This window comes from Flavobacterium sp. K5-23, from assembly GCF_023278045.1.
Taxonomy (GTDB): Bacteria; Bacteroidota; Bacteroidia; order Flavobacteriales; family Flavobacteriaceae; genus Flavobacterium.
Genome location: NZ_CP056783.1, coordinates 2204899 through 2435584 on the forward strand (window position 1 = coordinate 2204899; position 230686 = coordinate 2435584).

Annotated in this window: 193 protein-coding genes and 3 tRNA genes (2 of these 196 running past the window's edge); 58 read left to right on the top strand and 138 right to left on the bottom strand. The window is 32.8% G+C overall.

Annotated elements, in window-relative coordinates; all coding sequences use genetic code 11:
• A protein-coding gene (locus FLAK523_RS09640) for a patatin-like phospholipase family protein (RefSeq protein ID WP_248902905.1) crosses the window boundary here: on the bottom strand, positions 1-552 show its 5' portion. 363 nt of this gene lie to the left of the window's left edge; only the first 552 of its 915 coding nucleotides appear in the window; its start codon is at positions 550-552; its stop codon lies beyond the left edge, outside the window.
• Between the two features lie 127 nt (positions 553-679).
• Between FLAK523_RS09640 and FLAK523_RS09645 the strand changes: the two genes are divergently transcribed.
• Together FLAK523_RS09645 and FLAK523_RS09650 are read left to right on the top strand one after the other, a co-directional pair.
• Positions 680-1075 carry a transposase gene (locus FLAK523_RS09645; protein WP_248902299.1) on the top strand — a complete coding sequence of 132 codons (396 nt, stop codon included), beginning with the start codon at positions 680-682 and terminating at the stop codon, positions 1073-1075.
• 38 nt (positions 1076-1113) lie between these two features.
• Positions 1114-1938, top strand: a complete 825-nt coding sequence (locus tag FLAK523_RS09650; protein ID WP_248908062.1) for an IS3 family transposase — start codon at positions 1114-1116, stop codon at positions 1936-1938.
• 458 nt (positions 1939-2396) lie between these two features.
• Here the strand turns inward: FLAK523_RS09650 and FLAK523_RS09655 are convergent, their stop codons facing one another.
• Positions 2397-4127: a M14 family metallopeptidase gene (locus FLAK523_RS09655; RefSeq protein ID WP_248902906.1), complete on the bottom strand. Its 1731-nt coding sequence runs from the start codon at positions 4125-4127 to the stop codon at positions 2397-2399.
• Between the two features lie 148 nt (positions 4128-4275).
• Between FLAK523_RS09655 and FLAK523_RS09660 the strand changes: the two genes are divergently transcribed.
• Positions 4276-5622 carry a DEAD/DEAH box helicase gene (locus FLAK523_RS09660; RefSeq protein WP_248902907.1) on the top strand — a complete coding sequence of 449 codons (1347 nt, stop codon included), beginning with the start codon at positions 4276-4278 and terminating at the stop codon, positions 5620-5622.
• 237 nt (positions 5623-5859) lie between these two features.
• Here the strand turns inward: FLAK523_RS09660 and FLAK523_RS09665 are convergent, their stop codons facing one another.
• The 3 genes from FLAK523_RS09665 to FLAK523_RS09675 all read right to left on the bottom strand — a co-directional run bounded on the left by FLAK523_RS09665 (position 5860) and on the right by FLAK523_RS09675 (position 8051).
• A complete protein-coding gene (locus tag FLAK523_RS09665) occupies positions 5860-6438 on the bottom strand; it encodes an alkylphosphonate utilization protein (protein ID WP_248902908.1) in 579 nt (192 codons plus the stop codon).
• A 105-nt stretch (positions 6439-6543) separates the two neighbouring features.
• Entirely contained in the window at positions 6544-7002 is a 459-nt protein-coding gene (coaD, locus tag FLAK523_RS09670) for a pantetheine-phosphate adenylyltransferase (RefSeq protein ID WP_248902909.1), read from the bottom strand.
• 80 nt (positions 7003-7082) lie between these two features.
• Positions 7083-8051 (bottom strand): D-alanine--D-alanine ligase, encoded by a 969-nt coding sequence (locus FLAK523_RS09675; RefSeq protein WP_248902910.1) that lies wholly within the window; start codon positions 8049-8051, stop codon positions 7083-7085.
• Positions 8052-8301: 250 nt separating this feature from the next.
• Between FLAK523_RS09675 and FLAK523_RS09680 the strand changes: the two genes are divergently transcribed.
• Both FLAK523_RS09680 and FLAK523_RS09685 read left to right on the top strand, forming a co-directional pair.
• Positions 8302-8919, top strand: a complete 618-nt coding sequence (locus tag FLAK523_RS09680; RefSeq protein WP_248902911.1) for a PASTA domain-containing protein — start codon at positions 8302-8304, stop codon at positions 8917-8919.
• Complete coding sequence (locus FLAK523_RS09685) at positions 8909-9955, top strand: RluA family pseudouridine synthase (protein WP_248902912.1); 1047 nt, start codon at positions 8909-8911, stop codon at positions 9953-9955. The genes FLAK523_RS09680 and FLAK523_RS09685 overlap by 11 nt, the downstream gene beginning before the upstream one ends.
• Positions 9956-10023: 68 nt before the next feature.
• Here FLAK523_RS09685 and FLAK523_RS09690 read toward each other — a convergent pair whose 3' ends face one another.
• The 3 genes from FLAK523_RS09690 to FLAK523_RS09700 form a co-directional block, all read right to left on the bottom strand.
• Positions 10024-11535, bottom strand: coding sequence for a class A beta-lactamase-related serine hydrolase (locus FLAK523_RS09690; RefSeq protein WP_248902913.1), 1512 nt, complete (start codon positions 11533-11535; stop codon positions 10024-10026).
• A gap of 88 nt (positions 11536-11623) precedes the next feature.
• A complete protein-coding gene (locus FLAK523_RS09695; RefSeq protein WP_248902914.1) occupies positions 11624-12430 on the bottom strand; it encodes an AraC family transcriptional regulator in 807 nt (268 codons plus the stop codon).
• 160 nt (positions 12431-12590) lie between these two features.
• Complete coding sequence (locus tag FLAK523_RS09700) at positions 12591-13058, bottom strand: carboxymuconolactone decarboxylase family protein (RefSeq protein WP_248902915.1); 468 nt, start codon at positions 13056-13058, stop codon at positions 12591-12593.
• A 470-nt stretch (positions 13059-13528) separates the two neighbouring features.
• Here FLAK523_RS09700 and FLAK523_RS09705 point away from each other — a divergent pair, with 470 nt between their 5' ends.
• Positions 13529-13909, top strand: coding sequence for a hypothetical protein (locus FLAK523_RS09705; RefSeq protein WP_248902916.1), 381 nt, complete (start codon positions 13529-13531; stop codon positions 13907-13909).
• Positions 13910-14031: 122 nt separating this feature from the next.
• On the opposite strand, the gene FLAK523_RS09710 is transcribed toward FLAK523_RS09705, so the two are convergent.
• Positions 14032-14646 carry an alpha-ketoglutarate-dependent dioxygenase AlkB gene (locus FLAK523_RS09710; RefSeq protein ID WP_248902917.1) on the bottom strand — a complete coding sequence of 205 codons (615 nt, stop codon included), beginning with the start codon at positions 14644-14646 and terminating at the stop codon, positions 14032-14034.
• 87 nt (positions 14647-14733) lie between these two features.
• Positions 14734-15528 carry a transglutaminase-like domain-containing protein gene (locus FLAK523_RS09715; protein ID WP_248902918.1) on the bottom strand — a complete coding sequence of 265 codons (795 nt, stop codon included), beginning with the start codon at positions 15526-15528 and terminating at the stop codon, positions 14734-14736.
• Positions 15529-15919: 391 nt separating this feature from the next.
• Here FLAK523_RS09715 and FLAK523_RS09720 point away from each other — a divergent pair, with 391 nt between their 5' ends.
• Positions 15920-18394 (top strand): zinc-dependent metalloprotease, encoded by a 2475-nt coding sequence (locus FLAK523_RS09720; protein WP_248902919.1) that lies wholly within the window; start codon positions 15920-15922, stop codon positions 18392-18394.
• A 413-nt stretch (positions 18395-18807) separates the two neighbouring features.
• Here the strand turns inward: FLAK523_RS09720 and FLAK523_RS09725 are convergent, their stop codons facing one another.
• Entirely contained in the window at positions 18808-19569 is a 762-nt protein-coding gene (locus FLAK523_RS09725; RefSeq protein ID WP_248902920.1) for a DUF4382 domain-containing protein, read from the bottom strand.
• Between the two features lie 571 nt (positions 19570-20140).
• On the opposite strand from FLAK523_RS09725, the gene FLAK523_RS09730 reads away from it, so the two are divergent.
• Together FLAK523_RS09730 and FLAK523_RS09735 are read left to right on the top strand one after the other, a co-directional pair.
• Positions 20141-20632, top strand: coding sequence for a DUF4920 domain-containing protein (locus FLAK523_RS09730; protein ID WP_248902922.1), 492 nt, complete (start codon positions 20141-20143; stop codon positions 20630-20632).
• On the top strand, positions 20633-21076 hold the full coding sequence (locus tag FLAK523_RS09735; protein ID WP_248902923.1) for a hypothetical protein: 444 nt from the start codon (positions 20633-20635) through the stop codon (positions 21074-21076).
• A gap of 228 nt (positions 21077-21304) precedes the next feature.
• On the opposite strand, the gene FLAK523_RS09740 is transcribed toward FLAK523_RS09735, so the two are convergent.
• Both FLAK523_RS09740 and FLAK523_RS09745 read right to left on the bottom strand, forming a co-directional pair.
• Positions 21305-21712: a hypothetical protein gene (locus FLAK523_RS09740; RefSeq protein ID WP_248902924.1), complete on the bottom strand. Its 408-nt coding sequence runs from the start codon at positions 21710-21712 to the stop codon at positions 21305-21307.
• A 188-nt stretch (positions 21713-21900) separates the two neighbouring features.
• On the bottom strand, positions 21901-22329 hold the full coding sequence (locus FLAK523_RS09745) for a hypothetical protein (RefSeq protein ID WP_248902925.1): 429 nt from the start codon (positions 22327-22329) through the stop codon (positions 21901-21903).
• Positions 22330-23018: 689 nt separating this feature from the next.
• Between FLAK523_RS09745 and FLAK523_RS09750 the strand changes: the two genes are divergently transcribed.
• The gene (locus FLAK523_RS09750) at positions 23019-24101 is read left to right on the top strand and encodes an ice-binding family protein (protein WP_248902926.1); all 1083 of its coding nucleotides are present in this window, start codon (positions 23019-23021) and stop codon (positions 24099-24101) included.
• A gap of 389 nt (positions 24102-24490) precedes the next feature.
• Here FLAK523_RS09750 and FLAK523_RS09755 read toward each other — a convergent pair whose 3' ends face one another.
• The 6 genes from FLAK523_RS09755 to FLAK523_RS09780 form a co-directional block, all read right to left on the bottom strand.
• Positions 24491-25255 carry an RDD family protein gene (locus FLAK523_RS09755; protein ID WP_248902927.1) on the bottom strand — a complete coding sequence of 255 codons (765 nt, stop codon included), beginning with the start codon at positions 25253-25255 and terminating at the stop codon, positions 24491-24493.
• Between the two features lie 338 nt (positions 25256-25593).
• Positions 25594-26361: a DUF3667 domain-containing protein gene (locus tag FLAK523_RS09760; protein WP_248902929.1), complete on the bottom strand. Its 768-nt coding sequence runs from the start codon at positions 26359-26361 to the stop codon at positions 25594-25596.
• Positions 26362-26646: 285 nt separating this feature from the next.
• The gene (locus tag FLAK523_RS09765; RefSeq protein WP_248902931.1) at positions 26647-27636 is read right to left on the bottom strand and encodes a virulence RhuM family protein; all 990 of its coding nucleotides are present in this window, start codon (positions 27634-27636) and stop codon (positions 26647-26649) included.
• Between the two features lie 97 nt (positions 27637-27733).
• Positions 27734-31387 (bottom strand): phosphoribosylformylglycinamidine synthase, encoded by a 3654-nt coding sequence (purL, locus tag FLAK523_RS09770; RefSeq protein ID WP_248902933.1) that lies wholly within the window; start codon positions 31385-31387, stop codon positions 27734-27736.
• Positions 31388-31500: 113 nt separating this feature from the next.
• Positions 31501-34053 carry an endonuclease gene (locus FLAK523_RS09775; RefSeq protein WP_248902935.1) on the bottom strand — a complete coding sequence of 851 codons (2553 nt, stop codon included), beginning with the start codon at positions 34051-34053 and terminating at the stop codon, positions 31501-31503.
• Between the two features lie 161 nt (positions 34054-34214).
• The gene (locus FLAK523_RS09780) at positions 34215-35729 is read right to left on the bottom strand and encodes a hypothetical protein (protein WP_248902937.1); all 1515 of its coding nucleotides are present in this window, start codon (positions 35727-35729) and stop codon (positions 34215-34217) included.
• Positions 35730-35870: 141 nt separating this feature from the next.
• Here FLAK523_RS09780 and FLAK523_RS09785 point away from each other — a divergent pair, with 141 nt between their 5' ends.
• The 4 genes from FLAK523_RS09785 (at position 35871) to FLAK523_RS09800 (ending at position 38348) form a co-directional block, all read left to right on the top strand.
• Entirely contained in the window at positions 35871-36299 is a 429-nt protein-coding gene (locus FLAK523_RS09785; protein WP_248902938.1) for a PaaI family thioesterase, read from the top strand.
• A 48-nt stretch (positions 36300-36347) separates the two neighbouring features.
• Entirely contained in the window at positions 36348-37427 is a 1080-nt protein-coding gene (locus FLAK523_RS09790) for an isochorismate synthase (RefSeq protein WP_248902940.1), read from the top strand.
• 55 nt (positions 37428-37482) lie between these two features.
• Entirely contained in the window at positions 37483-38199 is a 717-nt protein-coding gene (gene bshB1, locus FLAK523_RS09795; RefSeq protein WP_248902943.1) for a bacillithiol biosynthesis deacetylase BshB1, read from the top strand.
• A 73-nt stretch (positions 38200-38272) separates the two neighbouring features.
• Positions 38273-38348: transfer RNA gene (locus FLAK523_RS09800), tRNA-His, on the top strand.
• Positions 38349-38714: 366 nt separating this feature from the next.
• On the opposite strand, the gene FLAK523_RS09805 is transcribed toward FLAK523_RS09800, so the two are convergent.
• The 4 genes from FLAK523_RS09805 to FLAK523_RS09820 form a co-directional block, all read right to left on the bottom strand.
• A complete protein-coding gene (locus FLAK523_RS09805) occupies positions 38715-39749 on the bottom strand; it encodes a M28 family metallopeptidase (RefSeq protein WP_248902945.1) in 1035 nt (344 codons plus the stop codon).
• Between the two features lie 7 nt (positions 39750-39756).
• Positions 39757-40812, bottom strand: coding sequence for a DUF3667 domain-containing protein (locus FLAK523_RS09810; protein ID WP_248902947.1), 1056 nt, complete (start codon positions 40810-40812; stop codon positions 39757-39759).
• Between the two features lie 33 nt (positions 40813-40845).
• Positions 40846-41619, bottom strand: a complete 774-nt coding sequence (locus FLAK523_RS09815; protein ID WP_248902949.1) for a dienelactone hydrolase family protein — start codon at positions 41617-41619, stop codon at positions 40846-40848.
• A 134-nt stretch (positions 41620-41753) separates the two neighbouring features.
• Entirely contained in the window at positions 41754-42206 is a 453-nt protein-coding gene (locus FLAK523_RS09820; protein ID WP_248902951.1) for an Lrp/AsnC family transcriptional regulator, read from the bottom strand.
• 220 nt (positions 42207-42426) lie between these two features.
• Here FLAK523_RS09820 and rocD point away from each other — a divergent pair, with 220 nt between their 5' ends.
• Together rocD and FLAK523_RS09830 are read left to right on the top strand one after the other, a co-directional pair.
• Complete coding sequence (rocD, locus tag FLAK523_RS09825) at positions 42427-43680, top strand: ornithine--oxo-acid transaminase (RefSeq protein WP_248902952.1); 1254 nt, start codon at positions 42427-42429, stop codon at positions 43678-43680.
• A gap of 3 nt (positions 43681-43683) precedes the next feature.
• Positions 43684-44646, top strand: a complete 963-nt coding sequence (locus FLAK523_RS09830; protein WP_248902954.1) for an arginase — start codon at positions 43684-43686, stop codon at positions 44644-44646.
• A 145-nt stretch (positions 44647-44791) separates the two neighbouring features.
• Here the strand turns inward: FLAK523_RS09830 and arsB are convergent, their stop codons facing one another.
• The 5 genes from arsB to FLAK523_RS09855 all read right to left on the bottom strand — a co-directional run bounded on the left by arsB (position 44792) and on the right by FLAK523_RS09855 (position 47775).
• Entirely contained in the window at positions 44792-45856 is a 1065-nt protein-coding gene (gene arsB, locus FLAK523_RS09835; RefSeq protein WP_248902956.1) for an ACR3 family arsenite efflux transporter, read from the bottom strand.
• A gap of 2 nt (positions 45857-45858) precedes the next feature.
• The gene (locus tag FLAK523_RS09840; RefSeq protein ID WP_248902958.1) at positions 45859-46491 is read right to left on the bottom strand and encodes a low molecular weight phosphatase family protein; all 633 of its coding nucleotides are present in this window, start codon (positions 46489-46491) and stop codon (positions 45859-45861) included.
• A gap of 20 nt (positions 46492-46511) precedes the next feature.
• Entirely contained in the window at positions 46512-46982 is a 471-nt protein-coding gene (locus FLAK523_RS09845) for a DUF6428 family protein (protein ID WP_248902960.1), read from the bottom strand.
• A 27-nt stretch (positions 46983-47009) separates the two neighbouring features.
• Positions 47010-47342, bottom strand: coding sequence for a helix-turn-helix transcriptional regulator (locus FLAK523_RS09850; protein WP_248902962.1), 333 nt, complete (start codon positions 47340-47342; stop codon positions 47010-47012).
• A gap of 187 nt (positions 47343-47529) precedes the next feature.
• The gene (locus tag FLAK523_RS09855; protein WP_248902964.1) at positions 47530-47775 is read right to left on the bottom strand and encodes a heavy-metal-associated domain-containing protein; all 246 of its coding nucleotides are present in this window, start codon (positions 47773-47775) and stop codon (positions 47530-47532) included.
• A 277-nt stretch (positions 47776-48052) separates the two neighbouring features.
• Here FLAK523_RS09855 and FLAK523_RS09860 point away from each other — a divergent pair, with 277 nt between their 5' ends.
• Entirely contained in the window at positions 48053-48370 is a 318-nt protein-coding gene (locus tag FLAK523_RS09860; protein WP_248902966.1) for a hypothetical protein, read from the top strand.
• A gap of 150 nt (positions 48371-48520) precedes the next feature.
• On the opposite strand, the gene FLAK523_RS09865 is transcribed toward FLAK523_RS09860, so the two are convergent.
• From FLAK523_RS09865 to FLAK523_RS10050, 38 genes are all read right to left on the bottom strand, one after another.
• Positions 48521-48988 carry a hypothetical protein gene (locus FLAK523_RS09865; protein WP_248902968.1) on the bottom strand — a complete coding sequence of 156 codons (468 nt, stop codon included), beginning with the start codon at positions 48986-48988 and terminating at the stop codon, positions 48521-48523.
• A 91-nt stretch (positions 48989-49079) separates the two neighbouring features.
• A complete protein-coding gene (locus FLAK523_RS09870; protein WP_248902970.1) occupies positions 49080-49397 on the bottom strand; it encodes a hypothetical protein in 318 nt (105 codons plus the stop codon).
• A 203-nt stretch (positions 49398-49600) separates the two neighbouring features.
• Positions 49601-51625: an OmpA family protein gene (locus tag FLAK523_RS09875; protein ID WP_248902971.1), complete on the bottom strand. Its 2025-nt coding sequence runs from the start codon at positions 51623-51625 to the stop codon at positions 49601-49603.
• Between the two features lie 11 nt (positions 51626-51636).
• On the bottom strand, positions 51637-53325 hold the full coding sequence (locus FLAK523_RS09880; RefSeq protein WP_248902973.1) for an Ig-like domain-containing protein: 1689 nt from the start codon (positions 53323-53325) through the stop codon (positions 51637-51639).
• A gap of 352 nt (positions 53326-53677) precedes the next feature.
• Complete coding sequence (locus FLAK523_RS09885; protein WP_248902975.1) at positions 53678-53923, bottom strand: YtxH domain-containing protein; 246 nt, start codon at positions 53921-53923, stop codon at positions 53678-53680.
• Positions 53924-53941: 18 nt separating this feature from the next.
• A complete protein-coding gene (locus FLAK523_RS09890) occupies positions 53942-54094 on the bottom strand; it encodes a lmo0937 family membrane protein (RefSeq protein ID WP_248902977.1) in 153 nt (50 codons plus the stop codon).
• A 123-nt stretch (positions 54095-54217) separates the two neighbouring features.
• A complete protein-coding gene (locus FLAK523_RS09895) occupies positions 54218-54661 on the bottom strand; it encodes a peptidase M23 (RefSeq protein ID WP_248902979.1) in 444 nt (147 codons plus the stop codon).
• 59 nt (positions 54662-54720) lie between these two features.
• A complete protein-coding gene (locus FLAK523_RS09900) occupies positions 54721-54906 on the bottom strand; it encodes a general stress protein CsbD (RefSeq protein WP_248902982.1) in 186 nt (61 codons plus the stop codon).
• Positions 54907-55144: 238 nt separating this feature from the next.
• Complete coding sequence (locus FLAK523_RS09905; RefSeq protein WP_248902983.1) at positions 55145-55366, bottom strand: hypothetical protein; 222 nt, start codon at positions 55364-55366, stop codon at positions 55145-55147.
• Between the two features lie 26 nt (positions 55367-55392).
• Positions 55393-55773, bottom strand: coding sequence for a hypothetical protein (locus tag FLAK523_RS09910; RefSeq protein WP_248902985.1), 381 nt, complete (start codon positions 55771-55773; stop codon positions 55393-55395).
• Positions 55774-55988: 215 nt separating this feature from the next.
• Positions 55989-57632, bottom strand: coding sequence for a murein L,D-transpeptidase (locus tag FLAK523_RS09915; protein ID WP_248902987.1), 1644 nt, complete (start codon positions 57630-57632; stop codon positions 55989-55991).
• A gap of 175 nt (positions 57633-57807) precedes the next feature.
• Entirely contained in the window at positions 57808-58002 is a 195-nt protein-coding gene (locus FLAK523_RS09920) for a hypothetical protein (RefSeq protein ID WP_248902989.1), read from the bottom strand.
• Between the two features lie 209 nt (positions 58003-58211).
• Complete coding sequence (locus tag FLAK523_RS09925; RefSeq protein WP_248902991.1) at positions 58212-59045, bottom strand: ice-binding protein; 834 nt, start codon at positions 59043-59045, stop codon at positions 58212-58214.
• Positions 59046-59257: 212 nt separating this feature from the next.
• Positions 59258-59692: a response regulator gene (locus FLAK523_RS09930; RefSeq protein ID WP_248902992.1), complete on the bottom strand. Its 435-nt coding sequence runs from the start codon at positions 59690-59692 to the stop codon at positions 59258-59260.
• A gap of 2 nt (positions 59693-59694) precedes the next feature.
• Positions 59695-63063, bottom strand: a complete 3369-nt coding sequence (locus FLAK523_RS09935) for a PAS domain S-box protein (RefSeq protein WP_248902994.1) — start codon at positions 63061-63063, stop codon at positions 59695-59697.
• Entirely contained in the window at positions 63060-63635 is a 576-nt protein-coding gene (locus FLAK523_RS09940) for an AraC family transcriptional regulator (protein ID WP_248908084.1), read from the bottom strand. The genes FLAK523_RS09935 and FLAK523_RS09940 overlap by 4 nt, the downstream gene beginning before the upstream one ends.
• Positions 63636-64218: 583 nt before the next feature.
• A tRNA-Ser gene (locus tag FLAK523_RS09945) sits at positions 64219-64303 on the bottom strand.
• A gap of 235 nt (positions 64304-64538) precedes the next feature.
• The gene (locus FLAK523_RS09950; protein WP_248902996.1) at positions 64539-65126 is read right to left on the bottom strand and encodes a DUF6642 family protein; all 588 of its coding nucleotides are present in this window, start codon (positions 65124-65126) and stop codon (positions 64539-64541) included.
• A 115-nt stretch (positions 65127-65241) separates the two neighbouring features.
• Positions 65242-65520 (bottom strand): Fic family protein, encoded by a 279-nt coding sequence (locus tag FLAK523_RS09955; protein ID WP_248902998.1) that lies wholly within the window; start codon positions 65518-65520, stop codon positions 65242-65244.
• A 74-nt stretch (positions 65521-65594) separates the two neighbouring features.
• Positions 65595-68411, bottom strand: a complete 2817-nt coding sequence (locus FLAK523_RS09960) for a response regulator (protein WP_248903000.1) — start codon at positions 68409-68411, stop codon at positions 65595-65597.
• Positions 68412-68855 carry a response regulator gene (locus FLAK523_RS09965; RefSeq protein ID WP_248903001.1) on the bottom strand — a complete coding sequence of 148 codons (444 nt, stop codon included), beginning with the start codon at positions 68853-68855 and terminating at the stop codon, positions 68412-68414.
• Positions 68856-68866: 11 nt separating this feature from the next.
• Complete coding sequence (locus FLAK523_RS09970; protein WP_248903003.1) at positions 68867-71740, bottom strand: transporter substrate-binding domain-containing protein; 2874 nt, start codon at positions 71738-71740, stop codon at positions 68867-68869.
• Positions 71741-71756: 16 nt separating this feature from the next.
• Complete coding sequence (locus tag FLAK523_RS09975) at positions 71757-72230, bottom strand: PAS domain-containing protein (protein WP_248903005.1); 474 nt, start codon at positions 72228-72230, stop codon at positions 71757-71759.
• A gap of 81 nt (positions 72231-72311) precedes the next feature.
• The gene (locus FLAK523_RS09980) at positions 72312-73613 is read right to left on the bottom strand and encodes a transporter substrate-binding domain-containing protein (protein WP_248903007.1); all 1302 of its coding nucleotides are present in this window, start codon (positions 73611-73613) and stop codon (positions 72312-72314) included.
• Between the two features lie 412 nt (positions 73614-74025).
• Positions 74026-74110, bottom strand: a tRNA-Ser gene (locus FLAK523_RS09985).
• Positions 74111-74276: 166 nt separating this feature from the next.
• Positions 74277-75410 carry a 3,4-dihydroxy-2-butanone-4-phosphate synthase gene (ribB, locus tag FLAK523_RS09990; protein ID WP_248903009.1) on the bottom strand — a complete coding sequence of 378 codons (1134 nt, stop codon included), beginning with the start codon at positions 75408-75410 and terminating at the stop codon, positions 74277-74279.
• A 9-nt stretch (positions 75411-75419) separates the two neighbouring features.
• Positions 75420-76883, bottom strand: coding sequence for an LptF/LptG family permease (locus tag FLAK523_RS09995; protein WP_248903011.1), 1464 nt, complete (start codon positions 76881-76883; stop codon positions 75420-75422).
• Positions 76884-76890: 7 nt separating this feature from the next.
• The gene (locus tag FLAK523_RS10000) at positions 76891-77535 is read right to left on the bottom strand and encodes an outer membrane lipoprotein carrier protein LolA (RefSeq protein WP_248903013.1); all 645 of its coding nucleotides are present in this window, start codon (positions 77533-77535) and stop codon (positions 76891-76893) included.
• 54 nt (positions 77536-77589) lie between these two features.
• Positions 77590-80031: a DNA translocase FtsK gene (locus tag FLAK523_RS10005; protein ID WP_248903015.1), complete on the bottom strand. Its 2442-nt coding sequence runs from the start codon at positions 80029-80031 to the stop codon at positions 77590-77592.
• A 20-nt stretch (positions 80032-80051) separates the two neighbouring features.
• Positions 80052-80426 carry a diacylglycerol kinase family protein gene (locus FLAK523_RS10010; RefSeq protein ID WP_248903017.1) on the bottom strand — a complete coding sequence of 125 codons (375 nt, stop codon included), beginning with the start codon at positions 80424-80426 and terminating at the stop codon, positions 80052-80054.
• A gap of 10 nt (positions 80427-80436) precedes the next feature.
• Entirely contained in the window at positions 80437-80934 is a 498-nt protein-coding gene (gene tpx, locus FLAK523_RS10015) for a thiol peroxidase (RefSeq protein ID WP_248903019.1), read from the bottom strand.
• Positions 80935-81124: 190 nt separating this feature from the next.
• Positions 81125-81382: a hypothetical protein gene (locus FLAK523_RS10020; protein ID WP_248903021.1), complete on the bottom strand. Its 258-nt coding sequence runs from the start codon at positions 81380-81382 to the stop codon at positions 81125-81127.
• A 134-nt stretch (positions 81383-81516) separates the two neighbouring features.
• Positions 81517-81825: a co-chaperone YbbN gene (locus FLAK523_RS10025; RefSeq protein ID WP_248903023.1), complete on the bottom strand. Its 309-nt coding sequence runs from the start codon at positions 81823-81825 to the stop codon at positions 81517-81519.
• Between the two features lie 179 nt (positions 81826-82004).
• Complete coding sequence (locus FLAK523_RS10030) at positions 82005-82643, bottom strand: peroxiredoxin (protein WP_248903026.1); 639 nt, start codon at positions 82641-82643, stop codon at positions 82005-82007.
• A gap of 181 nt (positions 82644-82824) precedes the next feature.
• The gene (gene nhaC, locus FLAK523_RS10035) at positions 82825-84285 is read right to left on the bottom strand and encodes a Na+/H+ antiporter NhaC (RefSeq protein WP_248903027.1); all 1461 of its coding nucleotides are present in this window, start codon (positions 84283-84285) and stop codon (positions 82825-82827) included.
• A gap of 205 nt (positions 84286-84490) precedes the next feature.
• On the bottom strand, positions 84491-86089 hold the full coding sequence (locus FLAK523_RS10040; RefSeq protein ID WP_248903029.1) for a glycoside hydrolase family 3 protein: 1599 nt from the start codon (positions 86087-86089) through the stop codon (positions 84491-84493).
• A gap of 174 nt (positions 86090-86263) precedes the next feature.
• Positions 86264-87538 (bottom strand): MFS transporter, encoded by a 1275-nt coding sequence (locus tag FLAK523_RS10045; RefSeq protein WP_248903031.1) that lies wholly within the window; start codon positions 87536-87538, stop codon positions 86264-86266.
• Positions 87522-89099 (bottom strand): glycoside hydrolase family 10 protein, encoded by a 1578-nt coding sequence (locus FLAK523_RS10050; protein WP_248903033.1) that lies wholly within the window; start codon positions 89097-89099, stop codon positions 87522-87524. The genes FLAK523_RS10045 and FLAK523_RS10050 overlap by 17 nt, the downstream gene beginning before the upstream one ends.
• Before the next feature lie 257 nt (positions 89100-89356).
• On the opposite strand from FLAK523_RS10050, the gene FLAK523_RS10055 reads away from it, so the two are divergent.
• The 11 genes from FLAK523_RS10055 (at position 89357) to FLAK523_RS10105 (ending at position 102790) form a co-directional block, all read left to right on the top strand.
• Positions 89357-92272 carry an FAD-binding and (Fe-S)-binding domain-containing protein gene (locus tag FLAK523_RS10055; RefSeq protein ID WP_248903035.1) on the top strand — a complete coding sequence of 972 codons (2916 nt, stop codon included), beginning with the start codon at positions 89357-89359 and terminating at the stop codon, positions 92270-92272.
• Between the two features lie 302 nt (positions 92273-92574).
• A complete protein-coding gene (locus tag FLAK523_RS10060) occupies positions 92575-94500 on the top strand; it encodes an amino acid permease (protein WP_248903036.1) in 1926 nt (641 codons plus the stop codon).
• 299 nt (positions 94501-94799) lie between these two features.
• Positions 94800-95297: a hypothetical protein gene (locus FLAK523_RS10065; RefSeq protein ID WP_248903038.1), complete on the top strand. Its 498-nt coding sequence runs from the start codon at positions 94800-94802 to the stop codon at positions 95295-95297.
• Positions 95298-95523: 226 nt separating this feature from the next.
• The gene (locus FLAK523_RS10070; protein WP_248903040.1) at positions 95524-96225 is read left to right on the top strand and encodes an SIMPL domain-containing protein; all 702 of its coding nucleotides are present in this window, start codon (positions 95524-95526) and stop codon (positions 96223-96225) included.
• A gap of 170 nt (positions 96226-96395) precedes the next feature.
• The gene (locus FLAK523_RS10075) at positions 96396-96890 is read left to right on the top strand and encodes a hypothetical protein (protein ID WP_248903041.1); all 495 of its coding nucleotides are present in this window, start codon (positions 96396-96398) and stop codon (positions 96888-96890) included.
• A 291-nt stretch (positions 96891-97181) separates the two neighbouring features.
• On the top strand, positions 97182-97574 hold the full coding sequence (locus FLAK523_RS10080) for an ACT domain-containing protein (RefSeq protein WP_248903043.1): 393 nt from the start codon (positions 97182-97184) through the stop codon (positions 97572-97574).
• Between the two features lie 72 nt (positions 97575-97646).
• On the top strand, positions 97647-98174 hold the full coding sequence (locus tag FLAK523_RS10085) for a PaaI family thioesterase (RefSeq protein ID WP_248903045.1): 528 nt from the start codon (positions 97647-97649) through the stop codon (positions 98172-98174).
• 420 nt (positions 98175-98594) lie between these two features.
• Positions 98595-99914 carry a B12-binding domain-containing protein gene (locus FLAK523_RS10090; protein WP_248903047.1) on the top strand — a complete coding sequence of 440 codons (1320 nt, stop codon included), beginning with the start codon at positions 98595-98597 and terminating at the stop codon, positions 99912-99914.
• Positions 99914-101548, top strand: coding sequence for a hybrid sensor histidine kinase/response regulator (locus FLAK523_RS10095; protein WP_248903049.1), 1635 nt, complete (start codon positions 99914-99916; stop codon positions 101546-101548). Before FLAK523_RS10090 ends, FLAK523_RS10095 begins: the two co-directional genes overlap by 1 nt.
• Positions 101541-102236 carry a hypothetical protein gene (locus FLAK523_RS10100; RefSeq protein WP_248903051.1) on the top strand — a complete coding sequence of 232 codons (696 nt, stop codon included), beginning with the start codon at positions 101541-101543 and terminating at the stop codon, positions 102234-102236. The genes FLAK523_RS10095 and FLAK523_RS10100 overlap by 8 nt, the downstream gene beginning before the upstream one ends.
• A gap of 2 nt (positions 102237-102238) precedes the next feature.
• Positions 102239-102790 carry a biliverdin-producing heme oxygenase gene (locus FLAK523_RS10105; protein WP_248903054.1) on the top strand — a complete coding sequence of 184 codons (552 nt, stop codon included), beginning with the start codon at positions 102239-102241 and terminating at the stop codon, positions 102788-102790.
• Positions 102791-102888: 98 nt separating this feature from the next.
• On the opposite strand, the gene FLAK523_RS10110 is transcribed toward FLAK523_RS10105, so the two are convergent.
• Positions 102889-104088 (bottom strand): aminotransferase class I/II-fold pyridoxal phosphate-dependent enzyme, encoded by a 1200-nt coding sequence (locus FLAK523_RS10110; protein WP_248903056.1) that lies wholly within the window; start codon positions 104086-104088, stop codon positions 102889-102891.
• A 255-nt stretch (positions 104089-104343) separates the two neighbouring features.
• Between FLAK523_RS10110 and FLAK523_RS10115 the strand changes: the two genes are divergently transcribed.
• On the top strand, positions 104344-104802 hold the full coding sequence (locus tag FLAK523_RS10115) for an Lrp/AsnC family transcriptional regulator (protein ID WP_248903057.1): 459 nt from the start codon (positions 104344-104346) through the stop codon (positions 104800-104802).
• Positions 104803-104950: 148 nt separating this feature from the next.
• Positions 104951-106354: a dihydrolipoyl dehydrogenase gene (lpdA, locus tag FLAK523_RS10120; protein WP_248903059.1), complete on the top strand. Its 1404-nt coding sequence runs from the start codon at positions 104951-104953 to the stop codon at positions 106352-106354.
• Between the two features lie 74 nt (positions 106355-106428).
• On the opposite strand, the gene FLAK523_RS10125 is transcribed toward lpdA, so the two are convergent.
• Positions 106429-106806 (bottom strand): DoxX family membrane protein, encoded by a 378-nt coding sequence (locus tag FLAK523_RS10125; protein ID WP_248903060.1) that lies wholly within the window; start codon positions 106804-106806, stop codon positions 106429-106431.
• A 460-nt stretch (positions 106807-107266) separates the two neighbouring features.
• Between FLAK523_RS10125 and FLAK523_RS10130 the strand changes: the two genes are divergently transcribed.
• Genes FLAK523_RS10130 through FLAK523_RS10140 form a run of 3 tightly spaced genes read left to right on the top strand, consistent with a single transcriptional unit; the run spans position 107267 to position 111974 of the window.
• Positions 107267-108553, top strand: a complete 1287-nt coding sequence (locus FLAK523_RS10130; protein ID WP_248903062.1) for an anthranilate synthase component I family protein — start codon at positions 107267-107269, stop codon at positions 108551-108553.
• Positions 108554-108600: 47 nt separating this feature from the next.
• Complete coding sequence (tilS, locus tag FLAK523_RS10135; protein WP_248903064.1) at positions 108601-109923, top strand: tRNA lysidine(34) synthetase TilS; 1323 nt, start codon at positions 108601-108603, stop codon at positions 109921-109923.
• Positions 109923-111974, top strand: coding sequence for a cytochrome c biogenesis protein CcdA (locus FLAK523_RS10140; protein ID WP_248903066.1), 2052 nt, complete (start codon positions 109923-109925; stop codon positions 111972-111974). The genes tilS and FLAK523_RS10140 overlap by 1 nt, the downstream gene beginning before the upstream one ends.
• A 308-nt stretch (positions 111975-112282) precedes the next feature.
• Here FLAK523_RS10140 and FLAK523_RS10145 read toward each other — a convergent pair whose 3' ends face one another.
• From FLAK523_RS10145 to FLAK523_RS10185, 9 genes are all read right to left on the bottom strand, one after another.
• Positions 112283-113596, bottom strand: coding sequence for an ammonium transporter (locus FLAK523_RS10145; protein ID WP_248903068.1), 1314 nt, complete (start codon positions 113594-113596; stop codon positions 112283-112285).
• A gap of 232 nt (positions 113597-113828) precedes the next feature.
• Positions 113829-114206: a PH domain-containing protein gene (locus FLAK523_RS10150; RefSeq protein ID WP_248903070.1), complete on the bottom strand. Its 378-nt coding sequence runs from the start codon at positions 114204-114206 to the stop codon at positions 113829-113831.
• Between the two features lie 8 nt (positions 114207-114214).
• Positions 114215-115519: an amidohydrolase family protein gene (locus FLAK523_RS10155; protein ID WP_248903072.1), complete on the bottom strand. Its 1305-nt coding sequence runs from the start codon at positions 115517-115519 to the stop codon at positions 114215-114217.
• Between the two features lie 43 nt (positions 115520-115562).
• Complete coding sequence (locus FLAK523_RS10160; RefSeq protein ID WP_248903075.1) at positions 115563-118562, bottom strand: amidohydrolase family protein; 3000 nt, start codon at positions 118560-118562, stop codon at positions 115563-115565.
• Between the two features lie 177 nt (positions 118563-118739).
• A complete protein-coding gene (locus FLAK523_RS10165) occupies positions 118740-119813 on the bottom strand; it encodes an alanine racemase (RefSeq protein WP_248903077.1) in 1074 nt (357 codons plus the stop codon).
• Positions 119813-120964 carry an alanine racemase gene (alr, locus tag FLAK523_RS10170; RefSeq protein ID WP_248903079.1) on the bottom strand — a complete coding sequence of 384 codons (1152 nt, stop codon included), beginning with the start codon at positions 120962-120964 and terminating at the stop codon, positions 119813-119815. Before alr ends, FLAK523_RS10165 begins: the two co-directional genes overlap by 1 nt.
• Positions 120954-122108 carry an amidohydrolase gene (locus FLAK523_RS10175; RefSeq protein ID WP_248903081.1) on the bottom strand — a complete coding sequence of 385 codons (1155 nt, stop codon included), beginning with the start codon at positions 122106-122108 and terminating at the stop codon, positions 120954-120956. Before FLAK523_RS10175 ends, alr begins: the two co-directional genes overlap by 11 nt.
• A 6-nt stretch (positions 122109-122114) precedes the next feature.
• Positions 122115-122549: a GNAT family N-acetyltransferase gene (locus FLAK523_RS10180; protein ID WP_248903083.1), complete on the bottom strand. Its 435-nt coding sequence runs from the start codon at positions 122547-122549 to the stop codon at positions 122115-122117.
• Positions 122530-124002 carry a sodium:solute symporter gene (locus FLAK523_RS10185; protein WP_248903085.1) on the bottom strand — a complete coding sequence of 491 codons (1473 nt, stop codon included), beginning with the start codon at positions 124000-124002 and terminating at the stop codon, positions 122530-122532. Before FLAK523_RS10185 ends, FLAK523_RS10180 begins: the two co-directional genes overlap by 20 nt.
• Positions 124003-124441: 439 nt before the next feature.
• Between FLAK523_RS10185 and FLAK523_RS10190 the strand changes: the two genes are divergently transcribed.
• Positions 124442-125977: a YifB family Mg chelatase-like AAA ATPase gene (locus FLAK523_RS10190; protein WP_248903087.1), complete on the top strand. Its 1536-nt coding sequence runs from the start codon at positions 124442-124444 to the stop codon at positions 125975-125977.
• Between the two features lie 334 nt (positions 125978-126311).
• Here the strand turns inward: FLAK523_RS10190 and FLAK523_RS10195 are convergent, their stop codons facing one another.
• The 4 genes from FLAK523_RS10195 to FLAK523_RS10210 all read right to left on the bottom strand — a co-directional run bounded on the left by FLAK523_RS10195 (position 126312) and on the right by FLAK523_RS10210 (position 129559).
• On the bottom strand, positions 126312-126830 hold the full coding sequence (locus FLAK523_RS10195) for a RidA family protein (protein ID WP_248903089.1): 519 nt from the start codon (positions 126828-126830) through the stop codon (positions 126312-126314).
• 71 nt (positions 126831-126901) lie between these two features.
• The gene (locus FLAK523_RS10200; RefSeq protein ID WP_248903091.1) at positions 126902-128104 is read right to left on the bottom strand and encodes a M23 family metallopeptidase; all 1203 of its coding nucleotides are present in this window, start codon (positions 128102-128104) and stop codon (positions 126902-126904) included.
• Positions 128105-128222: 118 nt separating this feature from the next.
• Complete coding sequence (locus tag FLAK523_RS10205; RefSeq protein WP_248903092.1) at positions 128223-128393, bottom strand: hypothetical protein; 171 nt, start codon at positions 128391-128393, stop codon at positions 128223-128225.
• Between the two features lie 452 nt (positions 128394-128845).
• Entirely contained in the window at positions 128846-129559 is a 714-nt protein-coding gene (locus FLAK523_RS10210) for a hypothetical protein (RefSeq protein ID WP_248903094.1), read from the bottom strand.
• A gap of 284 nt (positions 129560-129843) precedes the next feature.
• Here FLAK523_RS10210 and FLAK523_RS10215 point away from each other — a divergent pair, with 284 nt between their 5' ends.
• Positions 129844-130542 carry a pseudouridine synthase gene (locus FLAK523_RS10215; RefSeq protein ID WP_248903115.1) on the top strand — a complete coding sequence of 233 codons (699 nt, stop codon included), beginning with the start codon at positions 129844-129846 and terminating at the stop codon, positions 130540-130542.
• 270 nt (positions 130543-130812) lie between these two features.
• Here FLAK523_RS10215 and FLAK523_RS10220 read toward each other — a convergent pair whose 3' ends face one another.
• From FLAK523_RS10220 to FLAK523_RS10240, 5 genes are all read right to left on the bottom strand, one after another.
• A complete protein-coding gene (locus FLAK523_RS10220) occupies positions 130813-131295 on the bottom strand; it encodes an ASCH domain-containing protein (RefSeq protein WP_248903118.1) in 483 nt (160 codons plus the stop codon).
• 233 nt (positions 131296-131528) lie between these two features.
• The gene (locus FLAK523_RS10225; protein WP_248903120.1) at positions 131529-132068 is read right to left on the bottom strand and encodes a dihydrofolate reductase family protein; all 540 of its coding nucleotides are present in this window, start codon (positions 132066-132068) and stop codon (positions 131529-131531) included.
• Positions 132061-132972 (bottom strand): hypothetical protein, encoded by a 912-nt coding sequence (locus tag FLAK523_RS10230; protein ID WP_248903122.1) that lies wholly within the window; start codon positions 132970-132972, stop codon positions 132061-132063. Before FLAK523_RS10230 ends, FLAK523_RS10225 begins: the two co-directional genes overlap by 8 nt.
• Positions 132973-133058: 86 nt before the next feature.
• Complete coding sequence (locus FLAK523_RS10235; RefSeq protein ID WP_248903124.1) at positions 133059-133598, bottom strand: helix-turn-helix domain-containing protein; 540 nt, start codon at positions 133596-133598, stop codon at positions 133059-133061.
• Positions 133599-133876: 278 nt separating this feature from the next.
• Positions 133877-134683, bottom strand: coding sequence for a hypothetical protein (locus tag FLAK523_RS10240; RefSeq protein WP_248903126.1), 807 nt, complete (start codon positions 134681-134683; stop codon positions 133877-133879).
• Positions 134684-135407: 724 nt separating this feature from the next.
• Here FLAK523_RS10240 and ltrA point away from each other — a divergent pair.
• Positions 135408-136703 carry a group II intron reverse transcriptase/maturase gene (gene ltrA / locus FLAK523_RS10245; protein ID WP_248902809.1) on the top strand — a complete coding sequence of 432 codons (1296 nt, stop codon included), beginning with the start codon at positions 135408-135410 and terminating at the stop codon, positions 136701-136703.
• Positions 136704-136782: 79 nt separating this feature from the next.
• Here ltrA and FLAK523_RS10250 read toward each other — a convergent pair whose 3' ends face one another.
• The 26 genes from FLAK523_RS10250 to FLAK523_RS10375 all read right to left on the bottom strand — a co-directional run bounded on the left by FLAK523_RS10250 (position 136783) and on the right by FLAK523_RS10375 (position 171544).
• Positions 136783-137403: a hypothetical protein gene (locus FLAK523_RS10250; RefSeq protein WP_248903128.1), complete on the bottom strand. Its 621-nt coding sequence runs from the start codon at positions 137401-137403 to the stop codon at positions 136783-136785.
• 345 nt (positions 137404-137748) lie between these two features.
• Complete coding sequence (locus FLAK523_RS10255) at positions 137749-139038, bottom strand: DEAD/DEAH box helicase (RefSeq protein WP_248903130.1); 1290 nt, start codon at positions 139036-139038, stop codon at positions 137749-137751.
• A 236-nt stretch (positions 139039-139274) separates the two neighbouring features.
• Entirely contained in the window at positions 139275-140135 is an 861-nt protein-coding gene (locus FLAK523_RS10260) for a neutral zinc metallopeptidase (protein WP_248903132.1), read from the bottom strand.
• Positions 140136-140215: 80 nt separating this feature from the next.
• Entirely contained in the window at positions 140216-143608 is a 3393-nt protein-coding gene (locus FLAK523_RS10265; RefSeq protein ID WP_248903134.1) for a PAS domain S-box protein, read from the bottom strand.
• 798 nt (positions 143609-144406) lie between these two features.
• On the bottom strand, positions 144407-145177 hold the full coding sequence (locus FLAK523_RS10270) for a hypothetical protein (RefSeq protein WP_248903136.1): 771 nt from the start codon (positions 145175-145177) through the stop codon (positions 144407-144409).
• A gap of 35 nt (positions 145178-145212) precedes the next feature.
• Entirely contained in the window at positions 145213-145950 is a 738-nt protein-coding gene (locus FLAK523_RS10275) for a nitroreductase family protein (protein ID WP_248903138.1), read from the bottom strand.
• Positions 145941-147269 (bottom strand): aldehyde dehydrogenase, encoded by a 1329-nt coding sequence (locus tag FLAK523_RS10280; RefSeq protein WP_248903140.1) that lies wholly within the window; start codon positions 147267-147269, stop codon positions 145941-145943. Before FLAK523_RS10280 ends, FLAK523_RS10275 begins: the two co-directional genes overlap by 10 nt.
• 36 nt (positions 147270-147305) lie before the next feature.
• A complete protein-coding gene (locus FLAK523_RS10285; RefSeq protein ID WP_248903142.1) occupies positions 147306-148670 on the bottom strand; it encodes a DUF5723 family protein in 1365 nt (454 codons plus the stop codon).
• A 56-nt stretch (positions 148671-148726) separates the two neighbouring features.
• Positions 148727-149416, bottom strand: a complete 690-nt coding sequence (locus FLAK523_RS10290) for an RluA family pseudouridine synthase (RefSeq protein ID WP_248903144.1) — start codon at positions 149414-149416, stop codon at positions 148727-148729.
• 70 nt (positions 149417-149486) lie between these two features.
• Positions 149487-149837: a four helix bundle protein gene (locus FLAK523_RS10295; RefSeq protein ID WP_248903146.1), complete on the bottom strand. Its 351-nt coding sequence runs from the start codon at positions 149835-149837 to the stop codon at positions 149487-149489.
• Between the two features lie 67 nt (positions 149838-149904).
• On the bottom strand, positions 149905-150723 hold the full coding sequence (panB, locus tag FLAK523_RS10300) for a 3-methyl-2-oxobutanoate hydroxymethyltransferase (protein WP_248903148.1): 819 nt from the start codon (positions 150721-150723) through the stop codon (positions 149905-149907).
• A gap of 94 nt (positions 150724-150817) precedes the next feature.
• The gene (locus tag FLAK523_RS10305; RefSeq protein ID WP_248903150.1) at positions 150818-152245 is read right to left on the bottom strand and encodes an L-serine ammonia-lyase; all 1428 of its coding nucleotides are present in this window, start codon (positions 152243-152245) and stop codon (positions 150818-150820) included.
• A 173-nt stretch (positions 152246-152418) separates the two neighbouring features.
• The gene (locus FLAK523_RS10310) at positions 152419-154734 is read right to left on the bottom strand and encodes a BamA/TamA family outer membrane protein (protein WP_248903153.1); all 2316 of its coding nucleotides are present in this window, start codon (positions 154732-154734) and stop codon (positions 152419-152421) included.
• Positions 154734-159701 (bottom strand): translocation/assembly module TamB, encoded by a 4968-nt coding sequence (locus FLAK523_RS10315; protein ID WP_248903162.1) that lies wholly within the window; start codon positions 159699-159701, stop codon positions 154734-154736. Before FLAK523_RS10315 ends, FLAK523_RS10310 begins: the two co-directional genes overlap by 1 nt.
• 167 nt (positions 159702-159868) lie before the next feature.
• Entirely contained in the window at positions 159869-161551 is a 1683-nt protein-coding gene (locus FLAK523_RS10320; RefSeq protein WP_248903164.1) for a Na/Pi cotransporter family protein, read from the bottom strand.
• 161 nt (positions 161552-161712) lie between these two features.
• Positions 161713-162087 carry a group 1 truncated hemoglobin gene (locus tag FLAK523_RS10325; protein ID WP_248903166.1) on the bottom strand — a complete coding sequence of 125 codons (375 nt, stop codon included), beginning with the start codon at positions 162085-162087 and terminating at the stop codon, positions 161713-161715.
• A gap of 170 nt (positions 162088-162257) precedes the next feature.
• Entirely contained in the window at positions 162258-164369 is a 2112-nt protein-coding gene (locus FLAK523_RS10330; RefSeq protein ID WP_248903167.1) for a thioredoxin domain-containing protein, read from the bottom strand.
• Positions 164370-164397: 28 nt separating this feature from the next.
• Positions 164398-164697 carry an HPF/RaiA family ribosome-associated protein gene (locus FLAK523_RS10335; RefSeq protein ID WP_248903169.1) on the bottom strand — a complete coding sequence of 100 codons (300 nt, stop codon included), beginning with the start codon at positions 164695-164697 and terminating at the stop codon, positions 164398-164400.
• A 218-nt stretch (positions 164698-164915) separates the two neighbouring features.
• Positions 164916-165971: a DUF2652 domain-containing protein gene (locus FLAK523_RS10340; protein ID WP_248903171.1), complete on the bottom strand. Its 1056-nt coding sequence runs from the start codon at positions 165969-165971 to the stop codon at positions 164916-164918.
• A 205-nt stretch (positions 165972-166176) separates the two neighbouring features.
• Positions 166177-167178, bottom strand: a complete 1002-nt coding sequence (locus FLAK523_RS10345) for a PliI family lysozyme inhibitor of I-type lysozyme (RefSeq protein ID WP_248903173.1) — start codon at positions 167176-167178, stop codon at positions 166177-166179.
• Between the two features lie 114 nt (positions 167179-167292).
• The gene (locus FLAK523_RS10350) at positions 167293-167910 is read right to left on the bottom strand and encodes a hypothetical protein (RefSeq protein WP_248903175.1); all 618 of its coding nucleotides are present in this window, start codon (positions 167908-167910) and stop codon (positions 167293-167295) included.
• Positions 167911-168173: 263 nt separating this feature from the next.
• Positions 168174-168587, bottom strand: a complete 414-nt coding sequence (locus FLAK523_RS10355; RefSeq protein ID WP_248903176.1) for a PH domain-containing protein — start codon at positions 168585-168587, stop codon at positions 168174-168176.
• A gap of 54 nt (positions 168588-168641) precedes the next feature.
• The gene (locus FLAK523_RS10360) at positions 168642-169244 is read right to left on the bottom strand and encodes a GNAT family N-acetyltransferase (RefSeq protein ID WP_248903178.1); all 603 of its coding nucleotides are present in this window, start codon (positions 169242-169244) and stop codon (positions 168642-168644) included.
• Between the two features lie 82 nt (positions 169245-169326).
• Positions 169327-169878 (bottom strand): MepB family protein, encoded by a 552-nt coding sequence (locus FLAK523_RS10365; RefSeq protein WP_248903180.1) that lies wholly within the window; start codon positions 169876-169878, stop codon positions 169327-169329.
• A gap of 25 nt (positions 169879-169903) precedes the next feature.
• Entirely contained in the window at positions 169904-170341 is a 438-nt protein-coding gene (locus FLAK523_RS10370; protein ID WP_248903183.1) for a thioesterase family protein, read from the bottom strand.
• 117 nt (positions 170342-170458) lie between these two features.
• Positions 170459-171544 carry a DUF3667 domain-containing protein gene (locus tag FLAK523_RS10375; protein WP_248903185.1) on the bottom strand — a complete coding sequence of 362 codons (1086 nt, stop codon included), beginning with the start codon at positions 171542-171544 and terminating at the stop codon, positions 170459-170461.
• 675 nt (positions 171545-172219) lie between these two features.
• Between FLAK523_RS10375 and FLAK523_RS10380 the strand changes: the two genes are divergently transcribed.
• On the top strand, positions 172220-174838 hold the full coding sequence (locus FLAK523_RS10380) for a TonB-dependent receptor (protein WP_248903187.1): 2619 nt from the start codon (positions 172220-172222) through the stop codon (positions 174836-174838).
• Positions 174839-174999: 161 nt separating this feature from the next.
• Here the strand turns inward: FLAK523_RS10380 and FLAK523_RS10385 are convergent, their stop codons facing one another.
• The 6 genes from FLAK523_RS10385 to FLAK523_RS10410 form a co-directional block, all read right to left on the bottom strand.
• Positions 175000-175389 carry a DUF1398 domain-containing protein gene (locus FLAK523_RS10385; protein WP_248903190.1) on the bottom strand — a complete coding sequence of 130 codons (390 nt, stop codon included), beginning with the start codon at positions 175387-175389 and terminating at the stop codon, positions 175000-175002.
• Positions 175390-175502: 113 nt separating this feature from the next.
• Positions 175503-177014: an amidohydrolase family protein gene (locus FLAK523_RS10390; RefSeq protein ID WP_248903199.1), complete on the bottom strand. Its 1512-nt coding sequence runs from the start codon at positions 177012-177014 to the stop codon at positions 175503-175505.
• A 104-nt stretch (positions 177015-177118) separates the two neighbouring features.
• Positions 177119-177859, bottom strand: coding sequence for a LytTR family DNA-binding domain-containing protein (locus tag FLAK523_RS10395; protein ID WP_248903200.1), 741 nt, complete (start codon positions 177857-177859; stop codon positions 177119-177121).
• Positions 177860-177945: 86 nt separating this feature from the next.
• Positions 177946-178635 (bottom strand): DUF2461 domain-containing protein, encoded by a 690-nt coding sequence (locus tag FLAK523_RS10400; RefSeq protein ID WP_248903202.1) that lies wholly within the window; start codon positions 178633-178635, stop codon positions 177946-177948.
• A gap of 138 nt (positions 178636-178773) precedes the next feature.
• Positions 178774-179382: a hypothetical protein gene (locus FLAK523_RS10405; RefSeq protein ID WP_248903204.1), complete on the bottom strand. Its 609-nt coding sequence runs from the start codon at positions 179380-179382 to the stop codon at positions 178774-178776.
• Between the two features lie 144 nt (positions 179383-179526).
• Positions 179527-180459, bottom strand: a complete 933-nt coding sequence (locus FLAK523_RS10410; protein ID WP_248903206.1) for a hypothetical protein — start codon at positions 180457-180459, stop codon at positions 179527-179529.
• 305 nt (positions 180460-180764) lie between these two features.
• On the opposite strand from FLAK523_RS10410, the gene FLAK523_RS10415 reads away from it, so the two are divergent.
• From FLAK523_RS10415 to dnaK, 3 genes are all read left to right on the top strand, one after another.
• Complete coding sequence (locus FLAK523_RS10415) at positions 180765-181232, top strand: plasmid maintenance system antidote protein (protein WP_248903208.1); 468 nt, start codon at positions 180765-180767, stop codon at positions 181230-181232.
• A gap of 3 nt (positions 181233-181235) precedes the next feature.
• On the top strand, positions 181236-181874 hold the full coding sequence (locus FLAK523_RS10420; protein ID WP_248903210.1) for a nucleotidyl transferase AbiEii/AbiGii toxin family protein: 639 nt from the start codon (positions 181236-181238) through the stop codon (positions 181872-181874).
• A 299-nt stretch (positions 181875-182173) separates the two neighbouring features.
• Positions 182174-184054, top strand: a complete 1881-nt coding sequence (dnaK, locus tag FLAK523_RS10425) for a molecular chaperone DnaK (protein WP_248903219.1) — start codon at positions 182174-182176, stop codon at positions 184052-184054.
• A 336-nt stretch (positions 184055-184390) separates the two neighbouring features.
• On the opposite strand, the gene FLAK523_RS10430 is transcribed toward dnaK, so the two are convergent.
• Positions 184391-186949: a zinc-dependent metalloprotease gene (locus FLAK523_RS10430; RefSeq protein ID WP_248903221.1), complete on the bottom strand. Its 2559-nt coding sequence runs from the start codon at positions 186947-186949 to the stop codon at positions 184391-184393.
• Between the two features lie 289 nt (positions 186950-187238).
• Here FLAK523_RS10430 and corA point away from each other — a divergent pair, with 289 nt between their 5' ends.
• From corA to FLAK523_RS10455, 5 genes are all read left to right on the top strand, one after another.
• The gene (gene corA, locus FLAK523_RS10435; RefSeq protein WP_248903223.1) at positions 187239-188309 is read left to right on the top strand and encodes a magnesium/cobalt transporter CorA; all 1071 of its coding nucleotides are present in this window, start codon (positions 187239-187241) and stop codon (positions 188307-188309) included.
• Positions 188310-188413: 104 nt separating this feature from the next.
• Positions 188414-190507 (top strand): phosphate acetyltransferase, encoded by a 2094-nt coding sequence (pta, locus tag FLAK523_RS10440; protein WP_248903225.1) that lies wholly within the window; start codon positions 188414-188416, stop codon positions 190505-190507.
• A 189-nt stretch (positions 190508-190696) separates the two neighbouring features.
• Complete coding sequence (locus tag FLAK523_RS10445) at positions 190697-191881, top strand: acetate/propionate family kinase (protein ID WP_248903227.1); 1185 nt, start codon at positions 190697-190699, stop codon at positions 191879-191881.
• A gap of 196 nt (positions 191882-192077) precedes the next feature.
• Positions 192078-194177, top strand: coding sequence for a glycoside hydrolase family 97 protein (locus FLAK523_RS10450; RefSeq protein WP_248903229.1), 2100 nt, complete (start codon positions 192078-192080; stop codon positions 194175-194177).
• 88 nt (positions 194178-194265) lie between these two features.
• Entirely contained in the window at positions 194266-195645 is a 1380-nt protein-coding gene (locus tag FLAK523_RS10455; RefSeq protein WP_248903231.1) for a M28 family peptidase, read from the top strand.
• 91 nt (positions 195646-195736) lie between these two features.
• Here FLAK523_RS10455 and FLAK523_RS10460 read toward each other — a convergent pair whose 3' ends face one another.
• The 5 genes from FLAK523_RS10460 to FLAK523_RS10480 form a co-directional block, all read right to left on the bottom strand.
• Complete coding sequence (locus FLAK523_RS10460) at positions 195737-196819, bottom strand: AI-2E family transporter (RefSeq protein ID WP_248903233.1); 1083 nt, start codon at positions 196817-196819, stop codon at positions 195737-195739.
• A 70-nt stretch (positions 196820-196889) separates the two neighbouring features.
• Positions 196890-197990 carry a PAS domain-containing sensor histidine kinase gene (locus FLAK523_RS10465; protein ID WP_248903235.1) on the bottom strand — a complete coding sequence of 367 codons (1101 nt, stop codon included), beginning with the start codon at positions 197988-197990 and terminating at the stop codon, positions 196890-196892.
• A 223-nt stretch (positions 197991-198213) separates the two neighbouring features.
• Positions 198214-199059 (bottom strand): hypothetical protein, encoded by an 846-nt coding sequence (locus FLAK523_RS10470; protein WP_248903237.1) that lies wholly within the window; start codon positions 199057-199059, stop codon positions 198214-198216.
• A gap of 9 nt (positions 199060-199068) precedes the next feature.
• The gene (gene kdsA, locus FLAK523_RS10475; protein WP_248903239.1) at positions 199069-199887 is read right to left on the bottom strand and encodes a 3-deoxy-8-phosphooctulonate synthase; all 819 of its coding nucleotides are present in this window, start codon (positions 199885-199887) and stop codon (positions 199069-199071) included.
• Between the two features lie 160 nt (positions 199888-200047).
• Complete coding sequence (locus FLAK523_RS10480) at positions 200048-200500, bottom strand: 2-dehydro-3-deoxyphosphooctonate aldolase (protein ID WP_248903241.1); 453 nt, start codon at positions 200498-200500, stop codon at positions 200048-200050.
• Positions 200501-200666: 166 nt separating this feature from the next.
• On the opposite strand from FLAK523_RS10480, the gene FLAK523_RS10485 reads away from it, so the two are divergent.
• From FLAK523_RS10485 to FLAK523_RS10515, 7 genes are all read left to right on the top strand, one after another.
• Positions 200667-201224 (top strand): YeeE/YedE family protein, encoded by a 558-nt coding sequence (locus FLAK523_RS10485; protein WP_248903243.1) that lies wholly within the window; start codon positions 200667-200669, stop codon positions 201222-201224.
• A 3-nt stretch (positions 201225-201227) separates the two neighbouring features.
• Positions 201228-201641: a DUF6691 family protein gene (locus FLAK523_RS10490; protein WP_248903245.1), complete on the top strand. Its 414-nt coding sequence runs from the start codon at positions 201228-201230 to the stop codon at positions 201639-201641.
• A 182-nt stretch (positions 201642-201823) separates the two neighbouring features.
• On the top strand, positions 201824-203137 hold the full coding sequence (locus FLAK523_RS10495; protein ID WP_248903247.1) for a TolC family protein: 1314 nt from the start codon (positions 201824-201826) through the stop codon (positions 203135-203137).
• Positions 203138-203208: 71 nt separating this feature from the next.
• A complete protein-coding gene (locus tag FLAK523_RS10500) occupies positions 203209-204288 on the top strand; it encodes an efflux RND transporter periplasmic adaptor subunit (RefSeq protein WP_248903249.1) in 1080 nt (359 codons plus the stop codon).
• Positions 204289-204476: 188 nt separating this feature from the next.
• A complete protein-coding gene (locus FLAK523_RS10505) occupies positions 204477-207719 on the top strand; it encodes an efflux RND transporter permease subunit (protein ID WP_248903251.1) in 3243 nt (1080 codons plus the stop codon).
• An 11-nt stretch (positions 207720-207730) separates the two neighbouring features.
• Positions 207731-208036: a hypothetical protein gene (locus FLAK523_RS10510; protein WP_248903253.1), complete on the top strand. Its 306-nt coding sequence runs from the start codon at positions 207731-207733 to the stop codon at positions 208034-208036.
• A 49-nt stretch (positions 208037-208085) separates the two neighbouring features.
• Positions 208086-208271, top strand: a complete 186-nt coding sequence (locus tag FLAK523_RS10515; RefSeq protein ID WP_248903254.1) for a DUF2892 domain-containing protein — start codon at positions 208086-208088, stop codon at positions 208269-208271.
• Between the two features lie 100 nt (positions 208272-208371).
• On the opposite strand, the gene FLAK523_RS10520 is transcribed toward FLAK523_RS10515, so the two are convergent.
• The 9 genes from FLAK523_RS10520 to FLAK523_RS10560 all read right to left on the bottom strand — a co-directional run bounded on the left by FLAK523_RS10520 (position 208372) and on the right by FLAK523_RS10560 (position 215679).
• A complete protein-coding gene (locus FLAK523_RS10520) occupies positions 208372-209043 on the bottom strand; it encodes a lysoplasmalogenase (protein ID WP_248903256.1) in 672 nt (223 codons plus the stop codon).
• A 66-nt stretch (positions 209044-209109) separates the two neighbouring features.
• Complete coding sequence (locus tag FLAK523_RS10525) at positions 209110-210375, bottom strand: sterol desaturase family protein (protein ID WP_248903258.1); 1266 nt, start codon at positions 210373-210375, stop codon at positions 209110-209112.
• 167 nt (positions 210376-210542) lie between these two features.
• On the bottom strand, positions 210543-210818 hold the full coding sequence (locus FLAK523_RS10530; protein WP_248903260.1) for an ATP-dependent Clp protease adaptor ClpS: 276 nt from the start codon (positions 210816-210818) through the stop codon (positions 210543-210545).
• A 41-nt stretch (positions 210819-210859) separates the two neighbouring features.
• On the bottom strand, positions 210860-211474 hold the full coding sequence (locus FLAK523_RS10535) for a class I SAM-dependent methyltransferase (RefSeq protein WP_248903262.1): 615 nt from the start codon (positions 211472-211474) through the stop codon (positions 210860-210862).
• A gap of 14 nt (positions 211475-211488) precedes the next feature.
• On the bottom strand, positions 211489-212322 hold the full coding sequence (gene prmA, locus FLAK523_RS10540) for a 50S ribosomal protein L11 methyltransferase (protein ID WP_248903264.1): 834 nt from the start codon (positions 212320-212322) through the stop codon (positions 211489-211491).
• A 109-nt stretch (positions 212323-212431) separates the two neighbouring features.
• On the bottom strand, positions 212432-213184 hold the full coding sequence (gene tpiA / locus FLAK523_RS10545; protein WP_248903271.1) for a triose-phosphate isomerase: 753 nt from the start codon (positions 213182-213184) through the stop codon (positions 212432-212434).
• A gap of 55 nt (positions 213185-213239) precedes the next feature.
• Complete coding sequence (locus FLAK523_RS10550) at positions 213240-213734, bottom strand: TlpA disulfide reductase family protein (RefSeq protein ID WP_248903273.1); 495 nt, start codon at positions 213732-213734, stop codon at positions 213240-213242.
• Between the two features lie 283 nt (positions 213735-214017).
• On the bottom strand, positions 214018-215118 hold the full coding sequence (locus FLAK523_RS10555) for a BT_3928 family protein (RefSeq protein ID WP_248903275.1): 1101 nt from the start codon (positions 215116-215118) through the stop codon (positions 214018-214020).
• A gap of 9 nt (positions 215119-215127) precedes the next feature.
• Positions 215128-215679 (bottom strand): DUF1599 domain-containing protein, encoded by a 552-nt coding sequence (locus tag FLAK523_RS10560; RefSeq protein ID WP_248903277.1) that lies wholly within the window; start codon positions 215677-215679, stop codon positions 215128-215130.
• Positions 215680-215810: 131 nt separating this feature from the next.
• Between FLAK523_RS10560 and folP the strand changes: the two genes are divergently transcribed.
• Both folP and FLAK523_RS10570 read left to right on the top strand, forming a co-directional pair.
• Positions 215811-216635, top strand: a complete 825-nt coding sequence (folP, locus tag FLAK523_RS10565; RefSeq protein ID WP_248903279.1) for a dihydropteroate synthase — start codon at positions 215811-215813, stop codon at positions 216633-216635.
• A 2-nt stretch (positions 216636-216637) separates the two neighbouring features.
• Positions 216638-217258 (top strand): hypothetical protein, encoded by a 621-nt coding sequence (locus tag FLAK523_RS10570; RefSeq protein WP_248903280.1) that lies wholly within the window; start codon positions 216638-216640, stop codon positions 217256-217258.
• A 78-nt stretch (positions 217259-217336) separates the two neighbouring features.
• Here FLAK523_RS10570 and rlmH read toward each other — a convergent pair whose 3' ends face one another.
• The 5 genes from rlmH to FLAK523_RS10595 form a co-directional block, all read right to left on the bottom strand.
• Complete coding sequence (gene rlmH / locus FLAK523_RS10575; protein WP_248903282.1) at positions 217337-217810, bottom strand: 23S rRNA (pseudouridine(1915)-N(3))-methyltransferase RlmH; 474 nt, start codon at positions 217808-217810, stop codon at positions 217337-217339.
• 6 nt (positions 217811-217816) lie between these two features.
• Positions 217817-219235 carry an adenosine deaminase gene (locus tag FLAK523_RS10580; protein ID WP_248903283.1) on the bottom strand — a complete coding sequence of 473 codons (1419 nt, stop codon included), beginning with the start codon at positions 219233-219235 and terminating at the stop codon, positions 217817-217819.
• 280 nt (positions 219236-219515) lie between these two features.
• The gene (locus FLAK523_RS10585) at positions 219516-220478 is read right to left on the bottom strand and encodes a hypothetical protein (RefSeq protein WP_248903285.1); all 963 of its coding nucleotides are present in this window, start codon (positions 220476-220478) and stop codon (positions 219516-219518) included.
• Positions 220479-220480: 2 nt separating this feature from the next.
• Entirely contained in the window at positions 220481-221923 is a 1443-nt protein-coding gene (locus FLAK523_RS10590) for an MBOAT family protein (RefSeq protein ID WP_248903288.1), read from the bottom strand.
• A 282-nt stretch (positions 221924-222205) separates the two neighbouring features.
• Entirely contained in the window at positions 222206-225349 is a 3144-nt protein-coding gene (locus FLAK523_RS10595) for a glycosyl hydrolase (protein ID WP_248903290.1), read from the bottom strand.
• A gap of 441 nt (positions 225350-225790) precedes the next feature.
• Here FLAK523_RS10595 and nadC point away from each other — a divergent pair, with 441 nt between their 5' ends.
• The 4 genes from nadC to priA all read left to right on the top strand — a co-directional run.
• Positions 225791-226648 (top strand): carboxylating nicotinate-nucleotide diphosphorylase, encoded by an 858-nt coding sequence (gene nadC / locus FLAK523_RS10600; RefSeq protein WP_248908085.1) that lies wholly within the window; start codon positions 225791-225793, stop codon positions 226646-226648.
• 126 nt (positions 226649-226774) lie between these two features.
• Positions 226775-227704, top strand: coding sequence for a YihY/virulence factor BrkB family protein (locus FLAK523_RS10605; RefSeq protein WP_248903292.1), 930 nt, complete (start codon positions 226775-226777; stop codon positions 227702-227704).
• 133 nt (positions 227705-227837) lie between these two features.
• On the top strand, positions 227838-228269 hold the full coding sequence (locus FLAK523_RS10610; RefSeq protein ID WP_248903293.1) for a DUF2147 domain-containing protein: 432 nt from the start codon (positions 227838-227840) through the stop codon (positions 228267-228269).
• 132 nt (positions 228270-228401) lie between these two features.
• On the top strand, positions 228402-230686 hold the 5' portion of the coding sequence (gene priA / locus FLAK523_RS10615) for a primosomal protein N' (protein WP_248903295.1). 166 nt of this gene lie beyond the right edge of the window; the window shows 2285 of its 2451 coding nt (coding positions 1-2285); its start codon is at positions 228402-228404; its stop codon lies off the right edge, out of view.

The window sequence follows — 230686 nt, forward strand, 5'->3', positions numbered from 1 at the left end:
ACCACCATCAGCATACTGGAAATTATTTTTTTTGAGTATACTCATAAACGGGGTGAAATTGCAGGAAGCCCAAGCCCAATCACAAAAATCATCATAACTGCATTCATTTGACTTGAAATATTCTACGGTATCCATTGTAAGATTTGAAACTGCCAAAATTACTTTTTTGTTTCTTTTTTTTAGGGTCTGAAACTCCTTTGGAGTAACGCTTTCTTTAATTAGTTTTCTAAGATTGTCGCTTTCCCCAAAAGTGGCACAACCTTTTATAAATGTTATCACTGAGTTAAAGTGATTGATTTTTGTTTCAAAACCCTTTTTGGTTTTCTTTATTTTAAATGGATTAATACTGAAAATGTCATTTTGGGTAACTGAAGTATAGATTTTCTTGATTTTATTAATCTTTCCTAAAGCCAGGTGCGGCAGTAATAAACCTCCCGTAGAACAACCCACAAATAATTCATAGTCATTACAGCAATCTTTTATAAGGTATTCAGCAACACCGCCAGCAAAGGCTCCTTTACTACCACCTGCTGAAATAACTAATGCTTTCATATTTACGGAATTTAAGTTAGTATAAAGTTAACTGATTAGATTTTAATGAATTGATAGTTAGCGGGTTATTTTATTTTTAACCCAATTGTACTTCCCTGATATAGGTTGACCACAAAAGTCAAGTTATATGAATGCAAATTTAAAAGAAATTAGGAAACTCCGAGTTTATTCGGAAGAGTTTAAAAAAGGAATCGTAAGTTTTTACGAAAGCGGGAAGTATAGTGTTCTGCAATTAGAACGACTTTACGGAGTAAATAACGTTACAATCTACAATTGGATTTATAAATTTTCTACTTTTAATGAAAAAGGAATTAGAGTTGTAGAAATGAAAGATAGTAACATTGATAAGCTAAAACAGTTAGAACTCAAGATAAAAGAACTTGAACAAGCGGTTGGTCAGAAGCAAATAAAAATTGATTATCTCGAAAAGATGATTGATATAGCTAAAGATGAATTTAATATCGACATAAAAAAAAACTCCAACACCCCACAATCAGCTGGTTCGTTGAGAACCAGAAAGTAATAAGTTTTTCTTTAAATCAGCTTTACGAAACACTTGAAATAAGCAAGCAAGCAGTTAATCAGTATTCAAAAAGACAGGTTGCTTTTGAAAGAAAGATAGAATGTCTGATTTTAGAAGCAGAGGAACTAAGGAAAGAACACCCTGGTTGTGGGGTTGAGAAAATGTATTATGCTTTGCGTCCTAATTTCATAGGAAGAGATAGATTTATCGATACGTTTATGGATTTAGGGTTCAGGATAAAAAGGCATAAAAATTACAGGAGAACAACGTTTTCTGTGAAAGTTTATTTTCCGAATCTAATAAAGTCAATGTCTGTATATGCTCCGTCGACGATTTGGCAATCGGATATAACTTATATTTATGTTGGAGAAAGATTTTATTACGCAGTGTTTATAATAGATGTTTATACAAAGAAAATCGTTGGACATCAACTATCTAATCATATGAGAGCTACTGCTAATTTAAGCGCAATGCAAATGGCATTAGAAAACAATCAAGCTCCAATGATACACCACTCTGATAGAGGTAGTCAGTATATTTACAATGAATATATAGCTCTTCTCAAAGTGAGTGGATGCGAAATCAGCATGGCATTGTCAGGACAAGACAATGCTTATGCAGAAAGGATTAACAGAACAATAAAAGAAGAGTATATAGACCATTGGAAACCTAAAACATTTGAACAATTAAAAAAGGATGTAGATAGAGCAGTTGAACATTATAATAATAAGAGACCTCATAACAACATAGGGAAATTAAGCCCTGTTGATTTTGAAAATAATTGGTTCAATAATCCTCTTTTTTCTAAGCCTATTATTACTATTTTTGACAATGATAAATTAATAGAAATCGGTCAACTTTAATTAGGGACGTGCAATCAGGGAATTAAAGGTTCAAATATACCGTTAGGGGTTAAATATCGGTAGAAAACTCAGGGTATTAAAGGTTTTAGTATACCGTTAGGGGTTAAATATCGGTAGAAAACTCAGGGTATTAAAGGTTTTAGTATACCGTTAGGTATTAAATATCGGTAGAAAACTCAGGGAATTAAAGGTTCTAGTATACCGTTAGGTATTAAACATCGGTAGAAAACATTTAATTCGAACGAATTTAGCGTGCCGTAGGTACGCCACATCATCGTTTTGTATATTCCCTACGGCACGCTAATATCTACAACCCTTATTACTATTATTAGTAAATCATAATGTTTGTGAAACCAATTTATTGGTCTATCCCCTTCTTTTTTTTCTATATTTCTATGTGGTTAAATTTTATTTTTATTCATTCAAGATTTTTAATTAAGCACAACTTATTCGATAATTTAGTTTGTCAATCTGTAAATAGGATATTGCAAATGTGCCTTTTCGTAATAAACCGAATTTTTATAAATCCAATCCAATTGTTTTTCTGGACTTTTTTCAAAAGCGGAATCACTTGTTTTCTTTTGTTCTAATGCTGCTTTTAGCTTTGGTTCGTCTTTTAATAATTGAGCTGCAGTGTCTTCAAAGACATAATCCGAGTAACCTTCTTTTTGCTGTAGCATAGTATCGAAAAAATTCCAATTGAAAAAAGAGTCCATTCCTTCCGGTTCAAGAGTTTCCAATAGGTATTTAACCCCTTTTTGTTGTGTTGAAACAATATAATCTCCTTTGGCGAAAGCCTTATTTTCCTTTTTTGAAATTATTTTAGTGTTTCGATGGATGTAATGGCCTTCATAAGCGGATTCAGCTGTTTTATAATCCGTTATTCTGTAACTTTCGACTTCGATTATAGTATCGTTTTTTAGTTGCCTGTAAGCGATGTTATTGCTTTTTAGCAAATCCATCACATTCCAAAAAGCTTTTGGGATAATATAAGCTTCTGGGATGATTACTTCCTTTACTGATTTGTATTCTTTTAAATAAGGAATGTCTTTTTTGAAAGGTTTTTTTCGGTCATAATACAAACGATTTCCTGTGGTAGCATCACTTTTTTTATGTCCTGCTTCAAATCCAAGAAATGAAAACGGTGTAACCTTTGTAGTGTCAATTTCCCATTTCAGGGTATATGATTTTTTAGGTTTATAAAGTGATTCGTTTTCTAATCGCATCGCTTTTATCTTTTTATAATTGGAATCCGTAATTGTAATTGTAGCCATCGTATAGTCATAAGTAGCTTTCACACGATCAGCATATTTTTTAAGCATGTGCGTTTCAACAACAAAACCTATGGTATTGAATAGGGAAGTGTAACCTGTTGAATACCTCGGACTGTCAAAAAACTGTGCAAATCCACTGTCAGGAGTTTCACTAAAAGCATTTACATAAGGGGTGGTTTCTATTTTTTTCTTTTGTAAATTACTAACAATCGCTGGCATTATTTCAGTATTCATATAATCACCTAAAATCGTTCCCAGTTTGTTATGTTGTGTCATTATATAAGTCAATTTGTACTGATAATCAGAACCATTGCTGACGTGATTATCAATAAAAACATCAGGATTGAGTTTATGGAAAATTGCTGCAAAGCTTTTCATGTTTCGGGTGTCTGATTTTATGAAATCCCGATTCAAATCATAATTTCTTCCGTTACCTCGAAAGCCATATACTTCTGGTCCGTCCTGATTTGCTCTTGAATTTGAATTTCGGTTTAAAGCCCCACCAATATTATAAACGGGTATGGTGACGATTACCGTGTTTTTTGGGATTTGAATCTTCCCTAAAGCTAAATCTCGAAACAATTGCATCGTGGCATCAATACCATCGGGTTCTCCTGCATGAATACCGTTATTTATTAAAAGTACCGCCTTGTTCTTCTGGATTTCATCAAAATTAAAATCCTTTTCGGGGTTGAAAACTACTATGTGTAATGGTTCTCCACTATCTGTCAATCCCATTTCCTGAATTTTTATCGTTGGGAAATCCTGGGCTAAAAGGGTGTAGTACGCTATAGTTTCGGTATAATTAGCCGATTGGTTTCCATTTCCTTTTTCGAAATAAGTGGTGTATTTTGTGTCTTTTTGAGCGAAAATTGTCAAGGTGAAAAATAGAAAAACAACAGCGAAGAATCTCATATTCAGTTTTTTTTGGTGTAAACCAAAAGTACTGTTTTTTTAACATTATTATAAAATGGAATTTTTATGAACGTATTTATAAAAATGGAAATTTCGACAGAATTCTAAAAACTGAAAACAGAACACTTTTTTTAAGTACTTTTGCAAAATGAATAAGAAACACCATTCCAACAATATACTTTTAAATTTAGGCATCGAAAGTCTAAACGAAATGCAGGAAGTAGCACAAGATGCTATTTTAAATGATAATAATGTATTACTGCTTTCTCCGACAGGTTCGGGGAAAACATTGGCTTTTTTATTGCCAATATTAGAAATGTTACAACCCGAAATTCTATCGGTTCAATGTTTAATTCTAGTTCCGTCAAGAGAATTAGGGTTGCAAATTGAGCAAGTATGGAAAAAAATGGGTACTGATTATAAAGTAAATGTTTGTTACGGAGGTCACTCGATTGACACTGAAATAAAAAATTTAAGCAATCCTCCAGCCGTTTTAATAGGAACGCCAGGAAGAATCGCGGATCATATTGACAGAGGAACTTTCCGTGTTGATAAAATCCAGACTTTAATCCTTGATGAATTTGACAAATCATTGCAATTGGGTTTCCATGAGCAAATGTCATTTATCATTGGAAAACTAACCAAACTAAACAAACGTGTTTTGGTTTCGGCAACTTCAGATATCGAAATTCCAAGATATACTAGAGTTGTTAATCCTACTATTCTGGACTTTATTCCGGAACACGAGGAAGAAACAAATCTTTCTATGAAAATGGTTGTTTCTAAAGAGAAGGACAAAATAGGAAGTTTGTTTAACTTGATATGTTCTTTAAAATCAGAGTCGGCTATTGTTTTTTGTAATCACCGTGATGCGGCTGAACGTATTAGCGATACCCTAAACGAAAAAGGAATTTATTCTACGTATTACCATGGTGGTATGGATCAGGATGAAAGAGAACGCGCATTAATTCAATTCCGTAACGGAAGTGTGAGTTATTTAATCACAACTGATTTAGCTGCTCGTGGACTTGATATTCCTGAGATGAATCACGTTATTCATTACCATTTGCCGTCTAAAGAAGATGAGTTTACTCATAGAAACGGACGTACAGCACGTATGACTGCTTCAGGAACTGCTTATGTAATTGCACATGAATCAGAAAAAAAAGCGGATTACATCAATTACGGAATGGACGTTTTTACTGTTGAAAATGCAACTACATTACCAAAACCACCACAATTCCAAACAATTTACATCAGTGGTGGAAAGAAAAATAAATTGAATAAAATTGATATCGTAGGTTTCTTTTCTCAAAAAGGAAAACTGGAAAAAGGCGATTTAGGATTAATCGAAGTGAAAGATTTTATCTCTTTTGCAGCAGTGAAATTCAATAAAGTGAAAGACTTATTGCACAACATCAAAGATGAAAAGATGAAGGGTAAAAAGTTCAAAATCGAGGTTGCCAGAAAAGTGATTAAGAAAGAAGAGGAATAGAGAACAGTGAATCGTGAGAAGTGATCAGTTAAAAAAGTGGTCAGTGTTCAGTAATCAGTGATCAGTTTGAAGAGGTGTTCATAGGTTCATTTATATAAATAAAAAAAACGTTAACAGTAAATATTTTTACCGTTAACGTTTTTTTTTAATTTAAAGGTGTTGTTTATAGTAAAAATATTAATCTTGATATTTGTATCCGATTCACTTCTCACTTCTCACGATTCACTAAAAAACAAACTACAGTTTCTTCACGTAATGTGTTATGATTACAATAGTTTGTCCATCAACTTTTCCTTCTATATATTCGGCGTTTTCATGGTCTAGTCTGATGTTACGAACAGATGTTCCTTGTTTAGCCACCATACTAGATCCTTTTACTTTCAAATCTTTTATTAGTACAACTGAATCTCCTACTTCTAGAATTACTCCGTTTACGTCTCTGTGGATAACTTTATTCTCATCTTCTTCTCCTTCTCCAGTTGCTTGTGCCCATGCTAAAGTGTCTTCGTCAAAATACATTTGATCGATTAATTCTTGTGGCCAACCTGCAGAACGCAAACGACTCAACATTCTCCAAGACACTACTTGTACTGCTGTATGCTCGCTCCACATACTGTCGTTAAGACATCTCCAATGGTTTAGATCTTCGTGACCCGGGTTTTCAATTTGGTCGATACAGGTACTGCAAGCCATAATCGCTTCGTCAATTCCACCTTTTTTAGTTGGTAGCACTTCATATACTTTTAGGTTTTCAGTAGCTGCACATAGTTCACATTTTGAACCACTTCGTTTGTTTAATTCTCTATCTATACTCATTTTATTGGCTTTTATATTGATTTGGCGAAAATACGGCTATTATGTACTTTCTACAAGTTATTTTGATTGGTATTCAGTGATCAGTGATCAGTGTTCAGTAATCGACTACTTTTTTACACGAACTGCTTTTGGAACTAGCATTTGATATTCTCCGCCATTACGAATAACGTCCCTTACAATACTTGAACTGATATATGAGGTGCTAGCTGCAGTTAACAGGAAGACCGTTTCTATTTTAGATAAATGTCGGTTAGTGTGGGCGATTGCTTTTTCGAATTCAAAATCGGCAGGATTACGCAAACCACGAAGAATAAAATCGGCTTTTATTTTATGGCATAAATCAATGGTTAAACCTTCGTAAGTGATTACAGTTACCTTAGGTTCGTTCTTGAAAGTTTCCTCGATAAATCGTTTTCTTTCCTCTAATGGAAACATGTATTTTTTTTCGGCATTGACACCTATGGCAATAACAACTTCATCAAATAGAGAAATACCTCTTTTAATAATGTCTTCATGACCTAATGTAATAGGATCAAAGGAACCTGGAAATATGGCTTTTTTCATTTTTTAAAAGTTTCAAGTTTTAGGTTTCAAGTTAAAACTTGAAAATCACAATGTTTTTATATTTAATTACTAGGTAATTTTTATAAAGATAACTCTATAGCATTAGTAAACAAATCTTCCAATGAAATTCCGGCAGCGGCAGCTTGTTGCGGAATCAAACTTTCGGTTGTGAGTCCCGGAATGGTATTCATTTCCAGCATAAATGGTTCGTCGTTGACTAATATAAATTCAGAACGTGAGAAACCTTTCATTCTCAGAATTTCATAAGCACGCTTTGCTATCGCACTTACTTTTAGAGTCATTTCGTCAGAGATTCGGGCAGGTGTTATTTCCTGTGATTTACCAAGGTATTTAGCCTCGTAGTCAAAGAAATCATTTTCAGAAACGATCTCAGTAATAGGTAAAACGGTTACTTTGCCTTTATAATTGATGACACCTACAGATACCTCAGTTCCGTCTAGAAAACTTTCAATGATGATTTCGTTATCTTCTTTATAAGCCACTTCGATTGCAATAGGCAATTCGGCTGCAGTTTTTACTTTTGATATTCCGAAACTGGAACCCGCTTTATTTGGCTTTACAAAACAAGGTAATCCAACTTTATTAATGATCTCCTCAGCATTAATAACATCTCCTTTGTTTAGATAATAGGAAGTAGCACTTTTTATTCCGTATGGTTTTAAAACGGATAACAAATCTCTTTTATTGAAAGTTAGTGCAGCTTGATAATAATCGCAAGAAGTTTGAGGGATTTCCAATAATTCAAAATAGGCTTGCATCAATCCGTCTTCGCCCGGAGTACCGTGTATGGCATTGAAAATACAATCAAATTTGATTTTATTTCCGTTTATCGTTGTTGAAAAATCATTTTTATCAATTGGGAATTCAGCTTCTGATTCGTCTACATATACCCATTTTTCTTTGAAAACATGAATGCGAAAAGCGTTATATTTAGTTTTGTCAAGATTTTGATACACGACGTTTCCGCTCATAAGTGAGATTTTATATTCGCTGGAATAGCCGCCCATGATAATGGCAATGTTCTTCATTTTAATTTGTTTAAAGTTTCAGGTTTAAAGTTTTAATTTTAAACACAGATTGTTTTTTTGATTCCGATTGATTTTTAGCCCCGATAGCAGCGGCATCCTTTTTATAAAGCTTCATGCCTTTTGCTGGCTGGAAGCTTTATAAAAAGATATAGCGTATAGCGGGAAATTGCTTCTAAAAACCTTAAAACAAAATTATCATTTTTTATTGAAACGAAATAGCTTTATCTTTGCGACAAATAAAAATAATTTTATGAGTTTACGTAAGTATCTTAGTAGCCGAGTATTTCTTGGGCAAATGTTTTTAGCACTTTTAATGGTTGCCATTATTGGGTATTTTTTTATGCATTGGTTGACATTTACAACTGATCATGGGAATGAAATTACGGTGCCTAATTTGAGTAAACTAACAGAGGATCAGGTAGAAGAGAAGTTAGACGAGTTAGATTTAGACTATGTCCTATTAGACAGTGTTGACTATAGAGGAGATTATCCTAAATACAGTGTTGTACTGCAAGATCCTTTACCGGGTGCGAAAGTTAAGGTAGGGAGAAAGGTGTATATCAAGATAAACAGCTCCGGATTTTCATCAGTGAAAGTTCCAGATTTAATTGAAAAATCATACCGTGAGGCGGTTCCAACATTAAAAGCACTTGGTCTTGAAGAAGGATCGATTACTTATATTCCGAATTTAGGGAAAGATGTTGTACTGGAAATGAGATACAAAGGAAGAAATATTAAAGCAGGGGATAGGGTGTTGAAATCATCTAAGATAGATTTAGTCCTAGGCGATGGAAAAGCAAGTTATGAAGAGGGTATTATCAATGATAACCTAGAAACACCAATAGAAGAATTACCAAATGAACAATAATAACGATACGTTAGAATTAGAAGACGAATTATACGAGCATTTTAAATTTGAAGTTCCAAAAGGACAAACCTCTTTGAGAATTGATAAGTATTTAATGGGGCTAATTCAAAATGCAACTCGAAATAAAATACAAATTGCCGCTACTGAAGGGAATATATTTGTAAACGACGCTACAGTAAAATCAAACTACAAGGTTAAAGCTTTTGATGTAGTGCGTGTGATGTTGACGCATCCTCCATATGAAAATCATATAGTACCTGAGAATATTCCGTTAAACATTGTCTATGAAGACGATGCTTTATTGTTAATCAATAAAGTGCCAGGAATGGTTGTTCATCCAGGACACGGTAATTATACAGGAACTCTTGTACATGCATTAGCTTATCATTTTGATAATTTGCCAATGAATAGTAGTGAACGTCCAGGTTTAGTTCACCGTATTGACAAAGACACTTCAGGTTTATTAGTTGTTGCCAAAACAGAGGCAGCGATGACTCACCTAGCAAAACAATTTGAAGCTAAATCATCAGAGAGAGAATATGTTGCTCTTGTATGGGGTAATGTAGAAAATGAAAAAGGGACAATCGAAGGAAACTTAGCGCGTCACCTAAAAGATCGCATGCAAATGGCGGTTTTTGCTGATCCTGAAATTGGGAAACCAGCTGTTACCCACTATAAAGTATTAGAGCGTTTTGGTTATGTAACTTTGATTTCGTGCCAACTGGAAACAGGAAGAACACACCAGATTAGAGCGCATTTAAAACACATAGGACATCCTTTGTTTAATGACGAACGTTATGGTGGTCATTTAATTTTAAAAGGAACTACGTTTACTAAATACAAACAATTTATAGACAACTGTTTTAAAATATTACCAAGACAGGCTTTGCACGCTAAGACTTTAGGCTTTGTGCATCCTACAACTGGTGAGTTGAAACGTTTTGATACAGAACTCCCACAAGATTTTCATGATTGTATTGAGAAATGGAGAAATTATTCGAAATCTCATAATACTGACGAAGAAGTAGAGAAGTAAAATATTGAAAGCCCCGTTTGGGGCTTTTTTTTATGGTTTTAAAGATGATTGTTTGTAGAACAAGATTCTTATTTGGTTTCGATTTCAATGATTTTTTTTCCGAAATCACCTAAATAGTGAGTCAATATTTTTTCATATACTTTATACCCATCATCTACATTAGTAAAAATCAGTAACCCTTTTTTTGTTTTTGGAAAGATAAAAACAATGGTTTGGACTCCTTTGTCTGCACCACCGTGAGACAAAGCATAATCTCCATTATCAAAATCATAAATTTCAAAACCAAGCCCAAAATGTTTTCCGTTTTTTGTAGCTACTTGATTCGTGATCATATCATCAAATACTTTTTTTGACAAGCCTTCTTTGTTCATTATACTTACTAAAAAAGTTCCATAGTCTTCTATAGTTGTAAGTAAATCATCGGCTGCATTGGCTTTTTTATTTTTTACGGTTTCGTATGCTTCTCCTTTGGGATTATATCCAAGAGCTACTCTTTTTTCATCTGTTTTTTTGTCCCAAAAGAATTGGGTATCGGTCATTTGTAAAGGTTCAAATATAAGTTCCTTTGCTAATTGGTCCAGCGTTTTACGAAATTTACGTTCTAATGCTTCTCTTAAATATTCAAAACCTTCACCTGAATAATGGTATTTCGTTCCAGGTTCAAATTCAAAATGCAGTTTTCCATCGGCATTATTTCCACGCCAATTAGTAAAACCAGTCTGATGGCTTAAAATGTGTCTTGTGGTCAGTTTTTTAAGGTAAGGATCATTAGCAAGATCTGGATCAATCCAATATTTGTAAACGGGTTCATCCAAGTTCCATTTTCCTAAGCTGACTAATTTTAACGTTACAATTGCAGTAATGGGTTTTGTCAAGGAAGCAACATTAAATAAGGTATTATAAGGGGCACTTATCCCTTTTTTTAGCTCTCCATAAACTTTAACTTGTTGCAGTTTACCATCGTTAATAACTCCAATTCCTAATGCAGGCACTTTATTTTCGGCTAGCCATTTTTCAATTTCGGTGTCATTATCAAAAAGAGTAGGCAGGTTTGCTAAGGTCCTTGTAGTTTGATGGTCATAACTTAAAGATTTTGTGAGTTTCCAATTCCCGTTTTCCAATAGCCAAACATGAGTAAATCTAGCTGTGCTTCCAAACACTTCTTTTCTACCTCCTATTGTTTCATAAAAACTATGAATTCCGTATTGTACTGCGCCATATAAAACTTTCTCTTTGTAAAGAGGATAAACTTCAGTTGATTGGGGTAATAATTCTCTTCTGGATTGAAAAGTGGTAGGTGATATGCATAAGCCGCTCCTTAGTTTGGTTATAAATTCTTTTTTGCTCGAAGTCCCGTCTTTATCATGGAAAAATTCAAATTTATCACTTAATAAATTTTCAAATTGACTTACGTCACAGGTGTTGAAACCCACATTAAAAAGCAAACTATCCTTTGCTATAATCGTTTTGTATAATTGGGATTCTTTTTGAATCTGGGAATATCCCATTTGTAAAGAGAAAAAAAGGATTCCAACAAAGAGTGTTTTTATGGAATGGATTGGGTGGTGTTTAAAATTCATTTTTTGATTGATTGATTGATTGATTGAAATTATTTTATTGGGCAATATTAAGAGTATTAGTAATTACTAAATTGTAAAAAAGCGAAAATCACCGTTTCTCTGAAAGAATAAATGAATTTGGATCGAATTTTTTTGGACTCATCTTGATCATCTCTTGAAATGTTTTATTAAAATGTGATTGGTCAAAGTAGTCATTATCAAGTGCTATAGCAGTTAAGTTATTCTTTTCATTTCCTGTTTCAACCATAGTGTCAATGGTTTTTCGGAGTTTGAGGATTTTAATATAATTCTTGATGGTTAGTCCTGTTGCTTTTTTGAACTTTATTTGTAATGTTCTTTGAGAAGTTTTTAAAAAAGAGGTAATTTCAGAAACACTTATGTCTTCAGGATGTTGTTTTATACAATCACACAGCTGCTCTACTAGAGTTTTTGAGGGTTGTATTTTGTTTAAATCCCCAAAGTTTTCATTGATAAATAGTAGTACTGACTCCGTATTGGTAAATAAATTAGGATCTATTTCTCCTTTAAAAGGCAAGTCATTTTGATTCATTTCAACAATAGTATCTATAAAATCACTTAAATCATAGTTGGGAAACATTGATACAGTCCAAGCGTGTAGCTGCACTATAATGACTTTAGTGTTAGGCATAATGTCTACTGAAACCTTGCTTGTCATTTGGGAACAGAAATAAATCCCCGTATCCATCACGTACTGTTTTTTTTTAGTATGTACTTCTATGCCATTACCGCTTACTATGGCCAAATTGAAACAACCATTAGGTAAAATCAATTTGTTCTCAATTGGGTTTTGATTAGTACTATTGTCCAAAGCCCAAATCTTATTGACAAACCGTTCGCATTCCTTATTTACATAGTATTCTGAATAAAAGCTCATTAGTTTTAAAATTATGAGTGATATCGGCTTGGTTTTAATCAAGATATTTAGCCAAGTTAGGATTATTTTTCAGATAAGGGCAAAAAACAACCTCGAAAGCAATTGTATCCGAGGTTGTTTTTTAATGCGTGGTTTTAGATGGTAATGATTATCAAATTTCTCATTTTTTAGCTTTTTCGGACATGTATTTCATCATCCCGTCAAATTCAGTTTTAAACGCCTCTAAATCTGTTTCATTTCCTTGTAATATCATACTCCATTGTCTTGTTGCCGCACCGTGAGCAATTGCCTCCTGAATTTCTTCTTGGCTTGCACCAAAGGCTTTAGCTGATTCAGTATGGAAATAGATACAATAAGAACATGGGATTTGGGCAGCTACAGCAAGTTGTATCAACTCCCGATATTTTGGCGGGATCTTACTTGTAGGACCGTTCAGTTGCTTAAAGTTCTCCCAGGCACCTGCAAGTGCATGTTTAGGGTATACCTTAAATAAAGATGGGAATGTTCCAAATTGTTCTTGAATCTCCGTTTTCGCTTTTTCATACGCTTTGTTATCCTGGGCGAATAATGTCGAAGATATCAGAAAAGCGGTAATTAATAAACATACTTTTTTAATGATTGTTTTCATAGTAATAAATATTAGATTTTAAAAAATACACAGAATTTCACTTAACTTTTCAATTGGTTAAGTCGTGTTCTAGACGGGCTTGTTTGCTAGCACTAAGTTAAGGTATTATTTTTTTTAAATATCTGTATATAAATATGTTATGATTTTTTTATGGGAAACTTATTATCATAATACATCTTAATTAGAAAATCACTTATTCTATTGGTTTTTTCTTGAGTTTTGTAATATATAAGGGTGTATTTCATTTTTTTTGTTTTTACAAAAAAAAGTTTAATTTTCAATAGCGAATTCTTATAATTGTTATTTTTTTTGGACGGGATTTCTGAATTTATTGTATTTTTTTTCTTAAATAAATTTTAATTATTTTGTGATATAATGAAGATTATAGGTTTTTTTTTCCTTTCAACGATTATAATTTTTTTGGAAGAATTTTATCTTTATTATTGTGGGAGTTATTAAAATATATAAGGATGAAAGATATCTTTGATGCAGTATATAGAAAAAATTACCTTGATGGTTGTTCAAGTGGTTTGAATCCGTTTACACAACTACTCGATAACAATCCAACTGATGAAGCCTATAAGTCTGGATTTGTTTATGGAAGGTCAAAATATGAAAATATGAATGGAGCGATACAATTAGGAATACCTGAACGTATTGTTACTGATGATGTCTTAGAAGAATTTCTTATCGCAGGTATGTTTGGAATTGATATCGATGCTGATGGATATACCCCTTATCAGTTTAACATTATTGAAGAATGGTATAAAAACGGTATAGAATATTATGATCCAAATGAAAGCATGTACCTCTCGGCTATATTTCAAAGTAATGGAATAGTAGCAGTCTAAAGATTGTTTTTTTAGTATTTTTCACACGATCTATTTCGTACTTATTTTTTTATGGAATTATTTTAAATATAATACCCAACACCCAACACCCAACACCCAACACCCAAGTATACAAGTTGTACTTATTCTCTTGAAACAATAGTCCTGAAGGTTAGGTTTACTCGCGGTCTTGTAATTAATTTAGTAGGAGGTAAGCGATGTAACCAATGTGTTTGTGTTTCGTCCTTCATAACCAGTAAACTTCCGTTTTGTAATATTCTGCTAACTATTTCTTTTGTCTCTTTGTGTTTGAATGCAAATTTTCGTTCGGCACCAAAACTTACCGAAGCAATTGCTCCATTTTTTTTAAGATCTTTTTCTCCATCACTATGCCAGGCCATACCTTCACTACCGTTATGGTACAAATTTAACAAACAAGAATTATAGGTTTCTCCCGTGTTCTCTTCCACTAAAGTTTTTAGTTCAAGCAACTCTTTAGTCCATGCTAAGGCTTGCTTAGTAGTGTTAGAGTAGGTGTAATTATAGGATGAGTCACCATACCAAGCTACTTTTCGTTTGGTTTTAATAAGTTTACCAAAAATATTCGCCTCATCATTTTTCCAAGCAATATTTTCTAATAAAGTAGCCAAATAATTGTTGGCTTCATCGTTAGACAGTAGAGTTCCATAATAATTTACGGTACCGTCTTTGGGTAATAAGTTTATGTTTTTGTCTAGTTCTGTGCTGAATAAATCCATTTTGGCTTTGTTGTTTTCATACAATTGCAGCAAGGTCGGAAATAGTTTTTAAATGATTATATTCTGCTATAAAAAAGTATGACGAGTTTAACTATAATAGGATGGAAACTCAAAAGAATAACTGTTTCCTCGTAGGAAAACTAGCCCGTGGACAACTGACTCCGGAAAAAAAGCCAGTTTGGTTAAATAATAATCATAAGTTTTATTGCAATAATTAGTAATTACAAAAAGTGATGAAAAGGAGGTTAGATATAAATCGGTTATTCTGTTATTATCAATTGCAATCTTTTTATTAAAACTTTTGAAGTTTATTTTTATGTTTTTCTTTTTTAAATATAATAACTCTATTGCTGATAATGGGACCTTAGGGTTGCTTTGATAAAAATATATGGATTTAGAGACATCTATTAATATCCATTTTCGCAATTCTTTAGAATAAAATTCATTAAAGGAGTGTCCCCCTGCAATAGACGGTAGAGGAGAATCAATTTTTATTCCCCATTCTTTCACTTTTAAATCATTAATGACACAAAAATTATTAAAGACTTGAGCAAAGTCACTGCATACCCCGCCTTCACCTTGTGTCATTTTTCTTAATGCATATTCTGATGATTTTCCTATTCCGGGTCCTCCCTTGATATTATTTCTAAGCCAAACTGCTATTTTCTTGGCCTTTTTTAAATCACTAAACTCAATGTCTATTTTCTTGAAAATGATATTGTTGAATTTGTGAAATAAAACAGGGATATCTGTTTTTGGATTATTATCATTGTAACAAAAACATTCGATACGATTTAAAGATGTCCTTTTAGAGACTAATCTATATCGTATTTTGAACAAGAATGGATGCCGTCTTAAATACCAACTTAGAGCTCTTTTCATAAACAATATTTTAGGAGGTTCTTAAACTAAATATAATTTATTCAATTCAATATTGATTGTTATTACTGTCGTATGGTCTTATAAAAGCGTTGTAATGTAGTGGTTGTAAGAAAAATAAACTTTCAGGTATTGTGCATTGATGAAAAAAATATTTAATAAGGAATGATTTATTTATTAGATATAATATTAATGCATTGTTCTATTTTTTTTGCCAAAGTCTTTCATCTAAATAAACTCAACTACACTTTCAATGTTGTCATTTTTAGTTATCTAGAATTAAATATAGCTATCGATGTTTATTTGTTAATAATAAGTTAAACCAATGCTTATTTGTCAATTTGAATGCGTTAAAGGATATTTTTGAATCAAATAACTATTAAAGAACCTATAAGTGAATAAGATTCTCATTATTACCACAGTCGTTGCATTAATGCTTTTACCCACAACGCATTATGGGCAGTCAAATCATAAAAAAAAGAAGAAAGTTACGGCAACAGTACCTCCTCCAGCTGAAAAAAAGCCCGAGCCTACTATTAAAGAGTACAGTAAGGTAATTACCAAAGATGCTATTTCAGACACTGGATTGTTTACAGTACATAAAGTAGATAAGAAATACTTTTTTGAAATCCCTAATTTGTTATTAGACAAAGACATGCTTTTGGTTAGCAGGTTTTCTAAACTGCCTTCTAATCTAGGTGGAGGATATGTTAACGCAGGTTCTGAAACTAATGAGCAGCTTATAGTTTGGCAACGTTTTCAGGATAAAATATTAATAAAGTTAAAGTCATATAACGCTGTTGCAAATGATAGCCTACCTATTAGTATTTCAGTAAAATCTAATAATTATGAGCCTACTTTATACGCATTTGATATTGTGGCGTTTAGTAAAGACACTGCTAATACCGTAATTGACGTGACTAAATTTTATAGTACGGATGTAAAATCTATCAGTGGATTGTCCTCAGCTATGAGAGAAACATATAAGGTGAAAGGGCTGGATGAATCGCGTAGCTTTATCAATGCAATGCGTAGTTTTCCAATGAATATTGAAGTCGTTCAAGATTTTACGTATAACGCTTCAAAACCGCCTGTATTAGAAGATACTGAAACAATTAGTATCCAAATGAATCAATCTATGATATTGCTTCCTGAGAAGTTAATGCAACCTAGATTAGCTGATCCAAGAATAGGATGGTTTTCTATGAGTCAATTTGATTATGGTAGTGATGAATTAAAATCAGATTATAAAACCTATATCCGCCGTTGGAGATTAGAGCCAAAAGACCCTGAAGCTTATGCTCGTGGTGAATTGGTCGAACCTATTAAACCTATTGTTTATTATTTAGATCCCGCCACTCCTGAAAAGTTGCGTAAATACATCAAGTTAGGAATTGAAGAGTGGAAAAAACCTTTTGAAACGGCTGGTTTTAAAAATGCCATCATCGCAAAAGATGCACCTACAAAAGAAGAAGATCCTGACTTTAGTCCAGAAGACATTCGCTATTCGGTGATTCGTTATGTGGCGAGTACAACCCGTAATGCAACTGGACCCAGTGTTTCTGATCCTAGAACTGGAGAGATAATCGAAAGTGACGTGATATGGTACCACAATCATTTGCGTTCTTATAGAAACAGGTATTTGTTAGAAACAGGAGCCGCAAATCCTTCTGCACGAACGTTAAACACGAGTGAAGAGGAAATGGGAGATATGATGCGAATGGTTATTGCACATGAAGTAGGTCACGCTCTTGGTTTTCCACATAATATGGGAGCCAGTTGTGCTTATGAAATTGAAAGTTATAGAGACGGTGCGTTTACACAAAAAAACGGAATTGCAGCCAGTATAATGGATTATGCCCGTTTTAATTACATAGCGCAACCCGAAGACAAGAATATTCGTTTCATACGCCAAATGGGGCCTTACGATCATTATGCAGTAAACTGGGGTTATCGAGTGATTCCAAAGTCAATTTCTCCAGAATCTGAGAAGTCAGTTTTAGACAAATGGATTTTAGAGAAAGCAGGGAATCCTATTTATAAATATGGAAAACAGAGCAGTAGTTTTGATCCCACTTCACAAACCGAAGATATAGGGAATAATTCTATGAAAGCCAGTTCTTACGGTCTTAAAAATTTACAATATGTTGCCGCTCATTTATCAGAGTGGACTAGTGATGTAACCAACAATTACGATGATTTAGATGAGTTGTATAAGGAAATGTTAGATGTTTGGAGTAGGTATGTAGGTCATGTTGTTACCAATGTGGGTGGTGTATATGAAAATATGAAGAAACCTAATCAATCCGGGAATGTATACGATATTGTGCCTAAAGTAAAGCAACAAGAAGCCATGCTTTGGTTGCAAAACAATGCTTTTAATTCACCTACTTGGTTAGTTAATGTATCTACTTTGAAAAACATTGATTATACAGGGTATACGGAGCGATTTAGAAATTTACAAGTTCGTCATTTAAACAATGTTTTGAGTTTTGGTCGTATTGGTAGATTAATGGACGCGGAGATAATGGGGACTTCAAATTATAAAGCCCTTGATTTACTTCGCGATATGAGAAAAGGGATATGGAAAGAAGCAACTTTGGTTTCTAATGTGAGTATCTATAGAAGAAACTTGCAACGTGCCTATATTGAAAGAATGAATTTTTTAATGAACGAAGAAATTAAATCCGAAAAATCAGAGGGGTATTATAACGTATCACAATCTGATGTAAGGGCTCTAGTAAGAGGAGAACTTAACGTTTTAAAAGGATCATTGTTTACTGCAAAAAACACAGCGATAAATATAGAAACGAAATACCATTATGAAGATAGTATCAAGCGAATTGAGCTTATATTAAATCCTAAATAATTTTCTTTTACTTTGATAAATAAGCAAAAAAGCACTTCTGTATTGAAGTGCTTTTTTGCTTTTGGGTGTCTGTGAAATTATTTTATCAAAAACTTTTAAGGAGTGGATGCAGAGCGGTTTCGTTTAACAGAAGTTTCATTACTTCATTAGTTCGATATATTGTTGGGAGTTCGTGTTACACACGAAAAGAAACTTTAGTTATTGGCAAGATTTTCTTTTTTAATAAGTCGCGGTACAAACGCTGTACTCCGTTACAATAGTAAGTTGGTCCTCGTTGCAAATGAGAACCGGAGATGGATATATTGGTGCTGTAATTTACTATTGAACCAGTAGTTGATTTTAAGGCATAAAAAAACCACGAGATTTAACAACTCGTGGTTTTTAAATAAAAATTTGGACCAAAAAGGTATTTATTATAGCGCTATGACACCTACATTAGTGTTTACACCTGCTACAACCACCACATTCGATTTGGTTACAGGTAGTAATGGCAATAAAGGTGTTATAGTAAAAGTATAGCTACCTGGTAAAAGCCCTGATACTTGAAACTGACCAAACTCGTTCACACTACTCGAATATATAGTACCATCAACAGCGGTAGCTGTTGCCACAGCCAAAGTACCAATAGGTGTAATGCTTCCTTTGATATTTCCAGTAATAGCTGTAACTACAGTTCTAACTACTGGTTTTAGTTTGTAAGTTCCAGTTCCAGTTTGTACAATTGATGTATTAGCATCAAAATCAAGAAGGACTTCATTTTGAATATCAGCAAGTAAGGTTTGGTGCACTTGTAATTTCAAACCTGATTGTTCCGCACTTGGCGTGCTTAAAGGATAAACAACATTTCCCACTTTCACTGTGTTGTTAGACCCAAGGATCAACCTAATTTGCGATACCTTAGCATCACTCAATTCACTTGTAGCAATTAGCTTACTAACACCATTAGATAAATCTAAAAGGTTGTAAATACCTGCTGTAGTGTTCAATAGTACCGTTTGTCCATTGCCTCCTGTAACTTCCACAGCTTGTAAATCAATGTTTACTTCTTGATAAGGTCCCGGAGCATCTGTCATACGAACATTGTAGGCATATGTGTCAGAATTAGAATCACTGTTACAAGAATTCAATGTAATACCAAACGCAATAATCGTGGCAATTAAAAATATCTTTTTCATAATATAATTGTTATGCTGTAATTTAAGTTTTACAACAATACAAAGGTGCTTACTATTGATTTAGACACTGTTATAGAATAACAGCTTAAATTTATATAATTTCCATTTAGCTAATACATTCTGCGATAATGGTTAAACATTATAAAAAGAAATCCCAATTTTCCTGAAGAGTTTTTGTAATTATAAATAAGGATTACTTCATTTTTTCGTTTACAACATCCACAGTAACATCTATAGAAGAAGCTGATAGCGGATGTGCAATCCGTACACATACCAATAATCAATCACAATAAATTTTTATTATTTTTTTAATCTTTTCATTTTGTAGATTTCCTATGTCAATACACTATTCGTGTACGAACTGTAAACCCGCCCTAAATTTTTCTACAAAAAAACATTCTAGGTATAGTGGTAAATATAGAAACGAAATACCATTATGAAGACAGTAAGTAATCGCACAGCAATTCCTTAGTTATAGTTAAAAATTGATGTATTATTTGCTTGATTTTTCAATTTTCTGACTATTTTTGTGAGTTGGAATACTAAATTAATAATATAAAAAAAAATAATAATGAAAAAGTCAATTGTAATAGCTTGCTCGGTTCTGGCATTGATGAGTTGTAAAAAAGAGGATAAAGTTCAAGAAATGAAAACGGAAGTTGCATATGCTACTTTTGGAGATAGTATTTCAGCTGAAAATGCTTTGACAAAAGAAGAGATGTTAGCCAAATTTGATAAGCTTTCTCAAGGAGATACAATTGCTGTAAAATTCAAATCTAAAATAAAAGAAGTTTGTACGAAAAAAGGATGTTGGATGAATTTGGATTTAGCAAATGAAAAAGAAGTGTTTGTTAAATTTAAGGACTACGCTTTTTTCGTTCCTAAAAATGCAGGTAATGAAGAAGTTGTTATTAGTGGAAAAGCGTATGTAAGTGTTGAAACTGTTGAAGAATTGAAACATTACGCAAAAGACGGAGGAAAATCTCAAGCCGCTATCGACAGTATCGTAGCACCAAAAACTACCTATTCGCTAATGGCTGATGGTGTTTTAATAAAAAAATAAATGAAAAACAGTATACTGTATTTATGTTTAGTTCTGTTTTTTAGTTGTGCTAAAAAGTCTGATAAAGAAGAAACTACATTAATTTCGTCAAGCAAAGAGAAGAAACAATTTGAGATGTATGAAATGTCTGAGATGTCTTTGTTGATGGAGCAAATGTATAATGAAAAGGTGCAACTAAAAGAAAGAATTAAAAAAGGAGAGACTATAGGGAAATTCCCAAATCATTTTATGAAAATCCACAAAGCGATTATGACTGATGAAAGTGAAAATGATACTTTTTTCAAAGAACAAGCCGCTCTTTTCATCAAAGCACAAGAGTTGATTTATGAAGATCCTAAAAATGCAAAAGAGCATTTCAATGAAGGTGTAAATTCATGTGTTAGTTGTCACGAAGTAAAGTGTGGTGGTCCAATACCAAGAATTAAGAAGTTATATATACAATAAAACAGGAATTTCATTGGGAATATTGCTATTCATTTAATTGATTTGGTATGAATGTTATTATTCAAATATGGTGCTATCTTGGAAGACAAACTCTTATTTTCTCTAGCTGCGGAATCAATAATTTACAACATATAAAAACGATTATTTCCGGCTTTAGGAAAATATTTAACGAAACTATAATTCCACTAATTTCCAACTAGCTCAAAATGGGGCTTATCGTTTGTTTTTTTATTCCCAATTTTTTATTTCGTCTAATTTTATTTCGCATTCCACGATTTTTCCATTAGCCAAATATTCTTTTTCAAAAATTATAATATCATTGTCAAACTTAATAGGTTTGACGAAACCTTTTTCAGCAGTTGAGATCGTTGCGAATATCCCTTTTTGAAGATCAATCAAAGTTAATGCAGTTACGGGGCCTTTTTGGTAGTCGATAGTTAACCATTCTTGCAATGCTAAAAAGGTTGAGTTCGGATGCCATTTAAATTCAAACCCAAATATTCTGTTTGCGATTAATTGTCCGTTTAATTTTATTTTGTAGTATGTCGGCCCAAACCGAATTTCGCCTTCGAAAACAAAGTCAAACCCATTTTTCTTGTCTTGGGATTTATATGCTCCTATTTTTGCTGTTTCCATTGACTGTTAGTTTCAGTTTTGTAAATACTCCATAACGGTTATGCATAACAAAAGCGCAGGAACTCTTGATTAAGCACTAAACTAAGCATTATTTTTATACAGTGTTGGCTTTAGTTTATATTTATTTTACATAAAAAGAAGCTAACAAATTAGAGACAGCCTTTTACTAATTTATGTATCTATACTTATTAGTTTCCTTCACTTAATGAATAACTTCCGTCTCCATTAAATGAAGTCAGCGTAATTGTAATAGTCCATTTTCCAGGTTTTCCAGCTTTAGTTACTCCGTCAATACTATCTGGGTCGGTTCCGCCTTTTAGGCTTCTGTCAAGAACCACAATTCCATTAGCATCTGCGACTACAATTTGGAATGTTCCTGATGCTGTAGCAGTAATATCAGCGTTATAGTCAGCAGTTGCCAAGTTGTTAATCCAATTAATTGTTCTAGAGCCATTTCCACCATTACCAGTAAAATCTCCGCCAATATCTCCAGAAGGTCCTTCGTTAACGGTAATATTTACTGTTGGTCCATCATCATCTGAACAAGATGTAAATGTTCCAATAAATAGTGTCATTGCCGTTAAAATTATAAGTAGTTTAATATTTGAGGTTTTCATAATATTTGAGGTTTAATTTGTTATTAGTTAATTTTTATCAATTCTTTATAAAAAGAACTAATTCAATAAAATTCCTAGTCTGTGAAGGTAACTATTTTAAATTAACTCTTAACACCAACACAATCAGATTTTTATGTGTTTGAGGTTTTTGTTCAAATTACAGCCAACTAGTATATAGTTCTGACAGTCGTTAGACTTTTTATGCATTCAAATACATATATTCATACGGAAGCCGCGAAATTTTTAATTTATTCCCATAAAAAAAGTGCTCCTTTTCAGGAACGCTTTCTATATAATAAATCTAAAGATTATTTTTTCTCAATCCACAATCTAGCATTTACAAACGCTTCGTGCCAAGGAGAAACTTCATAGTTTCTGTCAGCTGGATAATTCGCCCAGTTCCATTGAAAATTTGAACGCTCAATATGGGCATCATCACCAAATGACGCCTTTTAGTGTCCCCTATGCAGCCACACGAAAGGGTTCGCACGGCAGCGGGGGATAATGAATTTCCTAGAAGTTCCTTCTTATATAGGATAGCTATTCCTTTATGAGAGATACCATTTTAGGCTGGTAAAAGGAAAGTGTGAATTATGTAACTTAACGATATTGTTGTGTAACATCAAACATATAAAGCAACCCTACATTTGCAATGTGATAATTTCGAAACTTCACAAATACATATAAATATGAAAATTAAAAATCTATTATCAGCTTGTGCAATAGTAATGGTTGTCTTATTTACGGGTTGTTCAAATGACGACACCACGCAATCGGCTCCAGCTCCAACTCCAACTGTGGCTTTAACTAGTCCCTTAAGTAGTGATACAAATGTTGCGAGAAATAAAGTAGTTTCTGTAAACTTTAGTATCGCAATGGATGCATCAACTATTAATAGCACAACGTTTACAGTAAAACAAGCAGGAAACACAGTATTAGGAACAGTTTCATATTCAGGCACCACTGCAAAGTTTGTTCCAGCAACTGTACTTGCAGCTAATACTCTTTATACAGCTACACTAACTACAGGAGTAAAAAGTGCAGATGGAAAAGCTCTTAGCGCTAACAAGCAATGGGAATTTACAACAACGGCTAACCCGGCGGTTGGCTTAGCAGCTGTTAGTCTTGGTTCAGCAGGGAATTATGTAATTCTTGCAAAAACGACAATTACTAACGTACCAACGTCTGTAATTACAGGAGATCTAGGACTAAGTCCAGCAGCTACATCGTATATTACAGGATTCTCTTTAACAGATTTTACAGGTTATGCAAAGGCTGCACAAGTTACCGGAAAAGTATATGCTGCTGACATGGTTACTCCAACTTCTTCTAACCTTACCACGGCGGTTGAAAATATGATTACAGCTTACAATGATGCAGCAGGACGTCCTTCTCCTGATGTTCTCAATTTGGGAGCAGGAAATATTGGTGGTCAAATATTAACTCCAGGGCTTTATAAATGGACTAGCTCTGTAACCGTACCAGCGAGTATAACCATTTCAGGATCAGCTGATGATGTGTGGATTTTCCAGATTTCAGGTGATTTAGCTATGAGTGCTGCAACAAGAGTGATTTTACAAGGTGGAGCCAAAGCTTCAAACATTTTCTGGCAGGTAGCTGGTAAAGCATCTTTTGGAAGCACGTCTCATTTTGAAGGTATTATCTTGTCAAAAACAGGGATAACTTTTCAAACAGGAGCTTCTTTTAATGGAAGAGCTTTAGCGCAAACTGCTGTAATTCTTGATGGAAACACAGTAGTACAACCACAATAAAGTGTAGTATAAAATAATGTTGAAAGAGGTGTTCCCGTGGAGCGCCTCTTTTTATGTTTAGTAATATCTCGATGGATGGTTTACTTCTGTGTTTGGATGCATTCCGATCGCTATCAGGAAGTCCGACCAGAGTGAAATTGCGAAGCAGAACGATGAAGCAATCACGAAGGGTATGCCCGATAGCGCATTCTATGATAAAAAACAACTAAAAAAGCAATTATTGATTTTTCTATAATATTTATTAGCCTGTTCATTTTTTCTGTCGTCGCGCCAAATTGACGTACAACGTTTTGCTGCTTTGCGATGGCTGGAAATTCGTAACCGCTCAATTTTCGGTTTAACGAAAACTTAATGATGCTTTACATAGGAATGGCTGTTAGCACCAGTTTTTATTTTTGCAGTTCAATTAATTTCCATTGTCCATTTTGTTCTTTCTCCAAGTAAACACTAACATTTAGGTCTTTTGTATTTCCTGAAACTTTAATTTCAAGTTGTGCTTGTCCTTGTCCGTTTGATATACTTACATTTCCTGTTGGCATCATTCCATATCCTTTTATTCCACCAATTTCATTGATGATATCTTTATTTTGTTCGATTTCTTTTGTCGCTACTTTGTATGCGTCTGAATTTTTCATTGCATTACCAGCTGTGAAAAATACAAAGACAAAAAATGCAATTCCTACTCCAATAAGAGCTAAAATTCGTGGAAGTTTACTCGGCTTATTAGTATTTTTTACCACAACTGTTTTTGCAACTATGTCTCCAAGTCTTTTCTTTTGGTTGTTAGTTGCTAAAACAATAAATTCAACAGGCCAGATAATTATAAATAAGTTTCGTAAAAAAAGTCGTCCAAATGAAGCGATTTCATTCTGATTATTTTCGTCACGAACCATAATTCCCATAATCCATTTTCCAGCACTAATTCCTTTCAAGCTGTCTTTTGCAAAATATAGAATGAAACCAGGTATCATAACAAACAACATTATAGTCATCATTTTACTTGGATTATTTTCGTCCATAAAATTTGGACCAAGTGCAATGAATACAATTGAAACCATTAAAAATGACATTACGAAATGGTCAATTATGAATGCCGCAATTCGTCTTTTTCTACTTGATTTTAGAAATGTCAATTCTGTTTTTTGTTCTGTCATTGTTGTCGCTTTTTAAAATTGGTGCTAACTAGTATAAGGTTTGATAAAATCAGACCTGTCACCCCAAAAATGGAGAGATAGGTCTGACAGCCGTTAGACTTTTTATGCATTCAAATATATAACTTTTTCTTACAAAAGAAACTTAAGTTTTAATTTATTCCCATAAAAAAAGCGCTCCTTTTCAGGAACGCTTTCACTATAATAAATCAACGAAATTATTTTTTCTCAATCCACAATCTAGCATTGACAAAAGCTTCGTGCCAAGGAGAAACTTCATCATTTCTGTTTGAAGAATAATTACCCTAATTCAAGACGCTTTATAGTAGCAGAAATAACCATTATAAATTTAATTTAAAGGTGGTTTGATTCGTCACAATAAACATAATAAAATATAGTATAATAGAAATTTCAATGATTGTAAACATATAAAACGTAAGTATTCTCCATGTAAATCCCAGAATAGAATACCTTTTTTTTGTAGCATTAAAATAAGTCCAAATTGGAAATAAAAGAATTAAGAAGAAGCAAATAAATTTTAGAATACCTGCAACGTATTCTATTCCCTGAAAAGTGTCTAAAAGCGATAACAAGTTAATAAATAGGCATAAAACTAAAATCCCCAATAAATTTATTCCTCCAATTATAAAATGCTCAGCTAAATTGAGTTTCAATCTTCTGAAAACCAGAAAAGCATTTAAAGCAATTAACGGAACGAATCCCAATAATATCACTTTCACATTACCTGATAAAAAATTCATAAATTTTAAACCATCGCCTACATTTTTATTCACTGATGAGGGATCAATTTTATGATGATAATGCACCGTAAGAACATTTAACCCGATTAGCATTAAAATGAGATAAAAAACATTGTAGTATTTGACTCTTTTGCCATTAATGTAATCCAATGCCGCTTGTCCAGGTCTTGTAAAAGTTTCTTTTATTGTTAGTAAAATACCTTTTTCTAAATGCCAAACACCGTGTATAATGTCATGAAACAAAAAATGTTTTAGGGTAATAGCATGTGTATTATTTTTTTGCCCACAATTTTGACAATAATTGCCAGAGACTGTTTGTTCGCAGTTTAAGCATTGCTTATGATTCATATAGTAATGTATTGATTTTTGGAAATTCACTAAAAAAAATGATTTTATTCAGGCGATAAAAGTAAGAATTTATAGTTGTAAAATAAAAAAGCTTTCAAGTATATTACCTGAAAGCTTTATAAAAGTTATAATTTTTTGAACCTTACTTTTTCTCAATCCACAATCTTGCATTGACAAAGGCTTCGTGCCAAGGAGAAACTTCATCGTTTCTGTCTACTGGATAATTTGCCCAGTTCCATTGGAAAACCGAATGTTCAATGGGACATAATTACAAGGTTATAAAAATCATTTTTTAGGCCCCATTTTTTTTATGAGGCTATCTAAATCTGAAATATAGCTCTTGTCTTGTTCGATTCTAAAAAAATCATATTCTTGGTATGTTTTTTCAACCGCTTTTTCATGCGAAATTTTCCCGGCATTGGGTAAAATGTCCAAACTATTGCTGTCTAAAAATTTATTGGTACGTTCCAGCCAGTCTTTCATGTGTAATAATTTGCTGCGTCGGGCTTGAAATTCGGCCAAGTCTAAAAAGGCACTTACTAAAAGATTCAAGTCTCCAATTTCGGGTTCGGATAAATAATTTTTAGCGATAGTGACATCACTTTTCAAAATTTTTCCCTGTGGAGCATTTTTCCAAGTGGAAAGTCCCATGAAATCTTTGTTTCGGTCTACTCTGTCATAAATAATTTCGGCTGCCGTTTTACCTGTAATGGCAAAATGAAGTTTGTTTTGAACCATTTTGTAAAACAGCGTGGTTTCTTCGGAATTTACCGAATAATCTGCACTGCATTGCTCAAATATATCGCCCAATTTTTGATACATTCTTCGCTCACTGGCTCGGATTTCACGAATTCGTTCGAGTAATTCGTCAAAATAATCTTTGCCGAATGGCTTTCCGTTTTTGAGCATATCATCATTCAAAACAAAACCTTTGATGATATATTCTTTTAAAGTTTGTGTAGCCCAAATCCTGAACTGTGTAGCCTGTTTAGAGTTTACACGGTAACCTACGGCGATAATGGCATCGAGGTTGTAATAGGTAGTGTTATATTTTTTACCGTCACTGGCAGTTGTTTCCATTTTGGAAACAACTGAAATTTCATCCAATTCGCTTGATTCAAAAATATTCTTTAAATGTTTGCTTATCGCAGGAACTTCAACACCAAATAAAGCGGCAATGGCTTTTTGGGGTAACCAAAAAGTGTCGTTTAAATACGTAACAGTAATGTTTACTTTACCTTCTTGGTTCGAGTATAGTAGTATTTGATTTTCCATTTGCGTATAAGTTATTGTTAAAAATATAACTTTATTTCATCATAAAAAAATAGCGCCCCAATCCGGGACGCTATTTTTAAAGTATTTATTTTGAGTACTATTTCTTCTCAATCCACAATCTTGCATTGACAAAGGCTTCGTGCCAAGGAGAAACTTCATCGTTTCTACCTGCAGGATAATTTGCCCAGTTCCATTGAAAATTAGAACGCTCAATATGTGGCATCATCACCAAGTGACGGCCTGTAGTGTCACACAGCATGGCGGTGTTGTAGTCAGATCCGTTTGGATTTGCCGGATAGCCTTCGTAACCGTATTTTCCAACGATTTGGTATTGGTCTTCGGCTAATGGTAAATTGAATTTTCCTTCACCATGAGAAACCCAAACTCCTAATGTTGCTCCAGAAAGAGTGGATAACATCACTGATTTGTTTTCTTGCACCGTTACCGATGTAAAGATGCTTTCGTGTTTATGGCTGTCATTATGAAGCATTTTTCCGTGCACTTCGTGCTCTGGATTAATTACTTCCAGTTCCATAAACAACTGGCACCCGTTACAAATTCCGACAGATAAAGTGTCTTCTCTTTTGAAGAAGTTTTTCAGCGCCGTGTTTGCTTTTTCATTGTATAAAAAGGCACCAGCCCAACCTTTAGCTGAACCTAAAACATCCGAGTTTGAAAATCCACCCACAATACCAATGAATTTAATGTCTTCCAAAGTTTCACGCCCCGAAATCAAATCGGTCATGTGAACGTCTTTTACATCAAAACCGGCAAGGTACATCGCGTTAGCCACCTCACGCTCAGAGTTACTTCCTTTTTCACGGATAATAGCCGCTTTTGGACGTGGTTTTGAATTGTCGATTACTGGTTTCTTTCCTGTAAAATGTGCAGGGAAAGTAAACTGTAAGGGTTGGTTTTTATAATTGTCAAAACGTGCTTGCGCCATTCCGTTTTTAGATTGTTTTTGGTCTAATAAAAACGAAGTCTTAAACCAAATGTCTCTGTATTTAGGAATGTTCAATCCACAAGGACCAAAGTTCAAAGTTTCATCTGTAGTTACCGTTCCTAATTTATAGAAACTTACTCCGTTTGCTTTTAATTTATTTTCTAAAGTAGCATCGTCTTTGGCTTGGAACACAATTCCAATATTCTCAGCAAAAAGGTATTTGATGATGTCTTTTTCTTCGAAAACAGAGAAGTCAATTTTGGCTCCCAAATTCACATCTGCAAAACACATTTCTAATAAAGTAGTGATCAAACCACCACTTCCTATATCGTGTCCAGCAAGAATTTGATCGTCAAGAATTAATTCTTGCATTGTATTGAAAGCATTTTTGAAAAAAGCAGCATCTTTAATTGTTGGTGCGTCTTTTCCAATAGTATTCAAGGTTTGTGCAAACGATGAACCTCCTAATTTGAATTCGTCTTGAGATAAATTGATATAATAAATAGAACCACCGTCTTTTTGTAAAACAGGCTCTACCACTTTTCTAATATCAGTACAATTTCCACCTGCCGAAATAATTACCGTTCCCGGTGCAATTACTTCTTCGTTTGGATAGCGTTGTTTCATAGAAAGCGAATCTTTTCCTGTTGGAATATTGATTCCTAATTCGATTGCAAAATCCGAACAGCTTTTTACAGCAGCGTACAAACGAGCGTCTTCACCTTCGTTTTTACAAGCCCACATCCAGTTAGCCGAAAGGGAAATTCCATTCAAACCATCTTTAATTGGTGCCCAAACAATGTTAGACAAAGCCTCAGCAATAGCCGTTCTACTTCCTGCAACAGGATCGATTAATGCCGCTACTGGAGAGTGTCCTATTGAAGTGGCAACACCTTCTATTCCTTGGTAATCCAAAGCCATTACACCACAGTTATTCAATGGCAATTGCAACGGTCCAGTACATTGTTGTTTGGCTACTTTTCCACCTACACAACGGTCTACTTTGTTTGTCAACCAGTCTTTACAAGCCACTGCTTCTAACTGCAATACTTGCTCTAAATAAGTGGAGATATTTCTAATGCTGTATTCTAAATCAGCATAGTTTCTATCTATATTTTTATCGGTCATTACCACTTTTGGAGAACTACCAAAGAAGTCTTCCAAAGCATAATCCATTGGTTTAGCACCCGTAGTTTTTGATTCGAAAGTAAAACGATGATCACCTGTTACATCACCTACTTGATACATAGGAGAACGCTCTCTGTCAGCAATTCGTTGTAAGATGTCAATGTTTTCTTTGGCAATTACCAATCCCATTCTTTCTTGAGACTCGTTACCGATGATTTCTTTTGCCGAAAGGGTAGGGTCACCAATAGGTAATTTGTCTAAATCAATTAATCCACCTGTGTCTTCCACTAATTCCGAAAGACAGTTTAAGTGTCCTCCAGCTCCGTGATCGTGAATGGAAACAATTGGGTTGATATCGCTTTCCACTAATCCACGAATGGCGTTAGCAGCACGTTTTTGCATTTCTGGGTTTGAACGTTGGATCGCATTCAATTCAATTCCGGAACTAAATGCACCGGTATCCGCAGAAGAAACTGCAGCACCACCCATTCCAATTCTATAATTCTCTCCACCTAGGATAACGATTTTGTCTCCCGGTTGTGGTTTTTTCTTGATCGCTTGGTCTAATTTTCCGTAACCAATTCCACCTGCTTGCATAATCACTTTGTCGAAACCTAATTTACGGGCGTCTTCTTCGTGTTCGAAAGTCAGGACAGAACCTGTAATAAGCGGTTGTCCAAATTTGTTTCCAAAATCAGATGCTCCGTTAGAAGCTTTGATTAGAATGTCCATTGGAGTTTGGTACAACCATTTTCTTTCGGCCATTCCGTTTTCCCAAGGTCTGTTTTCTTCTAATCTTGAGTAAGAAGTCATATAAACTGCAGTTCCTGCTAATGGCAACGAACCTTGTCCACCTGCTAAACGGTCACGGATTTCTCCTCCTGATCCTGTAGCTGCTCCGTTGAAAGGCTCTACAGTTGTTGGGAAATTGTGGGTTTCTGCTTTTAATGATATAACCGAATCAAATTCTTTTACTTCGTAGAAATCAGGTTTGTCAGCACTTTTTGGCGCAAATTGTTGTACACGTGGCCCTTTTACAAAAGCAACGTTATCTTTATATGCCGACACAATATCGTGAGGGTTTTCAGCAGAAGTTTTCTTGATTAGTTTGAATAAAGATGAAGGCATTTCTTCACCGTCAATTACAAAAGTACCGTTGAAAATCTTGTGACGACAGTGTTCTGAATTGGCTTGTGAAAAAGCAAAAACTTCTGAATCCGTTAGTTTTCTACCTATTTTTACCGCTAGATTGTCTAGGTAATCTATCTCTTCTTGGCTTAAAGCCAAACCTTCTGATTGATTATAAGCAGCAATATCGTCAATGTCCAAAATGGCTTCTGGCTCGATATTGATCGTGTAAATATCTTGACTTAAGCCATCGTATTTTTGCGAAAGCATAGGATCAAAATCAGAAAAATCAGCCGTAGCTTTTTGGAATTCTTCGATTCTGATGATGCCAGATATACCCATATTTTGAGTAATCTCCACAGCATTAGTACTCCATGGAGTAATCATTGTGGCACGGGGTCCAACAAAAAAATCCGTCAGTACGGATTTTTCTATTTTATTTGCGTCGGCAAAAAGCCAGTTTAATTTTGAAATGTCTTGAGCTGAAATTTCGTTTTGCGTTTGTACTGCAAAAACAGTTTTGCTTTGGTTTTCAAAGAAATGGATCATTGTTGTGTAGTTTGTTGTATTACGGTGCAAATTTAGTCAATTAAGATCAAATTTTAAACAAAAAAAAAGCGACAATTTTGCCGCTTTTTAATATTGTGAAAATTTGTTGTTAACTAGTTGATTATAATCTTTTTAGATGTAGATTTTGAATCATCAATAATTTTCATCAAATACACACCTTTGTTAAGGTTAGTAATAGACATTGTTTGACCCTCAACGTTATTTCTTTCAAATACCTTTTGACCAAGTAGGTTATAGATTTCAATAGAATAGGCTTTATTAGAATTGTCTATGAAAAAGCTCCCGTTTGAAGGGTTTGGATATATTATGACATCGCTAAAGTCAACATTTTGCTCGTTTTTATCTGAGTTTGCAACCATACGACTTCCTAGATTGTTACAAGTATCTGAAGCATAAGAATCCCATTGTGCCGTTTTATTGAAAGTAGTCGTAGGAGAAGTAACGGTAGCTTTTCTTCTGATAGTTTCATCAGCTGCAAAGTTTGCCGTTCCTCCATTAAAAGTTCCAATGATATCTATAAGAACTCCGTTTTTGAATAAACCTACAGCATCATTTCCATTAAATGTCATTTCGGAAGCCGATGTAGAAATATTGGCCGAACTTATAGGATAACAACTTGATGCAATTAGGCTATTTACAATAGTGTATTTACTTCCGTTATTTAAAGTTCCTGTTAGACTTAGTCCTGTACTCCAAGAACCTGTGCCATTTGTTTGTTTTTTAATGCTATAAATTGACATATTTACAGCGCTTCCCGTAGCATTTGAAATTTCTAAAGCTTTATTGTTAGAGGAACCTTCGATATACTCTGAAAATAAAAGTTCAGTTGCACCACCATTTGATAAAGTGGTAACATTTACTGTGTTGCTTGCTAATGAAATATTTCCAGCTGCATCTTTAGCTTTAATTGAAAAGGTATAAGCCGTTGAAGCTGTTAATCCAGTTACATTATATGAGGTTGTAGCAACAGTTCCTAATAATGTTGTTCCTCGATATACATCATATCCAGTTACGGCAACGTTATCTGTAGATGCTGACCATGATAAATTAGTTGTGGTTTGTGTGGTTCCAGAAGCAACTAATGCTGTTGGAGCTGACGGGGCAGTTGTGTCTGCAGTCACTCCCGTAATTGTTACCGTATAATCTTCTACTTGTCCATACGAAAAGGCTTCACATGCAGTAGGGACCCCATTGTATTTCATTGATACACGCATTCTTGTACTTCCTAAAGTAGCGGTAGCTGGTATTGTGAATGAACCTGAAGCAGGTGTAGTTGTTGAAGTGGCCTTTGTCCATACTTGTTCTCCAGCATCTGTAAATAAACCATTTTGGTTGTAATCAATCCAAACAGCATATCCTTCACTATACACTGTCGATGTCCATGAAGGAGTTATTGTAATTGTATAAGCTGTACCTCGCGTAGCACTTGTAGAAATTGCAGTGTAATTTTCATAACCGGCAGTCCCAGAAGAAGTGTTATTTATTGTTCCAAAAACGACTTTGCCTATTTTTTCGTCAGCTGTACTGTTCCCTTGTGAAGTACAGTAGGTTAATGGAGCTGTTGCTGTTGTAGTAATGTTTACGGTATTACTTGCAGTAGATAAATTACCAGCAGCATCTTTTGCTTTTACAGTAAAGGAGTACGCTGTTGCAGCTGTTAATCCAGTTACATTATAAAAGGTTGTAGCAACAGTTCCTAATAATGTTGTTCCTTGATATATTTCATATCCAGTTACGCCTACGTTGTCTGTAGAAGCAGTCCAAGATAAAACCGTTGATGTTGTAGTGGTTCCAGAAGCCAATAAATTGGCAGGTGTTGTTGGAGCTTGCGTATCCCCTGATGGATTCCAGATTTGTTGAACGTATTCTGGATGATCAATGAACGGATTTCTGTTATTTTGAAAAGCATAAATTGCATTGTTTCTTGCTATTTCTCTTGCACTTACAGGATCTTGATTGTGCCAAGTCACAAGCATATTCAAAAAAGCGGTAGTGAAAACCTGATTACTTGATCCATTAAACATAGGATAGGTATAACCAGAAACGGTGTTTTCATATCGAGTGACAAAATATAAATACATTCGGGCAATATCCCCTTTAAATTCATCGATTGGTTCAAAAACAGTACCTGAATATCCAGCAACTGAGCTTGATCCTAATTTACTTCCGTTTAAGGATGTCCATGTTACTGTGCCTACAGTTCCATGAGGATAGCTAGATCGTTGCCCGTTAACTTTTCCGTCTGTTGGAGTGATAAAATGCGCATCGGAAACCATTGGAGCGCTTGAGCTAAATGATGATTGTGGTATAATATGCTCTCTATTGTAGCAATCACCTTCAATTGAATAATTCCCACATCTTTGGGTTGTTCCAGCGGAGTAATTATAAGGATCTGTTCCAGTTGGATTTTCTGAATACATATCCAAAATGGTTGCGTCATTTTCAAAGTAATAATCCCTGTCCGATGTTTGATAGATGGTATATAAACCGGCGTATCCGTTATCTGTATGTCCTTTGACGATGTTGTATAATTGTGTTTTTAAGGTGTAGCCGGTTCCGGTGGCTGTGTTATAATAGCCAGAGGGAATTTGTGCAATACTAGCCGTAAAGAAGAGTAGTAAAGCAAAAGAGTAGATTTGTTTCATGGTTAACAGTTAATTGGGGTTGATTTATAGATGTTTTCAAAAAATATAACAAAATAGTATAAAATGTATATTTTTTTGACAAATGTAAATCATTAATCCATAACTGAAGTCACTAAATTTTAAGTTAGTTTTGAATTCTTAATTCTTTATAAATTATATATTTAGTTTGTAAAAGGACGGTTAGTATAAGCTCCTAAATCGGGTGGCAATGTTCTTGTTTTTCCAGTTATATCCATAGGAATTAGATACAACTGATTCCCTTTCGCGAAAGCGGCAGAAGTAGCGTCTATGTTAAGTTTGTTTTGAGACACCTTTTGAAATTTAGGGTCTTTATTTAGAATTATGGCATTGTAGTGCACAGGATCTGTATCAAACAAATAATTAGGTTGATTGGAAATGTTATCAAATTTTATTAGACAGTTGTTAAATTGATACTCAAATAAAGCACCCGTTTTTTTAGATATTGCCAGTTCATTCCAGTTAGAACCATAAATGATACAGTTGTTGAAAAAGGCCGCAGTCAGATCTTTTACTTCAGGTGTGGCACCTAGAGCATAGTTGTTTATTAAAACGGATAGTTGCTGGGAGCTATTCCAGTTGTTGTTGAACGTGCAATGTGTAAAGTTGTAATTTCCCCCGTATGTACAGGCTAAACTAGCTTGCCCCGCATTATTAATAACGATGTTTTCTCCTTTTATTCTTCCGGTTTGTGCTAAAATTCCATAATTGGTAGAATTGTATATCTGGGTGTTTTTTATAGAGGTAGTCGTTCCGTTATTATTTTGAATTAGTAAGCCAATGGTGGCGTTTTTAATTGTCAGATGATTTAGTTTGTGATTTGTGCTTCCGTCTGTTAGCCAAATTACACCCCATTGTCCCGGAACATTTGAATATTCTGGTTCAAGTCTATCTCCTTCAAAAATCACCTCGTTTTCCAGATTTTTGGTAATCGATACGGTACCGTTTACATTTATCGATGAATTTCTAGAAGCTATCAGTCCTGAATCTGCATGGAAATGCACTCTGCTTCCTGGATTAAACACGGCCGTTTTTCCAACGGGTACTGCAGCATAACCGTAAATGACATAGGGTTTTTTATTTGTGAAAAGCAGCTCGTTACCATTAATTGGATCGTTTTCGTCCAGATAAAAGCCATAGATTTTTTCGTTTCCCACTGGTAATGTTTCGGTTGTGCCGTCAGCAAAACGATTTGGATACAGGAAAACAGCATCTTGAATTAGGGTTACTAATTCGACAGTTTGTAAATTTTTTCCACCGTCAAATTGAATTTGGTCAGTGTATAGAAAGTCGGACGGATTCGCATCTGCAATATTTGCCGTGGTTTCAATGAAAATATAAAGGCTGTCTCTGGCTAATAAATCGATGTTGTTGAATATTTTACCTTGATTTCCATTCATTCCATCAACTGTCATTCGGTATTTAGAACTTAATCCTTTAGCTAATTTAATTGTTGGAATTGTGATGTCTTTTTTACTGCGGTTGTACACTTTTAGGCGGTAGGTACTAGAACCAATATTTGTAAATACAGTATCGAGGTAGATGGTATCTTTCGAAAACGATAATTCTCCTGAGCTAGCAACTGTTTCAAAATCGGAGCGGCAGGCACAAACTGATAAAAGAATTCCAATAATAAATAGTAAATTTAAGGGACGCATTTTGTTTGATTTTGTGTAAAAATAAGAAAAATCTATCTTGAATGAAACATGATTATGAAAATTGAATTCAGAATATCGATTGTATTTTATGTTTTGTGACTTATCTTTTATTTATTTTTACATTCTTATAAAACAGATTTCATGAAATTAGATAGAGATACAATGATTCAATATTGCAATGAGTTTTCTAAAAACACATTGATGCAAACTTTAAATATTGAGTATATAGATGCAGGAGAAGATTTTCTTGTTGCTAGAATGCCGGTTAATTCTTCTGTTCATCAGCCAATGGGTTTGTTGCACGGTGGAGCTTCGGTAGCTTTAGCGGAGAGTGTGGGAAGTACAGCGTCTCATTTTTTTATAAATACTAAAGAGCAAGAAATTCGCGGAATTGAGATTTCGGCTAATCATTTAAAAGCGGTGCGTGACGGATTCGTTTTTGGAACAGCAAGAATTATACATAAAGGGAGAACACTTCATCTTTGGGAAATAAAAATTACAGATGAGGCTGGAAATCTAGTTTCTCTTTGTAAATTGACAAATATTGTACTGACAAAAGAGAAGAAATAAAAAAAGTGGTTTTCCACAAGAAATTTTGGACTTAAATAGATAAATTATATGACTGATTTTTTTATAAAAGTAAAACAGCAAGAAGCATTGCATTTACCTTATGTGATCTACAAGAAACCAAATAAAAATAAGTTGGTGGGTTATTTTCAGAAAAACGATCATTTGTATTTTGCTGAAAACTTATCCGAAAAAGGCTTTGTTTTTGCACCTTTTGACGAAAGTCAAATGATATTGATTCCTAAAAAGGAAGCGGTAAAATGGGAAAGTCATTTGACTTCTTATAAAGAAAATTATCAACCGGACATTGTTATAGCTGAAGATAAAGTTGCAAAAGCGCATTATGAAGCTTTAGTTCAAAAAGGGATTGATGGTATCGAAAAGGGATTGTTTGATAAAGTGGTTTTGTCAAGAATGGAAGTTGTTGGCCTAACTGATTTTGAGGTGGTTTCCGTATTTAAAAGACTGATTCAAAGTTACCCTACTGCTTTTTGCTATTGTTGGTTTCATCCTAAAATTGGTTTGTGGATGGGAGCTACTCCAGAGCATTTACTGAAAGCTTCCAAAAAGAAGTTTTATACGATGGCATTAGCCGGAACGCAATCAGTACAAGAAAATAAGGAAGTGGTTTGGGAGAAAAAAGAAATTGAAGAACAACAGTTTGTCACTGATTATATTTTGGATAATTTAAAAAACGTCACTTCAGAAGTTTCGGTTTCTAATACCTATACTTTACAAGCAGGGAATTTATTGCATCTTAAAACAGATATTGAAGGGACTATTAATAAAACTTCAAGTTTGAAAGAAGTGGTGTCAATTTTACATCCCACACCCGCAGTTTGTGGTTTGCCTAAAAAGAACGCCAAAGACTTTATAATAGAAAATGAGGGTTATGATAGAAGGTATTATACTGGTTTTTTAGGAGAATTGAATATGAAAGGGATTGGTAAAAGGAAATCTAAAACCGATTTATATGTCAATTTACGTTGTATGCAAATAGAGATTGCTTCGAATCTCGCAATGACACAGGCGCATTTGTTTATGGGTTGTGGAATTACAAAAGACAGTGTTCCTGAAAAAGAATGGAATGAAAGTGTCCATAAATCGATGACAATGAAAAGGGTATTGTAAGTAGAGTGAAGAGTGAATTGCAAGGAAAAATTAATTAGTATTAAAGAAGAATAAAATGAAATTAGATATATTGGCTTTTGGGGCACATCCAGATGATGTTGAATTAGGGTGTTCAGGAACAATCTTAAAAGAAATATCTTTAGGAAAAAAAGTAGGTATTATAGATTTAACCCGTGGTGAACTAGGCACAAGAGGTTCTGCTGAAATAAGAGATCAGGAAGCAAATGATGCCGCAACAATATTAGGGGTTTCCGTAAGGGAGAATTTAAATATGCGTGATGGTTTTTTTGTCAATGATGAAAAACATCAATTAGAGGTTATTAAAATGATACGAAAGTACCAGCCGGATATTGTATTGTGTAATGCAATTGATGATCGTCATATTGATCATGAAAAAGGAAGTAAACTGGTTTCAGACGCTTGTTTTTTATCAGGATTAAGGAAAATAGAAACGCAACTAGATGGAGTTAATCAAGGAGCCTGGAGACCCAAGTTAGTTTATCATTATATTCAATGGAAAAACATAGAGCCTGATTTTGTTGTCGATATTACGGGCTTTACAGATCAAAAAATCGAATCTATATTAGCATACCGTTCTCAGTTTTATGATGCAACATCAAAGGAACCTGAGTCTCCAATTTCATCAAAAAACTTCTTGGAGAGCCTAAATTACCGTTCTAGAGACTTAGGAAGATTAGTAGGGGTAGAATATGCCGAAGGATTCACTGTTGAAAGGTATTTGGCAGTCAATAGCTTAGGGGATTTGTTGTAAAATTGATGATTTTTTTTCGAAAAACATTTGCAGAAGTAAACTTTAGTTGTATCTTTGCCACCGCTAAGCAAATGGTGGTTGTAGCTCAGTTGGTTAGAGCATCGGTTTGTGGTACCGAGGGTCGCGGGTTCGAGCCCCGTCTTCCACCCAGAAAGCAAAAGCCTTGAAGAAATTCAAGGCTTTTTTTGTATGCCTATTTTTCTGTAGACTGGACTGAAGTCCATTCCTGCAAAATGGGTCGAGCCGATGGCTCTGGTAAGTGTATCTAAGTTTAGTAGGAATGACCTATTTTGTTGCAACGGACTTTTGTCTGTTGTAGAAATGAATACTTCAATACAAAGTTTCGTACGGTGAATCTAAATTATAAAAAAAAAGAGCTTTGAATTTCTTCAAAGCTCTTTTTTTATGCACAAGGGATAAAAGTGAAAATCCCACGCTTTTTTGCGTGGATTGTAACGTATAGCCCGACCGCGACGAAACGCTAGTGGAGGTGGGGATGTGCCCAAATACTTTCTCTATTTCTTGTCCACTACGGGTCTGTTTTCCCTGTTTGCCAGTTCCCATGCAATTGTAAAAGCCAGTTGGGCTCTTCTTGCAAGGCCATCGTATTCAATTTTATCAGGGGTATCTGATTTTTGATGGTAATCAGCATGGACACCATTAAACAAGAAAACGGCAGGAATACCATTTTTGGCAAAATTATAATGATCTGAACGTTCGTAGAAACGGTTTGGATCCATTTTGTCATTGTATTTGTAATCCAGTTCCATTTGAATGTATTTGTTATTAGCATTTATACAAATGTTGTGTAAATCAGTCGATAATCTATCAGCACCTATTACATACACGTAATTGTTAGTGTCGGCGTGTGCATCATCACGGCGGCCAATCATATCGATATTGATGTCGGTAATGGTGTTTTTAAGAGGAAATAATGGGTTTTCTGAATAATAACGGGAACCATGCAGTCCGTGTTCTTCACCAGTTACATGCAGGAAAAGGATAGAACGCTTAGGGCCATGACCTTCTTTTTTAGCGATTTCGAATGCTTCAGCGATTTCTAATAACGCAACTGTTCCAGAGCCATCATCATCAGCACCGTTGTAGATAAAACCGTCTTTCATACCTACGTGATCGTAATGCGCTGAAATCACTAATACCTCGTCTGGTTTTTCTGAACCTTCTATGTATGCCCAGATATTCTCGGAATCACCAAGTTTAGGACCATATTTTTTATTCATGAAAGCTGCGGGAACAGCTTGGTAATAATTTGAAGCTCCCTTTGGAAACGGAATGTTGTTTTTCTGGTATTGACTTATTAGATAATTACCCGCTTTTTTTTGTCCCTCAGATCCAGTTTCGCGCCCTTCCATTTCATCAGAAGCCACTATGTATAGATGTACTTTTAGTTCATCGGCGGTAATGGTGTTCATGTATTTTGTGGGATCAGAAACAGTGGAAGCTTTTGTGTCTTCTACTATGGCAGTCTTGGGAGCGGAGCAGCTTATTGAAAGTGCGGCTAATAAGCTAAGGGTAATTATTCTTTTCATTTCTATGTTAATGTAAGTTTATGAATGTGTAAAAGGCAAAAAGCAAAAGTAAAATTATTATCACGAAGAAATTTATAAAAAAAAGGAATATTGTTTTTATAAATGAAATAAGTCGTGACTCGCCATAAAACCGATGATGAGCTGGAAAGAAATAATAAATCATCCAAGTAATACCTGTGAAATAAATTAATCCATTTATAAAACTTAAAGTATTGGAATCTCCAAACAATAAAAATATTTTGTCAGTAAGAAATAGAATTAAAATAAGAAGTAACAAGAATGAAAAATAGTGAAGCGTGAAAATGCCGTGATCAAAATAGTACCATTGTTTTTTGCCGTGAAAAAGCCACAAGAAAAAGGCGAAAATAGGCATGTATATAATTAATATTTTAGGGATATCATGAAGAAAAGATTCTTTGAATTTTTCAATGATTTCTTTTGGGGTATTATTTTCGGAAATAGACAATACTTTTTTTATTATCGAATATTCAAAGTTGCTATACTTGTCTTCTGTTTTGCCGTATTTTTGGATGGAGTCTAATTCCTTTAATGATTTAATTCCGAAATTAAAAGAGTTGTCTTTTTTGATGTTAATTCCTTTGGTTTGATTTATCGTTTTCTGAATGGTATCCAGTTCTGCTTTTGATAAAAAGCTATTAGGGATTATTTCGTTAGCTTTTATGTCTTTTTCGGTAACCGTTTTTCCGATTGGGTTTTCGGAATCGATATTCAAAAAATCAGAATTATGATTTGGAAAAAAGCTTATTAGAAAAAAAGTTATGAAACTGATGAAAATATAAAGACGTACTGGAGCCAAATAAGACAAACGTTTTCCAGAAAGATATTCTTTTGTTAATGCCGAGGGTTTAACAATGAGGTTTTTGATTGTTTTCCAAAAAGCATTTTCATAATGTGTTAAATCCTCAAAGAAGTGAATGAATAAATGAATAAAAGTCTTCCTTGGGTCAATATTTTCCTGTCCACAGTTAGAACAAAATCTATTTTCGACAACATATCTACAGTTTAAACAAGTCTTGTCTTTTCTTAAAGGATTTTTACTCATATTCTTATGGTTTGATTTATAAAAGTATCGAATTTATTTCTTTAGTACTTCATTTAAGAAAAGTTTTAAATGTTCCCAAGAGCGTTTGGCTGCTTTTTCATTGTAAGCTGCACCTTTAGAATTATCATTTCCTGCTTCTGGGTTAGTAAAAGAATGAACAGCATTTGCATAATAAATCATCTGCCAATCCGCTTTTGTATCTCTCATTTCTTGTTGAAATGCGGTAATTTCCTCTTTAGATTCAAAAGGGTCATCTGCTCCGTGACAAACTAATACTTTTGCAGTAATGGGTTCTGTAGGTCTGGCAGGATCTCGCCCTAATCCTCCGTGAAAGGATACAACTCCCTTTACATTAAGATGACCACGTGCGGCTTCTAAAGCTCCTGTTCCACCAAAACAATATCCGATGACCACGATATTGTCTGGATTAGCTCCACTTAGAATTAATTCCTGTAAAGCTAATGTTATTCTTTTTTGGTATTCATTAGTGTTTGTTTTGTAATACCCTGCGTTTTTACCCGCTTCAGCATTGTTTTTTGGGTAATTTCCTTCACCGTAAATATCGGCTATAAATGCATAATAGCCTAAGTTGGCTAGGTTTTTAGCGGTTTCTTTGGAGAGTTTGTCAATACCTTTCCAAGCAGGAAGTATAAGAATTCCAGGTTTCTGGATGTTTTTCTTTGTGGGACTAATTTTGAAACCATTCAAAACCTGAGTTCCGTCTTTGTAGGTTACGGCTTTTAACTGTGCAAAAGCACCGTTTGAAAAAATAAATAACCCCAAAATTAAAATTTTTATATTTTTCATAATAATTGATTTTACACAAATATCTGAAATATAAAAGTATTTAAACTTCTGAAATATAAATAATTGAGTTTTATAATAGAATTCTCTTTACTCAAGGGATCTATCTGGAAAACACATAAAAAAGAGGAGCCTGATTATAGCGAAATATTTCTTTTGAAAGCACAACCTAATTCAATCATAGAGTCGGTTTTTGCAACTCCAGGAATATTGTCAATTTTATTATATAATAAACTACGCATGTGTTCATGATCTCTAGCGACAATTTTTATGTAAAGTGTAAACGAACCAGTAATGAAATAACACTCGGTAACTTCAGGAATTTTTTTAAGTTCTTCAATGATTCTGCTGGAGTCCTCGTCTTTATTTAATGTAAGCCCAGTAAATGCACCCCAATCATAACCAACTTTTTTCTCATTGATAATTGGTTTTATACCAGTTATAATACCTTGTTCCATTAAACGATTAATACGTTGATGCACCATAGTATTTGAGATTTTTAAATTAGCTGCAATTGCTGAATAAGGCATTCTGCCGTCTTTCTCTAATTCTTTGATAATGTTACTATCGAATTCATCTAATATATCCATGATTTTTATTTTAAATTAAAAATGTATACTATCTTTATAGGTATTGTATTTTACGTAATTTCATTTCAGAAAATTTATTTAAAATGACTTTTAAAACTATTTTCACGAATAAAATTTATTTTAAAATCGACTTTTCAAGTCAAAAATACTAATTTATATTGGAAAACAAAAAAATATTCTTAGTTTTGTAAAATAGTGTTTAATATATAAAAAGAATATCATGGAACAAACAAATCAAGTACTTTCTTCAAAGTCAGAAGCATTAATAGAAAAAGAGAATAAATATGGCGCCCATAATTATCATCCACTACCTGTAGTTCTGGAAAAAGGAGAGGGTGTTTTTGTTTGGGATGTTGATGGAAAAAAATATTACGATTTTTTATCTGCTTATTCAGCAGTAAATCAGGGGCATTGTCATCCAAGAATTATTGATGCAATGGTTAAACAAGCGCAAACACTTACTTTAACTTCTCGTGCATTTCATAACGATCAGTTAGGTGTTTATGAAGAGTATATAACTAAATATTTTGGTTTCGATAAAGTATTACCAATGAATACTGGTGCTGAAGCTGTAGAAACGGCTTTGAAATTATGTAGAAAATGGGCTTATGAAGTGAAGGGAATTCCTGAAAATCAAGCACAAATTATTGTTTGTGAGAATAATTTCCACGGAAGAACAACTACAATTATTTCGTTTTCTAATGATGAGGGAGCGCGTAAGAATTTTGGTCCTTTTACAGCAGGATTTATCAAAATACCATATGATGATACAGCAGCTTTAGAAGAAGTATTAAAATCGTCTACTAATATCGCAGGTTTCTTAGTAGAACCTATTCAAGGAGAAGCAGGTGTTTATGTTCCTGCAGATGGATATTTGGCTAAAGCCAAAGCACTTTGTGAAGCTCACAATGTATTGTTTATAGCTGATGAGGTTCAAACAGGAATTGCACGTACAGGAAAGTTATTAGCAGTTAATCATGAAAATGTTCAACCAGATATTCTTATCTTAGGAAAAGCAATTTCAGGAGGAGTATATCCAGTATCAGCAGTATTAGCTAATAATGCTATTATGAATGTTATTAAACCGGGTCAACACGGGTCTACTTTTGGTGGAAATCCTGTTGCTGCGGCTGTTGCCATGGCAGCACTTGAGGTTGTTCGTGATGAAAAATTATCTGAAAATGCAGAGCGTTTAGGAGTTGTATTAAGAAAAGGGTTAAACGAAATCGCCGAAAGAAATTCATTAATCACTTTAGTAAGAGGAAAAGGATTGCTTAACGCGATTGTAATTGATTGTGATGAAGAATCAACTTTAGCGTGGGATATTTGTATGAAGTTTAGAGACTATGGTTTATTGGCTAAGCCTACACATGGTAACAAAATTAGATTAGCTCCGCCATTAGTTATTACTGAAGCCCAAATTCAAGACTGTCTTGCCATTATAGAGAAAGCATTAAACGATTTTAAGTTATAGGATATGGAACGATATATAAAAATAATTAAAAACCGGTCAGATATAGGCGCTGGTACTAGAGGTTCTGATTTAGGAATTGATGCTATCGAAATTGCAGCTATCAATCAGAATAGTAATTATTTCAATTTACATGAGTTTGAAGATGTTAAATCACATAACGAAAGTATATACGATAAAAACAGAAATAATTTTGCTAAAAGGATTGAGCATGTAGTAGAGCAGTGTACAAGAGTTTCATATGCTGTAAAACACAATCTTGAAGCTAAATATTTCCCTGTTGTTCTATCTGGAGATCATTCTTCGGCATTAGGAACAATTAGTGGGATAAAAGCAATGTATCCAACAAAAACTCTTGGAGTTGTGTGGATTGACGCGCATGCTGATTTACATTCTCCTTATACTTCACCATCTGGAAATATTCATGGTATGCCTTTGGCAGCTGCTATTGGTGATGACAATTTAAGTTGTCAGGTAAATGAAGTTGTTCCGGAAACGAAAAAGCATTGGGAAGATATGAAAAACATTGGTTGTCCCGGAGCTAAAATACTTCCTGAAAACATCATATTTTTTGGTGTTCGTGATACTGAAGAGCCTGAAGATAAGCAAATAGAAAAATACGGTATCAAGAACTATAAAGTGGACGAAGTACGTTATAGAGGTTTGCAAACCTGTGTAGCTGAGTCTTTGGCTAAATTATCAAGTTGTGATATGATTTACATCTCTTTTGATGTGGATTCAATGGATTGTGATATGATTTCTTATGGAACAGGAACACCTGTAGCAAAAGGTTTTGATCAATATGAAGTAATTGATATTATCAATCAATTATTGAGAAGCAAAAAAGTAGTTTGCGTTGAAGTTGTTGAAGTAAATCCTCTACTGGACACAAAAGGAAATAAGATGGCGGAAACTGCTTTTCAAGTATTGGAGCAAATTACCTCTGCGATAGTTTTACCTTTAGAATAATTATATTTTAAGATAGAAAAGCAGTTTATATACTTATTGTCGGAAAATGAAAATCCCAAAATCTTTTATTAGATTTTGGGATTTTTTTATAGCATAGTTTTATTGTTGGAAATAAAAAAGCGGCTAGTGAGTAAAGTATTCAATACTAATTGCTATAATATTTTTTTCGAAACCAAAAAGCCACGTTCACCAATGCTATTAAGGCCGGAACTTCTACTAACGGTCCAATAACCCCAGCAAATGCTTGTCCGCTATTGATGCCAAATACACCAATGGCAACAGCAATAGCCAACTCAAAATTATTTCCAGTGGCCGTAAATGCAATGGCTGTACTTTTAGAATAATCGGCACCAAAATATTTTCCGATGAAAAAACTCAAGACAAACATCACTGCAAAATAGATTACGAGCGGAATGGCAATTCGAAGAACATCCATAGGAATTTGCACGATTAATTCTCCTTTTAGGCTAAACATTAACACAATGGTAAAAAGTAATGCAATTAAGGTTATTGGCGAAATAAACGGTACGTATTTATTTTGAAACCAGTCTTCTCCTTTTAAGTTAATAAGAGCATATCTACTTATGATTCCCAATGCAAAAGGAAGTCCTAAATAGATTCCGACACTTTCGGCAATTTGCCCGATACTGATGTTGACTTCAAAACCATCGTAACCAAAATAGGGTGGAAGTACAGTGATAAACACATAAGCATACACACTGTAAAGGAATACCTGAAAAATACTGTTTAAGGCAATCAGTCCTGCTGCATATTCCCTGTTCCCGTCTGCAAGATCATTCCAAACGACTACCATTGCAATGCAACGGGCAAGTCCTATAAGAATGACACCTATCATGTACTCAGGATATCCATTTAAGAAAAACAAAGCCAATAAAAACATTAGAATAGGACCCACAACCCAGTTTAGAAACAGGGAAGCGCCCAATACTTTTGTGTTTTTAAACACTTCTCCCATTTGCTCGTATTTGACTTTGGCGAGTGGGGGATACATCATTAATATCAATCCAATGGCGAGCGGAATATTAGTCGTTCCGCTGGAAAAAGAGTTGATGAAATTTCCGCTGGAAGGAATTAGATTTCCTATAGCAACACCAACAGCCATTGCCAGAAATATCCATAAGGTTAAGTTTCGATCCAGAAAGCCTAATTTTTTTCGTTCTGCTGCCGGAGCACAATTATTTACGGACATATTTATTTTTTTATTTGTGAGAATACATAAAATAGTTCAGTAGCAATTTGCATACTTCTTTCATGATATTTTTCGGTTTGTTGCGGTGTATTGTCAAAAGCTTTTGGATCTTCATAAGTGATTGCAATTCTATTTTCGGCTCCCGCAATAAATGGGCAACCGCCATCAGCTTGAGTGCAAGTTAAAATTGCCGCAAACTCCGCTTGAGGATTAAAATCATCATCATAGGTTTTAGAAAAACCAATAATAGGATGCTCGTTATCAGTGTATTTAATGCTGTAAACAGGATTGTTTCCTTCAGATAGCGTTTTTACTTTAAATCCTGAATTAGCTAATGTTTTTGCCGCCATTGGAAACAAAGCAGTAGCTTCAGTACCACCTGAATAGCAAAAAACATTACTAATATTAAAATAAGATGCTGCTGTTTGCGCCCAAACTTGAGATAAATGACTCCTTCTTGAATTATGGGTACATATAAAGTTAAGTCGGATTTCTGCTTGATTGCTTACTTTAATTTGGATATATTCAATAAGCGGTTGCAAAATGTCTCTTCGTTCTTGTACTATATTTTCTGGATGAAATGAAAGTACTTCCTTTTCGATTAAAGAAAATATTTTAGTTTTTGATGGTATCATTTTAAATATCGAATGTTTGATTAACAACAACCTCCGCCTGGAGTACAGCTATTCGTTTGACTTGAAACTTCAACTAGGTTTATTTTTTGTTTTTCTGTTGGAATTGCACATTGGTCTAATGCTAAACAAGCCGTTTGTTTGTTTACTAGTATAAAATCTTTGCCGTTGAAATCCAAATCATATTTCCCAATCGTTTCCGCTTGGTATTCCACTTCAATTTCGAAATCTTCAATTCCCAACACCTTTTCAGATAGCGCAATAATGTCTAAAAGTTTTCGTGGTTTAAGACGGTGTTCAAAATCATTGGCATCCCATAATTGAAAATTCACCACGGTTTCGTTTCTTACTTTTCCACCACAATCGATAAAGTTCTTTGTGATAAAACCTATTTCTGTTACATGAAAATGTTCTGGTACATACGTTCCATTTGGTAATATAAATGCTACTGTATCTAATGTAGCTAACTGTGTTTTAATTTCTGATAGTTTCATAGGTATAATATTTTATTTTATTAAAAATCAACAACATTGATTTTTTTTGTTTTCTAGGTAGTTGTTTATGTTTGTAAAAAAGTGCTTTATTTTATTGAATCCTTCTTCGTTGAGACAATAGCATATTGAATTTCCTTCAAAATTGCCTTTTATAAGTCCGGCGTTTTTTAATTCTTTTAGATGTTGGGAAACGGTAGGCTGAGACAATGGTAATTCATTTACAATATCTCCACAGATGCAACTTTCCACTTTTAGAAGGTGTTGGATGATTGCTATTCTTGCGGGATGACCAATGGCTTTTGCTAATATTGCCAATTCGTTTTGCTCCTCTGTGAAATGTTCTGATTTAGTAATCCCCATCGTTATATATTTATATTGCAATATTACGATATAGATTTATGAAAAACAAATAGTTTATATAAAATTTTGTAAAGTTTTGAATAAAACAATTCAGGCCATTCTCCTGATTGGATTAATGTAATTGTAAAGAAGTTGTTTTAATCCTAAATTCTATAGGACTTTTATGATGGGTAATGAAATAGTTATTTTATTTTGGAATAACATGAAATCCTATTGATCTCACTTTATTTTCGATATCATTTACAGCAACTATTTTGGTTGATTGAACTGTAAATTCTCTAGGGAAAATCAGGGTATTTATTTCGACATAACTTATCCCTTCCATTTCCAATAAGCTGTTTTTAATATCCAGCATATCTTTTTCTTCCATTGCATTCGTTCCAAAAATTCTACCTTGCTTTCCTGGAATTACATTGTCTGATAATAAGCTCATCTTTTTATTGTTTAAGATTATTAATGCTTCTTTGTTTAAATTTTAAGATTGGGTTTAATAGCTTAAAGTTAATCATTTAAGATGTATAATTATTGAAATTAGAACCACTTTTTTAATACATAAGTTTTATAGTTTAGTATTTATAATTTTGTTCGAATAATTTAAAAATAATATCGTCAACTATCTATTTTTACTTGATATTTTAAAAAGTATTACTGATGTTTATTTTTTAATTCATTATCTTAGTGTGCTTGTAATCAACTAAATATATGATATTATGGAAAAGAAAGATGATAAGAACAAAGTACCTGATTCTTTATTGTATCCTCCTAGTGAAGATATTTATAACAAGTTTCATAAAGAGGGAGATATTAACCCAGAAGATATTACCAAAAAGAAAATTCCTGTTGAAATTAATAATCGTAGAAAATTAAATGAAAAGGATTTTGAAGAAGATATGTCTGGCGGTGATTTAGATATTCCTGGTTCAGAACTAGATGATGCCCAGGAAAATATAGGAAGTGAGGATGAGGAAAATAATCATTACAGTATAGGCGGTGATAATCACAATAACCTTGAAGAGAATACGGATTGAAAAAAAAACACATCCTTTAATTTTATATAAACCCTAGTATTTATACGTTTCGAATAAATATAAAACAAAAAAATATCGGATTTTTAAATCCGATATTTTTACTTATTAATTGAATACGTGGTATTTAGCAACTATCTATTCAAAGGGTATTTAATGTTTTTTGTTACCATTTCCTTTGTTTCCTTTTTTTCCATTGTGATTGTTATGGTTTCCATTTTTGTTGTAGTTTCCATTTCCTTTTCCAATTGATTTTTGAGGCTTACCTTTATATCCTTTGTAATATTTTTGTTTGTGAATTTTATAAGAACCATAAGGTCTTGAACCGTGATAGTCATTCAAAACAACTTTATATCCTCTGTTTAAGTCATAGTTTCTATATCTTCCAGGCAAGTTTCTAGATCGAATCCAGCTTCCTCTGTTTAGATATATAAATTGTGTTTGTCTGATATCATAATAAGCTTCAATATCTGGTAAATAATAGTAATCTGCTGATGCGTAACCTACAGGTCCCCATGATGGCGCAGTGCCTATTTGTACATTTACATTAAGTTGTGCTTGTACCGCATTCGATACAAATAACATAAAGATTCCTAATGTGATTAATTTTAAAGTTTTCATTTTGTATTGTTTTAATTAATTATTCTTTTGCTTAAATATTAAGTTTATACCACTTACTGATTTGTAATAGGATATTAACTTTATAAATATTTTATAAAAGTAGAATAAGTAAAAGTATGATGATGATTACAGCACCTACTGATAAATAAACTCCGTTTCCTGTTGATCTCAAACTAGCGTTAAGAGTACGTACTTCTTTACGAAGTTCTTTTTTCTCTATGCGGCTCATTGAAGATTTATCCATTGCTTTAATTTCATCTAATCGGGCTAACATTACTTTAACCTCTGCAGGTACTTCTTTGTTGTCAGTTACTAATGTTGTTGGATTTTTTTCAGCAGCAATAATTGATGTTGGGAACATACTTAACGACAAAACGATCATCATTAAATAAAGTGGAAATTTTTTCATATTTTTTTGTTTTTAAATGGTTCAATTTATAATGTAAAGATGGAACACATTCAAATATAAAATGTTACACATTTATTGGTGCGATTTACAAAATTCACACATTAAATGAATGTTGGAAATTGGGTAATTTTTAAGCAAAAAAAGGACAGGTTTTTAAGTTCCTGTCCTTTTTCTAATCTTAAATTATAATATTGGTATTTTTATTATTTACCTGAATTGAAAATGTCAATTATAACTGTACGGTTATAAGAACGTTCCTCAGGAAATTTGTTTTTAAAAGGGGAGAAGTTCAAATCTTCACCATAACCACTTATTTCAAATTTAACATCATTCCTTCCGGTTTTTGCCAAAGCATTTTTAATTATGTTTTTAACTTCATCAGCTCTGGATTGAGACAATTTTAAATTATAATCATCATTTCCAATTATGTCAGCATGACCATGTATAATTACAGTTCCATCTTTAGGAATTTTGGGAGCGACAACATCCGTTAAGTATTTTTCGTAAATACTAATGGCTTTTGACTCATTGAATTCAAAAATGACGCTGTATCTTAGACCATCTTCTATTTTTGCTGGTTTCCAAGCTACAACGTGTGCTTTAGTTTCTTTACTAATAACTTTTCCGCTTTTAGATTGGCCTATCATTGTAATAGTATAGTCTCCTTCAGGACGATTTCCTAAAATTGATTGACTTGGTAAACTCACGCTTTCTTGTGTATAAGGACCAAAAGATTGTGTTTTACCATTTTCATCCATAACTTGTATAGACCATACAGTGAAAGCCTCGTTAGCTCCTTTTGCATCAACAACTACATAACTTGAAAGAGGCGCTTCTTTTAAAGCCACTGTCTCAGATGAATTATAAGTATCAGGACCACTTTGAAATTCTGCTAATAAAATAGGAGAACTACTTTCGATAGATACTCTTCTATTGCCTTCATTTAAAAGATCAAGTTCAAGCGTTCCACCTGCTTTCCCAGAAGGAATAGTTGGTTTTAACTGCCCTTTTGTATTAATTCTAGAAGGATTAATTTCGAATGTGTTTACCAAATATAATTTCACAGATTCGGCCATTTTCTTGCCGTCTTCTGAACCTTTTTCGGATGAACCTACTAGTACAATAGTAGTAGAAGGATTTTTAGTCATACGATCTCCTAAGATGTTGATGACATTATAATACACATTCATTTGTCGTTCTGAACGACCTGATTGGTTTATAGGAGTCACCATTTCCAGTTGGCTTTCACTAAAGGTTGAAACCTCTTCTTTTTTAAGAGTTTTGTAACGGTTTGGAATTTCAGTTGAACCAGTATTAAAATACACATAGTTACGAAGTGGAAACACTTCTCTTACGCGACGCTTTGTAGGGTCATTACTGGGAGCATTAACCGAAAATTGAACTTCTGTATCCGGAGATAAAACGTCTTCAGGCTTTTCAATTAAACTTCCTTGTCCAAATTTAAGCGCAACACCAGCTCTAACGGTAGAAATGTTCATTGTTTCTACAGAACGTGGGTTTTGTCCAAAATAGGGGTGAAACGACACAAACGGAGAAAGTGTAAATTGTGTTTTTTGATTTTGAGAAGAAAGAGGTATATCAAATCCAGCTCCAATTTGCATTGAAATAACAGTTTTATTGACATCACTAAAATCTCCTTTTACTTCAGGGCTAACTGCCTGATTAGGAAAAGCAGGATTAACTCCAAGTTGGTAAGTGTACGACTGATCTTTTATAAAAGCTAATCGTGGACCACCAAACATATAGAAATTAGATTTGAAAGGAGCAAAACGTAAGCTTGGCTCAACAGTTATGTAGCTTATGTTTGTTGATAAATCTGCTGGACAGTCACAAGCTGTAGGAACCTGGTCAAATTTTCCTTTTCGATTATCATAACCTGCTTGAAACATAAATCCCCATCTTGAATCTTCTGGGTGAAATTCCACAAGAGGCGCAATAAATAGCCCAAAACCTTTTCCATCATGGAAAGTAGCCGGAGGTGTAAAATCGTTACTCAACTTGTTAGTTGAACCACCATAGATATTATAATTTGCTCCACCAGCAAGACCAAATCTCCAAGAAGGTTTAGAATATTGTAATTCTTGTGCTTGAAGTGAAGTTTGGAAATTTAACAACACCAATGGCAATAATATAAGAGTTTTAACTGGGAGATTATTTAGGGACCACGTTTTACGTGATCCCATTTTATTATTAGTTATTATTTTCATTTGTTTTTGTTTTACGGTTTAGTGATAATATTAGTATGTGTCATTACTACAGCTCCATTTCTGGCAAGCATTCTACCTACAGCAGTAGAGTAAGCCCCCATTGTTACAGACTGTAATGCTAAAATATTACCTTTAAAAGAAGTATAGTCACCTATGGTAGCTGAACTACCTGTTTGCCAATACACATTTTTAGCTTGAGCACCACCAGTAAGGATTATGTTTCCACCAGCTCCACCTACAGTTGTAAAAGCAGACGCTACTTGAAAAATCCAAACATCAGTTGAACTACCTGAAAGGGTTAAATCTCCATTTTGTACTAAAAGAGTAGATGTTGATTTATAAATACCGGCAACAAGTGTTTTTCCACCTTGATCTCCTGATACCGTAATTGGTGCAGAATAAGATGCTCCTTCGACAAAAAGGTAGGCATTAGTTAAATCTTGTTTAGCTTGTGTTAACATCGCAGGGATTCCTACTGGAGCTATATCATCAGAGGCATACATCGCTCCGTTTACAATAATTGCAGGTGGAAATCCAGTGATTGAAGAACGAACACCAGGGCTAATTCCAACATCCATATTGCGTATTTCACTAAATCCAGCATTGTTACTTACTCCAACACCTGATAAAATTCCAAATCTTTCAGCCGAACCAAGATTTACAACAGAACCTACAATAACTGCGTTAGTATTAAATTCCCAAACATATTCATTAGCTAAAGAAATACCTGTTCCGCTTTTTGCCGCATTTGTAATTGTTGCTTTATAAGTAGTATTTGGTGAAAGCGCACTTGAAGGAGTGAAAAAAGCGGTATCTCCAGCAAGATTATGGGTAACTGACCCTAAAACTGTATTAGTTCCTGCTTTTAAAGTAAATGTTGTAGTATTTAATGTCAATAAATCCATTGGCATACTAAATGTTACGCTTACTACTTTATTTGTCGCTACGTTAGTCGCATTATCCAAAGGATTTGTACTTACAACTTTAGGTGCTATTGTGGATCCTGTTTTAAATGTCCATATAAAAGGACTAGTTAAAGTTGTTCCCTGAACATTTTTAGCTCCTGAAATTGTAGCTGTATAATCAGTATTTGCAGTAAAAGGAGTTGAAGGCGTGAAAAAAGCCGTTGTACCATTGTATGAAACGGTTCCTGTTACTGTTGTTGTACCTTGTTTTAGTGTAAAGTTAGAATTGTTAATAGTAGATTGATTCATTGGCATATTAAATACCGCTGATACAACCTTGTTAAGGAATACATCAGTAGAATTATTTGCAGGATCTGTAGAAGCTACCATAGGTGTTAATGTTCCACCAGTGCTAAAGGTCCATATAAAATTTTCTTGTATTGCATTACCAGAAAGGTCTTTAACAGAAGTGTTGATTTTAGCAGTATAAGTAGTGTTAGCAGCGAGTGAACCATTAGGTGTAAAAGTTGCAGTTGCTCCTGAAACTGAAATTGTCCCAACTACTTGATTTGTACCTTGTAAAGTAAATGAAGATTGTGTAACAGTAGCTGCATTTATTTCTTTGTTAAACGTTACTGATATTACCCTGTCTAAAGGAACATTAATAGTACCATTTGCTGGACTGGTAATTGTTACAGTAGGGCATATACCAATGGTTTCAACGAAATCATCCTTTGCACATCCCGTCATTAATGCAATAAATAGTATTGCAATGGTAGATAATAGATTTTTCATTTTTATTTTATTTTTGGAGTTAAATTATTTTAGTACAAAGATGAGTTTGAGATTGCTTTAAAGTATTATACAATTTTAGGGGAGAGTTGTATTATTCACACATTTTAAATAATAAATGCCTTTAAAATGAATTATACTTTGTGTTTTTTTAATAATTATATAAAATGTGTAATTATGATTTAGTAGGAGTAAGTACCATTTTTCCAAATAATTATTTTGGTATAAACAAAAAAAAACCGAGGTTTTGAATCCCCGATTTTCTTTAAAAAAAACTAACCACAGTTTTTTGAATATTTATGAAAGCTATTGGCGCTATTTATTGATTTATAGAAAGCGGCACTTAAACCTTAAGTTATTTATTTAAGGAGCTTAACTTTGTCACTCCTTCTTTAATCAAATCTTTTTCATCTTGCCAAATGTTTTCTTGTCTTTTTATCATCGATTCAAATTTTTCTTTCATTTCATCGACAAGATCATTGCTCTTAGACATAATTTTTTTTCTGGTTTTCAATCCTTTATTTGGGGCAAACAAGATTCCAGCTATTGCTCCAACAGCTAGTCCACTTAATACTCCTAATACTATTTTACTTGAACTCATAATTTTGATATTTAATGATTATAATTTTTTTCCTTGAATAAGTCTTAATAATACGGCGATAATTGCGATTACAAGAAGGATATGGATAATAGATCCTAAGTTATAGGCAAAGAAACCTAATGCCCAAAAAAAGACTAAAATAACTGCGATAGTGTAAAGTAGATTGCTCATAATAATTAGTTTTAAAAGTTAAAAAAAACAAATAAGAAAGAGATATATTTTATAGGTTAGTTCTGAACATTTTTTAGCGTAATAGATTTCAGGCTGTATTGCAAATGAAATGGCAATTGGTAATTATTTTTTATTATCAACCGTAAAATCTTTTAATGCATTTCCTAGTTCATTCATATCGTGATTGAATTCATTTTTAAAAGATTTCCAATCATTGGAAGCATCGTTTTTATATGTATCCATTTTTGATTTTAAATCCTTGTTTTTTTGTTCTAAGACTTCAATCTTTTCATTGTAATTTGCATCGATTGATTTCCCCGTTTTTTTAAGATTCAATTTTAATTCTGCGATGCGAATTTTATTTATATTGATTACTGAATCAGTGTCCTTCTCGAAAGTTTTCCATTCTTCGGCACTTGCCTCTTTTTTCACTTCCACCAAATTGTCTTTTGCTTCTTCTACCTTTAGTTCAGCTTCAATTTCTTCTTTTGTTGAAGACTTACAGCCTGTTAATCCAGTTCCTGCAATAAGCAAAGTAAATACTAGCGAATAAATTGTCTTTTTCATTTTGTGGATTTTATTTATGATTTATTTTTAAAAATTTGATTTTGTATTTTAAATTCAAATTAAAGCCCTTCAATTATTAGATTTAACTCTTCTTTTGTTTTACCAAGTATTTTTTGAAGGTTCTCCATCATTTCTTCTTTCTTTCCTTTTACAAATAGCAAATCATTTTCATTTAAAGCAGCAAACTTTTGTTTTAGTTTTCTCTTTTGTTCATCCCAGTTTTCATTTATTTTTGCTTTATTCATTACATTGAATTTTTATTGTGAAAGTGTTTTTACAATAATACAAAGGTGATATGATTAGTGATGAAAAGTGTTATATAACTATTGGGAGAATTTATATTATTTACATATTTAAATATTTGGTTGAATATTATATTGCCTTTAATGCATTGTAATTAGTTTGTTCTAAATATATAGTTTATGCCCAATTTGTAATCATAGGGTTGCTTAAGGCAAAAGGATATTTGAGATCATTTATGTTCTATGCTTTTTTACCAGTACTTCGTGCTACTAATATAATTCCTCCAGCGATTATTATTAAACCAATAATGGGTGTCCATTGCACAGGATGATTTACTTCTTGGTTTATTTTTATAGGACCTATTTCGACTAGTTTTTCAGTAGTTACATAATTGAAACCAGTGTAGATTGTCATTATTATTCCTATTATAATTAATACTATTCCAATAGATTTTGTTTTCATTTTATTGTTTTTTTTTATATAAATTATTATGTTGATTTGTAGAGTTTTACGAAGTCGTATTTTTGATTTTCGTTCATTTTTTCTGTGTTTTTAAATTCTACTTTTATTTTCACAAAACGTTCATCTTCACTTAAGACATCAAACAGTTCTATTTTTGCATTATTAGGTCCAAAAAGAATGACTAGTTTATAATCTTTAATTATTTCACTTATCTTGTTATAATAAGTTATAAGGAGTTGTTGATCTATTGTGCGAATAAAATTTTCAGGCCATATCAAATTTTGTCCATTTTCATTAAGTATGAATTTTGATTCTATGGTGTTTATAACAAATTTATTTGATGTAAACTCCATTAGGTATGCTATAGAATGATCCATCCAAATCCCTAGTTTTTTTGTTGCTTTCATAATTTGTGTTTTTAATAATGAAATTTTTTATTTTCATTATTGTATTTCTAAAAAATTAAAGATCAGGATGTTTGTTGTGTAATGTGTTATATAAAATTAGTGATAAGTTATAATATTCACTTGTTTTTACGAATAAATTTTGAATGCAGGTTAAATTTGGAACAAAAAAAAGGCAGTCTATAAAAGACTGCCTCCCCCCAACCAAAAAATAAATATTATAAATCTTCAAAAATTTCGTTTGCCAATTGTTTATCTAAATTATAGATGTCATTTCTAAAATTTAATTGACCTGCACTATCCACCCAAGAGGTGAAATAAACTATGTATACCGGTATTGATGGCTTAATTTTTATTCCATATTCTTCATTCGTTTTTAGAATAGTATCTAATTTTTCTAAATTATAAGTTTTATTCTTTCGAAGGATATGCAATGCTAATTTTTTTGGATTTTCAACTCTGATGCATCCGTGGCTAAAAGCTCGTTTATTTTGTCCAAACAGACTCTTTGAAGGTGTGTCGTGCAAATAAATACTATAACTATTAGGGAATAAAAATTTCATTTTTCCTAATGCATTATCCATTCCTGGTTTTTGTCGGATTCTAAAAGGAACATTTTTTTCGTATTCATTCCAGTTGATTGTTGAAGGATCTATGACTTCTTTGCCAGAAAGGATTTCCATATTATTTGTGGCCAAATAATCAGGATTCTTTATCATATGTGGCACTATTTCATTCTTTATGATACTATTGGGGATATTCCAATACGGATTAAGGATGATACTCGAAATGTTTCCTTTGAAAATATTCGTTTGATTTACATCTTTACCAACCACAACATTTGTTGACCAAACTAACTTGTTGTTTTCGATAATATGCAGTCTGTATTCTGGAATATTGACAAGTAGGTATTCGTTTTCCATCTCTACCGGAACCCATCTTAAGCGCTCCAGATTCAACATCATTTGTTTAATTCTATATTCAACAGGCCTGTTTATCTCGGTAATGGTTTTATCGTTTAATTTTCCATCCTCATTCAATCCCATACGGTGTTGGAAATTGGCAACCGCTTTGGCTAATTGATCGGTAAAAACAATCGTTTTATCATTAAATTTTAAGTCTCCTGTTAAGAATAGATTATGTTTTACAGCTATTAAACACGAATCACTTTCAGTTGTAATTATTATTTTTTTTGTGGTAACTACTTTATGAAAGCCTCCTTTTTTATCAATTCCTCGGTATTCTTTTAATTTTTGCTTTAGCGTTTTATAATACTTATTTACTGGTTCCAGGACGGTTTCTCCTTTATTTAAAGTAACCAAAGAATCAAGTAGTTTTTGATAATTTTTCTTTTTTCTAGGTATAAACCACTCCAGTCCGTGAGTATTTTTTGTGATTCCCCCATACACCTTATGGGAATACCTAAAAAAAGTGGTTGTTAGTAAAAATTCCAATTCTCTTACGTTTTTTTCAGTGGCTAGAGAAGAATTACGGTCTTTTGAAAAAAGACTGATTAGGGAGTCTAATTTTTTGTTTTTAAAACTAGGGTCATTAAAATCAGCATTGTAATTTTGAATTTTATTGTTGAAAATTGGTGCTGCCGCTTTTATTCCTTTTTCATTGAACCAAGCATATTGATAATCCCTACTTTTATAAAATTGATTTACCTCATTTATAATAGAGTCACTTTCAGGAAATGTATTAAAATAGGAATTTATTGAATCTTGTTCTATAATTAAATTAGTATAATTTATAGTTTCTTTAGGTTCCTTTTTTTTACATCCCAATATTGTTATGGCAATAAATAAAAAAATAAATATTTTGTTTATGAATGTATTTGAAAATATTCGAATGAATCTCATAATTATACTATATTAGACAAAAAGACATTTTTTACAAAATGTTTATGTAGAACAAGAGGAGAAAATATATTTTCGAATATAGAAAATTATATTTTGATATAAAGTGAAAAAGCTACATTTTGTTTTACTTCCTTTAACACTCATTAAACAATACTAGATTCCAATAATGATTTACTTATGATTCGTCTTTTGTTGTACGCACAAGGCTGATGCCCGATGTGAAGAAGACAATACCAAGAATTCCATAAATGATTAGTTTTTTTATATCCTCTGTATTACCTGTTGTATTCGTTAAAACTACTGCTGTGTATATAAGTCCTCCTATTCCTAGGGCTGTGAGCAAAGCTCCAAAGATTCTTTTTAAGTTCATAATATTATATTTTAAATATTTGTTGTTGATGAAGGTTTTGTATTTCATCCAGTTAATCCATACAAAGTTGCGTAAGTTTGTTTTATAAAGCATTACACAATTTTACTTAAGAGTTACATCATTCACACTTTTTTCCCAAGTGACTTTTAGACAATAAAAAAGAGGCATTCTTCCGAATGCCTCTTAATATTTATATAGATTACTGTATATTATTTTGGCATTACAACAGTGTTCATTTGAAGAGTTACAGCAGTTTGCGCTAACATTCTTCCGTTTATTGAAGCTCCTGTTTTTAAATTAATACCTGTTTGGCTTAATATGTTTCCTTCAAAATGGCTGGTTGTTCCAAGAGTAACTGCACCAGATGTTTGCCAGAAAATGTTTTTGGCCTGTGCACCTCCAGCTAAGGTAATTCTAACGGCAGAACTCATATTAAGATTTCCTGCAACCTGAAATATCCAAACATCAGTTGGGCTACCTGAAATTGTAATATCTGTAGGGATATTTAGTGAACTCGTCCAAGTATATAATCCTGGTGTAAGTGTTCTTCCACCAATACTTCCTGCACCTAAATTTAAGAAATCAGGGTTAATACGACCAGCAGCATTAGTGTATGCTGATTGCATATCACCTACCGCTACAGTTAAACGTGTAGCATTAGTTACTTTGCAATCTGGTCCAGCTGCATCAACTGAATATATTGTACCAGTCACTTCATCACATTTTAAAAGTATAGCTGCTCCTGTAATAGGGCTTGCTCCAACATCTCCTGTAACGTCAGATTTATATACATCCGTAATACCTGTTTTTGAAAGAATCACAAAATCACCTGCAATACCAAGATTTACGGGTTCCAATGATTGGCTATTTTTTAAAATTGAAGCAGATTTGTCCGTAGAGGATTTCTGTGATGTTACTGCTGATGTTTCATAGATTGAATTTGCCACTATTGGTTCGCTTGACTCTTCCGCATCATTGCTACAACTCGACATTAACCCAACAAAAAGTACTGCCAAAACCGGTATTGTTTTTAATATTTTCATAATATGGTATTTAAATGTGATTTATTTATCACAAGACAAAACTGAGGTTTTTAAATGCAAATTTGTTGCTATATAATGGCCAAAAGTTGTGAAATTCACATATGTTACTCTTTTTCAATGTTTTTTCTTAATAAAAAAAGGGTGATTTTTATCTATTGATAAAAATCACCCTTTTAAACTTTAGTATATTGAGGTTTAAAACACACAGGATCTTACATCCTATCCATATACCAATTTAATTCTTTTTTCATTTTTCTATATTCAAAAATGGCTGAAATTATTTTTTGCAATCGCATAAATGCAGTTTCACTTTTTACAACATAGTCAAAAGCCTTATGGTGCATACAGTTTACGGCTACTTCAATTTTGTCTTGAGAAGATAGCATCACAACGGGTATGTTTGGATTAAAAGCCTTTATTTTATCTAAGGTTTCTATTCCGTTCATTGCCGTTTGATCAATTCCATCCAGTTGATAGTCTAATATGATAATATCAGGATTGTTAGATAATTGCGCTATGCAAAGTTCCCCAGTTGCAAAGGTTTCAATGGTAAAATCTGCATTTTCCATAAATTCAATTTCTAATGATTTTAAAAATAAAGCATCATCATCTACCAAGAAAAGTTTTATTTTGTTTTCGTTTTCCACGATTAAGTATTTTTAAGTATGTTTAATTCAATTTCTAATTCTTCACAAGCTTGATTGCATATTTCATCTATTTCAATGACTAATGATTTTATCTCTTCTGTGAATTGTTCTTTATTTGAGTGTTCAATAATTTTTTTCGCGATATTTTCATATTTTGAATTTATACCCATTATTGAAAAAGAGGGAATGATTTTATGAACTGCCGCACTTAATAAAGGCCAATTTTCATCTTCCATACTTTGCTTCATTGTACTAAGTATGGGTGGTGTATGTTGTATATAGAGTGAAATCATTTCCATCATTAACCTGGAATTTGATTTTGTTCGAATATTTAAATAATCCAAGTTGATGCATTTTGGTCTTACATTTTCTTGTACACTCTTGTTTTTACTATTAAGGTCAGTTTTAGTAGTTATATTATTTTTTATAAGGCCTACAATTTTGCTATGCAATATACGTTCGTCAACTGGTTTTGCTATGTAATCATTCATTCCAACTTCTTTACATTTTGCTAAGTCAACTGTGGTAACATCAGCAGTTAAAGCAACGATTGGAATTTTTAAATTCATTGTATTCCGAATGTGTTTTGTAGCCTCAAACCCATTCATTACAGGCATTTGTAAGTCCATTAAAACAATGTCATAGGATGTTTTTTCAAGTTTCTCGATGGCAATTTTTCCGTTTTCGGCAATTTCGCTTTCAAATCCAAAATCATCCAAAAGGGTTTTCATCAATAATTGATTCAGGGGAATGTCTTCAACAACCAAGACTTTTATATTATTGATTTCGGAATCCAATTCAACTATTTCAGTTTCCACTCCAACTTCTATTGCTGTTTTTTGAAAACTTAAAATAAAACTAAAGGTGGAGCCTTCGTTAATTTTACTTTTTACGGTAATGGTACCGCCTTGTGGTTCTACTAATTGCTTAACGATGGCAAGTCCTAATCCTGTTCCTCCATACAATCTTGAGGTGTCGCTGGTTGCCTGTTGGAAATCATCAAAAATAGAGTCTATTTTACTTTCCGCAATTCCTATTCCTGTATCCGAAACGGCAAATTCAATAGTAGAGTTTTCTTCATCTTCATCCAATAAACGAATACTAACGGTAATTTTTCCTTTTGAAGTGAATTTTATGGCATTACTTACTAGATTCAAGATGATTTGATGAAGGCGAACAGGATCTCCCAGTAATACTTTTGGAATGGTATCATCATATTCCGTTACCAATTCTAGATTTTTTTCCTTTATTTTTGTTTCAAATACGTGAAGCATTGCTGAAATTGAAGAGGATAATTTAAAAGGTACTTTTTCAAAAGTCATTTTTCCAGCATCAACTTTTGCTAAATCAAGAATGTCATTGATTAGTACAATTAGTGCATCCCCACTCAATTTTATGGCTGTTAAATATTCTTTTTGCTTATCGGATAAATCTGTTTTGAGCACTACTTTAGTAAATCCGATAATTGCATTCATAGGCGTCCGGATTTCGTGACTCATATTGGACAAAAATTGTTGTTTTGCTTTTACGGCAGTTTCAGCAATTTGTGTAGCATTCTCGGCATTTCTTTTTTCTTCTTCAGCAATCCCCGTTGCTAACTCGGCAAAAATTTTGGCCTCAATCAGTTCGGTTGCTATTCTTTTTTGAACTGTAATATCTCTTGCTGCTGCAAAAACCCCAAGAACATTACCGTCATCATCCCTATAAACGGATGCATTGTATAAAACATCTATTAATTCTCCGTTTAAATGTTTTAAGGTTAATGGATAATCTTCAACATACCCTTTTTCAAAAACTTGTCTGTATCCTTCTTGTGCTTTTTCAGGCTCGGTAAAATAATTAGAAAAATCAGTGCCAATAAGCATTTCACGCGATACTCCGGTAGCTTCAATTAATGCATTATTAACATCTGTTATTTTTCCTGCTGGACTAATGGTTACAAGAGGATCTAAACTTGCTTCTAATAAACTCCTAGCGTATTTTGAAGCTAGCTTTAAAGAATTGTTGATTTTTTCGAGTTCTTTATTGTCTATTTCCCTTTTTTCTTTTTCTTTATTCTGGAATTTAAGTTCAATGTCGGCAATCACTAATTCTGCGGCCCGTTTTTCCTTTTCATCATTTTGATATGCCAGTTCTTTATTGGCAATAACTAACTCAGCTGCTCGTTTTTCTTTTATCTTGTTTTGAAAAGCCAATTCTTCATTTGCAATTACAAGTTCATTCGCTCGATTCTCCCTTTCTTTATTTTGGTAGGCAAGTTCTTCGTTAGCAATAATCAACTCATTTGCACGCTCTTCTTTTTCTTTGTTTTGAAAAGCTAATTCTTTGTTGGCAATACGTAAATCTAACGCCCACTTTTGTTCAGCGATATCTCTGGCAACGATTACCACTCCCAAAATAGTACCACTATCATCTTTATAAACTGATCCGTTGAATAAAACATCAGTAAGTTTTCCTTCTTTATGTCTAATTGTAAGAGGAGAATCAGCAACAGATCCTTTGGCAAAAACTTCTTGATATACTTCCCGAGCTTTTTGTGGTTCTGTGAAATAATCGAAGAAATCAGAACCTATAAGTTCATTTCGTTCCACTCCTGTAATATTTACCGTTGCTTGATTAGTATCCATAATTTTACCTTCGGTACTAATGGTTACTAATGGATCAAGACTTGCTTCAATGAGGCTTAGAGAATATTGTGAGGCTAATTTTTGGTCTGCCGTAAATGCCTCTAATTGGTTATTTCTAGTTTTTAAATTTTTGACATTTATAAAGATAAAAGTAAAAATTGCAACGATGAAAATAAGAAGAATAAAAAACAGAAATTGAGAATAAGTATTGCTTTGTTCCTTTTCAATTTTTCGTTGTTTGAGTAATCGAAACTCGGCTGAATTAATATCCGTAAGTAATTTTTTTATTTTTTGTGTAATGTTTTTCCCTTTTATAAGGATTTGTAACTTTTCACTTTCGGTCAATTTATTTTGCTTTCTGTCTTCAATTATCTGGTTAACTAATATTAACTTTTCGACAGTTTTACCTTTCAAGGAATCGATGCGTACTTGCTGATTAATATTTTCTTTAGTGAGTTCCGATAATGCGAACAAGTTCGCATTCATTTTATTTACCGAGCTTTTGAATGATTCTAAAAAAAAGTCATTCTCCGTAATCATATAGCCTCTTGACATAGTTTCAATATCAAGAATACCCAAAAGGATATTGTCACTTTTATGGATCACTTCCTGAGTATGCTCAATCAAATTACTTGTTGATTTTGCTTTTATATTATTATAATAGAAAATAACCAATACCGATAGCAACAGTATTGCCATAAGGAAATAAGAAAGGTATGTTCTTTTTTCGGATACTAATTTCATAAAGCGGTTGTGGAATTTTTATCAATTGGATTGCCAATCTCTTCAATTGGGCTTCGCCTTTTGTCTTTCAATTGTTTAAAATGAGAAGGGGAAAGTCCTGTAACTTTCTTGAACTGACTTGATAAATGCGCCACACTACTGTATCCCATTTTCCAAGCTATTTCGGTAATATTGTGTTCGCCATAAATAATCAATTCTTTGATGCGTTCCGTTTTATGGGCGATAATAAATTGTTCGATTGTAGTTCCCTGTACCTCTGAAAATAAATTAGATAAATACGTATAATCGTGGTTTAATTTTTCGCTTAAGTAATCGGAGAAATTTATTTTGATAACTTCCGCAGAGTGGTGAACCATTTCGATAATTACATTTTTGATTTTTTCAATCAGCATTGCTTTTTTATCATCCATTAATTCCAACCCTGAATTTCGCAGGTTGGCTTTGAGAATAGTACGTTGTTCGATTGAAATGTTTTCCATGATCTCAACTTCGCCTAAATCAACTACAATAAAATGTAGACCTAGGCTTCTTAACTCTTCTTTTACAGCTATTTTACATCGGTTGCTAACCATGTATTTTATATATAATTTCAAATTATTTTGTTTTAAACAGATTAGGTAAAATTCGGGCTATTATTTTCGAAAAGACTTATACAAATTTCATAAAAAGTTGTATAATTCACACATATTAATTGAATTTATTTTTAATAAATCCTGATATTTTTTGGAAATAGAGTTAGTTAGATTTAAACTGATTTGAATCTAATTGGCATTATTTTTTTAAAGTTACAAATAAGACTTGACAAAAGAGTTTCTAATTAATTCTAAAACAATTAAATGTGTTTTCAAGATGACTTTGATTTTTTTAGGGTTTCCCTATGAACTCTTGGTTTAGGACCTTTCTTATTGACATTAATAGGAATGATGTATTTATTAGGTAAAATTAAATGTGTTTTAAGAAAGTCTATATTATATGGAGGGCGGACGCCATTAGAAAAAAATAGTTCCTGATACTAAAAGGGGAGTCCTTCAACGGAAACCTGCCTCAAAATAAATTTTGAGTTTGTTTTTTGTTTTAAAACGTGTTCTCAAAAGCAAGCTTTTGTCACAAGTTTTAAAACAAAAAACCCGAAACTTTCGTTTCGGGTTTCCTTCGCGGAGAAAGAGGGATTCGAACCCCCGGACCTGTTACAGTCAACAGTTTTCAAGACTGCCGCATTCGACCGCTCTGCCATTTCTCCAGTCTGTCGCTTTCATTATCTGATTGCGAGTGCAAATATAGGATTTGTTTTGATATATAAAATAGAAAATCAATAGAATTTTCTGTTTTTTGTATCAAATAATTTTCCTCTTTTATTGAATTGTTTTTTTGTTTTTTATACTTTGTTCTTTTTAAGACAGATAGGTATTCTAAAATTGTGATTCTTGCATATTGAATAGTTAGATAAAGAACAATTCGAGTGCAAAAAAAGAATCTTAATAATATAACCTAAAATCGAGTAGTTTGCAAAGTTCATAGTGTTTTTGATGTAATTCTTCAACAATCTCAATGACATTATCTTCTTCTTGACACAAACAAAAGAATGATTTGTCAAGATTGATGCTTGTTAGGTTGTTAAATGCCACTCCGTAACCTGAAATCGCACGCGCTCCTGTAATGTCCAAAAAGTATTGGGCTTCTTCCTCGCTTAAGTCTAAGATTTTTGTATTGGCAAAATGCATAATTTTCCCCGTCAGTTTTCCTTCAAAAAGCTCCGCTATTTCTTCTAGACTGTAATAATAGTCATTGAGGCAAATGTTGTTTGCTTCGCCTTTCATAACTAAGTAGATTATTTCATAATCTTTAAAGTTATGGTCATCATAGCGCAAGGCACCTAAACTTTCTTCTAATCCTTCAATTGTGTCACAGGTTTTATAAATACTCGAAATCCCTTGCTCTAGCGCTAATAACTCTAAGTTTTTGAGTACTTCAGTAGTGGTGGAAATTTCTATGTCTGGAACGGCTTCGAGACAGAAAATAAATTTATCTGGATCTAAGTAAATGGTTTTATCTAGAGTATTCATTAGTTGTGAATTAATAAGTCTTAAAGTCTAAAGTCAAAAAGACAGTTTCGGATATTTTTTGTATTATAATTTTAAGATGACATCCGTTTTAATTAGGTATCGCAATTTTTTGCTTTCAATGCTTTTTTTTTAGTCCTTTTTTGGTTAGATGATAGGTTTGTTTTGAACGGGTAGGTTTATCCGGAATGGTCATTTCAACCCAACCTTCTTCTATGGCGGAGTTTAAATACGTATCTCGTAAATTGTCACGGTGTTTTAACTCCAATGCTTCTTGTATTTCATCACGATTCATTTCTCCGTCTAATACCCATAAGTCTCTTTCGATTTGAGTAAAATAGTAAAGACTTGCCCGTAGCAGGACGGTATATCGTGACTGAAAAACCTTCTTATACATTTATTCGAAACTCTTATTGTTGAAGAAGTTTTTAAAATAAAAGTTCTGTTTAATTGGCTATTTACTTTTAATTATTACTGGAAGTAATTTCGAATCAATGCCAATAATTCATTTTTTATAATGGGTTTCTTAATATAATTATTGCATCCAGCTTCGATTGTCTTATCTCTGTCCTCAGATAGTCCAAAAGCTGTCTGTGCTATAATTATAACTTCTTTGTTAAATTGTCGAATTTCACGAGTTGCTTCATAACCGTTTAAATCAGGCATTTGAATGTCCATCAATATTAAATCAATGTCAGGATTATTGCGGAAAACCTCAACTGCCTCTTTACCAGTACTAACTTTTAACGTTTCTTTACTATACGTTTCGACTGATTTTGAAATTAGCTTTTTAGATATTTCGTCATCTTCAGCAATTAAAATTTTCAACTTTTTAATATGCCTTTCTGTGTCTGCCGACACGTCATTTTCAATAATTATTTTTTGTTTGTAATCAGAATTATATGGAATGGTAAAGTAAAAAGTACTCCCTTTCCCTTCTTCGCTTTCTGTCCAAATTGTACCTCCAAGCATAGCAACATAAGCTCTTGAAATTGTTAATCCCAAACCGGCTCCTTCACGAGCCATTCTGTCAACAATTTCTGCTTGTATAAAACGTTCAAAGATGGCTTCCTGTCTGTCTTTTGAAATACCTATTCCGGTGTCCTTTATGTAAAATTCAAGATTAAAAGAACTATCAGGGATGCTGTTCTTTTTTAAAACATATCCAAATTCTATTGACCCTTGATCTGTGTATTTTATAGCGTTTTTCACAAGATTAGAAAGGATACTAATAAATTTTTCCTTATCTGTATTAATAAACGATTCTTTATCAGGCACCCCATTGTTAATAATAATATTTAGTCCTTTCTTTTCAGCATCAAGTTTTAAGAGGTTATATACAAATTCTGTTTGTTCATTAATATTAATCTCAGAATTATACGTATCCATTGTTCCAGATTCAATTTTGGATATAGTTACAATGTCATTGATGATATTAAGCATTCGCGCACCACTTTTTCCAATAATATCAATATATTCTTGTTGCTCTTCGCTATTTAAACCGGGTTCTTTCAGCAATTCAGCAAAGCCAAGAATTCCATTCATAGGTGTGCGAATTTCATGACTCATATTGGCTAAAAAGGCTGATTTTAATCGATCAGATTCTTGTGCTTTATCTAATGCTTTAACTAAATCTTCTTCATGCCTAATACGCTCGATAGAAATACTAATTTGGTGAGAAATGATTTCTAATACTTCTTTGTCTTTCTCAGTATAAGCATCAGGATTGGTATAGCTCTGTACAACTATGACGCCTATTACTTTTCCTTTTATTTTAAGTGGGACTCCAAGCCAAATTTTTGATTCAAAACCAATTTGTTCAATTCCCTCTTCTTTTTCCAATTGAATCACATCTTCAGCATTCAATAACAAGGAAACACCTTTTTTAAACACCAGTGAAGTAAGTGTTTTTCCAGCGGGAAATTCAGAGATGTCCTCCTGTAAATCCTTATAAAATGGCAAATTAAACGTATTGGCTTTTTTATTGTAAAGTGCCACAAAGAAATTGGTTACATCTACTAAACGGCCTAATTCTGTATGTACAAATTGCATAAACTCACCTATGTCAGGAGTAGTTTGTACGGCATTGGAAATATTTAATATAACACTTTGAATGGTTTCTGCTCTTTTTTGTTCAGTAATGTCTTTATTTACACCGCGCTGTCCTAAATAATTTCCATCATCATCATAGACTGGCCTGCAAAAATGACTGATCCATTTTTCATTTCCATTAAGACATATAATAATAAACTCTATAGGTTTATATATCAATTCTTCTAGTCTTAAAAAATGATTGTCAAGCATTTCTCTATAATCTGTATGGGCTATTTCTACGAGTAAATTATTATTCTTCACAAAATCTTCGTGAGTGTATCCACATATTTTTTCGCATGTTGGAGAGTTATAGATATATGTTCCTTTTTGATCAATCCAAAACTCCCATTCAGTAGCATAATCCGCTAGTAATCTAAATTTCGTTTCGCTTTGTTTTAAGGCTTGTTTTTGGCGTTCTAATTCACGTCGTCTATAGGCGTTCAACAATACTGTAGGCAAATGTATCAAGTAATTATTGTGTTTTGTCACATAATCATCGGCACCAATTTTTAAAGCTTCAACAGCTATATTCTCATCACCTTGACCCGTCACAATTACTATTGGAATTAACAACTTACGTACTTGTCTTATTTCTTTAATAATTTCTAAAGCATTGATACCTGGTAATTGAAAATCGAGTAAAAGCACATCGTAATCGCTTTCGATTCCGGAATTAGTAGGTAATTCACTTAATGCCAACTCGCCAGAAGCAATTACATTTAAATGAATGTATGGAGCGTATCTACCAAAGTGATTTTTGGTTAATTCTACATCCGCTTTATGATCTTCAACGTATAAAACTTTGATGTGTTTTCTGTTTTCAATCGTATGGTTTAAGGTAAACTCTATTTGATCTGGGATAATTTCTTGATAACCTTGTCTTTTAGGCAAATAATTATTGGCGCCAGCTTTAAGACTTGCTATGGCAATATCTTCGGAGCCTACAGATGTAAATATAATGACAGGCAAATTATTGTACGCCGTACGTAACTCAATCAACAAATCCATTCCATTGCCATCAGGCAGGTTTAAATCAATTAAAGCGATGTCAAAAGGTTGTTCCTCTTTAAGCAAACTACGCGCCACAGACAGTGTAGTCGCTAGGTGTAAATCAGCATTTGGCCAACGATTCTTGATCGCTCTACCTACTAAATCAGCATCTGTAGGATTATCTTCCAATAACAATATTTTCATCTACAATTCGTTTTTTATTAATGGTTTGTTTAACACACTCCAGTACAATTCTATTTGACTAGCCACTTCTATAAAATTATCAAAATTAACCGGTTTTACAATATACGAATTCACACCAAATTTATAAGCCCTTTCGAGGTCTGTACTTTCTAGGGATGAGGTTAATACCACAATTGGGATGGCCTTGTAATGCTCATGAGATTTGAAGATTCTCAACACTTCTAAACCATCCACTTTAGGCAATTTTAAATCAAGTAGAATAACAACTGGAATCAATTCTCCTTCGTCCCATTTTTGGATATAACTCAAAGCTTCTTCACCATCACGCGCCACTTGAATGGGATTAGTGAGGTTTTTAGTTTTAAAAGCACGTAAGGTTAAATCAACATCAACAGGACTGTCTTCTACTAATAAAATTGGATTGTTGTATAATTTTTTTTTCATACGATGAAGTTTTATTTTTTAAATTCTAAATAAAAACAAGTTCCTTTGTTCATTTCACTTTCGGCCCAAATCCTTCCATTCATTCTTCGCATGGCTTTTTCTACCATAGCTAAACCAATTCCGGTTCCTTCAAATTCTTCTGGTAAATGTAAACGTTGGAATATTTTAAAGATCCTGTCATGGTATTTCATGTCAAAACCAATCCCGTTGTCCTTAACAAATATAAGCCAATGTGTTGAATTTTCGCTACTTCCGATTTCAATTTCAGGTTTTTCACTTTTACTTGAAAATTTTATAGCATTATCTAACAAATTACGAATCACTAATTTTAATCCGTTAGTATCAGCCAAAAGCATAAAATCTTTTGGTAAAGACGTTTTGATTTGAACTTTTGACTTTTTTATTTCACCTGACAAGAGTACTATCAAATCATTAATTAATGGTTGTAACGCTACATTTTTAATTTGAAAATCTTGTCGTTCTAAGTGCGAATAAGACAGTAAGTCTTCAATTAAATGATTCATTTGTTTTGCACCACCTCGAATATTATTTAAAAATTCTTGGGCCTCTTCATTCAGATCTTTTTTATAAAGATCTATCAATAATTTACTATATCCATCAATCCCTCTTAATGGAGCTTTTAAATCGTGTGATACGGAATAGGTAAAAGTTTCCATTTCGGCATTGATTTCCACTAGTTTTTGGTTAGCTTTTTCTATTCGTTCTGATTGTTCATTGATATCATCAACTAAGTTTAATAAGGCATCTTGGCTTTGTGCTAATTCTTTGGTACGTTCTTGGACCATTTCTGATAAATTCTCTCTATACTTTTTAAGCTCATGTTCTGTTTTTTTACGGTCAGTAATGTCTATGGCCATACCACATACAAAAGTTTTTCCCTCTTCAACTTGTATCGAAAATTTATTTATCAAGTAATGCAAAACATGACCGTTTTCATCCCTTATAATTTCCTCGGTTTCCAATAATTGATTGGTTTCTAGTACCAAACGATCATTTTTTTGAAGTTGCAGTGCGGTTTCTTTGTCAAAAATTGACAAATCATCTTTTCCTTTAATGGTTTCCAATGAAATATTAAATTTCTCTTCATACGCTTTGTTTAAGAAAACATAAGCTAGATTTTCATCTTTTATCCAAGCAATTGCTGATGTATTATTCATAAAAGCTACAAAGCGCTGTTCGCTTTCTTTGAGGGCTTGTACAGCTTTTTTACGGTCTGTAACATCATGGAAAAAGATGGATAAGCCATCTTCTGTGGGCACTATATTGTTTTCAAACCAACGATCCCAAGGCGAATAATAATCTTCAAAACTGATAAATTCTCGGGTTTCTACTGCTTTGTGGTAGTTGTTATAAAACGGTTGGCCTACGCCTTCTGGAAACTCGGTCCAAATATGTTTTCCAACTAACTCTTCTGGTTTTCTGCCAAACATAGCAGCAGCTCTTTGGTTAACATAGGTATAAATCCAATTCTTATCTAAAGACACAAATCCATCAGTCATGTTTTCGATGGTATTTAACATCATTTCATGAGATTCTCTAGCTTCACTATTTAATTTTTTCCAGATTGAAAGGTCTCTCAAAGAAAATATCGAAAATAGTATTTCCCCTGTTTTATCTCTAACAGAACTTACATTAAGTGATACATAAATTTTATCGCCTTTTTTAGTTTTAATAATTAATTCATTTTCAGAAACTTCCCCAGTTTTACCAAATTCCCTGAATACTTTTTTTACTTCTTCCAGACAATCATCATGATACATTTTGAATACTGGATTCCCAATAACTTCTTCCCTTAAATAACCTGTTTTCTGAAGAACGGTTTCATTACATTGTAAAATACGGGCATCAATTGGTGATACAGAAACAAACATATCGGGCGATTTATTATAAAGTATTTTAAATTTTTCTTCAGATTCGTAAAGGGCTTTTATTGTTTTTTCTCGCTTTTCAATTTCTTGTTGAATTTCATTGGTTCTTTTTCTAATGGTATAACGAAGCGCTAATATCCAGCTGGATATCAAAATTATTATTATTATTAGAATAACACCAATTGGAATTATATTTTCAGCAATCCAGGATTTTTGCTCTTTTTCTATCCATTTTTCTCTTAGCTCATCTAATTTTCCATTTTCCTTAAGTCTAAATAAACCAGTATTAATTTGCTTTAATAACTGGTCATTTCCTTTTAATACAGCAAATGACAATTCTCTCGGTAAAACAGGTCTGCTAATTGTCACTACATTTTTAATGTTATATTTTTTTAATGCATGATGCGCGATAATTTGTGACACTATAGCAGCGTCACACTTGCCTTCTGAAAGTTGAATTAGTGCCTCAGGTTCGCTTGGAACAGGGACTACAATTATTTCTGGGTAATTAGATATTAAATATTCTATTAAGGTTGATCCAGCTTGAGCGGCAACTCTTTTTCCTTTCAGATGCTCAACCGAAGTGATTGAATGCTCCCCTTTTCTTACGTACAATTCATCATAATTTATTTCATGAGGAACTGCATAATCTACTATTTTTTCACGCTCTTTTGAATAAAACAGGTCTACTATATCAATAGTTTTTTGGGTTTCAAACTCATATTTGATATTTGACCAAATCCCTAATTTTATTTTAACGTTAAACCCCATTTCTTCAGAAATCGCTCTAATCAAATCAACATTAAATCCGGAAGGGTTGCCTTTGTTATCAAGAAATTCATATGGTGGAAAATTATTGTCACTGCCAAAAACTAATGTATCTTTTTCTAAAGTTTGAGAAAATGAGTTGGCGGAAAAAAACATCAATAACAAAATAAAAATTTCTAAAATTTTAGTCTTGGTTTTTATAAAATATGAAAGTTTAAATTGCTCCATTTTGACAACTTTTTTTTTATTGATTTTTCAATTTTTCAATTTCCTTTTTAAGTTCGGTCATTCTTAATTCGCGCCCCACAAAAATTTTATTCAATTTATCTAATTTTTTATTTTTTCCTTCAAGTTCTAGTGTTCTGTCTTTTACTATTTCTTCTAAATGTTCTCGGTAATTTTTAAGCTCTTCTTCGGTTTTTTTCCGTTCCGTAATATCCGTAGAAATTCCGCCAACAGCATAAACCTCTCCCACAGCATTAAAAACCGGAAATTTCACAGTTAAATAATGATGTTTAATGTCCAATTCTATATTTACTTCTTCAAAGGTTGCGGCTTTTTTAGTGTTTATAATTACTAAATCATTAGATCGATGTTCATCAGCGACCTCTAAAGACATAATTGAGTTGCGGGTTAAGCCTACAAAATCCTTAAGAGCTATATTAAAAAGTCTTTCAAATTCTCTGTTGAATAATAAAATTTTGCCTTCAATGTCCATCAAGTAAATTAATGAAGATGAATTATTAATGATATCTAGAGTTAATTGATTGCTTTTGAAAAGTTACTCTTGTGTTTTTTTTCAAATGGAAATATCTCTCCAAGAAGATATTGAAAACAGTATTTTTCCTGTTTTATCTCTTATGGATTTCACATTAAGACTTACATTAATATTAGTCCCTTTTTTAGTTTTAAGTATTAATTCTTTTTCTGAAACTTCACCAGTTTCAACAAATTGATGGAATACTTTTTTCACTTCTTCCTTACAATCATTATGGTACATTTTGAATATTGGAGCTCCAATAACTTCTTCCCTTAAATAGCCTGTCTTCTGAAGTAAGGTTTCATTACATTGTAAAATACTACCATCATTTGATGATACCGAAACAAGCATATCAGGCGATTCGTTATAGAGAGCTTTAAATTTTTCTTCCGATTCGTGCAATACTTTTGTAATTTTTTCTCGCTCTTCAATTTCTTGTTGAAGTTTGATATTAGTTAGTGTAAGTTCTTTAGTTTTGCTTTTTACAAGTTTTCTAAATATCCAAGCAATTATTAGGGTAACTCCAATAGCAAAAATTAATAACAATCCACCCCATTTCACCCATTTAGGAAGTTGATAAGCTATTATAACACTGTCTCCATACCATTTTCTTAAAATAATGTGATAGGGCGATCTTGAATCAGTTTTCCAAGCAATAAGGTGTTTGTCAATTGTTTTAATAAGCTCTTCGTTCTTTCCCTTAGGTACTGCAAATAATAGTTTATTAGGATTAAAAAGGATAGGAGTTTCTACAAGGTCAAAATTTTCTAAATTTGATTTTGTCCATATATTATTACTTACGCCAGCATCACATTTATTTGTTTTTACATATTGCATTACATCATCATATGAATCTAATTCAATAAATTCACAATTGAGCTCAAATCTTTCAGTGAGTTTAGAAAAGTTGATTCCATGAACCCCTCCTTTTAGAACGGCTACTTTCTTGTTTTTTAAATCAAGAATGTCTTGGATAGGTGCGTTTTTGGTTGTGCAAACTACACCCCAAATAGTAATGACAGCTTCATCATTATAATCAACAAATTCCTTTCTTTCTGGTAGATAGGTTATGCTGGTTATAATGTCTAATTTGGAATCTTTTAAATTCTCTAAACTTTGATCCCAAGTATCGAAAACATATTCTATTTTCCAATTTTCTTTTAGGGCAATTTCGTTTATTAAATCAACAAAAATACCACTTGGAACCCCAGAATTATCTTTATGAACCAAAGGAAAATTTTGATAAATACCCACTTTTATTGTTTTTTGAGCATTTATCTCTGGTGAACTAAGGGAACAAAAAACAATAATTGCAAATTTTATAAGGAATGACTTTGTCATAAGATACTTTATTTCAGATTTAAATGTACTAAATTAGTTTTTATGGCAGCGCATTAAAAATTAATAATTACTGAAATAACATTTGAAGGTTAGCTACTTCATTTATTTTTGCATAGGGATAAAGATTAGCTGTATCAACACATTTACACATTTAAGTAACACTATATTCTTTTTCGTTTTATAGCTTGTTCTCAAAATCTTTAAAACAAAAAACCCGAAACTTTCGTTTCGGGTTTCCTTAGCGGAGAAAGAGGGATTAGTTCCTGATCCCAGAAGGGGAGTCCTACAAAGGAAACCTGCCTCAAAATAAATTTTGAGTTTGTTTTTTGTTTTAAAACGTGTTCTCAAAAGCAAGCTTTTGTCACAAGTTTTAAAACAAAAAACCCGAAACTTTCGTTTCGGGTTTCCTTCGCGGAGAAAGAGGGATTCGAACCCCCGGACCTGTTACAGTCAACAGTTTTCAAGACTGCCGCATTCGACCGCTCTGCCATTTCTCCAGTCTTTCGCTTTCATTATCTGATTGCGAGTGCAAATATAAGCCCCTTTTTCGGTTTTCAAAACAATTTAGATTAAAATTTCAGTCCTTTTTCAAACTATTTTTTAATTGTTTCATTTCCTTGTGATTAGGAATTGGGTTGTTTTGTTAAACTAGCTTATTTGCTGCTAATATTTTACATATTCTGTGATTTCAAGACCATAACCTATCATACCCACACGTTTCCCTTGTTCAGTATTCGATACAAGTCGGATTTTAGAAATGTCTATATCGTGAAGAATTTGTGCTCCAATACCAAAATCTTTGTTGTCAATGATGATTTTTGGTGCTTTCATTTCTCCTCCAGCCTGAATTGTTTTCAGTTCAGAGATGCGGTTTAATAAATTTACAGATTGCATGTCTTGGTTAATAAAGATTACGGCACCTTTACCGTGATCATTTATTGTTCTAAACATATCATCTAATTGCTGGTCTGCATTATTAGTTAATGTGCCTAATAAATCATTGTTTACTTGAGAAGAGTGGATTCTAGTCAATATAGCTTCACCTAAATTCCAAGTTCCTTTTGTCAAAGCAATATGTATCTGCTTATTTGTTGTTTGCTGGTACGCTCTTAGTCTAAAATCTCCAAAACGGGTTTTGATCTCAAAATCCTCTTTCTTTACAATCAGGCTATCGTGTTGCATTCTGTATGCAACCAATGCTTCGATAGAAACTAATTTTAAATTAAATTTTTTAGCGACTTTAACCAATTGTGGTAAACGAGCCATAGACCCATCTTCATTCATGATTTCGACGATTACCCCAGCCGATTTAAAACCAGCAAGTCGAGCGAAATCGATTGCAGCTTCTGTATGTCCTGTTCTTCTAAGAACTCCTCCTTGTTTAGCAATTAATGGAAAAATATGCCCTGGTCTTGCTAAATCATGTGGTTTTGTATCTGGGTTTACTAATGCTTGAATAGTTAGCGCCCTGTCTGAAGCTGAAATTCCGGTTGTTACACCATTACCTCTCAAATCTACCGAAACTGTAAATGCAGTTTCCATAGGGTCTGTATTATTGCTGACCATTACGTGTAAACCTAATTCTTTACAACGGCTTTCTGTTAATGGGGCGCAAATTAATCCACGACCGTGAGTGGCCATAAAATTTATCATTTCCGGTGTAACCTTTTCGGCTGCAGCAAGGAAATCACCTTCATTTTCTCTGTCTTCATCATCAACTACAATTATGATTTTACCTTGGCGGATATCTTCAATTGCTTCTTCTATTGTGTTGAGTTGTATTTTATGATTAACCATGAGTGGTATTTATTTTTGAGATGGAAATATTTTTTGTGCTATTATTTGTGCTATTTTTTGGAATGGAGCTAGAATTACATCCATATTTATAAGTCCTATATCGTTTGTAGCTCTATAGGTTAATAAAATTGCCAACGGAGAAAGTATAAAAGAGGACATCCAGGCTCCCATAAACGGAGATAGTCCATTTTCCTGCGATATTCTTTTTCCAAAAGTATTTATAAAGTGAAATGAAATAAAAATCAATACGGCGAAAACAATAGGTAGACCAAGGCCTCCTTTTCTAATAATTGCGCCTAACGGAGCTCCTATGAAAAACATTAGAAAACAGGCAAACGCGATCACAAATTTATCATAGAAAGCTAACATGTGATTGTTGATGTTTTTTTGCTTATTGTCTAAATCAGTTTTTGTAGCATCAATGGAGTAACTTGTACTTAGGATATTACTGCTTGCCATTTTCAAAAGATCTAGTTTTTGAACATTGGTATATAAAGATAGTATGTCGTTAGGGATTTTATTGTTTTTTTTTGCTGCCTTAGTGGTGTCGCTTTTAGGAGTATTACTATTTAAAGAAATACCAGTTCTTAGATTGATGTTTTCTGAATAGGACGCAATATCAGTATTTAAATTATTTTTCAATGAATCAATAGTGTAGTTTAATTCATTTACGGTCAGCATTGTATTAGTGCTTGTTGTGTTTTCATCGCCTTCGTTAACCTTGTTCAATTGTGACAAGTCGATATTGATGGTGTATTTTTCGAAAGCGCTTTTAGCAAATGGTAATTTGCTACGGTCTACGTAATTTTTTGGAGTGATGTCCTCGTAATAATTTCCTTTATTGAGAACTAATTGTAAGATGCTTGATTTTTCACTACTTATCAGTTCGCCATCTTTCGCTTTTATTACGGTTTTACTTCCATCGCCAATATTCGATTTTTTATGAATCGTAACTCCTGTAAGGACATTTCCGTTTTTTCCTGATTTTTTATTTACTTTAATGTTGTAATCCCCAACATTGCTAAACTGCCCTTCAGTTATGGCCATAGCTGGTTTTACTTGAGCGATACTTTTTCTGAAATTGATGAACTTGTATTCAGCAAACGGAATTACATTATTCGCGAAAAAGAAAGCTACAATGCTCAATAAAAGAATAAATATCGTCAAACTTCTCATTGCTCTTTGAAGCGATATTCCAGCTGATTTCATTGCGGCAAACTCGTAATTCTCAGCGAGATTACCAAAAGTCATAATTGAAGCTAATAAAATCGATAGGGGTAGTACCAATGGAATTATTCGAGGCATAGAAAAAAGAAGGAATTTTATAATCATAAATCCATCCAAATCTTTACCTGCTAATTCAGCTATAAAAAGCCAAATAGTTTGAAGAATGAAAATGAAAAATAAGATTACAAATACCGTGGCAAATGTAGTCAGGAATGTTTTTAATAAGTACTTGTCAAGAATTTTCACCTATAACTTAATCTAATTTATTGATATAATAATTTGGATATTTATTTTCGGCAAAGGTAAATTGATTTTTTGACAAAGGTTGGTTGGTTTTAAAAGAATTAACTGTTAAAGTAGTTTTTGTTCCTTTTTTACCTATTTCAATAAGATTATAAATGTGTTTAGTCTGTACATCGATACCTAAAAGAATTTCTTTTCTCTGATCTCTAGAGTTTGTAGGTACTAATTTAATGTATTGAATTTTGCGGCCTCTTACATTTTGTAAAATATCCATAGAATAACGGTAACCATGGTTGAAAAAAGTTAACATTTTTGAAGGTGTAATAGCATTATCATCGTTTTCATTTAGATTCGAAATAGTAATTTCTTCATCTTCGGGTACAATAGTGTATGTTTTTCTTCCGTCAAATATTTTAGTAACACCCATAAAGTTTAAAACATAACGATTGTCTTTCATCGTAACGTTTCCTTTGCTGTCTTGATTGATGTTTTCTTTAGAATTATTTAAAGAATATTTAAAGTCTATAACTATATTATCATAGCTTTTTACTTTTGAAGTTACTTGATCTAAAAGATTTTTAGCTTTTTGATCTTGTGCTTGTATCGAAAAAGTGAATAATAAAAGGAATGATAATAAGATTGCTTTTTTAATCATGGTTTTGTTTTTAATTTGAAAGAAGTATTAATTTTTAATCTTCGCTTTCAAAGTTTAATTGTTTTGTTCATTGTTGAAAAATTGATCAAGAGAACTCATATCTAGAATATTAACGGATCTTGCTTTGCTTCCTTCAAACGGGCCAACAATTCCAGCAGATTCTAATTGGTCTATTAAACGACCAGCTCTGTTGTAGCCTAGTTTAAGTTTTCTTTGCAATAGTGATGCCGATCCTTGTTGTGCATTTACAATTACCTCTGCGGCTTCTCTAAACAATGCGTCTCTGTCGGATATATCCACATCAAGATTGATGCCACTATCTTCTCCTACAAATTCTGGAAGTAAATAAGCTGTCGCATATGCTTTTTGTGAACCAATGAAATCAGTGATTCTTTCCACTTCAGGAGTGTCTATAAAGGCACATTGTACCCTTACTACATCATTTCCATTAGTGTAAAGTAAATCTCCTCTACCTATTAATTGATCTGCTCCTTGAGTGTCCAAAATAGTTCTAGAGTCAATCTTAGACGTTACTCTAAAGGCTATTCTTGCAGGGAAGTTGGCTTTTATCAATCCTGTAATTACATTTACAGATGGTCTTTGTGTAGCAATAATTAAATGGATTCCTATGGCACGAGCTAATTGTGCAAGTCGGGCTATGGGGATTTCCACTTCCTTTCCGGCAGTCATAATTAAATCGGCAAATTCATCAACTACTAAAATGATGTACGGTAAAAAACGGTGTCCATTTTCTGGATTTAGTTTTCTGGATTTAAACTTATCGTTGTATTCCTTAATGTTTCTCACCATAGCATCTTTCAGCAAGGAGTAACGATTGTCCATTTCAACACAAAGCGAGTTCAAAGTGTTGACTACTTTAGCATTATCAGTAATAATGGCGTCGTCAGTATCTGGAAGTTTAGCCAGATAATGTCTTTCAATTTTATTGAAAAGAGTCAATTCCACTTTTTTGGGATCGACCAAAACAAATTTTACTTCAGCTGGATGTTTCTTGTAAAGTAATGATGTTAAGACAGCATTTAAACCAACAGATTTTCCCTGACCCGTAGCTCCCGCCATTAAAAGGTGAGGCATTTTTGCAAGATCGACTACAAATGTCTCGTTTGAAATTGTTTTACCTAAAGCTATAGGAAGTTCCATTTCAGCTTCTTGAAATTTTGCCGAACCTATAACGCTTTTCATGGAAACCATTGTAGGATTCTTGTTTGGAACTTCGATACCAATAGTTCCTTTTCCTGGGATAGGAGCAATGATACGGATTCCTAATGCAGATAGTGATAAAGCAATATCGTCCTCTAAACTTTTTATTTTTGAAATACGAATACCAGCTTCTGGAACAATTTCGTATAAAGTTACAGATGGACCTACTGTCGCCTTAATTTGAGCAATTTCTATTTTGTAGTTGCGTAAAGTATCTACAATTCGGTTTTTATTTTCTTCTAATTCTTCTTGGTTGATCGTAATTCCACCAGTAGAATATTCTTTTAATAAATCGATTGTTGGGTATTTGTAATTGGATAAATCCAATGTTGGATCAAATAATCCAAAATCAGCTACTAATCGTGAAGCTAGATTCTCTTCAATTATTGTCTCTTCTGGTGCGGTTTCAACCACAAAAGAATCTTTAACGTCATCTGTACTTTCTACAACATTTGTTTCAACAGGTTTTGGTTTTGAAACAGGATCCAGATTAATTTCAGATGAATTATTAATCGTGGGTTTTAAAGATTCTTTATTAATTTCAAATTGTGAAGGAGTAGGTTTTAAAACAATATTTTCTAAAGCTTCGTCTTCGGGCACTGCAAATTCTTCTAAATTATAGGCGCCATCGCCCGTGTTTATTGGATTTGAACCTAAATCCGATTTGATTTCTTTTTTGGTATTTTCGAAAAAGGACTGTATTCTTTCAGGGGAAATCTTTAGTTTAAAAATAACATAAATTATTAGACCAAAAATCAACAGAAGCAAAGTCCCCGTTTTTCCAATGTAATCTTGAGAAAATATATTTAATTCATAGCCTATTGTTCCTCCCAATTCAGGGGTAGAGGTGGCAAAAAAACCAAAGAGAATTGAAAGAATAATAATGGCGAATAAATCCCAAAACCAAATATTCTTTAGTTTTTTTGTTGGGATATTCAGTACAAGGAAAATACCGGAAAGGAAAACTAAACGAACGAAAACGAACGAAGCGATTCCGAAACCTTTGTATATGAAAAGATCGGCTAAAAAGGCACCAAATTTCCCTAACCAATTTTGAACTGTTTCAGAACGGTCTGTAAATTCTCTTACAGCACTCTGATCTTCTTGCCCGTATATAAAAAAGGAAATAAAGGCAAGTAGTAAAGCGACAGAAAATAATACCAAAAGACTGCCCAAAATAATTTTGTGCTGTTTAGTAAATTCCCATGATTTCTCTACTTTTGATTTTGAATCCGTTTTTTTATCTAAAGTTTCTTTCTTTGTAGTTTTTGCCATTTTTCAATTTGGGGTTATAGCTATAAAATTCTTGGCATATAAATGATTACACCTATTATTATTGCTGTCATTGCTGCAAAAAATACAGAACCAGCAGCGATGTCTTTAATAAACCCAATACGTTCATGATAGTTGGGATGTATAAAATCGGCTATTTTTTCAATAGCGGTGTTCAAACCTTCAATACTCAAAACTAAACCAATGGCAAATGTTTGAAAAAGCCATTCAGTAGGAGTGATCCCGAAATAAAATCCAGCAACAGTTAATAAGACACCAATTGAGAATTGTACCATGATACTATGCTCAGTAGTAATCAATTTAAAAGCTCCTTTATAAGCGTAGGTAACGCTTTTTAATCTTCCGGTAAAGAAGCTGTTGTCTTTTTGAAATTCCATTATTTATGTTTTATAGTGCTGCTAATGCTGCTTCGTAGTTTGGTTCATCCACAATTTCATTTACTTGTTCAGTATGTGTAATTGTTCCATTGGCATCTATAACAATTAAAACTCTAGAATGTAAACCAGCTAATGGTCCATCAACTATTTCCAAACCGTTGTTTTTACCAAAATCACCACCGTTGAAATCAGATAAGTTGATTACATTTTCAAGTCCTTCAGCACCACAAAAACGTTTTTGGGCAAAAGGTAAATCTCTTGAGATACATAATACAGAAGTGTTTTCTAAACCTGCAGCTGTTTCATTAAATTTTCTAACAGAGGTTGCACATGTTCCAGTATCAATACTTGGGAAAATATTTAAAACTAATTTTTTACCTGCAAAATTACCTAAAGTGGCAATTGAAAGGTCATTTTGAATTAATTTAAAATCAACTAATTTCGAACCTACTTTTGGTAATTCACCTATTGTGTTTATTGGATTTCCACCTAATGTAATTGAAGCCATGTTTTATATTTTTTAATGAGGTTCAAAAGTATGAAAATTATTTCAGAATTAGGTTTTAAGATTCAAGATTTTAGTTCCAATGTCAAACTGTGGTAACCAAATGTTTCTTTGATAAATAGAATGTAATTGCATAAAAAAAGCACTCCGTAAAGAGTGCCTTTTGATAATATTGAAAAAGATAATAGTTGTTTTACTTGTCGATAGATCCTAAAACTCGCTTCATAAAAGTATTTAAAGCTTCTTTTTTATCAGTACCGTTTTTAATAAGTTTATGTACTTCTAAAGCGCCGTACATATTTGAAATTAACTCACCTATAACATCTAATTCTTCCTCTTTCAAAGACGAAATTTCAGTCATGGCTTCTAGAACTTCAATTGTTTCAACAATATAATCTTGATCGTTTTCTTCAATGAATTGAGTAAGATGTTTTATTACTGGTAACTTCATGTTTTTTTAGTTTAAAGTTTAAGGTTTAAAAAAGTTTAAGGTTTATATGCTGCCATTGAACATTATGCAATAAAGTTTAAATCTAAATTTTAATTGCGTTGTTGAACAATTTTAAACGTTAAACAAAGAAAACTTTAAACAATTTCGTTTACTAATTCTATAAGTACATCCTGTTTGTTCGTTTGCGTTTCGTTTACTAATACTCCGTTTACGAAAGTGGCAAAAGTAGGCAGGTTACTTACATTAGCTAATTTTCTTGATTCAGGAGAATTCTCAGCGTCCACAAGTACAAAAGTAATTCCTTCGTTTTCAGTAGCCAGTTTTTTAAATTTTGGTTTCATAATTCGGCAATTACCACACCATGAAGCAGAATATTGTACTACTACTTTATTATTTTCAGTAACCAATGAGGCTAGGGTATCTTCGTTTAATTCTATTAACATTTGTTTCTTTTTTTAGGTTCAAAGCAACAAAGGTCCATAGGTTCAGAGGTACAAAGTTGCAAAGGTTTTTTTTGAGTTGAAAAGTTACAAAGGTTCAGAGTTACAGAGTTTTAGAAACTGTGTAAATAGAAGTAGCAAAAACTTTGCGACTATCTGACTTTGAACCTTTGTTACTTTTGTTAATTTAAGCTTAAGTATTCAGCAGTACTTTTTCTGTCAGCACTCATCGCTTCTTTACCAGCTTCCCAGTTAGCAGGACAAACTTCTCCTTTTTCTTGGATATGAGCGTAAGCATCAACCATACGTAAATATTCGTTTACGTTTCTACCTAATGGCATATCGTTAACGCTTTCGTGGAAAATTTTCCCTGTTTCATCGATTAGGTAAGTCGCTCTGAATGTAACATTAGATCCTTCGATAATTACTGAATCAGTTTCTTCGCTATATTCAGTTGAATCAATATCAAGAATCCCTAGGATGTTAGATAAGTTTCTGTTTGTGTCAGCAAGAATTGGGTAAGTTACCCCTTCAATTCCACCGTTGTTTTTTGGAGTGTTTAACCAAGCAAAATGTACTTCGTTTGTATCACAAGAAGCACCAATTACAATTGTGTTTCTTTTTTCAAATTCTGGTAATGCAGCTTGAAAAGCGTGTAATTCCGTTGGGCAAACAAAAGTGAAATCTTTTGGGTACCAAAACAAAAGTACTTTTTTGTTGTTTTTTGTAGCTTCTTCGAAGATATTGATTTTCATGTTATCACCCATTTCTGAAATAGCATCTACTGCAATACTTGGGAATTTTTTACCTACTAATGACATAATTATATATTTATTATTAATTTTTTCTGTGGCAAAAATAGCTAATAAAGAAGAGTTTGGATAATCAATTTCAATTATATAATATTATGAAGTGATAGTATTTGACTATGATTGAAATAAATAAAGCCATAACTTGATGTAAGTCATGGCTTTATTGTTATAAATGGATTTGAAATTACTTTTAGCTATTTGCTTTTTCTGTTACCAATTGTCTAATTTTTATATTGAATGCAGCAAAGATTAAAGTCATAAACGGACTTAAAATATTAAAGAAAGCATAAGGTAAATAATCTAAAGTAGATACGCCTAAAGTACCAGATTGATAGGCTCCACAAGTATTCCAAGGAATCAAAACTGATGTTACTGTTCCGGCATCTTCTAATGTTCTACTTAAATTTTCAGGAGCAAGTCCTTTTTCCTTGTAGGCTTTTGCAAACATTTTTCCAGGAACTACAATAGCTAAATATTGGTCTGAAGCCGTAATGTTTAATGCTAAACAACTTCCTACAGTTGAAGCAAAAAGTCCAAAAGTAGTATGGGCCAGTTTTAATAAAGTTTGACTTATTCTAGCCAAAGCGCCTATAGCATCCATAATTCCTCCAAAAACCATAGCACAAAGTATCAACCATATGGTTCCTAGCATTTTTTGCATTCCTCCTGAAGTAAATAAGTCAGCCAGGGTTTTGTTTTCTGTGGGGATAACGATTTTTCCAGTGATGGCATCCATTACACCTCTATAGGCCGATTGAAAAGTCATCGTTTCAACACCTGCAATTTGATTGACAATATGGGGTTGAAATAATACCGCAAAAACAGCCGCAAGTAGTGTTCCTACTAACAATGCAACTAAAGGCTCCGTTTTTCTTATGATTAAACCAATAACAATAGCAGGTACTAAAAATAACCATCCCGATACTGTAAAAGTAGCTTCAATATCATTTAATAGGCTAGCTATATCTACATTCCCTTTTATATCTACATTTAATCCCAAGATTATAAATAGAATTAAAGTGATGATGAATGTTGGAATTGTAGTTAAGGTCATGTATCTAATATGGGTAAACAAATCAGTTCCAGCCATAGCCGGAGCAAGATTAGTCGTATCCGACATAGGAGAAAGTTTATCACCAAAATAAGCACCTGAAATAACAGCTCCAGCAACCATTCCTAGATCAAAACCCAGTGCGCCACCAACGCCTATTAAAGCAATACCTACAGTTGCACTCGTTGTCCAAGAACTCCCTGTTGCAATTGATATAATTGAACAGATTACTACTGTTGCGGGTAAAAATATGGCGGGACTTAGAATTTGTAATCCAAAATAAATCATCGTAGGTATAATACCGCTTATCAACCAAGTTCCAGCCAAAGAACCAACCATTAGTAGTATTAAAACAGCACCAACAGTCGACTTTATGTTTTCGGCTACTTCATCCATCATTTTTTTATAGGAAACTTTATTAAAGAAACCTACAATAGCAGCAACTGCGCCACCTAATAATAAAACAAATTGATTACTACCGCTTAAAGCTTCGTCTCCGTAAACGAATACATTAAAACCCAACATTATTATAAGCGCTATAACTGGAATTAAAGCTTCTCCTATTGATAATTCTTTATTTCTTAAAATTCTTGTATCCATTCTATGTTATTTGAGTTCGCAATATAAAGAAAAAAGAAGCTAATAGCCTAACGGGTTTTTTAAGATTTTTTTTTTGTATCGAATTAAATATGGGAGTTTTTTAAGCGAAATTGACAATGTTTGACTGTGTCTATTGTCAAATTCGTTTATCAGTTGCCATTTGGAATCGTATCCGAATAATAAATACGTGTATGTTTTAAAGGGGTTAAATCCCTCTAATATGCACAGGAAGAGCGCCTTTGCATTCTAGGTTCTCCAGTAATTGCCGTGCTGCATTTTCATGAAATTCTTCGAAGTCTTGGTAAACTTGAACGATCCCTAATGCTGATGTGATGTTAGGAATAACTTGCAATGCATACGGGTTTCCAAAAACATATAAAAGACACTTTTTGTTGATAAATAGTTTTTTCATAACTTCCAAAACGGCATCTTCTATATCAAAATTATTCATTGGCTTTGCCTTTGGAACAAATAATGAAATAATTATAGTATCGTAATCAATCAGTTTTTCTTCTATCTCTTCAACTCCTTTAGTATCCTCCATTTCAATTGAAAATTCGGCTGAAGCCAAAGTAGAAGCTAGGGTTTTAAAGAAGGTGTTGTCGGTGTTTTTGTATAGGCTTAGTTTGGCCAGTTTGCCTCTTTTTGCAGCCTCAAAAACAACAGCAGTATTGTTATTGTCTTTTATTTTTGTGATGCTTTTCTGTGCAATTTTAGTGTTTAAAAGCGAAGCGGTATCAAAATCTAAATTGGTTTCAACAGCAGTATTCGAAGTTAACAAGCCTACTTTTTCTTTGCATTTCATTAAACGAGTATAACTGGCCTCAATACGTTCAGGACTTGCGTTTTTAAGTATTTCCTGAATTCCTTCTGGGACATTTTCGGCAAAACACAAGACATCATTTCCGGCATTAAAAGCTTCCCATTCCAGTTGGCCTTTCGTGTCGTATAATTTGGATACACTATGCATATTCAACGCATCCGAAATCACTAAACCATCATAATTTAATTGCTTTCGCAAAAGAGTCTCAATAATGGGTTTGGATAATGTAGCCGAAGTGTCTTTTCCATCGTTTAAAGCAGGAACTGCTAAATGCCCGATCATTATCGAATCGACATTATTCTCGATTCCTTTGATAAACGGATACAATTCGTTCTCCATTAACTCCTCTAAGCTTTCTTCTAATACGGGTAATCCCAAATGAGAATCCACATTCGTATTCCCGTGTCCAGGGAAATGTTTCAGGCAGCCTAAAACTCCCACATCGCTCATTCCTCTTAAATATTCAAGGGCAAAACGGGCTACTTTTTCTTTGTTTTCACCAAAGGAACGGTACCCAATCACGGGATTATTCGGGTTGTTATTGATATCTGCTAATGGTGCCAGATTGTAATGAATTCCAGCCGATTTTAAGTCCAATCCTATTTGTCTCCCCACTTCGTAAACCAACTGAGATTCACTTTCAGGTAAAGCGCCTAGCGTGATAGCGTAAGGATATTGAGGTGTTTTTTCAACTCGCATAGCAAGTCCCCATTCCGCATCAATACTCATTAATAGGGGAGTGGTGGCGCATTTTTGATATCGAACAATAAGGTCTTTCAGTCGCAGATAACTATCGTCATTAAAAACAATCTTTTTCTTGGTTTCATAGTTAGTTGCCGCACTGGCTCTACTGTGAAAAAAAGTAAGTCCACCTATGTTGTTGTCTCTAATTAATTGTTCTGTAGCTTGAATATTTTCTTCAGTGTCGTTGATGAAAACGGCAGGGAAAAAGAATTGACCTATTTTTTGTTCTAATGTCATAAAGTACTATTGTTATTGAACCATATAAGTCATATAAGTTAAAAAAATGAAATATACAACGGCATTATACCAAAATCATTGGACTAAAATATAATAATTAATGGTATAAGTAGAGTTTGGTAAAAAAAACTTAAATGCCCTTATATGTCTTATATGTTTTAAAAACTTTTATGTTTATTTTTCCTCCGTTTTCTTCCCGAAATTATCCGGATAGATTAAATAACGCGATAATATTAAGCCTGGAATAGTCGCAATGAAAACCCAAATAAAGAAATTGGCGTAGCCTAAATATTCTTGAATAAATCCACTTAACATTCCAGGAAGCATCATTCCTAAAGCCATAAATCCGGTAGCAAGTGAATAATGAGAGGTTTTTGATTCGCCTTCGGCTACATAAATTAAAAACATCATAAAGGCTGCAAAACCAAAGCCATAACCAAATTGCTCTGCAATAACAGTAGCATAAACATAGTAAACCGATTCTGGATGAAAATGGGAAAGTAATATGAAACCAATAATAGGCAAGTGCATCATTAAAATCATTGGAAGCATCCATTTTCTTAAACCATCTCTAGAAATGGCAATTCCGCCTAAAATCCCACCTAAAGTCAATGATATAACACCAAAAGTCCCGTAAATGATTCCTACATCCTGAGTTGTCAATCCCATTCCACCAACGCTTTTTTCATCTATTAAAAAGGGAGTCAACATTTTTAATAATTGTGATTCTCCTAATCTGAATAATAAAATGAAAGTCAAAACCAGACCAATTTGTTTCTTTTGAAAGAAGCTAGAAAATACAGACCCAAAACTTACTTTTGATTCAAGTGCCTTTTCTTTTGATTGAGTTGTAGTTTCGATTTTTGGTGTAGAAAAATAATTATAGACTGTAAGTACCGCCATAAGCAAACCTACTATAATCATTGTATATGACCAAGCTTGTTGTTTGTCTCCAAAACGCTGTTCGAGATAACCTCCTATAACTACAATTAGTCCATTTCCGGTAAGCATTGAAAGGCGGTAAAAAGTACTTCTGATTCCTAAGAAAAATGATTGTTGGTCTTTTTCTAGCGCTAGCATATAAAACCCATCACTCGCTACATCATTAGAAGCCGATGCAAAAGCCGCAACCCAAAAAACTGCCAAACTGATTACAAAGAAGTGATTCATGGGAATGGTTAATCCTACTATTACAAAAGCAATAGCGATTAATAATTGCATGAATAGAAACCATTTCCTTTTAGTGGAATACAAGTCTATAAAAGGACTCCATAAAGGTTTTATAACCCACGGAAGGTAAAGCAAACTCGTATATATCCCGATATCTTCATTGCTGATACCTAGGTTTTTATACATAATAACTGAAACCGAAATAATAATTGCATAAGGCAATCCCGAGGCAAAGTTTAATACAGGTATCCAATACCAAGGTCTATTGTCTATTTTCATTCTTTTTAGGGCTTTGAATTATTTTAATTTCAGTAGTCGTATTTAATAATGTAGGTGCACTTTCATTACCATAAAAATCGATAAAAGAAACCGCATAAGCACTATTTTCATCCGTTTTATTTTTTTGAATGACTATGTTTATAGTGTCCTTTTTTTCATGGAATGCAATTTTATCAATAATCTGACTCGCATTATTAACGTCAATTTTCAAAGCTGTTTTAGCATTGTAAACCATCACGTAACGTACCATAGTATTCTGTGGATAGTTTAGCGTAAATGTAGAACAAGTACTGTCTGATGAATAATTACATACTGTTGGGATATCAGTAATGGTTTTTTTCGAATTAGGCACAGGAAGTGGCAATGCTGGATATTTGTATTGATTTTCAATTAGTAACTTAGTTACTGAATTGTTTTTGTTTACAAAAGATTTGGCACTAAAATAAGCGTTTCCACTAATGTTTTTGTAACTTCTTGTTATGTCAATCTGATTTGGTATTTCGGTTGGGTCGTTCCATCTTTTATCGGAATCAGCATTTATTTTATAACTACTGTTTCCTATGTAGATGGCTGTATTCTTAGAGTTATTGGCCCACCATTTCAATAATTTAGTATATGAAGCAGTACGATGATCCATACTCCAGTACAATTGTGGAAGCAAGTAATCAATCCAGCTGTGTTCCATCCATGCTAAAGGATCTGCAAATAAATCATCATAATTTGTTTGTCCTGATTGCGTGTCTGAACCCCTTGGATCTACTGATTTGTTTCTCCAAACCCCAAACGGACTGATACCAAATTGTACCCAAGGTTTTACATTTTTGATAGCGTAAGAAGTGTATTTTACATAGTTGTTTACATTCAATCGTCTCCAGTCTTCTAAACTCATACCATTACCATATTTTTTAAATGAGGCGGTGTCATTAAATTCTTCACCAGTAATTTTATAAGGATAAAAGTAATCGTCAAAATGAATGGCATCGATATCATAATTTTTAACTACTTCTTCAACAACGGCAACTAAATGAGTTTGAACCTCTGGTAAAGCAGGGTTGTAGTAGTATTTTCCACCATATTTAATCATCCATTCGGGATGTTTGTTTACATCGTGGTCTGGACTTAAGGTTTCTGTTTTTAAGTCGAATGTGGCACGAAAAGGATTCAACCAAGCGTGAAATTCAAATCCGCGATTATGTGATTCCGTAATCATCCATTGCAAAGGATCGAAATTATTAGCGGGAGCTTTACCTTCTTTTCCAGTTAAGTAACGGGACCAAGGAGCTAGTTTTGAAGGGTAAAAAGCATCTCCTACACTACGAATCTGTACGATTACTGCATTGTAGTTCAGTTTTTTATAAGTATCTAATATCTCTATGAAATCGGCTTTTTGCTTTTCGATAGGATCAACACCACTTTTTGGCCAGTCAATATTTACCACTGTGGCAATCCAAACTGCTCTAAACTCGTTTTTAGGATTCATAATGGTATCTTGGGAAAAACCATTCCAAAACGATAATAGAAATAAAGAAAGCAAGAAAAATGAGGTGCTGTTTTTAGTCATTACAGATGTGTTAATTTAAGTGCCAAAAATAGTTTTTTTAGCCAAATTTTGGTGATAAAATTTCATTATTATTTGGATACCAATATAACAGCAATTTCTTTGCCAAATATATTTTCGAATAATTCTTTAGCTAATTGCCGTTTCTGATTTTTTCTTATTTGATTTATTAATAAATGAGGCGTTATATTTTTATATTTGTCAATCGTTGTCATAGCAACTGACTTTTCTCTTAATTTAGTTTTTATAATGTAATTTACATGTCGATATCTTCCCAATTAAATCAATTAGCATCGTCTTTAGAAGGTACCCTTTTATATGATGAATTGCATAAAACACTTTATGCAACAGATGCTTCTGCTTACCGAATTATGCCTCAGGCGGTAGCTATACCTAAAACCGTTGATGATATTGTAAAACTAATGCTTTTTGCTCGTGAAAATAATATCTCTCTAACTCCTAGAACGGCGGGAACTTCCTTAGCGGGGCAAACTGTTGGTGACGGAATTGTGGTAGATGTTTCAAAGCATTTTACGAACATTGTCTCTTTCGATAAAGATAAGAAAACGATAACGGTTCAGCCTGGAGTTATCCGGGATGTGCTGAATTTATATTTAAAACCACACGGATTATTTTTTGGTCCTAATACTTCCACTTCAAGTCGTTGTATGATAGGCGGGATGGTAGGGAATAATTCTTCGGGGACGACATCGATTCGGTATGGCGTTACCCGAGACAAAATTGTAGAAATTAAAGCAGTTTTGAGTGATGGTTCCCAAGTGGTTTTTGGCGAATTAACCTCGGCTCAATTTATTGAAAAGACTAAAGGAAACAGTTTAGAAAACGACATTTACAGAAAGTTATTCGAAGAATTATCAGTTGCCGCAACACAAGAAGAGATAAAAAACGAGTTTCCAAAACCCGAAATTCACCGTCGCAATACGGGTTATGCGGTGGATATTTTATTGAAGTCGGATTTGTTTTCGGGAACTGAGCCAACAATAAACGTTGGGAAATTACTTTGCGGAAGCGAAGGAACTTTGGCATTTACTACTGAGGTTACTTTGAAAGTGGATGTTTTGCCTCCTTCGAATAATGTAATGGTTGTCGCCCATTTTCATTCCATTCAGGAAAGTCTGGAAGCGGTTGTGACAGCTATGAAACATCATTTGTACACTTGTGAAATGATGGATGATACTATTTTGAACTGTACCAAAAACAACAGAGAACAGGCCAAAAACCGTTTTTTTATTCAAGGCGATCCTAAGGCAGTGATTATGCTTGAAGTGGCTTCTTACGAAAGTATGGAAGATGCCGAAATGCAAGCGAATGCTTTGATAGCTGATCTTGAGAAGTATAATTTTGGCTATGCTTTGCCTAAGATTTATGGAACCGATATTGATAAAATAAACGAGTTGCGTAAAGCAGGTCTTGGACTTTTAGGTAGTATTGTTGGCGATGAAAAAGCAGCTGATTCTATTGAGGATACAGCAGTTGAACTAAGTGATTTACCGAGTTATATTGCCGAATTTTCGGCTATGATGGAACGTCACGGTCAGGAAGCAATATACTATGCGCATGCCGGAGCGGGTGAGATCCATTTGCGTCCTGTGTTAAATTTAAAAACAAAAGAAGGCGTTCATCAGTTTAGAAACATCGCTACTGAAGTGGCTGTTCTAGTAAAAAAATATAGAGGTTCGTTAAGTGGAGAACACGGTGACGGAATCGTGAGAGGGGAATTTCTTCCTTTTATGATAGGCGAGAAAAACTATGAGTTGTTAAAGCGCATTAAATTAGCTTTCGATCCTTATTCGGTTTTGAATATGGGGAAGATTGTGAATGCTTTAAAAATGGATGAAAATCTACGCTTTGAACCCGGTAGAGAAGAACCAGATATTGAAACGATTCAGGATTTCACTGATAGTATGGGAATTTTGCGTTTGGCCGAGAAATGCAATGGCTCGGGAGATTGTAGAAAACCACCTTCGGCTGGAGGAACGATGTGTCCGAGCTATCGTGCCACCCGAAATGAAAAAGACACGACTCGTGCCCGCGCCAATGCCTTAAGAGAGTATCTAACCCATTCTGAAAAAGACAATAAATTCAACCATAAAGAGCTTTATGAAGTTTTCGAATTGTGTGTGAGTTGTAAAGCTTGCGCCAGTGAATGCCCTAGTAATGTAGATGTATCGGCCTTGAAATCGGAGTTTTTATATCAGTACCAAAAAGCAAACGGTTTTTCTATTCGAAATAAAATCTTTGCACATAATGCTAAATTGAATAAACTAGGTAGTCTTTTGCCTGGAGCGACAAATTTCATACTCAACCAATCCTTGGTGAAAAAGAGTATGGGAATTGCTTCCAAAAGGGAAGTTCCTTTATTGGCACCCAAATCATTCCGAAAATGGTATGAAAAGAACAAATCTAAAACGGGACAAACGAGTTTTGTAAACGGAAAAGTGTATCTTTTTTGTGATGAATTCACGAATTACTATGATGTTTCGGTGGGGATTGATGCATTCGAATTATTATCGAAATTAGGATATGAGGTTGTAATGGTTAATCACGAAGAAAGCGGAAGAGCGTTTATATCCAAAGGTTTTCTGGAAGAAGCTAAGGCTGTGGCCAATAAAAACGTGGCGGTTTTTGCTCCAATAGTTTCTGATGATTGTCCGTTGATAGGTATTGAGCCATCAGCTATCTTGACTTTCAGGGACGAATATTTGCGACTGGCAGATGATAAAGAAAGTGCAACAACCTTGTCTAAAAACGTATTTACTATTGAAGAGTTTTTTAAAAATGAAATAGCATCAAATAGAATCCACTCCGAACAGTTTTCAACTGAAGACAGACAAATAAAAATCCACGGACATTGCCATCAAAAATCATTGAGTTCGATTGAAGCTACTTTTGCAATGCTGAATTTACCCAAAAACAACAAAGTGACCATTTATAATTCGGGTTGCTGTGGTATGGCAGGTTCTTTTGGTTATGAGCAAGAGCATTATGATATTAGTATGCAAATGGGGGAAGACACTTTGTTTCCAAAAATTCGTTCTACTGATACTATTGTGGAGATAGCGGCTGCAGGTACCAGTTGTCGCCATCAAATATTTGACGGAACCAAAAGAAAAGCGCAACATCCTGTAACAATATTAAAAAATTGTTTGAAATAGATTGTTAATATATTGTGTAGTCGTCACTGAAAATTGCTTTTTTTGGCAGCTTCAAATATACCGAACTGTTTAATATTTATTTTTTAGTTATTTGTCTCCATTAAAAATACATCATTTGCTTTTTAAACAATGGAAAATGTATAATTTGACTTATTATATGGTTTGTAATAAAAAATATCACCTCATTTCTTGGTAGATTGAAATTGTTTTATACATTTGGTTTTTAATTAAAACTTGCGTTATTGTTACAATAAAAGCATATTATTTACGGGATATTAATTTTTAATGAGAAATTTTAGAGTATGACATTTTCAAGTTTATTTAGAAAAAAGACAGTACAAGATATTTTAAAACAGGTTGAAAAAAATGAAGCTGACGGGCATAATGCTTTAGGAAGACATTTAACTGCGAGAGATTTAACTGCTTTTGGTATTGCTGCAATTGTAGGTGCCGGTATTTTTAGTACGATAGGGAAAGCCAGTTCTGATGGTGGACCTGCAGTGATTTTTCTGTTTTTATTTACGGCTTTAGCTTGTAGTTTTGCTGCTTTTGCTTACGCAGAATTTGCTTCTATGGTTCCCGTTTCCGGTAGTGCTTATACTTATTCTTATGTTGCTTTTGGGGAACTGATGGCTTGGATCATTGGTTGGGCCTTAATTATGGAGTATGCCATAGGTAATATAACCGTCGCCATTTCCTGGAGTGATTATTTTACGGGATTACTCGAAAGTGGCGGTCTGCATTTACCGCAATGGGTTCAAATGGATTATTTGTCAGCATCAAACGGGTTTAAAGACGCTACAGCTTTAATGCAAAGCGGAAAATCTTTTGAAAATTTAGCCGAACCATTAAAAGCTGCCTATACCGCTTGGACAACTTCACCAACGATAGGTTCCTTTCATCTAGTGGCCGATTTGCCAGCTTTGTTTATCATTATTTTGATTACGGCATTGGTATATCGTGGGATGAAAGAATCTCGTAATGCGAGTAATGTTATGGTTGTCGTTAAATTATGTATTATCCTTTTAGTAATAGCAGTGGGTGCATTTTATGTAGATACTGAAAATTGGACACCATTCGCGCCTAACGGTGTGAGCGGAATATTGAAAGGAGTTTCAGCGGTTTTCTTTGCTTATATAGGTTTTGATGCTATTTCGACAACTGCCGAAGAGTGTAAAGATCCACAACGTGATTTACCTCGAGGAATGATGTGGGCCATTATTATATGTACCATTTTATATATTGTAATTGCCTTGGTTTTAACCGGAATGGTGAATTATAGCGAATTGAATGTGGGTGATCCATTGGCTTTTGTATTTCATAAACTGAATTTAAAATGGATGTCGGGGATTATTGCGGTGAGTGCCGTAATTGCAATGGCGAGTGTTTTATTGGTTTTCCAAATGGGACAACCTCGTATCTGGATGAGTATGAGTCGTGATGGTTTGTTGCCAAAGAAATTCTCAAGAGTACACCCAAAATATAAAACACCTTCATACGCTACAGTAGTTACCGGATTTGTGGTTTCAGTTCCTGCTTTGTTTTTGAACCTGACTATGGTAACTGATTTGTGTAGTATAGGAACATTATTCGCTTTCGTATTAGTTTGTGCGGGTGTATTAGTGTTGCAAAACAAGAAAGATATTCCAAGAGGGAAATTCAAAACGCCTTATATGAATTCAAAATATGTAATTCCTTTTATGCTGGCTGCAGGATTATTCTATGCTTTTAATTACAACAATAAGGCTACGATGGGTTTCATTACTAATGAAACAAAAACTGTTAACGCAACGGATATCATCACTTCTTTAAACAAAGAAGAATCTAAAAAAGTATATGAATATTTATTGAGTATCGATACTAAAAAGAACACTGCCGAAACTCAGGATTTAGAATCTATGTTAATGCAATACCAACAAGACGATACTAAATACGCAGAAGTAGTTGCAGGATTACCTATAGGTGATGAACTGAAGTTTGAAAGTGGTTTCGATTTGTTCAAACACAAAATACCAATGTGGATTTTCTTAATCTCATTAATAGGATTGACAGTGTGGTCATTCAAGGAAAATTTATCTTTAATTCCTTTGTTGGGATTAGTAAGTTGCTTGTATATGATGGCGGAATTAAGCGTTTGGAACTGGATTTATTTTTCCATCTGGTTGCTTATCGGGCTTTCAATTTACTTTGGCTTCAGCCGAAAAAACAGCAAGCTGAGTCATATGTAGTTTTATTCTATAAGAAATTATTTTATACAGACCGTCTTGATTCAATTCAAGGCGGTTTTTTAAATTAGGAATGTCTCTTGTAAATGTTGAAAAGTATATAAGAAAAATAGTGTTATTAAAACAAAACGCTTGAAAAAGTTGTATACATTTGATGTTATTTACAAGTTAGTAGCCAGTTACTCCAAAAATGCGAAGAAGAAAGAAATAATGAGAAATTCACAGTTAATATTAGAAAATTGAAAAGAGTTTAAATTACTAATTAAATAGATAGGATTAACGCAAAAAAAATAGAGCCAAAAGTGGAAAATACAATAACAAATACTCAAATTAATAACAAAACAAAATTTGCTATCCTTCCAATTATAATTTGTTTGTTTGTGACAATAACATCATTAGGATTATTTTATTTAACTATAAATTCATCTAAAGCAGGAATTTTTCTTCCTATACTTTTATTGATATTTGTAATTTTTTTTTGGTTAACTGAATTCAGAACTAGAGCTCATAAAATAGAAATCCAAAATGAAAAGATTATAGTAAGTGAATATTTTGGACTTGGAAAAAACAAAGTTTTTAAGTTAAAGGATTTAGAAGGATTTAATGTATTACTTCAACCAAGTAAATCTGGTTATTATGAATATATATTTATACTCAATGAAGGAAAACGAATTGCTTCAATTTCAGAATTTTACCATAGAAATTATAAAACTATGAAATCTGTAATTGAGAAAGAAATTAAATATTTGGGGAAAACCGAATATAAATTCAAATACGGATATGAAGAGATGTTTAAATAAAAATAATACTGCCGGCAGAAACTTGAAAAGTTTGCGATTAAATCATATTTCCGAAAAAAATAACCGGCTACTAACCGCCATTTAGCGAGATTGTGGGTTTAGTGGAATTTCCGTTTTTTAATGACGTTTACGTTCAGCCGAAAGTACTCGTTTTCAAAAGTCCACAACCTCGCTAAGTGTCATAACGTTGGGCAACATATTAACCAAAAAAGAACGAAACCAAAAAATGAAAAAAATTGTAATATTAAGTCTGATTTTATTGTCAGCTAAAAGTTTCTCACAAACAAAAAATTTTATCGATTTACCATATATTGAAACTTCAGCTAAAGTTGATACTTTAGTAGTTCCAGATAAAATTTATCTGAATATTATGATTACGGAAAAGGACACAAAAGGCAAAATATCTGTTGAAGAACAGGAGAAAAAAATGAATGATAAATTAAAATCTCTCGGAATTGCAACGGAAAAACAATTGACTTTAAACGACTTATCTAGTAATTATAAAAAATACTTTTTAAAACAACAAGACATTCAAAAAAGCAAAAACTATACTTTAATAGTTTATAATGCGAAAGTTGCGGGAAAAGTAATAATCGGTTTAGAAGAAATTGAAGTATCAAATGTTACATTAGAAAAAACAGAATACTCAAAAGCTACAGAGATGATTTTGACTTTAAAAAGCAAAGCAATACTGAAAGCAAAAAATCAAGCAATTGCGATGACTAAACCAATAAATCAAAAAGTTGGAAATGCAATTTATATTTCAGATTATAATAATATTTCAAATATGTTAAGTGGAAGAGCAGCAGGACTTCAAATTCGTGGAATGGCACCCTTAAAAGATAAAGACAACTTTGAACCAATTGACATTGAGTTCGAAAAAATAAAAATTGAAACCGAAGTTAAAGTGACATTTAAACTGGAATAAAAATACGATTGCCCAACAGCTGTTTTGAGCTAGCTGGAGTTTAGTGGAATTACCGTTCCGCATCAAGTTTTCGTTAAGCCGAAAACTGAAAGGTTACGAATTTCCAGCCATCTCAAAATGGCGAAACGTTAGTGTCAACCAAACCTCACGAAATCAAAAAAGAAGAATTTATGAAAAAAATATTGCTTATTTTATTTACAATTTTACTCTTAAATTGTTCAAAAAAAGCAGACACTTTTGATTTATCTATTTCAAATCACAATTATAAATTAGATATAGAAACAGGGGAATTAAATATAGATTGGTACAGAAATTATAAAGGTCAAGTACAATTTTCTAAAGAAGAAAACGAAAAAATAAATGAATTAATATACAAATATCATTTAGACACGTTAAAAGGAGAAAAATGGGTTTGTGGAAATGAAATTTTAATTATGCCTAATTTTAATGACGTAATTACACTGAAAAAAAAGAATTCAATAACTTCTAAAATATACATTTCTACTCAAGTGAGTTTAGAAAAATCTAAACCAAATAAAACTGAAATTGATATTTTTAACTTTAAAGAAGAGTTTTTTAAAATTCTGAATAAAAACGGTGATTTTAAAAGAAATATGGATACCTTAAAAATTGCTAAAGAAAATGACAAAAGACTATTTCTATAAATTGGCAGCCACTAACAGCTGTTTTGATATAGCTGGAATTTAGTGGAATTACCTTTTCGCATCAAGTTTTCGTTAAACCGAAAACTGAACGGTTACTAACTTCCAGCAATCTCAAAGTGGCAAAACGTCAAACTGTCTAAAAACCAGATTAAGATAAGAGCCTATCGCTAACAGCGAAGGTTAGTTACGTGCACAGCAGCAACGCCCGAGGAAAGGAATATAAATCAACGTATAAGAAAGAAGCTGTACAATAGTTTCCACTTTTGAAATACTTAAACACATTACTAAAAAATGAACGGAGAAAAGAATTTAGAATTACTTTTAAAAACGATGAACCCAAAACTGAATATCGGTAAATATGTGTTTTGTAAAGTTGAGAATTTAGAAAAAATCACTTTGAATGACATTGTAATGACTTTCAAAGAGGAAGAAGGGATTACGGTTATTGCGGAAAAAGAAATTGCAGAAAAACTAAATTTAGACTATTCTTATGTTGCTTCTTGGATTACATTAACAATTCATTCTTCATTAGAGGCAGTAGGACTTACGGCAGCATTTTCAAAAGCATTGTCAGAAAATGGTATTAGTTGTAATGTTGTTGCCGCTTTTTATCACGATCATATTTTTGTTGACATAAAAGATACTGAAAAAGCAATGGAAGTTCTAAATGATTTTTCGAAATAAATAAAAAGAATAGCTTTGTAAACTTTTAAGCGTAATCATAAAGCATCTAATGCTAAAAATAATAATTAACCAATGTCAGTATATAAAACAATTGCAGAATTAGGGTCTAAGTTTGTTGGGAAAAGTAAACTCTTTAAATACGGGTTTAACTATTCGCCTATGTATAGAAGAAGTACAGCCAAGATAATCGATATTTCAGAGGATTTATTGAATGTAACAGTTAAACTTCCTATAAGTTATAAAAACAAGAACTACGTAAACTCCATTTTTGGAGGAAGTATGTTTTCGGCGGTTGATCCTATACCTATGATTCAGTTGATGAATTTATTAGGGAATGATTTTGTTGTTTGGGATAAAGCAGCAGAAATCTATTTTAAGAAACCAGCCAAAGAAAATTTGTTTGCGGACTTCGTTTATACAATGAGTGAAATAGACGAAATTAAAGCGAGAGTGGAGAGTGAAAACGAAATTGAAATCACTACAATTACAAAGCTCACCAATCTAGATCGTACCGTAACATACTGTGAAGTTAAGAAGACGATTTATATCGCTGTTAAATCATTTTACATCGAAAAAAAGAAATTAAAAAACCGACAATAGTAGTTTTAATTTAATCTATAATTTTTATAGTACTCCAATTTCCAGCATACAAGCCTTCATCATTTCGTATGTTCTTTCGATATTGTTGTCTAAACCTATAGAGAAACGAATTAATCCATCAGTTAATCCCATTTCTACTTGTTTCTAAGTAGTCTATCATCTTTTATTGTCAGCAGAAAAGTATAACTATAAAAAATCAGAATAGAATTTTTTATAGTGTATAAATAAATAAATTATTTAATTTAAAAAACAGCATTACATCTATATTTAAGGGAATAATATTATGAATTAAATAATCAAATTTATTATGTTTTGTTGTTGTTTTTTATTAATTTAGAATTTTATAAAAAGTTTAAAATTATCACATAATTGAATACTTAAAAGGACTAAAATATAATTTCATCTTGAATTAATTTAAATATGGAAGAAGTAGTAAACACAACGTATAGTTCATTACAAAATATTTTTTTATTTGATGTTTCAAAAGAAGAGCAATGTAAATTTGATATTTATTTTGCATTAGAATTATTGCAAACAAAAGACAAAGTATTAATTACAGTTGGAAGTCTGTGGATTGAATCTATTTTTCAAGCTCTTAATTTTGATAAAAATGTGCATTCCTCTTTATTTTTGAATTTAGAACTAAACTTAAAAGTAACACATCCAGATCTTGCAAAACTTGCAGTCTTAGCCGCAAATGTTACGGTATTATCCGTTGGGGAGTATATAAATAGAGAAGAGACTCTTATAAATAATATTACGAATTGGCATATTAAGTTGTTTTCTAAAATTGATAAAAGTGCGATTCCTCAGTATTTAAATAGCATGAAAAATGACGGACAGAAACATATTGATTTTATATATGAATCTAAAGAAAATGAAAGCTTAGAAATATTTGTAGCATATTGTAGTTGGGTTAATTCAGTGCTTTCTTCGTTAAAAGTCGAAACAATTAGCTTAGTTAGATTTTTAAATACCATTAAAATTTTTATGAATATTCAATTAATAGAAGAACCTTTTGTTTATGATATTTTTATTAATGAGGGGATAAGTTCTCTATTAAAACAAAAAAATAATGATATTTTGATGAATGATTTTACTGAGCCAATACATAGTGAATATTTGAAATTACTTCTAAAAGGAGAACGACAAAAAGCGGGTATTTTGATTCATAAATTATTAGATGATGGAATGGATATTAAAACTATTTATTTGAAAATTTTTCAAGAATCTCAATACGAAATAGGGCGGCTTTGGGAAAAAAACGAAATTTCGGTTGCACAAGAACATTATTGTACAGCGACAACCCAAATGATTATGTCTCAATTATATCCTAAAATCTTTAAAGAGAATAGTCTAAATAAAAATATTGTTGCGACATGTGTAGGTGACGAATTACACGAAATTGGAGTGAGAATTGTTGCAGATTTCTTAGAAATGGAAGGCTGGAATACATACTATTTAGGCGCAAACACACCGATTATTGCTATTATAGAAGCTATTGAAGAATATAAGGTTGATATCCTTGCGATTTCGGTAACGATGGTTCCACATGTTAAAAATGCCAAAGAATTAATCCAGGAAATAAGAGAAAAATCATCACGAGAAGTAAAAATTTTAGTTGGTGGATATCCTTTTCATATTGATGAAAATTTATGGATAAAAATAGGTGCTGATGGATTTTCAAAATCAGCGATTGATGTTCATAATACAGCAATTAAATTATTAAAAGCTATTTAATGAAAAACGGATTTTCTACATATTGTACACAATACGGCGTAATAAAAGAAATCATTCATGATGGTGTTGGTATTTTAGTTCTAGACAAATCTTTTTTGACTTTAGTAGAGAAATCAAGCATGGGCAAATTTTTTTCCTTTTTAAAAGAATTAAATGATAAAAGAAGTGCTATTGGATGGGAAGTTAATTTTGAATTTATAAACAACGAGTATCACACCTATTATATAGCAGGGATAAAAAATGATAATGATACCCTAACTATTATAGGTTCTACAGAAAATAGGAGTACACGTAAATTTTACGAGGACTTAATGTTGATAAATAATGAACAAGCAAATAACATTCGTTTGTTATTAAAAAATGATAATAAAAAAGACCAATCAATAAAAAAGACCAATAAATCATTTGATGAGTTGACAAAGTTAAATAATGAGATGGCAAATCTTCAAAGGGAACTCATCAGAAAAAATAACTTATTAGATACAGCTAATAGCAAACTGGAAGAATTAGATATTTTGAAAAATAATTTTTTAGGAATGGCAGCTCATGATCTTAGAAATCCACTTTCTTTTATTCAAAATTATAGTGAGATTCTTCTGAATGAATCAAGTACAATAAAAGAAGGTGAAAAGGAACAGATATTGACAGATATTCATAAATCAAGTTTAATGATGTTGAGTATTGTAAATGATTTTTTGGATGTAAGTAAAATTGAATCTGGTAAATTAGATTTAAATATATCAAAGGTTGATTTAATTGAGATTATAAAAGCAAGTATTGAATCTAATAATTTTATTGCTTTAAAGAAGGAGATAAAATTAGATTTTCATAGTGTTATGAAATCTTTTATTATTGATGTAGATTCTAATAAAATTCTTCAAATATTGAATAATTTAATTTCAAATGCTATAAAATATTCACATTCTATTACTAATGTTGATATAAATTGTATTATGAATGAGAATGAAATATTAATTGAAGTTATTGACCAGGGCCAAGGTATTCCTTCGTCTGAATTAAAAAACATATTTAATGCCTTTACTATTACAAGTGTAAAGTCGACGGCTAATGAGAAAAGTACGGGGTTAGGATTGTCAATAGTAGAAAAAATTGTTAAGGCGCATGGAGGTGAATGTGGGGTAAAAAGTGAAGTTGGAGTTGGATCTGTATTTTGGTTTACAATTCCTTTTAAAGATGAGCAGCTTAATAATAATACGGTAATTGAAAAAGTTTACGAAGGAAATAGTTACGATTGTTTAAATGGAAAAGTAGTTTTAATTGTTGATGATGATAATTTAATGAGAAAATTGGAAGAAAGAATTTTCTTGAATCAAAATTGTGAGGTGCTTATTGCTTGCAATGGACTTGAAGCTATTGAAATTATTAATAAAAGAGATAAAATAGATTTTATATTAATGGACTATTTAATGCCTATTATGAATGGTATAGAAGCTACTCTTGAAATTAGAAAAAAATATTCTCAATATGAATTACCTATATTTGGATTAACCGGTTTGTCAGAAGTTGAAGTAAAAAATGAATTGATAGCAGCAGGAATGAATGACGTGCTTGTTAAACCTATTAAAAAAGATCAAATAATTGAATCACTTCTTAAATTAGTTTTAAATGGATAAATTTTTAGAATGGACAAAAGAGGAAGTTTTAAAAGAATTATCAAGCTTTAATTTGGAAATTGAAACTTGGCCAGTGGATTTTCAAAGGAAAATTTTGGGTAGTAATTCAAAGCCTCTTTTATTAGAAGGTTGTGGTTATATTGATGAGCTAAAAAAAATTAATATTAAGTACACATCCATTTACGGTAGTAATTTAGGAATAACGACACTTATTATCTACCCTATTAATGACACGATTAACTTACCCATATTTGCTGTTGAATGGGTAGTAATTGCTGAAAAAATACATCTGTTGGTTTTAGATGTTGTTTATGTTGAAAACGCAAAAAAAAATATTTCGAATCAATTTAGAAAGTTACAAGAGGAAAAGTTAAAGATTTTTCCTCTTAACAAAGAAATTCCGGATTGGTATATTGATATAATGGGGCCACATACTATTTATGGAAATTCAACCAAAGATAAACTAGGTGAAATGAAAAAAATGTTTAAAGAATACTTAAAGTTATATGGCGATGAATTGAACTTAAAATATAAAAATATCTCTTCAGGGCCGGAACATGAAAAGATAAAAAAATATAAAATTCACCATTATTTAAATTCACCGGCTAAAAGAATTTTGACAACTGACACTCTGTGGGTTGATGATTATTTAAAATTATATCACTTTGGACCTGCATATATAATTTAATTATGATACACGAAAAATTAAAAAAAGAAACAACCTTACTACATCGTAATGTTGAACGTAATTCGATGTTAAAAAGAGTAATGGATCCAAATTTAACGGTAGATTATTATTCCATAATTATAGAAAAATTTTATCATTTTCATCAAGAAATTGAAACTCAATTAGTGAAATTTAATAATCAGCATAAACTTATAACCGACTTAGATAACCGACTTAAATGTGATTTTCTTGAAGCTGATATTGTAGAATTAAATATTGTTAAAACTAATTTACCTAAAAGATATATAGAAATAAATACGGCCGAAGATTTTTTTGGTGTATTGTATGTAATCGAAGGCTCTACATTAGGAGGACAATATATTATTCCAAAATTAAATGTATCACTGCCAGAATTAAAGCATTCATACTATAATGGATTTGGGGATGAAACTAGAAATTTATGGCTAACATTTATTAATCAATTGACATCTACACAAGACGCCCTTAATCATGAAGAAGTTGTAAAAAGTGCAAATTTGACCTTTTCAACCTTAATTGAATTGTTTAAAGAATAAATGATTTTTAAAGATTTAAAAACCATTTTTTCTAGAATTTAAAAAAAATCCGTTTAAGAGAAATCTTAAACGGATTTTTTCAAATTAACCTATAATTTTTATAGTACTCCAATTTCCAGCATACAAGCCTTCATCATTTCGTATGTTCTTTCGATATTGTTGTCTAAACCTATAGAGAAACGAATTAATCCATCAGTTAATCCCATTTCTACTTGTTCTTCCATAGGAATTTCGCTTGAAGTTGAACTTCCCGGAGCACTAAACAAAGTCTTGTAGAAACCTAAGCTTACCGCTAAGTAACCCAAATTACGTTTTTGCATCAATTCCATTAATTCATTGGCTTTCGCTAAAGAACCTGCATCGACAGTCATCATACCTCCAAAACCATATTCTGGATTTATCATTGAAGCATATAATTTATGACTTGGATGACTTGCTAAACCTGGGTAAACTGTTTTTAGTCCGTCCTTTTCAAAACGCTCTGCTAGATAAGCAGCATTATAACTGTGTTGTTTGATTCTAAGGTGTAGCGTACGTAAATTTTTCATCACACTTGCTGAACGCATACTGTCCATCGTAGGTCCTAATAACATACTGGCACCACTATTTACATTTTTCAAGTCATTGATAAATTCTTGTGACGCACAAGTTACACCACCTACAGTATCACTACTTCCGTTGATGTATTTTGTTAAACTATGAATCACGATATCAGCTCCCAATTTTATTGGAGTAACTGATAACGGTGAGAATGTATTATCAACAACCAATTTCAGATTGTGTTTTTTTGCTATTTTAGATAGACCAGCAATATCAGCCACTTCAAGCAATGGATTACTTACTGTTTCACAGTATAGCACTTTTGTGTCAGCCGTGATAGCAGCTTCCACTACGTCAAGTTTTGTGATGTCTACAAAAGTTGTTTTTACACCTAATCTTGGTGCAAAATTTTTCAAGAAAGCATATGTTCCGCCGTAGATCGTTCTACTGGAAACAATATGATCACCTGCACCACACAATTGTAGTAATGTAGGTGTGATAGCTCCCATACCAGATGCTGATACATTAGCAGTTTCTGTTCCTTCCATAGCAGCAAGTGCTTGGTCTAAATATAAATTACTAGGAGAGGAGTGACGAGAATACAAGTAACAACCTTCCATATTTCCTTCAAAGGTATCAAACATCGTTTTTGCCGAAAGGAAAGTATAAGTTGATGAGTCTGAAATAGATGGGTTTACACCACCAAATTCACCAAAATACTGTAAGTCTTGAATATTGTCTGCGGGATTGAATTTCATTTTAATGTTGGTTTATTGTTAGTTAATTATTTTATTGTCAAATCGTTTAATATTGGCTTTAAGCCAGTATAAAATTTGGGTTGTTATAATTTCATAAGAATCTCTAATGAGATGTATTGTAAAGTAAGCGTATTTAGAGTTTATTGTCAATGATATGATTAAAACTCAGTTTATTTATCTTTGATATCATAATTATGTAGATTTTTTATCTATTTTTATCAAAATTTTAATGCTTTCGCCAAAAAAACGACTATTATGACCTTAGATGCCATCGATAAAAAACTGTTATTATTATTACAAACCGATAGTAAGAAAACCACAAAAGAACTTTCTTTAAAGTTAAATCTTTCGGTTACTGCAGTTTATGAACGTGTTAAAAAGTTGGAACGAGAAGGGATTATTGATAAATATGTAGTGTTGCTCAACAAATCAAAAGTAGAGAAAGGGTTTGTGGTTTTCTGTCATTTAAAACTGATTCAGCACACTAGAGAATTTTTGACCAATTTTGAAAGCGAGGTAGTCAAGCTAAAAGAAGTTTTAGAATGCCACCACGTAAGCGGTGATTATGATTATATCCTGAAGATTGTGGTAAAAGATATGGAGGCTTATAGAGAATTCCTGGTTACTAAATTGACCACCTTACAACACATTGGAAGTACTCAAAGTACCTTTATGATTAATGAAGTTAAAAACACTACAGTTCTGGAAGTATAGAAAAAATTGACATAAATGCTAAAATTGCAGGTAGAGTATGTATAGCATAGCGAAATTCGTAACAAAAAAACCTGAACTTTAAACTTTAAACAAAACTTAATTCCTTAATTTTGTGCTTCGAAAATAATATACACATAAAAAATATACTATGAGTTCATTTGACGTAGTCATTATTGGTTCAGGACCAGGAGGATATGTATCAGCTATTCGTTGTGCACAACTGGGTTTCAAAACAGCAATTATCGAAAAATATTCAACTCTAGGAGGAACATGTCTTAATGTAGGATGTATTCCATCTAAAGCATTGTTGTCCTCTTCTCACCATTTTGCTGAAATTAAACATTTTGCTGATCACGGAATTGAAGTTACTGGTGAAGTAAAAGTTAACTTAGAGAAAATGATTGCTCGTAAGAAAGCAGTTGTGGATCAAACTTCAGGTGGAATCAATTACTTAATGGATAAAAATAAAGTAACTGTTTTCAATGGTTTAGGTTCGTTTGTAGATGCAACTCACGTTGCTATTGCAAAAGAAGATGGAACAACTGAAACTATTGAAGGTAAAAATATCATTATTGCAACAGGTTCTAAGCCTTCTTCATTGCCTTTTATCAAAATTGACAAAGACAGAATTATCACTTCAACTGAAGCATTAAGCTTGAAAGAAGTGCCTAAGCACCTTGTTATTATTGGTGGAGGTGTAATTGGAATTGAATTAGGACAAGTATATCTACGTTTAGGTGCGCAAGTATCTGTAGTGGAATTTATGGATCGTATCATTCCTGGAATGGACAGTTCATTGTCTAAAGAATTGACTAAAGTATTGAAGAAACAAGGAATGAAATTCTATGTTTCTCATAAAGTACAGTCGGTTGAAAGAAACGGAGATGCAGTTACAGTTCAGGCTGAAAACGCAAAAGGAGAAACAATCACTCTTGAAGGAGATTATGCATTAGTTTCTGTAGGGCGTCGTCCATACACTGACGGATTGAATGCAGATAAAGCTGGAGTAAAAATATCTGATAGAGGACAAGTAGAAGTAAACGATCATTTGCAAACTTCGGCTTCTAATATTTATGCAATTGGCGATGTAGTTCGTGGAGCAATGTTAGCACACAAAGCGGAAGAAGAAGGAACTATGGTTGCTGAAATCTTAGCGGGACAAAAACCACATATCGATTATAACTTGATTCCTGGAGTTGTTTATACTTGGCCAGAAGTGGCTGCAGTAGGGCAAACAGAAGAGCAATTAAAAGCTTCTGGAACAGAATATAAAGTGGGAAGTTTTCCTTTCAAAGCTTTAGGTCGTGCTAGAGCAAGTGGAGATTTAGATGGTTTTGTAAAAATCCTTGCTGACGCAAAAACCGATGAGGTTCTTGGAGTTCATATGATTGGAGCCAGAACTGCGGATTTAATTGCTGAAGCAGTTGTTGCAATGGAATTCAAAGCATCTGCTGAAGATATTTCTAGAATGTCACACGCACATCCTACATTTGCGGAAGCGATAAAAGAAGCGGCATTAGCAGCTACTGACAATAGAGCATTACACGTATAGTTAAATATACTTTATTATAATAAAACAGAAACCCGTTCAATTTGAACGGGTTTCTGTTTTTATAAAACATTTGATTATTCTGCTTTGAAAAGACCTTTGTAGTTTTCCCAATGAGTGAAGATTAAAAAGATATTACCTACGAATACAAATATGGCAATAGGTAGGTTGTCTGGTGTCAAGAAATAGTTAATCAATAAAATATTCAAAGTAACCGGAAAAATCATAAGATTCGCTAAAGTCATGTATTTTCCAGTGACAAAGGAAAGACCACATAGTAACTCAATTGCTTTTGCTAACGGTAGCAAATAAGTAGAAGCTACTAAGCCAACTTGAAATGCCTTGAATTCTCCTGTTGTTGCTGGTTCTGGCGCTAGGTGAAAGAAATAACTAACGGAAGTATAAAGAAACAAAAGACCAAGCATGGTTCGGATAATGAGGGTTGCGATTTTCATAGTATAATAGGATTATTGGTTAAATGATTAAAATGAATTATTATGGAATTTCACGTTAACTCTGGCAATAAATTCTCGTAGCTTTTTTTAAATTGGCAAAACGAGGTGTGTAAATCCATCTACATTCTTGTGGTTTTATTTAAAAAACGACACCTTTCTTCACTTACTTTTTACTAGTTCTTCTACTTTTTCTCTACTTCTACATTAATTCCCAGTATCACTTCAGTGTGTATTTTATATTTATTTTTTGGTAAAGCCTTTAAAACGTTCTCCATTTTATAAAAATGCTCATACGTTTTTTCTTAATGTATTTATATTTCCAGTTTTATTTCAATTCGATTAAGACTGTTAAACTCAATACCTTATTGTAAATTTACAAAAAAAATAGACTAATTTTCTGATATTCGAATATTTAAGGTTTTTTTTTATCGTAATTTTGAATTTTAAAGAAACTTTATTTTTGAGAACTTCCGTTTACAAGCAAATTTCAGAGCCAAAATTGTTTAAAGACCAGCTATTATATTGGTCACAACAGTACCGTGAAATTATTTTTTTGGATAGTAATGATTACCCGCAGGAATATTCAAATTACGATTGTATTCTAGCCGTAGATGCTTTTACTTCTATAAAAACCGACTACCATAATGCATTTGAAGACTTAAAACAATACCAGCAAATTACTAAAGATTGGCTTTTTGGTTATTTGGCTTATGATTTGAAAAATGATTTAGAAGTTTTGAATTCCAATAATTTTGACGGACTGTATTTTCCTGATTTATTTTTCTTTCAACCCAAAAAAATATTATTATTAAAAGGGAACCAACTCGAAATTCAGTATCTCAATATGTGTGATGATGAATTAGAAGAGGATTTTGAGGATATTCTAAAGCAAAAAACAAATTCTGACTTTCAACAATCTTCCATTGCTATAAAGAATAGAATTTCAAAGGAGCTTTATCTTGATAAAGTGACTAAAATGCTAGATCACATTCATCGTGGGGATATTTATGAGGCAAATTTTTGTATGGAATTTTATGCCGAGGATACAATCATCAATCCATTGGATAAGTTTCTTAAGCTCAATGAAATTTCAAGACCTCCTTTTGCAGTATTTTTAAAAAATAATAAACATTTTTTACTTTCTGCAACACCGGAGCGTTATCTAAAAAAAGAAGGTGAATTATTGATTTCACAACCTATTAAAGGAACTGCAAAACGATTTGAGGATGCAATTGAAGATGAAGAAGCTAAGAAATTATTGGCTTCAGACCCAAAAGAACGTGCCGAAAACATAATGATTACTGATTTAGTCAGGAATGACTTGTCCCGTATTGCACAAAAAGGGTCGGTTACAGTATCTGAGCTATGCGGAATTTATTCTTTTATGCAGGTGCATCAAATGATTTCTACCATAACAGCAAAATTAGATACCCAATATTCAGTTACAGATGTTTTAAGATCCACTTTTCCAATGGGAAGTATGACCGGTGCTCCTAAAATATCGGCAATGAAAATCATTGAAGAACTGGAAGAAACAAAACGTGGCTTGTACAGTGGGGCAGTGGGCTACTTTACTCCTAATGGTGATTTTGATTTTAATGTCGTTATCCGTAGTATATTGTATAATGAAGAGAATAAGTATGTTTCGTTTTCAGTAGGAAGTGCCATAACGGCTCAATCTATTCCTGAAAAGGAATATGAAGAATGTTTGCTTAAAGCAAAAGCAATGCAAGTCGTTTTGAGTTAATTTGAATTCATAATTCGATATTAAATTTTAATCTTTATTTTTGAAGGATGCAAACTAAATTCGAAAATCATATTTCCAATAATTTTTCGTTTCTAAATGGAAAAAAACTCCTTTTAGCGACTAGCGGTGGCCTTGACAGTATGGTTATGGTGCACTTGTTCCAGAGTTTGAATTGCGAAATGGCGCTTGCCCATTGTAATTTTCAACTTCGTGGGCTGGAGAGTTTTGGGGATCAGAATTTTGTTCAGGAATATGCTGAAACAAATGACATTCCGCTTTTTGTTACCCAATTTGATACTCAGGCTTTCGCCAATGATTATAAACTTTCCACCCAAGTTGCCGCACGTGATTTACGATACAACTGGTTTTACGAGCTTCTTGAAACTGAAAATTATGATTATGTACTCACAGCACATCACGCAGATGACAATATCGAAACCTTTCTTATTAATTTAAGTCGGGGAACTGGTTTAGAAGGATTGCTTGGAATTCCTGAACAAAATGATAAAATCATCCGACCCTTATTGCCTTTTTCTCGTTATGATATTGCAAATTATGCTGAGGAGAATAATATAGAGTGGAGAGAAGACAGCAGTAACGCCTCCGATAAATATTTACGAAATAAAATTCGGCACGACTTAGTTCCTTTATTAAAAGAACTCAATCCGCAGTTTATAGATTCTTTCCAGAAAACCCAATCGTACCTTCAGGAATCTCAAGCTATGGTAGAGGATGCCTCAATTATGGTGTATCAGCAGGTAGCAAAACAAGAAGGGGAAGCAATTTATTTTGACCTAAATCAATTGATAAGATTGCCTAATTATGAATCTTATTTATACCAATGGTTGAAGGAATTTGGTTTTTCAGCTTGGGATGATATTTATAATTTGGTCGAAAGTCAGTCTGGCAAGCAAGTGTTTTCGGCAGAATTCAGATTACTGAAAGACAGAGAATTCATAATCTTGAGCCCGATAAATTTTGAAGAGGAGCAATCGGAATATTTTATTGAAAAAGAAGTTACAGAAGTTAATATTCCCTTAAAACTTATATTAAGTAAGGTATCTGACATTTCATTAACTGCAAATACAACTATATTTGTCGATGAAGATAAGTTGGAATTTCCATTAGTTTTGCGTCGCTGGAATGAAGGTGATTATTTTCAACCTTTTGGAATGGAAGGAAAATCTAAAAAACTGAGCAAACTTTTCAAAGATGAGAAATTATCTCTATTAGAAAAAGAAAACGTTTGGATTTTATGTTCCAATAATACAATTGTTTGGGTAGTTGGGCTCAGACAGGATAACCGATTTAGAATAGAAAACACAACAAAAAACACAACAAAAAACATATTAAAAATACAATTAGAATAATGAAGAAGTTTATTTTTTTACTACTCGCTTTTTTGGCTTTTGCCAATGTCAACTCTCAAATACTTGATCCTGCCAAATGGACTACCAAGATTGAAAAAAAATCAGACAATACGTATATCCTAGTTTTTGATGCCGTTATAGAAAAGGATTGGCATTTGTATTCGCAGTTCACTCCTGACGGAGGGCCATTAGCCTTAGAGGTTGTTTTTAAAAATCAAAAAGGAAATTTCACTCTTAATGGTAAAGCCAAAGAGAGTAAAACGAGAACAGCTTACAATGATATTTTTGAGGTAAACGAAACGTTTTTTGAAAAAAAGGCTCAAATACGTCAGGAAATTACAATTACAAACCCAGCAATTTCAAAAGTTGAGGTGGAGTTGAACTATCAGGTTTGTAAAGAAGTTTGTATCAATGTGGAGAAAAAAATCACTTTCTCTATTCCTGCATTTAAAACTCTAAGCACTGCTCCAGTGGTTAAAGTTGAAACAGAAACCGCAATTGCTGAAGTAGAAGGAAAAACAGACACAACAAAAGTTGACGCTCTAGTTCCTACTTTAGGTGTTAGTCAAGGATTAGTTACTGCTGATGATAAAGAAGTTGCTGTTGAGGCTTCAACAGAAGGTTCGCAAAGAGGATTGTGGTCTATCTTTTTTATTGCTTTTCTATCTGGATTTGCAGCCTTACTTACGCCATGTGTGTTTCCTATGATTCCTATGACTGTGAGCTTTTTTACAAAGCAAAGCAAAAATAAAGCAAAGGGAATTAGAAACGCTTTCATATACGGAATTTCGATTATTGTTATCTATGTAATGCTAGGATTTATAGTTACTTGGGTTTTTGGTGCAGGTGCCTTGAATGCTTTATCTACGAATGTTTGGTTTAATATTATATTCTTCATTTTATTAGTGGTTTTTGCTGCTTCATTTCTGGGAGCATTCGAAATTATGTTGCCTAATTCTTGGGCAAATAAAGTAGACAATCAAGCGGATAAAGGTGGAATTATAGGGATATTGTTTATGGCTTTGGCTTTGGCAATCGTCTCTTTCTCTTGCACAGGACCTATTGTAGGGACATTATTAGTGGAAGCAGCTTCCAAAGGAGGAATCGCGCCAGTTATTGGAATGCTTGGTTTTTCATTGGCTCTAGCCTTACCATTTATGTTATTTGCCATGTTCCCGGGATGGTTGCATTCTTTGCCAAGATCTGGTGGATGGTTGAATACCGTGAAAGTGGTTTTAGGATTTCTTGAACTGGCTTTGGCTTTTAAATTTTTATCGAATGCCGATTTAGTATTGCAATTGCATTTATTAGAAAGAGAAGTATTCTTAGCTATATGGATTGCTATTTTTGGAACTTTGGCTCTTTATTTATTCGGGAAAATTACTTTGCCTCATGACAGTCCAATGTCTCATATATCTGTGGGACGTTTAATGATGGGACTATTGGTTTTAACCTTTACAATATATTTAATTCCTGGTCTTTGGGGAGCGCCTTTGAAAATAATCAGTGCTTTTCCACCTCCTATGGAGTACAGTGAAAGTCCTTATGGCGTGGGAGGTTCTCGTGGAAATACTGTAGCTGCAGTCTTACCTGATGGTGCTAAAAGTGGTCCTCATGGGATTGTGGTTTTTGATGATTATGAGAAAGGATTAGCTTATGCTAAAACAGTAAACAAGCCAATTATGCTGGATTTCACTGGCCATGCTTGTGTGAATTGTCGAAAAATGGAAAATAATGTTTGGTCAGAAGCCAATATATTACCCATATTAAATAACGAAGTAGTACTTATTTCTTTATATGTTGATGATAAAAGAGAATTGCCTAAGAGCGAACAGTTTGTGTCTAAAATTACGGGTTCTGAAATTGAAACAGTAGGGGATAAGTGGACTGAATTTATGATATCAAAATACAAAACAAATACTCAGCCGTTGTATGTAATTACAGACTTAGAAGGAAATAACCTTAATGAAACTAAACCAACAATTAGTTATGTAGGTGTTCAAGAATACGAGTCTTGGTTGAAAGAGGGAGTTTCTAAATTCAAAAAATAAGATTTCTTTTTTGTATGTTTTAAAAACGTATTAAGAAATCTCAAAAACTATCCTGTTCCTTTTTGGACAGGATTTTTTTTGTTTTACTTCGAATGATTTTATCAATGAAAAAAGTGGGCATTATTAGTTTGAACTAGAATTGTAAGTGTCAGATTAGCTCAGTTAATATGTTACATGATATAAGTATTGATTGTTTATTGCTGGCTTTTTTTAATGTGCTCAATCCTATTTTAAGTTTTCGATATAATGCCAAAAAAAACACCCTGAAAAATAATTTCAGGGCGTTTAAGGGTATTGATGTTAATTGTTTACAAGAACTCTCCGTGTTGAGAAATATCTAAACCTAGTTCTTCTTTGTCTTCGCTTACTCGTAATGGAGTTATTTTGTTTACTATAAAGAAAAGGAAGTATGACGCTGTAAAAGCAAAAATGGATACAATTACCAATGCTGTTAATTGATTCAGGAATAAAGTTGTTTCACCAAAAACAAGTCCTTGATCAGTTACTGCTGAATTTACAGAGCTAGAAGCAAATACTCCTGTCAACAGCATTCCAGTCATTCCTCCTACACCGTGACAAGCAAATACATCTAAGGCATCATCAATTTTTCCTTTTGGAAATTTACTCACAACAAGATTGCTTACGATGCTACTGAAGATTCCTATGAAAATAGCATGTGGAATACTTACGAAACCTGCTGCGGGTGTAATTGCCACTAATCCTACAACTGCTCCTATACAAGCTCCCATTGCAGATAGTTTATGACCTAATATTTTATCAAGGAACACCCAAGCCATTCCAGCTGCTGCGGCTGCAACTGTAGTTGTTCCTAGTGCTTGAACAGCCAGCCCATTGGCTCCCATAGCTGATCCTGCATTAAAACCAAACCACCCAAACCATAGTAAGCCTGTTCCAAGTAATACATAGGTGATTCTCGCAGGATTTACTTTTTGGATTTTTCTTTTTCCTAAAAACATAGCTCCAGCTAAAGCAGCCCATCCCGCACTCATGTGTACAACAGTTCCACCGGCAAAATCCAATACTCCCATTTTAAAGAACAATCCATCTGGATGCCAAGTCATGTGACATAAAGGAGAGTAAATTAATAATATAAATAAAACCATAAACAATAAATAAGCCCAGAAACGGATTCTTTCAGCAAATGCTCCTGTAATTAATGCAGGGGTAATGATTGCGAATTTAGCTTGAAATAAAGCAAATAACATAAATGGAATTGTTGGGGCTAATCCCCAAGCTGTTTTTGTGCCTACGCCTTGAAAAAACAAGTTAGAAGTGGGGTCACCAATAATTCCTCCTATAGAAGTTCCGAAAGAAAGCCCAAATGCAACAACTACCCATAGCACAGTTACAATTATCATAGCCATAAAACTTTGCAGCATAGTACTGATGACATTCTTTTTACCTACCATACCTCCATAAAAGAAACCTAACCCAGGTGTCATAATCAATACAAGAGCGGTTGCGACAATCATCCAAGCAGTGTCTCCCGTGTCAAAAGCGACTTCTTTTGTAGGATTCGGATGTGCAGTTAGTATAAAAGTTGAAAATAAGGTTAATACCAAAATGGTGATCAAAATCACACTCAAAATAATTTTTCGCATTGTTTTTTAGTTTTAATTTTCGTAAAAATATATATTTACACAATGCACCCCTATTAAAGTAAACTTCAATTTTAAATTTTTGTAAATTTAGCAATTAGACCCCTATTAAATTACGGGTGTGTTATTAAAAACAAATAAAATTATTAATTTGAGAATTTATATTTTAAAAAAAAAGTGCCAATTGCTTTTGTTGCAATTGACACAGTTTATGTTTAAATCTAATAAGATTATATTATTTCAAAATATGTTGACTTAATATTTTATAGACTTCATTGATGTTATTGTCTTTTCCAAATTGTTTTTTAATTGGTGTGGTTTCTCCTGTTATCCAAATTTTTAATTCAGCATCCAAATCTAAAATCCCACCACTTTCTTTTGAAAATTTCTTGATACTTGAATATGGGATTGATTGATAATCAACTTTCGAACCAGTCACTCCTTGCTTTTCTACAAGTATTAGACGTTTATTAGTAAATATAAACATGTCTCTTATTACTTTATAGGCCTTTTCAATTAATTCTCCATCAATTAATATAGGTTCAAATTCTTTTGAAACTTTTTCTATGCTAACTTCTGAAGCATTGCCTAATATTGCATTAAATATTCCCATACAGTTATCTATTTCTGATTGTATTTTTCTTTGTATTTTTTATAAAGTTCAGTTTGATGCGTTTCAAGATTTAAAGTCCTTCCTTGAATAAAAGCAGCTGTCAATTTATTAGTTCTCATATCTAAAGCATCACCCTCCGAAATAAATAAAGTAGCATCTTTACCTTCTTCTAGAGTACCGCATAAGTCATCGATACTTAATAATTTTGCCGTATTAGATGTAATTAATTGTAACGCTTGTTCTTTGTCTAAGCCGTAAGCCGCACAAGTTCCAGCAAGAAAAGGTAGGTTTCTAGTGTTCATACGTTCCATATCTCCACTGTTTTCAAGACCTACAACAACTCCTTTATCAGTAAGTATTTTTGCCATTTTGTATGGTAAATCTACATCTTGATCGTCTCTTTCAGGTAAATCATGAACACGTCTCAATAAAACCCCTATTCCGTTCTCTTTTAGTAAGTCGGCTGATTTATAGGCTTCAAAACCACCCACAATAACTACTTTTTTAATTTCATTATCTTTAGCTAACTGAATTCCGTCAATTATTTGTTTTTCTGAATTGGCATGTATAAACAAAGTTTGAGTACCGTCAAATAAACCTTTAGTAGATTCTAAAACTAGATTACGTTCTTTAGCTTCAGATGAATTATATGCTTTTGAATTTTTCAAGAAAACCGAAACTTCATTAATTTGTTTGATATAGTCTTTATTTACAGAAATGCTTCCTGGTTCAAACTTAGATCCTCCTTTTCTATAAATGGTAGGGAAGTCTAAATGAATACCATCATTTTCTTTAATAAGAGCGTCATTATAATTCCAGGCATCAAGTTGAACTATAGAAGATGTTCCAGAAATTCTACCGCCTCTAGGAGTAATTTGAGCCATCAAAATACCATTAGGACGTACGGTTTCGATTACTTTAGAATCTGCGTTATAGGCTATGATACTTCTTACGTTTGGGTTAAGATCACCAATTTCGCTTTCATCATCAGATGATTTTACTGCGTCAATTTCTACAAGTCCTAATGTTGAATTAGGAGCAATGAAACCGGGATAAACATGTTTTCCTGAAGCGTCGATTGTTACTTCATAAGCGTCTTTCGCTAATCGTATTAGTTTTGAATCTGCTACTAGAACTATTTTTCCATCTTTAAAACCTATGGCGCTATTTTCTATTATTTTACCATTCCCTAAATGGGCTGTAGCATTTAATATTAGAATAGACTTGGTTTGTTTTTTAGCTGGACTATGTTGTGCGTTTGTATTTGTCGTAATGACAAATAGAAAAAGCAATAGAGATATATTTTTTCTCATGAGTTGATTTTTTATTAGATAATTATGTTTCCTTATCAGTTAATTATAATTCCTCTAAGGTGTCACAATGGTTTTCCTTTTTTTCTTTTTTAAGAGGCTCTCTAGTTTTAGCGCCACTGTTTTTTTCTTTCAACAATTGTAAGATAAGCTCGTTTCGTTCCTTTGCAAGTGAAGTTCTTTGCTCTTCATCTTTTTGTAAATCATAATAAACTGCTCCGTCTATAACCGTTTTTTCAGCTTTTGCATAAATAGATAATGGGTTGTTATTCCATAAAACAACATCGGCATCTTTACCTATTTTTATACTTCCTACTTTATCATCAATACGCAATAACTTTGCAGGATTTAATGTTACAAATTTCCAAGCATCTTCTTCAGATACATTACCGTATTTTACTGCTTTTGCAGCTTCTTGATTTAATCTTCTTGACATTTCCACATCATCCGAGTTATAAGCAACAACTACACCTTGCTTGTGTAATAATACACCGTTGTAAGGGATTGCGTCATTTACCTCAAATTTATATGCCCACCAGTCAGAGAATGTAGAAGCTCCAACACCATGTTTTTTCATTTCATCAGCTACTTTATATCCTTCTAAAATATGAGTAAAAGTATTCACTCTAAAATCGAATTTTTCAGCAACATTCATTAGCATTAAAATTTCAGATTGTACATAAGAGTGACAACTAATAAAACGTTCTTTATTGATTATTTCAGCTAAAGTTTGTAATTCTAAATCTACTCTTGGAGCTTTTTGTTTGTCTTTTTTTCCAGATGCATTGTATTTTTTCCATTCATTGTCATATTCTTTCGCTCTTTGGAAGTAATCAGTAAATACTTGTTCTACACCCATTCTGGTTTGTGGAAAACGTGTTGGGTTTGAAATACCCCAATTAGCTTGTTTTACATTTTCTCCTAAAGCAAATTTTATAAATCCAGGTTGGTTTTTATACAACATTTCTTCAGGTGATGCTCCCCATTTCCATTTTACGATTGCTGAACGACCACCAATTGGATTTGCTGAGCCATGTAATAATTGAGATGTTGTAACCCCTCCTGCAACACTTCTATAGATATTAATATCTTCTGAATTTACAACATCTTGAATCGTTACTTCGGCAGTTGAATTATGACCACTTTCATTAACTCCATTAGAAATGGCAATATGAGAATGTTCGTCAATAATACCACTTGTCAAATGTTTTCCTTTTGCATCAATAACTGTAGCTGATGCATCAGAAATGTTTTTACCTATTGCACTAATCTTTCCGTTTTTAATTAAAACATCCGTTAGTTCTAGAATTCCTTCTTTCTCATTTGTCCAAACCGTTGCGTTTTTAAACAATAAAGTTTGTTGTGTTGGTTTTTGAAGATTACCAAAAGAAGTATTTGGAAAAGTTAACGCATGAATAGCACGAGGCTTTTCAGGTTTTGTAGTGTCTTTTTCTTTTACAAAATCAGAAGTTCTCAATGCTGTCCAATTAACTTCTTTTCCATTTGAGATTACAGCTTTTCCGTTTAATTTTTTTACATTATCAATAAAACCGGATAATCTTACGTAGTCAGTACTTATTGAATCTTTTGGTTTTATTAAAGCCGTAATCCAATTATTAGCTACTGTAAGTTTTACATCTAATTTTTTTGCATTTGCTGTTTTGATTTCAGTTTTTGGAGCTGCTATTTCCCCATCGATTTTCATTTTATAAACAGTGTTGTCTATTGTTAAATCATAATTTCCTCTAATGTCTTTTGTAGAGATGTCATTTATAACATATTTCGATCCTTGAACCCAATTTTCGTAAAATGTAGTTTTCTCATCAAAAATTTCTCCTGAAGTAATTACAAAATTTGCCAAGCTACCATTAGATAAACTACCTATTTCATTGCTTTTTCCTAATAAAGATGCAGGAACAGTAGTTAAAGCTTCTAATGCTTTGGTTTTATCATAACCAAATTTTATAGCTTTTAATAAATTAGTTCTAAATTCTTCTATTTTAGCAAGTTTGTCTGTCGTTAAGGCAAACAAAATTCCGTTTTCTGATAAGATTTTCAGGTTCGTTGGTGCTTGATTCCAAAAACGTAAATCACTTAATTCCATTTGATCTGTTTGATATGGATCAGAAACATCATAAGCTTCAGGAAAGTTTACAGGAATAATGAATTTTGCATTTGTTTTTTTAATTTCTTCAATTCGCTCAAATTCATTTCCAGCTCCTTTTAAAATATAGTTTAAGCCAAATTCTTGAGCTAATTTTGCAGCTCTTAAACTGTTTAATTTATCTTCAGAAGTAAAGATTTGAACTAATTTTTCATTGTTGATTAGTGCTTCTAATGAGGCATCTTTAGTCAATGAGTTACCATTTTTATACCAGTTTAGGTCTAAATACATTTGGCGTATCAAAGCCATCATACCCATTAATGAACTTGGATAGGCTTGATTTGTTGTAACGCTTCTTGTAAATCCTAAATGATTTGTTACTTTGTTTGATAATAAACGGTGTTCTTTATTGAAGTTGTTCAAAGCCACTAAAGTTCCAGTTCCTCTAGCTATACCATCTTGAACATGTGTTCCTACTACACCAAAACCAGCTTTTAACAGCTCTTCTGCCTTGGGTTGATCGTATGTAAAACCTTCATAAGCATTTACTTGTGAACGAATATTTTCATTCCAGTAGTACCCTTCTTTTTTAGTATCGTATAAAGGGTTTCTGCCATTTCCAGGATTTCTTTGAGGTTTTGCAACTCCAAAATCAGTGTAAATATCGATAAAAGAAGGATAGATAGATTTTCCGTCTAAGTCAACTGTGATACTGTTTTTAGGGATACTAATGTTGTTCCCGGCTGCAATTACTTTGCCATTTTGGATAAGTAAAGTTCCTTTGTCAATAATTTTAGTAGGTGTTACATAAATCTTAGCATTTGTAAATGCAGTGTAATTATTGTTTTTATTGTGAACACTTTCATTGTTTGGAAAGTATTCTTGCGCATTCGTTTTTGGGATTAAAATCGCAAAAAAAAGGATGAGAATAAGTCTTTTCATAAGGTTTGGTTAATTTTAGCTAAAAATAATAGATTTAATGCAATAATGCATTAAAAATAAGAAAAATAACATTTTTGCTATATGTTGTGTTGATATTTTAAATAGGTATAAAATAAAATGGGAGTTGACTGTAAATCAACTCCCATTTTTATAATTATAAAAAAATTTTATGAAAAATTATCCTATTGTTTTCTGAATATAATCTGAGTTTAAAAGATATAATGCACCCATGTATTTAATTTTAAAAGAAACTAAATCTCCTATTTTATATTTCTTTTTTGAATTTGAAATATCTATTACTAGCATATCTGAACTCGCGTCAATAATTGTAATGTCACTATCTTCTGCTTCTATGTATTGCGGTTGCATATCTAATAATCCAATATCTAGAATTGCTCGTAATGAGGTATCCCCTAAATCTCCTGAATCACTTGGCACATAAGAATTACCTACACCACTTTCTCCTAACTCACCTGTAGGCGCATCTGGTTTTTCGGTAATTTCTATAATTTCCGAATACAATTTAAAAACATCATTGTGCATTCCTTCTATAGTTTCACCCGTAAAAAGATCTTTACCAAAGAATAAAGCTTCTCCTATTCTAAAATGATTGACTGCCATAGGTCGCGCATTTTTCAATATTAACGGTATTGCCACTGATGTTCCACCGGATACCCAAGGGATTGTGATATTGAATTTAGCTTCAATCAATTGTTTGTATAAGCTCAACTGGATCAATTTATCTTGTGTAGGCATAATACCGCTTAAACAATTTAAATTGGTTCCAATACCACGAATTTCGATATTTGGTAATTTTAAAATATCGCCATAAAATTCAACTAACTCTTCACCCATAACACCTTCACGCAAATCACCCATTTCAATCATAATTATGATTTTATGAATTTTATTTTGTTTTTGGGCTTCTTTAGAAAGTAATTGAATAGTGTAAATTTCAGTGTTGAAACTAACATCTGCATATTTTACAATGTTTTCAATGCTTCGCTTTGCAGGAGGCTTAATATATACGGTTTGAATTTCTGGATTTAAAGCTTTTATTTTCTTTAAATTACTTATTCGTGAATCATGCATTTCCCTTACGCCTAATGCAATAATTTCTTTCAGATAAATTTTATTTCCACATAAAAGTTTAGAAACCACTCCCCATTGAATGTTTCTGGATTTAAAGATATTATCAAGAAAAGCGTAGTTTTCTTCTAGTTTCTTTCTATATAATTTTATAAAAGCCATTATTCTATAATTTTTCGTGGAATTGTTTTCGATATTCGGGTTAATAATTCATAATTCAGTTGGTTACTGAAATCACTGAATGAAGCAACTGAAACCGAGAGCTCATTTTGTGAACCTATTAGAACTACTTCATCATCTTTCTTTATTGTCTCAATATCTGTGACATCAACACTCATCATATTCATATTTACAGATCCTACAACAATGCAACGATGTCCGTTTATGAGGACTCTTCCCTGATTGCTTAATGACCTACTATAACCATGTGAATAACCAATGGGTACCACTGCAATTTTCATTTTTCTTTCGGCTAAAAAACTAGTTCCATAACCTATGAAGTCACCAATATTCACTTTTTTTACACTCATCACTTTACTTTTCCAAGTAATGACACGATTAAGTGGATCTATTTTATTCTTTTTTGTATTCAAATAATTGACGAATACTTCGGGACTTGGCCACAAACCGTATTGCATAATTCCGATTCGAACCATATTCATTCTTGTTTCCGGAAACATTATTGATGCTGCGGAACAAGCGGAATGTTTGATTTCAGGTTTAAGGTCATTCTTACAAAGATACTGATAAATTTCTTCAAATCGTTTGATTTGTTTGTCCACCCTATAATAGTTTGCGATGCTTTCTGCTCCTGCGTAATGGGTACAAAGTCCTTTAAAAACTACATGCTCAGCTTCTTTTTTTAGAAACGAAATAACATTGTTTAATTCTGATTTTTCAAAACCAGTTCGGTTCATTCCCGTTTCCACTTCGATGTGAACTTTGGCTTTTTTATGAAGTTTTTTTGCCATTTTAGTGGCTTTTGTAAGTCGGTATTTATCAAATACAAAAAACTCAACATCATTAGCAACCACCCATTCCATATCTTCATCTTGAACGAGCCCCATCACCATAATAGTGACTAAATCTTGTAATTCAGTTTTAACTACTTTGGCTTCTTCGACATCAAAAACCGAGAAGTGGGTTACGCCGCATTGGTAAGCCATAGTGACAAATTCCCGAACGCCATGCCCATAGGCATTTCCTTTTACAACGGATGAAAGTATTACTTTTTTTCCAAATTCTTTTTTAAGGAAATCTATGTTTTTTTGATAGGCTGAACGGTTAAGTTCTATGATTGAATTAGTGTGCATTCGTTATTTGTTTGCTTATTTGGTAAAAAATGGAAACTCCGGTTTTAATGATTTCATCCGGAAAATCATAATCAGGATTGTGAAGAGCGGGTGTGTTTATTCCAGAACCCAGCCCAAACATTGCTCCGGGATATTGCTGGGTAAACAATCCAAAATCTTCTCCCCAAGTAAAAGGGGTTTCTTTTTCCAATAGTTCGAAATTATTAATTTTCGCTGCATTTCTGATGTGATCTGCAGCCTGTTTATTATTTTCATTTGCTTGAAAACCTTGCGTCCAAGAAATGTTACATTCTAATTGGTGTTCTTTTGCTATGGATTGTGCTAATTTTTCAAGAGTGATTTCCACTTTCTTCATTTGCAAATTGCTGTCGCTTCTTACCGTAAAATGAACTTCTCCAGCTCCGGCCGAAACCCCATAGGCTTTTTTCCCCATTTCAGTATAGATTGGGGTAACCAGACAATAATCTTCTTTTGAAATATCAGCCTGAATGATTTTGTTAAATTGAGTAATTATCGAAGCAATTGCCAAGGCGGGATTGATTCCTTTCTCTGGTTCACCTGCATGGGCAGTTACTCCGTTTAGTTTTATAATCACACTATTAACGGCACAAGTAAAGGTGTCGTTTTTAACAACAATTTGATTTTTGGGAAAACCAGGTAAATTGTGCAAGGCAAAAACAAAATCGGGTTTTAGCGTTGCAAACTTGGGATCGGAATATATTTTTTGAGCACCGCTGCCGTCTTCTTCTGCGGGTTGAAACAACAAAATAACTGATCCTGTTTCGGGTTTGTTATGATGTAATTCGGTTGCTAAACCACATAAAATAGCCATATGGCCATCATGACCGCATTTATGGGAAACCCCATTTGTTAGCGAACGATGTTCGAAAGTGTTTATTTCTTCAATGGGTAAAGCGTCTAGTTCACAACGAAATAAAACGGTTTTACCCGTTTTATTTCCTTTGTAAATAGCGACTACACCTGTAGTTCCAATGTTTGTAATCAATTCATCAGGAGGGAAATTTTCTAGAAAAGAAGTGATTCTTTTGGCCGTTTCAAATTCCACTCCCGAAACTTCCGGATGTTGATGTAATTCCTTTCGCAATAGCGTAAGTGCGGCTATGCGTTGGTTTAAATTTTCCATTTTGGATTATTTTACAAGACGCATTTCCAGGTATTTATTAGTAAATCCTAGTTTTTCGTATAATATTTTTGCAGGATTATTTGGCTCTACGTGAAGTGCAATATTCCCTTCTGAAATTGAGATGGCTTTTTGCATCAATTGTTTTCCGTATCCTTTACCACGCTGACTGTTATCAACGGCGATATAAACCAAAATGTTTTCTGGAATGAAATCTTTCATACCCGTATTGTTTAAAATTGTAACACCTACAATTTTATCCTCGTCTAAACCCACTACGACATTTCCTCCTTTATCAGGATTCATTACGTAAGCGATACATTTTAGAATATCTTCGATTTTATCTCCGTATTCCTCTAAATGAGTATATAAAAATTCAGCAACTATTTGATTAGTATAGGTTTTGTCTTCTCCTGAAGCTGCATTAATTATTTTGAATTCCATTTTGTTTTTCTTTTTTGTTATAATGATATAATGATAGTGTAATAAATAAAATCAGTGAAACACTTATGCCGTAAATATTCGCGTCTAAATGTTCTGGTAATTTAAGTCCTAAAGGTAATTTATTTTTGGTAATAATTAAAATAATGGTGGTACTACCTCCAAAAAGCATACTCCAAAAAGCAGCAATAGGATGGCTTTTCTTCCAAAATAAAGCACCAAGGACAGGAATGAATAATCCTGAAACCATAAAGGCGTAGGAGTAGAGCATAAGTTCCAATACATTTTGCATTTGGGATGCCAATAAAATGGCAAATACACCAATTAATAATGTGACTATTTGTGAAAGTTGAAGTTCTTTTTTATGGGTTAATGCTTTTTTCGAAAATTTAGCCAGAATATCAGTAACAATATTTCCGGAGGCAGCCATTAAGCAGCTATCAGCTGTGGAAAGTATAGCCGAAAAATAGGAGGAAAGCATCAATCCCATTAATCCAACAGGTAGAATCGTTGCCAGTAAAATAGGTAACCCCATTTCGCTATCCATAGATGAAGCATCTGTAATTCCTTTAAACATTCCGTTAGTGGCGGCTACTTTGGCTAGCATTCCAAGAATTACACCCATAAATGCCATAATAGGCCATTCGAAAACACCAGCAATTAACCAGGCTTTTTTCGCTTCTTTTTCTCCTTTACTGGCATAAATTCTTTGGTATAATGTCATTCCCACAAACCAAATGGGAATAATGGTTATGGACCAATTTAATATTTGGTACCATTCGACATTGGTTAATGATAAATATTCAGGAGCTAATGTGGCCTTGATAACATCATATCCACCTACAGCGGTATAAGCTATTGGTATTCCAATAAAAACCAATCCACCTATTAATATTAACCACTGAATAGTGTCCGTATATATAACAGCTTTCAATCCCCCAATTGCCGTATAAATTACAGCGATTGCACCCATAACGATCAGTGCCGTTTGTAAGTTTAAACCCTCTATGGTTGCCGAAGCTAATTTGGCTCCAGCCAAAACTTGAGAACTCGTAAAACCGATGTACCCAATAGCAGAAATAATTCCGGCCAAAAGCGCCACTTTACCGTTATAGAAATGATTGAAAATTTGTGGGAAAGTAAAAAATTTATGTTTATGTCCCAGGTGACTCACTTTTGGAATTAAATATACTGCACTCAACCAAGCGCCCAGAAGTCCCGTGAATAACATCCACGAACCGGAAATTCCCATAGTGAAACCAAGTCCTCCTAAACCGATTGAGAATCCTCCACCTACATCAGTGGCGACAACGGATAAACCAATGTGCCAGGAACTCATATTTCTACCACTTACATAAAAGTCTTCGGCAGTTTTGTTTTTATTGAAAAAATAAACACCAACTCCTAACATAGCCAGCATATAAACAACAAAGATTAGATAATCTATCCAGTGCATTTTTTTTAATTTTCGGATTATTTAATAGCCTGTAAATGGAATTTTTCCAAGAGGCAAAGATTACAGCAAGCTGTAAAAAAAAGGATGATTTTTAATCTGATTTCAGGAATATGAAATCGCAGAATAAGAGTGTGTGAATTATTGATAATAATTCAAAAATTAACCCAAAAATCAAATAAACAACGGCAAATATAAGAAAATATATCCAAAAGACTAGTAATTGTTCAATGAATTGGTTTTGAATGGCTGTCGGGATATTGCTTTTTATAAGGCAATACAATTGCGGGTTAGAATTTGATACTTCTTATAGCCGTCAAGTGTGTTTTTTATTTGGTATCAAATAGCCTCTGATTGTATGATTGTTATTTGATTTTATAATTTGAATAAAAAATATGAAAAGGTGTGTTAAAATTCATTATTTTTAAGAAAATTATATAGGATGTTAGTAAAAGTTTTTGGGAGTGCCGTTTTCGGAGTTGAAGCTACAACAATCACAGTAGAGGTAAATATAGACAAAGGAATTGGGTATCACTTAGTGGGTTTGCCAGACAATGCCATTAAAGAAAGCAGTTATAGAATCGCTGCAGCTTTAAAAAACAATGGGTATAATATGCCAGGAAAAAAAATAACAATTAATATGGCTCCCGCTGATTTGCGTAAAGAAGGATCAGCCTACGATCTAACTTTGACAATAGGTATTCTTGTTGCTTCCCAGCAAATTGAAGCCAAAGACATTGACAAGTATATTATTATGGGAGAACTCTCTCTTGACGGTAGTTTACAACCCATACGTGGGGCTTTGCCTATTGCGATAAAAGCCAAAGAAGAAGGGTTTAAAGGTTTTTTCCTTCCTATCCAAAATGTGAAAGAAGCTGCAATTGTTACTGGTTTAGATGTTTATGGAGTGTCAAACGTACAGGAAGTGATTGATTTTCTGGAAGGTAAAGGGAATTTAGAACCCACAACAATTGACACCAGAGCTGAGTTTTATAAAGATTTAGATTTTCCTGAATTTGATTTTAGTGATGTGAAAGGGCAAGAGTCTATAAAAAGATGTATGGAAATTGCCGCTGCCGGAGGACATAACATTATTCTCATAGGTCCTCCGGGAGCAGGAAAAACAATGCTTGCCAAACGTTTGCCCAGTATTTTGCCGCCTATGACCTTGAGAGAAGCCTTGGAAACTACTAAAATTCATAGTGTAGCCGGAAAGTTGAAAGAAGTTGGTTTAATGAATCAAAGACCTTTCAGGAGTCCGCATCATACGATTTCGAACGTGGCCTTAGTTGGCGGCGGGAGTTATCCGCAACCGGGAGAAATTTCTATGGCGCATAACGGAGTTTTATTTCTCGATGAATTGCCTGAATTTAAGCGCGATGTTCTTGAAGTGATGCGTCAGCCACTGGAGGATAGGGAAGTGACCATTTCCAGAGCCAAGTTTACGGTGACCTATCCATCGTCTTTTATGCTGGTTGCCAGTATGAATCCCAGCCCGAGTGGTTTTTTCAATGATCCGGATTCCCCACAGACGTCTTCGCCACACGAAATGCAGCGCTACTTGAGTAAAATATCAGGTCCTTTATTGGATAGAATTGATATTCATATAGAAGTGACTCCAGTTCCTTTCGAAAAATTATCAGATGATAGAAAAGCTGAAAGCAGTGTTGATATTCGAAAAAGAGTAACCGCAGCCCGTGAGCTACAATCTACTCGTTTTGAGGAAATGGAAAACATACATTACAATGCCCAAATGAATACCAAACACATTAGGGAATATTGTGCCTTAGATGATGTTTCTAAACAATTATTGAAAACTGCTATGGAACGATTAAATCTTTCTGCTCGGGCTTATGACAGGATTTTGAAGGTAGCACGCACGATAGCCGACTTAGACGCTGCTCCAACAGTAGTTTCATCTCATATTGCCGAAGCAATTCAATATAGAAGCTTGGATCGTGATGGCTGGTTGGGTTAATTTAGAGTTATGTATATATGAACACTATTTTGTCATTCCGAAGAATGAGGAATCACATTATTTACTCACGTAATGGGATTTATTATTGAAATGGGCACGGATTGAAAATCCGCGGTATCGACCGCCAACCTACATTACCGAGCAATCGGATTTAGTAACCGATGCAATAGATTGGAAATATAGCTCAGCACGAAATTATGGTAATAATGATCAGACTGTTTTAGAGATAGATTTAAATTGATTTAAATTGTGTTCACGAGCGTGACGCTCGCGCCAGCAGTGATTCAAAATTGCGTAATTCAACTTCAACCTTATTATATTTCTTTAAGAACTCTTAATCAATTACTTCTACAATAGCTTCTATTTCACAAGCAAAATTTAATGGTAATGATGCCATTCCTACAGCGGTTCTTGCGTGTCGTCCTCTTTCTCCAAATATTTCAATCATTAAATCAGTATAGCCATTGATAACCTTTGAATGATCTGTAAAATCAGCAGTTGCATTAACAAGACCTAGGACCTTAATTATTTTTACAATTTTGTTTAAGTCGCCTATCTCAGCTTTCAGGGCAACTAAATGACTAATGGCCACAAGTCTAGCGGCTGCATAACCTTGCTCTATTGTCAAATCTTGACCTAGTTTTCCTGTAACTTTCTCTCCATTAGGCAAAACAGGTACTTTTCCTGATGTGTACACAAGATTACCACTTCTCGTCGTTGATTCAATTTTTGTTGAAGATATGGTGTTATGAGCTTGAAGGTCTATGCCTAATTCCACTATTCTTTGTTCTACATCATAGTTGTAAAGACTTTCTTGACTATATGAATAATTACATACTGAAAGCAGTAACAAAAGACTTAATATTTTTTTTATTTGAGTTTTTTTAATTATACCAAAGTTCTCGGACTTCTAAGCGTTTCCAATTATTTTATTTCGATTAACCCATATCCAATTGGCAATTCATTATGTTTTTCAGTTGGTCTTAATGAGTCCATAGACACGCTATTGCCTTTGAAAAAATTCTTAACTTCTTCACCAGAATATTTTCTTAAATCTATAAAATCTTTAATGAGATAAGGCATTCCTTCTCCACCAAAAAACGCATTACTTTTGGTTTCTAAATGAAAATGCAAATGTGGGCAATCAGAATTTCCACTATTTCCTAATAAACCTATTAGCTGTCCTTTTTTTACTTTATCCCCAATTTTCACCTTAAGACTGTTTGGAATTAAATGTCCGTAAACAGCATAAAGGTTGTTTCCAATATCAATGATAATATAGTTTCCACCAATGGTTTCTCTTGTAATTCGTACAGCCATATCTTCAGAGAGCGGTACATTTTCTATTATTCCATCTTTTATGCCTACAATTGTTCCGTCTGCAACTGATATTAATTCAATACCATAGCTCTTCCAGTTTTTATTATGTTTAATATCATTTTCTGCAAAACACCCATTATTCCCTAAAAATATCCAGTCTATTGCAAATCTTTGAGGATAGGTCGCTTTTCCTTCTGTTAGAAACCTACTGGCTTGGTGACTTTCCGCTGCTTCGTAAAGCCATTTGCCTTTTTTGTTAAATGGTAATCCTAATGTAACTTTTGTGATTTCAGGAATTTTTATTACGGCAACTTCGATTGGAATTATTACCGTCTCTCCTTTTTTATTTTGTCCTTCAAAATGGAGCTTATGATATACTTTTTTCGGAATAGGTTGCCCTTGCTTGAAAACAAGCTCCAAATTTAAAATTCCAAATTGGTTGTTTGATAAAACTTTTAAATCATCTAAATCATCACTGCCGGGTCTTTCAAAATGTTCGTCAATATAATTTGAATCGAATGAAGCTATTAGGTTACCATCCTCTTTTAGATCATATATTTCTACTTTTTTTAAAGTGAAAGGAACTTTGTAATTATTTAAAATATTTAATTCATAAATTAATTGAGTGGTATTATTTGTTTTTATGAGGTCGCTTAAAAAAGAAACATTGGCTTCAATAGGCAATCCGGAATATTTTAGTTTTTTTTGAATTTCCGTATCGCTTTCGAGACTTTGATGTTTTGAACTTGTGTTTTTATTACAAGCAACAAAAGAGAGAAAAATAGTTATTAAGATTGTGTATTTCATTAAATTCGGGATGTTTCTTATAATTAGTTCCAACGTTTTGGTACTTTGAGAAGGTGTGTGAATCGTAACCTTTCAATTTTTGGTTTGTTTGGAAAATACGATTAAAAAGATAATTCCACTAAATTTGCAAATGGATGGAAACGTGTGTTGGCAATAGTTTCTTCATCAATTTACTCGGGTTAAATCCATACATAAATTTATTCAAGTGTCCATTTGAGAGTAACATCGGCAAATCTTTAAATTCCAATTCCGATTTTTTCTTGCTATTTTTATCTGTAGGTTTTTCCAATTCCAATACAGTTTTAATCAGTAGCTACTTTGTGTTTTTTTCGACTGTTAAAAAGTCAAAATATTTGCCCATTTTAAAAGATACATAATTAGTATTGTAATTGCGGTACAGGTGTATAATGCAAGTTGCCAGAAATAAAGTTTACTTTTCCAAGAATCCAATATCTTTTCACCAAATTCTTTTTTGACATATCCATTAACACATTTATAATAAAGAAAATTAAGTATTATAAAGATTGTTATCGCTATTGTTAATATCCAAAATTTTTCCATTCATCGAATTTTAATGTTTATGCTTGTAAATTGTAGCCAACATCCTGATTCAAGATAATGTTGGGGAAATAGGAGTAGAGTATTTTCTGTTAAACGAATATATGAATAAAAAAGTTAATACCACTTTAACTCTAATCTTGCCAAACGGCTTTTACAAGCTGATGTACTCAGGCTTTCTATTTATTTCTTTAGCACCATATTTTTTAAATTGATACTACCACAATGAATATTTTGATCACTTGATTTACTGTCACTTTTTGATCCATCATTTTTTATTCTATAAAAAAGATTTTGTCCTTTTAAGCTTAGTCCTGTTCGTATAGTTCCGTGTGCTCCTTCGGTTAAGCATAGTGTTACAAAATAAAAACCATTCGATTCTTTTGGGTTAATGGTTCTTCTTAATGATGCAGATTTATGAATATTTTTATCTAAAAAAGAATTTAAATTTGTCAGTCCATAATTAAACAAAGGAAATTTTTTAAGCGTCATTGTGTCGGCAGGAATTAATACTTTATAGTATTTACCTGGTAAAGACGGAATTTCGTATGAATCTACAGGAACGTCCATCTTCAATTCTAGAGGACTATCTGTTAGATTGGTAATTTGAGTCCAAAATATGGCATAATTATATACTTCGCCATTAACATCAGTATATTTCATTCCACCTCTTGGGAAGCTGTTTTGTATTATTATGCTCTTACCCTTAGAATCGTTGTATTCATATTCGGTATGAACGTCTTTGTCATTGTAATTAGCCAATGTTTTTTTACTTTGGATATTGTTTACTGAACTTAAAGTTGCTGCGTCAACAGTATCTGGAGTCGATTTATTTGCTTGTCTACAGGAAAAAAGTCCTATAGCAGCCATAATTAATATTAGCGTTTGTGTTTTCATTCTGGTGTTTTTAAGATAGGGTACAATGTTCTCGCGCCTCTAGCCGGTATACAAGCTTTTAAAACGAGTATTTTGGCTAAACGAAAATACGATTAAAAACGGTAATTCCACCGCTAGCGCGAGCGTCTCGCTCGTGCACACAAAGAATAATAACATTAAAAATAGTCAATTTTAGCAATCGTAATCTTCTATTTTGTTTTTCGAGCTAAAATGAAACAAGAAAAGTATAGAAATAAATAAGTCAAAAAAGAGAGTTCTATCGAAATCTCTTTTATTTTTGCCAAATGTTAGAAATTCTTTACCAAGACGAATATATTATAGCAATTAATAAACCAAGTGGATTGCTAGTCCACAAATCATTTTACGCGCGCGATGCAAAAGTTTTTGCTATTCAAGAATTGCGAAATCAAATAGGAGGGCGACACGTTTATCCTATTCATCGGTTAGATCGAAAAACATCTGGTGTCTTGTTATTTGCGTTGAATAAAGATGTTTTAAAAATTATGAATGATCGTTTTGCCACACGCGAAGTGGAAAAAAAATACTTAGCAATTTTACGTGGTTGGTCACCTGAAGAACTAACGATTGATTATGATTTAACCAATGATGATGGTATTATACAAAATGCAATAACCTACTTTCATCGATTGCAAAGTACCGAAATTGAGTTAGAATTTAACAATCAACCAACGTCACGATATTGTTTGGTAGAAGCGATTCCTGAAACTGGACGTATGCATCAATTACGAAAACATTTCAAACATATTTTTCATCCCATTTTAGGAAGTCGTCCACATGGTTGTAACAAACAAAATAAATTATGGTTGGAGAATTTTGAAATGAAAGGAATGATGCTTCATGCACATCAGTTAATTTTTAATCATCCAATAACAAATGAACAACTTATCTTGAATGCAAAGATTAATGAAGAGTTTAGCAGAGTAAGTACTATTCTTAATCTAGATATGAATAAGTACGAATAGAATAATAATTTGCAAATTAATGCTTTAAATTAGTGTTGTATTTGGAAATAACAGTTTGCAGTATAAAGAGGAGCAGAGTTGATATTTCAGAATTTTGATCAATTCTTGAGACATTTATTAAAAAATCAGGAGACTTTTATATCGTTTGGTATTTTTAAGAATATTTAAATTAAAAGCTCAAACAATGTCTTGTGACTTTGCGGAGCGGAGATAGAATTAAATTGATTTAGATTGTATGCACAATAGGGACGCTCGCGCAATCTGGAGTTCTTATTTCATCAGGTAGACTGTCTTAAATTGTTCGCACACAATTACCATATTTTCGTCAAATTCCTCATTGAAAGGTTTCATTTCTCTTGTATAATAATCTTTATGAACCTTTTTCCAATACTCTAATGATTTATCGCCTTCTCCTTCAATTTCAGCAAATTCTGATGTAATCTTGTTGTATGGAACTTGCTCTACTTTTGTTGTCTTAATTACAGCTTTAGCATTTCCGCTCCAATCTGTTATAATATACTGGTCTCCAACTTTCGGAAGTGACTCATTATTTTTTTCGTACCACCATAATGAAGTCGCTGTTGCTCTTTTTATTCCTTTTACAACCAAATCAGCACAGTCATTGGCATCAAATTCATTATCACAAAAGTAGAAGGAAATAGGGGTTTTTAGACTTTTATTTTCAGGGTTTTCAGCGATATAATTTTCCCATAGAATTTCAACAGATTTTTTATTTTCCTCGACATCTTTCATATGATTTTCAGTGTTTTCAGATTTACAGTTAATTAATAAAAACTAAAATGGTAAAAGAATTAGCTTAGTTAAATTACTATTCATTGGTTTTCGTTAAATGCCTTACGTTTCGCTGCTTTGATATGGCTGGAAGTTCGTAGCCGCTCAGTTTTCGGCTTAACGAAAACACGATGCGAAACGGTAATTCCACTAAAGCCTCAAATACGGCAAAACGTGTGTTGGCATTTCGTGTTTTATTTTTTTCGTTTGTAATGATTCTGTGTTATTTGGTTCAGATATGTTTTTGCTCCAATCAGTTCAAATTTCAGTTCGTTTGGTAATTCTGCAAATAATAAAGAACCGCCACCTAACAAAATCGGAATTGTCGTAATCACCATTTCGTCAATTAAGTCCTCTTTCAAATAGTTCCGAATTGTGGTTCCTCCATCTACGTATAAACGATTAAAACCTTTTTCGTGAATTTGGTCTAAAATTTCAGTTAACGTTCCTATGACCATAAACGCTTTGTCTTTATGAGATTTAGGCATTTCTTTTAACTTATTACTCAATACGAAAACAGGTTTGCTATATGTCCAATCAATATCAAATCCGAGTACAGTTTCAAATGTTGTTCGTCCCATAACAAGTGCGTCAATTCCCTTGTTAAACTCTATATATCCCATATCATTATTGTTGGGATTTGGTATAGAATGCAGCCAATCAATTCCACCATTTTTGTCAGCGATATATCCGTCTAAACTTGTTGCGATAAATACACTATTCTTTTTATTCAATTCCCATTTTTTTTTGTGTACAATCAATGTACAAACTATTGTCTAAAAATATTTTGTTTCCCAACATTCCTGTCATATCAGAAAATTTCATCATTAAGTATTGGGCTTGAGAAAATCCCTCTACATAAGTAACATTATTTAAAGGTATTTCGAGGTTGGAAATTTGTATTTTTTGGTTGCAGTTTGCTGTGTATACAGTTAAAACTTTATCCCATGATTGTCCTTTTTCGATGTTTACTTTTGAGTTGGGTAATTTTAATTTTTCCCATACTTCTTTGCTGGTTAATAATTCATAGGCACTTGTACCCGAATCAAATAAAAATTTATTCTCTTTCCCATTTAATAAACTTCTAACGATGATTTTTCTTTTTTTGAATTTAAAATCAAAGAGTTTGGTTTGAAATTGAGTGGGCACTTTTGATAAATTTAAAACAATATAATTTTCTTTAAAATTGATGAGTGTTTTCCTGTCTTCCAGAATGTCTGCTCCAATAGTCCCAATTATTTTTAGGGAATCATTATTATTGTCATTTCCTAGATTATAAATTTTGAATTTATCGGAAGTGATTTTTGTTTTTCCAATATAAAAAGATGTTTTTGCAACTTCTTCATTTGTATGTATTTGACGTATATTTTTAATTGATTTTGAGTAAAGAATAGTGTAGGGCGAACCTGTATCAAATTGCAAATAATAGGTTGCTGTGTCACCCGGAAAATATATAGGAAGCAACAACACATTTTTTTCTGTACCCAACCACGTAAATGGAATAGAACCACTTTCATTTTCGACTGTCAAATAATTTTTTTCCGGAGTAAATTTTTGGTCAAAATAAATATAGCCACCAAGTACAGCTAAAACCAAAACGACCATAAAAGTCAACATAATTTTCTTTAAAATTTTCATTTGTTTTTTTTTTACAAATTTCAACTTTAGAAGACATTTTTTTGCAAAAGTAACACGCCAATTTTACGTCAATCGACTGACAAATTTTACAAATAATTGATTTTTAAATTTTTATGTAAATCGTTTTTTTTGTTTAAACTAATACCGTTTATAATAACTACCAATAATTTCAAGCAAATAATTAACAATAATGGAAATATAAAAAGCGGAAAATGTAGTGATAATCCTTTTTGAATAAATGGACTTGCGATTTGAGAAACAACTAGTGCAACCGCTATTAGTATTTGAACACTTACTATACTTTTTCCAAGTTCTTTGTTTTTTTGGTCGTTTGTTTTGTAAGTTAAAATTAACGGGAATATAACTCCTCCAAAAGGTATTATAAGTCCAAATAAACTAGAAAAATTAATCAATTTTGCTCTATCAAGTTTTATAATTTCTTTGGAGGGAATTAGCTTTTCAGGTTCCGTTTCAAAGATATTTGCAAGAGCCTTCAAGGTAAATCCTTTTGGGATATTACCTGCCTCAATCCTTTGAATTGTTCTTAGCGAAAGTCCACTTTTGTCGGCAAGTTCGGTTTGGGTTAAGTTTTTCTCTTCTCTTAAATGTTGAACTATTGATTTCATTTTCGTTTTGTTTGCGGTTCTTGTAAACTTTCTGCTAACGTTTTGCCACTTTGAGATAGCTGGAAGTTCGTAATCGCTCAGTTTTAGGCTTAACGAAAACTTGATGCGAAACGATAATTGCACTAAAGCCTTGTGTATTGTGTAACTGCCGTTACAGGCTGGTTGTTTTTGTCGAAATTATGATTTTAACCGCAAACTTTTCAAGTTTCCTTTGGCAGATTCCAACTTTTACACTTTTTATTTGCTATTCCAATTTACGTTTCAACTTCATTTTTTTTTTAAAATTTCAGAACGGATTTAATGTCTTCTGAAATTTGCTGTTTATTTTCTATTTGTTCATAAAATTTAAAAGCTTTTTGTCTCATTTTTTCGTCATTTTTAATTTCAGAAACTTTGAGTAAACATAATGAATAGTGAATTTTAAAGTTTTCATCTTTTTTATAAGTTGAATAACATCTTTCTAAATATTCTAAACCTTCATCATATTTTTTGTTTTGAGATAATAAAACTCCTTTTAGAAATATTACTTCGTCTTTTAATTTTGGATTTGATAATTTATATTTTTCAATTGCGATATTTATATTTTCTAAACCTTTATCTACATCTCCGAAAATAGGAGAAGTTAATGCAAAACCATAGTAACCTTCAGGGTTTTCAGGAAACAAAGAAATTATTTCATTATACTTTTTTCTAGCAATTTTCAATGATCTATCTTGACCTAATCTTAATCCTTCAGAAGCTAAATTTATTTTAAATTCTAATGTTTTTTTTGATAAACTGTCAGCCATTATATAGCAAGCCATAGCCTTTTCGTCATTCAATAATCTCAAAGTGTATCCTGTGAAAAAAATTGCATCACAAAATGTCGTGTCGGTTTTGTAAGCTTTAAAGAAAATATTTGAAGTTATTTTGAGATATTTTGGGTCTAAAGATTTATTCAAATATAAAGTTTCAATACCTAAATTAAAAAGCTTCATTGCTTCCGGATTTTCAGATTTACAATACAAGTTTTTACCTTCAAAGTAATCTTGAGAAAAAGTTAAATTAAAGCTTAATATTAGTAAAGTAATAATGATTTTTTTCATTTTAAATATTTCTGTTTTCTATGCGGTTTTTTGGGTCAACTTGCCTGTAACGTTTTGTTGCTTTGCTCGGATTTAGGGACTAAATTAAGATTTATCTTTAGGTTAAACACTTTTAATTCAAGTACAAGACCAACTTCAAATTATGCCGAATACCCAAATCCGGCAAAACCGCTGTGTGTGCCCTGCATGAGCAGGACCCACACTGTAAGCTCGAATAAAAATTCGAAAATACAAATTTACGAATTCTAAAACAAATCTTACAGTGTGTTATTTTTCCAGAGGGTATAAGTCCCTTATGGGCGGATTGAAACCCCGAACCATTAGTACGTCGCAAGCTGGTTTATCGTGAGATATGCAGTGAAGGAAGCGAAACGGCAAAATCCGGTACTGACGAACAGAAACGGCATAAGAGGCTGTTATACGAGGATAAGCAAGCACAGCATTGCAACGTCCAAAGATTATCAAAATCGTATCTCAGTAGATGTCGCAGGGATTGGACGAAGGAAAAAGCTCTTACCAGGGGAGGTCTTTGCAACCACGAGTTGGTAAAGTAAAGAAGTCAGCAGAAGTCATAGTACTTGGGGCAACGAGTTGCGAATAGATACCGCACAAGTCTCACAAACAAGGAAGGACTGAACGCAAGTGGTTCTTAATTTCTAAAGGAATGACGCAAGTTATAGCCCTAGAAAAGCGGAACAGTAAGAATTTAATGTAAAACTTAAGAATGATTGCACAAGTAACACATCCTTACAATCTCCAAAAGGCGCTACGTCAAGTAGTAGTCAACAAAGGTAGTGCTGGCGTTGATGGTTTAAAAACCACTCAGCTGACGGATTATTTCCGTGAACATAAATCTGCATTACTGGAAGATATTAAGAATGACCGTTATCTACCGCAACCCATTCTTGGGGTGGAGATTCCCAAAGGAGGCGGAAAGTTCCGACTCTTGGGAATCCCAACAGTAGTCGACAGACTACTTCAACAAGCCGTATCGCAAGCGATGATGCCAAGATTCGAAAAGGATTTTAGTGTGAATAGTTTCGGATTTCGACCCAATAAAAATGCCCGCCAAGCGGTAGGCAAAGCCTTGGGAAACATTCACGAAGGCTACAATTATATTGTAGATATTGACCTAAAGACCTTCTTTGACGAAGTCGATCATTGCTTGTTGCTGAACCTAATTTACCAAAAGGTAAAATGCCCAACGACTTTACGGTTAATCCGCAAATGGTTGCGAGTGCCTATACTCATCAAAGGAAAACTGGTCAAACGTAGAAAGGGCGTTCCGCAAGGAAGTCCGATTAGTCCGCTTTTGTCAAATATCCTACTCCACGAATTGGACAAGGAATTGACAAGAAAAGGAGTGAAGTTTGTTCGTTATGCCGATGATTTTAGCATTTACACCAAATCGAAAACCCAAGCCAAAACGGTTGGTAATGCTATCTTTCTGTTTTTGAGAGACAAGCTAAAACTGACTATTAATCAAGAAAAGAGTGGGATTAGAAAACCAATTCAGTTCACGATATTGGGATTTTCTTTTGCATCGACTTATCAAAAAGGCGTAAAAGGCAGGTATCAGTTAACGGTAGGAAAGAAAGCTTGGGCAAAACTCAAGCAAAGTTTAAAGGAAGCGACCCGCAAAACCGCACCTAGAAGTTTCGAGGAACGAATCCGAAAAATCAATGAAATCCAACGAGGATGGTTAAACTATTTTCGGGGAACGAGTATTCAAGGAAAGCTACGAGATATTGATGGTTGGTTGCGCAATCGTCTGCGCTATTGCATTTGGACGGATTGGAAGAAACCCGAACGCAAAAGGAAAAACCTGATGCGACTAGGAGTTGATAAAGACCACGCCTATGCTTGGAGCAGGACAAGAAAAGGAGGCTGGCGTATTGCTCAAAGTCCGATTCTAACTTCTACAATTACCCTACTACGGCTTAAGAAGAAAGGCTATCGGTCTATGTTGGAAACTCACATTGAACTCAACCCATCACTTTGCGAACCGCCGTATACGTGACCCGTACGTACGGTGGTGTGAGAGGCGCACTCCGTTAGTTTCTAGCGGAGCCGTCTACTCGATTGGCAAATCGTTTTTTTTATTTAAAATATTTTTTAGCATCCTCCCAAATTTGATATTTACTATGTTCTCCTAAATAATAGTAAAATTTTCCGTCAGGCTTAATTAGGATAAAATTTCCATATCTGACTTCGTAAGGGAAAAAGAGTTTTTTTAGTAAATCATCTTTGTCTGCTTTCCAATTTATTCTTTTTTGATAATTATATTCAAGATTATCACATTCGGATGAGTGTATCCAGAATTGATTAATATTTGCGATTTTGTGCAGTTTTTTTAAGTAATCTCTGTGTAAAACATTCCATCCTGATTTTGAGTTAGTATTTTCATTCTTTTTCGGATATGCAGTTAAATAGTTGATAACAATATTTTGAGTTGAGTCAATTTTTTTTTCGGTCAATTCCGTTAAGTATGATTTTAAATTCTCAAAAGTATTTTTGTCAAGTTGTCCGAATTTTTTTCGAGTAACCAATAAACCTATTTGAGTTGTATCGTTCTCAAAATATAAATCTAAATTTTTACTATAATCTTTAGTTTTAATGAAATTTTCTTTACTTATTTTTTCTCCACTTTCATTATAGAAAATTATTGGTTTTTCTTGTCCGAAAGTAAGGCAAGTAAATAGGATAAATATTAATCTCATAGTCTGATATTCAGGTTAAATTTTTGCCAACTAGTATATAGTCGCTACAAAGTAGCGCCTATACACCCAAAATCGGGTAGATAGGCGCTATTGCGTAGCGGTATCTAAACAAATATATAAATAATAATTTTATTACAAATCATCTGTTTGTTATATATATTAAGGATGAATTTACATAAGGGTATTATTGAAAATAAGACGCTCTCAATAGCCCCGATAGAAACGAAAAACCTTGTGAGGGCTGGCGTTTAGCCCTCACAAGGTTTGTAGTGTATAGCGGGAGGAGACTTCATTAAAAACGAAATCATTCTGCTCCAAGAAAAAAGAAACGTATTTTCTTAGGTGTTATCTATTAGAGCGTCTGTCACTATTAGTATTAGGACGTCTTGGACCAAAGCTATTATTACTGCTTCTGCTTGTTGTATCCGTTTTTGGTTTTCTAGGAGTAGAATTGCGTTGTGGTCTTCCTTGTCCTTGTTTGATAGGCTCGGTTGACGCATTTGGGTCTGCTTCAAAACCTTTAATGTTCTCTTTAGGCAATTTCAAGCCTACTAATTTTTCTATATCGCGTAAAAAAACGGTTTCGTCTGGACTAAATAAAGAAATAGCTTCTCCACTTGCTCCAGCACGTCCTGTTCTACCTATACGGTGTACGTAATCTTCAGGGATATTAGGCAATTCAAAATTGATAACGTGTGGTAACAATGGAATATCTAATCCACGAGCCGCAATATCAGTAGCGACTAAAGCAGTTATACTTCCGCTTTTAAAACCGGCTAATGCCTTGGTTCTTGCACCCTGGCCTTTATTACCGTGAATGGCTGCTGCTTTAATACCAGCGCTAATCATACTTTCAGTCAGTTTGTTGGCTCCTTGTTTGGTACGTGTAAACACCAAAATTTGTTGCCAGTTTCCTTCTGTAATCAGTTTGATTATCAATTCGGTTTTTTTCTCTTTTGCACAAGGATATATTTTTTGAATAATAGCATCCACTGTAGTGTTTTCGGGTGTTGCTTCAACCTGAACCGGTTTGTGCAAAATACCCATTGCTAATTTCTTAATGTCTTTAGAAAAAGTTGCTGAGAACAGTAAGTTTTGTCTTTTTGAAGGTAGTACTTTCAAAATGCGTTCAATATCACGTAAAAACCCCATATCAAGCATACGGTCTGCTTCATCTAAAACCAATATCTCCACTTTTGAAAGGGATATCAAACCTTGATTTTGTAAATCGATTAATCGACCAGGAGTTGCCACTAGTATATCAACACCTTGACGCAATTGTGCAACTTGTGGTTTCTGGTTTACACCTCCAAAAATTACAGCACTGCGCATATCTAAAAATTCACTGTATTCTTTTATGTTAGCTAATATTTGTGCTGCTAATTCTCTTGTAGGAGTTAATATTAAGGCACGAATAGGTCTATTACTAAGGTGTTTCCCTTGCGATAATATTTGTAATATTGGCAGCGTGAATCCCGCTGTTTTTCCAGTTCCTGTTTGTGCAGATGCTAATACATCTTTACCTTCTAAAATTGGTGGGATTGCTTTTTCTTGGATTGGTGAAGGAGTTGTATATCCTTTTTTGCTGATGGCTTTTAATAAAGCATCAGATAAGCCTAATGAGTTGAATGACATAATTTGTGTTTAGGAAGTAAACACTATTATTTAGAGTACTTCTTTAATTTGGCGCAAAGATACTGCTAATTTTTCCGAAGTGGTTTTGATTGTATGACTTTGTTTAAATAAAATAGAATTACTTCGTTTTTATTTATTTCAAATTTAGTAAGGGAGCTATTGATTATGGCGATTGTATTTATAAAAAAAATCGGGAGAGTATCCCGATTTTATTATAATTGTATCTAAATTCCTTTTTATCTTATATCAGCAAAAGTGTTTCCCTGATTGATGTCTCCCGTTTTGTATCCTTTCATAAACCAGTATTTCCTTTGTTCAGATGTTCCGTGTGTAAAGGATTCCGGAACTATATGTCCTTGCATCTTTGCTTGAATGGCATCATCTCCCACAGCATGGGCTGCACTCAAGGCTTCATCAAGATCTCCATCTTCAAGGATGTCTTTCATTTTCTGGTTGTAATGCGTCCAAAGCCCAGCATAAAAATCAGCTTGCAATTCCAGCGCAACGGATAGTTTATTGGCTTCGGTCTTGCTTTTACCTTCTTGCATTTGCCTCATTTTAGCTGATGTACCTAGTAATGTTTGCACGTGATGCCCCATCTCATGAGCTATTACATAGGCTGTGGCAAAATCACCTCCTTGTGCTCCAAAACGCGTTTTTAACTCTTCAAAGAATGTTAAATCCATATATACTTTTTGATCAGCTGGGCAATAAAAAGGACCAGATGCCGAAGTTGCATTTCCACAAGCTGTATTTACTCCGTTTTCAAATAAAACCAGTTCTGGGTTTTTATATTTCATATTATTTTCTTGAAATATTTTGGCCCATACATCTTCATTATCCACTAATAATGCATTTATAAATTTTCTCTCTTCTAACTCTTTTACTGTAAGATCTCTTTGTTCAGTTGGTGCACTTTGTCCTTGGTTCATTTGCTCTAAAATAGGCGTAAGCATTTGTGCATTTTCACCTCCAAACATATTTATCAGCAAAATTATAATTCCTATTATCCCTCCACCAACAATCGTTTTACCGCCAGAAGACATTCCTCTACGGTCATCTAAATTATCACTTTTTCGTCTTCCTTGCCATTTCATATTCTATTCTTTTTATGTTGCTATTTTATTTTATTTCTAAACAAAATTATGTATTAATTCGAAATATAATAACCTTGTTATTATTGATTTACCCATTTAATGATTTTCTCTTCAATTACTCCTTTTACAATTGGTTTAGAAATGTAATCATTCATTCCTGCGTTAAAACATTTTTCCTTGTCCTCTTTTTCTGCTCCTGCAGTGATTGCTATGATTGGGATGTCTTTTCCTGTTTCTAATTTTCTAATTGCAATTGTCGCTTCATATCCATTCATTATGGGCATTTGTATATCCATAAAAATAATGTCAATATTTTGTTTATTAAATTCAGATACGGCAATTTCCCCATTGTAGGCTTCTATTAAATTTGCATCTGGTACGACTCTTTTAATAATTGTTTTTAATAATAACATATTTATTTTATTATCCTCAACAAGCAGTATATTCAGATTTTTATATTTTTGGTTTTCTTCAAATTCTTTTGCGATAAAATTTTCGTCAACTACTTTTATTTCTTGAGTTCCTTTTGTTTTCTTATTGCTTGTTTTTAAATCTAAATCAAAATAAAAGGTACTCCCTTTGTTTACAGTACTTTCTAATTGTAAGTGACTATTCATTAATCCTAAGAGCTGGTTTGAAATAGTAAGACCTAAACCAGTTCCTCCAAAATTCCTTGTAATTGAGGAATCTTCTTGAGAAAAAGCATTAAAGATTTTCTTCTGGTTCTCTTCTAATATTCCTATACCGGTGTCGATTACTGAAAACCGAATTACGGCTCTTTTTTCATCTAATTTTTCTAGAACAGAAACGTTTAATTTAATTGTACCTTTTTCAGTAAACTTAACAGCATTAGATAAAAGATTAATTAATATTTGTTTTAATCGAATCATATCTGTCCAAATGTATTTTGGCACTTCTGTTTCAATATTTATTTCTAGTTTCAAGTTCTTTTGATTTGAAGCATATAATATCAATTCGAAAGACTGATTTATGATTTCTGCAAGATTTTGTTTTTCAATATATAAATCAAGTTTTCCCGCTTCAATTTTAGAAAAATCGAGAATGTCATTAATAATATCGAGTAAGGAATGTGCGGATTGATTTACAGTAGCCATATGCTTTTTTTGTACCTTACCCAGTTCCGTTTTTAACAATAAATCAGTAAAACCAATAATTCCATTTAGAGGAGTCCTAATTTCATGGCTCATATTTGCTAAAAATTCTGATTTGGCTCTATTGGCAGCTTCGGCGTATTCTTTCCCCTTAATAGCTTCTTCTGCTTCTTTTCGCTCTGTTATATCTAGCATAATACCTTCTATAAAAGCAATCTTGCCGTCCTTTAAAATTGCATCTCCAAATTCTTCAACCCATGCAATTTCTCCATTTTTTTTGAAAATTCTATAAATGAAATGAAAAGGTTCTAGGAGAGATAATTTTTTAAAGGACTCTTTTTTTAAACTTTCTATTTCATCAGGATGTATTAAACTAGAATACGAGATTCTTTTCTCTAAGAAGTCAGCTTTTTCATATCCTGTCAATTTTTTTATTTCATCATTAAGGTAAATCTTAGTGAAGTTTTCATCATTCTCAGACAAATAAACTGTTCCGGGAATATTATTTGCTAATAATCTGAATTTCTCTTCACTTTCATATATTGCTGCTTCTGAAGCCATCCGATCTAAAGAAGAAGCTACATTTTTAGCTAATGTTTGTAGTATTATAATTTCATCTTCGGACCAGTTTTTTTCATTAGAAGTATCATCAAATCCTAGAAATCCATGAAATTTATTATTTACAAATACAGGGAAAAGTATTAGAGAAATAACATCAACCTGGATTAGTTTATCTCTTAGGGATTCGTTCTCTATTTGAAATACTTTTGCTTCATATATTTTATTATCTAAAAGAGGAAGTATTAAATCTTCAAAATAAGAATAAGGTAAATTTTGAAGTTTTTCATTGGTTTCCGTTAATTCTGTTTCGTTTGCAATCCATCTATATTTTTGACTAATGGAATCCGAATTTTCATTTTTTTCATAATAATAGGCACGATGTGACTTTGTGGCATTTCCCATGATAATAAGGACATCCGAGAAAATAGCGTCTATATCTTTACTATTTAAAAATTTATCTGTGCATAATGTCATTGCTGCAAGAAGTTCACTTTTATAGGTTGTTTTCTTTTCTATTTCCAGTCTCATATTTGATTCTAATGCGATAGCAATGATATCAGATACTGATCTGCAAAAATTGATATCCTCATTATCCCATTGTTTTTTAGTGTCACTTGACTCAAAACAAATAATTCCTTTTAATTCCCCATCAATAAATACGGGTGTATCAATAAGTGAAATTATATTGTTTTCCGGGAAATAGTCATCGTGAAATTCAATTAAATCCCAATTTGAATACACATCTGATGCCACTATTTGAACTTTATTCTCAACACTTTTAATGTAGTTTGGGTATTGTTTTTTTGTCAATTCTTGCCCTTGTACAAATGTTTGGTCATTTAATTGATAAAGTTGTTGACAAATAATCCCGTCAGGATAATAGTTCCAGTAGCTAGCTCGATTTACCTCAATTGTTTTGGTGGTAATTTCTAAAATGGCCTTTAATTTACAATTTAAACTTTCATTGTTTGAATAATTTTTAGCTGTAAATCCCTTCAAAGCTTCATTGTATTTTAAATTTTTAACATGTCTATTCGTTTTTTCTCTTTCAATGCTTTTATAAAAAGTTACATCTCTTGCAATAACGGAATAACTCCTAATTTTTAAGTTTTCATCTCTATTTATAGATACTTTTTGTGAAATCCATATTTCATCACCATTTTTCTTTAAAAGAGGAATTTCCAATATAGGAAAATGACTTGTGCTTGATGAAGTGTTTTTATAGAACTCTAAGACTATTTCAATATAATCTGCTCTTATATGGTCCGAATAATTTGTATTGTAGAGTTCTTTTAAACTATATCCAGTTATGGCTTCTGAATTTTTATTTATAAAAATATAATTGCCGTATTTATCTATTTCATAAATGAGATCAGTAGCAGTTTCAACTAAATTTTCATACGATTTTTGTGTTTTAATTTCATTTGTTACATCCTGGCCTATACCTATAATTAAATCATCAGTATAACGGTTATCATTCCATTGGATGTATTTATAATCCCCATTTTTACATTTTAGTTTTCTAGTAAACTTTCTTTCAATAATAGTATTGTTATGAAATTCCTCTCCTGTAAAATCGGGATCCTCTGTAAGTTTCCAAAAACCCAAACCCAATACTTCATCACTGGTATAACCTAAAATAGGAGTAATTGTTTCACTGCAAAATTGTATTTCTCCTTTTTTATTTGAAACAACAATTAAAGAATTTCCATTATTTACAATAATATTTGAAAAGTGAATTTTATCACGCGTGTTTAATGAGGTGATGTAACGGATATAGTTGATGATAAAAACAATCAAATAATAATTAAATAATATTATTATTGTTTTTACAGGAATTAGATTAAAAAGGTAAACAGTGCATAAAAAGGCAAATATTAGGATGCATATATACCAGTAATATTTTATTGGTTTAAGGATGGTATAGAAAAAGAAAAAAGAGACCACAAATGCTAACATTGGAATAACATCTGTTGGTAAAAAAATTAAATTCCGACAAATTAAAACAAAATAAAGTATGTAAATAGTAATAAAAACATGTTTTATCTTTTGGAAAACATAAGATGATTTAGTACTAATTAAATAAATAATTAACAATACCGCACCTATAATTAAATGTACGTGTAATAAGCTAGTTGGTCTAACTTTGTTTAACACTAAATTAATTTCTGTAATAGGACTAATGATACCCAAAAACAAGAGATAAGTTTGGTATTCTTTCTTTAAAATAAAATCATTACTATTTTGTTCACCAAATTTATTTATTAATAAATTCTTTATTTTAAAAAAATTATAAATAAATAAAAAAAAGAAAATTATTAAAATGGGTATTAAAAACAAAAATTTATTATTTATAATTTGGTATTCTATTAATGGGGGAAACCTCAACAATATAGCTGTTACTATGTAAGCAAATGAGATTTTGTTTAAGAGTATAGAAAAGTAAACAATGTGAAAAAATGCCATATAGATTGTTTTAATTTTATACAGTAAACTATTTTTATAGAAAAATAAGGAATAATATTAAAATAAACCCCCAACATAAAAACTAATTTAAGTTGGGGGCTATTTATTTACAAATAAAAATAAAATGTAAGTTTATTCCATTATGTTTTCTTCGTTTTCAAATCCTAAAATTTGACTGTAAATGGCATAATACATTGAATAGACAAACGGTATTGTAAAAAATATCCCTATACAACATCCTATAAACCCAACTAACGATCCTATACCTGCAACAAGAACTAAACCTAAAAGAACCAAAGGTTGTTTTGATATTATTATAAAACTCGTTACAATAGCATCCACCGCTTTCAAATCACTAAAAATAATTAACGGTATAGTCATAAAGGTGAAAAAAGATATAATAATAGTTATTATTCCACCTATAAATTGAATTCCGTAATGCTCAAGAAGTAAAGATAATCCTGTAGTACTTAAAGAAATAATTAAGGTTGCCATAAAAAGTTCTTTAAAATAAGGGGCTTTGAAAAACTCAAAAGCCGTTGAAACATGAAATTCCTCATCTTTTTCAGCACAATGGGCCATTTTTATTAATCCTGCTGGAAACGGACTTAACAAACATGTCATTAAGATACTAACGGCGAAATAAACTATTAGGAAATTACCTGAAAAATTTTCAGGTCTCATATTTTCGGGTTTCATAAATTCTGTTAGTGCTGTAATTCCAAAAAAGGATAATGTAAGTGTTGCAATAACCGCAACAAGTAAAATAGAAAACACAAAAATCATTAATCCAGCGTATAAAGCTATTTTTTTATAATTTTCAAATGCTTGATTGAACACATTTGCAAAATCTAATTGATACCCGTTTGCTTTTATTTCCTCAATTCTGTTTGTTAATCTCATGTTTTAATTTTGGTTTTTATAATTAGTTTTTTGGTTTATACTTTAAAATAGACTTCTTCAAATGGAACTCTAAAACGTTCTCCATAAACACCATTTTCGTCACGAATACCGCAACCTATGATCATGTTTATTTCTACAGATGATGGTAAATTTAATATTTTTTTCACTCTTACGGAATCAAATCCTTCCATAGGACAGGTATCGTAATTTATGGCGGCCATACTTATCATAAAATTTTGTGCCGCTAGGCCCGCGCTTTTTTGGGAAACAATGCGCATGTCGCTAAGTCTGGCTTGTCTATATGTGGGCTTAAATAAACCTATGACTTGAAATATATGGTATTTTATCCTTCCTAAAATCCCTAAAAAATCAGAGTAAATGGCAGGTATTATTTTCTGGTAATAATTAAGGGCAAATTTCTCTCTATTCGAATATTCAGATACTGGTTTATCTCCGTATTGTGACTTTAAATACGCAATATTAGATTGAACTCTACTTTTCCATAAATCTTTTCGGGCTACTACCACAAGCATCTGTTTTGCAGTTTTAGCAGCGTTTTGATTTAAACAGGCAACCGAAAGTTGTTCCATAATTTCAGTAGAAGTAACGTGATAGAACTCCCATAATTGCAAATTACTGCTTGTGGCAGCAAGTGTCGCTAGATGGATGCATTCTTTTACTTTTTCTTCATCAATCTCTTCCTTTTTAAAAACTCTTACAGAACGTCTGTAAAGAATTGCTTCGCTTACTGTTCTTTCGTTATTTACAACCATTTTAATAATTTCTTTATAGTGTTTAATTTTCCTTTATAGGGAGCATATCGCATTGGTAAATCAAGCCAATTTGCTTTTTTTACAATTCCCTTTTTATGGGAAAAAGTATCAAAACTAAGACTTCCGTGATAAGCACCAATTCCGCTATGACCTACGCCGCCAAAAGGCAATTTTTTATTGGAAAAATGAATTAAAGTATCATTTATACAACCTCCGCCAAAGGAATATGTTTGAATTGTTTTTTCGGCAAAGGATTTATTTTCAGTAAAAACATATAATGACAAAGGTTTTTCATATTTTGAAATTATTGCATTGATATCAGCTTCTGATTGATAAGTAAGAATAGGCAATAATGGCCCAAATATTTCGTCTTCCATTATCAAGCTGTCAAGATTTGATTCTTCGATAAGAGTAGGAGCAATGTAACAATTAGTTATCTCTGTTTGCCCTCCAAAAATCACTTTATCAGCCTCAATCATTTTTACCAATCGACTGAAATTCTTTTCGTTGATTATGCGAGCAAAATCTGGTGAAACTTCCGGATTTGTACCATAAGCTAATGTGATTTCCTCTTTCAAGTAATCAACAAATTTATTCTTCATGTCTTTTTGAACCAAGATATAATCTGGAGCAATACAGGTTTGACCTGCATTGATAAATTTACCCCAAACGATTCTTTTTGCGGCCAATTTTAAGTTGGCTGTTTCATCAACAATACAAGGGTTTTTTCCTCCTAGTTCTAGGGTAACAGGTGTTAGGTTTTCGGCTGCCGCTTTTGCAACGATTTTCCCAACAGCGACACTACCGGTGAAAAATATATAATCCCATCGTTGTGAAAGCAACTTCTGGGAGGTTTCTACACCACCTAGAATCACTTCCACATGGTTAATATGAAATGTTTTTTCAATTATTTTCGCAATAATTGCAGATGTATTCGGGGTAAGTTCAGAAGGTTTTAACACCACCTGATTTCCTGCTGCAACTGCTGATATAAGGGGACAAAGCGCTAATTGATAAGGGTAATTCCATGGTGCAATAATCAGTACTTTTCCGTAAGGGTCCTTGTAAATATAGTCTTTAGAAGGGAAATTGAGGATAGATGGAAATACCTTTTTAGGTTTTGCCCATTTATGAATGTTCTTGATGGTATCCTTCAATTCAGATATTACATAACTTGTTTCCGTAATAACCGCTTCAAAAGCGGGTTTCTTGAAATCATCATATAAGGCCTGAATAATCTCACTTTCATGTATAGTTAAGTTATTCAACAGCTTTGTTAAAATCTCTTTTCTGTACCCTATATCTGTTTTGTAATTCATAATTCATTTGAATTTAGTAGGAACAATAAAAATTATTTACCTCAATCTTAATCTGTAACCTAAATAAACATCAGCTTGTTTGGTATCACTTGTTAAAGCTGTTACAATAGAGCTTGAACCAAGGTAGAATCCATAAAATCTAAATCCTAAACCACCAGTTGTACCCGAAATCTCGTTTTTAGCCCAAGGAGAGTATACTTCGAAATTTTTAAGTGAGAAACGTGGAGTTAACGAAAATATATTTTGAGTTGTAATTTGGTCATTATCATTGTCATTTCCTATTTTTTGTTGTGTGTATAATGACACATAAAATTTAGAAATAACTTTTATATCAGCATAAGCTGAGAAAACAGTAGGTAACTTCACTTTAATTTCCGATTCAGATTGGGTCTTAGTTAAGTATGGAGTAGCCAATAAAATGTTTTCAGCATCTTGTAAAGACTCTGCATTTTCAAAAGAACTTAGGTCAAGACCTGGATTTAAAACAGTACCATTTGGAATATTTAAATTGTATTTTGTAGATGAGTTATTAGCCTCTTTAAAAGTCATTCCTCCCATATTTTTTACTGAAATTCCAGCGTTCAACTTATAACTGTCTTTGTCTTTTAATTGATAATTCAGTCCAAAATCAGCAGCAACTCCACTAAGTTTTCCGAAAAATGATTTGGTGTAATTTTCAGTGTCAGAAAAACTTCCAGCAAGATTACCCGAGTAAGCAATATTTAATTGTGTGTTTACATTGCTTAAGTAAGCTGTAGGAGTTGTTCCGTTTAGTTTATATTCAAGATTTCCTTCGAATTTATCGATTCCAAAGTTAGCATAAGAACCAGGGAATAATAATTTAATGGTTGCACCACCATTAAATTTATGTTTTTCATTTTCGAATAAATTCCTAGCTACAGTAAAACCAATTTCTCCCCAAGTTGTAGCGTTGATACGCTGGTTATAGTCACTTTTTAATAAAGTGTTTCCTAAAATAGTATTGTCCATACCATTAACGATTGCTTCTCCCAGTTTAGAATCAATATCTACAAAATTCGCTTTAATATATGATTTAGAAGTTACTGCAAATGCCCATTTGTTATGTTTCATTGCAAAACCAGGACCGTAAATTTCAGCATCTATACGAAAATTTATAGGCTCATTTCCTTTAAAAATCAAATCTTCAAAATCACTGTCAGAGTTTATGATATCATTGAATCCAATTTTGTTATTGGAAGCATTAATACTAAAAGAAAAAAGATTTAGATCATATTTAGAACTCATATTAGTAAGTTCAGCTGGATTTAATGAAGCACTAAGTATTCCAACACTATTTGAGTTTTTTATACCTGAAAAATGATCTTGTGCTGACATATTTAGAGCACTTAAGATAAATAAAAGGAATAATGATTTTTTCATAAAATTTAATTTAAAAAGAGTTTTTGTTTGTTTTTTTAATTTTTTTTGGATCAAATTTAAATAGCATTCCAGACTACCTCATTGGGAACAGGAGCTACAATGTTTATTGTTTCTTTACTTACAGGATGGATGAAAGCTAATTTCCTTGCATGCAAATGGATTCCTCCATCAGGATTACTTCTGTCGAAACCGTATTTTAAATCTCCTTTTATTGGTGACCCAATAGCCGAGAGTTGCGCCCTAATTTGATGATGGCGTCCAGTATGTAAATTGATTTCCAAGGCAAAATAGTTATTGAGTTCCTTGATTATTTTATAATCTAGGCTTGCTAGTTTGCTGTCTGGAACTTCATTAATATGCGCTTTTGAAGTGTTGTTTTTCTCGTTTCTTTTAAGATAGTGAACAAGCTTGTCTTCAGTATTTGACGGTTTGTTTTTTACAACTGCCCAATACGTTTTTTGGGTTTCTCTGTTTTTGAATAATTCATTCAATCGCGTTAAAGCCTTACTGGTTCTGGCAAAAACAACTATGCCTGTTGTAGGTCTGTCTAAACGGTGAACCACACCCAGGAAAACTTCACCGGGTTTGTTGTATTTGTCTTTAATGTATTCTTTTACAACTTCACTCAGTGGTTTGTCACCCGTTTTGTCACCTTGCACAATATCTCCTACACGCTTATTCACCACAATGATATGATTGTCTTCGTGTAGGATTTGGAGGTTATTTTTATTTGATACTATTTTCAAAATTGATTATTAGATTGTTGGACTTCTTAGACTTCTTAGATTTTTAGACTAGTCATACCAGTATAAAAATCTATAATAAAGTTGCTCTAAATCTCGAAGTCATTTTGATAATTTCCTCTAAAATATTTGTTAATTCTATTAAATTTTCTTGATTGATAAAACCTAAATCAGATGAAATTAGAATTTGCGTTTCAACTTCATAAGCAGAACCAATGGCAATTTCTAAAAACCTTGCAAAGTCTTTATTTGATTGCCTTGATGATCCCTCTGCAATGTTTGACGGAATTGATATAGATGCTCTTCTTAATTGATTCGTGAGTCCAAATTTTTCTTCGTTAGGAAACGATAAAGTGACTTTATAAATTAGCGCACAAAATAACCGGCTCTTTTTCCAAATTTCCAATTCTTTGAATCGATGCATAAATGTAATGCTTTATTATTAAAACCTAGATTAGTCTAACAATCTAAGAAGTCTAAATTATCTATTATTAATATTGTTCGTTTTCGTTAGGGAAATCAACCGCTCTTACATCAGCAACATATTGCCCTATTGCGGCTGTCATGTCTTCGTATAAATTCATGTATCTTCTTAAAAAACGAGGACTGAATTCATGTGTCATTCCTAACATATCGTGAAGCACTAATACCTGACCGTCCACACCATTACCGGCACCAATACCTATTACAGGAATTGAAATACTTTGAGCAACTTTTGTAGCTAAATGAGCAGGGATTTTTTCTAAAACCAAAGCAAAACAGCCTATCTTTTCTAGCATTTTAGCGTCTTCTATAAGTTGGTCAGCTTCTTCCTCTTCTTTAGCTCTTACGGTATAAGTTCCAAATTTATATATTGATTGTGGAGTAAGACCTAAATGTCCCATAACAGGAATTCCGGCGTTTAATATTTTTTTAATCGAATCTTTAATTTCTTTTCCACCTTCTAATTTTACTGCATGACCACCGCTTTCTTTCATAATTCTAATAGCAGAACGCAACGCTTCTTTAGGATCAGATTGATAGCTACCAAAAGGTAAATCTACTACTACTAACGCTCTTTCAATAGCTCTAACAACCGAAGAGGCATGATAAATCATTTGGTCTAAAGTGATAGGTAAAGTAGTTTCGTGTCCAGCCATAACATTCGATGCTGAATCTCCTACAAGTATAACATCAACACCAGCAGTATCTACGATTTTTGCCATGGTATAATCGTATGCCGTAAGCATAGATATTTTTGTACCATTGGTTTTCATATCGAATAGGGTCTTCGTGGTAATTCTTTTATAATCTTTTTTTGCGACAGACATCTTTTATATTAGGGTTTTGGGTTTATTAATGTAAAAATAATCAAATATTCTTTTTTAAAACCTCATTACAGGCTTTTGTTTTATTATATAGTGTTTAACAATCGGATAAATTCACGGCTATGGCCAATCCACCTTCTGAGGTTTCTTTGTATTTATTGTTCATGTCTTTTGCAGTTTGCCACATCGTATCCACTACTTTGTCCAATGGTACTTTTGCGTTTTTAGGATCAGTTTCTAAGGCTAATTCAGCTGCATTTATAGCTTTTATGGCTCCCATTGTATTTCTTTCGATACAAGGAATTTGCACTAATCCGCCAATAGGGTCACAGGTTAATCCTAGATGATGTTCCATAGCGATTTCGGCTGCCATTAAAACCTGTTCTGGAGTTCCGCCCATTAATTCACATAGAGCCGCTGCTGCCATAGAAGAGGAAACCCCAATTTCGGCCTGACAACCACCCATTGCTGCTGAAATAGTAGAACCTTTCTTGAAAATACTTCCTATTTCTCCTGCAACCAATAAAAATTGTTTAATTTCTTTATCACCGGCATCGTGGTTTTCGATCACTAAATAATACATTAATACGGCAGGAATAACTCCAGCACTTCCATTTGTAGGTGCGGTAACAATTCTTCCTAAAGCTGCATTAACTTCATTTACTGCCAAGGCGAAACAACTAACCCATTTTAGTATTTGACGGAATTTCACTTCGGTCAAACGAATTTGCTCTAACCAGCTTTGTGGGCTGTTGTAATTGGATAACCCAATTAATTTCTGGTGCATATCAAATGCTCTTCGACGTACATTCAAACCTCCAGGAAGTATCCCTTCAGAATGACAACCTATATACATACATTCTAGCATAGTGTTCCAAATGCGCATCAATTCGTGATCGATTACTTCCTCAGAACGCATTGATTTCTCGTTTTCATAAACGATTTCCGAAATCATTTTGTTTTCCTTTTTGCAATATTCCAAAAGCTCTGAAGCTTTATCCATTGGAAAAGGGAAATCACGTTCTATTTCGATTTTCTTTTTGGCATTTTCCCGTTCTTCTTTCACAACAAATCCCCCACCTATAGAGTAGAAAGTGGAAACATATTCTTTTCCATCAGAAAGGTATGCGGTAAATTTCATTCCATTAGAATGAAAAGGAAGGAAGTTTTTATTAAAAACAATATCTTGAAGAAAATAAAAGGGAATTACAAACTCATTAGCTAAGTTTATTTCATTTTTAGTTTCAATGGTTTTGATAATTTGGGGAATGTTTTCAACGGGAATGTATTCAGGATCTTGACCACTAAGACCTAACATTACAGCCAAATCTGTGGCGTGACCTTTACCAGTTAAGGAAAGGGAACCGTATAAATCTACTTTTATTCTTGTAGTTGCAAGTAATACATTATCGTCTTTTAATTCTTCCAGAAAACGTTCGGCAGCACGCCAAGGTCCTAGGGTGTGTGAACTAGATGGCCCGACACCTATTTTAAGCATATCAAAAACAGAGATACATTCTTTCATAAATTGAAAATTTTGAGACAAATATAATTCAATTTAGCAATGAATTCCCACTATAAAGGATAAACGTAAAACAATTATTATGTTTTATAGTTTAATTTTGATTATTCTTTAATGAATGAATTGAAAAACATCTGTTGTGAATTTTGAAACTATTGGTATTTAACTCAATAGGATTAAAACGGATATCCAATGGCCAGATTAAAGATTAAATTTTCGTTTCTCCAAGTACCACTGCCTAAACTTACTTTATCAAGAACCCAGCGTTGTCCATCTGGTAAATTTGGTTTTCGAATAGGAAAAGCAAGATCAGTTCTAATGATCAGGAAGGAGAAATCAAATCGCAATCCGGTGCCTACACCCACAGCGAGTTCGTTTAGAAAGTCTTTTGAGAATTTTGCTCCTGGTTTTTCAGGGTTTTCTTTTAGTAGCCATATATTTCCAGCATCTATAAACAAAGCTCCTTTTACGAGTCCATAAATCTTGGCTCTATATTCAGTATTGAATTCTAATTTAAAATCACCGGATTGATCGGGCAAAAAAGTATTGGCATTAGCCGATCCATCAAAGCTTCCCGGACCTATTGATCGTGCTCTAAATGCTCTAATACTATTGGTACCTCCATTAAAAAACTGTTTAATAAACGGCATTTCATTTGAGTTTCCATAGGCAAATCCTGCTCCCACAATGATTCTACTGGCGAGTTGTGATTCCTCTCCTAGTTTTAAATAATGCCTGAATTCATTCTCTACTTTTATAAATTGACTGAAAGGAACTTTAAATACTTTAACCGTATCGCCTGATTTTAAATTGGCTCCAGTTACTAATCCTGTAATGTTTCCTGCTAAATCAATACTGGCTTTGTAATAAAAAGTGTTCTTTTTCCTTTTCTGCATCGTGTTAGTATAAGTGTAGGAGTAGGTAGGGCCAAATATCAATTGTTTTTCGATTACTTTCCCCAGTGAAGCATTGACGGCAATTTGTTCTTGATACAATGCAGTCACATTTTGAGGGGTGGCAAACGTAATTTCAGTAACATTCAGCAAGTGTTCTTTAAGTTCATTCTCTTTCCATAAATAGCCAAAAGAACCTTTGAATGTTTGTAAGGAATACAATTTTGTTCTGTTTTGAAACTCATATCCTATCGTGGCTTTTGTCTTTGGAACAAATCTACTAGCGAAATCAAATTTAAAAGGAGCAATAATTCTAGGCCAAATTAAACTGGCTTCAGTTCCAAAACGGTATACATTAAATCCATTATTTAGTCCAGAAACTTGCACTTCAAGACCTCCAAAGGCGGAAATGGTAAGTTGCTCAGCTCCTTTAAAAACATTTCGATTTCCCCAGTTTACATTCAATTCTGTTCCTGTATAATTGGCTGAATTGGTTTTGGCCAAAACTTCCACTCGAATTGATTTTTTGGGTAATGGAGTCAAATAATAATAAGCATCCAGATAATTTCCTGTAGTGTCAGCTACTTTAAATTGGTTTTTCACAAACTTGAAAGTACCTAAATTCACTAATCTGTTTAAAGATAAATTGTGATTAGTTCGGTTGTAATAATCCCCTTTTTTAAAATATAGCGTACGGTCAAAAATGGTTGGTTTAAATAATTTTTCAGTATCTATAATCGTGAAATCTTTGTAATGAACAATGGAATCAGGATTACTGGAAGCGTTATCTGTATTAATGGAATAATTAGGATAAACGACCACATTATTGATCTTGTATTGCTCTTTTGACAGTTGTGGAGCATCATTTTTCACCTTCACAATCAAATCCACTTGATGGTCGGCTACAGTACTATCAACTTGAACAAGGAGATAGTCAGGATTGAAATAATAAAACCCTTTTTCTTTCAATCGGCTATCAATGCGATCTCTTTCGGCTTTAATAATTTCGAGACTATATGCTTCTCCTTTTTTTAATAAACTGCGTTTTTGAGTATTGCGTACTTCGGTGGCTACTGCCGATGAGTCTTTAGGAAATTTGACTTCTCGAATAAAATAACGTCTGTTAGGAGTAACAGTATAATTTGCTTTTGCTCTTTTACCCATTCGAGTAGAATCGGCAGTTGATTTTACGTTGAAATAGCCGTTGTTTTCGCTGTAGTTTTGTAAAACACTTTTGTTGTATTCTAGATCAACTTTGCTATATAAAACGGGTGGTTCGCCTAATTTGGTTTTTACCCAATATTGAAATCCTTTTTCTTTTTTTGGTTTTCCGGCCAAATTATAAAAAAACAGTTTGGGTCTCATCCCTAAAAACGAAGAGTTAGGTTTTGGTCGAGCCAAAAGTTCTAATTCTGATTTCAATGTTTTTCGCTCTTTTTTTGAAGGTTCGTTTCCTTCAATTTTAATTTTCGCACCAGTGTACAAGAGTTCCCCTTTAGGTAAAAATTTTGTACCGCTGCATCCAGATAAAAACAGGATAACAAAAAGGGAATAGAGTAGTGGCGCTTTATTTTTCATAATTCTATAATGTACGTTCATTATTTCTTTTTGTTTTTCCCTTTTGGAGATTTACTTTTTTGAAATAATTCTTTAAAATGATTGTAATCTAAAGTAATGATAAAGGCAATTCCTGTTTCTATTACTTGTCCTTGAAGAGCCACTTGGTATTTGTTTAAACGGTAGGCTTTTAATTTATATCGGCCGTCTTTAGAAAGCTGGTACTCTACAGATACATCTCCTGCAATTGTATTTGTATCTTCATTTGTTTGTTGCGGACCTTCAAGTCCAAAACTACTTCCTACAGTTACTTTCAATCGGTCATTGAGTAATTTTTTTGAAACCCCAACATTCAAGTCGGTTTTGTTTTCAAGTTGTCCCGTAGTATAATCTTCTGTTGAATTTAAATCAAAATTAAGTTCCACACCACTCATTAAATTTCCAGCCAGATTGTTCAGTTGTTGCGATAGAATTTTACTGGCACTTTGTCTAGCTAATGAAGTCAATGAACTTCCACCTGCTTCACTGGCAAAAGGATTTTCTCCAATAAAACGATTCAGTAAAAGCAAAGCAAATACTTGTTTGTTCAGTTCATCTGGTTGCTGGCGCAATTGAGTTAATTTAGCTTGAGTTGTATTGATAATTTCGGTAGAAACACTATTGTTTCCATCAGGTAAAATAATATCAAAAGAGATAATTGGTTTCATCAATTCCCCTTTCATCTTCAATTCAGTTTCAAAAGGAATTTTCTGTTTGTAGGTGTTTCTAACCGCTGCCGAAACATTAGCCAATTGATCATCAATAAGGTCAATAGGAGCTGCCTGGTTTTTATAAACTGCAGTAATTTTAATATCTGCGGATGTAGGTTCTCCTGTCCACAGAATATAACTGCCACTTTTAATGTCAAATTTTCGTTTGATAAAATTAAAATTCATTTCGTACGCCCCTTCTCTCAACTCGTATCTTCCTGTTAAGGTTGTTTTACCAGAAGGATCAATTCCACCATTCAACTGTGCTTCTCCTTTTAATTTTAAAAAATCACCATTGGATTTATCAATTACAATTGATAATTCAGCTTCTTTGTCGACTTCAATATTTACGGACGCATTGATTCCTTTTATTTCCGTTTTACTTAATCTTTCATCTACTGCAATAGTTTTAATCATCGAAGGGTTGTCTTGGTCAATAAACTCGACAATTCCTTCACGATCAGCAATTGATGGGTCAGATTGAGGCATAACAATTGTTAGCTTCGTGTCTTTATTGACTTTTATGTTTCCGTCAACAATAGGATTATTGAAATCTCCTTTTATGCGTAAATGATTGTCTAAGTACACTTCGCCATAATACAAATCATTGTCTTTCTCTTTCGAATTTAAAGCTTGAAAATTATCGGCATCCAAGGTTAAATCAAATCCGAAATTATTGAAATTGGAGCTATTGATTTTTCCGTTGATAACTAAATCATTGTCTTTTTCATCTTTAACTGTAAATCGATTAAATACAATAGCGTCATTTGTAAACGAAACGGCATCATTCATAGACTTAAATGTTGCGTTGAGTTGCGTTACTTTGAAGCCTATTGCATTCAATTTCAGATTACCAATCATTTTTGGTTGATCAACAGTTCCTGTTATTTGGATTTTTCCGTTAAAAAAACCAGTGCTTTCTTTTAGGTTACCCAATGTAAATCCTTGAATGCTTTTCAGGTTTAATTTTACAATATCCAGGTTGAAGTTCATAGCTCCATTTCCCGTTTTGTAGGTTCCATCTAAATTTACTTGGTTGTCTTGACCAGTTACCGCAATCTTCGTATTGTAGCTATTAGTAATAATATTATCCACTTGGATATTCACTGTTCCAATAGTATCTTTTTTAAACGCAAAATCATCAATAGTAAGATTAGAAGTGAAAACAGGAGTTTGGTTTATATTCTTTAATAAAACAGATCCATTGGCATTTCCGCTTATTGTTATATCACTTTTCTCCGCTATACTGGTTAGGGTTTCAATTTTGAAATCTTTAAAATTAATAGCCAGTGGCGCATTTGTTTTTTCAGATTCCGACTGAATTTGAATACTACTGCCGTCTTTACTTAGTTCAACATTGTTTGCGTAGATCCCTTTGGGACCAAAACGGATTACATTATCAGAATCTATTTTCCAAGATTCATAATTGAGTAATAGATTGTTTGGATCAAAGTGGATGTTGTTATTTCCATTTTTAGCTTCAAGCGTACCAGAAATCAAATATCTTTCTTTGTCTTTTAAGTCTTTTAATTGCAAAAGATAATCTGCAATATTGTTTTGTATTTTTCCCGTTAAGAAAGTATACGGCAATTGAAATTGAGCGTTTTGTAAATCATCAACCATTAAGTTATAAACTAAAGCATTGTCTTTAGTATCTACTTTTAGTACGGCATTGGTCATTGTGTTTCCGCCATAATTAATTTTAGGAATTGCTGCATTCAAAACAATGGAATCATTAACGGTATTGTATCTTCCAGAAATAGCTATTGGCTCCAGACTCTTTAACTCAGGAATAAATTTCGCTAAAAGCGGACTGTCTGAAACGTTAATCTTGAATTCTAATTGTTGTTTTTCTCCAATTTTATTATTCGAATAAGGATCAGCAGAATAATATTTTGCAACAGAATTATTCAATGCTGCTCCAATTTTAGATAGCTTGTATTTACCATTCACGTTTGCATTCATAAATGGAGATTTGAAATCCAAAGTGTTTTTATCAGCAGTAGAAGTGGCAATTAACGTAATGGAGTCTATGACAAATTGCTGTTTGTCATCGGCAACAGTCAGGTTTGCAATAGTAAATATTCCGTTGAGATAATCAATATCAGTCGATTGAATATCAGCATTTACAACGCCTCTTAATTTTAGTGGGCCAGCGTGCAAGTTTAGCTTTTCCAGGTCGGCAATATCAACATTTAGTTTAATGGTTCCTGCTGGGTATTTATCATTAAAACTACCGCTACTCACTAAATCAAAAGTAAGATTTGGGTCTTTGCTGTTTCCGTTTACCTTGAATAAACCGTTTTGCAAAGCTCCTTGTAAATCAAGATTTTGATAGGTGTATTTATTGTAATTGATATTTTGTACGGTACCATTAATGGTTGCATTAGCCGTTTTTGGATCGAAACCTGTGCCTTTTATATTCGCATTTAAACTTATTTTTCCAATGTCTTTATTTTGTATAAATTTCCCTAAATCAAAATCCTTCAGTTCCGTAACAACATTGTACTTTTCTTTGTTTTTTACTTGTTGGTTGTACGCTGCTTTAATCGTAGCACTTCCAAAACTACTTCCCAAAACAAGATCCGTATAGAAGTCATTTATTGTTCCTTTAAAATTTCCGGTTGCATTAAATGCTTCAGGAAGTTGAATGGTATTGGGAATCGTTCCTTTTGGTATAAACTCGTTTATATCTTTCGAGCTAGTTTTAAATTCATTAATGACCAAGTAAAAATGGGCTTTATTGACATCAGGCAAACCAGTTATTGTTCCACTAGCATTTACTTTTGTCGTTCCTAAACCGCTTATTTCCAGTTTTGGTATATTGATGTTATTTAACTTTCCATAAATTTTACTGTCAACAAGAAGTATTGCATTTGGATTAGTGTCAAACGGTTTTGTATTGGATAATGTTGGAACAAAAATCAAAATGTCCTTAAAACCAACACTGCTTTTTTTCAAGTTTGCTTTTATACTTAAATCCCCTAAGTTATTAGTAATGCTTTCAATGGATTGATACCCAATTTGGATTTCATTTTGCAATTCCGTCTGTGGTGTTTTTAAATATAAATTTTTAAAGAAAGCATTTTTTCTACCATAGAAAAAATCAGTTTTGAAGGATTGTATAGTAAGACCACTTTTCTCTTTCCCTTTGAAAGAATTAATATTTCCTGAAATACTAATAGGTCTATAACGTATGTTTTTAGCTTCGGTACTTAAAGCAGAAAGTTTCAAGTGGTTGTAATCAATTCCATTTTTAAGCGCAACGGAATTATAATTGTCGAAAATAAAACCAACTCTTTTTAAACTTAGTTCTCTTATTTTTACTTCCCAATTATTTGTGCTATTTGAGGCCACTTCATTTTTAGTAACTATTTCTTTTAGTTTTCCTAAAGCTAGATTCCCTTCGGCATCTGATAAAGCTATTTTGTCAATAAGTAAAAATTGATTGTTGATATCTGTTTTGTCAAATTTAACCAATAGCTTTTTTAAGGATAGGGCAGTGGTCAATGCGCTTTTTTCATCTTGGTAATCAAGATCGATTTTAGACAAATCGACTTCACCTAGTCCAATATTAAAATTAGATTTCGGTATGTTTGCCTTTGTATTGGTTTTGTTTACTGTAGCAATTCCTTGCTTCATTTTTAGATTCATTCCTTTAATTTTGATTTTTGGAAAGTCAAAATTCATTTTCTCCAAATCAAAAGTTTTAATTCTTGTTTCTAAGTGTCTTAGTTTTAGTGCCAAGTCATTTTTAGAAAAAGCATCAGCATATTTTATGGTTATGGTATCCAGTTTGATTTCATCCAAAGAAAAAACCATTGGGGTTGAGTCTTTAGGTTGTTTATCGGGAGAAGAAAAAGCGGTGATGATATAGTCAAAATTAAAAACACCTCCAGCATCTCGATTAATATTTGCGGTAATTCCGTTTAAATCAATCGAATTAATAGACACTTTATTATTAATCAATTGCCACATACTAAAATCAACTGCAATTTTTTTACCAGCCAAAAGGGTGTCTTTTTGTTGACTTTCAAAATAAACACCTTCAAGGATTATTTTTTTTGGAAACTTAATTTTTAAATGGTCTATGGTAACCTTGGTTTGTATTTTTTCTTGGATATAGGCTACCACTTTTTGTTTCGCTACGTTTTGAACCGAAGGAATTTGGATAAGGATTAGAACAATTAAAAACAAGGTGATAATTGTTCCTACTAACCATATAAACAGTCTTAAACCCTTTTGTAAGTGTTTTTTCAAATGATGTTTTTTTAGGTTTAAAATAGTTGATTTCTACTAATTAACCTTTTTATAAATTTAAAATCCAAAGTTACACAAAGATGAAAATTAAAATTCATATTGACTTATAATATTCAAGGTAAAACTTATAAAATTTTGGAAATTTAATTTCTGATTTAGCTGTGATTTTAGGTTTTATATACCGGTACCATATTAAAATCTTCAGCTTGTTTCTCTTTTAATAAAAAGTCTTTTACGGCGATCAATATCGCTTTGTTTGAAGTAAAAAGTTCCCGGTTGAAATTTATAACCGTAGTTATGTCAATATCTTCAATAGGAGCATTTTGAGCCTCAGAATAAAAATCATTTAAAGCAGATGTGTAGTTACTTTGTATCGAATCAACAACGTCTTGAAGATTTTCAAAACTTGCCGTTTTTTCTTGAGTGATGAATCCATTCAGTTGTAGATATAAAGCTTCTGTTTCTTTTTTATGGTGTATAAAAAAATTGTACTTAATGTCTTTTGAAGAATGGCTTAAGTCAGTAATATTACTACTGATATCCTTCACACTTTTAGCCGAATGCATTGCACTTCGAACAGCTGATATCAATTGATTGAGCTCAGAGTATTGTTCTGATTGTAGTTTAGGTCTTAATGTTAAATAAAAGGTATGAATTTCCCCTTGTAGCTGTTTCAGAAAATCATATTTTTCTTCATTTGTTTTTAGGGAGAATTTAATTCTTTCATTGATTTCTTTAAATTTTATATTCTCACTTAGAAGATCAGTCTCAATTTTAAATAATTCGAGATTAAAAAGCATGGAGTTATGAATGAAATATTCAGTTTCCCTTTTGAAAAGATCTAAGGCTGTAACGGGTTCAATAATGGTTGCGTGGCTTATAAATGCTGCTGTGGATCCATTAGTGTCTGTAAAAAAGCGTTCAAGGAATTTAGCGAATTTATCAAGAATGGGTAGGAATAACATAATTGACACCAGATTTATCAAAGTCGAAAAGGTCACTAAACCTATTAATGGATTTTTAATAGACAGCACATCAGTTATAAAAAGTAAAATTGGTTTTAAGAATATAAAAGCAAACAAGGTGAGAAATAAATTAAACAATACATTTCCCAATACAATTCTTTTTTTGGATGCATTTCCTCCTATTGCTCCGAGTACAATTTTAATTGTGGTTCCTGTTTCTGAACCTAGTATGATTGCAGCAGCTATTGGAAAACTAATAGCACCTGCATGAAGTGCACTAAGTGTAAGTGCCATTGTTACTGAACTGGATTGAACTAATAATGTGATTATAAAACCTATAAGTAAAAATACCGCTAATGACATATCAGCATATTTCGAGAAGTCAGATATTTTTACCTGTGCTTCCATAGCTGTTTTCATAAAAGCTAAACCAATAAATAATAAACCAAATCCGAATAGAAAAAAAGAGATGTATTTTATGGTTTTACGGTTTCCAAAAAGGATGAGTAAAAAACCACCTAAACATACTGCGGGATAGGCAACGATTTCTATGTCAACATTAAAACCTAATGTAGCAACCAGCCAGCTATCGATTGTGGTTCCTAGATTAGCGCCAAGAATGATTGCCATGGCATTTCTCATAGTAAAAACTCCAGCACCCACGAATGCTAGAACCATAAAGGAAACCATTGAACTGCTTTGAAGTACTGCTGTTACTATTGCTCCTCCGGTTACAGCACCTATTTTGTTTTTTGTGATGCGTTGTAGAAACAGTTTGAAATTTCGACCAGATAGATTTTTTAAGGATTCCTCTAGCAAATACATGGCAAAAAGGAATAAGCCTATACCAGCTGCTAGTTTAAAGAAATGATTGAGTGTTTCCATAGAATTAAATATCTTTAAAGATAATGATAATAGGATCCAATATCAATGTGTAAAAGGGTAAAATGACAACTTGTCTAATCTATTGTAATTCAAACAGGTAGGATTAGTAATGGATAGTTAAACCCATTAAGTAAAAGTAGTATATAAATATTGGGATTAAATTATTTTGAAATTATTGACCCTTTTAATGACCAAAGTATAGCCAAAACATCTTTTTTAGAATCTTCATCAATATTATGTTTATCTAAAACATGAAATATATCTTCCATAACATGCATATACTCCTCTCGATTTACATTCATTCCAGTGTGAGCAGTTGGCATATCTTTTCCTGTATACTTTACTGGACCTCCGCTACCAGCACTAAAAAATTCTATAGTATGTTTTTTAACCTGTGCTAAATGTTCAGGTTGCTCTTTTAAAGGTAAAAAGCGAGCATTTATTGCAGGGTTATTCATGTGTTCTTCTACTACATCATTAACTATTTTTGTAATTCCAGATGAACCTCCTAAACGATCGTAAAGTAATGTTGACATAATGATTAATTTATATTGTTAAACAATTGAAAACAAAAGTAGTGTATGGTTTCATTTTGAATTTAAGAGTATAAATCCTGAGAGGATTTAGGTAGATTTTAGCTTTACTAAGGTACTCATTTTTTTTCAATTAATGTGTTAGGGGTATTTATGACTAATAAAATTGATTGTCATTGATTTAATTGATCTATAGCGATTTTAATTTCAGTAGTGGGACGATTGCATACTTTATCTTTACATACAAAAATAGTGGTTTGCCCTTTGAATAATTTTTCTTCTAATAAAGCCAAGGTGCCTTCGTTTTTCCCACCTAAAAAAATAACATTTGGGAAATAATTTTTATCGAATGCCTTTCTAACTTTTTCAAATTCATCCCCAACAATGGCTACTTCATAAGGTTTTCTTAACAATTGAAGTTCTGCAATTCCCCAATTAGAATAAAATGGAATATCTTTATGAATGTCTTTTTGCACATTGGTTATCATTTGTTTTGATTTCTGTATGTAATTTGCATTGTCGAAATACAAGCTTAAAAAGAATAGATTTTTGGCCATTTCAGAATTGGATGCTGGAATTACATTATCAGCAACTTCCATTTTTCGAGCTATTAAATCAGAGTAATCATTGTGAGTATAAAAAAACATTCCTGATTTTGAATCAAAAAAATGGGTTATTGCATAATCATTTAAATTTTTTGCTTTGTACAGCCATTTTTCATCAAAAGTTGCTTGATATAAGGATATAAAAGCTGAAATAGTAAAAGCATAATCATCTAGAAGCCCATTGATGGTTGCTTTATTGTTTTTGTAATTTCTTTGTATTTCATTGGTTTTTCCAATTGTGTTATTATTTAAGAAAGCAGCATTCTTCAAGGCTGTTTTCAAGAATTTTTCTTCACCAAATGCTCGATAAGCATCAATATATCCTTTGAGCATTAATCCATTCCAAGAGGTTAGTATTTTATCATCTAATCTCGGTTTTATTCTACTGGAACGAATATTTACTAATTTGGTTTTGCAATTATTTATGATTGATTGTAATTTTTCTATCGAAAGATGATTCTTTACAGCTATTTCGGTATCAGATAATTTTCTATGTAATATATTTTTCCCATGCTCCCAATTACCCGATTTTGTAATATTGTAATACTCTGAAAACAAATAAGCGTCTTCTCCTAAAACGGAGTTTAGTTCCTCATATGTCCAAACATAATATTTTCCTTCTTCGCCATCACTGTCGGCATCTAGAGAAGAGTAGAATCCGCCTTCTGGGGATGTTAATTCTTTTTCTATAAAAGCTAGCGTTTCATAAACAATTGTTTTGTACAAAGGGTTTTTTGTCAATTGGTAAGCGTGACTGTACAAACTAACTAATTGTGCATTGTCGTAAAGCATTTTTTCAAAATGGGGTACAAGCCAATTGGCATCAGTTGCGTAACGGGAAAAGCCACCTCCCAGTTGATCATAAATTCCACCAAAAGCCATATTGTCTAATGTTGCGGTTACCGCTTTTAATGCTTTTGGGTCTTTGGTTAGGGAATGGTATTGTAATAAATACTCCCAGTTAGAGGGCATCGGGAATTTTGGAACACTATAACTTCCTCCTTTTCTAAAATCAATGTTGGATTTCCATTTATTAAAGACTGTATTCAAATCAGCAATTGTAACAATGGATTCTTCCTTTGTGAAAGAAATGTTTTCTGTGTTTTTTACTCCTTCAGTAACTTTTTGGGCTTGATCAATAAGTGATTGTGGGTTTTTATTTTGGATTTCCACAAAATAACGTAGCATTTTTAGCCAGTTATTTTTAGGAAAATAAGTGCCAGCATAAAAAGGTTTTCCGTCAGCCAAAGCTAGGGCGTTTAAGGGCCAACCGCCACTTCCGGTGAGTAATTGAGAAGCTGTCATATACACTTGATCTACATCAGGGCGTTCTTCTCGATCAACCTTGATGCAAATAAAATGTTCATTCATATAATTAGCGACCTCTACATCTTCAAAACTTTCGTGTTCCATTACGTGACACCAATGACAAGCTGCATAGCCAATACTAATGATTACTAATTTGTTTTCTTCTTTAGCTTTTTGAAATGCTTTTTCGCCCCATGGATACCAATTTACTGGATTATGCGCATGTTGCAATAAATATGGACTTGATTCATGAATCAACTCGTTAGTGAATTGATGTGTTTGCACTGTAACTTTTGGTTCTTTCGTTTGGCCTTTGCAAGAGCTAAAAACTGAAATAGTACAAATCATTATTATATAGTGAATTATTTTCATTTTTTAAATGCAGTTCTTTAAAAATAGTCTAATGTGAACTCATTTCGGCTTTACGTTTGTTTAATTGTACAGTTAAGTCACGTACCGTCTCAGCTGCAGCAGCTTCATGCGTTTCCTCATTTGATGACGCAAAAATTTGAGGTCCTGGACAACTTAAGGTGATATCACATATTTTTCCTTTTCCTTTCGTGTCTTTTTCTTCTTTAAAAAAAACTTTTGCTTTTATAACAAAGTCAAAGTGTTTTGATAATTGATTTAGTTTTTCAATCACTAGATCTTCCGCTGTTGTGTTTTTTTCTATTTGCACAAATTGAATTGTAGTTTCCATAATTTTTTTATTTAGTTATAAAAGTTATTATTGACTTGAAAATTTGTAGGGTAATAAATGGTGTTATTTTGAAATAGTAATAAAAAAAAAAACACTTTTTATTATTGAAGGTTGTACTCAAATTTACGGATTTATTTCTCTAAAAAAGAAGGTTTTATATATAATCTTTTAAAGTAACTCATAGTCTTGTGATGATTTAAGAAGTCGCTTTGTGATGTTTACGATATAGGTATTTTGCCTATTTCGTAAAGTAAATTTAGTTTTCTACTCCATATTTTTTCAATCATTTTCATTAAATATGATTTTATAAATGATCCTACGGTTGTAAATTCAAAAAACAATACTACTTCTAATCGGGTTTTACTAGATTCTATATTATGTAATTTAATAAGATAACTGAAGTTTTTCATGAACATCATATCATTAGTACTTTCACCGTAAGTTAAGCTATCAGAAGAATGGGAAGTAACAGTTTCAAATTTTAAGTGTCCAAAATCCAGCACACAATTATGTACGCTTCCGCTTCTGTTTAGTTTATTCTCATCATATTCTACTCTTTTAACTTCTTTATCCCAGAGGTGGCGGTATTTAAATTCGCTTATATAAGCATATATATCGTTACTATTTCCCTCTATAGTTTTTTCTAATGTAATGTACGGTGTACTGTTTGTTATTACCTGATTATCTTCGGTGTTTATCGGGATGCTGTCTTTGATATTTTCTATGTTTTTATAGAAATAATCCAAACGCCCCAAATCGTAATCATCAGTTAGCATTCCCCAACTGGAGTCTATTTCTTTGGTATATAATTCGTAGGTTGCCTTTGTGTATAAAATGTATTCACTTACTGGAATATCATTCTTTAACAATCGATGTATTTTGATAACATCTTTTCCGTAAGGTTTTATAATATCTTTCACTTTTATAAAAGCTAAATCCCCATAATGAACTACAAATTTAAGTTCTAAATTAGTTGTTGTCCTGCAAGATCCGCAATTGCAAACGCGTTTTGCTTCATAACTTTTAGTATGGGTATGAAATTTTTCTTGCATACTTATAATTTGATCCAGAAGCTCCTGATAACTTGGGATTTTTGTGGTGTACATAAAAAGAGCATCACCTTCAATTTCAATTAGCTCTAAACCTATTGTGTTACTGTCTAATAATATTTCAAGCAATTCAGCTATTATATGGATACTGTGATCCAGTTCAGTATTATTTACAAAACGGGTAAAACCACTGATATCAGGCATAAAATAAAGTGCTTTTTGCATAAATATATTTTTTCGAAAAATTACTAAGCAAGAAATGTTCATTAAAATTAATACAATTATTCTTTATTGTTGCATAAAAGTTTGATTATAAGTTAATTGTGAGTGCTAAAAAAATGTTTTTTACTTGTTGATTTGTGATGAAATTGTAACGGATAAAAGCTACCTAACTAGTTAACGACCTTGATTAATATGTTATTATTAAATATTATTTATTTGGGAATTCTACTATTTTGTCGACTACAAATTTTCTAGAATCCTGTCCGTCTTTTAATTTATATTGAATTTGACGAATTACACCTGTAGGGCTGACATTAGGATCACCTTCCTTATAAGTTTGAAAACGTTGAACAAGTGTCGTTTCAACAATACCAAAAGAATCATGTCCCATATATCCTTTATTTGCTTTTGGGTTTTCTGAAATGGGTGGAAAATAAATTTGACTTATTGATTTTCCGTTGTTTACAGAATAGCCTATCACATTGCCATAACTACCGCTACCAGCCGATGTGGTATATATTAAAATTTCAGGAAACCCGTCTGAATTTAGGTCTTCGATTTCAGCATTAGTAACACTTCCGTCTATTGTCATACTAATTTTAGAATTGTCTATTGTCAGTCCGTAAGGCTGGATAATCAATTGTTGTATTGATCCTTCTCCTGTTGTACTAATATCAAAATGGATGTTTTGTAAAGAAAGAGATTTGTTAAACACCCTTGGATCCATTTGAGCTTTATCAAACGATTCATCTATTTTATTATAGTTACCCAATAGAGTGCCTCCTCCGGAACAAAAATAGTTTAGGATGAAATGGTCTTCTTCTTTTTCTGTGGAAATGTTTATCCTGTTTTTGTAAAATGTGAAAAATATATTTTTGCCATCAATTTCAGATTGATAGGTTGTCTCGTTTATTTTTTGTGCATCAGAATCAAATGTGCAGCTAGGTTTTTTCTTGTCGGCACGAGAACGAACCGATATATGCAGGCCATTGTCAGATATTGGTGTAACCAAAACAGCAATCCAGTCATAGCCTTGTTTTCGTTTAGAATATTCAGTACTAACATAATTCCCTGTAAAATCCTCAACTATGTTATTTGTATTTGTTGGCTGAACTCTCTCTTTTTCAGTTGTTGAATCGGAATTTTTTTTACAGGCGGAAAAAGTTAGAATTAGGATGAAAAAGACTGAAATTTTCTTAAGGATTAACATACTTTTATTATTTTGTTTTTATATGTAAAAGTATAAAATATTTTAGGGTTTATAATAAAAAATGCCCCATATCAATGTTTAGATATGGAGCATATTGTATTAAGAAGTGTTGGTTTAGAATTTCAATTTTAAAGAATCGTAATTGTTAGATTTGATACCTATCAACCCATATGCAGTTTCTCCTTTTTTAATAGTAGTTCCAACAATATTATAATTTAATAAATCTTTTTTAAACTTAGTATTAGCACTACTTGCAGCAATCATATTACCAGCTGCTAAACCAGGTCCAAGAATCAATCCTACCGGAGTTGTACTTGTTGTTTCTGGTTGACCATATGTGTTTGTTTTGGTTGTCATAAAATTCATAGGGGACAATAATAAATACCACAAATAAGAAGCTGGGCTTTGTTTAATTGTTTTATAAACAACATCATTTTCCAATAAAAATATTTCCGAACCATTTTCAGTAGTTATTTTGATATCGGAACCAAAAACTAAATCTTTATCAGTTGAATTAGTGATTTTTACAGCTACTAATTTTAAATTATTCTTGGACTCCTTCTTTTTATACTTTTTATCTAATAAATCATATTTATAGGCTAATGACACGCCTTCTGTTGTATTTGTAGAATTAAAATTCAATGTTTTTGGCTCTATGTTTTTATAGCCAGACGCACAGCTGTTTAATACAAGAAGTGATACTGTGGTAAATAATAAATTAGATAATTTCATTTTTAGGTTAAGTTATTTATAAATTTAAGATTGATTTAATACAATTTTATTATTGTAAATTTCGTACAAAAATACATATTAATATTTGTAATCTTAAACCTATGTACAAACTTTTTCTAAAGAAATAAGTGTTTTTTATTATTTAGATTAAAGTTGCTTAGAATAGATATTTCAGCATTAATTACTAAACAATTAAGGTAGAAGTAGATGTGATAAAAAGTGGTGTGTTTTAGTTTAATATTAAAGGTGTTTTTCTATTCAATCTAAAGTTTGTTTTTTAATTTGATTTCAATAGTTGGATTTTGGTTTTTTAGTTCATCAATAAATCCATATTTGTCATTTGGAGATAGCAATACAGTATCAAAAGTATTGTAAACAATTTCAAGCCTATCTATGGAAAGTGCAGGAGCGCTTGTAAGCTCATTTTTTTCTGATATCTTTTTGATGGATTCAATAGCAATGGATTGATTTATAAGAAATCCTGATTTTATAAGCAACTTGTTTTCTGTAATTATGTAGTATGTAGTTGCATATAAATGCACAATAAAGCCAAAAGTGAATACCATTATTGCCAAGCCAAACCATATTTTATCGAGAACCATATTCGTAATCAGGTACCCAAATAAAACACAAATGGGAATTAGAATTCCATAGCTTATTTTAGATCTATATTTCATTTTTAAAGTTTAAAGAAAATTAATTGTTTTAGTTTAAAACTGGATAGTTTATGATTAATAAGAATCTATTTTGTTCTTTAGATTTTGTTTTACACTTTCAAACCATTCTGTTTTGATGATGCTTAATGAAATAGCATCGATTCTTTCACCTAATGAATTAGTACTATAACTTCTATTAACACCTTCCTCCACGCATCCAATACTTTTCATTGCATTGATGCTTTTTAAATTTTGATTATTGGCTTTGAATCCAACTCTTTCCACAGCCATATTTTCAAATGCAAATTCCAAAAGTAGCATTTTGCAATTTTTGTTAATTCCGGTACCTTGGGATTTTTTTCCATACCAAGTAAAACCAAGTTGTAAGGTATTATTTCCTGGTTGGATGTCATAAAAACGAGTGCTTCCAACAAACTTACCGGTTTTTTTATCAAAAACTATAAACGGATATTCCTTTTCATTTTCACGTTGTGTGATTGTATTTGAAATGTACCTCTCAAGGTTTTCGGCTCCATTTGCACCGTTTGCGTTATATGTCCAGATATCAGGTTCGTTCAATGAATATTCCAGTAAATATTCAAAGTCTGATTTTTCCAATGGTCTTAAAAGAACAGCTTCATTTTCTAAAATATAATTCTCTGAATAGTTAAAGTTCATAATGCATTTCAGTTTATTGGTTGTTGTTCATAGTTTTAACCTTCGATTAATTAAATTATAGTCCAACTAAAATTAATAAAAATTACCACAATAGAGTTAATGCTCTACTTTTTATTTTGTCTAATAATTCTAATTCAGTAGGATAGGTTTCAGGGATTTCCATGAAATAGTCTAGTTGCCATTGTTGAGTTTTTTGTGCTTGTTTGCTAGTAGTGATGTCCCATGGTGGATATACTCTTATAGCCCTTTTTCCTTCTTTAATGTCATCAGAAAGTATGCCTTTGTTATGCAATACTTTTTTCGAAAAAATAAATTGTCCTAAATGATTTTCCTTCCGACAACTGATAATAAAAAAATCAATATTATCCTCAATATGAAAAGGAGCAATGGGACCGTTTTCCATTCTTTTCCATAGCGTAACAAACTGTCCCTTTTTTGTGGGTGTTGTTTTTGCCACTCTAAATTTAATGGATTTGCCGTTTATGCTAAAACTTTGTGCAGCATATTCTTTACTTTCGGATTCCGGTATAGGTTCTGTACAGATAAAAGCACAGCGATCATAAACTAATTCCTTTGCAGTAATTAAGTCTTTGGGAATTGTTTTAGTATTAGTCCAAGTTGGTTTAGGAATCATTTTCTAATATAAGAATCAGTTGATTTTAAAGTTCGATGAAATCATCACTTCTAGGAAAAGTTGATAAGGCTTGCATGGCGATTTCAGGAGTTGGATTTGCTATTTTTCTTAGTTTAGTATCCATCCAAGCGCCATCCACCGTAATAGTTGCACATAATTGATTCTCCTCGTTTTTTAATTCATGAACAATTGACCAGCGCGATGCATCCGGTTTCATTTTAGATATTTTAGTGTGAATGAAAATGGTGTCCGATAGTTTTATTTCTTTCCTAAAGACACATTCTTCTCTAAAGAGTATTGGACCAAAATGATTGATTTGTAAAACTTTTATGGTCATACCAAGGTTTTCTAAAATCTCTATACGATGTTGAGCTCCAAAATCATAATAAGCGCTGTGACGTACGTGAAAATTAGGATCTAAATCTGACCAGCGAAGGGATAATTGTTTGCTAAAAGATGTCATTTATAATTGTTTATTTGAAATGGGATTGAATTAATCGTAAATTTAGAAAAAGGAAATTACTATGAACTGAAATTTGTGATAAATCTATGGAAATAGTGTTTCAATAGATTTCCTGATTTAATGAATATTGCTGTAAGTGTATAATGCAAAGAGAACCAATAAAATAGAAACTATAATAAAGTTTATTACAACTATTGCACAGCTTTTAATAAAAGAAGTAATAATTTTTTCACCATAGAATCGACGATGTGCTGGAAAAAAATAATATATCATCCAAAATACGCCTAAAGAATTAAAACTAAAACGTGCCCATTCTATTTCAGGGGTTTTACCCAAGAGAGGAAATATTTTATCTGTAAAAAAGAGGATTAAAATAATCAAAAGCAAAAAGGAAAAATAATGCAGGGTGAAAATACCATTGTCAAAATAGTTCCATCTTTTTTTATCGTGTAAAAACCATAATATAAGAGCAAATATTGGCATATACAGAAATAATACTTTTGGTAAATTATTGGTAAAAGAATCACTAAACTTTTTACTGATTTGTTCATTGGTGTTTTCTTTTTTTACTTCCAGCCATTTTTTAAGAAACCAATATTCTGACCCGCCGACTTTTGAATTGTCTAAGCCATGTTTTTGAATAGAATCTAATTCAGTAACGGATTTGTATCCAAAGTCAGCAACTTCTTTTTTGTTCGTTGTGTCGTTTTTTTGAATGTCGTTTGTCTGTAATAATATTTTCTTTATTGTGTCATTATTGTTTTGAGATAATATCCCCACTTTCGTCAAACCATCTATGCTTTTTTCTTCAATATGTAGGGAATCAATTTTTGGTATGGTCAGTTTCGTTTTACCTATAGTTGCTGTTTCAAATTTCTTAGGTTTTTCATTTGGGAAAAGTGAGATCAATAAAAAAGTGATGAAACTGATAAAGATGTAGAGGCGAACGGGTGCCAAAAAAGACAAACGTTTTCCTGCTAAATATGCTTTGCTTAATGCTGCAGGTTTGAAAAACAGATTAATAATGGTTTTCCAAAAAGCATTATCATAATGCGTTAAATCTTCAAAGAAATGAATGAAAAGATGATGAAATGTTTTTGTGCTGACTGTATTTTGTTGCCCACAGTTTGGACAGTATCGTTGATCTACCACATGATTGCAGTTCAAACAAGTTTTATCTATTCGTATTTTTTCTTTTGACATAGTACAATTTTCAATCTAAATGTTATTGTTGTAAATCTATTGATTTAAGATGATTGTTGACTATGTAGGTTGAAATTTTATTCTTTTATTGGGAATAGCTCTTTTATATTTGAAGTAGAAAAACAGCGTTAAAACTGATAATTAACCTTTTGCGAGTCTCAAAATCACTTGCTATTATCGGTGTGTTATTTTTTATGTTGAGAGGTTTATTAAGATTTAATTTAAGATGTTTTAATTTGAAATGTAAATACAAAGAAGTATTGTTTCATTATTGTCTTGAATATCTAGTAAAAAAACTTGAAATACTGTGACATTCTATTTTTGTGTTATTATGATTACGATAACCATTGTTCTTTTTTTTAAATTTAAAATTAATAATAAATTATTTTACAACAATTAATAGCGAAATTCATATTGATTGTGTCAGAATAGTTCCTGGAAATGAATTAATTATCTCGACTTATAATTCAAAACTTATTGCAAGTGAGTTTGTAGGTGTTAAATAATTGAAGATTTATTATTAAAAACGGGATGAGAGCTTTTCAATTTAACAAATAATAACGAAATGTGATATTTTCATCTTTTTGTGTAAAAACGTAATATTGTTAGGGTTTCTTTAGCAAAATCATATAATTTAGCTACTTTAAGGTTTGTAAAACTAACAAAAAACTATTTATGAAATTTAACCAATTTATTTTAGGCCTATTATTTATGATAATAGGAACTTCAGTTATGAATGCCCAAACAATCAAAGGGATTGTGACGGATGAGAATGGGCAAGCTTTGCCTTATTCTAATGTTGTTGATAAAGCGACATCCAATGGGGTAACTACGGACGCAAAAGGAAATTTTGAAATTAAGGTAAGCGGATTGCCCGCTACATTGATTGCTAAATATGTGGGATACCAAAATAAAAGTATTGAAGTGACAAGTGCTACTGCAGCTATTGTTTTTAAGCTAGAGACTAATAACAGTTTAGACGAGGTAGTTGTTACAGGAAACAGATCAAAAGTGCGTAGTGTATTAAATTCTGCCGTTCCTATTGATAAGCTTTACTCCGAAGATCTTAAATCGAGCGGACAAGTTACGTTTGATAAAATGTTAGCTTACAAAATCCCGTCATTTAACTCTAGTAATCAGGCTATTTCTGATGCGACAGCTCATTTTGACCCGGCAGATTTGCGTGGTTTGGGACCCAGCCGTACGTTAGTTTTGGTAAACGGAAAAAGAAAAAATCAAAGTGCATTAGTGTATATCAATGATACTCCAGGAAAAGGAGAGGTAGGAACAGATATGAAAAGTATTCCGTTTTCAGCTATCGAAAGAGTGGAAGTACTTCGTGATGGAGCTTCTTCTCAATACGGTTCTGATGCAATTGCCGGGGTAGTGAATATTATCCTTAAAAAGCAAACTAATTTTACTGAAGTAAGTCTTACCTCAGGAATAACTTCACAAGGTGATGGTTTCAATTTTGGAGCTGATCTAAACTCGGGATTCAAAATTGCTGATAAAGGTTTTGTGAATTTCAACATTTCTTATTTGGATCAAAATAAAACCAATAGAGCTGGTAAGCCAGGAAAAGACGATTTGTTTGGAGTAGCTGCAAATGACCCTACATGGGGAGATTGGTTGAGCAGAAATCCTGACTTGGGGATGACTATCGGACAGCCGGATTCTAAAATGGGAGCTTTGGTAGTTAATGCTGAATATCCTCTTTCGGACAACACAACGCTTTATGCTTTTGGAGATGTGAATATTAGAAAAGGAACAAGTTTTGCATTGTATAGAGCTCCTTACTGGGTTTCAGATCCTAACAATTTATTGCACCCGGCTGGTACAACTTACAATGGTTTCCAACCTACATTCAACACGGATGTTTTTGATAATCTGGGATCTATTGGAATAAGATCTACTTTATTTGGTTTTAATTCGGATTTCAGTTTAACGGCTGGTTCTAATAAAGTGGATTATACAGTTGAGAATTCATTAAATCCTTCTTTGGGAGCCAATAGTCCAACAGAATTTAATACTGGTGGTTATACTTTTAGTCAGTTAGTAGGTAATGCTGATTTCTCTAGAACTTTTGATAAACTTACTCTTGGTTTTGGTACTGAATTGAGAAAAGAGAATTTTGAAGCAAGAGCAGGTCAAGTAGAGTCTTATGTAGGTGGTGGTGTACAATCATTTCCTGGGTTACAACCATCTAATGCATTGAATAAAGACCGTAACAATCTAGGTATCTATACTAGTTTAGATTATGATGTATCTGAAGCTTTTTTAATTGGTGGATCTTTGAGATATGAGAACTATTCTGATTTTGGTGATAATTTTTCCTGGAAAGTAAACTCTCGTTACAAACTGAATAATGATATTGCAATTCGTGCTTCTTTTAGTACAGGTTTTAGAGCTCCAGCTTTGCACCAAATTTATTTGAGTAATATTCAAACACTTGTATCTGGAAACACAATTTCTAACCAAGGGACTTTTAATAATGTCGATCCTGCGGTTAAAGGATTAGGTGTTCCTAAATTACACGCTGAGGAATCTCAAAATTTATCTACTGGTATTACTTTTAGATCAGGGGCTAAATTTACTGCTTCGGTAGATTTCTACCATATTAAAGTTAAAGATCGTGTCCTATTCTCAGGAGAAGTAGGATTTGATGGTGATAACTCAACAACAAACCCTGTTGAACAAGTGTTACTTGATAATGATATTACAAGTATGAAGTTTTTTATCAACGCAGTTAATACCATAACCAAAGGTGTTGATGTTGTTTTAAACTACAAAAACTTACCGGTAGGAAATGGGAAACTAGGATTTAGTTTGGCATCTAATATTGCTAACACTAAAATTGACGGACAAATTGCTACACCAGCTATATTGAAAGCTAATGGTTATGATATTTTCAACCGTAAAGAGCAAGGCAGAATTCTAAGTGCAAGACCTAATACAAAAGTATTGTTAGGAGCTAATTATGATTTGAAAAAAGCAAGTTTGATTTTCAATAACACTTATTTTGGAGAAGTAACTTGGCAACACGCTACGGATATCTCAAAAGACCAAACTTTTGCTGGAAAGGTTATTACGGATTTAGGATTTTCTTATAAATTTACAAGTACGATATCTGCTAATGTAATGGTGAATAACTTATTAAATGTTTATCCTGACCAAATAGATACTAAAGGAGATGTGGTTACGGACTTGGGTGGTCGTTTTAAATACCCATGGGAAGTAAACCAATTTGGTTTTAACGGAACTTCATTCACAGCAGGGTTAAACTTTAAATTTTAAAGAGTACTCATTTATAAAAAAGTAAAAAACGGGATTTATTCCCGTTTTTTTTATGCTTTTTTATTTCCTCTAGAAAATAACAATTGAATGTGTTAGTAGCTTATTTCAGTTGTAGTTTTCTGGGAGCGACTTCAAAATTGAAATTTAGATAACTCATAAAATTAAACCGGTATTTTTTCTATTACAATGGGATCATCTTGAGTTGTTAAATACGTGCAAGTCATCTCTATGATATCAATGCGCCACTTAGCAATACCGCATAGCGCTGCTTGTTGGCAAAATGTATAATAGTCACTTTGGCCACTTTCATGAAGCACTAGGTATTCTATGAAGCGTTCTTTATTAGCAGTGGTAGCGATGGATAATTGTTCGTATTTTTTATCGGTGCTTACTTCGTGATTTGTGTCCCCATAATAAACGACACGACCATCTATGACAAGAGTGTCATATCCTTTTATGCCTAATTCTATTAATTCCTGAATGTAATTTTCAAAATCAGTTTCTGTTTGTACTTTATCATACGCTTGTTTGATTTGTTCTAGGGTAAACATATTTTTTAGTTTAAAATTTTATGGATTGCAAATATACGTTATCTGGATAAGTAGGCATTCATTAAGGATAGAGAGGAAATAAAAATCTTCTTAAAATTTCTGTCTCCTGTCTTTTAATTTATGTATTCGTCAATTTTTATATTTCTGTTTTCATTATTTGCATCTTCTATGGCTTGCAAAATAGTTGCAATTTGGGTTTTATCAATCATATATTTGTCAAAAAACACATATTCTATAGTCTTTGTGTTTTTAATGTTTTCTAATGGATTTTTTGAAAGCAGCACTAAATCTGAATTATATCCTATTTTAATTTTTCCTGTATTGTTTTTCATCCAATTGCTTGGTGCAACGGTTGCCGAATAGAGCGTTTGTGAGTTAGTCATTCCGGATTTAGATAAAGACTCTAATTCATCATGAAGTGAAAATCCCGGGACAACAGTGGCTACATTGGCATCCGTTCCAGCCATAATTGTAACTTTATTATCTACCAGTGCTTTTGTCATGATATGAATCGCTTCTGCATAAGTATTCCAGTAAATTAATGATAATTTTTTTGCAATAGGGTCATCTTTCCCGTCATATTCATATCCATTTTTACCAGGCAACCAGCCCAATTTGTAAAGTGGAGTACCTTCAATAATCTTAGGATTGACATATTTTAATTCTATTTCTTTAAGTTTTGATTTTAAGTCGAATCTTTGATTCAAAAAACTCTCACATAACCAAACAGTTGAAGTAACACTAATATTATTTTCTTTTAGTTTTTTTGCAATTTGGTCTGAACGTGTTTTTAGATAAGCGAGAAATTCTTCTGAATTTTGCGATATCGACTTTCCAAAATCATCGATAGTTTTTACAGTTAGTTCTTCAACGTGAGCAACCTCTTTTTGACCTGATATATAAAACGCATCTAAATTAACTAATGGAATATGCCCAATAACAGGAATATTATATTTTTTAGCAATCTCTATTGTAGTTTTAAACATTTCTGTATTAACAAAACCGTACATTTTAAGAGCATCATAACCTTGCTCTTTTATCTTCTTTATCGATTTTTCAGCGTCTTTTTTAGTAGAATAATTGATGGACTGTCTAGTCCAAGTATAATAATATCCTGTTAATCCACTTTCACTACTGAATATTACCGGAGATGCGATAAACATTCGTGGTCCAACACCATTTTTTTGTATTGCTTTTCTCCATTCTAAAGTAATTGGTCTTCCTGCCATTTCTCTAACAGAAGTTACTCCATTAACTAAATATAAAAATAAATCGTTCTTACTTTCTTTTAAATGAACTTGAGAATCTATAAGACCTGGAATCAAATATTTATTTGTACCATCAATAATGATAGAAGTGCTATCTATCTTTTGATTTTCACCTAAATGAATTATTTTTCCATTTTCAATAATTACATCTTGATTTTTAATGAAGTGACTACAATCTTCTGAAAGTATGTTGGTATTTTTTATTTGAATTGTTTTGGATGGTTTTACAATGGAAGAAATATTTATTACTTCAGTTGATTTGCCCAAAACGGTATTTAATTCATTATCTGCCCAGATAAAAACGCCTAACAATATCATAGCTACATATAACAATCTCCTAAACCATAGTTTTTTCATAAATTATTTATTTTAATTTGAGAGACAAAAATAAACTGAAACACACCCTGATTTAGCGTGCAATGAGAGATTAGGGATGAAATATGCCGTTTTAGGTACGGAAATTATAAGGACAATAAATGCTCCTTGTAATTTTTAGAAACAGGCAGTTCAATTTGAGTGAGAGATATGGTGTCCTGATTTTTCCAAGCCTTAAAATGTGTTGGATTTATTAAATGGGAACGATGCACTTGAACTAAAAAGGCGAAATCATACTGAACTTTTTTAAGCGTACTGCGAATTAATTTTGTTTTTAGTTGGCTCTCCTCTATAAAGAAAATTTCGACATAATTTTGTGAATTTGAAACGCAGACTAAGTCCTGTTTTCTTATTTTTAAAATATCTAATTTATTTTCTCCTCTAATAATTATGTTTTCGTCTTTCGTTGGGATTAATTTAATTGAATATATCCTGGCTAACATTATTATCGGAGTTGAAATCAAAGCTGATTTAAGAATTATTATCCTTGAAAATTCAAAAAAATCATATCCTCCATTTAGAACTGGGCTTTTGTAATAGAGATATGTACTTATTAAAAAAAGCAGCTGAAAAAAAATAAGGCTTACGATTTCAAAACCAATATTCCATTTTAACACTTTTTGGCAAATGCTTTTTTGAATTACAGCAAGTATGCCGTAGCATAGAAATGCAATCGAGCTAAAGCCAACACTTATAAGAAGCCACATTTTGAAATTTATTGTTCCATCGTCAAATGGCCTTATGAAAAAAGCGAAAATAAAAAGCCAAACACTGATGAAGATTCCTATTAGTAAATGATGCTTAATCGAAGGGTTTAATTTTTTCATTTTAATAAAAAGATACTATTATATAATTGAAATAGGTATTGTATAACTCTGATTGTAAATTCGCCATAGAGCTTGAACCGTTTGATTTAAACGATTGTTTCTCCATTTAAATCAGTGGTAAGTACAAAACTCATATGATCAAAGAACACTCGAACGGATTTGAATATTTCGTTTACAGTATGAACAAATTCAGGATCTAGTATTTCTTTATCCGTAAAATTATGTCTCAAGATAAATTGTTTATGCCGAATTAAATCGATGGCTTCGTGGTCTTTAGGAAACCCTTTTGGGAAAGAGGGAACTTTATTACCTGTTAACTCCACAAAATTATTTTTGATTGATTTTGAATTTAAAATTTTGCGCCACTCATCAGGGTTCAACTCAATATCTTTCCTGATTCTTTTTAGGTCATCAGGATTAGGGGAGAAGAAACCACAAGCCAAGAAATTATTACTAGGTTGAATATTTACATAATAGCCTCCTCTTTTTAGCTTAGTTGATCGTTGTAGGCTAAAAGCAAATCTAGGTTTGTATGGCAGTTTATCTTTACTAAAACGGACATCATTATAAATACGATACAAACTCTTTTTACCTGATACATTATCAATTGCATCGTGGTTATTCATTAGTGGTATGAGTTGGTCTATAAAGTCAATAATGTTACTTTGTGCCGAAACATACCTCTGCTTATTTTCTGCAAACCAATCCCGTTTGTTGTTTACAACTAAATCATTTATAAAGGAAATGCTGCTTGGAAGTATAGTGGAATCTTTCATTTTTAATTTGGGTTAATAGTTTTATAAAGTTGAAAAGATAAGAATATATTAAAACTGGGATTGTTTTAATGTTTCGGAGGATTCGCTATTTTTAGAATTTTAGAATTTGTGCTTAACACGCTACTAAATCCTTGTGGGTTAATTGTTGTTGTTTCTTTTCGTTAATATTATTGCAATTATTATAAGTAAAATAATTAAGCCCAAAAGAATATAAATAATTTGATCTTTTGACTTCACTTTCTCTTCAAAAGAATTTTTTACTAGACCAATTTGATATGATATATTATTTTCTAATTTTATAGATCTAACCCCACTAATTTCAGATTTATATTGTTCGTGTAATTTTTCAAGAGTTTGTATTTCTTCTTTTTCTACATTTTTCAAAATGTTTGTTCTCGAACAGATAGAACAAGCTAGTGTTTGACTTTCTCTTTTTGCGTAGATTAAGTATACTTTTCCAAGTTGAAACATAAAATCACAACTTGCAGAACTTTGGCTTAAAATTGTCCTTAATTCTCTTCCTTTGTAGATTTCTGATTTATATGACTTTAAAATTTTAACTGTAAAAGAATAAATTTTAGCACCATTATTCCCATAAAGTAAACTATCAACTTTGATGATTTCCCCTGTAAAAACTTCGTTTGCACTTTCCCAATTTTTTGATACATTTGGGAATCCTGAACAATCACAAGAATAGCTTTTTAAACTTGTAAAAAGGAATAATATTAAAATTAGAAGTTTATTCATTTTTGAAATTCATTTTTCGTTATGGTGCAAAATAGCAGAGTACGTTTTGCTACTTAGAGATGGTGTGTGGTTCGTAATCTTTCAATTTTCGGATTAACGAAAACTTGATGATGCTTTACATAGGAATGGTTGTTGGCGGTATGCTTATTGTTCGTTTCGTTTTTTAAGCGCATTTAATAGTTTCTTCTCAAAATCTGTTATAATATTTTTAGACCAATATTCTCCATAAAGTGGAATGTTTGTTTTTATTTTATAATCACAGATTAGAGTCAATTCTGTTTTATCTTCATCAATAGTTTTTAATTTATAAGTTATCGAATTAAAAACTAAATTTTTATTTTTCAATATATGTTTAAACGTTTGACTTTGTTTTAAATCTGATTTGTCAACGTTAATTTTGAATGATAATTTTTCTAGTTTTTTTAATTCAAATACACTTTCGTTTAAGATAATTCCGTTGCTAAAATAACCTAATCTTGTATTTGTTTTTATATTATATTCTGATTTTATGGGATTTGGAAATCCAAAATAATTATAAGTTGAATTCTCAACATAATTAGTCAAGTCTGGAACAGAAAATAAATTATTCCAAATTTGTTCTTTTGAACGGTCAATTACTATTTTCTCTGAAATTTCGAAATTAGTTTCTTTTTTTTCTACTAATTTTTCAATATTACCAATGAACAAAGGAATCGCAATAAATAACAAACTGTTTTTAGTAATACTGTTTGAATTATAGTTAGTTTTATTTTTCAAGAAAGAACGTAAAATAAAACTAACTATAATTGATATTAATAAGTAGGGTGGAAGTAAAATAATGAAACATCCTAAATCTTCTAATCTTGTTAAAAATGCAATTAATAAAAATGCAATTACACTAATCATTGGAAAAAGTACAAATTTTAACTTACTTTCTAAAAATGGTTTTTTATCTAAAACAAATGGTAAATATCCCATTAAAACAGGAATGATTATAATATATGTCCAAGAATTTATTTCAAGAATATCAAATTCAACTAAAACTCTAAAAATTAATGCATAAATAACTGTAAAAATTATTCCGTAATATTTTTTCATTAATGATAATATAAGTTATTTAATTACTTTTTCTCCCGCATTTTCTTCGCATTACTGCCAACTAATTATATATATAATCAAATGTATGTAACTTTTTAATTAGGAGAGGTGATTGTAAGTGTTTTTTCTTATTATTTTAAGTTTGTAGTGTTCCTTAGTAATTTTATAATTGTCGTTACTATTTGAGCTTTTATCTAAGTTTAATCCTTGTATTTGTTATTATTTATGATAGATATTCAGTGGCTTGTATTCTTATTTGAGTTTAAAACTTAAAAAATGTAAACAATTTTGTTTATATTTGTATTATGAAAACGATTGACATCATAAAAGGAATTCATCCCGGTAAAATGGTAGAACGGGAATTGAAGAAAAGAAACATCATCAAAAGGCAATTTGCGCTTTCTATTGATGAGTATCCTCAAACTTTGGGAGCCATAATAAAAGGGAGTAGGAGGATGAATGTTGATTTATCACTTAAGATAGAAGAGAAATTGGATTTTGAAGAAGGTTTCCTGATGACTCTTCAAGTTTTTTATGATATCAAAGAAGCTAAAAAAGACAGTAATTATAAGCCTGATCTTTCAAAATTTAGAAAAGGAGTGTTCTGGGATACTGATTTTGATAAAATTGACTGGAAATTGATGAAGGTTTCTATAGTGAAACGCGTTTTTGCTTATGGGAATAAGATAGAACAGGAGGAAATCATTCGTTTTTATGGAAAAGAGGAAGTTTCTAAAATTAATTTGTTGTATCCTGAACTTTTAACAAGATAACTTATGTATTGGAATACAGTTTCCCCATTGCTTAAACAAGTTTTAAATGATTTGATGAAAGAAGAATTATTTTCTCCTTTCAGACTTGTTGGTGGAACGTCTCTTAGTTTGCAAATAGGTCATAGAATGTCTGTTGATATTGATTTATTTACAGCGGCAGAATATGGTTCGATTGATTTTAAGAAGATAAGAAGTTTTCTTGAGAGTAAATATCCATATTGTAGCTCTAGAAATCTTGAGAATGTTGCTTTTGGAACTTATTTTGATGTAGGAAATTCAAAAGAGGATTTTGTAAAAATAGATATGTATTACACAGATGAATTTATTTTCGATATTGTTTATACAAATGGTATTCGAATGGCTTCTGAAAATGAAATTATAGCTATGAAACTGGATGTTATTTTGAGAGGTGGTAGAAAAAAAGATTTTTGGGATTTACATTATTACCTTGATAAATTAACTATTGATGATATGATTTTGTTTTACGAACAACGCTACCCTTATAGTGATTGCTCAACTATTAAAACTCAATTTGTGAATTTTGAATCGGCTGATGTTGATTTTGATCCAATATGTTTATTAGATAAAAGTTGGGAACTTATTAAATTGGACTTTTTTGAAAGTCTCAATACAAATTCCTGATTCCACAAAATAACATTTATACCCAAATGCCATAGCCCTGATAGGAGCGGCATCCCACGCTTTTGGGCGTGGATACTGCGGATAGTGGGAACAGCTTCTTACTCCTAATTTTAAAACTGTCAGCCTGATTATCGTGTTTTTCTCAATGACAGTCAGCCTAAAATGTCATCTTGGCAGAAAATTTTCCGCCATTTTAACAAAAACTGACAATTGATAAGAGGGTTTAGTGTTGGCACAAAGATTGCTTTACAGTCAGCAAGTATTAAAAACGAGTATACAATAAATTAAATATATTAAAAATGGGTAAAATAATCGGAATTGATTTAGGTACGACAAACTCTTGTGTTTCTGTAATGGAAGGTAATGAAGCAGTTGTTATTCCTAACGCAGAAGGAAAAAGAACAACACCATCTATCATCGCTTTTGTTGAAGGTGGCGAAATTAAAGTGGGAGATCCAGCAAAAAGACAAGCGGTAACTAATCCAACTAAGACTATTGCTTCTATTAAACGTTTTATGGGACGTGGTTTTGGTGAAGTTTCGGCTGAAGCAAAAAGAGTTTCTTACAAGATTGTAAAAGGAGACAACAATACACCACGTGTGGATATTGATGGTCGTTTATATTCGGCTCAAGAATTGTCAGCAATGACTCTTCAAAAAATGAAAAAAACTGCTGAAGACTATTTAGGTCAAACAGTTACTGAAGCAGTTATTACTGTTCCTGCTTACTTTAATGATGCACAACGTCAAGCTACGAAAGAAGCTGGTGAAATTGCAGGTCTTAAAGTTATGCGTATAATCAATGAGCCAACTGCTGCGGCACTTGCTTACGGATTAGACAAAAAAGGAACTGATCAAAAAATTGCTGTATACGATTTAGGTGGAGGTACTTTTGATATTTCTGTTCTTGAATTAGGAGACGGAGTTTTTGAAGTATTATCTACAAATGGAGATACTCACTTAGGTGGAGATGATTTTGACCACGAAATTATTGACTGGTTAGCTGCTGACTTCTTAACTGAAGAAGGTATTGACTTACGTCTTGACCCAATGTCATTACAACGTTTAAAAGAAGCTGCTGAAAAAGCTAAAATTGAATTGTCATCTTCTACTGAAACTGAAATCAACTTACCTTACGTAACTGCTACAGCTTCAGGACCAAAACACCTTGTTAAGAAATTAACTAGAGCTCAATTTGAAAAATTAACTGATACATTAGTTAAACGTTCTATGGCACCAGTTGCTAGAGCTTTGAAAGATGCAGGTTTATCTGTTTCTGATATTGACGAAGTTATCTTAGTAGGAGGTTCTACTCGTATGCCAAGAATTGCTGACGAAGTTGAAAAATTCTTTGGTAAAAAAGCGTCTAAAGGAGTTAACCCTGATGAAGTTGTTGCAATTGGAGCAGCTATTCAAGGTGGAGTTCTTTCTGGAGATGTAAAAGATGTATTGTTACTTGACGTTACACCTTTATCTTTAGGTATCGAAACTATGGGTGGTGTTATGACAACTCTTATTGAGTCTAATACAACTATTCCAACTAAAAAATCTCAAGTTTTCTCTACAGCTGCAGATTCTCAACCAACTGTTGAACTTCACGTTCTTCAAGGAGCTAGAGCAATGGCTGTTGATAACAAAACTATCGGTCGTTTTAACTTAGACGGTATTCCACCAGCACCAAGAGGTGTTCCACAAATTGAAGTAACTTTTGATATTGATGCTAATGGTATCATCAAAGTTTCAGCAACTGATAAAGGAACTGGTAAATCTCACGATATTCGTATCGAAGCTTCTTCTGGATTAACTTCTGAAGAAATCGAAAGAATGAAACAAGATGCTGAAGCTAACGCTGGAGCTGATAAAATCGCAAGAGAAAGAGCTGAAAAATTGAACGAAGCTGATGGAATGATCTTCCAAACTGAAACTCAATTGAAAGACCTAGGAGCAAAATTATCTGATGATAATAAAGTTGCTGTTGAATATGCATTAACTGAATTGAGAATGGCTCACCAATCTCAAGACATTCCAGCTATTCAAACTGCACTTGATAACATCAATGCTGCTTGGAAAACTGCTACTGAAGCAATGTATGCTCAAGGAGAACAAGCTCAAGGTGCTGAACCACAAGCTGAAAGCCAAGGAGACAATGTTGAAGACGTTGAATTTGAAGAAGTAAAATAATTATTTCTGTAGAGACGCGATTTATCGCTTCTCTTACATCATATAAAAACCGTTCGCCTTTGGTGAACGGTTTTTTTTATGGGTTTAATTAGGGTAACTTTATGTTTGACTCTATTAGGTTTCATAAACTTTTATAGGTTGGTTTTTAAAGTGTGTCACTATTTATATAATTAAAAAAGCTTCAAAAAAAAATGCCCCTAAATAGTGTTTAACTATTTAGGGGTATTTAATTTAATTAGTTGAGGTTTTGTAGAGTTTCATCATAATGATGTTCTCAGTTAATCTCTACTTATTGATTAAAAAAGGAAACTGTTTTAAACAGTTTCCTTTTTTTGTTTATCTAGGATTTAAAGCGTTTTCAATTCTGGATACCAAATCAAGTAAATGAAACTTACTCATTCTATCTGTCATCTTTGTTGCAGCTAATTTCATTTCGTTTTTCAAGATTACTAACTGACCTCTAGATACAGATGGCAAGTCGGTTTGACTTAAATTTACGTTTCTAGTGGTGAAACCATAAGTAACACCCACCGGAACTGATCTTACACTTGCATTTCCAGGTTTTAGTAATCCAATCATTTTATCAACATACAGTTTTTGTATATTTCTACGATAGATGTCAATTGAGGTGTTGCTTTTCAATTCTGAAAAAATACCATTTTTAAGATCATCCATTAATTCGTCTATAGAATAGTTGTTTTTGTTTGTAGAAGAAGTCTCAATAAGTCTTACCACTCTGTCTCCTGCCAAAAGACTGGATAAAGTTGCGTCTTGCATACTTTTAATAGACTCAACACCGCTTTCTGGATTTATTTTCGAAAGGATATTTTGATCCATTAACCATTTTGGGGTAGTAAATAATTGGGTGTTCAAGAAGGCTACTGCCTCTTTTTGTATGCTTTTAGGAACAACTTCAAACTGATTTCCTGTCATATCATATGTTTTAGGAGAATCGTATATCCCTCCAACATTTTTGGTTACATGTCCCATGTATCTTCTAAATTGTCCTAGAAGTGCATTATAAAGATTATCTAGTTCAGCATAACTTTCCCCATTTTCTTTACTCCATTCTAACAAATTAGGTAAAATTCTTTTTAGGTTTTTTATTCCGTATTCAGATGCTCTCATAGCATTATCACCTATGTCTTCTGTTTGGTATCTAGGGTCATAAGGACTAGTTTCAGTTCCAAACCATAAACGACGGTTTTTGTATGCTTCCTTTGTCATTTCATTCAAAATCGCTTTTTCTTCCTTTTCGCTTTTCGCATCGTCAAAATAGGAGTAACCCCATTTTATAGCCCACTTGTCATAATCTCCAATTCTTGGAAATAAAGCAGTTACTCCATCCTCTGGCTGAGCTACATAATTAAAACGAGCGTAATCCATAATAGAAGAAGTATGTCCGTTTTTATCTTGATAATCTTTATCTCTTAGTTTTTCAACTGGCGTAGCTGAACTAGCTCCCATATTGTGACGTAAACCAAGAGTGTGTCCTACTTCATGAGAAGAAACAAAACGAATCAATTCTCCCATTAAATTGTCATCAAATTTCTTATTTCTTGCAGCTGGATCTACAGCCGCTGTTTGAATCAAATACCAATCTCTTAAAAGACTCATAATGTTATGGTACCAACCAATGTGGCTTTCTAATATTTCACCGCTTCGAGGGTCATTAACATTTGGTCCATATGCATTTTTAATTTCGGCAGCAAAATATCTTAATACTGAAAAACGGGCATCTTCCAAACTCATTGTAGGATCGTTTTCTGGCCAGTATTCTCCTCTAATGGCATTTTCCCAACCCGCACTTTCAAAGGCAACTTGCCAGTCGTCTATACCCTGTTTGATGTGCTTTTTCCATTTTTCAGGAGTAGCTGGGTCAATATAGTAGACAATAGGTTTCAAAGGTTCAATCAATTCACCGTTTTTTTGTCTTTGTGCATCCTCAGCTGATTTTGGCTCTAAACGCCATCTAACTGCAAATACTTCGGTTTCTGATTTTTGTGATTCTTCTTCAAAGACACCGTGTTGATTTGCAAAATACCCAACACGGGCATCAAATGTTCTTTTGCGCATTGGAGTTTTTGGTAGTAGAATCATTGAGGTATTGATCTCTAATGTAACTACTCCTGCATCCAAAGCAGATGGTACATCAACTCCAATTTTTGGTGTTGGTGTGGTGTTGATTTTTTGTGGTGTTGTTGTAAATGTTTTTACGCTTCTAATTTCTGTGTTTATTGGAAAACTACTTACTTTAGAAATAAAAGACCTGTCTTTTTGAAACGATTGTATGTTTAACAATTGTTTCTTAATTGGATCTAATGAAAAAGTTTGAACATCAGCATCAAATGTTGGTGTTAAATCTAGCACATAACCAGTGATTTTTCCTGATGCATCTTTTTTATAAGCCAGTACATCATAATTACCGATAATAGGATCAGAAGTTGAGTTTTTAACCGCTTGAGCCATTGGCTTGTCTTCGTCTGGGGACATTATTACATAAGTAATTGACCTAAGAAGGATATTGTTATTAAGTCCTTTCTCCCATTTTATTACTTGTCTGTTGATTTCTTCTCCACCAAATATTCCTCCTCCAGCTGGAGTTTTTGAATATCGGGTGATCGTCATAATTTCAGCTCCCAAAAGTGATTCCGGAATTTCAAAAAGGTATTTGTCATCCATTTTATGAATGTCAATCAATCCTCTTTGAGTGACTGCTGTAGAGTCAATAACTTTGTTGTACGGTTTTGGTACTTTTTTGACATCAGCTTTTTTTGTGTCAACTGTTGCAACGGCATCCGTGTCCTTTTTTTTCTTTTTTTTGCTCTGTGCAAATGTTCCTTGGCTTAGGCCCAAAAGGAGACAAGTGGTAATTAAAATTATTTTTTTTTGCATTTGTTTATTTGTATTAAAAAGATTGATTTTAGTTTCTATTAGTATCCAAATTTATTTATATAATTTAGATTATGATTGTATTTGTATGTTTAATTTTGAATATTATAATTATTGCCATTCGAATCATATTATTCGATAACATGATTTATCTCATAAATGGATTTATTCTTTTGAACTATCTTTGTTTTGGAACAAGAATAAAGTCTGTTATCTGATTTGTTTTTAAGAAAATGAATAATAATAATGATTCGTTTTTTTATAAAAGATTTCCGTAATTTTATGGTGTAAAATGTTTATAATGAAATATAAAAAATCAAGAAGATTACCGCATTTAAATCTAGAATATACCGGGATACATACAAGCAAAGAATCGGAGATGCAATTGTTCGTTTTTGATGATTCGTCTATGGATGAATATGAGGATTTCACTTTGTCTGATTTAGACAAGTACATCGATACAAACAAAACAAATTGGCTTAATTTACACGGATTAAACAATGCAGACTTAATTCAGAATATTGGGGATTATTTTAAAATTGACGATTTTATGCTTTTTGATATTTTAAATACTTCAAGAAGAACAAAGCTAGAAGAACTCTCTGATACCTTGTTTTTTAACATAAAGTCTATATTACCCACGGAACACTCTGATAATATTAATCTCGAACAAATCAGTTTTCTAATTAAAGATGGAATGTTAATTTCTTTTCAAGAAAAACGTTCTGATTTTTTTACGCATATTCGAGAAAGAATCAGGAAGCATACCGGAATAGTGAGAACCAAAAAAGTGGACTATTTACTGTATATCCTTCTAGATTCTATTATGGAGAATTTCTATATCACCTTAGAGAATGAAGAGTCTAAGGTAGAAGAGCTTATTACACTTTCAAAAATAAGCACAGATCCAGTAATTTTAGTGAATATTGAAAAACACAGAGACAATTATAATTTCTTGAAACGTTCTATTATACCTCTTCGGGATTCTTTATTTGCCATAAAAAGTATAAAAGATGACAATGTATTCAATTTAATTGAAGCCGAAAATTTCACCTTTTTCTTCAGATTGCATCAAAAAAGTTTGGAACTATTGGAACAAATTGAATCGGATATGGGAATGCTGGAAAGTGCTTCTAATTTTTACTTCTCCTCACAAACACATAAGATGAACGAGATAATGAAAACCCTGACGATTGTTTCGGCTATTTTTATACCTATGACTTTTATTGTAGGTGTGTATGGAATGAATTTTGAACATATGCCCGAATTAAAATATCAAAATGGCTATTATACTGTCATCGGGATTATGGTTTTGATTGGAATAGGAATGATTTTCTATTTTAAAAGGAGACGTTGGTTTTGAAATTAGTGAGAAGTGAAATGTATAATAAATAGAGATTACGATAATAAAGTGAAATATAAGTTGACCAATTAGAATTGGGATATAAAAATGTAAAAATAAACAGAATGAATAAGGCGATATATATTGCAACTAGCGAACATAACAGCGGTAAGTCCATAGTTACTCTTGGATTGATGAGTATGTTAATAGGTAAAACTGCCAAAGTAGGTTATTTTAGACCTATTATTGAAGATTTTGAAGACGGGAAATTAGACAACCACATTGAGACTGTTATTTCTCACTTTGGGCTTGATATCGACTTTGAAGATGCTTTTGCTATTACCAAAAGTAAGCTGATCAAAAAGAAAAATAAGGGAAAAATAGGAGAAGTGCTCGATCTGATTATTGAGAAATACAAAAAATTAGAGGAGCAGTTTGATTTTGTTTTAGTGGAAGGAACGAGCTTTAGTGGTGAAGGTACCGTTATCGAACTTGATATGAATGTACTGATTGCTAAAAACCTGGGGATACCAACTATTATTGTAGGTTCGGGTGTGGGGAAAACACTGGAGGAATTAATAGACAGTCTTTATCTTGCTTATGATTCTTTTAAAGTTAAAGATGTAGAGGTATTAGCGGTTATAGCCAATAAAGTCCAACCGGAAAACATCGATTTAGTAACAAATGGTTTAAAATCCAACTTACCAAAAGAAGTTTTGGTTAATGCTATTCCAATTATTTCCAGTTTGAATAATCCAACGATTAAGGAAATTGTGGATGAACTGGGTGCTAAAGTTTTATTTGGAAAGGAATTTTTGAATAACGAAGTAGGTAATTTTAGTGTAGGTGCTATGCAATTGCGTAATTATCTAATTCATTTAAAAGAAAACGCTCTTGTAATTACTCCTGGAGACAGAGCAGATATTATTTTGGGTGCATTACAAGCTAATGAGTCGGCTAATTATCCTTCGGTATCAGGAATTGTCTTAACGGGAAACATTCTTCCAGAGGATAGTATTTTAAAGTTAATCGAAGGATTGACAAGTATTGTTCCAATAATCACTGTAGAAGGGGGGACCTATAGTATTACAAATAAAATAGGAAACATAAAGTCCAAAATTTATGCGGATAATACCCAGAAAATTGAAACATCTATAAATACATTCGAAAAGTATGTTGATCTGGACAGTTTATCTACTAAGTTAAGTGCTTTTGAAGCTGATGGAATTACTTCTAAAATGTTTCAATACAATCTGGTAAAAAGAGCTAAAAAGCATAGAAAACACATTGTATTGCCCGAAGGAAGTGACGAAAGAATCATTATTGCTACCTCTCGATTACTGGCAATGGATGTTGTTGATATTTCGATTATTGGAAACAAAAAACAAATAGAAAACAAGGTAGCCGAATTAGGGATTGCTTTTGACTTTTCGAAAGTAAAAATCATAAACCCGATTGAGTCCGAAAATTACGAGGATTATGCAAATACGTATTACGAGTTGCGTAAAAATAAAAATGTAACCATAAGAATGGCCAAAGATTTAATGGAAGACGTTTCTTATTTTGGTACGATGATGGTGTATAAAGGGCACGCTGACGGAATGGTTTCTGGTGCTGCGCATACAACCCAACATACCATTTTACCAGCGTTACAATTCATAAAAACTAAACCGGATACTTGTATTGTTTCGTCCATATTTTTTATGTGCTTGGAAGACCGCGTTTCTGTTTTTGGGGATTGTGCCATAAACCCAAATCCTACTGCCGAACAATTAGCTGAAATCGCTATATCTTCTGCCGACTCAAGTTTGGCTTTTGGTATCGAACCAAAAATTGCTATGCTATCTTATTCTTCTGGTTCTTCTGGAAAAGGGGATGAAGTGGATAAAGTAAGAAAGGCTACTGAAATTGTACGTGAAAAACGACCTGACTTAAAAATTGAAGGCCCTATACAATATGACGCTGCCGTAGATATGGAAATAGGTCAAAGCAAAATGCCAAATTCCGAAGTAGCGGGACAAGCAAGCGTCCTTATTTTTCCTGATTTGAACACAGGAAACAATACCTATAAAGCAGTTCAGAGAGAAACGGGTGCTTTGGCTATTGGGCCAATGTTACAAGGATTAAACAAGCCCGTAAATGATTTAAGTAGAGGTTGCACTGTAGATGATATTATCAATACGGTGGTGATTACTGCAATACAAGCACAAGGGTTGTAAAAAAAGTTTAAAAGTTTAAAGTTTAAAGTTTAAAAGTTTCAGGTTTCAAATAAAATAATAAACACAAAATATATCCGTCCAGTCCCCCTCTCCTTTGGAGAGGGCCGGGGAGAGGAATAAACACAAAGTATATCCTTCCAGTCCCCCTCTCCTTCGGAGAGGGTCGGGGAGAGGAAAATAAATAAAACAATGAAAATAGTAATAGTAAATACAGGAAGTTCTTCAATCAAATATCAATTAATAGATATGCCTTCTAAGGAAGTAATTTGTAGTGGTATGATAGATAGAATAGGCTTGGAAACATCAAATCTAAGCTATAAAACAAGTACAAATTCGGTTGAAGAGATTTTACCAATTTCGGATCATAAAGAAGGATTGGAAAAGATTGCTCAATTGTTGATGGATGAAAAGATTGGAGTAATTAAAAGTACTAAAGAGATAGATGTTGTTGGACATCGTGTTGTTCATGGAGGAAGTACTTTTTCTGATACCGTAGTGATTACTGAAGAGGTGAAAGATCAAATAAAGAAACTTTTTTCCTTAGCGCCATTGCACAATCCATCAAATCTGGAAGGAATAGAAGTTGCCGAAGAAATATTTGCAACAGCAAAACAAGTAGCCGTATTTGATACTGCCTTTCATCAGACAATTCCCGTTGTGGCTCATAAATATGCCATTCCTAATAGATTATTAACGGAGAATAAGATTCGGGTTTATGGTTTCCATGGTACAAGTCATAAATACGTTTCTGAACAAGCTGCAGAATATCTGGATAAAAGCGATAAGATTATCAGTATCCATTTAGGGAATGGTTGTAGTATGACGGCAATAAAAGGCGGCGTAAGCATCGATCATACTTTGGGTTTCGGTCCTATGAACGGATTAGTGATGGGAACGCGAAGCGGCGATATTGACCAATCGGTTATTTTTTATATGGTCAAATCATTAGGTTATACTCTTGATGAGGTTTATAATATGTTACAAAAAGAAAGCGGTATGCTAGGCCTTACAGGTTATAGTGACCTAAGAGATATAGAAGCGCATGCTGAAAAAGGAAATGCCAACTGCCAACTTGCATTAGCCATGAATGCGTATCGCATAAAAAAATATATAGGTTCTTATACTGCTGTAATGAATGGTCTAGACGCTATAGTATTTACGGCTGGTGTTGGTGAGAATTCATCTTATGTTCGAAAATTAGTGTGTACTGATATGGAGTATTTCGGAATCGAATTAGATAATGAAAAAAATGAAATCCGCTCCAAAGAAATCCGTGAAATAAATCTTCCTGAGTCTAAAACAAAAGTTTTGGTTATTCCTACCAATGAAGAAATCGAAATTGCAAAGCAAGTATATAATTTGCTTTTGGGTTAAAATAAACTTCTTATACTATAAAAAGCTTCTCGTTTGAGAGGCTTTTTTTTCGTTATAACCAATAAACGGTTCTGTGTTTATAAGTTTGGAATTCAAGGGTTTAGGGTGTAATGTAGTATTGTTTGTTAAATCAGATTCTGATAGAAAATAATATTTAACTATTTTAGCAAAACTAAAACTAAAAATTAAATACAAATTGAAACATTATTTATCCCTTTTCCTGCTTTGTGCTATGAGCATATTGCAGGCGCAAAGCATTCAGTCCCCTTCAAACAAAATCATTTTAAATTTTAAGTTAGGGACAAATGGACAGCCATTCTACTCCGTAAATTACAAAGAAAAACCAATCATTCTTGAAAGTGCCTTAGGTATTAAACTGAAAGAGAAAGCAGCTTTAGATGCGAATTTTGAAGTCATGGATACTAAAAAAGCAACTTTTAATGAATCTTGGAAACCTGTACTAGGAGAGCAATCATCTATCTTAAATCATTATAATGAATTGACTGTTTCTCTTATTCAAAAAGAAACTAAGGTAAAAATGAATATCATTTTTAGAGTTTTTGATGAGGGTGTTGCTTTTCGCTATGATTTCCCTAAACAAAACGAACTTAATTATTTCATTATTTCTGATGAGGTATCTCAATTTAATCTAACGGATAATTATAAAGCATTTTGGATTCCGGGAGATTTTGATAGTAATGAGTACGAGTACAACGAAACAAAACTTTCTGAAATTGATAATTCTAAAATAGATATGAATAATGGTATTGGTGTGAAATCCATTCCAGGAAAATACATTGTTCAATCGCCGTTGATGATGAAATCTACATCGGGGTTATATCTTAATATTTTTGAAGCGGCGGTAGTTAATTATCCTATAATGCATTTAAATGTTGATGTTGAAAAATATAAATTGAATGCACAATTGGTTCCTAACGCTATAGGTGACAAAGCCTATTTGCAAACACCTTGCGTTTCTCCTTGGAGAACGATAATGATAAGTGATGATGCCAGAGATATTGTAGGCTCAAAAATGATTCTGAACCTTAACGAACCTTCAAAAATTGAAGATACTTCTTGGATTAAGCCTATGAAGTATGTTGGGATTTGGTGGGAAATGCACGTTGGGAAAGCTACCTGGGATTATGCAGGTTCACAAAATGCTCAAAACTCAGTGACTAAGGATTTATTACCTTCAGGAAAACACGGAGCAACTACAGAAAACACTAAAAGATACATCGACTTTGCTGCCAAAAACGGTTTTGATGGAGTTCTGGTAGAAGGATGGAATGTCGGTTGGGAAGATTGGTTTGGCAACTGGAAAGAAGAGGTTTTTGACTTTGTAACTCCTTATCCTGATTTTAATATTGATGAGGTTACGGCTTACGCCAAAGCAAAAAATGTAAAAATGATTATGCATCATGAGACTTCGGGCTCAGTTGCTAATTATGAAAGAAGATTAGACCGTGCATTTGATTATATGAAGAAATACGATTATCCGGCTGTAAAGTCAGGATACGTAGGTAAAATTATTCCTAGAGGAGAATTCCATGACGGGCAGTCTATGGTCAACCATTTTAATTTTGTTGCAAGACGTGCTGCTGATTATAAAATTATGATTAATTCACACGAATCTTCCAGACCTACAGGCTATAGCAGAACCTATCCAAATTATATTGCTGCCGAAGCTGCTCGTGGAAATGAATTCAATGCTTGGAGTATTGGAAACCCACCTATGCACGAAACAATATTGCCTTTCACAAGACTACTTGGAGGACCTATGGATTATACTCCTGGTATTTTCGAAATAAAAATGAGCCATTACGATAAAAGTAAAACGGAACAAGTACATACTACATTGGCAAAACAACTAGCTTTGTATGTAACGATGTATTCTCCTTTGCAAATGGCAGCTGATTTACCTGAAAACTACGAGAAATACAATGATGCTTTTCAATTCATTAAAGACGTAGCTGCAGATTGGGATGAGAGTATATATCTAGAAGCAGAACCAGGTGATTATTTAACGGTAGTTAGAAAAGAAAAAGGAAAAGAATCGTGGTTCCTGGGTGCAATCACCGATGAAAATGCAAGAAACTCTGAAATTAAGTTGGATTTCCTAACAAAAGGACAAAAGTATAAAGCGACCATTTACGAAGATGCAAATAATGCTCATTGGAAAAACAATCCTATTGCTTATAAAATTAGAACTATGATAGTTACCACTAAGTCAAAAATTAAATTGAAATTGGCTGCCGGCGGAGGAACCGCTATCAGTTTTGAACCAATTAAATAAAAACCAAATCCTGTAAGCATTAAACCTTACAGGATTTTTAATTATATTGCGATTCTATTTACCTATTAAAAATTGTAATTATTTCCAAATGAAAAAAAATACCTTTTTAGCTCTTCTTTTATTAAACGGTTCGGTGCTCCTTGCTCAAAATAATGAAGCCAAAACGATTAAAGAAATTTACAACTCCTCTTTGACAAATTCAAAATGTTATTCTTGGTTGGATTATTTATCCAATTCAATTGGAGGTCGTTTATCAGGATCTACTAACGCTGAAAAAGCCGTTCAGTACACCAAATCCGAAATGGAGAAACTAGGTTTTGACCGTGTTTATCTTCAGGAAGTAATGGTGCCAAAATGGGTGAGAGGTACAAAAGAAACTGCTTTTATATTAGATAATAAGACAAAAATCAGTGTGCCTATTTGTGCTTTAGGAGGTTCTATTGCTACCCCAAAAAACGGATTGACTGCTGAGGTTATTGAAGTTCAAAGTCTTAAAGAATTAACTGAATTAGGAGTAGATAAGATAAAAGGGAAAATAGTGTTTTTTAACCGCCCGATGGACAATTCAGTAATTGAATCATTTGAAGCCTATTCTGGTGCTGTGGATCAAAGAGGTGCTGGAGCTAAGGAGGCATCAAAATTTGGAGCTGTAGGTACAATTATTCGTTCTATGAATTTGAGATTGGATGACTTTCCACATACGGGTAATCAAAGTTATGGTGATATTCCTATGTCACAATATATTCCAACAGCCGCAATTAGTACTAATGGAGCAGAGTTATTGTCTAAATCATTAAAAAAGAATCCAAAACTAACATTCTATTTTAAACAATCCTGTGAACAATTTGACGATGTGTTGTCTTATAACGTAATTGGCGAAATAAAAGGGAGTGAACATCCTGAAAACATTATGGTTGTAGGTGGTCATCTCGATTCTTGGGACCTTGCTGATGGTTCTCATGATGATGGAGCAGGTGTGGTGCAAAGTATGGAAGTGGCAAATATTTTTAAAAACCTGGGTTATAAGCCAAAAAACACAATTCGTGTTGTTCTTTTTATGAATGAAGAGAATGGACTAAGAGGAGGGAAAAAATACGAAGAATTAGCACAAGCTAACAAGGAGAACCACATTTTTGCTTTCGAAAGTGATTCTGGAGGATTTACTCCAAGAGGGTTTTCATTAGATTGTGACGAAGCAAATTTTAATAAAATCACAAGTTATAAAAACCTTTTTAAGCCATATTTAATCCATAGTTTTGAAAAAGGGCATTCAGGGTCGGACATTGGTCCTTTAACCTCTAAAACAATTGTAAAAGCGGGTTTACACCCAGATTCACAACGTTATTTTGATTACCATCATGCTGCAAACGATACATTTGATGCTGTAAATAAAAGAGAACTAGAATTAGGAGCTGCCACAATGGCTTCCCTAATCTATTTAATAGATCAAAACGGTATTGTGAAATAGAGAAATGTATTTTTTTAGATTGCGTTTTTAAATATAAAAGCTACAAGAGTATTTCTTGTAGCTTTTATGTTTTTGGCTATTATAAATAATATTATTTTTTTTCAAGATTACCATCTCCTAATAATATGGATAATGATTTTAAACTCTCCGTTCGATCTGCAATTAATTTAATGATACTCGTAAATGGAATGAATAATATCATTCCGGCAGCACCCCATATAATACCACCAATAATTATCATTACAATAATTACAAGTGTATTTATTTTTAATCGGTTTCCTACGGCAAAAGGAAAAATCACATAGGCTTCCAGGATTTGTACAATACCAAAAACCACGATCACGGCTAATGGATACCATATAGAATTAAAAGTGATCCAGGAAACGGCAATAGGCAATAAGGCAGATATCATTATACCAACATAGGGTATAAAAGTCAAGATGGCTGCTATAAAACCAAAAAGAAAAGGATGTGGAACTCCCACAATGGCTAGTCCAATGCTGTTTAAAACACCTACAATAAAGTAGACTAACAGCATTCCTTTTATAAAATTATAATAGGCATGAATGGTTTCGATCAAAATTTCATGAATGGTTTCTTTCTTATTTACAGGAAATAGCTGGTATAAAGCATTCATAAGAATTTTGCGATGATAAAGTATAAGTCCTGATAAAACGGGGATTATTAAAATATAAAAAATGGACTCAGAAAAAATAAACGCAACCCTGCGTACCATTGAAATAGTTTGGGTACCCGAGTTGTTTATGGAGTTTTTGAAATATATCGATTGTTCTTCTAAGCTTATCCCAAAACGCTCTGAGATAAATATACTAACCTGATTTGCGGTTTCAAGTAGTTTCTCTTTGAAGGGTTGCCATTCCTGTGAAAATTCAATTACTTGCAAAAACAGTAAATATATAATTGCTCCCATTAATAGGGTTACACCCATAATAGAAATAAAAATAGCTGCGCTTTGGCTGATTTTTTTTGTTTCAAGCCATTTGCACAAAGGGTACAGTATAAAACTAATCAACAGCGAAAAGCTCAAGGGAATAAAAAGTGTTTTCCCATAATAGAGTAGCAATGAAATCAATACAATGTACTGGAGAATTTCAAGAAGGGAAAACTTTCTTACGGTATGGATAACTATTGGTGTTTTTGGAATTTCTATCATATAAGGACCTAGCTTTTACAGTTAGTTATTCTATACGCTATAAAATAATATTCAGATTCAAGATCTTGTTTTATTCTTTAAAGGTAATTATAAATTTGGCACCTTCATTTACCTTGCTTTCGACAACAATTTGACCTCCAAGATTTGTAATATGATTGTAAACAAGATAAAGTCCAATTCCGTGACTGTCTACATTATCGTGAAACTTTTGGTGTAAACCAAAAATCTTGTCCTTGACTAAATCCATTTCAAATCCAATTCCATTGTCGGAGATTATCAATTGTTTCCTTTTTTTGAATTTTCTGGAAGTAATTGTAATGTTAGCTCGGCAATCAGGCTTTGAATATTTTATTGAATTTGTTATTAAATTTAAGAAAACACTTTTTAAGGATGCTTTATTAAATATCACATTTTCAAACTCTGAAAAGTCAACATTAATAGTAGTTACTGAATTTTGAATTAAAGATATGATAGATAGTAATACTTCATTTAAGGAATCATTTAAATTTAATTCTTCGGTATAAATATCGGATTCATTTTTTTTATCGAGAATTTCAATAGATTCATTTAAAGTTTCTCTTAGGGTAAGGGTAATCGACTTTAATATGGAAATAAATTCTTGCGTTTCAGTGTCGGTTATTTTTGAGGGGTCTAATAGTTCAAATACAGAAAGCATATTATTTACCGGCGATCTTAAATCGTGAGCAGTAGTGTAAGTGAGCTGTTTAAATTCGTGGTTTATTTTTGTTAATTCTGTAAGGTGATTGTTTCTTTCTTCCTCAAGTTCCTTTTTATGAGTAATATTTTTGGCAATAGCATAAACAAGATTTTTATTTTCTATGGGCATTGAAGTCCATAGTAACCAAACTATTGAACCACTTTTTGTGATGTATCTATTTTCGAAATTATATAAGGATTTTTTTCTCCTCATATCACTTCTAGCTTCTGTAGTTATGAGTTGATCATCAAAATAAACAAATTCATTTATAGGCTTTGCTAATAACTCTTCGTTAGTATATCCTAATAGCTTACAAACAGCAGGGTTTATTCTTTTAAAATAACCATCAAATCCTGCTATGCACAATAAGTCTTGTGATATGTCAAAAAAAGCTTCGAAATCTTTAAAAGAATTCACTTCAGTATTTATAATATTTTCATTTGATAATATCATACTCTTACAATGGTTTAGTTATTTACTAACAATCTGCTTTATTGTCAATGTACACTTATACTAAAGTAATAATATTTTTTTTAATATGAGTTCGATTATAGGATAATCTGTTGAAAATGAATGCTTATAGTGGAAAATGGTTTGTTTTATTGGAAACGTAATAAAAAAAAAGAGGCTGTCTCATTGGAGCAGCCTCATATCTGAAATTATTTGTAAGTATTAATTATATTTTAAAAATCCCACCAAAAGCGATTATTTTCTGAAAAAAGAAAAAATCTTGAGAAGCACTATCGTCTCCACTATTTGTAGTTTTGATATCTTGCATATTGATGTAACCTCCTTTTAGCTCTCCTTGGATATAAAAATGTTTGAAAAAAGTCACATTTAAACCAGCTTTTAGAGAAGCTCCATATCCTGAAACATGAAAGTCATCGTGACGATCTTTACCTAATAGCTTAGCATTTGTTTTAGGATATAATAAACCTACACCAGCTCCTTCTGTTAAGTTAATTTGGACCTTGTCAGTATCCCCAATTTTAAATATTGATGAAATATCATCGTGTCTTGAAATTTCAGTATTTACATAATTCAAACCATCTGTGTGTTCAAATGTTAGGAATTCACGAGTTAATAATACTTGATTACCGGTTAGGATTTCCCCGTAAGTTCCTGGTTTAGGATAATAACCGTCTAATGCAACCGCAATATCTTGATTCATCACATATTTCATATGATCAACTCCTATTGCAATACTGTAATGGTCATTAATGAAATACCCCATTCTAAAATTTGTTTGAGGAATAGTCATTCTTGCAGGATTTATATAATCTATATGCCATCCTTTAGGTCTGTCATGAGCTGATACGTCGTTTAAAGTAAAATCATAATCTTTCCCTTTAAATGTAATATCCGACTTGCTGTAAACTTCTCTATTTCCTCCCCATGAAAAAAAGAATTTACCTTTGTTATGAGCAGTATATTTATCTTGTAATTTAATTCCGTCTTGCGCGTTTGCTATATTTGAAAATAGTAAACCAAAGAATAAAGAATATAAAACTATATTTTTCAATGTGTAAAATTAAAATTTATTAATGGTTTGTCTGATGGCAACTAGCTTCGTCATCAAGTCTTCAAAGTAATCTAAATGCAACATATTTGCTCCATCACTTTTAGCATTCGCAGGATCAAAATGAGTTTCAATAAAGATACCATCCACTCCTACAGCAATTCCAGCTTTAGCAACAGTTTCAATCATATCAGGTCTTCCACCTGTAACACCAGCCATTTGGTTTGGTTGTTGTAAAGAATGGGTTACATCAAGTACTGTAGTCGCATATTGTTGCATAGTTGGGATTCCTCTATAATCAACAATCATGTCTTGGTACCCAAACATAGTTCCACGGTCAGTAACCATTATGTTTTGATTGTTGCAATCCAATACCTTTTGAACTGCATGTTTCATACTTTCAGGACTCATAAATTGTCCTTTTTTCAGGTTCACCACTTTTCCAGTATTGGCAGCAGCCACCACTAAATCAGTTTGACGAACTAAAAACGCCGGAATTTGAAGTATATCAACATATTGAGCCGCCATATCCGCATCTTCATTTGTATGAATATCCGTTACCGTAGGAACTTTGAAAGTTTCAGATACTTTTCTAAGGATTTTTAGCGCTTTTTCATCTCCAATTCCTGAAAAACTGTCAATTCTTGAACGGTTTGCTTTCTTAAACGAACCTTTAAAAACGAAAGGAATTTGTAATTTATCAGTGATGCCAATTAATTTTTCGGCAATTCGCATCGCCATTTCTTCTCCTTCAATTGCACAAGGCCCAGCAAGTAAAAAAAAGTTACCACTCTCTGTATGTTTAATTTGAGGAATATGTTGTATGTTCATAATAGGATTATTTTTAGAAAGTGCAAAGGTAGTTATGATTTGCCATTTACAGTTTAGATTTGTATTTTTTTTAGGAGCTATTCCTGCTATTCGTTACAATCCACGCTAAAAAAAGCGTGGGATTTTCTCTTCTATCAGGGCTAGGAGTATGGAATCAGAATTACATTTTTTTCAAGCTAAGTCCTACTGGTACCATAAGAACCCCTTTTTCGTAGATATTTAAATACAATGTGATTGGTTTTGTTTGACCTTCCCATTTTACTTCATATACATCCAGAAAACCTGCTCCCATATCACTTCTCGTTGTTGGAAACGGACAACAACTTTCTAGTTTAGTATAACTTAATTCTTCTCCATTAGGGCCAGCCAAAGCACTTAAATAACGTTGTTGGTTGATTGTCTCATTTTTAGTGTGAATGAAGAATATATTTATTGGGTAATCGGGATCATAACCGTATTTTGTGTCTTTACTGTACTCCGTAATTATAAAGCTGTTGTCCTTAGATAGTTTTGGAATAGGAGCATTATCATCTACGTTTTTCAATGTTGATTTTGTGCTTACACAAGAGACAGTAAGGATTAAAAGAGCGATAAAAACTATAGTTTTTTTCATATTTTGAGGACGATTTTTTTTTACTGTTACAAATATAAACAGTTCTGTAATTTTGAAGCCAACTTCAACCAATAATTTAGTTTTCTAGGTTGATTTTGGATAAATCTGGTAATTCTCACTTATATCAATGCAAATGGTTCTTATATTTGCAAAAAAATATAACAATATGGAATTTATTTCTCAAACCTGGTCTTGGTATGTTTCTGGGTTTTTAATTGGCTTGATTATGCTATGTTTAATCTATTTTGGTAAAGCCTTTGGAATGTCATCAAACCTTCGCTCTATGTGTTCAATTGCAGGTGTTGGAAAATATGTTGATTTTTTTGATTTTGATTGGAAAGCTCAACGTTGGAATTTGGTTGTAATAGCTGGAGCGATGCTAGGTGGTTTTGTAGCAATCCATTATTTATCGTCACCTTCAAATATAGCTTTAAATCCTAAATCAATTGAACAGTTAGCTCTTTATGGTATCGATGCGCCTAATGGTAAATTTTTGCCTGATGAACTTTTTGGACTACAAATATTAGAATCACCAAAAAGTATTTTTATTTTACTTATTGGAGGAGTATTAATTGGCTTTGGTTCCCGTTATGCTGGTGGATGTACTTCAGGACATGCAATATCAGGATTAAGTAATTTACAGTTACCGTCTCTAAAAGCTGTAATAGGATTTTTTATTGGTGGATTGATTATGGTTCACTTGTTATTCCCTTTAATTTTTTAAAATATGAAAGTAATAAAATATTTATTAGTTGGTTTCATTTTCGGAATCGTACTTACAAAATCTGAAGCAGTTTCTTGGTACCGTATTTATGAAATGTTTCAATTTCAATCGTTTCATATGTATGGAATCATTGGTGTAGCTATTGCTACGGGACTTATTGGTATTCAAGTCATTAAGAGGAAAGATATAAAGGATATTAAAGGGCAACCTATTGAAATTCAGGATAAAGAAAAAGGATCAACACGTTATTGGATTGGTGGATTGTTTTTCGGTCTCGGTTGGGCGTTAGTTGGTGCTTGTCCAGGACCAATATTTATTCTCTTAGGAGCCGGTTTTTGGAGCTTGATAATTGTTCTTATCGGAGCTTTACTGGGTACTTTTATTTATGGATTATTAATGAAAAAATTACCTCATTAATATTTTCAGTAACAATAGATATAAAAAGCATTTTTCTTAAACAGGAAAATGCTTTTTTTTTTGTTTTACTATTTTCGAAAAAACAACAACCACTTTTCACCTTTATTTTGGTAATGTGACATTTGTTACTGTGCACGCATTTTCATCACTATACCTTTGTTTCATAATTAAGAAAACCAATTATGAAGAAAATAAATGTAATAGTATTTACAGCAACTATTTTGATCTCCGCTTTTAGTTACGGTCAGGATACTTTGGCTATTTCTAAGAGTGACCTTTGGCAAAAAGTTTCCGATAAAAACTTACAGATTAAAATTGCCAATCAGGAATTTAAATCAGCTCAAGCGGATTATAAACAATCAAATTCCCTTTTCTTACCGAATATCACGGCTTCCCACACAGCCATTTCTACCACAAATCCACTGATGGCTTTTGGATCTAAACTGAATCAGGGAATATTAACGGCTTCCGATTTTGACCCTAGTTTATTGAACAATCCTAATCGTACTCAAAATTACGCTACTAAAATTGAGGTTTTACAACCTTTAATAAATGTGGATGGAATCTACGGTAGACAAGCTGCTAAAGCAAAAATGAATGCTTTTCAATTGCAAACAGAACGTACTAAGGAATATCTGGAACTGGAAGTCAATAAATCATTTATGGAATTGCAACTGGGGTATAAAGCTGTCGCTGTTTTAGCAAAAGCGAATACTACTGCAGATGCCAACTTGAAATTGATTAAAAATTATTTCAAACAAGGAATACTGCAAAAAACAGATTTACTTTCGGTACAAGTACGTGTAAACGAAATAAAAAACCAATTGCAATATGCAAAAAGCAATGTGCAAAACGCTTCTGATTATTTAGCTTTTTTATTGAATGAAGACATTGGTGACAATGTTTACAAACCAACTGAAGCATTAGAAAACACGATTTCGATTATAAATAACGAAACTAAACTTTCTGATAACAGAAAAGATATCCAGGCAATGGATCAATCAACAGAAGCGTATCAAAAGATGTTTCTTTCCAGTAAAATGAACTTTTTACCACGATTGAACGCTTTTGGTAGTTATGAATTGTATGATGATAAATTATTTGGGACAACTGCCAAAGGTTATGTTGTAGGAGCACAATTGTTATGGAATGTATTTGACGGTTTTAAATCAATAGGAAAAATGGAAAAAGCAAAAGCGGACTTTCAAAAAGCCGAGATTGAAACTCAACAATACAAAGCCAAAAGCCAATTAGAACTGAATAAAATCAATCGTCAGATAAAAGATGCTGAAAACAAGGTCAATCTTTCTAAGTTGGATTTAGAACAATCGCAGGAAGCCTACAGAATAAGAAGCAATCGTTTTACGCAAGGGTTAGAAAAAACCACTGACTTACTGCAAGCTGAAACTCAAATGTTCAAAAAAGAATTGGAATACCTACAAGCCGTTTTTGAATACAATTTTACACAACAATATTTACAATTCTTAACGAAGTAAAAGGTAGAAAAAAGAGTAAAGAATATAGATCAAAGAACATAGAAGAAAGACAAAAATTCAAACGAAAAATCATGAAAAAAATAATATCACTAATTTCAATCTCCCTTTTTATTTTAACATCCTGCAAGGGAGAAAAAAAAGAAGCTGTAACTGAATCTCCTGCAATTGCTGTAAAAGTTAGCGGAGTTTCAGAAAATGACAACAGTCCATTTGTAAGTGCAAGTGGAAAAATTGAAGCTGAGAACAGTGCTGATTTAAGTACTCGAATGATGGGTTATGTAACTAAAGTTTATGTAACAGTAGGGCAAAAAGTAAATGCTGGTCAATCATTAGTTAGTATAAATAATACTGACTTACAAGCTAAAAAAGCACAAGTAGACGCAAGTGTTCTTCAGGCTACTGCGGGTTACAATAGCGCCAAAAAGGACTATGATCGTTTTGTGAATTTATTCAAACAACAAAGTGCTTCGCAAAAAGAATTAGACGATATGACTGCTCGTTACGAGATGGCCAAAGCTGGACTTGAAGGAGCAAAACAAATGCGAAATGAAGTTTTGGCACAGTTCAATTATTCTAATATTACGGCTCCGTTTTCAGGTGTTGTGACTAATACTTTTGTAAAAGAAGGAGATATGGCAAACCCAGGAATGCCTTTAGTAAGCGTTGAAGGAGCTTCAAAACTACAAGTGACTGCTATGGTTTCTGAAAGTGACATTACGGAAATTAAAAAAGGAATGCCGGTAAAAGTTTTAGTAAAATCATCCAACAAAAACTTAACTGGAAAAGTGAGCGAAGTGAGTGTATCAGCTAAAAATACGGGCGGTCAGTATTTAGTGAAAATAAATTTAGATAAAACCGATAGTTCTATCTTATCTGGGATGTTTGTTAATGTTCAATTTCCTGTTGAAAATAAAGTAAGTACTACTTCAAATAATATGGTTTTGGTTCCTGAAAGTGCTTTGGTAAAACAAGGACAACTTACCGGAATATATACAATAGGAAATGAAAATATTGCCATTCTAAGATGGTTGCGTACAGGAAAAACTTTTGGGAATCAAGTAGAAATATTATCTGGATTATCAGCCGATGAGAAATACATCGTATCAGCCGAAGGGAAATTGTTTAATGGAGCGAAAGTTAGTGTTCAGTAATCAGTTTTTAGTGTTCAGTCGAATTAAAAAATAGTCCTTTAATACTGCGTGAGGGATAGCAGTGGAAATCCTTTTTCGTCAGTTCGAGTTTCCGCTTTTTAGCGGAAGTATCGAGAACACGAAAATGATTGAAACGAATAGCCCGACCCGACCTTTTGAGAGGGTCACGCCCAAATAAATAAAAAATTATGCAAGAAGGAATTTCAGGTAAAATTGCCCATTTTTTCATCAACTCAAAACTAACCATTTTGATGATGGTTGCTTTGATGATCATTGGTGTCTATAGTTCTTTTCTCATTCCAAGAGAAGAAGAACCACAAATTAATGTTCCTATGGCCGACGTAATGGTGGGTTATCCAGGAGCGAGTCCTACTGAAGTGGAAAGTCGTGTGGCAAAACCTCTTGAGAAAATTATCTCTAATATTAAAGGGGTGGAGCACGTGCATACGATGGCGATGAATGGTCAAGCAATGCTTATTGTTCAGTTTTATGTAGGTCAAGATGTGGAGCGTTCGTATGTGAAATTATATGACGAACTGGCAAAACACGAAGATATGTTCCCAAAAGGAGTGTACAAACCTATGGTTAAAACACGTTCTATTGATGATGTTCCTATGCTTGGAATAACGCTATGGAGTGAAAAAATGGATGATTTTCAATTACGCCAAATTGCGGAAGAAGTGACATCGGAAATTGAAAAAGTGAAGGATGTTGCCATTACCAAAGAAATTGGTGGAAGAAGTAGAACGCTGAAAGTGGTTCTGGACAAAGATAAAATGGCTGAGAATGGCATTGATGCTTTAGGGATTATGCAAATGATTCAGGCAAATAACAGCAGTTCTCAATCGGGTAATTTTGTCAATAACGATCAAGAATATTTAATTACTACCGGGAAATTCTTAACATCGGCAGACGATGTAGAAAATCTTGTTGTGGGTGTGAATAAAAATAGGCCTGTTTATTTGAAACAAGTTGCCACAATTCAGGATGGTCCTTCGACAGCCAAAAGTTATGTGTCTTTTGGATACGGAAAAACAAACGATAAATTTAAAACAGCACAATCTGAATATCCTGCGGTTACCATTTCTATTGGTAAAGTAAAAGGAGCAGATGCAATGAAAATTTCGGAGAAAATCATTGAAAAAGTTGAACATTTAAAGTCGAATTTAATTCCGAATGACGTTCATGTTGAAGTAACTCGTAATTACGGAGAAACGGCTTCTGATAAAGTAGGTGAATTGTTATTACACCTTGGTATTGCTATTTTGGCGGTTACATTCTTAGTGATGTTGGCTATGGGATGGCGTGGTGGATTAGTTGTTTTCTTCTCGGTTCCACTGACTTTTGCATTGACTTTATTCAGTTATTATATGCTGGATTATACGCTGAATCGTATTACCCTTTTTGCCTTAGTTTTTGTGGTGGGAATTGTTGTCGATGACAGTATTATTATTGCAGAGAATATGCACAGGCATTTCAAGATGAAACGATTGCCCTTTAAACAAGCAGCAATTTATGCGATAAATGAAGTAGGGAATCCAACGATTTTAGCAACATTTACGGTTATTGCAGCTATTCTGCCTATGGCATTTGTATCTGGAATGATGGGGCCATATATGAGCCCGATGCCTATAGGTGCTTCGATTGCAATGATTTTATCACTGTTTGTGGCATTGACGGTAACTCCTTATTTAGGATATCATTTATTACAAGAAAAAGATACGCAAGAACATAAAGAAGCCGAAGGTTTAGAAACCAGTTTTATATATAAAATGTACAATAAACTGGAGCGTCCTTTCTTAGAAAGCAGTATGAAGAGAAAAGTGCTTCTGGGAGTTACTGTTTTATTGTTATTCGGTTCGATTGCTATGTTCTTTACTCAATCCGTTTTAGTTAAAATGTTACCTTTTGATAACAAAAACGAATTCCAAATTGTTATTGATATGCCTGAAGGTACAACGCTGGAAAGAACATCGGCGGTTACTAAGGAAATTGCTCAATATCTGTCAACTAAGCCAGAAGTAGTCAATTACCAAAACTACATTGGTACATCGGCACCAATTACTTTCAATGGATTAGTGCGTCATTATGATTTGCGTGGTGGAAGCAATATGGCTGATATCCAAGTGAATTTATTGCACAAAGAAGATCGAAAGTTACAAAGTCATGATATCGCAAAAGAGCTGCGTCCTGAAATTCAGAAAATAGCACAAAAGTATGGTGCAAATGTAAAAATTATTGAAGTTCCGCCAGGGCCTCCAGTATTGTCAACATTAGTGGCAGAGATATATGGACCGGACTATAATGAACAAATAAAAGTGGCTGATCAGGTAAAAGGGATTCTTCAAAAAACGGAAGGAATTGTAGATATTGATTGGACAGTTGAAGACAATCAAGTAGAATACAAGTTGGAAGTGGACAAAGAAAAAGCAATGCTAAATGGGATTGCACCACAACAAATTGTTGGGAATTTGACCTATTTATTAAAAGAATATCCCGTTTCTAATTTATATGATGAAAATTCGAATGATAATGTAGGTATTGTTCTTTCGCTTGACGATAAAGACAAAACAAGTTTGCAAGACATTCAGAACCTTAAAATAAAAGGAAATCAAGGGAATATGATTCCGGTGAGTGATTTGGTTAAAGTAAAAACAGGAACACTTGAAAAAACCATTTATAGAAAAGACCAAAAGCGAGTTGTTTATGTAACGGCTGATATGGCTGGAGCTTTAGAAAGTCCCGTGTATGCTATTCTTGGAATGGATAAAGAATTGCAAAAAATAAAATTACCAAAAGGATATAAGATCAATGAGCTTTATATGGAGCAACCTTCAGACGAAAGTGATTTTACGGTAAAATGGGATGGTGAATGGCAAATTACCTTGGAAGTGTTCCGTGATTTAGGTGTTGCCTTTATGGTTGTAATCGTCATCATCTATATGTTGATTGTGGGTTGGTTTCAAAACTTCAAAACGCCAATTGTGATGATGCTTGCGATTCCGTTATCCTTAATCGGGATTGTATTAGGGCACTGGGTATTAGGAGCGTTCTTTACGGCGACTTCGTTTATTGGTATGATTGCTTTGGCAGGTGTTATGGTCAGGAACTCGGTCTTACTTATCGATTTTATCGAAATACGACTGAATGATGGTGTGCCTTTGAAAGAAGCTATTATTGAAGCTGGAGCGGTTAGAACAACCCCTATTTTGTTAACTACCGGAGCGGTTGTAATAGGTGCGTCAATCATATTGTTTGATCCTATTTTCCAAGGATTGGCAATTTCATTAGTAGCTGGAGCAATTGTTTCCACAATACTTACATTAATTGTGGTGCCGTTGATTTATTATATAACGGAGAGAAAGAAGTGGGAATCCTCCCCCAACCCCTCCGAAGGAGGGGAGTCAGAAACCAATACTCATAATTCATAACTCATAATTGTATGAAGCTACTAATCATAACAGCCATAGCGGCATTTGACAAAGACATCAAAAAAATGCTGAAGCTGGCAGATGTAAAAACCTTTACATACAAAGAGGTAATTGGATTCAAAGATTTATCTGAAGAAGCTATTGAAAGTAATTGGTTTGGAAGCGAAATGAATGAAAATGAATCGGTACTTTATTATGCTTTTATAAAGAAAGAAAAAGTGGATCCGTTTTTTGAACTTGTAAATAAATTTAATGGGGAACAGGAAAGTTTATCCAATATTCATATCGCCGTATTAAACATTGAAAAATCAAATTAATAACATTTAATTTAGAGGAGGAGATTACTTCGTACCTCGCAATAACAGTATGAAAAATAAAGTTTTTAGAATTTTAGTGGGCTCATTTATTTTAATCAGTTTGCTATTGACAAATTATGTAGATCAAAACTGGTTGTGGTTTACGGTATTTATAGGAGTCAATTTAATTCAATCTGGTTTTACTAAATGGTGTTTATTGGAAACTATTTTGTCCAAATTAGGATTAAAAGACTAATGACATCAGATTATTATTTTATGGCTTTTGATGTAATTTATACCACAAAAGCCATAAAATAATTTAATAGTATTTCCTTTATTAGTATTCAAAGGGAATACTATTTTTTTTGATTCAATTTTAAAATCCCAATAACAATAAGATACTGAGCCAAAAGATAAGTGGCCATTATGAAAAACGAACTCCATATAACTGGTTCGTAAAATTTATTGAAAGCAAGAATACTGTCAGAGGTTACAAAAAACACTGCGCCCAATAGTATGTAGTTATTAGCTGGTTTTCCCCAAATAAAATAACCTTTAAAGGCAAATAAAAGCATAGTTGAAATAACCATAGCATAAACAAACACCGGAATTTTTAAATCCCCAAGGTTTGGAAATAATACGGCCAACATCACCATTAAATAAACTATAATTGCTGTTATTCCAATCCAATAGATAGCTTTGTTTTTCTTTCGGATAGTTTTTAATTGCTTGCTGAATAAAATTATATAGACAATATGAGAGATAAGAAAAGCGATCAATCCTAAAATAAAATAAATTTCAGCAGTGTCTGCAAATAACAAAATAATATCTCCTATCCACGAAAAAGTTAGGGCTGCCAAAAGTATGTTTTTGGTTGTGAAATATTCCTGATTATATACTGCCAAGATTAGAAACGGAATCAAAAATGGTTTCATAAACCAAGCAATATCTTCTCTGCCGGTCAGGATAACAAAAAGATAAATAGCACTAAATCCAATAAAGCTTTTTAAGAGTAGATTGCCCTTCATAACTATATTTTAAAAATTAATTTTTTGTTTTTTTGATCAAAACTAAATGTATGTCAACAATATGATTTAAGCAATTATTGCTTTTTCTTTTTCGAAATTTACACTTACTAAATAGACGCTTACCCCTAATGACAAAACAAGATAAGTGATAATAATAGTATTAGAATATGGAAACAGTTGATTCATTCCGAACCAATCTCCAAAATAAGCAATTATTCCTATCCCGAATAAAAAACGGATGCCTTCCCATAAAACTGAAACCTTTCGTGTATCCATTAATTCCGTATAACTATAAACAGAAATGAAGACGAACGCACCAAAAACAAAAACATTTGGCAAACCAATAAATGCAATTGAGTTGTATAAATAGCTTATAAATAGAAGGGTAATTACAGCTTGAAACATCGACCAATACATCAATTTTTGTGAATGTTGCGTACCGTATTTTTCGAAATCATAAACGTTTTCTATTTTGTTTACAGGATACTTTTCTTCAAAATTCTCTGGACGCCATCCTGTAGGTTTAAACCAGATGGTAAACTTATCTTTCCAGCTTTCTGTTCGCCAAGCATCAGTAATCATCAACCACAGGTGCTGGAAATTAATTCGGAATGGATTCCAAGTTTGTGCAGGACGCGTAATACCAAATACCGGGGGGACTGTTTCTAATTCCTCTTGAAACGTACCAAATAACTTATCCCAAAAAATGAATATTTGAGAATGGTTTTTATCCATATACTCTGGATTTATGGCGTGATGTACCCGATGGTGTGAAGGAGAAACAAGAATGTTTTCCAGAAAACCAATTTTTTTGATGTGTTTAGTGTGATACCAGAATTGTAAAAACAAGTGGAGAGGAAGCGTAATCGCAATCACTTTGGAAGGAACTCCCAAAAGAGCTGCAGGAATCAGTAAAAAGGTAAATAAGTTCACAAAACTGGATACAGGTTGGCGTAAAGCACAAGCCAAGTTGAATTCTTCACTACTGTGGTGAATGGCGTGTTTGTTCCATAAAAAATTGATCTGGTGGGATAATCTATGGCTCCAATAGCCGTAAAAATCTATGGCTATAAAGCCTATGAAATAGGCCAATGTGGTAGCTTCCAGTTGAAAAATGGCAATATGGGAAACAATCCAATCATAGGATATGAGAGTAATGCTAAGTCCTAGGACATCTTTAAGTGAATTGACCATTCCTGAGCTTACACTAGAGACTGAATCCATTGTTGTGACTGTGTTTTCCCCTTTATAATGACCGTATAGTTTTTCTAATATGATTAATATTAGAAATATAGGCATTACATAAACCAGAATTTTACCATATTCTTCCATGAAAGTGTTTTATTTTTTCTCAAATATAGAATAAAAATGGAATTTCAGTAAATTATTAATACATAATTAACGCATAAAACAAATTAAGGGTTGAAAGACAACAAACAAATGTTTAGTTGCATTTTAACCCTTGGGTTGTAAACCTTTTTAGGTCTATGTTTTGTGTTTTAAACTATTTCCGCACTCAAACCTGCTTCGAGTAATTGACTGCATTGGGGTTTTAGTTTGTCATATGACCCAGTTTTCACTGTGCATTTTCCATTATAATGCACAATCAGGGAACATTGTTCCGCTTGTTCTGAAGTATGCTCACATACACGTATTAAAGTGTCTATTACGTGGTCAAAAGTGTTGACATCATCATTATATACTATAATCTCATTATTTAATGATGTTGCTTCTTTATGACTGACTTTTTCTCTTATTTTTTCTTTTGTACTCATTTTTAAATAATTTTTAGGGTTAAATAAAAATACAGTTGGATTTATCTTTTCTTAAAGCTGCAAAATATAAAATTTTGTATTGTATTAAAAGGTGTTTCGTGTTCTGTAAGGAGGCATTTTTGTTTTTCAAAACCTTCAAGAAATTGATTTTCTAAAGTAGATTCTGAATATTGTTTGATATTGAGCCCGCTGCATTTGCTAGGACCATTATCCGAAAAAGTGCCTATAATTAGATTTCCTATTACCCATTTCTGTGCGATAGAACGATATATTTCAATATCTTTTTCCGATGTCAGAAAATGAAAAGTAGCTCGGTCGTGCCAAATATCATAAGTTGTATCAGGTTTGAATTCCGTTATATCCGAAACAATCCAGTTTACTTTTGATGCATTTTTACCTAGACGTTTTTTAGCTCGCTCTAATGCTTTGGCTGAAATATCTAAAACACTTATATTTTCGTACCCTTCTTCAATTAAAAAATCTACAAGTTTACTGTCGCCACCGCCAATGTCAATGATTTTTGCCGACTTAGGAGTGCCAATTAACCGGATAAAATCTAGTGATAGTACCGGTTTGTCTTGTGTCCAACTTACTTCTTCGGGTTGTTTGGTTTCATAAACCGTTTCCCAATGATTCTTTTTATTGTCGTTTATCACCTTGATATTTGATACTAATTTACGTATTTTAAAGAAACCCAGTTGTTTTTTTGAAACTTTTTAACATAAGTTAAACCTTTTTCGGTGCATGAAGCATCGATAAACGGGATGTCTTCTTCATAGAAACCACTCAATAAAAGTGTTCCTTTTGGATTAAGACAATCAACGTATGATTGCATATCGTTCAACAATATGTTTCTGTTGATATTAGCAATAATCAAGTCATATTTTTTGTCTTTTAATAAGGAAGTCTCTCCTTCATAAACGGTAATATGTTGACAATTATTACGTTCTGCATTTTCAATTGAATTAAGGTAACACCAGTTGTCAATATCTATAGCATCTATTGGTTGTGCGCCTTTCATTTCAGCAAGAATTGCTAAAATTGCCGTACCGCAACCCATATCTAGAGTTTTCATTCCAGTTACATCCGTCTCTAATAAATGCTGTATCATCATATGAGTAGTTTCATGATGACCTGTACCAAAACTCATTTTTGGCTCTATAAGAATATCAAATTCTGCATCTGTTTTAGGATGAAAAGGAGCGCGTACATGACAATTTCCTTCTACATCGATAGGCTCAAAATTCTTTTCCCATTCTTCATTCCAGTTGACTTGATCAATTTCTTCAAAAGTATATTCAATTTTGAATTCTTCTGATTGTAATATATTGATGTTATCAAGGATATTCTCATCCCATAAATCTTTCTGAACAAAACCTGAAATTCCAGTTTCAGTTTCTGTAAAACTCTCAAAAGCTGTTTCTCCTAATTCGGCAATTAATATCTCTGAACCAAGTTCCTTTGGCTCAATGTTAAAATGATAGCCTATATAAATATTTGACATGTTTGTTTATTTTTTGCAAAGGTACTATTTCTCTTTTGGAAATATATAAAAATAAAAAAAGAGGTTTGATTAAGTATCAAACCTCTTTTTAGATATATGTGAATGCTTTTTAAAAGGCATTGATGATTGCAACAAAATCAGCCGCTTTTAATGCAGCTCCACCTATAAGACCTCCGTCCACATCCGGTTTAGAGAAAATTTCTTTAGCATTTTCAGGTTTTACACTACCACCATAAAGAATTGATACTTCTTCAGCGATATCTTTTCCAAAAACTTTACGAACCGTTTCTCTAATGAATTCATGCATTTCCTGAGCTTGATCTGGCGAAGCAGTCTCTCCAGTTCCTATTGCCCAAACTGGCTCATAAGCCAATACAATATTCGACCAAGATGCCTTTTCTATATGAAACAATCCGTCACGCAATTGATTTTCAACTACATTAAAGTGTTGTTTGTTTTGACGGTCTTTTAATTCTTCTCCGAAACAAAAAATCACAGTCATTTCATGTTTCAAAGCTGTATCTACTTTGTTTGCAATTAACGCATCAGTTTCATTGAAAATTGCTCTTCGTTCAGAGTGACCTAGAATTACTGTGTTTACACCAATACTTTTTAACATATCAGCCGAGATTTCTCCAGTAAATGCACCACTTTCTGCTTGGTGCATATTTTGTGCAGCTACATCAATTGAAGTGAATTCTAAATGATCAACAGCTGAAGCCAAGTTGATAAATGTTGGTGCAACAATTATTTGAGTGTCTGTTTCTGTTGGAACATTTGCTATTAATTCATTTAATAAATCATCTGTTTGTTCTACATTATTATGCATTTTCCAGTTTCCTGCAACTATTTTCTTTCTCATTTTGTTCTTGGTTTGTATAGTTTTAATATTTTTGAAATTTTATACCAGATTGGTTTTATTTCAACTTACTTAATGTTTCATTTATTTTATCAAAATCAGTTTCTATAGCTCGGTATAAAACGATTTTTCCATTCTTGTCTATGATTATATATCTTGGTATCCAATCAATATCAACTTCTTTAGCGAAGACACCATTCATCTGGTCATTCACCATATAGTGGTCTCCTTTAAGATTATGTTTTTCAATACCTGCAGTCCATTTGTCAGCTGCTTTATCCATAGAAATAAATACGAAGTCCACATCGGGATTGTTTGCTTGTAATTCATGAATTTGCGGCATTGCTTTTATGCAATCTCCACACCAAGAAGCCCAAACTTCAATAACTAATGTTTTTCCCTCATGTTTTTTAAGGATATTACTGAAGGCAAGTTGACCTCCATCAGTTGTTAATAAAGTTTCTGATAATGCTTTTTTAGTAAACTCTTTTTTTTGCTCTTTCGAACAAGAAAAAGTAACGAAAGCAATTACTAAGACAAATAGTTTTTTCATTTATTATAGTTTTAACAAAGTTAGACAATCAAACGGATTGAGTGATATAGATGCTATTTATTTGAATTCTGTGTTTAAAAATAACGAAATTCACAATTTAAGCTTTCAAAAAAAAGTATGAAATCGTAATAGTTGTTTTGTAAAATGATGATATTTCATCAAAAGGCAGAAAGAATGTCTCTAATTTGAATACAAAACACATAATTGAAAGTACAAAAAGTAAAAATCCAAGTACATTCAGTCAATTTATATTCGAATGAATGTCCTTGGATTTTATTGTTTACTATAATTTCAAATCTTCGATATCGTTATGATGCAGTTTTTGTATTATTGTTCCTCTATTAAGAATTACAATACTAGGATTAGCTCTTTCGATGGTTTTTAATGCAATAGCATCACAGAAATAAAAATCAAATGAAAGGTTGTATTGTTTTTGGGCTGTAGCTATTTCTTCAGGAGAAGATGTAGTCATACCTATTACTTTATATCCTTTTACTTTCGCCTCTTGATTTAGTTTTTCCAGCTTTGCTAATCCATTTCCATCTGCATTTGGCAAATCATAAGTGACAAACATTAGTAATTTAGGTTCTTCTAATAATTCTTCTTTATAATCAGAATCATTTTTCATCATTGTGAAATCATGAATAGGAGGAACGTAACCCTGAGTTATAACCTTGTCTTTTCTATCAACAAATGTTGCGCCTTCTGGAATATTCATTAAATCCTTCTCCGTAAATTCAGTATCAACTCCATTTACATTGTAAATAAACACCATTTCTACTACTGATTTAGGAGCACCATCAGGAATTTCCATTCCTTTTTGGATATTGTTACCCACTTTATAGGGACGGAAATCAATTAATGGCAAATGATTTAAAACCCATACTCCCATAAACATACACAATATGATACTTACGTAAGCAAGTATGTTTTGAACGTTTTTATCGAACAATGGTTTTACTAATTTTTGATTTACATACAAAATAACAATAAAGAATAACAAAACAATATCCTTTGTAAATGATTGCCAAGGAGTTAATTTTAAAGCGTCTCCAAAACATCCACAGTCTTTTACCACATTAAAATAAGCGGAGTAAAAAGTAAGGAATGTGAAAAGTACAATTAGAATAAGCAAGCTCCATATTGTAATTTTTGATTTGTATCCAATAAGTAACATTACACCCAAAACTACTTCAAGTATTACAAGAAACAATGCTAATCCAAGCGCTAAAGGAGTTAAGAATGGCAAGTTGAATACAGGTTCACTAAAATATTCAGCTAGTTTATATGAAAAACCAACAGGGTCATTTAATTTAATTAATCCTGATATGATAAATAATAGTCCAACAAAAAGTCGTGAGAATTGAGTAATGATGTTTTTCATATTTATTGTTTAATTATTTTTATTTCCAAACTCCATTAATATTAATGCGAATATGGAGTAATTTATCATGTCTTGGTAATTTGCATCAATGCCTTCAGACACAATAGTTTTTCCTTTATTGTCTTCTATTTGCTTTACGCGAAGTAGTTTTTGTAATATCAAATCGGTTAGTGAACTCACTCGCATTTCACGCCAAGCTTCTCCGTAATCATGGTTTTTTGCTTCCATCAATTCCTTTGTTAACTTGATTTTAGCATCATATAATTCGGTTGCTTTTTCTACATTCAAATCAGGCTGATCTACAACTCCAAGTTCTAATTGTATTAATGCCATTATCGAATAATTGATGATTCCAATAAATTCACCTGTTTCATCTTCGTCCACTTTACGAACTTCGTTTTCCTGCAAGCTTCTGATTCTTTGGGCTTTTATGAATATTTGATCGGTTAATGAAGGTAATCTAAGGATGCGCCAAGCACTACCGTAATCAGTCATTTTATTGATAAAAAGCGTGCGACATATTGCAATTACATTATCATATTCTTGAGAAGTATTCTTCATTATTGATGTATATTTGTATAAAATTTCTTCAAAAATAGCATTTTTTTGTTTAATGTGAAATTATGAATGAGCAATAGTGAATTCAGTATTGAAACTACTTGTTCTAAAGTATCAACAGAATATTAAATACAATGACAATTAACTGTAAAGGGCAATTAATCGATCTCTCAATTCCTAAAGTAATGGGAATTTTGAACGTAACTCCCAATTCTTTTTTTGATGGCGGTAAGTATAAAAACGAATCCGAAATACTGACTCAGGTAGAAGAAATGCTGCGTGACGGGGCTACTTTTATTGATATAGGAGCTTATTCCAGTAAGCCCAATGCCGAATTCGTTTCGGAAGAGGAAGAGCTAAACAGAATTATTCCCGTGATTCAATTAATTCTAAAAAAATTCCCAGAAGCTCATCTTTCTATAGATACTTTTAGATCTGAAGTGGCCAGAGCTTGTATTGAAAACGGAGCTGCCATAATCAATGATATATCAGCAGGGAATTTAGATCCAAAAATGTTTGAAGTTATTGCACAGTTTAATGTCCCTTACATTATGATGCACATGCGTGGTACTCCTCAAACGATGCAAGGCTTGACAAATTATGAAGATATCATAAAAGAAATGCTTTTCTATTTTTCTAAAAAAATCAATGTAGCCCGAAGTTTTGGAATCAATGATTTGATAATCGATCCTGGATTTGGCTTTGCCAAAACCTTAGAGCAGAACTTTGAAGTAGTAAGAAATCTGGAATTATTTAAGCTCTTGGAATTGCCTATATTAGTTGGGATATCCAGAAAGTCAATGGTTTATAAGTCGCTGAATACCAGTAGTCAAGAAGCTTTAAACGGAACCACTGTTTTAAATACAATTTCCCTTACTAAAGGAGCTAATATTCTTAGAGTTCACGATGTTAAAGAAGCTATGGAATGTGTTACATTATTTAATAAAACCAATTCGTAAAGATGAAATACCTTAGTCTAATTGTTGTTTTTCTATTGCTTTCTTGTGGAAACAAAGAAGATATTTTATTACCAAAATCGGATAAAACGATAGTTGCCGATGTACTGGATCATTCCCCAATCTATATTTTCTTTAGAACAAATGGAAAAGATACCTTGGCTGAAGTTAATAGAAAAAATAGTATCATTACAACCAATTGGATTTTTAATATCGACAAACGATTGCCGTTGCGTCTCGTGATTCCAGAAGTTATGAAGTTGCAGGATAAGAAGCGAAAAGAAAAAGCGCATAAAAACGACAAAGCCGAAAACTATTATTCTTATGCTGATAGCATCGGGAAGAATATGGCTTTTATTCCTTTTACGAATGTGTATTATAAAATGGAGAAGCCTTCTGCAGAATTGCAATTGTATTTTACAAAAAACGACGAAATCCTGGTCAATAATCAAATTGTTAATCGAAAAGACTTAACGGAATATTTAAAAAAAATAACAGCTACTACACCAAGAAATTATCAGTTGTATTTTGACAAAAAAATGTCATTTGACACATATTTAAGAACTAAAGTTTTTCTTCATTCAATAAATATTGGTAACGAAAATCAAGAAGAGATTATATTCTAAAATCGGTTATTTGAAATCAGAACCTTTTGACTGAACACTAAAAACTGTTTACTGATCACTGAATACTGAACACTAATACTATTGGTGATGATAAGGTTCGTTTTTCAAAATCGTAAAGCCACGATACAATTGTTCGATAAAAAACAAACGCACCATTTGATGAGAGAACGTCATTAAAGAAAGCGATATTTTTCCTTTTGCTTTAGCATAAACCGTATCTGAAAAACCATAAGGACCACCGATTACAAAAACTAAGGTCTTCACACCCGAATTCATTTTTTTCTGTAATTCCTCAGAGAAACCTACGCTAGAGAAGTTTTTTCCGTTTTCATCCAATAAAATCAATTGGTCTGTTGGAGTAATTTTGGCCAAAATCAATTCCCCTTCTTTTTCCTTTTGTTGACTCTCTGACAAGTTTTTTACATTTTTAATATCAGGAATAACCTCTAGGTCAAACTTGATATAAAAAGACAAACGCTTGGTGTAATCGTCTATTAAAGATTGTAAGGCTTTGTTGTCGGTCTTGCCAATAGCGATTAGTTTAATGTTCATTCTGGTTTATTTTTTCGAAAAGTTAGCCTCAAATTTTTTAAATCTCATATCTAAATCTTTCAATAACTGATTCTTTACTGATTGATCCTGAATAAAGCTATAATTGATACTATTATACACATATTGTTTTATATCCGTATAAGTAACGTCTTTGTATCTTTTGGCTAACAATACATATTGCTCAATCATATTGGTACGTAAAATACCAGCATCGTCAGTACTGATAATGATAGGAACACCAAATTCTTTATATAAAGAAATAGGATGACGGTTTTCTTTTACTTTTAAGATGAACTCATTACTAACTAGATTGATTTCGATAGGAATACGCTGCTTAGCCATATATCGTAATAAGTCATAAGAATTGGCTTCATAAGCCATATCTACTCCATGACCAATACGATGTGCGCCAGCTGTATAAACGGCTGAATTGATGTGCCAGCTTAGGTCTTCCGGTTGTACAAGACCTAAGGTAAGTTCACCTGCATGCAAAGTATATTTTACATTTGGAAAACGACTATGACAATATTTAAACATAACCATATGTAACCAGTAATCTTTCATTGAAGTTTCACCATCTTCAGGAGAAACGATATTAACACCTGCCATAAGTGGACTGCTATCAGCCGAAATAAAAGCAATAACTAAGTTTTTAAACAAATCTACCGGTTCCATAAAACGCAATACAAAATTTTGATAACGCATCGTGAAACGGGAATCGTCAATTTTATTGTCGTTATGTAATTTTGCAACGAAATTAGTGTTGAAATCGGCTGCGCTTTTTGCTGTATCTCTTTTTATTAGAGTAGCGTATAATGCGTCCAGAGATTGTAAAACTGCTTTTTCCTCTTTATTGACAGCCATTTTACGTAACTGCTCATTAAAGCTAATTAAATCGTCAGTATTGATGTCTGTGGGGATTGTAGACAGCTGCGTTTCGATATAGCTTAGATTTTCGTTTATGGCTCTATTTTTTAATTCCAATAAACCTTCGCCAAAATTCCCTGCGATAGTGGGAGTAAATTTACCGAATGAATCAAAAAACAACTTGTCAGAAGGGTAAGAAACCCCGTTATAGTCTTTTACAGACCAATTTTGCATCAGCTGTTGTTTGTAGTAATCTAATTTACCTTTATTTTTTAGATCCGAAAAAGTTTCCCATTTACCGGTAGTTCCTTTTTCTTTTGCTACTTGCATAGTTTCTAGATTCAAATAGAAATTTTCGGTAATTGCTCGAGCAACCATAGGTTCTGCATAAATAGAACCACTGTAGTGATGATGCAAATCACCTCCTTTTGGCATTTGAGAAAAGAAAGCAGTAGATAAGGCTTCGTTGTTTCTTATTTTTTCGAAATAAGCATTAGTAGATTGTGAATATCCAATATTTACTATAGCCGAAAATACGAGTGCGATGTATAATTTCATATTTGTGTTTTTACAGGAAAAGTTCCAGTTAAAAGCGTTCTGTTGTCAAAAAAATTTTCATTTCTGAAAAATCTTTATAAGTAGGAGCTAATTGTTTTGGAACCAATTTTGGGCAAATATAATAGAATTGTTTTAAAAATTAATTTTTTCCTTTTTTGCATTAATGGAAACTTATAATTCATTGAGTTATAAATGAGATGTAATTTTAACAAATTCGTTTCATTTATGTTGGGGTTATAAATAAAATATGTTTTAAAATAATTTTATTCGAATGCAATGACTATTTATAGTTGCTGTTTGATGCTTTAATTGTATTTATTAATTTATGGGTAAATAGCTCAGCCCCTTTTTTATTGAGATGCAAGCTATTGTAAAAATATTTTTTATTGTAAGACATTGTATCATTCGAGTAATCATAAAAAGGAATTTTATATTCTTTACTGAATTTATTATACATTGTAATTATTGAATCTCTGTTCTTGACAAATTTTTGTCCTTCAATATATTCAGGAGTGTATACAAGTACAATCTGGATTTTTTTAGATTGGCATTCCTTGAGATAATCCTCAAATAAATGAAGGGAAGGAGTATCAATTTTCACATTGTAGGCTTTCATTTTTGACTTCGCTTTTTCAAAGTCGGAATTCCATACACGAGCTTGTCCCTGATATCCACTGATTCTTTGAATCGGATTATCTTGGGGATTTAAATATAATTCAAATGCTGTATTTATCGCTTTTTGTCTGCCGTAATAACGAATTATCGGAATTTCATAATCGACGAAAGGAAAGCCATTATAACTGATGGTAGCCTCTTTTATTTGGTTGTTCCAAAGCATATACGGTAAAAACTGCTCAGCATTATAGAGGTCTTCATTTTTTTGTAAGGTGAAAGCATCCAGGGAATGAATGATTAATTTTGGTTTACTGTTGTTTTTTAACAAAAGTCTATGTCTCAAGTCTTGCAACCAGAAATTATGTCCGTTTATCCCTAGATTGTAGCAGGAAACGTTAAGGCTGTCGCTTATCATTTTTGGATCGATATGAACCCAAGCTCTTGAACTTCCGTAAATAACAATATCCGAGTTTACTTTACTATCTCTAATGGCATTCCAAACAGGATATTCTTTTTTTGCAAAAGAGTTTGATTCCTTTAAATACTTAGATACAAAAACATCAAAAGCGTATGCAGCTATAAGAGCCGGTAGGCAAAAGAGTATAAATTGGGTTATGAATTTTTTCATATCTAAAATTGGAAATAAATAAATTGTTGTGCCGTTCCGCCAAAGTAAAATATTGCTGCAATCAGGACATAATAAAATCCCCAACGTACAGGTTTAGGCATCTCCAGTTTTGCAATAGCGTACTGTTGTTCTCTGCCTAACCATTCGATAGTCATAAAAATTAATATAAGTACAAGCATCGTGTAAATAGAAAAAGTATCAGGAAGCTTAGTGGCTTCCATAAAATCTGTCGAAAAGATTTTTGAAATAATGCGCCATGCATGACCTACGTTTTCTGCTCTAAAGAAAATCCAGGCGAACACTGTTAAACTAAATGTGATTACAATAGAAAGTAATTCTTTTAGATTTGGGAAATATTTGCCTTGAGCAACAATATCCAGATAATTTCTATTGGTATTAAAAATAATTGAAGGCATAATGTATAAGGCGTTTAGAAAACCCCAGATGATAAAAGTCCAATTGGCTCCATGCCAAAAACCACTCACAAGAAAGATGATAAATGTGTTTCTAATTTTCATCAAAGTTCCACCTTTGCTTCCGCCAAGAGGAATGTATAAATAATCTTTGAACCAACTAGACAAAGAGATATGCCAACGCCTCCAGAACTCAGCGATGTCTCTGGAAAAATAGGGGAAGGCAAAATTGCGCAACAATTCTATTCCGAATAGACGTGCCGTTCCTAAGGCAATATCTGAGTAACCCGCGAAGTCACCATAGATCTGGAATGTGAATAATACAGCTCCAAGAATTAAGGTGCTCCCTGAATAATTGTCTGAATTATTAAAAATATGATTGGCCATCTCAGCACACTGATCAGCAATGACGATTTTTTTAAATAATCCCCAAATAATCTGTCTTAAACCGTCAATTGCTTTAGAGTAGTCGAAAGTTCTTTTTTTCTGTATTTGAGGCAGTAAATGAGTAGCACGTTCAATAGGTCCGGCTACTAAAAGGGGAAAGAAACTAACAAAAACGGCATAATCTATAAAATCTCTTTCGGCCTTAATACGATCTTTGTAGATATCAATTACATAGGATAGTCCATGGAATGTATAAAACGATATTCCAACAGGTAAAATAAGATTCAGGGTCATAGGATTGACTTGCAAGCCTAAATTCCCTATTGCTTCAGCAAAAGATTCTGCAAAAAAGTTATAATATTTAAAAACCCCTAAAAAACCCAGATTGACCGATATGCTGAACCAAAACCAAAACTTTTTAATAGTATTCGTTTTTGCTTCGGCCATTTTAATTCCGGTGTAATAATCGAGCAGAGTAGAGAAAACAAGTAAAAATAAAAAACGCCAGTCCCAACAGGCATAGAAAACATAACTGGAAACCATAAGCAACAAATTCTGTGCTTTAAGGTTTTTATTGGTTACAAACCAATAAAGAACAAAAACGATTGCTAAGAAAAGAGCAAAGTGGATAGAGTTAAAAAGCATTCAGCTTAATGGTATTTGTTTAGTTGATTTCAGTTTGTATATTCAATTCTATTTGACTTTGTATTCACAAAGTAGCTGCGAATTTATTACTAAAAAAAATAAGGACAAAATAGGTTTTATAATAGTTTGATAGGAATAAAAAGGAGATGTTGATTTCGGGAAAATATATCAGTAAAAAGGGAACTAATTTATGGATTTTTATGTTCCGACTCTGTTTTTGATAATTCTATTAAAAAAAAGACAGCAAAATTAGTTGCTGTCTCCCTTATACTAGTTTTAATATTATTTTTTGTCTAAAATAATAGCTGGAATTTGTTGCTTGAGTATAAAAGCATTGAACTCTTTTACGTCTTTATCTACAATGTCTTTTATTTTATTAATTTCGATGTCAATTTTAGCAGCTAAATCTTCATAAACTACGTACGCATTTTTTGTAGGTTTTGATTCAGATGAAGAAACATTCGATCCTAATCCTGCCATTTTATCATTTAATTGAATAGGGAATGCTAATACATCTTGAGGCGCTTTTGCTTTTGGTTGCATCAATGTAGATTCTATTTTTTCAAGTGATTCCAGTGTGGCTTTTGATAATTTCTTTATCTGATTAACCATAACTGTATCTTTTACTGTTGTGGTATACCCATTTATTTGGGCACGGATTATTCGAATTTGATTTATGGCTATATGTGCTTCATCCACTTTTTTGTTTATTTTTTGATGAAGGTCAAATTGCTCTTTTAAATCGGCATCACTAACTGTAACACGAGGGTCTTTTTTAATTTCAAAAGGGTGTTCGGCAATTATTGTTTTGTCTTCAATTAATCTTATTTTATAAGTACCTGGAACAACTTTTGCTCCTTCACCTGATCCTGCCCACATTACATTTGTTCCTTCTACTGCAGTTACATTCGGGTAACGCATATTCCAAACAAATGAATTCATACCCGATTTTGCAGTTACAAAACCTGGTAATTCTTTTTTAGTATCTTGAAAAAACTCTTTTGCAACTTTCATTGGCTCTCCTTTTAAATCTTTAGTAGAAGAGTAGGTGATAATAGTGTCGCCTTTTTGAGTCAAGAACTGAAGTTTTATTTCTTTGGAAGGTTTGTCTTTTAAATAATATCTAATAATTACACCATTAGGGGCATTTGTACCACTATTTGTTTTACTACTTTGTCCACCTTGCATACGGTATGAATGACGGGGTTTGAAAAGATATTTGTTTGCAATATTCTTGTTATCCATAATTTCATATAGCGGAGTAATGTCATCCAAAATCCAAAAAGCACGCCCATGTGTAGCTACAACCAAATCTTTTTCTCTTTTTTGGATTTGTAAATCACGAATAGGAGTAAGGGGTAAATTTAAATTTAGTTTTTGCCATGAATCGCCATCATTAAAAGATACGTAAACTCCTCTTTCAGTTCCTGCAAACAATAACCCTGGCTTATTAGGGTCTTCACGTAATACTCTACAGTATTCGTCCGCTGGGATACCTTTGGTAATTTTCGTCCAGTTTTTACCGTAATCTACAGTTTTAAACATATAAGGAGTACGATCACCATACATATACTTATTGGCTGTTAGGTAAGCTTTTCCTTTTTCATATTCTGAAGTATGAATCATACTAATTAATGAAAACTCAGGTAATAAATTCTTTGGAAGTGATATGTTTTCCCATTTCTCTCCATTGTTTTTTGTCACATGAACTAAACCATCATCTGAACCAGTCCATATTACTCCTTTTTCTAAAGGAGATTCAGATAGTGTGAATATTGTTGCATAAGCTTCAGCACCTGTTTGGTCTTTTGTTATTGGTCCACCTGTTTCTCCTATTGTTTTTGGATCATTTCTTGATAAATCAGGACTGATTATTTCAAAAGAATTTCCTTGATCTTCTGTAACATGAACCACTTGAGACGTTACATACATTCTTTTAGGGTTATGAGGAGAGAAAACGATAGGGTAGGTCCACTGAAAACGGTATTTTTTTGCATTTGAAGGCGCTCCAATGTTCGATTCAGGGTAAGGAGAGATATCTTTCGCTTGTTCTGTTTTTTTATTGTAAGTGCTTAATTGCCCGTCATACTCTCCTCCAAAAGTAATATCAGAGTTAGTAGGATCTGCTTGAATATATCCAGCTTCTCCACCTGCGACAGGATACCATGATTCAGTACCTATACTGTAACCGTTTGATCTCGAGGCGATACGTATAGAGGAATTGTCTTGTTGCGCTCCATATATATTGTACGGGAATTCATTATCTAATGAAACGTGATAAAATTGACTTGTAGGTATATCTAACTCGGTGAAAGTTTCTCCTCCATTGAAAGTTACTTCTCCACCACCATCATCTCCAATAATAAAATTTTCAGGATTTTCAGGATTAATCCACACATCATGTGTGTCTCCATGATGAACGTTAATTTTTTTAAAGCTTTTACCACCGTCTGTAGTTTTCCATGAGTCGACATTTAAAACGATTAATCCATTTTCATTTTTAGGATCTGTTTGTAAATTCATATAATACCAAGGTCGTTGCCATAAATTTTTATCCTCATTGATTAATTCCCAATGTTCACCAGCGTCATCTGAACGATATAGTCCACCTTTTGTATTTTCAATTAAAGCATATAATCGATTTGGATTCACGGGAGATACAGCAACCCCCATTTTCCCTAAGATTCCAACAGGCATCCCAGGCTTCTCATTCAAGGACTCCCAAGTGTCGCCACCATCAATTGATTTATACATTCCTGAACCTTTTCCACCAGAAGACATTGAATGTCCGTTTCTATATGCTTCCCAAAGTGTTGCATAGATTATTCTTGGGTTTTTAGAATCGATACGTACGCAAACACCACCTGTATTTTCATTTTTAGATAATACTAATTGCCATGTTTTACCTCCGTCTTGAGTTCGATAAATTCCTCTTTCTTTATTAGGATGAAATGGGTTACCCATAGCAGATACAAAAACGATATCTGAATTTGTTGGGTGAACTTCTATGTTAGCTATGGCATCTGCTTTTTCTAAACCTAGCTTAGACCATAATTTACCACCATTTACAGATTTATACATTCCGTCACCAAACGAAATATTAGATCTCATATCAGCTTCGCCCATACCGGCATATACTACATTATAATCAGATGGAGCAACAGTTATTGCACCCACAGCAGAAGATTTAAAGATGCTATCCGAAATAGGAAACCAATCATTTCCGCCATTTATTGTTTTCCAAATTCCACCTCCTGTGAATCCGGTATAATAAGTTAAAGGCTGGTCAGCGTGTCCAGCAACTGCTAAAGATCGACCTGAACGGAATGGGCCAATATTTCGCCATTTAAGAGCATTGAAAATACTGTCAGATATAAAATTTGAAGAAGTGTTATTCTTTTTTTTAGATTTTTGAGCGTGACTCATAAATGGGGTCAGGCACATAAAAAATGTAAAAAGTAAACAATACAGGAAGTTTCTTGTATAATAAAAGTTCATATTATTTTGGTTTACAGGTAATTAATTAGTGGTTTTAAAATTAAATAAATTATTGGTAATGTGGAGTATTTATAAGTAAATATTTTTTTTTATAAAGAAGTTCTGTGTTCATTTATTATAGTATTTGACAGAGATTGATTATTTGTTTTTATTGATATTAAGATGATTTTTTTATTGTGTTTTTGTATAATTTAAATGTCTCTCTATAATTTTAACTTGCTTATTTTTAAGTTGGTATTCCATAGAGTTACAATACTCCTTAATTCTCCTAAGCTTCCGGCATTATTGATTTTTCCAATCCAATATGAAACAAATTTTTAAATGCCCAAAATATATCCTACTTTAGCATTAAATAAATTTTCTGTAAAAATGATTAGCGAAGCACAGTTCGAAAAAGAGTTACAAATCATAATAGCTAATGCCATTCGGGAAGATGTGGGTGATGGCGATCACAGTTCACTAGCCTGTATTCCGGATTCAGCACAAGGAAAAGCAAAATTATTAGTTAAAGATGAAGGTATTATTGCCGGTGTCGATTTTGCTAAAATGATATTCAATTATGTGGATTCAAGTTTAAAGATAGAAACTTTCATCACTGACGGAGCTCCGGTAAAGTACGGCGATGTGGTGTTTCATGTTTCGGGAAGTTCACAGTCGATTTTAAAAGCAGAACGGTTGGTGTTAAACTCTATGCAACGCATGTCGGCAATTGCAACAAAAACCAATAGTTATGTACAATTGCTATACGGAACTGACACTAAAATATTAGATACCCGTAAAACAACACCGGGTTTTCGTGCCGCCGAGAAATGGGCAGTAAAAATAGGAGGTGGAGAAAACCACCGTTTTGCTTTGTATGATATGGTGATGTTAAAGGATAATCATAATGATTTTGCAGGAGGAATACCATTGGCCATAGCCAAAACAAAAACCTACTTAAAGGATCATAATCTCGATCTTAAAATTATTGTCGAAGCCAGAAATCTCGAAGAAGTAAAACAAATTATTTCATGTGGTGGGGTGTATAGAATTCTACTGGATAATTTTGATTATGAAACTACAAGAGAAGCTGTAACAATTGTTGGAAATCAATGTTTAACGGAATCATCTGGAAATATTAATGAAGAAACCGTACGTCATTATGCTGATTGTGGTGTGAATTACATTTCATCGGGAGCATTGACACATTCTATTTACAATATGGATTTGAGTTTGAAAGCGATATAAGGAAGAAGTTACATTTGGAAGCTATTTATAAACAAGTGTAAGCTTAAAATAATTTAGATTTTCTTTGTGATGCTTTGTGTTTTTTTGCGGTTAAAAGTTAGCTGCTCTAATGAAAATTTATAATTAATGTCTGCAGAAATAGAAGAAAGAATTGAAAAGGTTCCAGTACTAAGAGATGTGGTTCGTTTTCTTAAAAAGATTGAGCTACCTTGGTTAGAGGGACTTTCGTTATATGATTTAATAGAAATATACGGAATAGGTATTGCTGAAGGAGCTTTATCGAATCGTGCGGGTGCAATTGCCTTCAGTTTTTTTATGGCTTTGTTTCCTTTTGCCCTTTTTATTCTGAATCTAATCCCCTACATTCCGATTGAAGGTTTTCAGGAAGATTTTTTGAAATTCATTGCTGAGGGTGTTCCTCCAAATACTTATTATGCGATATCAAACATCATAAACGACATTCTTAATAATAGCCATTCCGGATTGCTGTCATATGGTTTTTTACTATCCATTTTATTAATGGCAAACGGTTTAAATGCTATTCTAGGAGGTTTTGATGCCTCTCGCCACGTATTGATTAAAAGAGGCTTTTTTCAACAGTATTTTATTGCTGTTGGAATGTCATTAATCCTATCATTTTTATTGATTCTTACTGTCGCTATAATTGTAGTTTTTGAAGTGTTTATACAAAAATTAAATGCGCATCATGTCCTGAACGATAAAATTCCACTAATTATTATGGGGAGGTACGGATTTTTAGTATTGATGATATTAATTACAACATCGATATTGTTTAAGTTTGGAACCAAACATGATAAAACCCGTTCATTTATTTCTATAGGATCCGTGTTCACAACAATTTTTGCTATTTTTATATCCTATATATTTGGAATTTGGGTAATAAGGTTCTCTCAGTATAATCAACTGTACGGTTCTATCGGGACCTTATTGATTATGATGTTTTATATTTGGATTAACTGTATGGTTTTATTGCTCGGTTTTGAGTTAAACGCAACCATCAATAATTTGAAAAGAAAAAAAAGATTATCGATTTAAGCTAAAGGGTTCTACTATTTTATAGTAAATTTGATAAAAGTTTAAAGCTGTTTCCTGCTGTCCGCTGTATTTTTTATTCTGAACCCCAGAATAAAAAGATGCTGCTTCCATCAGGGCTAAAATAAAAGAAACCATGAAGAATATCATAACTATTGCCGTTTTGCTTTTAAGTACAATTTTCTATTCACAAAATCATACTGTTATAGGTAAATGGAAAACCATTGATGATGAAACCGGAAAAGCGAAGTCTATTATAGAAATTTATGAGAAATCAGGAAAAATCTATGGTAGAGTAGTGGAAATATTAGATGAAGAACATAGAAAAGATTTGTGTACTAATTGTGAAAACGAAGATAGAAATAAACCCATCATTGGTATGACCATAATTAAAGGTCTTTCTAAAAATGGTAAGGAGTATGATTCTGGGAAAATTTTAGATCCTAAAAACGGAAAAATATACAAATGTATGATGTCATTAGAAGGGAATGATAAGCTGAAGGTTCGTGGCTATATAGGATTTGCGTTGATAGGTAGAACGCAGTATTGGTATAGAGTAAAAGGCTAATAAGAGAAAAAAATCAATACCAATACCAAATAATCAAATTAATAGTTTGTCTACAATCTGACACCTATTGTTAAATACGATTTAGTAAAATCATACGGTCACTATTTTAACCTATAATTTCTAATTTCCACAATGCATTTCGTCGAAGTAATTTTACCGCTTTCATTGGCTAAGACGTTTACTTATAGCGTTTCTGAAGCTGAGTATCATTATATAAAAAAAGGAATGCGACTGGCAGTTCCTTTCGGGAAAAGTAAAATCTATACTGCTTTAGTTATAGATATTCATCAAAATAAACCCACTCTTTACGATGCTAAAGAAATTCATCAGATTCTTGATGAAAAACCAATCGTAACTGAAATCCAAATTGCCCATTGGCAATGGATTGCCTCCTATTATATGTGTGCCATTGGTGATGTGTATCGCGGTGCGATGCCAAGTGCTTTACTATTAGAGAGTGAAACGTTAATCTCACAGAAAACAACAACCTTTGTGGATGAAAGTCAGCTTACGGATGATGAGTATCTCGTTTTTCAGGCTTTACAGCTTCAATCCTCTCTTAAAATACACGAAATAATTGCTATTTTGAACAAGAAAAATATTTTTCCGGTCATTCAAAAAATGATCGACAAAAATATTTTAGTGTTACAGGAGGAAATGCAAGAAAGCTATAAGCCTAAATTAGTTCGTTATCTTAAATTGCATTCTAAATATGATTCAAATCAAGGGTTAAGTGAATTGTTAGAAACGCTCAAAAACGCCAACAAGCAAAAAGAAATTGTGATGGCGTATTTCCAATTGAGTGCTTCTGAAAAGAAGCCTATAACCGTAAAAAAACTGGTTGATGCTGCCGGTTCCACTTCGGCAATCGTTAAGGCCTTAATAGATAAAGAAATATTTGAGGATTATTTACTTCAAGAAGACCGAGTAAATTTTACGGGTAAAACTAAGGAAGAGCAACTTCAATTGAGCGTTGTGCAAAACAAAGCTTTCGAAGAGATAAATAACAGTTTTATAGAAAAAGAAGTGTGTCTTTTACACGGTGTGACATCCAGTGGTAAAACGGAAATTTATATTAAGCTTATTGAGGGATATCTTCATGAAGGAAAACAGGTTTTGTATTTATTACCGGAAATTGCATTAACGACTCAATTAGTAGGGAGATTACGCGCTTATTTTGGTAATAAAGTGGCTGTTTTTCATTCGAAATATAACAATAATGAACGGGTAGAAGTTTGGAATCAGGTATTGAATAACTCTGTGAAAGCTCAAATTGTTATTGGTGCAAGATCAGCTTTGTTTTTGCCCTTTGGGAATCTCGGATTTATAATTGTAGATGAAGAACACGAACAGACTTTTAAACAAGTTGATCCTGCGCCTCGCTATCACGCTCGTGATGCGGCAATAGTCTTGGCGAATTTTCATAAAGCTAAAGTATTGCTGGGATCGGCTACGCCAAGTATTGAAACTTATTTTAATGCAAAATCAGAAAAGTATGGTTTGGTTGAAATTACCGAAAGATACGGAAAGGTGATGATGCCAGATATTAAGTTGGTTGATCTTAAAGATAAATATTTCCGTAAACAAATGAAAGGGCATTTTAGCGATGTTCTTATTGATGAAATTACTGCTGCCGTATCTTTAGGAGAACAAGTCATTTTGTTTCAAAATAGAAGGGGTTATTCTCCTTTATTAGAGTGTATGACTTGTGGCCACGTACCTCAATGTCAACAGTGTGATGTAAGTTTAACTTATCATAAACATAGAAATCAGTTGCGTTGTCATTATTGCGGCTATTCAATTGCTAAACCTACCCATTGTCATAGTTGTTCCAGTGTTGATTTAACAACTAAAGGTTTTGGAACTGAGCAGATTCAGCAGGAATTGGTAACTCTTTTTCCGGATAGTAAGGTAGGGAGAATGGATCAGGATACGACAAGGGGAAAATACGGTTTCGAAAAAATAATTGACGGTTTTAAAAATAGGGAATTTGATATATTGGTAGGTACTCAAATGTTGGCCAAAGGACTCGATTTTGACAATGTCAGTTTAGTGGGAATAATGAATGCTGATAATATGTTGTATCATCCTGATTTCAGAGCTTTTGAAAGAAGTTTTCAAATGATGATGCAGGTGTCAGGACGTTCAGGCCGTTCAGAAAAACAAGGGAAAGTTATTATTCAAACTTATAATCCGGATCATAATACGATTCAACAGGTTGCTTCAAATAATTATGCAGGAATGTATAAGGAACAATTGTATGATCGTCAGATTTATAAGTACCCACCATATTTTAGAATTATCAAATTAACTTTAAAGCAACGTGATTTCGATAAGTTAAAGGAAGGGGCAATGTGGTTGTATCAAGTGATGAGTCAGAATCTAGATATGCCAGTTTTGGGTCCAGAGGAACCAGG

Coding starts and splice junctions, on each gene's coding strand:
- FLAK523_RS10515 (WP_248903254.1), top strand. CDS start 208,086: ATGAAAAATAAAGTTTTTAGAATTTTAGTGGGCTCATTTATTTTAATC.
- FLAK523_RS10355 (WP_248903176.1), bottom strand. CDS start 168,587: ATGAAATATAGATCTAAAATAAGCTATGGAATTCTAATTCCCATTTGT.
- tpx (WP_248903019.1), bottom strand. CDS start 80,934: ATGGCTTCAATTACATTAGGTGGAAATCCAATAAACACAATAGGTGAA.
- FLAK523_RS10070 (WP_248903040.1), top strand. CDS start 95,524: ATGAAAAAAATTGTAATATTAAGTCTGATTTTATTGTCAGCTAAAAGT.
- FLAK523_RS09755 (WP_248902927.1), bottom strand. CDS start 25,255: ATGACAGAACAAAAAACAGAATTGACATTTCTAAAATCAAGTAGAAAA.
- FLAK523_RS09820 (WP_248902951.1), bottom strand. CDS start 42,206: ATGGATATATTAGATGAATTCGATAGTAACATTATCAAAGAATTAGAG.
- FLAK523_RS09830 (WP_248902954.1), top strand. CDS start 43,684: ATGGAACGATATATAAAAATAATTAAAAACCGGTCAGATATAGGCGCT.
- FLAK523_RS10560 (WP_248903277.1), bottom strand. CDS start 215,679: ATGAAGAATACTTCTCAAGAATATGATAATGTAATTGCAATATGTCGC.
- pta (WP_248903225.1), top strand. CDS start 188,414: ATGAATAAGGCGATATATATTGCAACTAGCGAACATAACAGCGGTAAG.
- ltrA (WP_248902809.1), top strand. CDS start 135,408: ATGATTGCACAAGTAACACATCCTTACAATCTCCAAAAGGCGCTACGT.
- FLAK523_RS09735 (WP_248902923.1), top strand. CDS start 20,633: ATGAAAAACAGTATACTGTATTTATGTTTAGTTCTGTTTTTTAGTTGT.
- FLAK523_RS09780 (WP_248902937.1), bottom strand. CDS start 35,729: ATGCGTCCCTTAAATTTACTATTTATTATTGGAATTCTTTTATCAGTT.
- ribB (WP_248903009.1), bottom strand. CDS start 75,410: ATGGTTAATCATAAAATACAACTCAACACAATAGAAGAAGCAATTGAA.
- FLAK523_RS10340 (WP_248903171.1), bottom strand. CDS start 165,971: ATGCAAAAAGCACTTTATTTTATGCCTGATATCAGTGGTTTTACCCGT.
- FLAK523_RS10095 (WP_248903049.1), top strand. CDS start 99,914: ATGAAAAACGGATTTTCTACATATTGTACACAATACGGCGTAATAAAA.
- FLAK523_RS10240 (WP_248903126.1), bottom strand. CDS start 134,683: ATGAAAAAAATCATTATTACTTTACTAATATTAAGCTTTAATTTAACT.
- FLAK523_RS10220 (WP_248903118.1), bottom strand. CDS start 131,295: ATGAAAGATGTCGAGGAAAATAAAAAATCTGTTGAAATTCTATGGGAA.
- FLAK523_RS10415 (WP_248903208.1), top strand. CDS start 180,765: ATGAAAACGATTGACATCATAAAAGGAATTCATCCCGGTAAAATGGTA.
- FLAK523_RS10320 (WP_248903164.1), bottom strand. CDS start 161,551: ATGGAAACACTCAATCATTTCTTTAAACTAGCAGCTGGTATAGGCTTA.
- FLAK523_RS10075 (WP_248903041.1), top strand. CDS start 96,396: ATGAAAAAAATATTGCTTATTTTATTTACAATTTTACTCTTAAATTGT.
- FLAK523_RS10395 (WP_248903200.1), bottom strand. CDS start 177,859: ATGAAAAAATTAAACCCTTCGATTAAGCATCATTTACTAATAGGAATC.
- FLAK523_RS09680 (WP_248902911.1), top strand. CDS start 8,302: ATGAGTTTACGTAAGTATCTTAGTAGCCGAGTATTTCTTGGGCAAATG.
- FLAK523_RS10360 (WP_248903178.1), bottom strand. CDS start 169,244: ATGAACTTTAACTATTCAGAGAATTATATTTTAGAAAATGAAGCTGTT.
- FLAK523_RS09840 (WP_248902958.1), bottom strand. CDS start 46,491: ATGATACCATCAAAAACTAAAATATTTTCTTTAATCGAAAAGGAAGTA.
- FLAK523_RS10555 (WP_248903275.1), bottom strand. CDS start 215,118: ATGAAAAACATCATTACTCAATTCTCACGACTTTTTGTTGGACTATTA.
- FLAK523_RS09730 (WP_248902922.1), top strand. CDS start 20,141: ATGAAAAAGTCAATTGTAATAGCTTGCTCGGTTCTGGCATTGATGAGT.
- FLAK523_RS10460 (WP_248903233.1), bottom strand. CDS start 196,819: ATGATAGAAATTCCAAAAACACCAATAGTTATCCATACCGTAAGAAAG.
- FLAK523_RS10040 (WP_248903029.1), bottom strand. CDS start 86,089: ATGACATTAGAACAAAAAATAGGTCAATTCTTTTTCCCTGCCGTTTTC.
- FLAK523_RS10285 (WP_248903142.1), bottom strand. CDS start 148,670: ATGAAAAAATCATTATTCCTTTTATTTATCTTAAGTGCTCTAAATATG.
- FLAK523_RS10000 (WP_248903013.1), bottom strand. CDS start 77,535: ATGATTAAAAAAGCAATCTTATTATCATTCCTTTTATTATTCACTTTT.
- FLAK523_RS09705 (WP_248902916.1), top strand. CDS start 13,529: ATGAAAGATATCTTTGATGCAGTATATAGAAAAAATTACCTTGATGGT.
- FLAK523_RS09740 (WP_248902924.1), bottom strand. CDS start 21,712: ATGGAAACAGCAAAAATAGGAGCATATAAATCCCAAGACAAGAAAAAT.
- kdsA (WP_248903239.1), bottom strand. CDS start 199,887: ATGAACATACAACATATTCCTCAAATTAAACATACAGAGAGTGGTAAC.
- lpdA (WP_248903059.1), top strand. CDS start 104,951: ATGAGTTCATTTGACGTAGTCATTATTGGTTCAGGACCAGGAGGATAT.
- FLAK523_RS09980 (WP_248903007.1), bottom strand. CDS start 73,613: ATGACAAAGTCATTCCTTATAAAATTTGCAATTATTGTTTTTTGTTCC.
- FLAK523_RS10605 (WP_248903292.1), top strand. CDS start 226,775: ATGTCTGCAGAAATAGAAGAAAGAATTGAAAAGGTTCCAGTACTAAGA.
- FLAK523_RS10005 (WP_248903015.1), bottom strand. CDS start 80,031: ATGGCAAAAACTACAAAGAAAGAAACTTTAGATAAAAAAACGGATTCA.
- FLAK523_RS10370 (WP_248903183.1), bottom strand. CDS start 170,341: ATGACATCTTTTAGCAAACAATTATCCCTTCGCTGGTCAGATTTAGAT.
- FLAK523_RS10550 (WP_248903273.1), bottom strand. CDS start 213,734: ATGAAAAAACTATTTGTCTTAGTAATTGCTTTCGTTACTTTTTCTTGT.
- FLAK523_RS09955 (WP_248902998.1), bottom strand. CDS start 65,520: ATGTATAAGAAGGTTTTTCAGTCACGATATACCGTCCTGCTACGGGCA.
- FLAK523_RS10500 (WP_248903249.1), top strand. CDS start 203,209: ATGAAAAAAATAATATCACTAATTTCAATCTCCCTTTTTATTTTAACA.
- FLAK523_RS10570 (WP_248903280.1), top strand. CDS start 216,638: ATGAAATACCTTAGTCTAATTGTTGTTTTTCTATTGCTTTCTTGTGGA.
- FLAK523_RS10465 (WP_248903235.1), bottom strand. CDS start 197,990: ATGATATTATCAAATGAAAATATTATAAATACTGAAGTGAATTCTTTT.
- FLAK523_RS10230 (WP_248903122.1), bottom strand. CDS start 132,972: ATGAAAATTTTAAAGAAAATTATGTTGACTTTTATGGTCGTTTTGGTT.
- FLAK523_RS09695 (WP_248902914.1), bottom strand. CDS start 12,430: ATGAGCTTTTATTCAGAATACTATGTAAATAAGGAATGCGAACGGTTT.
- FLAK523_RS09850 (WP_248902962.1), bottom strand. CDS start 47,342: ATGGGGATTACTAAATCAGAACATTTCACAGAGGAGCAAAACGAATTG.
- FLAK523_RS10405 (WP_248903204.1), bottom strand. CDS start 179,382: ATGAATAAACTTCTAATTTTAATATTATTCCTTTTTACAAGTTTAAAA.
- dnaK (WP_248903219.1), top strand. CDS start 182,174: ATGGGTAAAATAATCGGAATTGATTTAGGTACGACAAACTCTTGTGTT.
- FLAK523_RS10585 (WP_248903285.1), bottom strand. CDS start 220,478: ATGAAAAAATTCATAACCCAATTTATACTCTTTTGCCTACCGGCTCTT.
- nadC (WP_248908085.1), top strand. CDS start 225,791: ATGATTAGCGAAGCACAGTTCGAAAAAGAGTTACAAATCATAATAGCT.
- FLAK523_RS09900 (WP_248902982.1), bottom strand. CDS start 54,906: ATGAATAAAGCAAAAATAAATGAAAACTGGGATGAACAAAAGAGAAAA.
- FLAK523_RS09675 (WP_248902910.1), bottom strand. CDS start 8,051: ATGAAGAACATTGCCATTATCATGGGCGGCTATTCCAGCGAATATAAA.
- FLAK523_RS09710 (WP_248902917.1), bottom strand. CDS start 14,646: ATGGATTTATTCAGCACAGAACTAGACAAAAACATAAACTTATTACCC.
- FLAK523_RS10305 (WP_248903150.1), bottom strand. CDS start 152,245: ATGAAAGAATGTATCTCTGTTTTTGATATGCTTAAAATAGGTGTCGGG.
- FLAK523_RS10080 (WP_248903043.1), top strand. CDS start 97,182: ATGAACGGAGAAAAGAATTTAGAATTACTTTTAAAAACGATGAACCCA.
- FLAK523_RS09790 (WP_248902940.1), top strand. CDS start 36,348: ATGACTGATTTTTTTATAAAAGTAAAACAGCAAGAAGCATTGCATTTA.
- FLAK523_RS10145 (WP_248903068.1), bottom strand. CDS start 113,596: ATGCGAAAAATTATTTTGAGTGTGATTTTGATCACCATTTTGGTATTA.
- panB (WP_248903148.1), bottom strand. CDS start 150,723: ATGTCTGTCGCAAAAAAAGATTATAAAAGAATTACCACGAAGACCCTA.
- arsB (WP_248902956.1), bottom strand. CDS start 45,856: ATGTCCGTAAATAATTGTGCTCCGGCAGCAGAACGAAAAAAATTAGGC.
- FLAK523_RS10365 (WP_248903180.1), bottom strand. CDS start 169,878: ATGATTCCTAAACCAACTTGGACTAATACTAAAACAATTCCCAAAGAC.
- FLAK523_RS10325 (WP_248903166.1), bottom strand. CDS start 162,087: ATGTCAACATTACTTTACGATCGTTTAGGAGGTTCATCTGGAATTACA.
- purL (WP_248902933.1), bottom strand. CDS start 31,387: ATGATCCATTTCTTTGAAAACCAAAGCAAAACTGTTTTTGCAGTACAA.
- FLAK523_RS10060 (WP_248903036.1), top strand. CDS start 92,575: ATGACATTTTCAAGTTTATTTAGAAAAAAGACAGTACAAGATATTTTA.
- FLAK523_RS09810 (WP_248902947.1), bottom strand. CDS start 40,812: ATGAGTAAAAATCCTTTAAGAAAAGACAAGACTTGTTTAAACTGTAGA.
- FLAK523_RS10235 (WP_248903124.1), bottom strand. CDS start 133,598: ATGAAATCAATAGTTCAACATTTAAGAGAAGAGAAAAACTTAACCCAA.
- FLAK523_RS09940 (WP_248908084.1), bottom strand. CDS start 63,635: ATGGTTAGCAACCGATGTAAAATAGCTGTAAAAGAAGAGTTAAGAAGC.
- FLAK523_RS10420 (WP_248903210.1), top strand. CDS start 181,236: ATGTATTGGAATACAGTTTCCCCATTGCTTAAACAAGTTTTAAATGAT.
- FLAK523_RS10485 (WP_248903243.1), top strand. CDS start 200,667: ATGGAATTTATTTCTCAAACCTGGTCTTGGTATGTTTCTGGGTTTTTA.
- FLAK523_RS09645 (WP_248902299.1), top strand. CDS start 680: ATGAATGCAAATTTAAAAGAAATTAGGAAACTCCGAGTTTATTCGGAA.
- FLAK523_RS10505 (WP_248903251.1), top strand. CDS start 204,477: ATGCAAGAAGGAATTTCAGGTAAAATTGCCCATTTTTTCATCAACTCA.
- FLAK523_RS10510 (WP_248903253.1), top strand. CDS start 207,731: ATGAAGCTACTAATCATAACAGCCATAGCGGCATTTGACAAAGACATC.
- FLAK523_RS10180 (WP_248903083.1), bottom strand. CDS start 122,549: ATGGAATTCAAAATAATTAATGCAGCTTCAGGAGAAGACAAAACCTAT.
- FLAK523_RS09870 (WP_248902970.1), bottom strand. CDS start 49,397: ATGAAAAAATTTCCACTTTATTTAATGATGATCGTTTTGTCGTTAAGT.
- FLAK523_RS10100 (WP_248903051.1), top strand. CDS start 101,541: ATGGATAAATTTTTAGAATGGACAAAAGAGGAAGTTTTAAAAGAATTA.
- FLAK523_RS10525 (WP_248903258.1), bottom strand. CDS start 210,375: ATGGAAGAATATGGTAAAATTCTGGTTTATGTAATGCCTATATTTCTA.
- FLAK523_RS09715 (WP_248902918.1), bottom strand. CDS start 15,528: ATGAAAAGAGCTCTAAGTTGGTATTTAAGACGGCATCCATTCTTGTTC.
- rocD (WP_248902952.1), top strand. CDS start 42,427: ATGGAACAAACAAATCAAGTACTTTCTTCAAAGTCAGAAGCATTAATA.
- FLAK523_RS10590 (WP_248903288.1), bottom strand. CDS start 221,923: ATGCTTTTTAACTCTATCCACTTTGCTCTTTTCTTAGCAATCGTTTTT.
- FLAK523_RS09915 (WP_248902987.1), bottom strand. CDS start 57,632: ATGAGATTCATTCGAATATTTTCAAATACATTCATAAACAAAATATTT.
- FLAK523_RS10530 (WP_248903260.1), bottom strand. CDS start 210,818: ATGAGTACAAAAGAAAAAATAAGAGAAAAAGTCAGTCATAAAGAAGCA.
- FLAK523_RS10385 (WP_248903190.1), bottom strand. CDS start 175,389: ATGTTTACCCTAGAACAAATCAAACAAGCGTATGATAAAGTACAAACA.
- FLAK523_RS10050 (WP_248903033.1), bottom strand. CDS start 89,099: ATGACTAAAAACAGCACCTCATTTTTCTTGCTTTCTTTATTTCTATTA.
- FLAK523_RS10030 (WP_248903026.1), bottom strand. CDS start 82,643: ATGTCATTAGTAGGTAAAAAATTCCCAAGTATTGCAGTAGATGCTATT.
- FLAK523_RS09660 (WP_248902907.1), top strand. CDS start 4,276: ATGAATAAGAAACACCATTCCAACAATATACTTTTAAATTTAGGCATC.
- FLAK523_RS09965 (WP_248903001.1), bottom strand. CDS start 68,855: ATGAAAAAAAAATTATACAACAATCCAATTTTATTAGTAGAAGACAGT.
- FLAK523_RS09845 (WP_248902960.1), bottom strand. CDS start 46,982: ATGAAACTATCAGAAATTAAAACACAGTTAGCTACATTAGATACAGTA.
- FLAK523_RS10390 (WP_248903199.1), bottom strand. CDS start 177,014: ATGAAAAAACTATGGTTTAGGAGATTGTTATATGTAGCTATGATATTG.
- FLAK523_RS10250 (WP_248903128.1), bottom strand. CDS start 137,403: ATGAGATTAATATTTATCCTATTTACTTGCCTTACTTTCGGACAAGAA.
- FLAK523_RS10345 (WP_248903173.1), bottom strand. CDS start 167,178: ATGTTAATCCTTAAGAAAATTTCAGTCTTTTTCATCCTAATTCTAACT.
- FLAK523_RS10595 (WP_248903290.1), bottom strand. CDS start 225,349: ATGAGTCACGCTCAAAAATCTAAAAAAAAGAATAACACTTCTTCAAAT.
- FLAK523_RS10255 (WP_248903130.1), bottom strand. CDS start 139,038: ATGTCATTCAACTCATTAGGCTTATCTGATGCTTTATTAAAAGCCATC.
- FLAK523_RS10280 (WP_248903140.1), bottom strand. CDS start 147,269: ATGAATTACAAAACAGATATAGGGTACAGAAAAGAGATTTTAACAAAG.
- FLAK523_RS10140 (WP_248903066.1), top strand. CDS start 109,923: ATGAAGAAGTTTATTTTTTTACTACTCGCTTTTTTGGCTTTTGCCAAT.
- FLAK523_RS09750 (WP_248902926.1), top strand. CDS start 23,019: ATGAAAATTAAAAATCTATTATCAGCTTGTGCAATAGTAATGGTTGTC.
- FLAK523_RS09935 (WP_248902994.1), bottom strand. CDS start 63,063: ATGAAATTAGTATCCGAAAAAAGAACATACCTTTCTTATTTCCTTATG.
- FLAK523_RS10155 (WP_248903072.1), bottom strand. CDS start 115,519: ATGAGAAAAAATATATCTCTATTGCTTTTTCTATTTGTCATTACGACA.
- FLAK523_RS10295 (WP_248903146.1), bottom strand. CDS start 149,837: ATGCATCGATTCAAAGAATTGGAAATTTGGAAAAAGAGCCGGTTATTT.
- FLAK523_RS09905 (WP_248902983.1), bottom strand. CDS start 55,366: ATGAAAACAAAATCTATTGGAATAGTATTAATTATAATAGGAATAATA.
- FLAK523_RS10090 (WP_248903047.1), top strand. CDS start 98,595: ATGGAAGAAGTAGTAAACACAACGTATAGTTCATTACAAAATATTTTT.
- FLAK523_RS09960 (WP_248903000.1), bottom strand. CDS start 68,411: ATGAAAATATTGTTATTGGAAGATAATCCTACAGATGCTGATTTAGTA.
- FLAK523_RS10175 (WP_248903081.1), bottom strand. CDS start 122,108: ATGGAAAATTTAAACCAACGCATAGCCGCACTTACGCTATTGCGAAAG.
- FLAK523_RS09925 (WP_248902991.1), bottom strand. CDS start 59,045: ATGAAAATATTAAAAACAATACCGGTTTTGGCAGTACTTTTTGTTGGG.
- FLAK523_RS09920 (WP_248902989.1), bottom strand. CDS start 58,002: ATGAACTTAAAAAGAATCTTTGGAGCTTTGCTCACAGCCCTAGGAATA.
- FLAK523_RS10445 (WP_248903227.1), top strand. CDS start 190,697: ATGAAAATAGTAATAGTAAATACAGGAAGTTCTTCAATCAAATATCAA.
- FLAK523_RS10045 (WP_248903031.1), bottom strand. CDS start 87,538: ATGAAAATAGACAATAGACCTTGGTATTGGATACCTGTATTAAACTTT.
- FLAK523_RS10455 (WP_248903231.1), top strand. CDS start 194,266: ATGAAAAAAAATACCTTTTTAGCTCTTCTTTTATTAAACGGTTCGGTG.
- FLAK523_RS09865 (WP_248902968.1), bottom strand. CDS start 48,988: ATGAAAACTTTAAAATTAATCACATTAGGAATCTTTATGTTATTTGTA.
- FLAK523_RS10200 (WP_248903091.1), bottom strand. CDS start 128,104: ATGAAATACACAATCTTAATAACTATTTTTCTCTCTTTTGTTGCTTGT.
- FLAK523_RS09785 (WP_248902938.1), top strand. CDS start 35,871: ATGAAATTAGATAGAGATACAATGATTCAATATTGCAATGAGTTTTCT.
- FLAK523_RS10165 (WP_248903077.1), bottom strand. CDS start 119,813: ATGGCTTTTATAAAATTATATAGAAAGAAACTAGAAGAAAACTACGCT.
- FLAK523_RS09895 (WP_248902979.1), bottom strand. CDS start 54,661: ATGAAAAAGACAATTTATTCGCTAGTATTTACTTTGCTTATTGCAGGA.
- FLAK523_RS10020 (WP_248903021.1), bottom strand. CDS start 81,382: ATGAAGTTACCAGTAATAAAACATCTTACTCAATTCATTGAAGAAAAC.
- FLAK523_RS09950 (WP_248902996.1), bottom strand. CDS start 65,126: ATGAATACTCTAGATAAAACCATTTACTTAGATCCAGATAAATTTATT.
- FLAK523_RS10055 (WP_248903035.1), top strand. CDS start 89,357: ATGTCGATATCTTCCCAATTAAATCAATTAGCATCGTCTTTAGAAGGT.
- folP (WP_248903279.1), top strand. CDS start 215,811: ATGACAATTAACTGTAAAGGGCAATTAATCGATCTCTCAATTCCTAAA.
- FLAK523_RS10520 (WP_248903256.1), bottom strand. CDS start 209,043: ATGAAGGGCAATCTACTCTTAAAAAGCTTTATTGGATTTAGTGCTATT.
- FLAK523_RS09775 (WP_248902935.1), bottom strand. CDS start 34,053: ATGAAACAAATCTACTCTTTTGCTTTACTACTCTTCTTTACGGCTAGT.
- FLAK523_RS10190 (WP_248903087.1), top strand. CDS start 124,442: ATGTTAGTAAAAGTTTTTGGGAGTGCCGTTTTCGGAGTTGAAGCTACA.
- bshB1 (WP_248902943.1), top strand. CDS start 37,483: ATGAAATTAGATATATTGGCTTTTGGGGCACATCCAGATGATGTTGAA.
- FLAK523_RS10275 (WP_248903138.1), bottom strand. CDS start 145,950: ATGGTTGTAAATAACGAAAGAACAGTAAGCGAAGCAATTCTTTACAGA.
- FLAK523_RS10480 (WP_248903241.1), bottom strand. CDS start 200,500: ATGAAAAAAACTATAGTTTTTATCGCTCTTTTAATCCTTACTGTCTCT.
- FLAK523_RS10580 (WP_248903283.1), bottom strand. CDS start 219,235: ATGAAATTATACATCGCACTCGTATTTTCGGCTATAGTAAATATTGGA.
- alr (WP_248903079.1), bottom strand. CDS start 120,964: ATGCACACTAATTCAATCATAGAACTTAACCGTTCAGCCTATCAAAAA.
- FLAK523_RS09805 (WP_248902945.1), bottom strand. CDS start 39,749: ATGAAAAGAATAATTACCCTTAGCTTATTAGCCGCACTTTCAATAAGC.
- FLAK523_RS09970 (WP_248903003.1), bottom strand. CDS start 71,740: ATGGAGCAATTTAAACTTTCATATTTTATAAAAACCAAGACTAAAATT.
- coaD (WP_248902909.1), bottom strand. CDS start 7,002: ATGAAAAAAGCCATATTTCCAGGTTCCTTTGATCCTATTACATTAGGT.
- FLAK523_RS09685 (WP_248902912.1), top strand. CDS start 8,909: ATGAACAATAATAACGATACGTTAGAATTAGAAGACGAATTATACGAG.
- FLAK523_RS09765 (WP_248902931.1), bottom strand. CDS start 27,636: ATGGAAAATCAAATACTACTATACTCGAACCAAGAAGGTAAAGTAAAC.
- FLAK523_RS10350 (WP_248903175.1), bottom strand. CDS start 167,910: ATGAAATTATCTAATTTATTATTTACCACAGTATCACTTCTTGTATTA.
- prmA (WP_248903264.1), bottom strand. CDS start 212,322: ATGTCAAATATTTATATAGGCTATCATTTTAACATTGAGCCAAAGGAA.
- FLAK523_RS10270 (WP_248903136.1), bottom strand. CDS start 145,177: ATGAGATTAACAAACAGAATTGAGGAAATAAAAGCAAACGGGTATCAA.
- FLAK523_RS10430 (WP_248903221.1), bottom strand. CDS start 186,949: ATGCAAAAAAAAATAATTTTAATTACCACTTGTCTCCTTTTGGGCCTA.
- FLAK523_RS09725 (WP_248902920.1), bottom strand. CDS start 19,569: ATGAAAAAGATATTTTTAATTGCCACGATTATTGCGTTTGGTATTACA.
- FLAK523_RS10210 (WP_248903094.1), bottom strand. CDS start 129,559: ATGAAAACACAAACGCTAATATTAATTATGGCTGCTATAGGACTTTTT.
- FLAK523_RS09975 (WP_248903005.1), bottom strand. CDS start 72,230: ATGGACATTGAAGGCAAAATTTTATTATTCAACAGAGAATTTGAAAGA.
- FLAK523_RS09690 (WP_248902913.1), bottom strand. CDS start 11,535: ATGAATTTTAAACACCACCCAATCCATTCCATAAAAACACTCTTTGTT.
- FLAK523_RS09880 (WP_248902973.1), bottom strand. CDS start 53,325: ATGAAAAATCTATTATCTACCATTGCAATACTATTTATTGCATTAATG.
- FLAK523_RS10310 (WP_248903153.1), bottom strand. CDS start 154,734: ATGAACGTACATTATAGAATTATGAAAAATAAAGCGCCACTACTCTAT.
- FLAK523_RS09760 (WP_248902929.1), bottom strand. CDS start 26,361: ATGAATCATAAGCAATGCTTAAACTGCGAACAAACAGTCTCTGGCAAT.
- FLAK523_RS10400 (WP_248903202.1), bottom strand. CDS start 178,635: ATGAAAGATTCCACTATACTTCCAAGCAGCATTTCCTTTATAAATGAT.
- FLAK523_RS10025 (WP_248903023.1), bottom strand. CDS start 81,825: ATGTTAATAGAATTAAACGAAGATACCCTAGCCTCATTGGTTACTGAA.
- tilS (WP_248903064.1), top strand. CDS start 108,601: ATGCAAACTAAATTCGAAAATCATATTTCCAATAATTTTTCGTTTCTA.
- rlmH (WP_248903282.1), bottom strand. CDS start 217,810: ATGAACATTAAACTAATCGCTATTGGCAAGACCGACAACAAAGCCTTA.
- tpiA (WP_248903271.1), bottom strand. CDS start 213,184: ATGAGAAAGAAAATAGTTGCAGGAAACTGGAAAATGCATAATAATGTA.
- FLAK523_RS10610 (WP_248903293.1), top strand. CDS start 227,838: ATGAAGAATATCATAACTATTGCCGTTTTGCTTTTAAGTACAATTTTC.
- FLAK523_RS10410 (WP_248903206.1), bottom strand. CDS start 180,459: ATGAAAAAATATTACGGAATAATTTTTACAGTTATTTATGCATTAATT.
- FLAK523_RS10335 (WP_248903169.1), bottom strand. CDS start 164,697: ATGGAAACTACAATTCAATTTGTGCAAATAGAAAAAAACACAACAGCG.
- FLAK523_RS10330 (WP_248903167.1), bottom strand. CDS start 164,369: ATGAAAATAATTCACTATATAATAATGATTTGTACTATTTCAGTTTTT.
- FLAK523_RS10160 (WP_248903075.1), bottom strand. CDS start 118,562: ATGAAAAGACTTATTCTCATCCTTTTTTTTGCGATTTTAATCCCAAAA.
- FLAK523_RS09815 (WP_248902949.1), bottom strand. CDS start 41,619: ATGAAAAATATAAAAATTTTAATTTTGGGGTTATTTATTTTTTCAAAC.
- FLAK523_RS09910 (WP_248902985.1), bottom strand. CDS start 55,773: ATGAAAGCAACAAAAAAACTAGGGATTTGGATGGATCATTCTATAGCA.
- FLAK523_RS09855 (WP_248902964.1), bottom strand. CDS start 47,775: ATGAGCTTATTATCAGACAATGTAATTCCAGGAAAGCAAGGTAGAATT.
- FLAK523_RS10215 (WP_248903115.1), top strand. CDS start 129,844: ATGTTAGAAATTCTTTACCAAGACGAATATATTATAGCAATTAATAAA.
- FLAK523_RS09665 (WP_248902908.1), bottom strand. CDS start 6,438: ATGAGTATAGATAGAGAATTAAACAAACGAAGTGGTTCAAAATGTGAA.
- FLAK523_RS10375 (WP_248903185.1), bottom strand. CDS start 171,544: ATGTCAAAAGAAAAAATACGAATAGATAAAACTTGTTTGAACTGCAAT.
- FLAK523_RS09745 (WP_248902925.1), bottom strand. CDS start 22,329: ATGAAAACCTCAAATATTAAACTACTTATAATTTTAACGGCAATGACA.
- FLAK523_RS10185 (WP_248903085.1), bottom strand. CDS start 124,002: ATGCACTGGATAGATTATCTAATCTTTGTTGTTTATATGCTGGCTATG.
- FLAK523_RS10495 (WP_248903247.1), top strand. CDS start 201,824: ATGAAGAAAATAAATGTAATAGTATTTACAGCAACTATTTTGATCTCC.
- FLAK523_RS09860 (WP_248902966.1), top strand. CDS start 48,053: ATGGAAAAGAAAGATGATAAGAACAAAGTACCTGATTCTTTATTGTAT.
- FLAK523_RS10010 (WP_248903017.1), bottom strand. CDS start 80,426: ATGGAATTTCAAAAAGACAACAGCTTCTTTACCGGAAGATTAAAAAGC.
- FLAK523_RS10150 (WP_248903070.1), bottom strand. CDS start 114,206: ATGGGAATATTTAATGCAATATTAGGCAATGCTTCAGAAGTTAGCATA.
- FLAK523_RS09875 (WP_248902971.1), bottom strand. CDS start 51,625: ATGAAAATAATAACTAATAATAAAATGGGATCACGTAAAACGTGGTCC.
- FLAK523_RS09885 (WP_248902975.1), bottom strand. CDS start 53,923: ATGAGTTCAAGTAAAATAGTATTAGGAGTATTAAGTGGACTAGCTGTT.
- nhaC (WP_248903027.1), bottom strand. CDS start 84,285: ATGGATACAAGAATTTTAAGAAATAAAGAATTATCAATAGGAGAAGCT.
- FLAK523_RS10115 (WP_248903057.1), top strand. CDS start 104,344: ATGACCTTAGATGCCATCGATAAAAAACTGTTATTATTATTACAAACC.
- FLAK523_RS09890 (WP_248902977.1), bottom strand. CDS start 54,094: ATGAGCAATCTACTTTACACTATCGCAGTTATTTTAGTCTTTTTTTGG.
- FLAK523_RS09655 (WP_248902906.1), bottom strand. CDS start 4,127: ATGAGATTCTTCGCTGTTGTTTTTCTATTTTTCACCTTGACAATTTTC.
- FLAK523_RS10105 (WP_248903054.1), top strand. CDS start 102,239: ATGATACACGAAAAATTAAAAAAAGAAACAACCTTACTACATCGTAAT.
- FLAK523_RS10085 (WP_248903045.1), top strand. CDS start 97,647: ATGTCAGTATATAAAACAATTGCAGAATTAGGGTCTAAGTTTGTTGGG.
- FLAK523_RS10260 (WP_248903132.1), bottom strand. CDS start 140,135: ATGAAATGGCAAGGAAGACGAAAAAGTGATAATTTAGATGACCGTAGA.
- FLAK523_RS10110 (WP_248903056.1), bottom strand. CDS start 104,088: ATGAAATTCAATCCCGCAGACAATATTCAAGACTTACAGTATTTTGGT.
- FLAK523_RS10380 (WP_248903187.1), top strand. CDS start 172,220: ATGAAATTTAACCAATTTATTTTAGGCCTATTATTTATGATAATAGGA.
- FLAK523_RS09700 (WP_248902915.1), bottom strand. CDS start 13,058: ATGAAAACAATCATTAAAAAAGTATGTTTATTAATTACCGCTTTTCTG.
- corA (WP_248903223.1), top strand. CDS start 187,239: ATGTTTATAATGAAATATAAAAAATCAAGAAGATTACCGCATTTAAAT.
- FLAK523_RS10125 (WP_248903060.1), bottom strand. CDS start 106,806: ATGAAAATCGCAACCCTCATTATCCGAACCATGCTTGGTCTTTTGTTT.
- FLAK523_RS10490 (WP_248903245.1), top strand. CDS start 201,228: ATGAAAGTAATAAAATATTTATTAGTTGGTTTCATTTTCGGAATCGTA.